252 protein-coding genes and 3 tRNA genes (2 of these 255 only partly in view) are annotated in these 230,686 nt (G+C 41.3%); 128 read left to right on the top strand and 127 right to left on the bottom strand.

The features are described from left to right. The 5 genes from J2746_RS01860 to J2746_RS01840 form a co-directional block, all read right to left on the bottom strand. Positions 1-934 carry the 5' portion of a type II/IV secretion system ATPase subunit gene (locus tag J2746_RS01860; protein WP_209615334.1) on the bottom strand. 728 nt of this gene lie to the left of the window's left edge, so the window shows 934 of its 1,662 coding nt (coding positions 1-934); it begins with the start codon at positions 932-934; its stop codon lies off the left edge, out of view. 19 nt (positions 935-953) lie between these two features. Beyond that, positions 954-1,649 carry an archaellum protein ArlH gene (gene arlH / locus J2746_RS01855; RefSeq protein WP_209615332.1) on the bottom strand — a complete coding sequence of 232 codons (696 nt, stop codon included), beginning with the start codon at positions 1,647-1,649 and terminating at the stop codon, positions 954-956. Between the two features lie 10 nt (positions 1,650-1,659). Then, entirely contained in the window at positions 1,660-2,160 is a 501-nt protein-coding gene (locus J2746_RS01850; protein WP_245249922.1) for a flagellar protein G, read from the bottom strand. Positions 2,161-2,256: 96 nt separating this feature from the next. Next, the gene (gene arlF, locus J2746_RS01845) at positions 2,257-2,688 is read right to left on the bottom strand and encodes an archaellum stator protein ArlF (RefSeq protein ID WP_209615328.1); all 432 of its coding nucleotides are present in this window, start codon (positions 2,686-2,688) and stop codon (positions 2,257-2,259) included. Further along, positions 2,678-4,033 carry a FlaD/FlaE family flagellar protein gene (locus tag J2746_RS01840; protein ID WP_209615326.1) on the bottom strand — a complete coding sequence of 452 codons (1,356 nt, stop codon included), beginning with the start codon at positions 4,031-4,033 and terminating at the stop codon, positions 2,678-2,680. Before J2746_RS01840 ends, arlF begins: the two co-directional genes overlap by 11 nt. Before the next feature lie 155 nt (positions 4,034-4,188). Here J2746_RS01840 and J2746_RS01835 point away from each other — a divergent pair, with 155 nt between their 5' ends. Beyond that, entirely contained in the window at positions 4,189-5,211 is a 1,023-nt protein-coding gene (locus J2746_RS01835) for a methyltransferase domain-containing protein (protein WP_245249921.1), read from the top strand. Here the strand turns inward: J2746_RS01835 and J2746_RS01830 are convergent. The 4 genes from J2746_RS01830 to alaS form a co-directional block, all read right to left on the bottom strand. Beyond that, the gene (locus J2746_RS01830) at positions 5,208-5,579 is read right to left on the bottom strand and encodes a response regulator transcription factor (protein ID WP_209615323.1); all 372 of its coding nucleotides are present in this window, start codon (positions 5,577-5,579) and stop codon (positions 5,208-5,210) included. The two genes, J2746_RS01835 and J2746_RS01830, sit on opposite strands and share 4 nt — an antisense overlap. Positions 5,580-5,647: 68 nt before the next feature. After that, the gene (locus J2746_RS01825) at positions 5,648-6,700 is read right to left on the bottom strand and encodes a response regulator (protein WP_209615320.1); all 1,053 of its coding nucleotides are present in this window, start codon (positions 6,698-6,700) and stop codon (positions 5,648-5,650) included. 95 nt (positions 6,701-6,795) lie between these two features. Beyond that, the gene (gene gvpD / locus J2746_RS01820; RefSeq protein WP_209615317.1) at positions 6,796-8,136 is read right to left on the bottom strand and encodes a gas vesicle protein GvpD P-loop domain-containing protein; all 1,341 of its coding nucleotides are present in this window, start codon (positions 8,134-8,136) and stop codon (positions 6,796-6,798) included. 36 nt (positions 8,137-8,172) lie between these two features. Next, entirely contained in the window at positions 8,173-10,947 is a 2,775-nt protein-coding gene (alaS, locus tag J2746_RS01815; RefSeq protein WP_209615314.1) for an alanine--tRNA ligase, read from the bottom strand. Between the two features lie 325 nt (positions 10,948-11,272). On the opposite strand from alaS, the gene J2746_RS01810 reads away from it, so the two are divergent. The 3 genes from J2746_RS01810 (at position 11,273) to surE (ending at position 12,975) form a co-directional block, all read left to right on the top strand. Next, a complete protein-coding gene (locus tag J2746_RS01810) occupies positions 11,273-11,548 on the top strand; it encodes a hypothetical protein (RefSeq protein ID WP_209615312.1) in 276 nt (91 codons plus the stop codon). Positions 11,549-11,641: 93 nt separating this feature from the next. Beyond that, positions 11,642-12,058, top strand: a complete 417-nt coding sequence (locus J2746_RS01805) for a hypothetical protein (protein ID WP_209615309.1) — start codon at positions 11,642-11,644, stop codon at positions 12,056-12,058. 128 nt (positions 12,059-12,186) lie between these two features. Next, positions 12,187-12,975, top strand: a complete 789-nt coding sequence (surE, locus tag J2746_RS01800) for a 5'/3'-nucleotidase SurE (RefSeq protein WP_245249920.1) — start codon at positions 12,187-12,189, stop codon at positions 12,973-12,975. A 67-nt stretch (positions 12,976-13,042) separates the two neighbouring features. Here the strand turns inward: surE and J2746_RS01795 are convergent, their stop codons facing one another. Together J2746_RS01795 and moaA are read right to left on the bottom strand one after the other, a co-directional pair. Beyond that, a complete protein-coding gene (locus J2746_RS01795) occupies positions 13,043-13,192 on the bottom strand; it encodes a hypothetical protein (protein ID WP_209615306.1) in 150 nt (49 codons plus the stop codon). Positions 13,193-13,205: 13 nt separating this feature from the next. Next, on the bottom strand, positions 13,206-14,120 hold the full coding sequence (moaA, locus tag J2746_RS01790) for a GTP 3',8-cyclase MoaA (RefSeq protein WP_209615303.1): 915 nt from the start codon (positions 14,118-14,120) through the stop codon (positions 13,206-13,208). An 89-nt stretch (positions 14,121-14,209) separates the two neighbouring features. Here moaA and J2746_RS01785 point away from each other — a divergent pair, with 89 nt between their 5' ends. Together J2746_RS01785 and J2746_RS01780 are read left to right on the top strand one after the other, a co-directional pair. Continuing rightward, positions 14,210-15,526: a cobyrinic acid a,c-diamide synthase CobB gene (locus tag J2746_RS01785; protein ID WP_209615300.1), complete on the top strand. Its 1,317-nt coding sequence runs from the start codon at positions 14,210-14,212 to the stop codon at positions 15,524-15,526. Between the two features lie 187 nt (positions 15,527-15,713). Next, positions 15,714-16,370: a PEF-CTERM sorting domain-containing protein gene (locus J2746_RS01780; protein ID WP_245249919.1), complete on the top strand. Its 657-nt coding sequence runs from the start codon at positions 15,714-15,716 to the stop codon at positions 16,368-16,370. Positions 16,371-16,426: 56 nt separating this feature from the next. Here the strand turns inward: J2746_RS01780 and priL are convergent, their stop codons facing one another. The 4 genes from priL to J2746_RS01760 form a co-directional block, all read right to left on the bottom strand. Further along, on the bottom strand, positions 16,427-17,500 hold the full coding sequence (priL, locus tag J2746_RS01775; protein WP_209615296.1) for a DNA primase regulatory subunit PriL: 1,074 nt from the start codon (positions 17,498-17,500) through the stop codon (positions 16,427-16,429). 3 nt (positions 17,501-17,503) lie between these two features. Beyond that, positions 17,504-18,241 (bottom strand): DNA polymerase sliding clamp, encoded by a 738-nt coding sequence (locus J2746_RS01770; RefSeq protein ID WP_209615294.1) that lies wholly within the window; start codon positions 18,239-18,241, stop codon positions 17,504-17,506. A 103-nt stretch (positions 18,242-18,344) separates the two neighbouring features. Beyond that, positions 18,345-18,659 (bottom strand): transcription factor S, encoded by a 315-nt coding sequence (locus tag J2746_RS01765; RefSeq protein ID WP_209615291.1) that lies wholly within the window; start codon positions 18,657-18,659, stop codon positions 18,345-18,347. Further along, the gene (locus J2746_RS01760) at positions 18,637-19,053 is read right to left on the bottom strand and encodes an NUDIX domain-containing protein (RefSeq protein ID WP_209615288.1); all 417 of its coding nucleotides are present in this window, start codon (positions 19,051-19,053) and stop codon (positions 18,637-18,639) included. Before J2746_RS01760 ends, J2746_RS01765 begins: the two co-directional genes overlap by 23 nt. A gap of 66 nt (positions 19,054-19,119) precedes the next feature. Here J2746_RS01760 and artA point away from each other — a divergent pair, with 66 nt between their 5' ends. Genes artA through J2746_RS01740 form a run of 4 tightly spaced genes read left to right on the top strand, consistent with a single transcriptional unit; the run spans position 19,120 to position 21,588 of the window. Then, the gene (gene artA, locus J2746_RS01755) at positions 19,120-19,935 is read left to right on the top strand and encodes an archaeosortase A (protein ID WP_209615285.1); all 816 of its coding nucleotides are present in this window, start codon (positions 19,120-19,122) and stop codon (positions 19,933-19,935) included. Beyond that, positions 19,936-20,544: a phosphatidylserine decarboxylase gene (locus J2746_RS01750; protein ID WP_209615282.1), complete on the top strand. Its 609-nt coding sequence runs from the start codon at positions 19,936-19,938 to the stop codon at positions 20,542-20,544. Positions 20,545-20,549: 5 nt separating this feature from the next. After that, complete coding sequence (locus tag J2746_RS01745) at positions 20,550-21,254, top strand: archaetidylserine synthase (protein WP_209615279.1); 705 nt, start codon at positions 20,550-20,552, stop codon at positions 21,252-21,254. Continuing rightward, the gene (locus J2746_RS01740; RefSeq protein WP_209615276.1) at positions 21,229-21,588 is read left to right on the top strand and encodes a dihydroneopterin aldolase family protein; all 360 of its coding nucleotides are present in this window, start codon (positions 21,229-21,231) and stop codon (positions 21,586-21,588) included. The genes J2746_RS01745 and J2746_RS01740 overlap by 26 nt, the downstream gene beginning before the upstream one ends. Positions 21,589-21,609: 21 nt before the next feature. Here the strand turns inward: J2746_RS01740 and hisC are convergent, their stop codons facing one another. The 9 genes from hisC to J2746_RS01695 all read right to left on the bottom strand — a co-directional run bounded on the left by hisC (position 21,610) and on the right by J2746_RS01695 (position 29,627). Further along, positions 21,610-22,701 carry a histidinol-phosphate transaminase gene (hisC, locus tag J2746_RS01735; protein WP_209615273.1) on the bottom strand — a complete coding sequence of 364 codons (1,092 nt, stop codon included), beginning with the start codon at positions 22,699-22,701 and terminating at the stop codon, positions 21,610-21,612. Further along, complete coding sequence (locus J2746_RS01730) at positions 22,688-23,863, bottom strand: acetylornithine transaminase (protein ID WP_209615271.1); 1,176 nt, start codon at positions 23,861-23,863, stop codon at positions 22,688-22,690. The genes hisC and J2746_RS01730 overlap by 14 nt, the downstream gene beginning before the upstream one ends. A gap of 128 nt (positions 23,864-23,991) precedes the next feature. After that, a complete protein-coding gene (locus tag J2746_RS01725) occupies positions 23,992-24,333 on the bottom strand; it encodes a hypothetical protein (RefSeq protein ID WP_209615268.1) in 342 nt (113 codons plus the stop codon). Between the two features lie 49 nt (positions 24,334-24,382). Then, positions 24,383-25,249 (bottom strand): acyltransferase, encoded by an 867-nt coding sequence (locus tag J2746_RS01720; protein WP_245249918.1) that lies wholly within the window; start codon positions 25,247-25,249, stop codon positions 24,383-24,385. A 108-nt stretch (positions 25,250-25,357) separates the two neighbouring features. Further along, positions 25,358-25,792 carry a PUA domain-containing protein gene (locus tag J2746_RS01715; protein WP_245249917.1) on the bottom strand — a complete coding sequence of 145 codons (435 nt, stop codon included), beginning with the start codon at positions 25,790-25,792 and terminating at the stop codon, positions 25,358-25,360. A 458-nt stretch (positions 25,793-26,250) separates the two neighbouring features. Then, positions 26,251-27,717: an RtcB family protein gene (locus J2746_RS01710; RefSeq protein ID WP_209615262.1), complete on the bottom strand. Its 1,467-nt coding sequence runs from the start codon at positions 27,715-27,717 to the stop codon at positions 26,251-26,253. Positions 27,718-27,841: 124 nt separating this feature from the next. Beyond that, on the bottom strand, positions 27,842-28,291 hold the full coding sequence (locus J2746_RS01705) for an archease (protein ID WP_245249916.1): 450 nt from the start codon (positions 28,289-28,291) through the stop codon (positions 27,842-27,844). 70 nt (positions 28,292-28,361) lie between these two features. Next, complete coding sequence (gene pgsA / locus J2746_RS01700) at positions 28,362-28,973, bottom strand: archaetidylinositol phosphate synthase (RefSeq protein ID WP_209615259.1); 612 nt, start codon at positions 28,971-28,973, stop codon at positions 28,362-28,364. Between the two features lie 93 nt (positions 28,974-29,066). Beyond that, complete coding sequence (locus J2746_RS01695; protein WP_209615256.1) at positions 29,067-29,627, bottom strand: aldolase; 561 nt, start codon at positions 29,625-29,627, stop codon at positions 29,067-29,069. A 98-nt stretch (positions 29,628-29,725) separates the two neighbouring features. Here J2746_RS01695 and J2746_RS01690 point away from each other — a divergent pair. Next, a tRNA-Thr gene (locus J2746_RS01690) sits at positions 29,726-29,799 on the top strand. Positions 29,800-29,851: 52 nt separating this feature from the next. Here the strand turns inward: J2746_RS01690 and J2746_RS01685 are convergent. The 4 genes from J2746_RS01685 to J2746_RS01670 form a co-directional block, all read right to left on the bottom strand. Then, positions 29,852-30,091: a hypothetical protein gene (locus tag J2746_RS01685; protein WP_209615253.1), complete on the bottom strand. Its 240-nt coding sequence runs from the start codon at positions 30,089-30,091 to the stop codon at positions 29,852-29,854. 101 nt (positions 30,092-30,192) lie between these two features. Continuing rightward, entirely contained in the window at positions 30,193-31,059 is an 867-nt protein-coding gene (locus tag J2746_RS01680; protein ID WP_209615250.1) for a Rossmann-fold NAD(P)-binding domain-containing protein, read from the bottom strand. Between the two features lie 92 nt (positions 31,060-31,151). Beyond that, positions 31,152-34,208, bottom strand: coding sequence for a carboxypeptidase-like regulatory domain-containing protein (locus J2746_RS01675; RefSeq protein WP_209615248.1), 3,057 nt, complete (start codon positions 34,206-34,208; stop codon positions 31,152-31,154). Between the two features lie 194 nt (positions 34,209-34,402). Next, on the bottom strand, positions 34,403-34,873 hold the full coding sequence (locus J2746_RS01670; RefSeq protein WP_209615245.1) for a hypothetical protein: 471 nt from the start codon (positions 34,871-34,873) through the stop codon (positions 34,403-34,405). A 239-nt stretch (positions 34,874-35,112) separates the two neighbouring features. Between J2746_RS01670 and J2746_RS01665 the strand changes: the two genes are divergently transcribed. Continuing rightward, a complete protein-coding gene (locus tag J2746_RS01665; protein WP_209615241.1) occupies positions 35,113-35,940 on the top strand; it encodes an ABC transporter ATP-binding protein in 828 nt (275 codons plus the stop codon). A gap of 156 nt (positions 35,941-36,096) precedes the next feature. Here J2746_RS01665 and J2746_RS01660 read toward each other — a convergent pair whose 3' ends face one another. Beyond that, positions 36,097-36,327: a type II toxin-antitoxin system HicA family toxin gene (locus J2746_RS01660; protein ID WP_209615238.1), complete on the bottom strand. Its 231-nt coding sequence runs from the start codon at positions 36,325-36,327 to the stop codon at positions 36,097-36,099. After that, the gene (locus tag J2746_RS01655) at positions 36,296-36,532 is read right to left on the bottom strand and encodes a type II toxin-antitoxin system HicB family antitoxin (protein ID WP_209615235.1); all 237 of its coding nucleotides are present in this window, start codon (positions 36,530-36,532) and stop codon (positions 36,296-36,298) included. The genes J2746_RS01660 and J2746_RS01655 overlap by 32 nt, the downstream gene beginning before the upstream one ends. Positions 36,533-36,837: 305 nt before the next feature. Between J2746_RS01655 and J2746_RS01650 the strand changes: the two genes are divergently transcribed. From J2746_RS01650 to J2746_RS01635, 4 genes are read left to right on the top strand one after another with little or no spacing between them, the layout of a single operon-like run. Then, on the top strand, positions 36,838-38,097 hold the full coding sequence (locus J2746_RS01650) for an anhydromevalonate phosphate decarboxylase (protein WP_209615232.1): 1,260 nt from the start codon (positions 36,838-36,840) through the stop codon (positions 38,095-38,097). Between the two features lie 23 nt (positions 38,098-38,120). Then, positions 38,121-39,305: a phosphomevalonate dehydratase large subunit gene (locus tag J2746_RS01645; RefSeq protein ID WP_209615229.1), complete on the top strand. Its 1,185-nt coding sequence runs from the start codon at positions 38,121-38,123 to the stop codon at positions 39,303-39,305. After that, entirely contained in the window at positions 39,295-39,696 is a 402-nt protein-coding gene (locus J2746_RS01640) for a phosphomevalonate dehydratase small subunit (RefSeq protein ID WP_209615227.1), read from the top strand. Before J2746_RS01645 ends, J2746_RS01640 begins: the two co-directional genes overlap by 11 nt. Before the next feature lie 12 nt (positions 39,697-39,708). After that, entirely contained in the window at positions 39,709-40,815 is a 1,107-nt protein-coding gene (locus tag J2746_RS01635) for a TIGR04013 family B12-binding domain/radical SAM domain-containing protein (RefSeq protein WP_209615225.1), read from the top strand. A 12-nt stretch (positions 40,816-40,827) separates the two neighbouring features. Here J2746_RS01635 and J2746_RS01630 read toward each other — a convergent pair whose 3' ends face one another. After that, the gene (locus tag J2746_RS01630; RefSeq protein ID WP_209615222.1) at positions 40,828-41,985 is read right to left on the bottom strand and encodes an MFS transporter; all 1,158 of its coding nucleotides are present in this window, start codon (positions 41,983-41,985) and stop codon (positions 40,828-40,830) included. Further along, entirely contained in the window at positions 41,982-42,746 is a 765-nt protein-coding gene (locus tag J2746_RS01625) for a YkgJ family cysteine cluster protein (protein ID WP_342451754.1), read from the bottom strand. The genes J2746_RS01630 and J2746_RS01625 overlap by 4 nt, the downstream gene beginning before the upstream one ends. 152 nt (positions 42,747-42,898) lie before the next feature. Between J2746_RS01625 and J2746_RS01620 the strand changes: the two genes are divergently transcribed. Further along, complete coding sequence (locus J2746_RS01620) at positions 42,899-43,072, top strand: DUF5350 domain-containing protein (RefSeq protein WP_209615219.1); 174 nt, start codon at positions 42,899-42,901, stop codon at positions 43,070-43,072. 219 nt (positions 43,073-43,291) lie between these two features. Next, positions 43,292-44,935, top strand: a complete 1,644-nt coding sequence (gene thsA, locus J2746_RS01615) for a thermosome subunit alpha (protein WP_425342639.1) — start codon at positions 43,292-43,294, stop codon at positions 44,933-44,935. Between the two features lie 118 nt (positions 44,936-45,053). Here thsA and J2746_RS01610 read toward each other — a convergent pair whose 3' ends face one another. The 4 genes from J2746_RS01610 to J2746_RS01595 all read right to left on the bottom strand — a co-directional run bounded on the left by J2746_RS01610 (position 45,054) and on the right by J2746_RS01595 (position 48,416). Beyond that, a complete protein-coding gene (locus J2746_RS01610; protein WP_209615217.1) occupies positions 45,054-46,166 on the bottom strand; it encodes an ORC1-type DNA replication protein in 1,113 nt (370 codons plus the stop codon). Between the two features lie 186 nt (positions 46,167-46,352). After that, positions 46,353-47,531 (bottom strand): cysteine desulfurase, encoded by a 1,179-nt coding sequence (locus J2746_RS01605; protein WP_209615214.1) that lies wholly within the window; start codon positions 47,529-47,531, stop codon positions 46,353-46,355. A 40-nt stretch (positions 47,532-47,571) separates the two neighbouring features. Next, the gene (locus J2746_RS01600; protein ID WP_209615211.1) at positions 47,572-47,712 is read right to left on the bottom strand and encodes a hypothetical protein; all 141 of its coding nucleotides are present in this window, start codon (positions 47,710-47,712) and stop codon (positions 47,572-47,574) included. Between the two features lie 182 nt (positions 47,713-47,894). After that, a complete protein-coding gene (locus J2746_RS01595) occupies positions 47,895-48,416 on the bottom strand; it encodes a cytochrome P460 family protein (RefSeq protein WP_209615208.1) in 522 nt (173 codons plus the stop codon). Between the two features lie 102 nt (positions 48,417-48,518). Here J2746_RS01595 and J2746_RS01590 point away from each other — a divergent pair, with 102 nt between their 5' ends. After that, entirely contained in the window at positions 48,519-49,796 is a 1,278-nt protein-coding gene (locus J2746_RS01590; protein ID WP_209615205.1) for a YcaO-related McrA-glycine thioamidation protein, read from the top strand. Further along, entirely contained in the window at positions 49,793-50,452 is a 660-nt protein-coding gene (locus J2746_RS01585; protein ID WP_209615203.1) for a TfuA-related McrA-glycine thioamidation protein, read from the top strand. Before J2746_RS01590 ends, J2746_RS01585 begins: the two co-directional genes overlap by 4 nt. A 25-nt stretch (positions 50,453-50,477) precedes the next feature. Here the strand turns inward: J2746_RS01585 and J2746_RS01580 are convergent, their stop codons facing one another. The 4 genes from J2746_RS01580 to J2746_RS01565 form a co-directional block, all read right to left on the bottom strand. Continuing rightward, positions 50,478-51,293 carry a metal ABC transporter permease gene (locus J2746_RS01580; protein WP_209615200.1) on the bottom strand — a complete coding sequence of 272 codons (816 nt, stop codon included), beginning with the start codon at positions 51,291-51,293 and terminating at the stop codon, positions 50,478-50,480. Positions 51,294-51,303: 10 nt separating this feature from the next. Beyond that, complete coding sequence (locus J2746_RS01575) at positions 51,304-52,053, bottom strand: metal ABC transporter ATP-binding protein (protein ID WP_209615197.1); 750 nt, start codon at positions 52,051-52,053, stop codon at positions 51,304-51,306. Continuing rightward, a complete protein-coding gene (locus J2746_RS01570) occupies positions 52,054-53,073 on the bottom strand; it encodes a metal ABC transporter solute-binding protein, Zn/Mn family (RefSeq protein ID WP_209615194.1) in 1,020 nt (339 codons plus the stop codon). It lies immediately after the preceding gene. A 126-nt stretch (positions 53,074-53,199) separates the two neighbouring features. Next, positions 53,200-53,622, bottom strand: coding sequence for a metal-dependent transcriptional regulator (locus J2746_RS01565; protein WP_209615191.1), 423 nt, complete (start codon positions 53,620-53,622; stop codon positions 53,200-53,202). Positions 53,623-53,799: 177 nt separating this feature from the next. On the opposite strand from J2746_RS01565, the gene J2746_RS01560 reads away from it, so the two are divergent. The 3 genes from J2746_RS01560 to J2746_RS01550 are packed head-to-tail and all read left to right on the top strand — an operon-like array spanning position 53,800 to position 60,240. Continuing rightward, positions 53,800-54,480 (top strand): MBL fold metallo-hydrolase, encoded by a 681-nt coding sequence (locus J2746_RS01560; protein ID WP_209615188.1) that lies wholly within the window; start codon positions 53,800-53,802, stop codon positions 54,478-54,480. Then, positions 54,458-58,795, top strand: a complete 4,338-nt coding sequence (locus J2746_RS01555) for an Ig-like domain-containing protein (RefSeq protein ID WP_209615185.1) — start codon at positions 54,458-54,460, stop codon at positions 58,793-58,795. Before J2746_RS01560 ends, J2746_RS01555 begins: the two co-directional genes overlap by 23 nt. Next, a complete protein-coding gene (locus J2746_RS01550) occupies positions 58,795-60,240 on the top strand; it encodes a PGF-pre-PGF domain-containing protein (RefSeq protein ID WP_209615182.1) in 1,446 nt (481 codons plus the stop codon). The genes J2746_RS01555 and J2746_RS01550 overlap by 1 nt, the downstream gene beginning before the upstream one ends. Before the next feature lie 93 nt (positions 60,241-60,333). Here the strand turns inward: J2746_RS01550 and J2746_RS01545 are convergent, their stop codons facing one another. The 4 genes from J2746_RS01545 to J2746_RS01530 all read right to left on the bottom strand — a co-directional run bounded on the left by J2746_RS01545 (position 60,334) and on the right by J2746_RS01530 (position 62,945). Next, positions 60,334-61,233 (bottom strand): ATP-binding protein, encoded by a 900-nt coding sequence (locus J2746_RS01545; RefSeq protein ID WP_209615179.1) that lies wholly within the window; start codon positions 61,231-61,233, stop codon positions 60,334-60,336. Beyond that, positions 61,233-62,111: an ATP-binding protein gene (locus tag J2746_RS01540; protein ID WP_209615176.1), complete on the bottom strand. Its 879-nt coding sequence runs from the start codon at positions 62,109-62,111 to the stop codon at positions 61,233-61,235. The genes J2746_RS01545 and J2746_RS01540 overlap by 1 nt, the downstream gene beginning before the upstream one ends. A gap of 22 nt (positions 62,112-62,133) precedes the next feature. Further along, positions 62,134-62,520, bottom strand: coding sequence for a NifB/NifX family molybdenum-iron cluster-binding protein (locus J2746_RS01535; protein WP_209615173.1), 387 nt, complete (start codon positions 62,518-62,520; stop codon positions 62,134-62,136). Positions 62,521-62,582: 62 nt separating this feature from the next. Further along, positions 62,583-62,945 (bottom strand): NifB/NifX family molybdenum-iron cluster-binding protein, encoded by a 363-nt coding sequence (locus J2746_RS01530; protein ID WP_209615170.1) that lies wholly within the window; start codon positions 62,943-62,945, stop codon positions 62,583-62,585. A 182-nt stretch (positions 62,946-63,127) separates the two neighbouring features. On the opposite strand from J2746_RS01530, the gene J2746_RS01525 reads away from it, so the two are divergent. From J2746_RS01525 to J2746_RS01505, 5 genes are all read left to right on the top strand, one after another. Beyond that, positions 63,128-63,928: an undecaprenyl-diphosphate phosphatase gene (locus J2746_RS01525; RefSeq protein ID WP_209615167.1), complete on the top strand. Its 801-nt coding sequence runs from the start codon at positions 63,128-63,130 to the stop codon at positions 63,926-63,928. A 93-nt stretch (positions 63,929-64,021) separates the two neighbouring features. After that, positions 64,022-64,327 (top strand): DUF134 domain-containing protein, encoded by a 306-nt coding sequence (locus J2746_RS01520; RefSeq protein ID WP_209615164.1) that lies wholly within the window; start codon positions 64,022-64,024, stop codon positions 64,325-64,327. Between the two features lie 58 nt (positions 64,328-64,385). After that, positions 64,386-65,219, top strand: coding sequence for an Mrp/NBP35 family ATP-binding protein (locus J2746_RS01515; RefSeq protein WP_209615161.1), 834 nt, complete (start codon positions 64,386-64,388; stop codon positions 65,217-65,219). Then, on the top strand, positions 65,216-65,431 hold the full coding sequence (gene nrdD, locus J2746_RS01510; RefSeq protein WP_209615158.1) for an anaerobic ribonucleoside-triphosphate reductase: 216 nt from the start codon (positions 65,216-65,218) through the stop codon (positions 65,429-65,431). The genes J2746_RS01515 and nrdD (J2746_RS01510) overlap by 4 nt, the downstream gene beginning before the upstream one ends. A gap of 35 nt (positions 65,432-65,466) precedes the next feature. Next, positions 65,467-66,177, top strand: coding sequence for a prenyltransferase/squalene oxidase repeat-containing protein (locus J2746_RS01505; RefSeq protein ID WP_209615156.1), 711 nt, complete (start codon positions 65,467-65,469; stop codon positions 66,175-66,177). Here the strand turns inward: J2746_RS01505 and J2746_RS01500 are convergent. Then, positions 66,170-68,167 (bottom strand): sensor histidine kinase, encoded by a 1,998-nt coding sequence (locus J2746_RS01500; RefSeq protein ID WP_209615153.1) that lies wholly within the window; start codon positions 68,165-68,167, stop codon positions 66,170-66,172. The genes J2746_RS01505 and J2746_RS01500 overlap by 8 nt on opposite strands. Positions 68,168-68,420: 253 nt before the next feature. Between J2746_RS01500 and J2746_RS01495 the strand changes: the two genes are divergently transcribed. After that, positions 68,421-68,852: a bactofilin family protein gene (locus J2746_RS01495; RefSeq protein WP_209615151.1), complete on the top strand. Its 432-nt coding sequence runs from the start codon at positions 68,421-68,423 to the stop codon at positions 68,850-68,852. Positions 68,853-68,860: 8 nt separating this feature from the next. Here the strand turns inward: J2746_RS01495 and J2746_RS01490 are convergent, their stop codons facing one another. The 3 genes from J2746_RS01490 to J2746_RS01480 all read right to left on the bottom strand — a co-directional run bounded on the left by J2746_RS01490 (position 68,861) and on the right by J2746_RS01480 (position 71,518). After that, the gene (locus J2746_RS01490; RefSeq protein ID WP_209615148.1) at positions 68,861-69,619 is read right to left on the bottom strand and encodes an ABC transporter ATP-binding protein; all 759 of its coding nucleotides are present in this window, start codon (positions 69,617-69,619) and stop codon (positions 68,861-68,863) included. Continuing rightward, complete coding sequence (locus tag J2746_RS01485) at positions 69,620-70,447, bottom strand: ABC transporter permease (RefSeq protein WP_209615145.1); 828 nt, start codon at positions 70,445-70,447, stop codon at positions 69,620-69,622. Between the two features lie 93 nt (positions 70,448-70,540). Continuing rightward, positions 70,541-71,518, bottom strand: a complete 978-nt coding sequence (locus tag J2746_RS01480) for an ABC transporter substrate-binding protein (protein WP_209615681.1) — start codon at positions 71,516-71,518, stop codon at positions 70,541-70,543. A gap of 197 nt (positions 71,519-71,715) precedes the next feature. Here J2746_RS01480 and J2746_RS01475 point away from each other — a divergent pair, with 197 nt between their 5' ends. Next, positions 71,716-72,237 carry a helix-turn-helix domain-containing protein gene (locus tag J2746_RS01475; protein WP_209615142.1) on the top strand — a complete coding sequence of 174 codons (522 nt, stop codon included), beginning with the start codon at positions 71,716-71,718 and terminating at the stop codon, positions 72,235-72,237. A 41-nt stretch (positions 72,238-72,278) separates the two neighbouring features. Here J2746_RS01475 and J2746_RS01470 read toward each other — a convergent pair whose 3' ends face one another. The 6 genes from J2746_RS01470 to J2746_RS01445 all read right to left on the bottom strand — a co-directional run bounded on the left by J2746_RS01470 (position 72,279) and on the right by J2746_RS01445 (position 81,601). After that, positions 72,279-75,956, bottom strand: a complete 3,678-nt coding sequence (locus tag J2746_RS01470; protein WP_245249915.1) for an S-layer protein domain-containing protein — start codon at positions 75,954-75,956, stop codon at positions 72,279-72,281. A 109-nt stretch (positions 75,957-76,065) separates the two neighbouring features. Then, positions 76,066-77,058 (bottom strand): thiamine-phosphate kinase, encoded by a 993-nt coding sequence (thiL, locus tag J2746_RS01465; RefSeq protein ID WP_209615136.1) that lies wholly within the window; start codon positions 77,056-77,058, stop codon positions 76,066-76,068. 138 nt (positions 77,059-77,196) lie between these two features. Continuing rightward, a complete protein-coding gene (locus J2746_RS01460; RefSeq protein ID WP_209615133.1) occupies positions 77,197-78,060 on the bottom strand; it encodes a DUF4349 domain-containing protein in 864 nt (287 codons plus the stop codon). Between the two features lie 65 nt (positions 78,061-78,125). Beyond that, positions 78,126-78,914 carry an anaerobic ribonucleoside-triphosphate reductase activating protein gene (locus J2746_RS01455; RefSeq protein WP_209615131.1) on the bottom strand — a complete coding sequence of 263 codons (789 nt, stop codon included), beginning with the start codon at positions 78,912-78,914 and terminating at the stop codon, positions 78,126-78,128. Positions 78,915-78,924: 10 nt separating this feature from the next. Beyond that, entirely contained in the window at positions 78,925-81,324 is a 2,400-nt protein-coding gene (gene nrdD, locus J2746_RS01450; RefSeq protein ID WP_209615677.1) for an anaerobic ribonucleoside-triphosphate reductase, read from the bottom strand. A 25-nt stretch (positions 81,325-81,349) separates the two neighbouring features. Next, positions 81,350-81,601: a glutaredoxin family protein gene (locus tag J2746_RS01445; protein ID WP_209615128.1), complete on the bottom strand. Its 252-nt coding sequence runs from the start codon at positions 81,599-81,601 to the stop codon at positions 81,350-81,352. Positions 81,602-82,049: 448 nt separating this feature from the next. Between J2746_RS01445 and radB the strand changes: the two genes are divergently transcribed. Then, positions 82,050-82,715, top strand: a complete 666-nt coding sequence (radB, locus tag J2746_RS01440) for a DNA repair and recombination protein RadB (RefSeq protein WP_209615675.1) — start codon at positions 82,050-82,052, stop codon at positions 82,713-82,715. Positions 82,716-82,756: 41 nt separating this feature from the next. Here radB and J2746_RS01435 read toward each other — a convergent pair whose 3' ends face one another. Continuing rightward, the gene (locus tag J2746_RS01435) at positions 82,757-83,509 is read right to left on the bottom strand and encodes a tRNA (adenine-N1)-methyltransferase (protein ID WP_209615124.1); all 753 of its coding nucleotides are present in this window, start codon (positions 83,507-83,509) and stop codon (positions 82,757-82,759) included. 14 nt (positions 83,510-83,523) lie between these two features. Next, positions 83,524-85,353 carry an HD domain-containing protein gene (locus J2746_RS01430; protein ID WP_209615121.1) on the bottom strand — a complete coding sequence of 610 codons (1,830 nt, stop codon included), beginning with the start codon at positions 85,351-85,353 and terminating at the stop codon, positions 83,524-83,526. A gap of 127 nt (positions 85,354-85,480) precedes the next feature. Between J2746_RS01430 and J2746_RS01425 the strand changes: the two genes are divergently transcribed. Together J2746_RS01425 and J2746_RS01420 are read left to right on the top strand one after the other, a co-directional pair. After that, entirely contained in the window at positions 85,481-86,500 is a 1,020-nt protein-coding gene (locus J2746_RS01425; protein WP_209615118.1) for an S-methyl-5-thioribose-1-phosphate isomerase, read from the top strand. Positions 86,501-86,625: 125 nt separating this feature from the next. After that, the gene (locus J2746_RS01420) at positions 86,626-86,808 is read left to right on the top strand and encodes a preprotein translocase subunit Sec61beta (protein WP_209615115.1); all 183 of its coding nucleotides are present in this window, start codon (positions 86,626-86,628) and stop codon (positions 86,806-86,808) included. Positions 86,809-86,893: 85 nt separating this feature from the next. On the opposite strand, the gene J2746_RS01415 is transcribed toward J2746_RS01420, so the two are convergent. Next, positions 86,894-87,178, bottom strand: a complete 285-nt coding sequence (locus tag J2746_RS01415; protein ID WP_209615672.1) for a signal recognition particle protein Srp19 — start codon at positions 87,176-87,178, stop codon at positions 86,894-86,896. Between the two features lie 234 nt (positions 87,179-87,412). Here J2746_RS01415 and J2746_RS01410 point away from each other — a divergent pair, with 234 nt between their 5' ends. Next, entirely contained in the window at positions 87,413-87,679 is a 267-nt protein-coding gene (locus tag J2746_RS01410; RefSeq protein WP_209615112.1) for a DUF2769 domain-containing protein, read from the top strand. 154 nt (positions 87,680-87,833) lie between these two features. Here the strand turns inward: J2746_RS01410 and J2746_RS01405 are convergent, their stop codons facing one another. Continuing rightward, positions 87,834-88,154: a DUF6951 family protein gene (locus tag J2746_RS01405; protein ID WP_209615109.1), complete on the bottom strand. Its 321-nt coding sequence runs from the start codon at positions 88,152-88,154 to the stop codon at positions 87,834-87,836. A gap of 189 nt (positions 88,155-88,343) precedes the next feature. On the opposite strand from J2746_RS01405, the gene J2746_RS01400 reads away from it, so the two are divergent. After that, entirely contained in the window at positions 88,344-88,616 is a 273-nt protein-coding gene (locus J2746_RS01400; RefSeq protein ID WP_209615106.1) for a hypothetical protein, read from the top strand. A 37-nt stretch (positions 88,617-88,653) separates the two neighbouring features. On the opposite strand, the gene J2746_RS01395 is transcribed toward J2746_RS01400, so the two are convergent. After that, entirely contained in the window at positions 88,654-89,124 is a 471-nt protein-coding gene (locus J2746_RS01395) for a DUF5806 family protein (RefSeq protein WP_209615103.1), read from the bottom strand. A gap of 116 nt (positions 89,125-89,240) precedes the next feature. Here J2746_RS01395 and J2746_RS01390 point away from each other — a divergent pair, with 116 nt between their 5' ends. Next, on the top strand, positions 89,241-89,651 hold the full coding sequence (locus J2746_RS01390) for a universal stress protein (RefSeq protein ID WP_209615100.1): 411 nt from the start codon (positions 89,241-89,243) through the stop codon (positions 89,649-89,651). Between the two features lie 51 nt (positions 89,652-89,702). Here J2746_RS01390 and J2746_RS01385 read toward each other — a convergent pair whose 3' ends face one another. Beyond that, complete coding sequence (locus J2746_RS01385) at positions 89,703-90,518, bottom strand: sugar phosphate isomerase/epimerase family protein (RefSeq protein ID WP_209615097.1); 816 nt, start codon at positions 90,516-90,518, stop codon at positions 89,703-89,705. A gap of 91 nt (positions 90,519-90,609) precedes the next feature. Between J2746_RS01385 and J2746_RS01380 the strand changes: the two genes are divergently transcribed. The 11 genes from J2746_RS01380 to J2746_RS01330 all read left to right on the top strand — a co-directional run bounded on the left by J2746_RS01380 (position 90,610) and on the right by J2746_RS01330 (position 98,009). Further along, positions 90,610-91,641 carry a peptidase U32 family protein gene (locus J2746_RS01380; protein WP_209615095.1) on the top strand — a complete coding sequence of 344 codons (1,032 nt, stop codon included), beginning with the start codon at positions 90,610-90,612 and terminating at the stop codon, positions 91,639-91,641. Beyond that, the gene (locus tag J2746_RS01375) at positions 91,641-92,027 is read left to right on the top strand and encodes a DUF5402 family protein (protein WP_209615093.1); all 387 of its coding nucleotides are present in this window, start codon (positions 91,641-91,643) and stop codon (positions 92,025-92,027) included. Before J2746_RS01380 ends, J2746_RS01375 begins: the two co-directional genes overlap by 1 nt. 256 nt (positions 92,028-92,283) lie before the next feature. Continuing rightward, entirely contained in the window at positions 92,284-93,198 is a 915-nt protein-coding gene (gene mtrE / locus J2746_RS01370) for a tetrahydromethanopterin S-methyltransferase subunit E (protein WP_209615091.1), read from the top strand. Next, positions 93,195-93,914, top strand: a complete 720-nt coding sequence (gene mtrD / locus J2746_RS01365) for a tetrahydromethanopterin S-methyltransferase subunit D (RefSeq protein ID WP_209615089.1) — start codon at positions 93,195-93,197, stop codon at positions 93,912-93,914. The genes mtrE and mtrD overlap by 4 nt, the downstream gene beginning before the upstream one ends. Position 93,915: 1 nt before the next feature. Then, positions 93,916-94,725 carry a tetrahydromethanopterin S-methyltransferase subunit MtrC gene (gene mtrC, locus J2746_RS01360; protein WP_209615087.1) on the top strand — a complete coding sequence of 270 codons (810 nt, stop codon included), beginning with the start codon at positions 93,916-93,918 and terminating at the stop codon, positions 94,723-94,725. After that, the gene (locus J2746_RS01355) at positions 94,722-95,036 is read left to right on the top strand and encodes a tetrahydromethanopterin S-methyltransferase subunit B (protein WP_209615085.1); all 315 of its coding nucleotides are present in this window, start codon (positions 94,722-94,724) and stop codon (positions 95,034-95,036) included. The genes mtrC and J2746_RS01355 overlap by 4 nt, the downstream gene beginning before the upstream one ends. A gap of 1 nt (position 95,037) precedes the next feature. After that, the gene (gene mtrA / locus J2746_RS01350) at positions 95,038-95,766 is read left to right on the top strand and encodes a tetrahydromethanopterin S-methyltransferase subunit A (RefSeq protein WP_209615083.1); all 729 of its coding nucleotides are present in this window, start codon (positions 95,038-95,040) and stop codon (positions 95,764-95,766) included. Between the two features lies 1 nt (position 95,767). After that, positions 95,768-95,995: a tetrahydromethanopterin S-methyltransferase subunit F gene (locus J2746_RS01345; protein WP_209615081.1), complete on the top strand. Its 228-nt coding sequence runs from the start codon at positions 95,768-95,770 to the stop codon at positions 95,993-95,995. A gap of 1 nt (position 95,996) precedes the next feature. After that, positions 95,997-96,233 (top strand): tetrahydromethanopterin S-methyltransferase subunit MtrG, encoded by a 237-nt coding sequence (gene mtrG / locus J2746_RS01340; protein ID WP_209615079.1) that lies wholly within the window; start codon positions 95,997-95,999, stop codon positions 96,231-96,233. An 18-nt stretch (positions 96,234-96,251) separates the two neighbouring features. Beyond that, complete coding sequence (gene mtrH, locus J2746_RS01335; protein ID WP_209615077.1) at positions 96,252-97,208, top strand: tetrahydromethanopterin S-methyltransferase subunit H; 957 nt, start codon at positions 96,252-96,254, stop codon at positions 97,206-97,208. 234 nt (positions 97,209-97,442) lie between these two features. Then, positions 97,443-98,009, top strand: a complete 567-nt coding sequence (locus tag J2746_RS01330) for a hypothetical protein (protein WP_209615075.1) — start codon at positions 97,443-97,445, stop codon at positions 98,007-98,009. An 8-nt stretch (positions 98,010-98,017) separates the two neighbouring features. On the opposite strand, the gene J2746_RS01325 is transcribed toward J2746_RS01330, so the two are convergent. The 4 genes from J2746_RS01325 to J2746_RS01310 form a co-directional block, all read right to left on the bottom strand. Next, the gene (locus J2746_RS01325; RefSeq protein ID WP_209615073.1) at positions 98,018-98,296 is read right to left on the bottom strand and encodes a DUF1894 domain-containing protein; all 279 of its coding nucleotides are present in this window, start codon (positions 98,294-98,296) and stop codon (positions 98,018-98,020) included. 16 nt (positions 98,297-98,312) lie between these two features. Next, positions 98,313-99,317: a phosphoribosylformylglycinamidine cyclo-ligase gene (gene purM / locus J2746_RS01320; RefSeq protein ID WP_209615071.1), complete on the bottom strand. Its 1,005-nt coding sequence runs from the start codon at positions 99,315-99,317 to the stop codon at positions 98,313-98,315. 16 nt (positions 99,318-99,333) lie between these two features. Beyond that, positions 99,334-100,731, bottom strand: a complete 1,398-nt coding sequence (locus J2746_RS01315; protein ID WP_209615069.1) for an aspartate kinase — start codon at positions 100,729-100,731, stop codon at positions 99,334-99,336. 112 nt (positions 100,732-100,843) lie between these two features. Next, a complete protein-coding gene (locus tag J2746_RS01310) occupies positions 100,844-102,127 on the bottom strand; it encodes a hypothetical protein (protein WP_209615067.1) in 1,284 nt (427 codons plus the stop codon). Positions 102,128-102,233: 106 nt separating this feature from the next. Between J2746_RS01310 and J2746_RS01305 the strand changes: the two genes are divergently transcribed. From J2746_RS01305 to J2746_RS01290, 4 genes are all read left to right on the top strand, one after another. Then, positions 102,234-103,439 (top strand): cofactor-independent phosphoglycerate mutase, encoded by a 1,206-nt coding sequence (locus J2746_RS01305; RefSeq protein WP_209615065.1) that lies wholly within the window; start codon positions 102,234-102,236, stop codon positions 103,437-103,439. 152 nt (positions 103,440-103,591) lie between these two features. Beyond that, entirely contained in the window at positions 103,592-104,053 is a 462-nt protein-coding gene (locus J2746_RS01300) for an Hsp20/alpha crystallin family protein (protein WP_342451752.1), read from the top strand. A 413-nt stretch (positions 104,054-104,466) separates the two neighbouring features. Continuing rightward, on the top strand, positions 104,467-105,258 hold the full coding sequence (locus tag J2746_RS01295) for a helix-turn-helix transcriptional regulator (protein ID WP_209615060.1): 792 nt from the start codon (positions 104,467-104,469) through the stop codon (positions 105,256-105,258). 273 nt (positions 105,259-105,531) lie between these two features. Then, positions 105,532-106,290, top strand: a complete 759-nt coding sequence (locus J2746_RS01290; RefSeq protein WP_245249914.1) for a coenzyme F420-0:L-glutamate ligase — start codon at positions 105,532-105,534, stop codon at positions 106,288-106,290. Here J2746_RS01290 and J2746_RS01285 read toward each other — a convergent pair. Continuing rightward, positions 106,276-106,737 carry a deoxycytidylate deaminase gene (locus tag J2746_RS01285; protein WP_209615058.1) on the bottom strand — a complete coding sequence of 154 codons (462 nt, stop codon included), beginning with the start codon at positions 106,735-106,737 and terminating at the stop codon, positions 106,276-106,278. The two genes, J2746_RS01290 and J2746_RS01285, sit on opposite strands and share 15 nt — an antisense overlap. Positions 106,738-106,851: 114 nt before the next feature. On the opposite strand from J2746_RS01285, the gene J2746_RS01280 reads away from it, so the two are divergent. From J2746_RS01280 to J2746_RS01255, 6 genes are all read left to right on the top strand, one after another. Next, positions 106,852-107,754: a protein translocase subunit SecF gene (locus tag J2746_RS01280; protein ID WP_209615056.1), complete on the top strand. Its 903-nt coding sequence runs from the start codon at positions 106,852-106,854 to the stop codon at positions 107,752-107,754. Then, complete coding sequence (locus J2746_RS01275) at positions 107,751-109,442, top strand: preprotein translocase subunit SecD (RefSeq protein WP_209615054.1); 1,692 nt, start codon at positions 107,751-107,753, stop codon at positions 109,440-109,442. The genes J2746_RS01280 and J2746_RS01275 overlap by 4 nt, the downstream gene beginning before the upstream one ends. Positions 109,443-109,460: 18 nt before the next feature. Next, positions 109,461-110,504, top strand: a complete 1,044-nt coding sequence (locus tag J2746_RS01270) for an AAA family ATPase (RefSeq protein ID WP_209615052.1) — start codon at positions 109,461-109,463, stop codon at positions 110,502-110,504. Positions 110,505-110,520: 16 nt separating this feature from the next. Then, a complete protein-coding gene (locus J2746_RS01265) occupies positions 110,521-112,194 on the top strand; it encodes a tRNA uridine(34) 5-carboxymethylaminomethyl modification radical SAM/GNAT enzyme Elp3 (RefSeq protein WP_209615050.1) in 1,674 nt (557 codons plus the stop codon). Positions 112,195-112,275: 81 nt separating this feature from the next. Then, entirely contained in the window at positions 112,276-112,635 is a 360-nt protein-coding gene (locus J2746_RS01260) for a helix-turn-helix domain-containing protein (protein WP_245249913.1), read from the top strand. 77 nt (positions 112,636-112,712) lie between these two features. Beyond that, on the top strand, positions 112,713-113,456 hold the full coding sequence (locus tag J2746_RS01255; protein ID WP_209615048.1) for a MinD/ParA family ATP-binding protein: 744 nt from the start codon (positions 112,713-112,715) through the stop codon (positions 113,454-113,456). A 15-nt stretch (positions 113,457-113,471) separates the two neighbouring features. Here J2746_RS01255 and J2746_RS01250 read toward each other — a convergent pair whose 3' ends face one another. Next, a complete protein-coding gene (locus J2746_RS01250) occupies positions 113,472-114,281 on the bottom strand; it encodes a hypothetical protein (RefSeq protein WP_209615046.1) in 810 nt (269 codons plus the stop codon). Between the two features lie 559 nt (positions 114,282-114,840). Here J2746_RS01250 and J2746_RS01245 point away from each other — a divergent pair. Next, the gene (locus J2746_RS01245; protein ID WP_209615044.1) at positions 114,841-115,239 is read left to right on the top strand and encodes a DUF1699 family protein; all 399 of its coding nucleotides are present in this window, start codon (positions 114,841-114,843) and stop codon (positions 115,237-115,239) included. A gap of 70 nt (positions 115,240-115,309) precedes the next feature. Here the strand turns inward: J2746_RS01245 and J2746_RS01240 are convergent, their stop codons facing one another. Both J2746_RS01240 and J2746_RS01235 read right to left on the bottom strand, forming a co-directional pair. Next, entirely contained in the window at positions 115,310-115,729 is a 420-nt protein-coding gene (locus tag J2746_RS01240) for a secondary thiamine-phosphate synthase enzyme YjbQ (protein ID WP_209615042.1), read from the bottom strand. Between the two features lie 10 nt (positions 115,730-115,739). Next, positions 115,740-115,922, bottom strand: a complete 183-nt coding sequence (locus J2746_RS01235) for a hypothetical protein (RefSeq protein ID WP_209615040.1) — start codon at positions 115,920-115,922, stop codon at positions 115,740-115,742. A 139-nt stretch (positions 115,923-116,061) separates the two neighbouring features. Between J2746_RS01235 and J2746_RS01230 the strand changes: the two genes are divergently transcribed. After that, on the top strand, positions 116,062-116,559 hold the full coding sequence (locus J2746_RS01230; RefSeq protein WP_209615038.1) for a hypothetical protein: 498 nt from the start codon (positions 116,062-116,064) through the stop codon (positions 116,557-116,559). Between the two features lie 10 nt (positions 116,560-116,569). Next, positions 116,570-117,949, top strand: a complete 1,380-nt coding sequence (recJ, locus tag J2746_RS01225) for a RecJ family nuclease (RefSeq protein WP_209615036.1) — start codon at positions 116,570-116,572, stop codon at positions 117,947-117,949. 34 nt (positions 117,950-117,983) lie between these two features. Here recJ and J2746_RS01220 read toward each other — a convergent pair whose 3' ends face one another. The 4 genes from J2746_RS01220 to J2746_RS01205 all read right to left on the bottom strand — a co-directional run bounded on the left by J2746_RS01220 (position 117,984) and on the right by J2746_RS01205 (position 122,207). After that, positions 117,984-118,739 carry a DUF128 domain-containing protein gene (locus J2746_RS01220; RefSeq protein WP_209615034.1) on the bottom strand — a complete coding sequence of 252 codons (756 nt, stop codon included), beginning with the start codon at positions 118,737-118,739 and terminating at the stop codon, positions 117,984-117,986. A 98-nt stretch (positions 118,740-118,837) separates the two neighbouring features. Further along, the gene (locus tag J2746_RS01215) at positions 118,838-119,560 is read right to left on the bottom strand and encodes a glucose-6-phosphate isomerase family protein (RefSeq protein WP_209615032.1); all 723 of its coding nucleotides are present in this window, start codon (positions 119,558-119,560) and stop codon (positions 118,838-118,840) included. Positions 119,561-119,653: 93 nt separating this feature from the next. Beyond that, complete coding sequence (uvrC, locus tag J2746_RS01210; protein ID WP_209615030.1) at positions 119,654-121,450, bottom strand: excinuclease ABC subunit UvrC; 1,797 nt, start codon at positions 121,448-121,450, stop codon at positions 119,654-119,656. Between the two features lie 7 nt (positions 121,451-121,457). Next, positions 121,458-122,207 carry a ribonuclease H-like domain-containing protein gene (locus J2746_RS01205; RefSeq protein WP_209615028.1) on the bottom strand — a complete coding sequence of 250 codons (750 nt, stop codon included), beginning with the start codon at positions 122,205-122,207 and terminating at the stop codon, positions 121,458-121,460. A 166-nt stretch (positions 122,208-122,373) separates the two neighbouring features. Here J2746_RS01205 and mdh point away from each other — a divergent pair, with 166 nt between their 5' ends. The 6 genes from mdh (at position 122,374) to J2746_RS01175 (ending at position 128,055) form a co-directional block, all read left to right on the top strand. Next, complete coding sequence (gene mdh, locus J2746_RS01200) at positions 122,374-123,297, top strand: malate dehydrogenase (RefSeq protein ID WP_209615026.1); 924 nt, start codon at positions 122,374-122,376, stop codon at positions 123,295-123,297. 130 nt (positions 123,298-123,427) lie between these two features. Beyond that, positions 123,428-123,700: a PRC-barrel domain-containing protein gene (locus J2746_RS01195; protein WP_209615024.1), complete on the top strand. Its 273-nt coding sequence runs from the start codon at positions 123,428-123,430 to the stop codon at positions 123,698-123,700. A 3-nt stretch (positions 123,701-123,703) separates the two neighbouring features. Continuing rightward, on the top strand, positions 123,704-124,444 hold the full coding sequence (locus J2746_RS01190; RefSeq protein WP_209615022.1) for a tRNA(His) guanylyltransferase Thg1 family protein: 741 nt from the start codon (positions 123,704-123,706) through the stop codon (positions 124,442-124,444). Positions 124,445-124,506: 62 nt separating this feature from the next. Then, on the top strand, positions 124,507-125,457 hold the full coding sequence (locus tag J2746_RS01185; protein ID WP_209615020.1) for a tyrosine--tRNA ligase: 951 nt from the start codon (positions 124,507-124,509) through the stop codon (positions 125,455-125,457). A gap of 79 nt (positions 125,458-125,536) precedes the next feature. Continuing rightward, the gene (locus J2746_RS01180) at positions 125,537-126,670 is read left to right on the top strand and encodes a hypothetical protein (protein WP_209615018.1); all 1,134 of its coding nucleotides are present in this window, start codon (positions 125,537-125,539) and stop codon (positions 126,668-126,670) included. Positions 126,671-126,771: 101 nt separating this feature from the next. After that, the gene (locus J2746_RS01175) at positions 126,772-128,055 is read left to right on the top strand and encodes a methanogenesis marker 16 metalloprotein (RefSeq protein ID WP_245249912.1); all 1,284 of its coding nucleotides are present in this window, start codon (positions 126,772-126,774) and stop codon (positions 128,053-128,055) included. Here the strand turns inward: J2746_RS01175 and comE are convergent. The 9 genes from comE to J2746_RS01130 all read right to left on the bottom strand — a co-directional run bounded on the left by comE (position 128,024) and on the right by J2746_RS01130 (position 137,385). After that, positions 128,024-128,587 (bottom strand): sulfopyruvate decarboxylase subunit beta, encoded by a 564-nt coding sequence (gene comE / locus J2746_RS01170; protein WP_209615016.1) that lies wholly within the window; start codon positions 128,585-128,587, stop codon positions 128,024-128,026. The genes J2746_RS01175 and comE overlap by 32 nt on opposite strands. Then, positions 128,584-129,108: a sulfopyruvate decarboxylase subunit alpha gene (comD, locus tag J2746_RS01165; protein WP_209615014.1), complete on the bottom strand. Its 525-nt coding sequence runs from the start codon at positions 129,106-129,108 to the stop codon at positions 128,584-128,586. The genes comE and comD overlap by 4 nt, the downstream gene beginning before the upstream one ends. Before the next feature lie 23 nt (positions 129,109-129,131). Then, positions 129,132-129,776 (bottom strand): (Fe-S)-binding protein, encoded by a 645-nt coding sequence (locus J2746_RS01160; protein WP_209615012.1) that lies wholly within the window; start codon positions 129,774-129,776, stop codon positions 129,132-129,134. Between the two features lie 3 nt (positions 129,777-129,779). Continuing rightward, complete coding sequence (locus tag J2746_RS01155) at positions 129,780-130,478, bottom strand: GTP-binding protein (protein WP_209615010.1); 699 nt, start codon at positions 130,476-130,478, stop codon at positions 129,780-129,782. Then, entirely contained in the window at positions 130,475-131,239 is a 765-nt protein-coding gene (locus J2746_RS01150; RefSeq protein WP_209615000.1) for an ATP-binding cassette domain-containing protein, read from the bottom strand. Before J2746_RS01150 ends, J2746_RS01155 begins: the two co-directional genes overlap by 4 nt. Before the next feature lie 14 nt (positions 131,240-131,253). After that, positions 131,254-132,504, bottom strand: a complete 1,251-nt coding sequence (locus tag J2746_RS01145; protein WP_209614998.1) for a cysteate synthase — start codon at positions 132,502-132,504, stop codon at positions 131,254-131,256. 153 nt (positions 132,505-132,657) lie between these two features. Continuing rightward, on the bottom strand, positions 132,658-133,380 hold the full coding sequence (locus J2746_RS01140) for a tetratricopeptide repeat protein (protein WP_209614996.1): 723 nt from the start codon (positions 133,378-133,380) through the stop codon (positions 132,658-132,660). A gap of 101 nt (positions 133,381-133,481) precedes the next feature. Further along, positions 133,482-134,138, bottom strand: coding sequence for an HAD family hydrolase (locus J2746_RS01135; RefSeq protein ID WP_209614994.1), 657 nt, complete (start codon positions 134,136-134,138; stop codon positions 133,482-133,484). Between the two features lie 55 nt (positions 134,139-134,193). Continuing rightward, positions 134,194-137,385 (bottom strand): tetratricopeptide repeat protein, encoded by a 3,192-nt coding sequence (locus tag J2746_RS01130; RefSeq protein WP_209614992.1) that lies wholly within the window; start codon positions 137,383-137,385, stop codon positions 134,194-134,196. Positions 137,386-137,529: 144 nt separating this feature from the next. On the opposite strand from J2746_RS01130, the gene J2746_RS01125 reads away from it, so the two are divergent. Then, entirely contained in the window at positions 137,530-138,141 is a 612-nt protein-coding gene (locus J2746_RS01125) for an IMPACT family protein (RefSeq protein WP_209614990.1), read from the top strand. A gap of 112 nt (positions 138,142-138,253) precedes the next feature. After that, positions 138,254-140,722 (top strand): tetratricopeptide repeat protein, encoded by a 2,469-nt coding sequence (locus J2746_RS01120; protein WP_209614988.1) that lies wholly within the window; start codon positions 138,254-138,256, stop codon positions 140,720-140,722. 57 nt (positions 140,723-140,779) lie between these two features. Here the strand turns inward: J2746_RS01120 and J2746_RS01115 are convergent, their stop codons facing one another. Further along, complete coding sequence (locus J2746_RS01115) at positions 140,780-140,959, bottom strand: hypothetical protein (protein WP_209614986.1); 180 nt, start codon at positions 140,957-140,959, stop codon at positions 140,780-140,782. Positions 140,960-141,116: 157 nt separating this feature from the next. On the opposite strand from J2746_RS01115, the gene J2746_RS01110 reads away from it, so the two are divergent. Next, positions 141,117-142,058, top strand: a complete 942-nt coding sequence (locus J2746_RS01110; protein WP_209614984.1) for a mechanosensitive ion channel family protein — start codon at positions 141,117-141,119, stop codon at positions 142,056-142,058. 36 nt (positions 142,059-142,094) lie between these two features. On the opposite strand, the gene J2746_RS01105 is transcribed toward J2746_RS01110, so the two are convergent. Next, the gene (locus tag J2746_RS01105) at positions 142,095-142,547 is read right to left on the bottom strand and encodes a DUF5788 family protein (protein WP_209614982.1); all 453 of its coding nucleotides are present in this window, start codon (positions 142,545-142,547) and stop codon (positions 142,095-142,097) included. 150 nt (positions 142,548-142,697) lie between these two features. Between J2746_RS01105 and J2746_RS01100 the strand changes: the two genes are divergently transcribed. From J2746_RS01100 to J2746_RS01090, 3 genes are all read left to right on the top strand, one after another. After that, a complete protein-coding gene (locus J2746_RS01100) occupies positions 142,698-143,600 on the top strand; it encodes a PrsW family intramembrane metalloprotease (protein ID WP_209614981.1) in 903 nt (300 codons plus the stop codon). Positions 143,601-143,643: 43 nt separating this feature from the next. After that, on the top strand, positions 143,644-144,252 hold the full coding sequence (locus J2746_RS01095) for a hypothetical protein (RefSeq protein ID WP_209614979.1): 609 nt from the start codon (positions 143,644-143,646) through the stop codon (positions 144,250-144,252). A 77-nt stretch (positions 144,253-144,329) separates the two neighbouring features. Then, positions 144,330-144,716, top strand: a complete 387-nt coding sequence (locus tag J2746_RS01090; RefSeq protein ID WP_209614976.1) for a hypothetical protein — start codon at positions 144,330-144,332, stop codon at positions 144,714-144,716. On the opposite strand, the gene J2746_RS01085 is transcribed toward J2746_RS01090, so the two are convergent. Beyond that, positions 144,717-145,229: a gamma carbonic anhydrase family protein gene (locus J2746_RS01085; protein ID WP_209614975.1), complete on the bottom strand. Its 513-nt coding sequence runs from the start codon at positions 145,227-145,229 to the stop codon at positions 144,717-144,719. Positions 145,230-145,274: 45 nt separating this feature from the next. Continuing rightward, a complete protein-coding gene (locus J2746_RS14825; RefSeq protein ID WP_280921200.1) occupies positions 145,275-145,406 on the bottom strand; it encodes a hypothetical protein in 132 nt (43 codons plus the stop codon). 150 nt (positions 145,407-145,556) lie between these two features. Between J2746_RS14825 and J2746_RS01080 the strand changes: the two genes are divergently transcribed. The 4 genes from J2746_RS01080 (at position 145,557) to J2746_RS01065 (ending at position 148,752) form a co-directional block, all read left to right on the top strand. After that, positions 145,557-146,033, top strand: a complete 477-nt coding sequence (locus J2746_RS01080; protein WP_209614973.1) for an ATP-dependent zinc protease family protein — start codon at positions 145,557-145,559, stop codon at positions 146,031-146,033. Further along, the gene (gene rimK / locus J2746_RS01075; RefSeq protein ID WP_209614971.1) at positions 146,033-146,938 is read left to right on the top strand and encodes a 30S ribosomal protein S6--L-glutamate ligase; all 906 of its coding nucleotides are present in this window, start codon (positions 146,033-146,035) and stop codon (positions 146,936-146,938) included. Before J2746_RS01080 ends, rimK begins: the two co-directional genes overlap by 1 nt. A gap of 3 nt (positions 146,939-146,941) precedes the next feature. Further along, positions 146,942-147,958 carry a succinylglutamate desuccinylase/aspartoacylase family protein gene (locus J2746_RS01070; RefSeq protein WP_209614969.1) on the top strand — a complete coding sequence of 339 codons (1,017 nt, stop codon included), beginning with the start codon at positions 146,942-146,944 and terminating at the stop codon, positions 147,956-147,958. Between the two features lie 83 nt (positions 147,959-148,041). Next, positions 148,042-148,752 (top strand): alpha/beta hydrolase, encoded by a 711-nt coding sequence (locus J2746_RS01065; RefSeq protein ID WP_209614967.1) that lies wholly within the window; start codon positions 148,042-148,044, stop codon positions 148,750-148,752. A gap of 61 nt (positions 148,753-148,813) precedes the next feature. Here J2746_RS01065 and pscS read toward each other — a convergent pair whose 3' ends face one another. From pscS to cofD, 11 genes are all read right to left on the bottom strand, one after another. Continuing rightward, positions 148,814-149,971, bottom strand: coding sequence for an O-phospho-L-seryl-tRNA:Cys-tRNA synthase (pscS, locus tag J2746_RS01060; protein ID WP_209614965.1), 1,158 nt, complete (start codon positions 149,969-149,971; stop codon positions 148,814-148,816). 184 nt (positions 149,972-150,155) lie between these two features. Then, complete coding sequence (locus tag J2746_RS01055) at positions 150,156-150,434, bottom strand: DNA-directed RNA polymerase subunit L (RefSeq protein ID WP_209614963.1); 279 nt, start codon at positions 150,432-150,434, stop codon at positions 150,156-150,158. A gap of 53 nt (positions 150,435-150,487) precedes the next feature. Next, positions 150,488-151,072: an exosome complex RNA-binding protein Csl4 gene (locus J2746_RS01050; protein WP_209614960.1), complete on the bottom strand. Its 585-nt coding sequence runs from the start codon at positions 151,070-151,072 to the stop codon at positions 150,488-150,490. Positions 151,073-151,387: 315 nt separating this feature from the next. Next, positions 151,388-151,975 (bottom strand): METTL5 family protein, encoded by a 588-nt coding sequence (locus tag J2746_RS01045; protein WP_209614958.1) that lies wholly within the window; start codon positions 151,973-151,975, stop codon positions 151,388-151,390. A gap of 2 nt (positions 151,976-151,977) precedes the next feature. Next, complete coding sequence (gene dph2, locus J2746_RS01040; RefSeq protein WP_209614955.1) at positions 151,978-152,973, bottom strand: diphthamide biosynthesis enzyme Dph2; 996 nt, start codon at positions 152,971-152,973, stop codon at positions 151,978-151,980. Next, positions 152,966-153,529 carry a hypoxanthine/guanine phosphoribosyltransferase gene (gene hpt, locus J2746_RS01035; RefSeq protein ID WP_209614954.1) on the bottom strand — a complete coding sequence of 188 codons (564 nt, stop codon included), beginning with the start codon at positions 153,527-153,529 and terminating at the stop codon, positions 152,966-152,968. The genes dph2 and hpt overlap by 8 nt, the downstream gene beginning before the upstream one ends. A 412-nt stretch (positions 153,530-153,941) precedes the next feature. Continuing rightward, complete coding sequence (locus J2746_RS14820) at positions 153,942-154,064, bottom strand: hypothetical protein (protein WP_280921199.1); 123 nt, start codon at positions 154,062-154,064, stop codon at positions 153,942-153,944. Positions 154,065-154,271: 207 nt separating this feature from the next. Beyond that, positions 154,272-155,927, bottom strand: a complete 1,656-nt coding sequence (locus J2746_RS01030; RefSeq protein WP_209614952.1) for a VWA domain-containing protein — start codon at positions 155,925-155,927, stop codon at positions 154,272-154,274. A gap of 13 nt (positions 155,928-155,940) precedes the next feature. Then, positions 155,941-157,068, bottom strand: a complete 1,128-nt coding sequence (locus J2746_RS01025) for a magnesium chelatase ATPase subunit I (protein ID WP_245249911.1) — start codon at positions 157,066-157,068, stop codon at positions 155,941-155,943. Positions 157,069-157,142: 74 nt separating this feature from the next. Then, a complete protein-coding gene (locus J2746_RS01020) occupies positions 157,143-157,550 on the bottom strand; it encodes a hypothetical protein (RefSeq protein ID WP_209614950.1) in 408 nt (135 codons plus the stop codon). A 156-nt stretch (positions 157,551-157,706) separates the two neighbouring features. Further along, positions 157,707-158,618 (bottom strand): 2-phospho-L-lactate transferase, encoded by a 912-nt coding sequence (gene cofD / locus J2746_RS01015; RefSeq protein ID WP_209614948.1) that lies wholly within the window; start codon positions 158,616-158,618, stop codon positions 157,707-157,709. A 109-nt stretch (positions 158,619-158,727) separates the two neighbouring features. On the opposite strand from cofD, the gene sppA reads away from it, so the two are divergent. The 9 genes from sppA (at position 158,728) to crcB (J2746_RS00970) (ending at position 164,446) form a co-directional block, all read left to right on the top strand. After that, positions 158,728-159,663 carry a signal peptide peptidase SppA gene (sppA, locus tag J2746_RS01010; protein WP_209614947.1) on the top strand — a complete coding sequence of 312 codons (936 nt, stop codon included), beginning with the start codon at positions 158,728-158,730 and terminating at the stop codon, positions 159,661-159,663. A 75-nt stretch (positions 159,664-159,738) separates the two neighbouring features. After that, positions 159,739-160,941, top strand: coding sequence for an HD domain-containing protein (locus J2746_RS01005; protein WP_209614937.1), 1,203 nt, complete (start codon positions 159,739-159,741; stop codon positions 160,939-160,941). Position 160,942: 1 nt separating this feature from the next. After that, positions 160,943-161,302 (top strand): prenylated flavin chaperone LpdD, encoded by a 360-nt coding sequence (gene lpdD, locus J2746_RS01000; RefSeq protein WP_209614936.1) that lies wholly within the window; start codon positions 160,943-160,945, stop codon positions 161,300-161,302. Beyond that, positions 161,302-161,853, top strand: coding sequence for a UbiX family flavin prenyltransferase (locus J2746_RS00995; RefSeq protein WP_209614934.1), 552 nt, complete (start codon positions 161,302-161,304; stop codon positions 161,851-161,853). Before lpdD ends, J2746_RS00995 begins: the two co-directional genes overlap by 1 nt. Positions 161,854-162,042: 189 nt before the next feature. Then, positions 162,043-162,120: transfer RNA gene (locus J2746_RS00990), tRNA-Pro, on the top strand. 104 nt (positions 162,121-162,224) lie between these two features. Then, positions 162,225-162,506: a ubiquitin-like small modifier protein 1 gene (locus J2746_RS00985; protein WP_209614932.1), complete on the top strand. Its 282-nt coding sequence runs from the start codon at positions 162,225-162,227 to the stop codon at positions 162,504-162,506. A 21-nt stretch (positions 162,507-162,527) separates the two neighbouring features. Beyond that, positions 162,528-163,712: a molybdopterin molybdotransferase MoeA gene (locus J2746_RS00980; RefSeq protein ID WP_209614929.1), complete on the top strand. Its 1,185-nt coding sequence runs from the start codon at positions 162,528-162,530 to the stop codon at positions 163,710-163,712. Positions 163,713-163,746: 34 nt separating this feature from the next. After that, positions 163,747-164,103: a fluoride efflux transporter CrcB gene (gene crcB, locus J2746_RS00975; RefSeq protein ID WP_209615658.1), complete on the top strand. Its 357-nt coding sequence runs from the start codon at positions 163,747-163,749 to the stop codon at positions 164,101-164,103. Beyond that, positions 164,093-164,446, top strand: a complete 354-nt coding sequence (crcB, locus tag J2746_RS00970; RefSeq protein ID WP_209615655.1) for a fluoride efflux transporter CrcB — start codon at positions 164,093-164,095, stop codon at positions 164,444-164,446. Before crcB (J2746_RS00975) ends, crcB (J2746_RS00970) begins: the two co-directional genes overlap by 11 nt. A 3-nt stretch (positions 164,447-164,449) precedes the next feature. On the opposite strand, the gene J2746_RS00965 is transcribed toward crcB (J2746_RS00970), so the two are convergent. Beyond that, entirely contained in the window at positions 164,450-165,454 is a 1,005-nt protein-coding gene (locus J2746_RS00965; protein WP_342451749.1) for a cytochrome c biogenesis protein, read from the bottom strand. A gap of 73 nt (positions 165,455-165,527) precedes the next feature. Further along, the gene (locus tag J2746_RS00960; RefSeq protein WP_209614925.1) at positions 165,528-165,956 is read right to left on the bottom strand and encodes a hypothetical protein; all 429 of its coding nucleotides are present in this window, start codon (positions 165,954-165,956) and stop codon (positions 165,528-165,530) included. A 154-nt stretch (positions 165,957-166,110) separates the two neighbouring features. On the opposite strand from J2746_RS00960, the gene J2746_RS00955 reads away from it, so the two are divergent. Beyond that, positions 166,111-166,434, top strand: a complete 324-nt coding sequence (locus J2746_RS00955; RefSeq protein ID WP_209614923.1) for a DUF190 domain-containing protein — start codon at positions 166,111-166,113, stop codon at positions 166,432-166,434. Positions 166,435-166,459: 25 nt separating this feature from the next. Here J2746_RS00955 and J2746_RS00950 read toward each other — a convergent pair whose 3' ends face one another. The 3 genes from J2746_RS00950 to J2746_RS00940 form a co-directional block, all read right to left on the bottom strand. Then, entirely contained in the window at positions 166,460-166,720 is a 261-nt protein-coding gene (locus J2746_RS00950; protein WP_209614921.1) for a YhbY family RNA-binding protein, read from the bottom strand. A 157-nt stretch (positions 166,721-166,877) separates the two neighbouring features. Continuing rightward, a complete protein-coding gene (locus J2746_RS00945) occupies positions 166,878-167,576 on the bottom strand; it encodes an RAD55 family ATPase (RefSeq protein WP_209614919.1) in 699 nt (232 codons plus the stop codon). Positions 167,577-167,745: 169 nt separating this feature from the next. Then, positions 167,746-168,285: a MogA/MoaB family molybdenum cofactor biosynthesis protein gene (locus tag J2746_RS00940; RefSeq protein ID WP_209614916.1), complete on the bottom strand. Its 540-nt coding sequence runs from the start codon at positions 168,283-168,285 to the stop codon at positions 167,746-167,748. Positions 168,286-168,332: 47 nt separating this feature from the next. Here J2746_RS00940 and J2746_RS00935 point away from each other — a divergent pair, with 47 nt between their 5' ends. From J2746_RS00935 to J2746_RS00915, 5 genes are all read left to right on the top strand, one after another. Then, positions 168,333-169,418: a DUF1786 domain-containing protein gene (locus tag J2746_RS00935; protein WP_209614914.1), complete on the top strand. Its 1,086-nt coding sequence runs from the start codon at positions 168,333-168,335 to the stop codon at positions 169,416-169,418. Between the two features lie 196 nt (positions 169,419-169,614). Next, a complete protein-coding gene (locus J2746_RS00930) occupies positions 169,615-170,133 on the top strand; it encodes a 50S ribosomal protein L16 (protein WP_209614912.1) in 519 nt (172 codons plus the stop codon). Between the two features lie 25 nt (positions 170,134-170,158). Next, entirely contained in the window at positions 170,159-170,767 is a 609-nt protein-coding gene (locus J2746_RS00925) for a translation initiation factor IF-2 subunit beta (RefSeq protein ID WP_209614910.1), read from the top strand. A 120-nt stretch (positions 170,768-170,887) separates the two neighbouring features. Continuing rightward, a complete protein-coding gene (locus J2746_RS00920; protein ID WP_209614908.1) occupies positions 170,888-171,667 on the top strand; it encodes an RAD55 family ATPase in 780 nt (259 codons plus the stop codon). A gap of 5 nt (positions 171,668-171,672) precedes the next feature. Further along, positions 171,673-172,875 (top strand): radical SAM/SPASM domain-containing protein, encoded by a 1,203-nt coding sequence (locus tag J2746_RS00915; RefSeq protein WP_245249909.1) that lies wholly within the window; start codon positions 171,673-171,675, stop codon positions 172,873-172,875. Between the two features lie 15 nt (positions 172,876-172,890). Here the strand turns inward: J2746_RS00915 and J2746_RS00910 are convergent, their stop codons facing one another. After that, complete coding sequence (locus J2746_RS00910; protein ID WP_209614906.1) at positions 172,891-173,199, bottom strand: hypothetical protein; 309 nt, start codon at positions 173,197-173,199, stop codon at positions 172,891-172,893. Between the two features lie 440 nt (positions 173,200-173,639). Here J2746_RS00910 and J2746_RS00905 point away from each other — a divergent pair, with 440 nt between their 5' ends. Continuing rightward, entirely contained in the window at positions 173,640-174,938 is a 1,299-nt protein-coding gene (locus tag J2746_RS00905) for a tryptophan--tRNA ligase (RefSeq protein WP_209614904.1), read from the top strand. An 84-nt stretch (positions 174,939-175,022) separates the two neighbouring features. Further along, positions 175,023-176,501, top strand: a complete 1,479-nt coding sequence (gene pheS, locus J2746_RS00900) for a phenylalanine--tRNA ligase subunit alpha (protein WP_209614902.1) — start codon at positions 175,023-175,025, stop codon at positions 176,499-176,501. A gap of 56 nt (positions 176,502-176,557) precedes the next feature. Here pheS and J2746_RS00895 read toward each other — a convergent pair whose 3' ends face one another. Beyond that, entirely contained in the window at positions 176,558-177,685 is a 1,128-nt protein-coding gene (locus J2746_RS00895; RefSeq protein ID WP_209614900.1) for a DUF362 domain-containing protein, read from the bottom strand. Positions 177,686-177,880: 195 nt separating this feature from the next. Between J2746_RS00895 and J2746_RS14605 the strand changes: the two genes are divergently transcribed. Continuing rightward, a complete protein-coding gene (locus tag J2746_RS14605) occupies positions 177,881-178,327 on the top strand; it encodes a PEF-CTERM sorting domain-containing protein (RefSeq protein ID WP_245249908.1) in 447 nt (148 codons plus the stop codon). Between the two features lie 30 nt (positions 178,328-178,357). Here J2746_RS14605 and J2746_RS00885 read toward each other — a convergent pair whose 3' ends face one another. The 3 genes from J2746_RS00885 to larE form a co-directional block, all read right to left on the bottom strand. Next, positions 178,358-179,101 carry a DUF166 domain-containing protein gene (locus tag J2746_RS00885; RefSeq protein ID WP_209614898.1) on the bottom strand — a complete coding sequence of 248 codons (744 nt, stop codon included), beginning with the start codon at positions 179,099-179,101 and terminating at the stop codon, positions 178,358-178,360. A 40-nt stretch (positions 179,102-179,141) separates the two neighbouring features. Beyond that, positions 179,142-179,678, bottom strand: a complete 537-nt coding sequence (locus tag J2746_RS00880) for a DUF531 domain-containing protein (protein WP_209614896.1) — start codon at positions 179,676-179,678, stop codon at positions 179,142-179,144. 126 nt (positions 179,679-179,804) lie between these two features. Then, a complete protein-coding gene (gene larE / locus J2746_RS00875; RefSeq protein ID WP_209614894.1) occupies positions 179,805-180,605 on the bottom strand; it encodes an ATP-dependent sacrificial sulfur transferase LarE in 801 nt (266 codons plus the stop codon). A 101-nt stretch (positions 180,606-180,706) separates the two neighbouring features. On the opposite strand from larE, the gene glmM reads away from it, so the two are divergent. Further along, positions 180,707-182,047: a phosphoglucosamine mutase gene (glmM, locus tag J2746_RS00870; RefSeq protein WP_209614892.1), complete on the top strand. Its 1,341-nt coding sequence runs from the start codon at positions 180,707-180,709 to the stop codon at positions 182,045-182,047. Positions 182,048-182,069: 22 nt separating this feature from the next. Here the strand turns inward: glmM and J2746_RS00865 are convergent, their stop codons facing one another. Then, a complete protein-coding gene (locus tag J2746_RS00865; protein ID WP_209614891.1) occupies positions 182,070-182,669 on the bottom strand; it encodes an endonuclease dU in 600 nt (199 codons plus the stop codon). Positions 182,670-182,717: 48 nt separating this feature from the next. Continuing rightward, positions 182,718-184,007: a proteasome-activating nucleotidase gene (locus J2746_RS00860; RefSeq protein ID WP_209614889.1), complete on the bottom strand. Its 1,290-nt coding sequence runs from the start codon at positions 184,005-184,007 to the stop codon at positions 182,718-182,720. Positions 184,008-184,090: 83 nt separating this feature from the next. Here J2746_RS00860 and J2746_RS00855 point away from each other — a divergent pair, with 83 nt between their 5' ends. From J2746_RS00855 to J2746_RS00845, 3 genes are all read left to right on the top strand, one after another. Further along, positions 184,091-184,582, top strand: coding sequence for a multiprotein bridging factor aMBF1 (locus J2746_RS00855; RefSeq protein WP_209614887.1), 492 nt, complete (start codon positions 184,091-184,093; stop codon positions 184,580-184,582). Positions 184,583-184,608: 26 nt separating this feature from the next. Further along, positions 184,609-185,424, top strand: a complete 816-nt coding sequence (proC, locus tag J2746_RS00850) for a pyrroline-5-carboxylate reductase (protein ID WP_209614885.1) — start codon at positions 184,609-184,611, stop codon at positions 185,422-185,424. A 189-nt stretch (positions 185,425-185,613) separates the two neighbouring features. Then, the gene (locus J2746_RS00845) at positions 185,614-185,982 is read left to right on the top strand and encodes a DUF356 domain-containing protein (RefSeq protein WP_209614883.1); all 369 of its coding nucleotides are present in this window, start codon (positions 185,614-185,616) and stop codon (positions 185,980-185,982) included. A 14-nt stretch (positions 185,983-185,996) separates the two neighbouring features. Here J2746_RS00845 and J2746_RS00840 read toward each other — a convergent pair whose 3' ends face one another. Together J2746_RS00840 and J2746_RS00835 are read right to left on the bottom strand one after the other, a co-directional pair. Next, positions 185,997-186,464 (bottom strand): toprim domain-containing protein, encoded by a 468-nt coding sequence (locus J2746_RS00840; RefSeq protein ID WP_245249907.1) that lies wholly within the window; start codon positions 186,462-186,464, stop codon positions 185,997-185,999. 388 nt (positions 186,465-186,852) lie between these two features. After that, the gene (locus J2746_RS00835; protein ID WP_425342637.1) at positions 186,853-187,209 is read right to left on the bottom strand and encodes a DUF167 domain-containing protein; all 357 of its coding nucleotides are present in this window, start codon (positions 187,207-187,209) and stop codon (positions 186,853-186,855) included. 29 nt (positions 187,210-187,238) lie between these two features. Between J2746_RS00835 and J2746_RS00830 the strand changes: the two genes are divergently transcribed. The 7 genes from J2746_RS00830 to J2746_RS00800 all read left to right on the top strand — a co-directional run bounded on the left by J2746_RS00830 (position 187,239) and on the right by J2746_RS00800 (position 191,992). Continuing rightward, positions 187,239-187,442: a hypothetical protein gene (locus J2746_RS00830; protein WP_209614880.1), complete on the top strand. Its 204-nt coding sequence runs from the start codon at positions 187,239-187,241 to the stop codon at positions 187,440-187,442. Positions 187,443-187,518: 76 nt separating this feature from the next. After that, positions 187,519-188,625 carry an amidohydrolase family protein gene (locus J2746_RS00825; protein ID WP_342451748.1) on the top strand — a complete coding sequence of 369 codons (1,107 nt, stop codon included), beginning with the start codon at positions 187,519-187,521 and terminating at the stop codon, positions 188,623-188,625. A 29-nt stretch (positions 188,626-188,654) separates the two neighbouring features. Beyond that, entirely contained in the window at positions 188,655-189,113 is a 459-nt protein-coding gene (locus tag J2746_RS00820; RefSeq protein ID WP_209614879.1) for a universal stress protein, read from the top strand. Positions 189,114-189,125: 12 nt separating this feature from the next. Next, complete coding sequence (locus J2746_RS00815) at positions 189,126-189,983, top strand: CBS domain-containing protein (protein WP_209614877.1); 858 nt, start codon at positions 189,126-189,128, stop codon at positions 189,981-189,983. A 54-nt stretch (positions 189,984-190,037) separates the two neighbouring features. Further along, on the top strand, positions 190,038-190,727 hold the full coding sequence (locus J2746_RS00810; protein ID WP_209614875.1) for a 2,5-diamino-6-(ribosylamino)-4(3H)-pyrimidinone 5'-phosphate reductase: 690 nt from the start codon (positions 190,038-190,040) through the stop codon (positions 190,725-190,727). A gap of 122 nt (positions 190,728-190,849) precedes the next feature. Then, complete coding sequence (locus J2746_RS00805) at positions 190,850-191,335, top strand: thioredoxin family protein (RefSeq protein WP_209614872.1); 486 nt, start codon at positions 190,850-190,852, stop codon at positions 191,333-191,335. After that, positions 191,336-191,992, top strand: coding sequence for a cytochrome c biogenesis CcdA family protein (locus J2746_RS00800; protein ID WP_209614870.1), 657 nt, complete (start codon positions 191,336-191,338; stop codon positions 191,990-191,992). Positions 191,993-192,022: 30 nt separating this feature from the next. Here the strand turns inward: J2746_RS00800 and J2746_RS00795 are convergent, their stop codons facing one another. From J2746_RS00795 to cbiT, 7 genes are all read right to left on the bottom strand, one after another. After that, a complete protein-coding gene (locus J2746_RS00795) occupies positions 192,023-192,742 on the bottom strand; it encodes a precorrin-8X methylmutase (protein WP_209614868.1) in 720 nt (239 codons plus the stop codon). Then, positions 192,732-193,523, bottom strand: coding sequence for a precorrin-3B C(17)-methyltransferase (gene cobJ, locus J2746_RS00790; RefSeq protein WP_209614866.1), 792 nt, complete (start codon positions 193,521-193,523; stop codon positions 192,732-192,734). The genes J2746_RS00795 and cobJ overlap by 11 nt, the downstream gene beginning before the upstream one ends. Continuing rightward, on the bottom strand, positions 193,492-193,845 hold the full coding sequence (locus J2746_RS00785) for a cobalamin biosynthesis protein (RefSeq protein WP_209614863.1): 354 nt from the start codon (positions 193,843-193,845) through the stop codon (positions 193,492-193,494). Before J2746_RS00785 ends, cobJ begins: the two co-directional genes overlap by 32 nt. Beyond that, positions 193,842-194,294, bottom strand: coding sequence for a cobalamin biosynthesis protein CbiG (locus tag J2746_RS00780; RefSeq protein ID WP_209614861.1), 453 nt, complete (start codon positions 194,292-194,294; stop codon positions 193,842-193,844). Before J2746_RS00780 ends, J2746_RS00785 begins: the two co-directional genes overlap by 4 nt. Positions 194,295-194,356: 62 nt before the next feature. Continuing rightward, positions 194,357-195,100 carry a precorrin-4 C(11)-methyltransferase gene (gene cobM, locus J2746_RS00775; RefSeq protein ID WP_209614859.1) on the bottom strand — a complete coding sequence of 248 codons (744 nt, stop codon included), beginning with the start codon at positions 195,098-195,100 and terminating at the stop codon, positions 194,357-194,359. 16 nt (positions 195,101-195,116) lie between these two features. After that, positions 195,117-195,728 carry a cobalt-factor II C(20)-methyltransferase gene (locus J2746_RS00770; RefSeq protein ID WP_209614857.1) on the bottom strand — a complete coding sequence of 204 codons (612 nt, stop codon included), beginning with the start codon at positions 195,726-195,728 and terminating at the stop codon, positions 195,117-195,119. Positions 195,729-195,779: 51 nt separating this feature from the next. After that, positions 195,780-196,334, bottom strand: a complete 555-nt coding sequence (gene cbiT / locus J2746_RS00765; RefSeq protein ID WP_209614855.1) for a precorrin-6Y C5,15-methyltransferase (decarboxylating) subunit CbiT — start codon at positions 196,332-196,334, stop codon at positions 195,780-195,782. A 114-nt stretch (positions 196,335-196,448) separates the two neighbouring features. On the opposite strand from cbiT, the gene J2746_RS00760 reads away from it, so the two are divergent. The 12 genes from J2746_RS00760 to J2746_RS00705 all read left to right on the top strand — a co-directional run bounded on the left by J2746_RS00760 (position 196,449) and on the right by J2746_RS00705 (position 208,482). Next, positions 196,449-197,930 (top strand): cobyric acid synthase, encoded by a 1,482-nt coding sequence (locus J2746_RS00760; RefSeq protein WP_209614853.1) that lies wholly within the window; start codon positions 196,449-196,451, stop codon positions 197,928-197,930. Positions 197,931-198,176: 246 nt separating this feature from the next. Continuing rightward, on the top strand, positions 198,177-198,413 hold the full coding sequence (locus J2746_RS00755) for a FeoA family protein (RefSeq protein ID WP_209614851.1): 237 nt from the start codon (positions 198,177-198,179) through the stop codon (positions 198,411-198,413). A 29-nt stretch (positions 198,414-198,442) separates the two neighbouring features. After that, positions 198,443-200,464 carry a ferrous iron transport protein B gene (gene feoB / locus J2746_RS00750; RefSeq protein WP_209614849.1) on the top strand — a complete coding sequence of 674 codons (2,022 nt, stop codon included), beginning with the start codon at positions 198,443-198,445 and terminating at the stop codon, positions 200,462-200,464. A 34-nt stretch (positions 200,465-200,498) separates the two neighbouring features. Continuing rightward, the gene (locus tag J2746_RS00745) at positions 200,499-200,960 is read left to right on the top strand and encodes a hypothetical protein (RefSeq protein ID WP_209614847.1); all 462 of its coding nucleotides are present in this window, start codon (positions 200,499-200,501) and stop codon (positions 200,958-200,960) included. After that, complete coding sequence (locus J2746_RS00740; RefSeq protein WP_209614845.1) at positions 200,960-201,265, top strand: FeoC-like transcriptional regulator; 306 nt, start codon at positions 200,960-200,962, stop codon at positions 201,263-201,265. Before J2746_RS00745 ends, J2746_RS00740 begins: the two co-directional genes overlap by 1 nt. A gap of 110 nt (positions 201,266-201,375) precedes the next feature. After that, positions 201,376-203,616: an amino acid permease gene (locus J2746_RS00735; protein WP_209614844.1), complete on the top strand. Its 2,241-nt coding sequence runs from the start codon at positions 201,376-201,378 to the stop codon at positions 203,614-203,616. Between the two features lie 166 nt (positions 203,617-203,782). Beyond that, positions 203,783-204,820 carry an anthranilate phosphoribosyltransferase gene (trpD, locus tag J2746_RS00730; protein ID WP_209614842.1) on the top strand — a complete coding sequence of 346 codons (1,038 nt, stop codon included), beginning with the start codon at positions 203,783-203,785 and terminating at the stop codon, positions 204,818-204,820. Then, positions 204,798-205,475 (top strand): phosphoribosylanthranilate isomerase, encoded by a 678-nt coding sequence (locus J2746_RS00725; protein WP_209614840.1) that lies wholly within the window; start codon positions 204,798-204,800, stop codon positions 205,473-205,475. The genes trpD and J2746_RS00725 overlap by 23 nt, the downstream gene beginning before the upstream one ends. Next, complete coding sequence (trpE, locus tag J2746_RS00720) at positions 205,468-207,039, top strand: anthranilate synthase component I (RefSeq protein ID WP_209614839.1); 1,572 nt, start codon at positions 205,468-205,470, stop codon at positions 207,037-207,039. The genes J2746_RS00725 and trpE overlap by 8 nt, the downstream gene beginning before the upstream one ends. Continuing rightward, positions 207,036-207,626, top strand: a complete 591-nt coding sequence (locus tag J2746_RS00715; RefSeq protein WP_209614837.1) for an anthranilate synthase component II — start codon at positions 207,036-207,038, stop codon at positions 207,624-207,626. The genes trpE and J2746_RS00715 overlap by 4 nt, the downstream gene beginning before the upstream one ends. Positions 207,627-207,734: 108 nt before the next feature. Further along, on the top strand, positions 207,735-207,875 hold the full coding sequence (locus tag J2746_RS00710) for a hypothetical protein (RefSeq protein ID WP_209614835.1): 141 nt from the start codon (positions 207,735-207,737) through the stop codon (positions 207,873-207,875). A gap of 49 nt (positions 207,876-207,924) precedes the next feature. Further along, a complete protein-coding gene (locus J2746_RS00705) occupies positions 207,925-208,482 on the top strand; it encodes an adenylate kinase family protein (RefSeq protein ID WP_209614833.1) in 558 nt (185 codons plus the stop codon). Between the two features lie 2 nt (positions 208,483-208,484). Here J2746_RS00705 and J2746_RS00700 read toward each other — a convergent pair whose 3' ends face one another. From J2746_RS00700 to J2746_RS00690, 3 genes are read right to left on the bottom strand one after another with little or no spacing between them, the layout of a single operon-like run. Then, positions 208,485-210,047 (bottom strand): hybrid sensor histidine kinase/response regulator, encoded by a 1,563-nt coding sequence (locus J2746_RS00700; RefSeq protein WP_209614831.1) that lies wholly within the window; start codon positions 210,045-210,047, stop codon positions 208,485-208,487. A 3-nt stretch (positions 210,048-210,050) separates the two neighbouring features. After that, positions 210,051-210,497: a response regulator gene (locus tag J2746_RS00695; RefSeq protein WP_342451747.1), complete on the bottom strand. Its 447-nt coding sequence runs from the start codon at positions 210,495-210,497 to the stop codon at positions 210,051-210,053. Continuing rightward, the gene (locus J2746_RS00690; RefSeq protein ID WP_209614828.1) at positions 210,487-215,580 is read right to left on the bottom strand and encodes a PAS domain S-box protein; all 5,094 of its coding nucleotides are present in this window, start codon (positions 215,578-215,580) and stop codon (positions 210,487-210,489) included. The genes J2746_RS00695 and J2746_RS00690 overlap by 11 nt, the downstream gene beginning before the upstream one ends. Positions 215,581-215,893: 313 nt before the next feature. On the opposite strand from J2746_RS00690, the gene J2746_RS00685 reads away from it, so the two are divergent. Both J2746_RS00685 and cysS read left to right on the top strand, forming a co-directional pair. Then, positions 215,894-215,966, top strand: a tRNA-Cys gene (locus J2746_RS00685). 13 nt (positions 215,967-215,979) lie between these two features. Continuing rightward, a complete protein-coding gene (gene cysS, locus J2746_RS00680) occupies positions 215,980-217,431 on the top strand; it encodes a cysteine--tRNA ligase (protein ID WP_342451745.1) in 1,452 nt (483 codons plus the stop codon). A gap of 104 nt (positions 217,432-217,535) precedes the next feature. On the opposite strand, the gene J2746_RS00675 is transcribed toward cysS, so the two are convergent. Beyond that, positions 217,536-218,186, bottom strand: coding sequence for a methyltransferase cognate corrinoid protein (locus J2746_RS00675; protein WP_209614824.1), 651 nt, complete (start codon positions 218,184-218,186; stop codon positions 217,536-217,538). Positions 218,187-218,244: 58 nt separating this feature from the next. Beyond that, positions 218,245-219,384, bottom strand: a complete 1,140-nt coding sequence (locus tag J2746_RS00670; RefSeq protein ID WP_245249906.1) for a uroporphyrinogen decarboxylase family protein — start codon at positions 219,382-219,384, stop codon at positions 218,245-218,247. Between the two features lie 621 nt (positions 219,385-220,005). On the opposite strand from J2746_RS00670, the gene J2746_RS00665 reads away from it, so the two are divergent. Genes J2746_RS00665 through J2746_RS14595 form a run of 3 tightly spaced genes read left to right on the top strand, consistent with a single transcriptional unit; the run spans position 220,006 to position 222,799 of the window. Continuing rightward, positions 220,006-222,027 (top strand): PAS domain S-box protein, encoded by a 2,022-nt coding sequence (locus J2746_RS00665; protein WP_209614822.1) that lies wholly within the window; start codon positions 220,006-220,008, stop codon positions 222,025-222,027. Next, entirely contained in the window at positions 222,027-222,428 is a 402-nt protein-coding gene (locus tag J2746_RS14600) for a PhzF family phenazine biosynthesis protein (RefSeq protein ID WP_245249905.1), read from the top strand. Before J2746_RS00665 ends, J2746_RS14600 begins: the two co-directional genes overlap by 1 nt. Next, on the top strand, positions 222,425-222,799 hold the full coding sequence (locus tag J2746_RS14595) for a PhzF family phenazine biosynthesis protein (protein WP_425342638.1): 375 nt from the start codon (positions 222,425-222,427) through the stop codon (positions 222,797-222,799). Before J2746_RS14600 ends, J2746_RS14595 begins: the two co-directional genes overlap by 4 nt. A gap of 79 nt (positions 222,800-222,878) precedes the next feature. On the opposite strand, the gene tsoY is transcribed toward J2746_RS14595, so the two are convergent. The 5 genes from tsoY to mer all read right to left on the bottom strand — a co-directional run bounded on the left by tsoY (position 222,879) and on the right by mer (position 227,463). Continuing rightward, positions 222,879-224,030: a selenoprotein TsoY gene (gene tsoY, locus J2746_RS00655; RefSeq protein ID WP_209614821.1), complete on the bottom strand. Its 1,152-nt coding sequence runs from the start codon at positions 224,028-224,030 to the stop codon at positions 222,879-222,881. 145 nt (positions 224,031-224,175) lie between these two features. Beyond that, positions 224,176-224,817: a diacylglycerol/polyprenol kinase family protein gene (locus J2746_RS00650; RefSeq protein ID WP_209614819.1), complete on the bottom strand. Its 642-nt coding sequence runs from the start codon at positions 224,815-224,817 to the stop codon at positions 224,176-224,178. Positions 224,818-224,886: 69 nt separating this feature from the next. Next, positions 224,887-225,414 (bottom strand): nicotinamide-nucleotide adenylyltransferase, encoded by a 528-nt coding sequence (locus tag J2746_RS00645; protein WP_209614817.1) that lies wholly within the window; start codon positions 225,412-225,414, stop codon positions 224,887-224,889. 12 nt (positions 225,415-225,426) lie between these two features. Beyond that, positions 225,427-226,455, bottom strand: coding sequence for a F420H2 dehydrogenase subunit FpoF (gene fpoF, locus J2746_RS00640; RefSeq protein ID WP_209614812.1), 1,029 nt, complete (start codon positions 226,453-226,455; stop codon positions 225,427-225,429). Between the two features lie 27 nt (positions 226,456-226,482). Next, on the bottom strand, positions 226,483-227,463 hold the full coding sequence (gene mer / locus J2746_RS00635) for a 5,10-methylenetetrahydromethanopterin reductase (protein WP_209614810.1): 981 nt from the start codon (positions 227,461-227,463) through the stop codon (positions 226,483-226,485). A gap of 374 nt (positions 227,464-227,837) precedes the next feature. Between mer and J2746_RS00630 the strand changes: the two genes are divergently transcribed. From J2746_RS00630 to J2746_RS00605, 6 genes are all read left to right on the top strand, one after another. Further along, positions 227,838-228,077, top strand: coding sequence for a DUF2180 family protein (locus tag J2746_RS00630; protein WP_091708670.1), 240 nt, complete (start codon positions 227,838-227,840; stop codon positions 228,075-228,077). 8 nt (positions 228,078-228,085) lie between these two features. Further along, positions 228,086-228,304 (top strand): DUF2180 family protein, encoded by a 219-nt coding sequence (locus J2746_RS00625; protein ID WP_209614808.1) that lies wholly within the window; start codon positions 228,086-228,088, stop codon positions 228,302-228,304. Positions 228,305-228,352: 48 nt separating this feature from the next. Continuing rightward, entirely contained in the window at positions 228,353-228,721 is a 369-nt protein-coding gene (locus tag J2746_RS00620; protein ID WP_245249904.1) for a carboxymuconolactone decarboxylase family protein, read from the top strand. Between the two features lie 113 nt (positions 228,722-228,834). Beyond that, positions 228,835-230,268, top strand: a complete 1,434-nt coding sequence (locus J2746_RS00615) for a cytochrome c family protein (RefSeq protein WP_245249903.1) — start codon at positions 228,835-228,837, stop codon at positions 230,266-230,268. Position 230,269: 1 nt separating this feature from the next. Then, the gene (locus J2746_RS00610) at positions 230,270-230,461 is read left to right on the top strand and encodes a 4Fe-4S dicluster domain-containing protein (RefSeq protein WP_209614806.1); all 192 of its coding nucleotides are present in this window, start codon (positions 230,270-230,272) and stop codon (positions 230,459-230,461) included. A gap of 19 nt (positions 230,462-230,480) precedes the next feature. Further along, positions 230,481-230,686, top strand: partial view of a flavodoxin family protein gene (locus tag J2746_RS00605; protein WP_209614804.1) — the start only. It continues 424 nt past the right edge of the window; 206 of the gene's 630 nt are visible here — the first part of the coding sequence; the start codon lies at positions 230,481-230,483; the stop codon falls past the right edge of the window.

The raw sequence follows: 230,686 nt of genomic DNA, 5'->3' as shown, positions 1-230,686 counted from the left end.
CACTTGCTGTTTCACCACTAAAGAAAATACTCATACCATTCTCAAGACACATCCACATATAGGCTGCCATTTCTGCATCCAGTGCACCCCAATTTATAAGCTGGATAATACTTACAGGAACCTCACTGAACTTACGCATGGTAAAACTGCTACCACGTTTACTGACATCGATACTGTAAATAATGTTAATACGAGAACCATCTGGCAGAGCACCGTCAGCTATCGGCCTGGCATCACTCACCGGACGACCGATACGCTCACTCATACTGCGAAGCCAGTTGTCAAGACCTTCTTCATCTCCAAATGTCAGGTCAGTTTTAATAGTGTCAAATATCTTGTGGACGATAAATACGTTGTCCACACCTATACTGCTGATATCTTCAAGATACGGGTCCCTGATGATCGGCTCGATTGGACCGGATCCAATGATATCCCTTTCCAGATGGTAGAGAATTTTGTTGTACTCTCTCTGGGTCATGGGAACTTTTTTCTGAACAGGCATGAGTTTCTGGAGAATATCAAATTTTCCTCCTTCTTCATCATCATCAAGGTTGCCACCTGAGCCTATATCAATAGATTCGTTGAATAATTTAGTGATCAGGTCTTTGAGTTCAGATTCAGATTCCGGAACCGGTTCATTGGCAGATTTTTCAAGAATTATCTCAAGAGTAGTTTTGTACTTCTTCTTTTCAGTATCATTAAGTTCAGGCTCAACACCGTAATAATTGACCTCACCCAGCTCTTCACCACCATACAGGTGAATAAACACAGGATCCCCTACGGGAAGAATAACGTTCACTTTATCCCTGTCAATGTCTTTTGAAAGACTTACCATGAAAGTGGGTTCATCTTCTCCCGTCTCGCGCATGAACTTTTTAACATACTCGCCCAGATGAGGATTTCTTTGAACTGCTTTTTGAAATTCCTGATCCATATTATCACGACTCTTACGATTATGATACAGAAGCGATCTCTACTACAAGGCCTACTTTCGGCTCTATTCTGAAACCTATCATCTGACCCACCGGACCTTTTGCACCTGTAAATTTGTTCACAACGATAGTTCTTTTAACTTCACTACCCAGAGGCTTTGACTTCAGAGTAATGTATACATCACAGGATGAACGGAACATGGAAGCCAGGTCCTCTGTGAGCTGGTTGGGTTCGATTGTGAGAATGATAACTTTTCCCATTCCATTAAGTTTCTTGAGGAATGAGATCAGGTCAAGTGTTTTTTCAGTATTTGCACTGTATTTGATAAGAGATGAAAGTGTATCAATAATTATAACATCTTTTTCGAAGAGTTCCTCAGCAGCCATTAACCTCTCAATAAAATCGAAACGTGATTTTGCTGCCTGAACAAGTGGTATCACAGGTATGTATAAAAGAAGGCCATTAAGAAGAAAAGGAGCTATCGGGTAATCCATTGAATACATCTGGTTGATAAAACCTTTTGTTGTCATTTGTGTGGAAACTAAAGTAACACTGACATCATTTTCGTTCAAACCAAATGAAAGTCGCTGGGAAATTGTGCTTTTCCCACCACCACTGCCACCTTCGATAACTACAAGTGAACCGGCAGGAAATCCTCCTCCTAATTTATCATTAAGGTCATCCCTTGGGATTGCAAATGCATTAATTTTTGCCATTCTTCGCCTCTTATTCCGTTTTAAAGCTCATTGCACCGGATTTGCCATTATCTGCTGCAACAAGTACTCTGTGATCACCTGCATCAAGGGGAGACGGTTTTGTGGTCACATTTAGTGTCAGAATATCTCCCGGTCTCCAGACAACATCACCATCAACCAGAGCAATATCCGCATCTGCAGGTTCTATAAGGAGACCATCTACAAGTATGGTCACGTATTCAGGTGCCAGTTCAGTCTTGCCGGTATTCTTGGCATAAAAAGTGTATTTGCCGGTGCTGTTATCAAAAGGAATTATTTCAGGATCATTAACGATTGTTATGTCAGTCCGCATCTGTTCGGATAACAATTTGCTGCCTGCACCGGATGAAGAGACCATTGATTGTACATTGCCAGAGACAAGAACAACTACACTGATAGCCAGTAGCATTGCAGTGATGAAGAAGATCATGTGTGTTACTGCAGTTTCTGCACCCGTATCTTTCAGTAAGGGGTCTCTGTTTGTTCTTAGCATGCTTTTCATGTTTTTCTGCCAGTCCGATGCAAATAGAATTAAGATAGTAATATATAATTAATAGTATATATAGTTGCCATTTATCAGGAAGTATATTCAGACGATATAAGAATTATAAGCAGAAACGCCATTGCGGGTCACTACCTTCACACGGTGAATACCTGTACCTGAAAGACCCTTGACGGTCAGGTTACGCGTTTCAGCCGGAGTCCAGGTTGCTGCAACATCACTATATGTGTAAGGTTCAAGATTTCCATCCACAAGCACGTTAAGTTCATCAAAATAGACATTTTCACTACCAGTGTTAGAAAGAATAACTGTAAGATTATAGGTATCGGAATAGTTCCCGGCGATGGCATCTGTCACTTCAATATTGGTCTTAAGCTTAGAATTCTGCATTTCATATCGTTCTTCAGAAGCATCACTGACAATTTCATTTGAGGTTGTTAGCATCGAGTAGGAAAAAGAACCCAGAACTACAGCGCTTAAAAAGAATATTGCAGCGACAACTGAAAGCTCAAATCCCATACAATTCCTCCAGACCGTGCTTAACCTTTGCCATTTCCCTGTCTATGGAACTCAGCATATTCCTGTCGATCTTACGTCCTGACAGTCTTTCAATAAAGAGCAGGGATTTGGTATGATCCTCTGGAAGGAGGCGCCATGTTGGCTTTTCAACATAATAATCGATTCCGCGGGCATATGCCATGATCTCTGACATGACATCCTCACTTATCCATCCAATATCCACATAATAATCAAGTGCATCCATCAGGTTGTTCCTTCCAACCCTTTCCATAAGGAACTCTATCCAGTTAAGAAGAACAACAACACTTGTAGGATCGGCTTTTATGCATTCCAGCCTTACAAGAGGCACTGCAGCTGCCTTAGGAGATAATTCAGTTTCTGATCCCTTTTCTGATTCAAGCTCTGGTCCTGCAACCTCATCAGATTCAGACTGATTATCACTAGAAAGTGATTTGTCCTTTGTTTTAGAAGAAGGATTAGCCTGGCCTTTTACAAAAGGTTCCGGACGGCTTTCGAGTTCTTCCAGCCTGCTGGTTATGGCAGAAGTTGTTTCTGCAATGTCAAGTAAATTCCGATCAAGGGAATCCGTCCGTTCAGCTAGCTCATCCGTTTTTGAAGTTAGCTGTTCGATACTCTCATGCATCATTACCATAGCATCTGCAAACGCATCCATCTTAGACTCAATATTGTGCATCCTGGATTCCGCTTCTTCTGAAATTCCCTGCGGCATAGTCATTTTCTGGGCAGTCGCATCAAAATCATTTTTCATGAGAACAAGCATATCGCCCATTTCAGTGAGCCTTTTCTCAGTCTTTTCAAATCTTTCGATGGTATCCCTGGAATTGACATCGTCTCCCACAAAAGGATTTACCTGATTAGAGACAATTTCGTAAAGAGACAGAAGTTCCAATACACTCTGATCTATCTTGTCAACTGTTTTTCTGATTTCCTCATTATCTCTCTGGACCATGTTGAGAGTCACATCTGCCTTTGAAACTTTGCTCTCAACCTCTTTGATCTTTTTGCGATTCTCCTCCAGCATTTCATTATCTATTGCAGCAGCCTGTGTCGATGCGCCGGGAGGACCACCAGCATCTACACCGGGAGGAGCCATACCAGGTGGAAAACCGGGAGCATCTGGTGCGCCAGATGTAGCAGGAGCACCAGGCGGACCAGCCGGAGAGGGTGGCATACCTGCAGCCAGATCGGGAACTGAACCCAGATCAGGCCCCCCTTGAAGGAAAGGAGGAGCATCTGAATCAAAAGGAGAGTCTCCTCCTTTGTTCTTTCCTTTTTTAGAAAGAACAGACGTTATTTTTTTTATCTTATCACTAAATCCGGCCATAATTCCACTGGTTTTATTTAATTTATGAGAGATATATCTATACGTTGGACAATATACCATCAATAATATATATAAATTATGAATAAAACATGGCTGGCATGAGATATAAATCAGATGCTTTTAAATCGTTTACATGACTTTTAAAGTTGATCGATTTGGCACGAAAAAAGAAATTCAAAACTGAAATGATAGCAGACAAGGATGGAATACGATTTGCTACACCAGAACCTGTTGCTGAATACAGGGCAAAAAGATTGAAATGCAAAGTAATAGCTGACATCAGTTGTGGCATTGGTGGACAAGCACTTCACTTTGCGAAGTATTGTGATTTTGTTTATGCTATTGAGATTGATACTAAAAAAATAGCATTTGCAAAGAAAAATGCAAAAATAATGGGAGTGGATAACATAGAATTCATTGCAGGCAATTCACTTTCACCTGAAATTATTGAAAAATTGCCTGAACTGGACGTTGTATTTTCAGATCCTGCAAGACCACCTTCGGAAAAAAAGAGAAGCATTGACAATCTGAGGCCTTCTATTCCCGAAGTTATGAAAGCTTACTCAGATATTTCTTCAAACTTTGCATTTGAAGCACCTCCCCAACTCTCCCCTGAAAGCATACCCTTTGACTGCGAAAGAGAGTACATGTCCCTTGAAGGAAAACTCAACCGGCTTAATCTTTATTTTGGTGAACTGAAAAAAGCAGACATCTCTGCTGTTGCACTTCCTGGAATTAATATTATTCGAAAAACAGGCGTCTATGATACAGCCAGTGGAAACGAAGAACCAGCTCGTTATGCATATGAACCGGAAGAATGCGTCACTAAAGCAGGGCTCCTTGGTCAACTCGCAGCAGAGTTGAAAAATGAAGCAGATGATATTTCTGTTTTTGAAATTGATAAAAAAAGAACTCTTCTGAGTTCTGATTCTATGATAAAGAACAGCCTTTTTAAGAACAGATACAAAAGACTTCTTATCTCAGAACCTGATTTTTCTCTGATTAATTCATATCTGAAGAAAAACTCATTTGGAAAAGTTATTGTCAGGGCAGCCATTGAACCTGAAAAATACTGGGATGTGCGTAATGAACTTGAAAGCTGTCTTGTTGGTGAGAGAAAGGCACATCTATTTGTGAAAAATGATAAAGCAATATTGTTTGAAGTGCTGGATGACTAAAGTTTCATTTCCAGCAGTTCTCTTGTTCTCTGGATGAGCTCTTTTCTGCTGAAAGGTTTTGTAATATAGTCGTCTGCCTTAAGGACATGTAGTCCCAGCATTTTGTCAAATTCCTGACTCTTTACAGTGAGCATGGCAACAGGGAGAGCTGGCTCTTTTTCTTTAATCTTATGGAATGTCTCCCATCCATTCATATCCGGCATCATAATGTCAAGTAGAATCGCGTCAGGATTTTCCTTTTCGATGGATTCAAGACATTCAAATCCGCTCTTTGCCCCGACAACGTCTATATCCTCTGATTCCAGGATAAGTTTTACGAGGTCAATGGTATCTGATTCATCATCTACGACCATGATTTTGGGACACATTTTTTATTCACATCTCCTAAAAAAGGAAAGTATATTATTATATTCCCAATATTCATTAAAATATATAATTATTCCTCTTCCCATCCAAGACGACGCATGACCATCTTTATCCTTGCTTTGACCTCTCTTTTGTCAAATGGCTTGGAAATATAATCATCGATACCAAGTTCCATTCCCTTGACCTTGTCCTCAATGGCGGTCTTGGCAGAGACCATGATCACAGGAATATCACTTGCAGCTTTGCTCTTTTTAAGATGTTCCACAACCTCATAACCATCCATGTCCGGCATCATTATGTCCAGGAGTATAAGATCAGGAAGCTCTTTGAGTGTAAGATCAATAGCATCCTCACCATTGTGCGCCACAATGAAATCATATGGCTCACTTATGAGAGAGAGCTTGAGAAGTTCCGGTATATCTGGTTCATCATCAACAATGAGAATCTTCAGGCGATCACGTTTGATCTTCTTCTGCATGGGCTCAAATTCAATGGACCCACCTTCAACAGAGTATCGGAAATCAAAATCTTTCATACCTATCTCAGCATGGATCTCACCCACGTTTGTTATATCAACAACCACATCAAAGAATGAGGTTATAAGAACTTCAGTCTCCGAAGGCAGGATATTCCTGGAAAGCATTGAGACAATGCTACCATTATTCTCAGCTACTTTCTTTTCAATGAACTGGATGAAATTTTCCACCACCTGCATTGTGTCACTTGCAAGTACATTCATATTGTCTATTAGCAGCACTGAGTTCTGATGGTCCTGGAATATGTTTGATATATGGGATGCCATCTTTGTATAGTCAGCAACCGAACTGCAGTAGAATGTATCATCATGATGCTCTTTACCTGGTGCATCAATGTCGATAAAAAATAATCTTCCTTTATAATCAATATCAAATTCAAAATCTTCAAATTTAGACAATATTTTATCCCTTGAAGAATTAAGGCACAACCAGACTATGGTCCTGTCCTTCTCCTCTTTCATTATATCAGATACAAAAAAATATACAAGTCTCTCAATTAAGCTATCCACCGGAGCAAGGAACAATGTATTTTTTTGGGATAGTTCAGTTCTTAGGGTTGAAAGGATTTCCTGAGTTTGAACATTCATTGCCAAGTACCTTTTAATTTTGTTTAGTAAATATTATTAGTTTTATTTTCTTATTAATGTTTGGGCAGAAAATGCACATACGGCATGTAAATTGCTCATTTCATAGGAATGAGACTAACCTGTGGATATCCTGAAACAAATTCCATCTGAACTGCAAAAATACCGGTTTTTGGCACCACGCCGTACATAACAAGGGTCTTGTCAACGTTTTCAAATTTCCAGTGAGTTGTGGCCATATGTGCCACAGATTCCGAAATTCTCTGGCCATACTTTGTCACAGCAAGAACAACATTTTCAGTTGTTTTCGTAATGGATGCCATTTGCCCTATGATAGAGCCGATATTCTCCCATCCATAATTGTATTCCATACTGTCAAGGCCTATATAATCAAGGACAGGTGAACCGTACTGGCGCAGAATTTCATTCTTGGACTTATGGAAAATGTCCATATCTTTATAGACATTGCCTGAGAACGGTTCAATATATGCAGGAATCCTTCCTTTAAGGTCCCTTATCTCAAATCCAACGAATTGTCCATGGAAATGATCATTTCCTGTAAATGGAGATATCATGCGTTTTTCAGTCTCAACGCTGGTACCTTCCGTGGGCATACTGAGAAGACCGCGGGCCAGATTGAGATGATTTATGAATGTAGGCAATAATAAACTGTAGAATGAGTCACCAACACCACTTGTGATCTCAAAAAGGTTGAAACTTCCTTTCTGATACCCTCCGGCAAGTATCTCATCAAAATCATGTATTCCCGTGGATATCTTGTTTTCTTCCGGATCACTAAGAGGATGGGGCACCTGCATCTGTTCCGGGTACGACACTGTGAAAGGTTCAAAGCTTCTGAAGCTGCCACCATCAAGAGTAAATGGATATCTGGACTGAGATAGTTCAACACCACGCATCTTGAGAAGATTGATTTTTCTTATGTCACGCCCCGATAATTCTGCTATTTCAAGAAATACAACACCGTCTACAAGATAGTCAAGAGACGTTACATCCTCCTGCTCGGTGATCATTACCAGATCTGCATTGACCTTACGGGCAAAATCAAAAAGTAAACGCTCCAGTTCGAACTTATTTTGTTTCCAGTCAGAAGATCTTGTCGTTGCAATGCTCAGGGAATCTATGGAATCAACAACAATAACAGGCTTTGTATCACTTGATTCCCAGATTACTTTTATGCGGGATGCAAGCATTCGAAGAAAATCCTCGTTGTTATTGAAATCCCCTTCTATCCAGGGGTATTTACCATACTCCGAAGATTTATCGATACGTGGTGAAATATAAACACAGTTGCCTTCAGAGCAGATATCATCTAACACTCCAAAGACAAAAGTGGTTTTTCCAGTGCCAGGCTTACCCTTTACGAGAAGGGATTTGCCATATTGGGATGAAAAGAATTCTTTGACCTCACCAGGTATCATATTGAGCCTTTACAATTTACATATATATATACATATCTAATTATTTAATTGTGCTTCAAGGAGCTTCTGTCCTGCATCCAGTGCTTCATCTATCTTACTGGCATCAACACCACCACCACGAGCCATGGCAGGTTTGCCACCACCGCCACCACCAACTATCTGGGACATCTCCCTGACGATAGTACCGGCATTTGCTCCGGCTTTCAATGCATCCTCTCCTGCCGCGCCAACGATCTTGACACCACCTGAATCACTTGCCAGAAGTACAACCAGATCATCACTGACAGTAAGTTCTCCGGCAATCTTCACAAGCTCATCAATGTCTGCATTAGGGACGCATTTTGCCACCAGACGCATGCCTGCAACATCTACGGCATCGTTGGCCATCTGAAGCACATGCACATGCGCAAGATCATCCTTAAGTCGCTGGTTTTCTTTCTTAAATTCTTTCCATTCATTGAAGAATCGATCAATTGTAGATGGAAGATGTTCAGGCCTGACACGGAGTGCATCGGATGCCTGGCTGAGATAGGATTCCATTTTCTGTGTTGCTCTGACAGCTGCAAGGCCGGCAGCATATTCAATACGCTCAACACCGTCCTGAACACGTTCTGTCTTTAGCATTTTAATAGGACCTACAAGTCCCGTACTGATACAGTGAGTACCACCACATGCTTCAATATCATCAGCAACCTTGAGCACACGGATGGTTTTTCCTGGAGGGACACCTCCCTGGTAGAGACCAAAACCATATTTCTTCTCAGCTTCTATCCTGTCCATCCACTCAGCAGTAACGCGCTGGTTCTCCATGACAGTACGGTTGGCTATCAGTTCTATCCGGTTCAATTCTTCCTGTGAGATACGCTTATAGTGAGAGATGTCAAGACGTGCCCGGTCCACGAATTTCTGGGCACCGGACTGCCATACATGATCACCAAGAACCTTACGCGCAGCATCATTAACAATGTGAGTTGCTGTGTGATGACATGCATGAGCCATACGACGCTCCTCATTTACATGACCATGAACCAGGTCACCTTTCTTAATGTGGAACTCATCCTCTGACTCTTCTATGATATGAACAACAACCCCATCAACACCCTGGACATCAATTACATTATGGACCACATCCTCTATCTCAAGAGTACCGTGGTCTGCAGGCTGTCCACCCCCTTCAGGATAGAAGAGAGTGCTGTCAAGGACAACATGATTGTCAAATACATCAAGGATAACTGCTTCAAAGTCCATCCTCGTAGGTTCATCATAGAATAACTTCCTGGTTTCCGGGACTTTAGCTACCCTTTCAGCATAAGGGAAGACCTTTACCTCTTTTTCCTCGGCCTTGCTGTGTCCTTCAGCGACTAAAGAATAGAAATTATCAGGCAGGTCTACAGCTACACCTACCTCTGAAGCTGCTTCTTTTGAGATCTCAGGAGGGATACCATGAGTATCATACATCTCAATGATACTTTCAAGGGGCATGTTCTCTCCGGACTTCTTGTAATGTTTTGCAGATTTCTGGATCATGCGTTTTCCACGTTCAAGTGTGTCGCCAAACTTGCGCTCCTCGTGGGTAAGAATATCTTCTATAACATCGAACTTTTCCTCGAACTCAGGATATTCAGGCAGGTTATGTATGTGCATTTTTACAATATCTGACAGTGATACGGATATTCCCATATCCCTCATCATCCTGAGTGTCCTGCGGAGAACAAGTCTTGCAAGATAGCCTGCCTTGACGTTAGAAGGTATTACACCATCTGCAAGCATGAATGTCAGACAACGTGTGTGATCAGTGATAGAATATACAGTCTCAACAGGTTCCATGATGGATGAGAGTTTTTCCACAGTAGTTCCTATACTGGAAGCAACCTGTTTTCTCAGTTCAAAGAGATTGGCCTTCTCGCTTACATCCATAAGACCGGCAAGACGCGCATTCTGAGCAAGGATGTTTGAATATTCAGAATTATCAAGCTCGTGTTCTACTCCTGCAAGGCCCATTAATTCATTGACAATGTCAGGGAAGACCGCATCATATATTGTAGGTGAACCTTTTGATGCCCATACGAATCTTTCAAGACCATAACCAGTATCCACTATGTAGTTGTCCATCTTGTGGTAGTTCTCGCCCTTGATCTGAATGTCACCATCTTTTGATTGCTTCATGTTCATGAATACAAGGGTCGCAACTTCCAGTCCACCGACAAGTGCTTCCACACATGGACCGGCATTTCCTCCGCCTGCCCAGGGTTCTTCCTTATATGTAACTGCAAATGGATCTACCCCCAGGGAGTTGAACAGTTCATCACAAAGTTCCACTGTGCGGTCCTTCCAGTATATTTCTTCGCCTTTTTTGTTAAAGGCGTGGTGAGCCATCATTTCAAACGTTGTCAGATGGCGGCCACTCCTGCCAACGGCATCAAGGTCTGAAAGACGGATGCATGGCTGGGAAATGGTCAAAGGATTTGCGGGTGGAGGTACCTGGCCGGATGTTACAAAAGGCTGGAAATCCGCAATTGATGCAATGGTCAGATAAATGTCATCTCTCCATCTTGCGATCACAGGATATCTTTCAAGCCTTGTATGTTCCCTCTCCTCAAAGAAGTTGAGATAATATTCTCTCATTTCTGCAAGGTCGAACTTTTTCTTAAAAACAGGATTACCGATAAAGGAGTATGGATCGCATGGAGCATCTCCGCATGTGACTCTTTCGAGGTCACGTGTCCAGAAATGTTTTCCACATTTAGAGCATTGTTTGCGAACGAATCCATTCTCTGAAAAAAAATCAAGCTGATATTCGTCTTCAAGCATAAATATTCCAACTGGATGATTGTTTTAGTCTAAATATATCTAATACTAAGTCTGATTTATTCTTCCAACTATCGCACCAATGATTAAAAACGTTTCTTATCGAAGAGCATTGAAAGATGGTACAAAGGTAAAAATAGACAGTATATAAGAGATAATATAAATATACATGAAGAACAATTCCCACAGATAGCTTTTTTCGACAAATCACGAACTCAAAAATCGTCGGTTTGTGAACATAACAGATGTATTTTTTGAACATATGATCAGAAAACCATACATTACGTTTAAGTGTATGACCATAAAAATGGAGTACTGGTGATGACCGATGGAATCAATGCGCTATATGTCATTAGTATTCAGAGGACTTGTTGAAGAATATAATAATACAGGTGTCAGACCATCAATATTCATGGATGGAAGTGGCAGCCTTCAAGTATACCTGTGCGATCCGATTATCGAGGAATTGGACGAAGAATACGGAATTAATATCGAACAGGAATATGATGTGAATGGCGGACAATTCTCAGATACAAACTTCAACAGAGTAATGCCAGTTGAAACAATTAAACACAATCTTGGGAATGAAGCAACAATACAGTAAACCATATTGGGATTATAAGTAGCAGGGCCTTACGTGACGAAATTTGCACGGGATGAGGGAAAAGGCACCTGCGTATAACCCAGGGTGAAAAACATGGATTACAAAAAACTTCTGAAGGTTTTAAAAAACTCAAAGCAGGTCTACAGAGAAGACTATATCAGAAAAATATTCAGAAGCGCACATTACGACATAGGGTTGTTTGAAGAACAGCTCAATGAATTCAACTCTACCCTGAAAGGAAGCGATTCTGAAGTCGCCAAATCATACATGGACCGGACCATCCTGGCTCAAGTAATAGATGACGCATCAATTTTGCTGGAAATCGTGAAAGATAGTCCCTGCCTGGATACTGAAGAGAACAAAGCCATTGAAGAGATGATCTTTACCCTCGATGAAATGAGTGACAAAATAGAAGTCCTGGAAGAGGTCAAGGCACTTGCCGACATGGCTGAACAGGAAGGATTTTCCAATTCATCGCATAGGAAAGACAGGATTTACGCAAACGTGTAAATCCATATAACCTCCATTAGATACATTCTTTTTTCAGAGATTTTGCCTGTAGAGCTTGTGCTACGTCAAGTTTCGATACTAAATAACTGGCATTAGTTTTAAGACACTGACATGCAATTGATACTAGCATGTCAAAAAAGATACTTGTTACCAATGATGACGGTGTTTATTCCACAGGCATACATGCTGCCTGGAAAAGTGTTGCAGACCTTGGAGATGTTACAGTGTCCGCACCTATGACCCAGCAAAGTGGTGTTGGAAGATCGATATCTATCTTTGAACCACTCAGAATTACACAGACAAACATCAATGGAATAGATGTCAATGGTGTGGCAGGCACACCAACTGATTCTGTGATCCTGGGCATATTTGCAATTATGAAGGAAACACCAGATCTTATTCTTTCAGGATTCAACATTGGAGAGAATATCAGCACTGACACTATAACCACATCAGGAACTATAGGTGCGGCACTCGAAGGTGCAAGTTACGGAATACCTGCAATTGCTGCGTCCATACAGGTGATGGAAGAAGGAGACAAATTTGACGATAACAGGAATTTCCAGCATGATTATAATATTGCCATTAAAGTTGTGAACAGGATTGCAAAAAAAGTACTGGAACATGGTCTTCCTGAAAACGTGGATCTTTTGAACGTAAATATTCCACACCATGCTGAAGATGAACCGGATATAGAAATAACAAGGCTTGCAAGAAAATTCTTCAAGACTGATGTTGAGGAAAGGCATGATCCAAGAGGAAGACCTTATTACTGGATTGCAGGAGATCTGCTGGTGGATGAAGAGGAAGGCACCGATGTCCATGCCATTATGAACAACGGGAACGTCTCTGTTACACCCATATCACTTGATGCAACGTCGCCAATTGATTTCTCAGAAATAGAGCACCTGCTGTAAGATGAATACATCAAATAAAATCGATATTCAGAAACAATAAAATGGTTCCTGACACTTATCTCAGGAACTACTGTTTTACTTTAATAAGCACTTCTTTGCAGTCATCCTCAACACCATGTAATGTTGTGACTGCTCCAATGACTGTGCTGCCAAGTATGGACTGCACGAAATGGTTGATCTCGATATCTTTTCCATCTACTGTAAGTACGACTTCCATTTTTGCTACTCCTTTAACTTTTACAGAACGGAACACGCCTGCTGACAGCCAGTCTGAAAAGGTCAGGTAACTCATCAATGCTGGCTTCTGAAACGTCAACCATATTATCGCTTACCAGAAGGCAAGGCTTTAATTTCCCATCAGCTGTAACCCTCAAACGATTACAGTTTGCGCAAAATTCCGTATTGTCAACCGGCCTGACAAATTCAACTTCTGCACCATTGATAATATATTTTTTCCTTTTATGAAGCTCACGTACCTTTACATCCGAAGAGACTGCCATTAATGAACGTTCAACTTCATTGGCATCTATCCGGTACTGCGGAAGCTCCCTGAAATCCATAAGTTCGATAAGCTGCAGGATAACATCGCCATCATATCTGCGTGTAAATCCCAGCATATCCTGTATCTCATCGTCATTAAGATCCTTAAGCAGAACCATATTAAGTTTAACAGGAGTAAGGCCAGCATCTACGGCTTCATGTATCCCATCCAGCACTTTGTCAAAAATCCCATCCCTGCAATTTGTGATCATGTGATACTTATCAGGATCAAGTGTATCAAGACTTATATTGACCCTGTCAAGACCTGCATCTTTAAGAGAAGATGCCCTGTCTTTAAGCAGGACAGCATTGGTGGTCATGGAAACATCTCGCATTTCAGGGAGACGTACAAGTGCTTCCTCAAGGTCCTTTCTCATAAGTGGCTCTCCGCCGGATATCTTCAAACGATCGATACCAAAGCCCGAGGCAACATTAACAATATTAACAATAGTATCCACTGACATTTCTTTACTGTGACCTATATGGCCTTCATTGTGACAATAGATACAATTAAGATTGCAGCGATCAGTCACAGACATTCTAAGGCTCCTGACTGTGCGCCCGTAAGAATCCGTAAGAATTTCTGTTGCTTCCGGGAAAGACATAGTACTTAGATATACGTTATTTATTTAATCGTTTTGAATCATCTCCCAAGGGAATAATACATATATCCGAACTATACACAATAATCTCCATGACAAACGCGGTTTTGCTTGCAGGTACCAACAGTGGAGTTGGAAAAACAACGGTTTCCATGGGAATTATGGCGGCCCTGAAAAGAAGAGAAATGGAAGTTCAGCCTTTTAAGGTAGGACCTGATTACATAGACCCTACATATCATACAGCTATCTGCGGCAAACCATCAAGGAATCTTGATACCTTCATGATGCAGATTGATGGTGTCAGGAACACTTTTTCAAAACATTCTGATAATGCTGATATCAACATCGTTGAAGGAGTTATGGGGCTTTTTGACGGAATGGGAGCTACTGAGATAGCAAGTTCCGCGCATGTAGCAAAATCGCTTGGAATTCCAGTAATATTAATAGTGAACGTACATGGAATGTCCAGAAGTGCGGCAGCGATTGTCAAAGGTTTTGCTCAGTTCGATCCTGATGTCAAGATTGCTGGTGTGATCCTGAACAAGGTAGGAAGTCCAAGACATGCACAGATGATCATAGATTCAATTCCCGATATTCCTGTTGTTGGAACACTGCCACGTAACAAGGACGTAACAGTTCCATCACGTCACCTTGGATTATATATGGCAAATGAGATGGATTTCGATACTGAAGGTCTGGCTGCATTCATTGAAGAGAACATAGACCTTGATGCCATAATGGATCTTGCAAAAACTGCACCGGATTTCGAAAAACCTGAGGAAGAAGATAATATCGAAGCTGATCTGAAAATAGGAATTGCATACGACAGTGCATTCTGTTTCTACTACCAGGATATGTTTGAGGCTTTCAGGAATGCAGGAGCAGAAATTGAATTGTTCAGCCCGATAAAAGGGGAAGTTCCTGATGTTGACGGATTCTATTTTGGTGGAGGTTATCCCGAACTGTACATTTCAGAGCTTGAGAAGTCAAAAACTACAAAAACCCTTAAAGATCTATCTGCCAATGGCATGCCAATATATGGAGAATGTGGTGGATTACAATATATGTCCACATCCTACGAGATAGATGGAACTGTTTATAAGATGGCAGATGTGCTGCCTGCTGAGACAGTACAGACAAAGAAGCTCCAGGCACTCGGGTACACAGAAGGAGTTGCAAACGGAGAGTTCATCAAAGGAACTATTCGTGGACATGAGTTCCATTATTCTGCAACCTATTGTGATAACGATGCAAAGCTTGCATATGATATGAAAAGAGGAAAAGGAATTGTTGATGGTAAAGACGGACTTACCGAGCACAATTCACTTGCAAGTTATACTCATACCCACCCTGCGACATTCCCTGTGAAGAGTTTTGTTGAGAAGTGCAGGGAATACAGACTTAGATAATTATCAATCGATTTGTTTCTTTTTATAAGTATGTAACTTTTAGTATAAGCTTTGCTTTTTATAAGTTTATACCAAATAATTTCAAAAGATTTAAATACAAAGTACAATGAAAAAGTACATTTGAAATATATACAATATGTATAAGTGTATATAAATAAAATATATGAAATAGATTATTGGTGGTACAATGAAAAAAATAAATTTAATATTGATACTATTGATGGTGTTGTTATCAACAACACTGGTTGCAAGTGCAGTGGCAGAAACAGAACCTTCAGTAGCAATAAATCCATATTGCTATTTTAATCAGTACCAAGATGGATGCTATCAGGTAACTGCTAATGGAAATTATGTAATAGATGGAGAATGTCTTCCTTCTTGCTTTGAAGGCCTTATCCCACCAACTATGAACATAGTCGCTGAAGCCACAGTTAAAAAAGATGGTAATACCATAGAAGTTAAATCATTCACAAGTAACCCCAGCATACCATATGCATTATCATATCCAATTAATGTCGACATTGAGGATCTTAAATTCCCTGATGGCATAGATGTATGGATAGCTAATGAGAAGATCGGATTTACTGCTTACCTTATAATAAATGAGCAAAAAATGCCAGTAACAGGTACTGTAATAGTCACAAATGCTGCAAATGGAGTATACACCTTTGCATTTAATGAACTATACATTAACCAAATTCCAATTACATGTATCAGTGGAAACATGCAGGTGACTGTTGAACCAATTAATTGTGAAGAAGAAATTCCAGAGTTCCCAACAATTGCAATCCCTGTCGCAGCAATTATCGGACTTGCATTCTTCATGCAGCGTAGAAAGGACTGATTCAAAAACAAGCAATGGGACAAATCGTGTCCCACATATTTTTTTAACAAAATAAACTATTTCTTTTTGTCTTCTGAGTTCTTGTCAGAAACATTATTTCCGGCAGCTTTTTGAGCATCCCTTTTTCTGAACCAGACCTTGCGGCTGTAATAATTAAGAGGGTGACTGATCTTTTTACACATCTCATCAGGAGCATAGCAGTTGCCATAGGTCTGCATAGTTGAACATGATGGCGGTTTATAGTGAGTACCTGACGAACCTGCAATATGCTCCACCTGATATCTTGCCTTTTCAACATCAAAATCAGGTGATGCAGTGAAAAGATTCATTATATCATCCACAGTCATCCCTATGGTCAGCAGGAAAGCGGTCATGGCAAACCTCATGGAATGGGCAAGGTTGACACCGGCCTGAGTATTTGCTATGGCTTGTGTTATACACGGAGGGAATAGATCGGTTTCAACGGTCTCAAATTCAGATTCACCGAAAGTGTTCTTTTTTTCCTCAAGATATTCCCGTATCTCTAACAGATATGGTTCACATGCTTGCACAAGTTCTTCATTCACAGGCATAGGCAGATTGTGTTCAACACGCTCTTTGATCAATTCCTGCAAAAGACGGGCAAATTCCTCTTTTGAGACATTCACGTCCCCATGTTGAAGTTTGCGATTAACGAGTTTCCATTCAATGGCTTTGAGTGAGCTTGCCATTCTGATATATGAAGTAAAGTGTAATTTAAAACTGGAATCACCTTTATCAGGGTAAACTGAAAAATCAGAAGCAAATTCTTCAAGAAAATCAAGACTCATTGTCTTTAGAATTTTATAGGAGGCAACAGCCTCTGCAAGACAATACCTTCGGATCAGGAAAGAATCATCAATACATGACACCAGTATTCTTGAAAAAGGATAAGAAAGCAGTTCCAGCAATATTTTTTGCTCATCGGATATCGAAAGAGCAGGCTTAAGTAACTCACCCGAGATCGCCTGCATGACGCGTTCCTTACCACGAATTCTTGCCGACTCCATGGCTCTGGAAGTTACAAGACGATCAAGAGATATTCCGAGGCTTTTTACTTGTGCTGATGCCCCGGAAGTGTAAGGGTATAATGCAAAATCCTTTTCATCCATAGATCATTCAGACTCGATCCTCGGAGCAAGAAGATAACCGATCTTTCCTGCACCATTTGCAATGGAGAAGCCAATCTTCACAGGGAAGTCCTTACCAAGCTCTACAGTAACTTCATTGGAACGTGAAGCAGGTTTAACGATATCAGACAAATAATCCAGTGAGAACAATGAACGTGCTTCCCCTGATTTCATGTCAATAAGACTGTCACGGGCCATATCAAGACGTACACGGTCGGTGTCACCTTCTGCTTCCATATAGAAGACATCTTCATCGACACCAAGCAACATGTGGTCACTTATCTTCTCAGCAGCCTTTACGGCTCTCTGAAGATCCTTTCCGTTGAGGACGACTTCAGCAGGCAACTCAAGCTGTGGTATCCTTGGCTCTGCTCTGATCGTTGAAGGGTCAAGTAGCGCAAGAGTGTAAGACAGACCACCAAGATGTAATGACATCTTCTGGGACATCTCATCGAGTTCCATGACAACTTTTTCATCCCTGCCTGCAACACCAAAGATATCATTTATCTTTGACAGGTCCATTCCAATCTCAGAATCATCAGCATTGAATTCATCAAAAGCACTGGAACTAAGATCAAAACTTACCATAGCTACATTTGCAGGGTCTACAGCCCTGACGGAGATACCTTCAGGAGATAACCTGAAACGTGCTTCATCAACAAGAACCGAAAGAGTCTCAATTGCAGTTTTTAAAATGTCTGCATCAATAGTTGCCTTGAACATCTGGATTCGCCACCAATAATTTGAATTTTTATGCCATTATATCTAATAAGTAATATAAGTTTTCTTTAAAATATCCAAAACCAGAAAAATGTATCAGATATTTTTAGTCATACTCACGCCAGGTGCAGCCACATTTTGTACATTTGAAGAAACGTGTCTCAGATTCATCTGCTGATCTTAGCTGACGCAACCACCAATATGCTATATTGTTGCCGCATTCCTCACATCTGACAGTGGTTGTAGGAAGACCCTGGTCCACATTGCCTTCTAGTACAGTAACATCCCTCTTTTCCCTGGACTCCTTTGACACAAGTGCTTCAGAACCTTGCTGTTTTCCCTTTATATAGCCACATTTTCTACACTTAAAGGAATCACCTGAAGGGAACATCATACTTTTACATTCGGGACAAAATTCCATCAATATCACTTCTCGCATTATCTATTATTAAGTTATGGTCAAAAGCCATTTGCGGTATATCCGAAAGATTGAACAAATGTACCGCCTTAGCATCTGAATCTGCTCTTGGTTCACCCTTCCCCCGAGTCAGGTAAACTACGCTCACCGTGTGCCCGCGGGGATCGCGCGAAGGGTCAGAATATACTCCAAGTAACTTAACTATTTCTATTGTAAGACCTGTTTCTTCAAGAACCTCACGCACGACAGCTTCTTCTGTGGTCTCACCAATATCTACAAAACCTCCAGGGAGTGCAAATTTTTCTTTGTAAGGAGGATTTTTTCGCTGGATCAGAACTATTTTTCCATTTAAGATGATTACGGCATCAACTGTAAGTTTAGGGGTATTGGGTGGCATAAGGAACAAAAAGTTAATAGGCTACATCAAATATATAGAAGCCATACCTATTAAAGGTGTGCTTAAATGATTGAAAATGTTCTATGGATTGCAGTGGCTTTTATGCTGCTTGGGTCAATAATCCCTAATACCGTCAAGGCGCGCAGAGTGATATCTGCGATAGGATGGGGATTCTTTTCCATACACTGGTTCTACCAGCCTCTCCATTATATAGAAATTGGAGATTACTTCAATGTAGCTCTGGTAATTGTTGTAGGAATAGTCTGCCTTATCATAGCCCATACTATGTTAAGAGAATACAGGGAGGATAATATACCTTCACCGGACATTACAAAAATGGCTACCAGCGCAACAGCCCTGGGGTCTTTGTTCTATTTCCCCTTTGCTCAAATGGAAGTTCTGAATGTATGGATCATATCACAGGTGACAGATACTGTTTTCTGGACACTTCAAAATATTAATATGCCAGCTGAAATGGTAACATGGAACAAAATAACACTTAACGGGTATACAGTAGAGATTATTCTTGCATGTACAGCTATTGAAAGCATAGCACTTTTCATAGGACTTATCGCATCAGTGAATGCTCCTTTTAAAAGACTTGTTGCGGCATTCATGGTTTCAGTACCTGTTATATACGTTTTAAATATAATAAGAGATGTTTTTGTAATTATAGCCTATGGATACCAGTGGTTTGGCCCCGAAAGCTTTGAAATAGCACATCATACTATTGCAAAGATAGGATCAGGAATAGCATTATTCGTAATAGCTTACATTGTTATGCGCATACTGCCTGAGCTGGTAGACTTGATTGAAGGGATCTGGTTTTTGGTTACCGGATTTGTTCAAAAGCTATTCTATAAAGTAGTAGGAAACCAATAAATGCTTGCTAAAGGTTCTTTTCCCTGGATACTAACGTCCATCACTATAAGTGTGATAAGCTCCCTTGCATATATACTATACAAAGTTCCACATTCAGGAACTATTGCCATAATTGCACTGTCTGTGACAATTTTCTTCTTATTCTTTTTCAGGGATCCCGAAAGGGAAATAAAGGAACATGACAACCATATGCTCTCGCCGGCAGATGGAAAAATCGTCGATATAAGAGGCAGGAAAATCTGTATTTTCATGAATTTCCAGAATGTACATGTGAACAGAGTTCCAATTAACGGAAAAATACACACCATTGAACACAAAAAAGGTGGATATATCCCTGCATTCTGTAAAGACTCACATCGCAATGAAAGGAGTCATACGTTTATAGAAACCGATCATGGTATCGTTGAGGTAATACAAATAGCCGGAACTGTCACACGCAGAATCGTTTCCTATGTTCAGGAAGGCGATTACATGAAACAGGGTCAGCGTTTTGGAATGATACGCTTTGGGTCAAGAGTTGATGTGACAATCCCTGACAACTTTGAAATTAACATTAAAAAAGGGGACAGGGTTTTTGCCGGTGAGACGGTGATTGCAAGAATTAAATAAAGGAAGTGAACCAGATACTCCATACTTTGAAACTACCTGACTTTGTCACCATACTGAATGCATTGTGCGGAGTCGTTGCAATTATTCTTGTAATTAATGGTTTTACATACCTTGCTCCATTACTCATACTGATTGCAGCAGTTGCTGACGGCATTGACGGACATATTGCAAGGAAATTCACATCAAGTGAAATTGGTGGAAATCTTGATTCACTTGCTGATGCTATCTCTTTTGGAGCTGCACCCGTCATAATTACATACTCATTGACAGGAAATAATGCACAATACATCCTTTTACCTGCAATGTTATTCTACTTCACCTGCGGTATCCTGAGACTTGCAAGATTCAACACCATATACAAGAAAAAAAATGCATTCAGCGGTTTGCCAATAACTGCTGGAGGGATAGCTGTTTCTGCATACCTTCTTATGGGAGAGCAGTTTTTTGATGTTTATGCCATAGCTGCACTTGCACTTGTTCTCGGAATACTAATGGTGAGCAACATAACTTACATTAAAGCAAATAATAAAAAAATACTCATCCCACTAACAATTATATTTGCCGCAACCATTATTTCATTTATTATAAACATAGAATATACTCATATCATGGCATCCATACTTTCAGGAATTATGGCAATTTACATAATTTCACCTATTATCAAAAAGAACAAAGAGGCACATTATGCAGGAAAACGAAGTGATAACTGACAGGGACAACGTACTTTTTGAAGCAGGTATCAAACTTGGTGCTCTTTATCACCAGTTCACCGGATCCCCAGTTAATCTTGATACAGTTGAAAGTCTGGAAAAAGGAATACAGGAAAGCATTTCAGTCCAACCTTGCGTTGAGAATATCAGTGTTTCCATCAACAGAGACATGATCAGGTCAAAACTTAACGGCAAATACGGCTACTGTGAACTTGAAGGCCGTATGCTGGATGTTCATATCACAGCAGTATTCGAAAGTGCAAAAGCAGATGTCAGCCTGGCATTTGACACAGAGCTTGACTATCCGCTTATGAAAATAGAAAAGATATATTAATTTCCCTAATTAGATTCAATTCTAATAGGCCTTTGCATTCTTAAAGGCTGATACTACTTTTTCATTTTGTCCTCTGGTTCCCACGGTCACACGAATCAGTGATTCACCGGCATTCTTGAATGACCTGCAATCCCTGACAATGATACCTTTTTTCAGAAGAGACTCAGAAACATCTCTTGCAATCAGAGGTGAAACATCCACAAGAATGAAATTAGCCTGGGAATCGTATACCTTGAAAGGAATGTTTTCCGTCAGATACTTACGACCTTCCACAGTCATTGAGATACTCTTCTCCAGATATTCAGAATCTGAAAGTGCAGCCATTCCTGCCATAATAGCAGGCAGACTTACATTGAAAGGAGTAGCGATCTTCATGTATTGAGCTTTGAGCCATGCAGGCATTAAACCATATCCAATTCTCAGACCTGCAAGTCCGAATGCCTTTGAAAATGTCCTGCCGATTATGAGGTTGTCATATTCAAGTACCAACTTTGAAAGACTTTTGTCTGCAAACTCAACGTATGCCTCATCCACAAACACAAGTCCCTTAGTAGACTCAATAAGAGAACGAACATCCTCTTCTGAAGTGAGCATTCCTGTAGGATTATTAGGGGAACAGAGGAATACAACCTTTGTTCTGTCAGTAATTGCTTCCTTTATGGAGTTTACATCGAATTCCAATCCTTCGCCAGGAGCCACATGAACAGCAGTTGCTCCGTTTGCCCTTGCTGAAATCTCATAATAAGAGAATGTTGGAGTTGGAATTACAACCTCGTCTCCCGGCTCGATGAGCACACGCATCATATTGTCAAGTAAACCGTCCATTCCAGGACCTGAAGCACATATGTTCTCTGCCGGAAGACCTGTATAAACAGAGATAGCTTCTACAAGCTCAGAAGCATCCGCAGATGGGTATATGTTCACTTTTGATGCGGAGGATACGAGAGCTTCAACTGCCTTTGGGGACGGTCCGAGAACATTTTCATTGGAACCGAGTTTTATGATATCCTTCGGGTCGATGTCGTATTTCTTTGCAATATCTTCTATGGACTTTCCCGGAACATATTCTGCAATTGAGGTTACAGCTTCCTTGATTAGCTCAGGCCTGCTCAAGTACGCCCACCACCCTGTCGATCTGCTCTTTTGTGATCACCAACGGAGGTGCAATACGCAGTACTGTTTCTGAAGTGCAGTTCAGAAGAACTCCATTCTTACGGCCATGTTCCACAAGGTCAGCACACTTGCGGTCAAACTGGACACCTATCATAAGGCCTTTTCCACGGACTTCTACAAAACCATCTGTTGACAATTTGCTCAATTCACTGCGGAAGTATTCCCCCATTTCCTTTGAGCGCTGAATGAGATTTTCATCACGTATAACTCCGATTGATGCAAGTGCTGCGGCACATGCAAGTGGACTTCCTCCGAATGTTGCAGCGTGTTCACCACGGTTGAATGAAACTCCTTCACGTGCAGCGATAGCACCCATTGGAAAACCTCCACCTATTGCCTTGGCCATTGTCATGATGTCAGGTTCAACACCAAATTGTTCCTTGCAGAACCAGGTACCTGTCCTTCCAAAACCGGTCTGAACCTCGTCAAAGATAAGGAGAACTTCATTCTCGTCACATATCCTGCGGACCTCTTTCAAATAATCCGGTGAAGGAACGTTTATGCCACCTTCTCCCTGTATCGGTTCAACTATAACAGCGGCCGTGTTTGAAGTGATAGAATCCGCTATTGCCTGTGCATCATTGAAAGGAACAAACTTTTCTTCCTGCACAAGAGGCTTGAAAGGGGCACGGTAAATATCTTTGTATGTCAGACTCAGTGAACCCATGGTACGACCGTGAAATGAGTGTTCAACTGCTATGAAATCTGTCTTTTTGGTTGTAGCCCTTGCAAGTTTCATTGCGGCTTCAACTGCTTCTGTTCCGGAGTTACAGAAGAACACACGATCCATTCCAGTCACGTTGACAAGTTGTTCGGCAAGCTCTGCCTGAGGCTCTGTGTAATAGAGATTTGAAACGTGAATTAGTTTCTCAGCCTGTTTTTTTATTGCTTCTGTTAATCGAGGGTGGCAGTGACCTATATTATTCACTGCAATACCAGCAACACAGTCCACATATTCCCGGCCTTCGATATCGTAGACCAGAGAACCTTGGCCGCTTTCAAGTACCAATGGCTGTCGGCCGTATGTCTGCATTACATATTTTGAGTCTTTATCGAATATGGATTTAGACCCTGATGATGACGAAGTATAATCCTGTTGCATATTAACACCTTTTCACTATAATTATTAGAACCGTTTTTAAATCTGACTATCGCTACATCGCTACGATAAAAACAAATAGAAAAAAGTAACCATGACCAGCCAGCCAGCAGCCAGCTGAACGCCACTTATCAAAGAATGCGTCTGTCAGGGACCTTTATCGCTACATAGAGATGATAAAGGAAAATCAGCATTGTTATCTGGAAGAGCAGCATCATAATGCTATTAAAATCATCGTTCTGCGTGCTTCCAGGCATGGAATTTATCGTTACCAGTGCTTCAAAAAGATAAAGCACAAAACCAACTGTCAATAATACAAAATACTTTTTCAGATTGTTAAATGATACATAAATTCGTGAGCGTATGACATCGGGATCGATCTTCACCAGGAGATAAGATGTCAGTAACGCCAGGACCACAATACAAAGACGTATTGAAAGATCCAGAAAATTGAACATTGAATTCAGACTCATAGCCATCCCCTCATAATTTTGTGTAAACATATACTAAAACTAAAGCCATTCAGACATCCAGTTCCATCAGTTCATTATCACTAAGAGAATCATCTTCCTCACGCTCAAAGATTATACCTCCGGGAGCACGCATTACACCGTCAACACGAGCACTTTCGTGAATCGTTATCGACTGTGAGTTGATCTCCCCGAGAATATGGGTTCCGGCAGCAACGTAAACTTTGCCTCTGGAAATTATATTCCCGTGAATCACATTATCATTTCCGAGCTTTACATCCTGGATTGTACGTATGCTTCCATATAATGTGGTCTCGTTTGCCATGTCAAGAGAAGTTGCACGTATATTCCCGACAAGCCTGCATTTGCTTCCGATAATTGCATTTGAAGGAACCCTTATGGAATCCATGGATATCCTGGAACCATTAGGAATGATCATGGAATTGAGCCCTATGGACTCCTCATCATCTTCAAAAAGCTCCTCTAATGCCTTTTCAACTTCCTCGTCCTTCCCAAGTCTCAGAAGCTCGCTGATATAAAGGAAAAGATAAACTATGACCGGAACCGGATTTCTTACAACTATCCAGCCCTTGGCTTCAAAACCACCGTTGATCTTTACATCGTTACCAATATCGAGGTCACCTTTAACCACCAGTTTACCATCAATGGTTACGAATTCTCCGATATAGGCATTCTGATCTGTTTTGACGTTACCGCCAATTTCTGACCAGATATCGACCCTGGCATCTCCAGTGGTAATCAGATCTCCTGCGAGGGTGACCCTTTCACCAAATATTGCTGAATTTGCAATGATACCGTACTTTATTTCAGAGTGATTGCCTGCAATAACATCCCCATCTATGACTATTGTACGTTCTTCCATCCTTGTGTTGTCTGGAATTACAAATGTCTTAAACATCTCCTCTTCTATGCTTTCACTCTCCGGTCTCGGATATACTGTATCAAAGGCACTACTATGACTTTATTTTCATCGTATTTAATAGAGATAGATTTATAAATAGTTATTCTAAGATTGTGCTATCCCCCGCCTTACATCAACTGCAGGACCCCTGTCCAAGTGAAGTGCTTCAGCAGGTGAAAGTAATAGCTGCCCTGTTGCAAGGATCTCATCCTTTCCATCAACTATTATAACCTCGTCTCCTGCCCTTAGTTCCGGGTCAACTGCAACTACGTGTTTTGCAAAAGCGGTTTTTCCTTTTGAGACAAATGGAACTGCATCATCACAGATCACAACTCTTGATGCAGGCTTTTCAAGTCCCTGATGAAGTGCAGCAGCTCCGTCTATGCTGAGAGTGAGCATTCCGTCCCTTGCACGAACTGTTGCCATGTGCTTTCCGTTGAACTGGACCTGTCTTACACGTTTTGTCCTGGAAAGCTGGAATGCAACACCGTCAGGAAAAAGGATCTCTCCACAACCCTTACCGAACTGAATGTCGGCCATTGTCCTTACTCTAATGAGATTTTTATCTGCATTGCTCATAGTTGCTAAATAAAGTATAAGTTTTAAAATGATAGCGGTTAAATTGATATGAGATTATCTCATATTTAAGGAAGTGGAACTTATTTGCTATATAAATAATGTCAAACAGATTTATATATAATAATGACCAATTATAAGTTGAGGAAACGGGAACTACTGCTTGTAACTGTATTCAAAGGTATAGTAACTGTAACCAAGCAAAACCATTCATCCCCTCAAACATGTCCCCGTTTCCTCGTTGCTCAATAATGAGCAAGACTTTTCTTATGTTGCTTAACTGATTAGTGTAAACTCTGCATATCAAATATTTTTAAAGTAATTAGTACATAAATATCATCAATATACCATCAATTTTAAAATTAAAACTTATTCTGAGAAAAAAGAGAAAAACTAAAAAGAGAAATTAAGTCAAAGGCAGATCAACCTTTGACAACTCCCATTGGAAGTACACGTGCAACTTTTGTGGCAATGCCGAGATTGTGTACGACATCTACAACATCACTGCTGGATTTGTATACTTCCGGTGCTTCCTCGGCTATGAGTGATGGCTGGGTTGCTCTTACGATAATTCCCTCAGACTTCAGTTCTTTCTGAATCTCTTCACCACGCAGCTCTTTCTTTGCCTTGCTTCGGCTCATAACCCTTCCTGCACCGTGACAGGCACTACCGAAGGTCAGTTCCATGGCAACAGGACAGCCTTTTAGCACATAAGATGCAGTGCCCATACTTCCAGGAATAATGACCGGCTGTCCTATGCCCTTGTAATCCTCCGGAATCTCAGGATGATCTGCAGGGAATGCTCTTGTAGCACCTTTCCTGTGAACATAGACTTCCTTTTCTTCGCCATCGATCATGTGTTTCTCAAGCTTGGCAACATTGTGAGCGACATCATACACAAGATCTAGTCCAAGGTCACCGTGCTGAGCCTTGAAGAACTCATCAAAGACCTCACGTGCCCAGTGCATTATCATCTGGCGGTTCACCCATGCATAGTTTGCCGCACATGTCATGGCCTTGAAATAATCCTGTGCTTCCTCTGAGCTTGCAGGAGCACATGCCAGTTGTTTATCAGGGAGAGGAATCTTGTACTTCTTGGAAGCCTGTGTGAGCTTCTGGAGATGGTCAGTACATATCTGGTGACCTGCACCTCGTGAACCGCAGTGGATCATGAAGGTTATCTGTCCTTCCTTAAGGCCGAAAGCTTTTGCAGCTTCTTCATCATAGACCTTATCCACATACTGCACTTCAAGGAAATGGTTCCCACTTCCAAGAGTTCCTATCTGCGGACGACCTCTTTTCCGGGCTTTAATACTTACTTTTGAAGGATCAGCACCGGACATCTTACCATTGCTCTCACAATGACTTAGGTCTCCCTTCATACCATATCCATTCTTAACAGCCCAGTTTACCCCATTGATAAATACGTCATCCAATTCCTCATCGTTAAGTCTCATACGACTTTTGGAACCAACACCTGAAGGTATTGCATCGAATAATGCATCCAGAAGCTCTGAAAGCCTGGGACGGACATCATCTTCCATGAGATTAGAACGGATGAGGCGTACTCCGCAGTTGATGTCAAAACCTACACCACCCGGGCTTATCACACCTTTAATCTTATCGAATGCTGCAACTCCTCCAATGGAGAATCCATAACCAAGGTGAGCATCTGGCATTGCCATGGAGTATTTCTGTATTCCCGGCAGGGATGCCACGTTTGCGACCTGATCGATGGTTTCAGGTTCCAGCATATCAAGGAGAGGTTTTGATACGAATATCCTTCCCGGAACATTCATTCCAGGTTTGTAATTACCGGGCACCTCCCATGTATTATCATTTACTTTAGTGAGAATATCTGAAATTGATTTTTCATTTTCATGTGACATGTTATTCCTCTTGTTTTTCTTCCTTCTGTCGTCTATAATGAAGAATATGTGTTCTAATCGTATGAATATATTGATTACAAAAAATTGATTGACCTGGTAACCAGGAACAGATTGGAACGAAATTTCACGTATCCACTGTAGCCTGGATCATCCAGCCATCATCTGACTTCTCGATCCTCATGTCATTATAAGTGGCGGCCTTTACCTCAGTATCAAAGACATGAACTGAAAGATCGATTGTTTCTCCATAGAGTGTTGCTTCAAGGGAGCATTCTTCATCATCTTCATTAGTGGTGATCTTACTGACCTCCACGCGGCCAAACACCATTTCATCTACCTCGAATACGAAGAGTATCTCGGAAAGCCATTCAAAGAGCAGGCTGTCAAGGTCAAAGGATTTAAGTTCAATATTTACTGACAGAATGTTGTTGACAGAAGAGGTTTCCACCATAACATTAAGCATGGCAAGGGCGGCATTCTCAAATGCCTGCTCAAGGCTTTTGCCGTAAGCCCGAAACCTTACATCAGCAGTGTGCTCCAGATACTCGTATTCAAGATCCATCTCAGATGACATGAGCTTTAATTGGTCTTGAGATAATTAAACTAGCCCCCTGAATTACCGGAAGTTTACTTGCAGGATTTAATCATTCCAGTTGTTTCCAGATGTGATTTATGCGCTGGAAAGCTGTGATGTGGCTTCCAACTCCAATAATAAGTATCATCCATCCAAGAGATGAGAATCCGAGAACTTCACCCTGATAGAAGTAATAGATCACTGAAGACAACATGATAAGAACAAGTCTGTCTGCTCGACCTATGATTCCACCATAGTAACGTCCGAGATTCAGTGCCTGTGCCTGTGTTCCGAGGTAGCTTGTGAGAAGGACACCAACGATGGTTATGACACCGATCTGCCAGTCCACATAGCCTCCGAAGAAGACACCGCATATGATAAACACGTCTGAGTACCGGTCAATTACATGGTCAAGGAAGTCTCCTCGCGCACTGGCTGAGTTAAGATAGCGGGCCATGAGGCCGTCCATTGCATCAAAGAATGAATTGAACGCCACCATCAAGCCTGCTATGAGTACAAGTAGAGGATCAGAGGCAGAGTAATAATAACGAAAACCGGCAGCTACTGCAAAAAACAGAGAAAGTAGCGATATTGTATTAGGAGATATGCCCATGTCTGCCATTTTTCGTGCCATTGGCTCAAGTATTTTTGATGCCACAGGTCTTAGAGCATTGAATGTCATGAATATTGTACCAAATGAGCATTTTTATGATTTAACGTTTTCCGGGAATTATAATATTTTAGAATAATTTCAGGCTACCTGACAGGCAAAGTTTCATGCTCTGGTGTTTACTGCAAGGTCGTACCAGTATTTTATCTTGCATGAGTGCTCCACCTGTGTGGTGAGTACATAAGCCTCATCCAGTACTTTTCCTATGGCAAAAGTGCCGTGACTGTAGATAATCGCGGTTTTGTTATTCGCAAGGGCTGATGCAAGGTTGCCCGCAAGCTCATCAGAGCCTATGCCGCCCTTTACAATCGGAACTTCCCCCAGGAAATATTGCCCTTCGCTGTCTGCAGGCTTTATGCTTTCACTTTCTTCAAGGAGAGAGAGTGTCACTGCAAATGGACAATGTGCATGAACGATTGCAAGAGCAGGAGTTTTGCTATAGATGGCACGGTGAACAATAGCTTCGGATGAGGCAATCATGTCAAGGGGAGATGTTCCATCGATGCGCACCTCTACTACGTTATCCTCTGTTATCTCGTCCAAGGCGCAACCGCTGCGTGTGATAAGCATTTTGCTGCCAATTCTTACACTGATGTTGCCAAAATGTGATTCTACCAGCCCGTTTGCCACAAGTTTTTTTCCAATCCTCGAAATTTCATGCCACATAGGTATATCTCCGGGTAGTCTGCTACCATAAAATTTATCTGCTATTATGATATGTAAGGGAATGCTTTCCATAAAAAGATGTGGAATGCAATCATGTTGCCTCGATGGCTCAGCCCGGCAGAGCGAGTGATTTGTAATCACTAGGTCGCGTGTTCAAATCACGCTCGAGGCTTCATATTCTCTGATTCTGAAGTATATTACCTAAATTGATTTTTTGTAATAGCTCACTTCAACTGATGTTTTTTCATTTGATACTTTGCCATCATGTTAGAACCCAGGGTATATATCAGAATCACAATCCCCAGCCAGATGAAATGGCTTCCCAGATCAGATCGTCCTACATATTTAAGCATCAAACCCGTACCGAAGATCAGTAAATTTACCATACCTAATTTCTTGTTCTTTTTAACTGTGTCCTCGTATATCTGCCTGTGAACAATATATTCCTTTTTTTCTTTTTTCATACTATCATATCCTGAGTAAAAGAACTATTTAACAAGCTGCACAAAACACTTTTGGAAAAGAATATGCCTGCAATACAAGTTCACAGGTTTTTCCAACTATCTCATACAACGTCAAGTAAATTCATGATACCATGACAATTACACGTAGTTGCAATGAAAAAAACACGATCCTCAACCGGGCAGAAATCCCTTTTTTCGTGTACATACTTCACATACTCCATCAAAGAAAGCATATATTCCTTGAAATCAACTCCCATTATCCCGCCAATTCCCGGTTTCATCTGGCAGCTTTCAAAAACCCAGCCTTTGTAAGATGGTAACAGTTTTCTGACATATGCAGTTATAGTCTCGGGCTTTTCCCTCTTGAAATTGTAGCAATAATCTTTGGGGCCCATGCAGTTATCAGGACATATCTCTCCCGGCTTTGCGTATGAGAACATGATCACACCGTCTTTCAGGGAACTGAAAACAACGATATTTTCAGGTAAAAGAGACAGGAGCTTGTTAAAATATGCCTTCATTTCTTCATCCTTATCATCTATATGGATATCTGAGATCAAGTGGTCTGAAGATGCCGAACTCAGCATATCAATTGCCATATTCACAACCGCATGTGTGGGTACAGCAGGAATTATGAACTCAGGGATTCCAGCCTCAAGTATCTCAGGAACATTGTGGACATCCATGCAATGGAAATAAACATTACCCGAGTTGGCTTTTGATTTTTGGAAATCCTCTATCAGACTAAAAAGTTCTTTGCGATTTATGTTTATTGAATTGTTGGCGGCATTGGCTGACTTATCAACGTCGATAATAACTACAAAAGGGAAAGACTTATCTTTGGCATATCTGGCAAAATCACTTCCTATTTTTCCGCCACCCAGTACCAGATAATAACCTTCTATTACTGATAGTGACTGAAAGCTGTTGATTTTTCGATCCAGAGTGGAAACAGGTTCTTTATTCACAATAATATGAAAAGTGAGCAATCTATATTAGATTTGTTTTAAGAAAAATTAAGATTTCCGGAGAAAAGGAAAAAGAAAAAGATGAACAAGAATCACTTCTTCTTTTCCTTTGTTTCATTGATCTTCTTCTTAATATCCTCCCGGGCCTTGTTGATCTGAGGTCTGGCCTTTTCGTATCCTTCCCTGGTCTGCTGTGCAGCAAATTCCGCACCTCTGGCAGTGCAATTAGCAGCTTTTTTACTGGCTTCTCTTATAGCAGGTATCCCTTTATCATTGAATTCCTGAGACCCTTTTTTGATTAGTTCCTGCGCCTTACCCTGTGCTTTTGTCAGATCCACTGACTTTACCAGATTTCCTGACTTTTTCATGACCAGAAAACCTGCACCGGCTACAAAGCCGACGAGGATCAAAGGTATCAACCATAGTAATGACAGACCCCTGTCATCATCGGCATCAAGTTCATCATCTGAGAACTTTACATCTACTTCCTGACCAAGATCACCTTCATATGCATATGTCGGTTCAACATCATTATACACAATATACTCCATATCACCGGTAACACCCGTACTTTCCAGTGAGAACTCATGTTCATCGAAGTACTCAGAAGGCTCTTCCAGTTCATTTATCAGCTCCTCATTACTGATAGTATAGATTTTTTCAGCAGTATATTCCACAGAGTAAGGTTCAATGCTGATCTGTGCCGGAACGTCTGATGGAAGAGGCTGAACATACAATAGGCCATCTCGCAGGTCGACTACGTATTCATAGTCATCACCATATCCTGGATCAGGATAATGTACTTTTACAAGATACTGACGTATTTCATCATCTTTTACTTTCAGGTAAGCACCATCTATCCTTACGGCAGTGCTCCTGTTACTTCTTTCATAGTTAGCAGCTTTTCCGATAACCATGTTTTTCTTATATTCGATCTCAGAAGTGGAATTCAGACATCCCAGATCAAAGAAGACTTCACCTGAATCATATCTTCTATTATTGTTAGCATCCCTGAAACCTTCAAAAGTGTCCCTCTTACCGTTACCTTCTGTGGTATCAGCAAAGAAACCATGTTCAATGAATATTTTATCAATCTCTGCAGATTTGCTGGGATTTGCTTCTCTGAAAGCAACATAATAATCATAGAAATCTGTTCTCTGAACCTTAAGCACGGACCACATATCATAAAGGGACAGGGAAAGAGAATCACCATTGTCGTTTTTCTTATCATACATATCCCACAGAACAGAGGCAACTGCAAATTCCTCATCATAACCTTTCCCATCCCAGGGATGATAATTGTTCTCAAGGCTACCGAAAGATGCATAGATATCCGATTTTGTCTTGCCGTCAGAAGGATTGCTGTCCCCGAACTTATCGGAGATCACAAGAGCAATGAACTCTGCAAACCCTTCATCAAAGGAATCTGCAGTGTTAGGGTTCAGGAACCCATCATGGTTAACTGTACCTGCCTCTTTACCGCCGCTTGTCCATCCTCCATAGTTAGCATACATCAGATGATGAGCGAACTCATGGTACTCACGGTTCTTCGGCCTGTTCGAGTTGGAGTATCCAGCATCATTACTTGAAATAAGGATTTGTGATTCTCCCGGAGAATAGAGGGTATTGTCATTATTATTGCCCACAAGTATCTCCACAGGTAACTTGTAATCTATGTTGGCCTCAAGGTCAACAAGACAAAAATCTACAGCCTCAGCTGTATGGGCATAAATGACACCAAGACTTTTCATATCAGCAAGATTGCCGGTACTGCTGGCTTTATCCCTTCCCTGAGAACCATCCAGTCTGATATGGGCTTCGATATTTCCCTGATCAACTATAGTCAGTTCCTGGTAATACCAGGCATTTTTGTAAGTGTTTCCATCCAGATCATAAAGTAGGAAATAGTTCGTATCATCTCTTTCGTAGGAAAGAATAACAAAGAATTCCACTTTAACATTCTTTTCTTTATCATCAAGTTCTATTGTAACAGGAATCTGAAAGTCGCCATGTTCATCTGCTATACCTTCAAATACCTCGCCTTTTACCCTTGCTTCAAGCTTTGCATATGATAGTGGGTTTCCATCAGCATCGCTGACCGAACCGCTTATGTACAGAGTCTCAGGCCCTTCTTCAAGGGGTAATTCTGTTTCAAAAACAGAAGGATATGAACCACTGGAAGTACCAACGGGTGTATAATACTGACTTCTGGCTATGTTATGGAATTCATCCAGAGATTCTTTGACAGCAGAATCCACATCTACATCTTTTACACGCTGGATCTCCTTTGCTATCCATGTTTTGTAGATAACAAAATCATTGACAACTACCTCAGATGTATAGCCTAAAGAGATCGAATACTCATCATAAGGTTCTCCGTTGTCGTCATAAAGTGTTTTTTTTGACTTGTCAACACTAAACATATAGTAACCCCTGGAAGGACCTGTATTTCCCGGGCTACCATAATATTCAGAAACTTCCATACCTTCTTTAGGATTATCAAGGTATTCTTTTGGTATGGATGTGCATGATATATAATCGTCATTAACATTTCCATAACATACTTCTCTGCCAAAAGATCCCATGTAGCGCTGCATAGGATCATAAATTGAATTCACATCAGACGCCCTCACATAACCGAAACTGGGAGTATAAGTTACTTTATCCCAGTATTCAGTCTTGAATTCTCCATCGGGAAGGTCCGGAAGATCCGCATAAAAGCTTACAGGTGAAGCATGAACTTCCTTTGAGACAGTTCCGACTGTACCCATATACATGCCCCAGTCCGGATATTTGCTTTTCATTTCTTCAACATCACCGTAAAACCGGAATGATACGGCTGCTTGCTCATCTCCTTCCCTGAAACCTGAAAACATCACAGCATCAAAAACTATCTCATCCTCACCTGAATATTCAAATTCGTTTGGTCTGGAAGTTTCACCAGTTCTTTTTAAATTGATATTTCCATGAGTACCCACACTGATCCTATGTGTAAGTTCCCGTAACATAGGATCATCAATGACCAGTTTTACCTGAAATATTTCACCTGACACCACATTATCTGGCATTTCTATCCTGGCATTCTGTCCGGCAGAAACAAGAGGGCAGAGCAGGATAAGTAACATAATCAGAACAACATATATTCTCAATTTACCACCAACACTTTATTTAAAAAGAATTCAATTATTTGTTGTTATGCATCAAAAATTTATAAACATATATATATATATTAAATGATAAAAATAAAAATTAACCCGAACATGAATTAATCACATGTTCTGGCCTTGTACCACATACCTGAAAGTATCCTGTACTTAACAAAGAACAAGATTCCATGTACTGATCAATTTACCCTGTTGCCGTATATAGCTTGCAAATGCCCCTTTGGATCAAAATCGGTTTTGTACTTCAGTTTCCCTGAATCCGCCTTGATGATAATCTCCCAGGTTGTTTGAGTTATACCATCGTCATCCGATCTGGTCTTTTTCTTGACCTTGACAGAACTTATAGTTGAGTTAGGAATTGCAAAATTTGCTTTATCCTCTGACAGCGCAGTCTGTGCACTCATGCCTGCATATCTTTCTGCATATTTGTTCGCACCGGATATCTGAGCACCCCACTGACCAAAGAAGCCTTTACCTTCAGCTTTGGCCTGTGCACGGGAATCTTTTATAACCTGATTCAGCATTTCACGTGTAACCTTTGCTATGACGGTAGTATCAGGCGTTGCGATCAAAGTGAACATGTCATAGGACATACCCAGCATCTTACTTTTCTTCAAATTCGGAACTATTCCGATGATTTCATCATCCATAGGAAACCTCCTTGCCATCTATTGAATTGAAACCACTTCTGTAACATAGAATTACAACCATAGATGATAATAATAAACGTATAAAGTAATAAATATATAAAGATTGTCTTTTGTTTTTTCTATGAAATCAAATAGCAAAAACGTTTCAGACGTACATTCATCCAATACTGCAAAAGAATTATTACCTCTGGACAAATAACCGGACGTCACCAAGCAGAAAGGAAACATGTGACCAGTAGATGACAGATACACAAAAAAACACAGAGATAAATAGCGAATATATACCTGAATCTCTTGTTGAGATGAAGAATATTGTTGTCAGGAAAAATGACAGACTTATCCTTGATTCTTTATGTTTCAACATTAAGAAAGGTGAAAATATCGCACTCATCGGACCCAATGGCTCCGGCAAGTCATCTATCATCAAAACTATTATCGGGGACTACCGCCCAATTGCAGACACGGAAGGAATGGTTTTCAGGATTATGGAAAAGGACAGATGGGTCATCTCTGACCTGAAAAAACTCATGGGAATTGTATCAGGCGATCTTCAACTGGATTACATGAGGGACATCTCAGTAGTTGAAGTAGTCCTTTCAGGTTTTTTCAGCAGCATTGGCATCTATCCTAACATGAAGATCGAACCTTACATGCTGCAAAGGACAGCAGATATCATTGATTTCCTTGAGATAAGACATCTTGCCGGTAAGAACATATCCCACCTTTCAACCGGTGAAGCAAGAAGAGTTCTCATCGGAAGGGCACTTGTCCACGACCCCATGATACTTGTTCTGGACGAACCGACGAACAGCCTTGACCTGAAAAGCAAGCATGTGTTCAGGGAAACTGTGAGCAAGATCGCAGCTGCCGGAAAGAGCATAATCCTTGTAACCCACGACCTTGAGGATATTGTTCCTGAAATCAACCGTGCGGTTCTTCTGAAGGATGGAAGGATATTTGCAGACGGAGATATTGAGGATATTCTTACTGCCGAGAAACTGACGGAGTTATTTGGAGTTCCTGTCGAGGTTGGGAAGGATAAGGGATATTATCATGCTTGGTGCTGAGAAGGCACATCTATCCTAAAAAACAGTTGTAGCTACCATATTGAAGAATAAGATTGGCATTCTTGCTTAGAAAAGAAGAATTTTTAATAATTAGGAGAAGCGCACAACAGCAAGAATGCAAAATAACATAAGTAAAAAATGAAATCGTCTGAAACCCTATCGGAACAGAGATATGAACTCTTCAGGTGTTAACTTAGACTGCCTGATAATAGATTTAAGAGTGCCCGTTGCTATTTCGTCATGATTTGGGATAATGACAACAGAAGTACTGCAATCCTCTTTTTTCTTCATTTTAATGTGACTTCCCTTTTGGGACACAAACTGAAAACCTGCTCTTTCCAAAGCCTTGATGATTTCACGTGCTGACAGGATGGGAAGCTTTGTCATAAGATACCTCAAAAGTGGTGGTCAGAAAGGTAGTTTCCTGTGGTATCGAAACATCTTCATCTTCTAAGTATAACTCCACAGCTTCCCTTAAATTTTCAAGGGCTTCTTCCACTGTTTTCCCCTGGCTTGCCACATCCAGTTCAGGGCACCAGGATACATACCAGTCATCCTCTTTGTGGATTGTTGCAGAAAATTTGTATTTCATACACTCAAATTAGAATATGAATTTATTTAAGGATTTTCAATGTGGAAATCGTAAATGAAGAAATGATTGCCTAATAAGGAGAGTCACTCGATAATTTCTTTTTCAGATGCTGTGGTAAAAAACCTGTTATTGATGGGATTAATGATATTTCCCATAATTCTCTTAATCTCCGTCTTGCCAGATTAAGGAAGAACTTCCACCCACACAATTCTCTTTTAGTATATGCATTCAAATATAATTGGCTCATATTCTAGCCCAAAAATGAGATTACACTAATATATTACAACTTTTACACGGATGATACCATGAGGGAATTTATCGACCAGCTCAGGAAGAACGGGAAACTTGTTGAAATCACAGAGCCTGTTTCAAAGGTGTTCGAAGCACCGCGTATTGCAAAGAAGACACCCGGACCGGTGCTGTTCCATGATATTGACGGCAACAAAGCCATTATGAACGTGCTTGGCTCAAGGGATGAACTTGCAACGATGTTTGGTGTGGACAAAGACAAGATCATCAAGAGACTCTCAGAAGTATCACCAGACGGTGAGGTAGTTATTGTAGAAAACTCACCAACAATGGAAGTCATCGAGGATGATGTGGACCTCACAAAACTCCCCATAATGACACACTTCGAAAAGGATGCAGGACCATATCTTACAGCCGGAGTTGTTGTAACAGAATACGATGGTGTCATGAATGCAGCTATCCACAGACTTCTTGCAGTGGATAAAACAAGACTTGCAGCACGTCTTGTAGCTCCAAGGCACAGCTACGTCATGCACAAGAAAGCATCCGATAAAGGAGAAAAATTACCTGTAGCAATCGTTCTTGGTGCAGACCCAACAGTTACATTCGCATCAACCACACGTGTACCGGCTGGCAAGGAATTCAACTACGCTGCTGCACTTCGTGGCAGACCCGTAGAACTCTTCGAATGCTCAAACGGAATCAAAGTTCCTCATGCAGAAATTGTACTTGAAGGTTACATCGACCCGGTTGAAAGAGTAGATGAAGGACCATTCGTGGACATCACAGGAACCTACGACCTTGTGAGACAGGAACCCGTCATACACATCACAAGAATACTGCACCGCAAAGACCCGATCTACCACGGAATCCTCCCGGCAGGTCCTGAACACTTGCTCATGATGGGAGTTCCATACGAACCAAGGATATTCAATGCTGTAAGTGAAGTCACAACCGTCAAGAATGTGGTGCTCACAGAAGGCGGATGCTGTTACCTGCATGCAGTGGTGCAGATAGAGAAACAGACAGAAGGTGACGGAAAGAACGCCATTATGGCAGCCTTTGCAGCTCATACAAGCCTGAAGCATGTGGTTGTAGTTGATGACGATATCGACATCTTTGACCTGCATGATGTTGAATTTGCCATTGCCACCAGAGTGAAGGGTGACATGGACGTTATGATAATACCAAATGTGAGAGGAAGTTCACTTGACCCACGTGGTGCATCTGACGGAACCACGACCAAGATGGGTATTGATGCAACCAAGGTTCTGAAAGAAGCTCAGAACTTCGAACGTGCAAAGATGCCTGAGTAAGAGTTGAACACAACGGTGAAAAAATGTATCTTACACCTGAAGAAGAAAAAACACTTAACGGTGAATACGGAGAAAGTCTCCAGAAAGCCATAGAAATTCTTGTAGCACTTGGAGACATCTACGGTGCTGACAAACTTATTCCCGTAAAGAGCGCTCAGATAGCCGGAGTATCTTATAAGACAATCGGAGATGCAGGCCTTGAGTGGATATCCGACCTTGAAGGAAAAGTCAAGATCCCTTCCGTACTCAACCCTGCCGGCATGGACATAGTCAGATGGGAGGAAATGGGAATAGAACCGGATTTCGCAAAGAAGCAGCAGGAAATAATCGAAGCTTACGCAAAACTGGGAATCAGAACAAAATGTACCTGCACACCTTACTATCTTGAAGGTTTCGATGTTAAGATGGATGACCATGTAGCATGGAGTGAATCCTCAGCAGTTTCATATGCCAACTCCGTCATCGGTGCAAGGACAAATCGTGAAGGTGGTCCTTCAGCACTCTCCGCTGCACTTGTGGGTAAGACTGCAAACTATGGATATCACCTTGATGAGATGAGAGAACCTGTAATAGCCGTAGATGTTGATTGCGAACTGTCAGGCTCTGACTTCGGTGCACTTGGCTACGTTGTCGGCAAAGAGATAGGAAGCAGAGTTCCAATATTCTACATGAAGAACGAGCCTTCAAAGAACGAGATGAAATCCCTCGGTGCAGCACTTGCAGCATCCGGTGCGGTAGCACTCTATCATATAGAAGGCGTGACACCTGAGGCGGTCAGGAACAAATTTACAAGACCTGATGAGGTCATTCCTGTGGAGAGAACACAGATTGATGAGGTCTATGAAACTAATAAGGACATACTATCCAGCGAGATCATAACCGTGGGATGTCCACACTGCTCGCCTGAAGAACTGGAAGAAATAGCAGAACTTGTCGAAGGGAAAAAATTGCAAAAAGAGATGTGGGTATGCACTGCAAGAGAAGTTGCAGAAAAGAATCCCGACCTCGTACTGAGAATTGAGAAAAGTGGTGCAAAAGTAGTATGTGACACATGTATGGTAGTTTCACCTGCCACGAACAAGTATGCTTCAATAACCGTGAACTCAGGAAAGGCACTTGCCTATGTTCCAAGTATGTGTAAGGTAGCAGCAAAGTATGCAAGCATTGAGGACTGTATCAAAGAGGCAGGTGTTCTCGATGAAAATTAATTGCAGGACAATTTCCAGAGGTGTTGCAGAAGGAGAAGTACTTCTGACAAACGATGCAATCTCATTCCTTGGAAATGTTGACCCTGAGACCGGAGAGATTGTTGAACCCCAGCACGAACTTTACGGGCAGTCAATTGCCGGAAAGGTCCTTGTATTCCCACATGGAAAAGGTTCTACTGTTGGTTCTTATGTTATCTATCAGCTTTTCAAGAATGGTGTTGCACCTGCTGCAATGATTAACCTTGAATCGGAGCCAATCGTAGCTGTTGGAGCTATAATATCTGAAATACCACTTGTTGACAGACTTGAGAAGGACCCATACAAAGTGCTGAAAAATGGGGACATGGTTTTTGTAAACAGCACTGAAGCCTTTGTCGAGATCAACAAGTAAAGAGATTAATTCATGGATGTCTGCTTTCGCTGGAATAAGAAGAACACCTACAGCCTTGCTGCACTGGCACCTCTTGTGCCTGGGGCTTTGAAGGTAAAGAAACCTCAAGATGGAGTAATGATATACAGCTTCGCCACCAGACAGAAGGATTCTATTTTTAGCGAAGTAAAAAAAGCAGACACTGAATCCATATACATAGCAGGCGGTCCTCACCCTTCAGGTGCACCGGAAGAAACTCTTGACCATTTTGATTACGTGGTTATAGGCGAGGGCGAGGAAACTTTACCTGAACTTATAGACACCATTAAAGCAGGAAAAGACGTATCCGGCGTTAAAGGAATAGCTTACAAGGATGATGCTGGGAAAACCATCATTACTGAAAAAAGAGAAACTATTGACCTTGACAAGTATCCATGTTTTGACCCAAATATTGTTATGGCACCGCTTGAGATCAGCAGAGGATGCCCTTTCAGGTGCAGATACTGCCAGACTCCACGTCTTTTTGGAAATAAAATGCGGCACAGAAGTATAGATTCCATTGTGAAATATGCAAAATACTATCGAGATCTGAGATTTACGTCTTCAAATTCAATGGCCTATGGAAGTGATGGAATTCATCCACGTTTTGACAGGGTGGAAAGACTCCTGTCAGCACTTAAAAATACAGGAGATAGAAATATTTTCTTCGGGACTTTTCCGTCAGAGGTAAGACCGGAATTTGTTACAGATGGGTCACTGGAACTAATCACAAAGTACTGTGCCAACACAAAAGTGAGCCTTGGGGCCCAGTCAGGAAGTGACAGAATCCTACGAGAGATATTAAGAGGGCACACAGTAGATGATGTTGTACAAAGTCTCGAACTCTGTTTTGATCATGGAATTACACCTGTGGTGGATTTCATGGTTGGGTTCCCTGATGAAACAGAAGAAGAACAGGACATGAGCCTCGAACTTATCCAGTGGATATGCAAAAAAGGCGGAAATGTGCATTCGCACTATCTCACACCATTGCCGGGAACTCCTTTTGCTGATGTGAGAACATCACCTGTTAGCAAGCGCTACAAAAAAGTGATGGGAAAACTTGCATTGACAGGTAAGGCTACCGGGACATGGGAATAAGTATCATTTCAGTCAATCCAGACTTCTGTAAATATCCTTGAAAAAATAAGCTGAAAGGGAAACCAGAAATGCGAATGTGCAGGATGTTGCAAACACCATATGCATATTACTGTTCAATAAAACAACTGCAAGTACCAGCGGAGCTGCGGTCTGTCCTGCATATTTCATAATATTGAAAACCGAGACAATACTTCCCATCATTCCCGGTGGTGCCACCTGGGTTGCCAGTGTGTTTAGCTGGGGTTGTACCATTCCAAAACCTGCACCGAAAATCAGTAACAAAGCCAGTACATGGTAAAGTGAGCCGGCAAAAATGAGACCACCAATGGAGAGTCCTGTGGTGGCAAATCCTGCCATGAGCATTTTTTGTTTTCCGAACTTTGCTGCCAGCACTCGGGCACGGGAAGAGACCGTTGCCATTGCTATTCCTTCAATTCCAAGTGCAAGTCCTGCCTGGCTGGCTGTGAAGCCGTAATTGTCCTTGAGTATGAACGGCACATATATTACAATAGTATAAAGCAGAAAGAAGATTGAAAAACTGAGGATTATTGTGTACAATACCCTGAATTCTGCAATTGCCTTTATTATTGAATTCCTGTTTTTGGACCTGTTCTCATGAGGATTTGTCTCAGGAAGCACAAATGCCACAATAATCGCAAGTGGAACACTTAGACCATAGAAAAGGAAGGGCACATTCCATGCAAAGGATGCGAGGATACCACCTATAAGTGGTGCAGATACCGCACCAAAGCCAGTTGTCATACTCATTATACCCATTGCGTTTACTCTGTCAAGACCAGTGTAAAGCTCACCTATCATTGTCATGGCTATTGGCAGCATTCCTGCGATACCTATTCCCTGTATAAAACGTAAAGCCAGAAGTGTTGTCATGTCTGTTGAGAAGTAACATGCCACACCTGCGATTCCATTTATTAGCAGGCATGGGACCAGTATTTTCTTGCGTCCCACCCGATCAGTTATAAAACTCACACCTATCATGGAAAGAGCTGTGGAGAAAGTGTACATTCCAAGTATCAGGCCAACAGCTTCACGGGAAGTGTTCAGGGGTTCAACCATGAAAGGCAGTACAGGTCCGAGCAGGGCTCCGGCTGACATTGCGAAAAATGCGACCAGACAGATTAACGGGAGATCGAGCTTTCCATCTTTCATTTTAGGACCCTGTGCTCTGTAAATTCACCATTGGAAAGGACAAATACAGTAATTTCCCCGCCTTTATTGAATTTGCGCATTTCCCTGTCATAAACACCCTTTACATGTTTGAGTTTGTTCTTACTGAAATGTTCCTGTGCCTTTCTGTAAAAAGCAATTAACTGCTTAAGATATGCAGTTTCATAGGACTTGATAAGTCCGGCGATCGCAGTAGCCTCATCATCATTGATATTCACGTGATAGTGGCCGTGCTGGTTCAGGCCGCTTATCTGTCTCCAGTCTACGTTGCCATCTTCATCGGGTTCACGATGTAGCATGTAAGGATAAAGTCTGCAAATGGTCGGCCGCTTATCATATATTGTGCACCTTTTGTTGTCCAGAAAGATGCAGGAACCATCTTCTTTTGCTTTAAGGGCGTAACCGGATACGTAAAAGTTCCCATGCTGATCGCACAGCTCATAGTATGGAGCAGGCTCCAGGTAATCAGGATTTAGTTCCTTCACTCTTTTAGTGTCATCTGTGAGCAGGAACACGTGGTCGTTGAACTCACGGGTGCAGCAGCGTGCACAGAGATCACATTCAAAACCAACTTCCTGTATGATGGACACAAGTTTGTCCATGGGATACTCCTGCACACCTTTAAGCTCTTCAATTACTGTCTCAAGCTGTTTCTCCATTGCTGATGTAACCGTGATCAACTCCTTTATTATCACGCCATAATCCCTGCTGTCTAAAAGTAATTTTGGTCTGATTTCCCGCAAGCTTTAATAATAAGCATTACGTCTAAAGGTAAACTCAATGACTAGATTTATATATCTAGGTTAAACTTGATGTGACTTAAGAAATCGGAAGTTACATTATTTACATAATAATTACAACAAATTTCAATAATATTATTCAAGAGGATTATATCATGGGTAAGACAGGAAGCATTGAATGGGCAAAAGTAAAAGGACGTAAAGGAAGGACAATCAAGGTACCAAAGTGCAGGGAAGGAAAAGCTCACCCAGGACCTGCACAGAGATACACATCATCCGGTGCTAAGAGAAGGTTCCTTAACAGGTCACCAAAATCAATTGTAAAGTGATTAAATTCACTTTACCTTCAATACTTTTTTTATACATTCACGACCTATTGACTTGTTTTTTAGTTTTTTGTTAACTTGTTTTTTCTTCCTTCGGGACATAAAAGGCCCGATACGTTTATATAGAACTACAAACATTAAAAAACGACTTGAAAGTAAATGTCATTCTAATTTCATAACATAGGAGGATAGACAATTATGGCAGGACAAATGGCTGGACAGATGGCTGGACAGCCTATTTTCATATTAAGAGAAGGAAGCCAGAGAACCAGAGGCAGAGAAGCACAGAGCAACAACATCATGGCTGCTAAGGCAGTCGCTGAAGCTGTCAGAACAACACTTGGTCCAAAAGGTATGGACAAGATGCTTGTAGACAGTCTCGGAGATGTTGTTATCACAAACGATGGTGCAACCATCCTTAAAGAGATGGACATCGAGCATCCGGCAGCAAAGATGATCGTTGAAGTTTCCAAGACCCAGGACGATGAAGTTGGAGATGGAACAACAACAGCTGCTGTAATTGCCGGTGAACTCCTCAAGAAAGCAGAAGAGCTTATCGAGCAGGACGTACACCCAACAATTATCGCATCCGGTTACAGAATGGCTTCAGAGAAGGCAGGCGAGATCATTAAGACACTCGCAAAGTCAGTCACCAGAGAGAACAGGGATGTACTCATCAACATTTCCGGAACAGCAATGACCGGAAAGGGTGCAGAAGCAACAAAGGAAGTCCTTGCAAATGTTACTGTTGACGCAATCATCAGCATTGCTGACGAAGACAACAATGTCGACATGGAAAACATCAAGGTAGAGAAAAAGGTCGGTGCACGTATTGAGGATACAGAGCTTATCAAGGGAATGATCATCGACAAAGAGCGTGTCCACACCAACATGCCAAAGAAGATCGAGAACGCAAAGATCGCTCTTATCAACACAGCAATCGAACTTAAAGATACAGAAGTCGATGCTGAGATCTCAATCACATCCCCTGAAATGCTTCAGTCATTCCTTGATCAGGAAGAAAAGATGATCAAGGAACTTGTCGACAAGGTAACAAAAAGTGGCGCAAATGTCGTATTCTGCCAGAAAGGTATCGATGACATGGCACAGCACTACCTTGCAAAGGCAGGTGTCTTCGCAATCAGGCGTGTAAAGAAGAGTGATATGCAGAAACTCGCAAGAGCAACTGGTGCAAAACTCATCACAAACGTTGACGAGATCACAGACGCTGACATGGGTAAAGCAGACCTTGTAGAAGAGAAGAAGATTGGCGGCGACCCAATGACCTTCGTAACAGGCTGTGACAATCCAAAGGCAGTTTCAATCCTTCTCCGTGGCGGAACAGAGCACGTCATAGACAACATCGAGAGAGCACTCAATGACTCACTCAGAGTAGTCGGCGTAGCAATCGAAGATGAGAAGCTCGTAGCTGGCGGTGGATCACCTGAAGTAGAGGTTGCACTCAGACTCCAGGAATACGCAGCAACACTCAGCGGCAGGGAGCAGCTCGCAGTCAAGGCATTCTCAGAGGCTCTTGAAGTAGTTCCAAGAACCCTTGCAGAGAACGCAGGTCTTGACCCAATAGACATGCTCATGGAGCTCCGTGCACACCACGAGAAGGGCGTGAAGACAGCAGGTCTCAACGTCTACGAAGGACAGGTAATCGACATGTGGGAAGCTGGCGTAGTAGAGCCACTCAGGGTAAAGACCCAGGCAATCAACGCAGCAGCAGAATCCGCAGTCATGATCCTCAGGATTGATGATATCATTGCATCCAAGCAGGGACCAGCAGGACCTTCAGCAGAGGACATGGTTCCAGGCATGCCACCTGGAGGAATGCCAGGTATGCCAGGCATGGATATGTAAATATCCTGAACAACAAACAATTAAATGACTCATTTGCGCAGGTTCATTTGAATTCTGCGCAAAACTGTTCTTTTTTAAAAAATATTAAATATCTATATATATATACATATATAAAAAATCACTCAAGACATTTGAGTATATCTTCGGAATCATAGGCAGGTGCTACATACCTGGTTCTTCCACGCATACCCTTTCCTGAGAAATCAGCATCAATCAGTCTTGATACATGCATTTTCTCAATAATCTCATAGAAGCGGGTATATCCAAGTCCCGTAACTTCATGGAATGTCTTGTAAAGCTCACCAGTCGGAAGACTGCTGTCCTTTGCTACCAGACCTAACAGTGTTTTCTCATGATCAGAAAGCGACTTGATATTGCGACACAAATGCAGGAGCCTTGAAGCTTCATATGCTTTATCAACATCTTCAATAGAAACTGTACGACTTGCCCTCCTCTCTGCATTAAGACCGGAACGCTTCAAAAGATCAATACCAATCCTTAAATCTCCTGTCCTGTCCACATGAGTAACAACCTTGTCCAGTGCTTCATCAGAAACAACATCCTTGAAAAAGGCATGTTTCACACGGTTGGAAATAATATCAGCAATCTCTGATATTTCATATCGTGGAAAAGCAATCTCTTCTGGCAAAAATACCGAGCCTACACGTGGGTCGAAACTGTAAGGAATACCCACATCACTGATAATAGCGATTACCGATATCCTTGCCCCAGGATACTGTTCATGAGCCCGCAAAAGTGAGTACATAACCTCATCCGCATGGCCTTCGGGGAAAAGGTAATTGATATCATCAAGGGCTACCACAAGCGTCTTGTTCGAGTCAAGAAGATACTTTATTACCTTCTCAAAAAGTCTCCTGAATGAGATGCCGGATGAGGGGGGTGTGATATGCACAAGTTCTTCATAAATTCTGGATACAACTGCAAACCTTGTTGAATCCATCTGGCAATTAACCTTTACAAAAGCAACACTATCGGTAAATTCCTTCACTTCATTGAAGACCTTCATTACAGCAGTTGTCTTCCCTGTTCCCGGCGGACCTTTTACAAGGCAGTTAACCGGGCGCATGCCCCTTAAGGCAGGTTTTAGACTGAATCGAAGAGCCTGCATCTGGGAATCCCTGTGTGCAAAATACTCCGGCAGGTAGTCAAATTCCAGTATCTCGCCGTTGCTGAAAATTGTCTCATCCCACAGAAGCATATCTTCGCTCAATTGAACTCCTCTCTTTGCAGATATTTAGTCCTCATTACTGATAACCATTGTTAGTTGCCTTTTTTCACAATATGATAATCCGTATGTTTTTTAGAATACTAATTTGCAAGACTAATATAATTATTTGCGCATAATAACTTTTTGCTTTTGTCCCAAAGATCGACCAGACACAACAATGGAATTGCATCATACAAGAGCTGTTATGTCTGAAACTGTTTTCACAAGAGATTCAAGCTCATCTTCCGTATTATATAATCCAAATGATGCCCTCACAGTACCATTAACACCAAGATTATCAATACCTGGCATTGCACAATGATAACCGCTCCTTACACAAATACCGCGTGTCTGGTCAAGTATCATTGCAACATCATGGGCATTCATACCAGTAACATTGAATGGAACAACTCCGGCACGCTTTTCAGGACCATATACATCTACACCCTCTATATCATTTAGACGTGAGGCTGCCTCCCTTGCAAGTTTAAATTCATGTTTCTGGATAGAAGCAACACCTAATTCCGCAACATATTCTACTGCACGCCCAAGACCTATCGCACCGGGAATATTAGGAGTGCCTGCCTCAAACTTTGCAGGGCTTGATTCCATTTTAAAAGTGTCCTTTGTAACAGAACCTACCATTCCGCCACCAAGGAACAATGGGTCGATCTCATCCGGTTCTTTAATATACAGAACACCTGTTCCCTGAGGACCAAGCAAACCCTTGTGCCCCGGGCAGACAAAGAAATCAGGATCAAGTGATTTCATATCTATTGACAGGTTTCCGGCTGACTGTGAGCCGTCTATCAGTATTTTAACACCGACTTTCTTTGCGATCTTACTAATCTTATCAATATCCTGTATCGAGCCGAATACATTTGAAACATGATTTACGGCTATAAGCCGGGTATTTTCCTTAATTGATCTTCTGATCTGTTCCGGATCTACAACACCTGTTTGGCCAACATCAATAACAGTTACCTCAACACCAATATCCTTCAGCCGCATCCATGGTAACAGGTTTGAATGGTGTTCTACAAGTGTTACTATTGCATGGTCCCCTTTTTTCCATGGGAAACCACGTGAAATAATATTGACACTTTCCGTTGCATTCTTTGTGAATATAGTTTTATCAGCATCAATATTAAGAAATGAAGCTACTGATTCCCTTGCGTCTTCATAGTGATTGGTTGTTTCTCTTGCAAGTCTGTGAGCACCACGCCCATGATTTGCTGCGTACTTGAAAAAGTAATCCTGCATCGCAGAAACAGCCTGGACTGGTGTCTGGGTAGTGGCTGCATTATCAAGATAAATAACTTCTTTCAAAACGGGAAAATCTTCCCTTACACTGAGAACATCATACATAGCAAGCCCTATGCAGAGAAAATAAAAATAGTTTTGCAGGCTACTTGGCCTGCACACCGCCTACCATGAAGCGATATAGCTCCATTTCTTCGGCGTTGAGTTTATCGGTTGATATCCCTCCAACTACATCATGGCAGTCTTTAGAAATATCCACATATCTTTTTTTCTTTGTGTCTCTCATAATTTTACCTCCTGTCTCTCTTCGTTAATTTATCCGCAAGCGTATTGAAGATTGTACGATGATATAAAGAGTATTATATCTTCTGAACAATATTAATTATACACCCACGAGTTAAACATATCTATTAGCCATAATACTATAAAAACATACCGGCATATATAGATAAAAAAAGTAAGAAAGAATCAAGCATTATAAAAGACATAGTCAGCAGCGTTTACATCATAATGACAATTGATACAACCATCAACCCTGCCTTCGGCGTTGACACTTCCATCGGGAGAATAAGCTGCCCAGAACCAGTCATTGTTCCCAGGATCGTAATCCTCTATTTTATACATCAGATAGATTCCCGTTAGTTCCTCATCTGCATTGAAACCTTCTTTTACAACCATCGTTTCATAGGGCAGCATCTCACCGCCGGATTCAGCCGAAGATATTGCATTGTCAGAAACATATACAGTTACGTATTCACCATGAACTCCTGTACCCTCTTCCAACGATTCATTACCTGGCCAGATACTCCATTCTTTGTAGCCATCAACATCAGTTATTTTCGAAAAAATAGCTGCAGCATCAGGTTCCGACACCTGAGCATCCAGTTCATCATCTGCCATTGCATCTTCTTCGCTACCATTATAGTCTGCACAACCAGAGATACCAATAGCCGATATCAGGACTAAAAGCATGATTGTTTTGATTTTCATATTATAACCCCTTATAAAAGACTCACCCTGTAATATATAATTATTACTTAGAAAGCTCACTTGTCGTAAAAGATATAATATATGCAGAGACTCTCGCTAATCATGCCAGAGATAAACATTGATAGATCACTAAGCTTTATAGAGGGTACGCAACGAGTCCTTGATGAAAATAACACACTTGAAAGAACAAAAGATAAGCTCAAAAGCATAGGTGTTACCAGGATAGCAAGTATCACTGATCTTGACAGACTTGGCATACCCGTATTCTCAACTATAAGACCAAGTGCTGCAGAGGGTGCTATCTCAGTATACTCCGGAAAAGGAAGCACTGAAACGCAGGCAAGAATTTCAGCCATGATGGAAGGTTTTGAACGTTGTCTTGCTGAAAGACAGGGACTGAATGAGAACGTAAAGGAAAACATCTCATCAATTCACACAATTGATAGTTATGACAATCTTTCCGGAAATGGAAACGCAATAAATCCACCTTCCCTGCTTATTGCGGAAAACTATGACCCACAGGCCCTTATCGAATGGATACATGCATGGGATCTTCTGAAAAATGAAGAAACATTTGTACCGGCAAACTCAGTATACCACCCTTACGACGAACCAGGAAGAACACTGAAACTCTTCAGGAGTAACACAAACGGACTTGCCGCCGGAAATACCATAGAGGAAGCGATTTTTCATGGTCTCCTGGAAGTGATTGAAAGAGATGCACTCAGTACTGCAGAATTTGGCAGAAATCCCGGAAAGGAAATCATCCTTACAGAAGAAGACGGGGAAAATTATGAAATCCTTCGCAAATTCACAGATAACGAAGTTGCTGTTAAACTCTGGGCACTCAACCATGACACAGAGATCACAACGGTTGTTGCGGTAACAGACGATGTAAGGCTCAAAGATGCTGCACTTCTTGTAATGGGAGCAGGCGCACATCTTAAACCTGAAATTGCAGTAAGAAGAGCTCTCACAGAAGCTGCACAGTCAAGGGTCGTACAGATACATGGTGCCAGAGAAGACACCGAACGTGAGAAATTTGTCAGGGAAATAGGATATGACAGGATCAAGCGTATGAATAAATACTGGTACGAAGATGGAGAACAAATATCCATGAAAGACCTGAAGGACCTGTCAAAGACCACACCTGCAGAAAGCATTGATGTGATTGCCGGGCAGCTCAAAAAAGTTACAGATTCAGCTGTTGTAGTGGATCTTTCTCGTGAAAACGTGGCTGTTCCGGTTGTAAGAGTGATAATCCCGGGTTTTGAAATGTACACGCTTGACAGGGAAAGAGTCGGTAAAAGGGCAAAGTCCGGTCCCAGAAAGAAAATGACTCCACAGGAAAGACCCTGGAGAAAAGGACGTAGAAGATGAATACAAAATCAGAGATCCTTGTATTTGCCGGCACAAGCATCAGTCATGAAGATTCAGCACAGATCCTTGATGCAACATACTGGCCACCAATATCCAGAGGAGATATTGAAAAAGCTGCCAGTAAAGGATACAAAATAATAGGCATCATAGATGGCATCTTTTTCAGCAGAGCAGCTGCAGCCCACAAAGAGATAATAAAAGTGATGAAGCAGGGAGTTACTGTTGTTGGCGGCTGTAGTATGGGAGCTCTGAGGGCATCAGAACTTGATATTCATGGAATGGAAGGTGTCGGAACAATATATGAATGGTACAGGGACGAAGTTATCGAGGATGATGATGAGGTTGCTGTTGCCACAAACCCCGATACTTTCGAACCTGTTTCCAGTCCCATGGTCAATATCAGGGAAACGTTGAAAGCTAGCCGGGATGCGGGCATAATAGACGACGATGAGTGCAGGCTTATAACCCAACTTGCCAAAAACACACATTACACGGAAAGAAGCTATTTTGGAATTTCAAGAACAGCAGAAAAGGAAGGAATAATATCAGGAAAGAAGGCTGAAAGCCTCCTTCAATTCTGCAAAGAGAATGAATGTGATATAAAAAGAGAGGATGCTATTCTTGTTCTTGAAAAAATAAAAAAGATGATTGAATGATTGTTGAATCATTATTTTGAAATGATCATGATGCTATTTTTGGTTTAAGGCCGTCATACAGGAAATGAAGTATATAAACTGTTGACATTGACAGAATTATTGTGGCACCTGAAGGTGCATCAAAGAAGTATGACAGGAACAGGCCAGCCAGACTGAAAAAAATACCAAATATAATTGCAAGATACATCATTTTTCCAAGATTGTTGGTGTAATGCCTGCTAAGAGATGCAGGCATGGTAAGAAGTGCAATGATAAGGATGATTCCGACTACCTTGATCAGAAGTACTATGGTAAGTGCGATAAGACAAAGTAAAAGCAAATAAAGCTTTTCTGCTGATAATCCGGATACTGTGGTGAATTCCTCATCAAAACAAAGTGCCATGAAATGCTTGTAATAGGCATAGACAACAAGTATAATTACAAGATCCAGTCCCAGCATCAGATATATATCAGACATCGGAACTGTCAGGATATTACCAAAAAGATAGGTCATAAGATCTGGAGCATAGCCGGGAGTCCAGTAAATAAGAATAATACCAAGGGCCATTCCCAGTGACCATAATATACCTATTGCAGTGTCTTCAGCTACTTTTGCACGTTTGCTGACAAGACCCATTATTATTGCAGAGAAAAGACTGAAAGGAATAAGTCCAAATAGCGGATTGATTCCAAGATAGTAACCAAGACCAATGCCACCAAATGATGCGTGAGTAATACCACCACTGATGAAAACTATTTTTTTAACTACAACATAGACACCTATTATACCACAAGCAATACTTGCAAGGATAGCAGCTAGAATTGCATTCCTCATGAAATCATACTGGAGTACTTCAAGCATAGTTTTAACCTCAGTGCTCTTTCAATACCCTGTGTGGCACACCATGTGCAATTAATTCAACCGGGCACTGATATGATACTTCCAGATCATGCGGACTAATTTCTTTGTCATCGTGATAATGGAACTTCCTGTTCAGACAGCCTATTTTATCAACATAGACCGAGACTGCACTGATATCATGAGTAACCATTACAATAGCAATCTCAGATTTTAGCTTATTGAGAAGCTCATAGAACTCCTTCTGCATTCTGGAATCTATACCAGTGGACGGTTCATCCAGTATTAACAGTTTCGGTTTCGTAACAAGGGAACGGGCAATGAAAACCCTCTGTTTCTGCCCTCCTGAAAGCTCACCTATCTGCCTGTCTTTAAAATCAAGCATACCTACAGTTTTAAGAGCTTCAAGGGCTGCATTGCGATCTTCATCATTATATCGCTGGAGAGGACCTTTGTGACTCAGACGGCCCATCAGGACAACATCCCATACAGTTACGGGAAAATCAAGATTAGAAGAATGATATTGGGGGACATAACCCACATCTTTTCTTGTTTTTGTGGGTCTGCCACCCAATAAAGTTACAGAACCTTTATCAGGTTTGATCAATCCAAGGATGACCTTTAGAAGAGTGCTTTTGCCTCCACCATTGGGACCTATAATAGCCAGGAAATCTTTATCCTTAACAGTCAGGTTCACTGACTCAAGAACCCTGACACCATCATAACTTACCCATACATCCTTAACATCAATCACATTTTCCATTTAAGCCAGTCCTTTTTCAAACGCTTCTGCTACCTTTGCAAGATTGTCTATATAATCCTTTGCCAAAGGATCTATTTCTACAACTTCTCCGTCAATCTCACTTGCTATAGCTTCTGCGCTGACAGTACTAAAACCTGACTGCACGAAAATAACTTTAATACCTTTCTCATTTGCCAGATCAATTACAGCCTGCATGTCCTTTACACTTGGTTCCTTACCTTCGATCTCGACAGCGACCTGATTCAAACCATAGTGGTTGGCGAAATAGCCCCATGCAGGATGATAGACCATGAAGCTGCTTCCCTCTTTGCCTTCAAGTGTAGTTTGGATCTGATCATCAAGTTCAGCTAGTTCTGCAAGATATGCATTCTTATTGGCAAGATAGGTTTCCTGATTTTCGGGATCAATCTCCACCAGTCCTTCATAGATATTCTCAACCATGACTTCCACGTTATCCGGTGAGGTCCAGATGTGTGGGTCAAGACTTGTGTGGTCATGCTCTTCATCTTCAGCTTCATGTTCATGCTCTTCATCTTCAGCTTCATGATCATGTCCTTCTGAAGAATTAATAAAGGCAGACTCATTCATGTGTTCATCTTCTGCGTCATGAGATTCATCTTCGTGATCATGAGCTTCCATTTCATGGAGAATGATACCTTCAGAACAATCGACAATGAGCATATTAGAATTTAAGTCTGTAAGTTTATTCATCATAGTATCTTCAACTGTGATCCCGGAACCAACCATTGCATACATTTTTGCTTTGCTAAGAGCTGTAAGTTGGCTTGGTGTTGGTTCATAAGAGTGAGGAGAGGCACCCGGAGGGACCATTACAACGACTTCAACATTGTCGCCTGCAATTTTTTCAACGAATTCCTGTTGTGGAACAATACTAACACCTACAATAATAGCATCAGTATCGGATACAGTTTCAGAGGAGCTTTGTTCATCTACGCAGCCGGCTGTCAGAACGACACCCATTAAAAGAAAAGTAATTAATAGCGTTCTTATTTTATTCATAGCAACACACCACTTAATGATATAGATTTACCGTTATTTTTGTATTATAACCAAATTATTTGCATATATTCCAAATTATTACCAGATAATTCGACTTACATCAACACAATACCATAATAAAAAAAATCAATGTAAATTACACGAAGAATGTTTAATCTTCCCACAAACACTTACAGTCGGGTGACCCATTGCACCACATATAGTATCAATAGCATCCTTTGAAACAAATGCTTCAAAGCGTGATACTTCAATACAGGCATCATCGGAAGAAAGGCCATAATGACTCAACATCAGACTCAGGATGTTATGACGGTTAACAAAGAATTCTGCAAATTCCCGACCAATTTCAGTAAGACGCACACCACGATACGGAATGTGATCCACATAACCTGATTCTGAAAGATCATTAATCGTCTTTGTAGAAGTTGAAGGATCAACATTTAATTCCGTGGATATATCCGTAGTCTTTACCAGGTCGCCTTTCTTAAGAAGGAACTTTAGATATTCCACTTTTTTGGGAGAGAGCTCCAAACCTGTAATTTCCTGCATGCTACTCCATAATATAGAAGGGATATATATGCTTTTTGAATTTTAGTCAAAAATAGACCATATTTTTGCATATATACCAAACAAATGATATATAGACAAAAGAACAAATAGAGAGATAAAACCGGATACAGCATAAAATACTAAAACTAAAATACCGAATAAATAGTGGGGTTAGAAATGCTAATACAACAGATATTCACTGAAAAAATAGCACATAGTTCATACATACTTGCGGGCGACAAAACCTGTGCCATAATTGATCCAAGAAGAGATATTGACATATATCTTGATATTACAAGAGACATGGGAATTAAGATCACACATATCCTTGAAACACACCTTCATGCAGATTTTATTTCCGGACACATGGACCTTGCAAAACGAACAGGTGCACCTATATACGCACCTGAAAAAGCGAATTGTGATTTTGAACATGTTCCTCTTTCAGAAGGAGATTCCATTGAGATCGAGGACATAAAACTCAACATTATAGAAACTCCGGGCCATACACCTGAACACATATCCTACATAGTTACAGACATAACAAGAGGAAAAGAACCGGTTGCAGTTTTCTGTGGCGACACAATGTTTGTAGGAGATGTGGGAAGACCGGACCTCTTCCCCGGAAGAGCCGAAGAGCTTGCTTCAAAATTATATGACACACTCCATGAAAAATTACTGAATCTGCCTGAATTCTGCGAAATATACCCGGCGCACGGAGCAGGATCTCTTTGCGGAAGGGCAATGGCATCAAAAAGAAGCAGCACAATGGGATATGAAAAGAAATACAACTATGCACTCCTGATGAAGGAGTATCACAGTACAGGATCTTTTCGTGCATGGAGAACCTGTCAATAAGAACGGATGGTTCAGTCCTACAGTAGCTCCTAATTCCACTGCAAGAATTATGATAACTGCATTCGATCCTTCAACAGGATCCGAGATACCTGCAGCTGACATACATGAGGCAGGACTTGTAGAAGTATGGAGTGACAGTGCTTCTGAAGTAGTTACGGAATACATGGAGGATCCGGTACTCGATACTGTGAACGTTCCTTTTGTTGGTGACAAGAAAGTTCTCAAATTCAATGTTACAGATTCCTACCTTGGATTCCACTACGTTAAATTCTGGGTCAATGCAACAGTAGACGGATCTCCAAAGATGGTCATGGGCGATGCCTGGTTCGATGAGAAACTCTATAATATCAAAGCAAAACCGGTGTTTGATGAAGATTCGAACATGTTTAAGGTATTCGGATCGGATGACACAATCGAACTTGCAGTACATGTGGAAGATATCAGTGGAAACAATGTATCAACTGCATCCATTGAAGTTGAAAGCGTGAAGTACGGAATGACAGGAGAAACCATCCCTGTGACAGATGCCACAAGTTCAGTTACTACAAATACCAACGGTAAAGCTACACTGGAAATTTCCCCTGAGAACAGCCTTAAGTCAGGATTCTACAACGTCAGAATAAAAATGACCACCCAAGATGGAGTGACAGACTACGGTAACGGATGGTTCGAGGTCAGTAACTTCATATTCTATCCGTATTCAACATCGTGGGAAGTCGGAATTGATCAACCCATAAACTTCACATTGAACGCCTTTGACAGCAGTTTTGATTCAAAGGAAGTTAATGTGACCCTAACAAAGATCATTTCAATGGGTGACTGGGACATGATGACACCTCCGACAATGTACAATGACACGGATATCGAGATCGGAACTATCAACGGAACAGGATATTACGAATATCCGGGACTTTCCAGAGGTGGTAACTTTGAATTCGTATTCGAGGCAACTGACGGCAATTCCACAGAAGTCGGAAGAGCATGGGTGCACACAACAGCCTTTGTCTCATGGGTGGATTCAAACTGGGAATATGATTTCCCGATAAACGGTTTCATCAATGTCACGGTAAAAGCATCCGATGACCAGATGTGGGGAAGCACGCCTCATAACATCACAAACGTAACTGTGGAGAAAGTGATGCAGGAAGGCATGTGGATGACAAGTTACAAGACAAAGAGCCAGATGGGCGGCATCACTACTACAGAAGCTGGAGGAAATCCAAATGAGATCAACTTATCTGTCAATACCAGCGGATGGTCACAGGGTGCCTACATGATGACACTGAAGGTCACCGATGATGAAGGCAGCGAAGTTTACACTGACTTCTGGTTCCAGCTTGAACTGGCAAGTGTCACTGTGACAAATCCAATGGAGATCAGTATCAATGCCGCACAGTTCTACACCAATGCGACTTCCATCAATGCCACATCTGACATACTCACAAAACAGAGCCAGCTGGCAAGTATTGGCAACATCAGTGCCGGAAAGATAAGCGGAAGAGTAATCGGCGGTGATGATATGTCACCTGTTACAAGTAGTTATGAGATCATGGGCGATGATTCATGGAACCATACTTTCGTACCATATTACACAATGGTTGCAATAGATACAATCCATGATACCGTATACATTGAATATGAAAACAGTGGACAACCACCAGTAGGTAACCTTTCCAACGACACAAGCACACAGGTGTTCAACGTATCCGCAGGTTCTTCTTTCACGGACTACACAGGAAGGACATGGACCATCACCAATATCAAAGCAGACGGAACCATCGAACTTGAAGGGCAGAATACCCTTAAGAACGGACTTCTGCTGAATGATAGCATTATGGCAATGAGCAAGTCAGGGAAATTCCTCATGAGCAATTTCCATGACGAAGAATGGAGGAACATAGACCTTGACGGAGACGGAGAATACTATGATGATAATTACATCATACTCATGGCAGATTCAACTACTGCCGGAAAGTACGATAAGGTACTTATCAGTAATTCATACAACTTCTCCGCAGGTTATATAGACGCAAGTGCCGGAGAACCGATACAGTTCGGAGGAGATCCGATATACCTGCTCAGTAACAAGTATCAGTCCTCTGCATATAACCTGGAGTTCAACACATATGAAGAAGGCTGGAACGGAATGCATATCGGAACATTCCAGAATGGTTCTGTGATAAAGGTACCATTCCTTGTAACAACACCTTCAGGTGAACCTCTTACAAACAAGGAAGTGAAAGTGGATTACCTTATAGACGAAAGTAAGCTGGTGTACAACCTCAATAACGTCAATACAACTACCACATCAAGCGGACTGGCACTCATTGAGATCAATACATCCGAACAGAGCATACCAACAGGCTCATGGATGATACATTATAATGTCACCATCGGAGATGAGTATGCAGTTGCAAATGAGGAGATGTTCTGGGAACTCACTCGCTTTGAGCTGCGTAACTTCGTTGTTTCAGGATCACTTGGAACACCGGGCCAGATAGACCTCATAAAATTGAGTGACGATGATTCCGGCGATGGTATGCCAGGAAATAATATGCTCCTTGCATATGGAGACGAAGTGGAATTCAAGAGAGGTATTGCAGCTTATAATTGGGGATCCCAGGATCTCTACAATATGAACTGGCCTTTCAATGAGTGGTATTACAACAGCACCACAGGTTCATTCAACTATTCCACTGACGAAGGATCCACCCTTGAACCAGGAGCAATCGGTACCAATGCGACAATCAACTCAAGCCGTTCAAACCTTGCACTGGACTACTCTGTGATCCAGGTTAACAACACAGGTGACACGATAATCCTGAACCTGAGTGACAGTAATCAATTCTACGGAAACCTGTGGAACTTTACTCTGACAGAGTGCTCGGAAGGAACATCAGCAACCATAGCCATGTCATATCAGGGATGGCCGTGGACAATACCAGGAAACGACGGAGGTTCCGGACCTGAAACTCAGACATTCTCTCCCGGTGAAACATACTGGATGGGAGGATATGATTTCAATGTCAGCTCGATCAATAATGACAGCGTGGAACTCACCCTCAGGTATCCGTTGATAATTACTTCAATGGAAGCTGCCGGAACTTTGATGGATGACAATACATCCAACGGTGAAATGACATCCTACTCCGGAGCTGCCACACAGGTGAACTTCAACAGCCAGGACTACTACATCTTCGGTTATGAAGATGAATCCGGTACCATGTATGACCTTATGCCTCAATCATATATTCCGACAAAGGATCGTGTGCTTGTGGTCAATGCAAGCGATTCCGGTGATGCGAATGTATATCGCATTGGCGAGAACATCAGTGAATTCAACAATTACTATGTAGCATCTGTAGCCAAATGGGGAGGCAGGTTCATACTGCTTAACGGAAGCGCCACACAGGTGTATCCAATACCGGAATGGACTGCTGACGAACCGGTTTTCTATGCAGGTAAATTCAGTGATCAAGATGTCGAACTGGACCTTGCAACTGCAGGTAACGACTTCGATGAGGATGAACTGCCAGAGGGAGTAGGTGAGATCACTTCTGATGACCGCTATCATATATTGCTCATAGACAATCTCTTTAATGGAGTCAATATACCCACCCAGGCAATATATGACGACGATGCAGATCTTACGACATTGCGTGACTGGGAGAACTATATGGACACGAGTTCAATCTATGACCTGTACACAAATGAGAGTGGATATGGTGACTCTATACCAGACTTCTTTGAAGAATCCATTGTGACCATGAACATGTCGGAAGGTGAGGCATGGGATATTGGTTCAGGAAATATGGAAAACTGGCCACTTGCATTCCCAACCCTCAATATTAACGAAGGTGATAACACTGCGACACTCAAATCCTTTGCACCGGTATATGACTTCGATTCCAACGAAAGCATCACAATATACCTCACAGCAAGGGAATTTGACGGTACACCGATAAACGGTACTGCCGAATTGCAGTCACTGAAAATGATGTTTGGAGGATACTTCGATGAAGGACCTGCTGACAACCTCCCGATCTCATGGGACATGAGTTCTGAAATGATCAATACAACTCTTGTCGACGGAGAAGGTGTACTTGAGATACTGCCGGATGACATGGACGGAATAAACTATGACTTTGGTGAGTTCACAGCTGTTGTTACAATCGAAAAAGAAACAGGAGGATCAGAAGCCCTGAAGATGAATTTCTTCAGAGTTGATGAGGAAATGATGGATATGTATGAAGATGAAGGCCCCGCAAGTGGTGGAGGCATGGGTGATGAAGGCGATATGGGAGGTGAATTCTAATGAAAAAGCTAGCTGTATTTTTAATGGCTATGCTAATAGCAGTCGGGACCATCCCGACTGCATCTGCTGAAGCTTCCCTTAGCATTGGAAGTATCAACTACGATACAAGCGTTGTGAAAGATGAGAGTATTACTGTAACATCAACTGTTACTGCTGCGAGTGTATCCGGTACCCTGACAGTGGATGTGACCCTCACTGACAACTCTGATCAATTCACCATACCAAGTCCAACCCAGCAGGTACAGTTCACAAGTGACGGTACCAAATCAGTAACATGGACCATTACGGCCGAATCAACTGGAACAAGTTCTTCGCCTTTTACAATATCAGCTTCAGGTGATGATGGCAGCAGTACAGCAAAAACCGCATCATCAGCCATTACCGTAAAGGACAGACCGGTATTGACAGTTGATTCCAGCACGGACGTATCGTCCGTCAGTGCAGGAGATGATGTTATACTAAGCTATGTAGTATCTAACAGTGCTTCTACAGGTGCTGCAGACGCTACAAATGTAAAAGTAGACCTGACATTGCCAGGTGGATGGAGTCTAAGCAGCGGAACTGATCCCGTGACCCTGGGAACCATAGCACCTGCAGCATCAAGTTCAGGTTCATGGACAATTACTGCTGACAGCCCTTCATCAACTAATAGCTTTACACTTACCGTCACTTCAACAGTGCCGGGAGGGAGTGTAACAACAAGCTCTTCAGTTACCGGACCTTCTTCCAGCACAGACACAACAAGCTCAAGTAGTAGTAGCAGTGGCGGAGGAGGTGGCGGTGGTGCCTCCGGTGAAGAGTACGAGAACATCGCCTTTAAAGATGTGAAAAAAGTCTATGTGCAAAAGGATGTAAAAACTGAATATGATTTCCCTGAAGCAGAAAATCCTATAAAGGGAGTTTCATTCATGCCACAGGTCAATGCAGGATATACTGATGTGACCATTGAAGTATTGCATGACAAATCCAGTTTTGCAAACACAGAGCCTGAAGGAAAGATCTACAGGCAGATGAACATATGGGTCGGAAAGACCGGATGGGCAAACTCTGACACAATATCTGAATCTGAGATCTCTTTTGCAGTTGAGAAATCATGGCTTAATGAGAATGGTATTGATACTGCTAATGTCAGATTGATGAGATATACATCTCAGTGGGATGAACTTGATACAGAAGTTACGGACGAGGATGAAGAGTATGTTTACTTCACCGCATCAACTCCGGGATTCTCACCGTTTGCCATAGTAGTTCAGGAAGAAGCAGTAAGTACAGAAGCAGAAACGGAGAATGTTGTTGAAAGCGATGCCACTGAGGAGTCAACAATGGAATCTGAAGAAGCAGAAGATGAGACTGCTGAGGAAAGCTCAGGTCTTCCAGGATTTGAAGCAATGACACTTGTTTCAATGCTTGGTATGGCATTCCTTCTCAGAAGAACTAAAGAATAAATAGAATGAATTTTGCCGGAGAGCATTTTTGCTCCCGGATACCTTTCTTTTTAGAATTAGATTTTTACCATTCGTTCATATTGTTCAGTGGTTTCACTGTACCAATTTGACAAGGTCTTTTTTCTCCTGGCGAAAGAGAACATTCATAATTTCATCCCAGACAGACCTGATATCTTCTGAGATTTTACCGTCAGAATACTCAACAACAGTCTTTCCTGCAACCATGGCTTCAATAACTACATCATCATAAGGGAGCATTCCCAGAACAGGAATGCCATTATCTTCACAATAATCATTGATAGATTCAGAGATCTGCTCGTTGATATCACACTTGTTGATACAGACTGCAACGGGTATTCGGAAATGTTTGGCTACCTGTACAACTCTTTCAAGATCATGAATGCCCGATTTTGTTGGTTCTGTTACCACAAGTACCATATCAGTACCCGTGATTGCAGCTATGACAGCACATCCGGTTCCCGGTGGGCCATCTATGAGTATCATATCTTTGCTATTTTGTTCTGCGAGCTCAGATGCACGGTGGCGAACGTCCGAGACAAGTTTGCCACTTGCTTCTTCACCAACTCCGAGCTTAGCATGAACAAGCGGACCAAATCTTGTATTTGAACAATAATATTCACCGGCCTTCTTTGCAAGCATGCTGACTGCATCCATGGGACAGATATACTCACAAACCCCGCATCCTTCACACTTGTAAGTATCAACTACAAGTTCAGGGCCTATTGCAGCGAACTTACAGGAAGAGATACAAGTTCCACAACCAGTACATAATTCTCTATCAATGCTGGCAACATCAAGACCATAGAAATCGTATGTTTCGGATATTTCAGGTTGCAATATCAAATGCATGTCAGCAGCATCAACATCACAGTCAGCGATAACAGCATTTTCTGCAAGAGCAACAAAAGACGAAGTAAAAGTAGTCTTTCCGGTGCCACCTTTTCCACTTATAACAGTCAACTTTTTTACCATTAACTGCTCACCTTTGTACAGGATTGTTGTAATGTGTTTTCTGATGAAATGGAACAGATCTCATGATACAATTTCCTGAATTTTTCTTTCCATTCCGGCATATGCTCAACAAAAGGAATGCCTTCTGAATAGAGAACTGCTATTTCCCTTTTATATGGAATTTTCATCAGTAACGGAATATTTTCTTTATGACAATATTCCTCTACACGATCATCTCCTGAACCATGCCTGTTAATTATGACTCCAAATGGAACTCCAAGTTGCCTTAAAACGTCTACTGCAAGGATGAGATCATTGAGCCCAAATGGAGTGGGTTCGGTTACAAGCACACAGTAATCCATATCCCCAACGGTTGCTATGACGGGACATGCTGTCCCCGGAGGAGAGTCGATGACTGCAACCGTAGTTCCATCTATGTGTGCCTGTAACTGCCTGATTACAGGAGTTGCCATTGGCTCACCTATTTCAAGTGTTCCCTGAAAGAAACTTATCCCGGAATTAGAATCTTCACCTTTTTCAATTTTCCCGATTGACCTGAGTTCTTCTGTGATCGCATTTTCAGGACAGACTATTTGACAGCCACCACAGCCGTGGCAGAGTTTAGGAAAAAGCATGATACGTTGAGGGAGATTTGCTATTGCATTGTAGCGGCAGAATTCTGCGCATTTTCCGCAAAGGCTACATTTTTCAGCATCGATCTTAGGAACAGAAATACTGACATCCTCCTGTTTTTCAAGATCAAGACCAAGGAAAAGATTACAATTGGGCTCTTCCACATCGCAATCAAAAAGCTGAACGTTGCCAATCGCAAGGGCAAAGTTCACAGCCACCGTGGTCTTCCCGGTACCACCTTTGCCACTTGCGATAGCTATTTTCATGTATCATGCACCCATATCAATTTTAGTGGCAGTGACCATCGGGGCCGTGGTCATGACCATGGCCTGCACATGAGTTATTCTGAGTTGCCTTTGAAAGACTGGAGTTTTCCCATGCAGCAACAGCATCCTGAATGCTACCTGTTGCACCGATGAATACATCGATGTCGTACTGCTCGAACATCTGGACTGCTTTTCTTCCAAGACCACCACAGAGCATTACATCAACATTTTCCTTTGCCATGATCTCAGGTGGAAGTCCTGTGCCACCATTGTGTTCGCTTGTATTTGATATTACAGAAGTTTCCTTTGTTTCGGTGTCATATAATGTGTAGAAAGGTACTTTTCCAAAATGCTGGCCTACAGTATCTTCCATTCCGTTCTGTCCCATTGAAGGTATACATAATTTCATAATTCACACCTCTTTTGTGATAATTTGATATACTGATATTGTAATTAGAATTTCAAGCCAGCTCATCTTCTTGATTTACCGGCAGAATTTGGTGCATCTATACTCTCCAGTGACCCTGAGTTAAAAGCATCAATTGCCTCTTTCACAGAACCGCCGGAGAATATATTCATCTCAATGCCTTCGGATTCCAGCAATGTGAATGCATTCGGACCTACACTACCTGTTACCAGTACATTTATTCCTTTACCGATAACCTGCTGGGCTGCCTGGACACCTGCACCTCCTGACGCTGAACCCTGATTATTCCCTATAGCTTCGAATTCCATAGTATCCGGATCCACTATCAGGAAGAATTTGCATCTGCCGAAATGAGGAACCGTCGGGGCATCCAGGTCAGAACCTTTTGATGTAACACATATTTTCATTGATGTACTCCTGAAGACAAATAAATGATTAATACACACATAAGAGATAAAGTATAAATAGATTTTGGGTTTTGTTTATATATTTACTCACAATAGAGTGATAACCGACATCACAATAATAGTAACAATAACCAGGATAGAACCACCTTTTATATATACAAATAAAGCTAAAATGGCACAGGATGTTAACAGTTTTTGAGGCAATCGTACTTGGTATAGTACAGGGATTAGCTGAGTGGTTACCTATCAGCAGCGAAGGTATGACTACACTAGTCATGCTTAATTTTTTTGATAAGCCCCTTAAAGATGCTCTTCCCATAGCCATATGGTTGCATACAGGAACATTACTTTCAGCAGTAGTATTTTTCAGAAAGGATATCAGAGAAATAATCACAGATATCCCTCAATACGTAAAAAACAGAGATATGCAGGAGAAAAAAGATAGCCTGATCACATTCTTACTCGTAGCAACTTTAATAACCGGAATAATTGGACTGCCATTAATTCTCTTTGCCACCGAAATGAATGATTTTTCCGGCAGACTTGCAACTGCAGTTATCGGAGGATTGCTCATATTTACAGGACTACTTCAAATGTCTGCCTCAAAGAATACGATCCACCGGGAAAAAGCCGGGATCAAGGATTCACTGATTGTTGGTACTACACAGGGATTTGCAGCCCTGCCGGGAGTCAGCAGATCAGGAATTACTGTATCCACTTTACTTTTGAGAAACATAGAACCTGAGCAGGCTTTGAAGCTCAGCTTCCTCATGAGCATTCCGGCAGTTATGGCAGCAGATGTTGGAATGGGAGCCATGGGGCTTTTGAAAATTAATGTGAATTCAATACTGGCACTTTTCTGCGCATTCCTTTCAGGTATACTTACAATTGATCTCTTCATAAAAGCAGCCAGAAAGATAGATTTCTCAAAATTCTGTATTGTTCTGGGAGTGATCAGCATTCTGGCATATTTTGTGGGATGATAGACTTTAGATTGAATATCGCACAAAAGAGAATAAATATATAAAGCTATTGGATTACATATAAATAAAACATCATTTATTGAGTTCATAACAATGACTTGCAGAGGAAGACCCAAAGCACCCAGAAGAATAGAGTGCTCCCCGGACGTATTATATTTTAAACCACGTGGAGTGCCACTAAAGGAACTTGAAACCGTGACCCTTGCCATTGAAGAACTTGAAGCCCTGCGTCTTGCTGATCTTGAAGGATTGCAGCAGGAAGAAGCAGCTATCAGCATGGGCATTTCAAGGAGGGCATTCTGGCAGGATCTTCAGAACGCAAGAAAAAAAGTGGCTCAGGCACTCATAGAGGGCAAAGCTATTGAAATTACCGGCAAAAATCCGCTGGACACGGAATAGTTGCCTTAACATTATTTATTGTCCGTAATCGCCACACCAACATTCTAAAGGAGATCATATGACACAAAATATCCAGACTACAGAAGACCTTTTAAAGAAGCCGGAGGAACCAAAGCTTATCAGGAACATGAGAGCCATTAAAAAGAAAATAATGGTCATGAGTGGTAAAGGTGGAGTAGGAAAAAGTACCGTTGCCGCAAACCTGGCTGCAAAGCTTGCTGAACGTGGACACAAGGTTGGGCTTCTTGATGCAGATATACACGGACCAAGCATCCCAAAGATGTTTGGTATCGAAGACATAAGACCTGGTGTTGATGAAAATGGCATCGTGCCTATCAGCGTCACCGAAAACCTTGTAGTCATGTCTGTGGCACTCCTTCTTGAAGACAAGGATGCACCTGTCATATGGAGAGGTCCTGCAAAGATGGCAGCCATCAAACAATTCCTTGAAGATGTCTCCTGGGGCGACCTTGAATACCTGATCGTTGACCTGCCACCCGGGACCGGTGATGAGCCACTTAGCATTGCACAGCTCATCGAAAAAATGGAAGGTGCAGTTGTTGTAACAACACCACAGGATGTTGCTCTTGTGAGTGTCAGGAAATCCATCAAATTCGCAGAGATCCTGAAAGTACCTGTGATCGGCATCGTAGAGAACATGGCAGGAATTATCTGTCCACACTGTGATGAAAAAATAGATATTTTCGGCAAAGGTGGAGTTGAAAAAGCATCCACAGATTTCAACATACCAATTCTTGGTGAACTTCCAATGGACCCAAAGATAGCAGAGATCGAGGACAGCGGAAAAGTCCACACCGATATCAACGAAGAAATGCTCTGGGGCAAGGAATTCGCTTCCATTGTAGATTCTGTTGAGAATTTCAAGAAATGAATTGTCAGGAAGATTTATTCTTCCTGAATAAATTTACATATAATAAAGGAAATATTTCCAGAGGAATACAGGAAATATGCCCGCATTGTCAGAGAAAGATCACTGACAATATATTCAGAGTCACGGGCTACTATGGCCATGTAAATAACTGGAGTCCCGGAAAGGTAAGAGAATACGGAGAACGTCACAGATACAGGGTGGAATACAGGTAGAAAGATAGATAAATCCACAGACCGTCTGAACAATCATGATTTTCAAAAGTGAAGCGTCTTTCAACTGGCTTTATTCACAAAAGATAACAAAAGTGAAAGACCTTGCACGTGTAGTTCAGGCAAGTTATCTCTGGAAAGAGGAAAACGGCTACATGGAGAAACTTCTGAATTTACGCAAGGGAGATTCATGGGATGATGACCTGAGAGATACTTCACGCGTAACTTCTGTTCTTGCACAAGCAGGTACTGTTTTAAATGAAACCGGAGAGTGGATACTGTCAAAGCAGAAAAATGGTTCATGGAATGAGGATGTCTATGACAGCACATATGCCCTTGCAGCACTTGCAGACATTGGATCCTTTAATCCCGGTGGATGCAAATGGCTTGTTGAGAATTACGGGGAAAAATGGGAACATCCCGGAACAACTGCTCTTATAATCAAAGCACTTATCAAACAGCAAAAAATTGAAAAAGTAGATATTTACAATGAGTTTGTTGAAGAGAAGGCCAGATGGATAATATCAAAAAAGCAAAAAAACGGTTCATGGAAAACACCGGCAACCACCAATATTGTTATTCAGTCACTGATGATTGCAGGATATAAAAGTGAGGTAAAAGAACCTGTAAGATGGTTACTGGAAAATCTGAATGATAACGGCTCCTGGGGAAAAGAGAATGGTGATATTAACACAACATCTCTGTCGCTTATCACACTTCACGAATATATGAGTTCAATGATCACTTAACCGGAAGGAGAATGTGAATGGTGGCGCCTTTACTTCCATCACTCTCAGCCCATATCTCACCATTGTGAGCCTCTATTATCTTTTTACATATATACAGACCAAGGCCATTTCCGCCGTATTTACGTGTTGAAGAGCCATCAACCTGATAGAACCTGTTGAAGATGTGAGGAAGATTTTCTTCGGAAATACCTATTCCCTCGTCGGATATCTTTATGTGGATTTTAGTATTTTCCTGTAGCACAGCAGATATTTTTATCTTTCCACCGTCATTCATGAATTTTATGGAATTATCGATCAAATTGACAAAAACCTCTTCAAGGTAATCCAGATCACCATCTATCAATGGAATATCACAGGGAATGGACTTTTCTACTGTGTGAGCTTTGCTTGAGATCTCAGGAGAACGATCATGAAGTGCAGAATCAATAACTTCACATATTCTTAAAGGTACAAATGTGTACTCCACATTGCCACCTTCAGTAATGCTTACATAGAGAAGAGAATCAATGAGCCTCTTCAGCCTTTCAGAGCTCAGCATCATCTTTTCAACTGCATCTTTCTGTTTCTGGTTCAATTCACCAAGCGAACCTTCATACATAAGTTCACTATAACCTTTGATAGGGATCAATGGTGTCTTTAATTCATGCCTGAGGTTAGAAATGAACTCGTCTTTCATGCGATCAAGAGATGTTAATTCCTCATTTGCTCTGGCAAGGTCCTCAGCATATTTATTAAGGGCTTCTTCTGCGGCTTTTCTTTCTGTGAAATCCTCGACCACACAGACTCCACCCATAAATTTGCCTTCATCGGACACCACCGGACTGAACTCTGCCTTTATAGGTATAACCTTATCTGAAAATGGAGAATAGAAGTCATCTTCATATCTTGCAGGAATTCCTGCAAGAACCTGCTTTATAGCTTTTTTGATCTCATTGTCCTCACTGAAAGAATCAATAATATTGAAACCTATTATCTTTGAGATCACCTGTTCCTCAGGGACTCCTAAAATCCGGACCAATATCTCATTGCATTGCGTTATTGTGCCATTCTCATCAAAGTGGAAAATACCAAGAGGTGATTTTTCGAACATCATACGGTATTTATTCTTTGCAATGCTTGTGAGCCTCTCTTTCATTTTCCTCTGAGAAATATCGTTGATGATAGCTCCATGGAAAATATCACCCTTATAGCGGGTAGTAGTGATTGCAAGTTCTATAGGGAATTCAGTATCATCCTTGCGCAGACCGGCAACTTCTATGATCTTGCCAACAACAGGAGACTTTCCAATAGATATTAGTTCCTCCCAGCCTTCATGTGCCTTACGATATCTTTTTGGCATTATACGGGTTATATTTTGACCAACAATCTCATCTTCCTTATAACCAAAAAGTCGGGTTGCGTTGCGGTTCCAGAAAGTAATTTTACCGGTATGATCAGAAAAAACAAGTGCATAAGGAATTGAATCAAGATGAATGAACAATTTTTCAATATCTTTTAGCATTTCATTTTGCACATCATTTTTTTCCTGGATATCTATAAAGGAAAGTAGAAGTGCTTTTTCAGGAGAATCAGCATCTTTTAGGAGACTTACATTAACAAGAAAAGTTGTTATTGTATCATCTGAACCTTTTATTAAAAACTCAGTAGAAAATGAAAGTGCCAGTTCATCTTTATTTTCCTGGAAAAATGAAGATAAAAAGGATGTAGCATATTCTTTTTCGTCTTCAGGAACATATTTTTCTGTGAATTTACCACTTTCTGTACTATGATCAAAACCCAGATAATCCTGTGCTTTTTTGTTGGCCATAATAATAGAGTCATTTTCATCGACAATAAGCACAAGCTGATCAAGCAGGTCATAAAATGTCTGAGAATGTGCGATATCTGAAAAAGAGATTTCACTCACTGGCAACGACAGGGATTCCCCTATGTCTGTTGAATGAGCACTATTGTCATTCTCAAAATCATGTGTGTTTTTGTTTATGACCATCTGTACACCTTTGGATACGTCAGGAAAGCTGTGAAAACTGCATCAACATATCTCAAATATAAGTAATTATATTGAATATATAATATATAATAGTTGGCACCTAATATTCTAAGTATATAAATTATAATAAAATAAAGAAACTTGTCATTCATATATTTGTATGTCAATCTGTGAACAAAATACGACAATAAGCTATTATTCAGAGTAGGATTTATAATCAGAAAAAACTATTGAAGTACAATGGTGACCTTAGATGAGTGAAAATCCAATAAAATACCATGAGGAATCAAACACTTATATTACCCGCAAAAACAGCTATTTTGAGAAGGACATCAATGTAGATGGAAACCTTATAGTCGGATCAGGTTCCAATTTCTGGAAAGGTATCAATGTAAAAGGAATACTGAAACTTGGAAAAGGTACTTTTGTAAAAGGAGATGTCAAAGCAGATGAAGCTATTGTGGGTGCAAGATCAGAGATAAACGGAAGTATAGAAGTAGCCGGGGACCTCAAAATATTCGATTCGGTAAAAATAAATGGATCTGCCATTGCAGGAGAACAGATGTTTGTACGCCCGGGGTCTGATATTGGATTTGCAAAAGCCAGTAAAACAATGGAACTGGTAGGAAAGGTCAGCATTAAAGAGATTGAGTCAGGAACAAAAGTAATTGTGCGCTCTGAATGAACAAATTCTCAATGACCCTGTTCCTTGAGAAGAGATTTTAGAATCCGATCTCGGAGCCTATTGGCTTCGGGGCTTGTCCTGTCCCTTGGTCGTGGAAGGTTCACATCTATTACTTCCTTTACTTTACCCGGACGTGCACTCATCAGCACTATTTTATCTGCAAGGAAAACAGCTTCGTCCACGCTGTGCGTAACAAAAAGAACGGTAATGCTCTTTTTTTGCCATATGTCCAGTAACTCCTGCTGGAGTATATTACGTGTCTGGGCATCAAGTGCACCAAAGGGTTCATCCATTAGAAGTACTGCAGGCTCATTGGCAAGTGCCCTTGCAATAGCAACTCTCTGCTTCATACCGCCTGAAAGTTCGTATGGATAGCTGTCCCGGAATTGCTGAAGGCCAACCAGTTCAAGGTATTTTTCACTTTCAACAATAGCATCTTTCTTTTTTTTCCCACTCATCTGTGGGCCAAATATAATGTTGTCAATAACTGTTTTCCAGGGGAAAAGTGAGTATTCCTGAAAAACCATGCCTCTGTCAGGGCCGGGAGAATCTATTCTTGTACCATCAAGATAAACTTCACCACTGTCCGGTTTATCAAGGCCGGATATTATCCTTAGCAAGGTGGTCTTTCCACATCCTGATGGACCTACAAAGCAAACAAAATCCTTGTCTTCAACCTCAAGACTAACATTATCAAGTGCCAGAGTTGAAGTATCTTCATCCTTTGTGAAATTCCGGGATACATTCCTTACTTTTACACTACCCATTCAGATCACCACACCTTTTCGCCATTTAAGGAGCTTGCCATCAATATAGTACCTCAGCAGCCGGTCAATGAAAAGTCCGAGGAAACCAAGAATAAGCATATACAAAAGCACAAATTCCATTCTGTGAAGATCATAGAAATGCCACATCTGATAACCGAGACCGTTCCTGCTTACTCCAAACATTTCAGCAGCAACAAGGCACATCCAGCCTACGCCCATTGCTATTCTTATGCCTGCAGCAATGGAAGGAAGAGCTGACGGGAAAGCCACATAGCGTATGAGTTCATGATTATTGTTACAACCTAATACTTTTGCTGCTTCTACATATACTCTGGATACACTCTTAAAACCTGTAAAAGTGTTGATCATGATCGGGAAAACTGCACCGATGAATATGAGAAAGCCTGCAGCGAAGGGATTCAGACCTATCCAGATAATTGCAAAGGGTATCCATGCAAGCGGAGGAATTGGACGTACCATTTCTACAATAGGATCAACAATACGATCTATCGTGCGGAACCAACCCATGATCATACCTATTGGAATCCCTATGACAAGAGCAGCTATCAGGCCTATGCTAAAGTGCATCATACTATAGAAGAAATCAACCAGTAACATCGGAAGCTGCATGTTAAGACCCATTATAACCAGGTTTGAATCTCTTGACATAATTTCAGCTAATGCACCGATCACATCCGTGAAACTTGGCAGATAGAACTTGTTACCTACAACATAAACTGCTATTATTTGCCAGAGAACGATCGCAGAGCATATGGATATGATTTCCACGCTTTTATCTTTCAGGACATGGATGTTGTTTTTTGTCATGGATCCTCCGGTTGATCGGAGACTATAAGACTCCGGACAAACATAGAAATGTGTACTTATTATTTAAGTTAGTATCAAAAAAGAAAAAAAAGATTATTGATCCAGAGCATCATAGAAGCTCAGATCAAATATATCTTCCTGTGTGAGAGGTGTGCTGATATATCCAAGTTCATACTGAACCTGTGCGTAATCAACTGTTGAGTTGACTATCAGATTCGGATCAGCTACCCATGAACCATCCCAGTCATTGAGTGACTGATTTACCAGTTCAACGTCCCAGTCCTGATCATCAGCAAATATCTGTGCTGCTTCACCAAGATTCTCAGAATTGTACTCTGTTGCATGCACATGAGTTTCAACTATCTGCTGGACAACGTCAGGATGATTCCTTATGAGATCACCACTTACAGCAACAACACAGCATGCATGATCCTGAAGCATTTCACCTGATGATACCACTGACCTGCCAGTACCTTCACTCTCGATCATTACTGGTGCCGGATGAGGAAGGAATACCGCATCTACCTGGCCTGCAGAGATAGCTGTCATTGCATCTCCAGGACCCATTCCTTTTATGTCTACTTCTGTTTCCGGGTCAATTCCGTTTTCCTGCAACCAGTCCCTGATGAGGGTGTCCTGGATAGTTCCTGCAGGGAATGTTGCTATTGTAAGTCCTCTGAGGTCTTCCGGACTCTCATAAGGAAGATCGGTTCTGAGTACAAGATCTGAACCCTGTATCTGTACAGCAGCTACGATCTTTGCATCAAGACCATTTGCAAGAGCAGCTATAACAGGAGCTGCACCAACATATGCTACGTCTATCTCACCTGCAAGCATGGACTGCATTTCAGGTGCACCTGTTGGGAAAAGATTGTCATCAATGGATTCTATGCCATAAGGCTCAAGGTCTTCAAGCCACCAGCCTTTTTCTCTGGCAGTCATGTATGCTATCTGATGTGTACTTGGCTGATAACCAAAAGTAAGTTCAGTAATAGCATCTGCCTGTTCTTCTTCCTGATCAGCAGTGTCCTCTGTGCATCCTGATACGAATACAGCAAGGACAAGTGCCATCACAAGAAATAAAGTAGAAGCTAATTTAATTGTCTTTGTCTGGTTCACATTACCACCTTAAATAATGTTAGATAATTTGTTTGCATGAGCCTATATATTATATATATTTCCACAATCCGTAAGATATATAACCTAAAAAGGCTAATTTTTTAAATTGATTTGCCTAGGTGGGCTTATAGTGTGTCGGGAGATAAAAGATGAGCACAGTAGACAAAATAATACAAGCTGTTTTTGAATCAGATGAAGATTTCAGGAATGCCCTTTCCAGTACCATAAAGGAAGAACTGAACATGAACATGGCAGAATTTGCCGAGGAGGCAGATGTTCCTGCCAGTACACTTTATAAAATCATGTCCGGTAAAAGAGAACCTAATGTCAAAACATTAAGACAAATAATCAAAACGATCAAAAGGCTGGAAGGATCAGAAAAGGGTGAATTCATAGCAGTGATTGCTGCAAGACCGGTGCTTGATAACATCAGCGAAACTAAAAGAAAGATATCTGGAAATTTATGCACTATCAGAGAGTATTCTGCAACTTCCATGGAAGAAGCCATCATTGCTGCTGTCCGTGCCGAGAGAGAAGGAGCAAAAGCTCTTGTATGCGCACCAATAGTCAGCCCCACAGTAGAGAAGATACTGAGCATACCCGTTGCAACCATTATGCCTAAAAACAGCCTGCTTGAAGCTATCGAACTTGTGGCTAAGAAAATAAGCTGAATTTGGATCTGAATAAAAATAAAAAAAGATAAAAAAAGAGTTTATCGGTATTGTCCGATCAACTCTTTAAGTGCTTCTATTGCTTCTGCAGCCTTGGCCTGTGCAATTTCCACAGTCCATCCACCTGCTGTGAACAGATATGCAACTCCTCCAATGGCTGCAAGACCAACTGCTCCAAGGACATACCACACTGTACCGGATCTTTCAAAGACCTCATAGGTGGTTGTAAGGTCTCCCAGTTCTACTTCATAGGTACCGGGCTCTTCTTCCTCATGTGTGAACTCAACGGTTGTGGAATTACCTACTGAAAGTGTTATTGTCTGTGAATCTACAACTACGCCATTTACCTTAAGCTCAACATTATAGGAACCTTCGGCAGTACCCGTGTTGATAACATCAGCACTTATGATTGCTTCCTGTCCCTGTTTAATCTCAAGAGGACTTATCTCCAGATTACTGAATTCAAATTCTGCGGCAAGTTCATTGACCTTCAGATCAAGTTCAGCATCATTCATACCATCCTTGGTAGCTTCAATAGAATGTGTTCCTGTCTCAGTTGTAGTATAGGTTACAGTTCCATCACTGTCAGTGGTACCTATTGATGCACCATCAAAAGTAACCGTTGCACCGGAAACAGGGTTTCCTCCAATTGCCTGCAGGACAAATATAGTAATGGAGCTTCCCTCATAAACCTCATCAGGAGATACTTCAATGCTCATCTTTCTGGTTTCATCATCAGGATCGATTACCTCAAGGTCTTGAGAATCTGATGTGTAACCATCCTTTGAAGCAGTTATCTCAAAAGTACCAACTTCATCTGCATCATAATCAATTGTACCTTCATCATCGGTGGTTCCAATGGTTGTACCTTCCACCTTGACTGTGGCATCTGATATTTGTGAACCACGTGAAGTAACAGTAATAGTTACCTCATCGCCTTCTGTTACTGTTGATTCACTAAGATCAATGCTGAGTGCCTGGGAAGCTGCTGTTGTAACTTCAACATATGGATAGTATCTTAGTGTACCTGAATCGGCAACTCTTATACCAACTTCTCCCATGAGACTGATATCCTTATCACTTGAAAGGGATATGGAATCCTCATTCTTCATGACAATGGAATCTTCACCGTAGCTGGTGATCTCCATCTCACCATAGGAATCTCCATCCTCGAGACTGATATAATCTTCAGATATCTGGAAAACACCCTCAATGAATACAGCGTTTGACTCAGTACCAGCAAATACCTCATTAAAGTGTACTATGATGATAGGTACGTCATCCGCATCACCAAGATCAGTCTCATAGACATAATCATCGTTGGCAGATACTATTCCTGTATCAACCTCATCTCCATCCTGATACAATTCAATAAGAACACTCTCTCCATTAGTGTCGACTTCAATTACATCCAGAGTGTAGCCTTCCTCAAGAATCAGTGAAGAACCTGAGTAAACAGATGATTCGTCATCATCGTCCAGTAGAACTTTTGAGAGCTGACCATTGGACATGAGACTTATTTCGTCAACACCATCGATATCTGTGTCATCTGTATAACCTGCAAAATACTTCTCAGCCATAAATCCTATTACTTCGAATTCTCCCCAGCTGGAATATTCGAAATCAACGGAATCAGGCGTGCTTGTATAAACAAGGTCGCCATCATCAATTGTCCTTCCGGATATGGCAGTTAATTCAAGTTTTTCAGTCTGTATACCCTCATCGATATCATAGTAGAAGCCTTCAAAATTCAATGGTGTCCATGTGAGAAGGTCATCTTCTTCTGCAACCGTACCACGAAGTTCATAAGTACCTGGGTCGGACATGTCAACATAAGGTGCAAATCTTAAGTCATCATTGTCAGCAACTTCTATCTTGATCTTACCCATAAGGGTGATCGAGTCACCTTTTGAGAGGGAGACCGTATCCTCATTTTCCATTTCTATAAGTTCATCACTTATGGAAGTAATTTCCATTTCACCATAGGTTTCACCGTCATCAAGTTCAATGTAATCATCTGATATCTGGAAGACACCTTCAACGAAAACAGCATTTGTTTCAGTACCACTGAAAACCTCATCGAAATGAACAATTATCAGTGCCACATCATCTGCATCTCCAAGATCAGTCTCATAGACATAATCATCACCACTGGAAATTACACCACTGTCAACTTCATCTCCGTCTTGTGTCAGGGTTACATATACGCTTTCACCATTCACATCAACTTCTATGACATTCAGTTCATAGCCATCCTCAAGGATCAGTGATGAACCGGAATAAACAGACTCTTTGTCATCTACATCAAGGAGAATTTTAGATAACTGACCTGCAGACATAAGACTTACTTCATCAACACCGTCAATTGTTGTGTTACCGGTATATCCCGCAAAGTATTTCTCTGCCATAAAACCAATAATCTGATAAGAACCCCAATCAGAGTTTTCGAAATCTGTCTCAACTGGTCTTGTCTGGTAAACAATATCACCATCACCAAGTGAACGATCGATATCATAAATGGTCATGTTCTCAGAGCTAAGTCCAGATTCAAGATCATAGAAGAATCCTGAGAAGGATTTTGCATCCCAGGTGTACTTGTCTTCTGATTGATCGGCATTCTCGTCCCATATTCGGTCACCGGTGTAATAGGTCTGTGGATAAACTGTGATCGTTGTGACATCAGATGTATCAGCCCCATCTCCATTTGTAGCTTCCAGAGTTACGTTGTAGGTCCCAACTGTATCAAAAGTATGTACAGGATGTTGCTCTGTTGAAGTGTCTCCATCATCAAAGTCCCATGACCATGAGGTAGGACTGTTAGTAGAGGTATCGTTGAAAGTTACAGTAAATGGAACCGCACCAGATGTTGCACTTGTATCAAAAGACGCAACTGGTGGATTGGATGAAGGAGTTGATACTGTAATATAATCTGTTTTTGTCTCTACGTCACTTTCAGTACCATTCACAGCCGTAAGTACAACAGTGTAAGTTCCATCGGAAGTATAAGTGAAAACAGGATTCTGGGTAGTTGAATCATTGGTTCCGTCGTTATCAAAATCCCAGTACCATTCAGTTGCATTGGTAGATGTATCGGTAAACTGGACAGCTAGAGGATTATCTCCGGACGTCACGTTAGCACTGAAATCAGCAACTGGTGTAGCGTAAGTGGAAGCAGTAGTAACAGTAATGTAATCTGTTTTTGTCTCCACATCACTTTCAGTTCCATTCACGGCTGTCAGCACGACAGTATAAGTCCCATCGGAACTGTAAGTGAAAACTGGATTCTGAGTAGTTGAATCATTGGTTCCGTCGTTATCAAAATCCCAGTACCATTCAGTTGCATTGGTAGATGCATCGGTAAACTGGACAGCTAGAGGATTATCTCCGGACGTCACGTTGGCACTGAAATCAGCAACTGGTGTAGCGTAAGTGGAAGCAGTAGTAACAGTAATGTAATCTGTTTTAGTTTCCACATCACTTTCAGTTCCATTCACGGCTGTCAGCACGACAGTATAAGTCCCATCGGAACTGTAAGTGAAAACTGGATTCTGAGTTGTTGAATCATTTGTTCCATCATTATTAAAATCCCAGTACCATTCAGTTGCATTGAAAGATGCATCGGTGAATTGAACAGAAAGAGGATTATCACCGGAAGTTACATTCGCACTGAAATCTGCTGTAACATTTGCAGCCGAAGCAATCGAACTGCACAAAAACATTAATGAAAATGCAATTAAAATTAATTTAAACTTATTTCGCATTCTAAACCTTCCTTAAATATTAGATTGAACTGTATAATTAAATATCGTAAACTAATCCTGCCTAATGTTAATTCCCCAATTGCAGATAACCTTTTCGATTTATCGTCAGGTTTTTTCCGCTATGGCACCTAAGTATAGTACCAACTTCCCGGTCAACTACATTCCCTATAACATTTAAATAACATGCGGTTTGTGCCACCTCAAGCATATCAGGAGAAACTGTGAAGAGAAGCTCAAAATCCCCACCAGTGTAAAGTGCAAAATCAGTAAGTTCTGAACTTTCAGATGTCACATGATCTTCAATTTCTTTTTGTATAGGAAGTGAATCCTCATCAATTCTGAATCCCACATTATTGAGGTCTGCAAGGTCATGAAGTGACATTGCCAGTCCGTCACTTGTATCCATCATACTTGTTACGGCACCTGTAAGGGCAAGTTTCTGAGCTTCGCTTACTCTTGGTACAGGCTCAAGAAGAGTATTAAGAAGACTATCAGGTATGTCTATATCATTTTCAAGAGCATGCAGTGCAGCTCCGGCAGAACCTGCAAAACCGGTCACACATACAATGTCGCCAGGTTTTGCACCTCTTCGGGTCAGAAGCTCTGATTTTTTTACCTTTCCAAGACAAGTACCTGTTATTGTCAGCTCATCATGGGTGTCTATGTCACCACCTATGACAGAAGTTCCACAGAATCTTGCACAATCATTCATTCCCCTTGAAACTTCATCAACAAATGAAAGATCGGTGTCTTTAGAAAAACCCATTGCTGAGAGAAAACCTATCGGCCTGGCACCCATTGAAGCAACATCACTGAAATTTACCGCAGCAGACATCCAGCCGATCTGCCATGGAGTCATGCATAAAGGAAAATCCGTCTTACGGTGAAGCATATCAGTTGTTATTACCATATATTCATCTTCAGAAATATCGATAACAGCACAATCATCAGGTCCGGCACCTAACGGAACATCGGGATTATGAACTGAGCCAAAAACACCGGACAATCGACTGATAAGCGGGCGTTCACCCAATTCAGATACAGAAGTAGGGTCATTCATAGTTATCTGCTATTTTAACGTTCTATAAATAATTACTTGGCAAAGAAGCATTGATACTAAATATCAATACTAAAAACCTGAAAAATTAATTTTGCTGGCATTTAAATACCAGCTTAATAAAGAAATTCAGATTTAAACTTACTGTTTTCTAATTCTCCTCCTGATTAACAAACCGGCACCTCCGAAGAATATTAAAACAATTACAAGTGGCAAAAGATAACCGACAAGTACGATCAGGGCATTGACCATTGATATGAAACCATTAACTGATTCTGATAGTGCATCCCGAATACCCCATGAATGAGCTATTGGCCTTGGTTCTGTTACACGTATGTTGATAGTTGAAAACTCGACACGATCATCAAGATAGTTCAATCTTCCAGTCAGACTTTCAATCTCACCGCGAACCCTTTCAAGTTCCTTTTCAACTGCCAGGACATCCTCAACAGTTTCAGTCATATTGAGAATTTCCTGAAGACGGGATTCCTGCCTTTCAAGATTATCCAGGCGCGCACTTACATCAATATACTCTTCCGTAACATCCTGTGCATTTACACTTTTACTTGTTACTTCACCCAGTTCACCTACATCCTCAAGGAAAGATGAATATTCAGATTCCGGCACTCTTACAGTGATGTATCCTTCTTTAGCTTCAATTGAGTCATAATAAGAATCGTGGATAGAAGAACTGGAAACATATCCACCAGAAGCAACTGCCATTTTAGATATCTCATCAATGCCCTCTGAGGCATCACTTACCTTTATGGTCATGTCCACAGTAGTTATTGTCTTACGGTCTACAGAAACACTTGAAGCTCCGCCGGAATCACCATACTCCGCTTCACCCATAGCATTTCTTGCATAGGATTCATCATACTCTTCAGTTACGACATAGTCAGCTGACTGCACAGTAGACTCTTTATAATTACTTGCACAACCCGATACAAAGGTAGCTGCCAGAAGTATAATTAATACTGCAATGCTACTGAATTTTAGTTTCATTTAATCACACCTTTTTAAGTCTGATTAAATGATTGACAGGAAAGTATTAAAAAATTGTTTAAACTTCAAACAGATTCGAAGTTAACCTTTTCGTTGCCTTTTTCTTTTGTCCTGACATATATGTTATTCAGGAACTTATGAGCAACATCTGCAAGTTCAAGGAGTTCATCCCTACTCAACGGCTTTATACCCCTGAGAGACTCCATCATTGCATTTTCTGCAAAACCCTGCTGGAGAACATAAACAGGTTCACGACTGCCGGTAAGTTCATTGAGTGATTTTGAAATTTCTGAGACTTCATCCGGACTTCCCATAAAATCACGGATAATGGTAGTCCTCAATTCCAGTTCAATATCCTTTTCCAGAACAAGATTGATAGATTCACACACCCTTTCAACCACATTTTGTGGATCAATATGAATGTCATTATAATCAATACATCCAATTGCTTTTGCATACTTTTGAGCATCATCCAGAGGAGCTTTTACATCGATGAAGAATTTGTCCACAAGCCCCTTTTCCATAAGTTCGGCCATTACGTGAGGATAATAACCGTTTGTATGAATACCTACAAGCAGACCTATTTTCTTTGCGAATCCTGCAAGATGCATTACTGCATCTTTCTGCATCAGGGGTTCACCACCTGAAAAAACCACACTGCTTACAAAGGGTCGGGACTTCTTCATCTCAGCTTCGAGCAACGAAGTATCAACAAGATTACTTTCAAAAAGAAGCTCGTGATTCTGACAATAAGGACACAGGTAAGGACATCCTCGTAAAAAGAAAACGATTGACACCTTTCCGTGCCAATCTACCGTTGATATGGGAACGGAACTCCCGTAATTTACTTTCATATTCTTAGGTTCAGATCATGTCCGAGGAACTGTAGCGCATCCTGTCTTCAAGCTCCTGCCTCTTACCATTGTTCCAGCCACCTACTGCCTGAACATATCCTGTTACCCTGGACATCTGCTCGACATTGGTGGAACCACAGTTCTCACATGTGCACTTAAGACCTGACATCATGTGGAAGTCATTAAGACAAACTGTCATATCTTTGGTGAATGCAAAGTAACCGATCTGAGTGTTCTTTGCAATATTCATTGCAAACTCTTTAAGTCCCTTTGCATCAGGTGAACCTTCACCCATCCAGATGTGGCAGATGTTTCCTCCATCAACAATAGGGAAGAACACATGTTCAAGGTTTATCCTGTCAATAAGTGAGACATTAGCCCCTGGTGGTACATGTGTACCATTGGTGTAGTAAACAGGAAGATCCGTGGTCTTTCTGAGATTTGCAAGAGCAGCTTCCTTGTCACCCTTTACAACTTCAAGGACACAGTCCCTGAATTCATCATGGAGCATGTCGGATACAGAGAATCTCTGACCTGTTGTCTCAGCCGGAGTACGTGCAAGAGCGATCTCAAGACCATGTTTCTGGCTGAGCTCGTGTGCATACATTTCCATCTCTGTCATTACCCTGATGGCAAACTTGAACGCATCTTTTGATTCATGCAACTGTGAACCGGTGTGATACTGGACCATCTCATTGATACCTATAACACCGATGGTGCATACAAGTGAATCAATATCCACTGCAACGCATCCTTTCTCACCTGTTATAGGGTCCTTTGGTCTCTGTGTTGCGAATGGCATCCTGTTGTTCTCAATTATGTTTTCCATCCAGTTTCGCTTTGTCTTAAAGAGCTGTATACACTGGTCCATCAGTTGTTTGAGGTCAGCAAACAGAGCAGAATCATCCCCGCCTGCCCTGTATGCCGCTCTTGGGCAGTTAAGAGAGACTACCTGCCAGGAACCCATTGAGAAATGTTGGCCATCCTTGAACAGGAGCTTATCCTCAAAACTGTCATCTGCATCAGCATTTGCGGAGAACTGGTATGCACAGCACTGATAGCAGGATATGCCCTCGCCTGCGCCCCTGTATTCTGGTAACTGATTATCGAAATATGGTGTTCCGAACTTAGCCGCAAGCTCGAAGGTCATGTCATAGAGTTCTTCGTATGTTGGCAGGTCAGGATGTGCCATATTGTAGAAATCATCCTCTTCCATGAAGTCAGGTTCAAGAGAGATCTCAGGTTTTGGGAAGTTGAAAGGCTTGCCCCAGTTATCACCTTCGATCATTACGTCCATGAGTGCCTTGAATGCAAGACGAACCTCACGCTCGAATTCACCGTATGTGCGCTTCTGAGTATCATTCTCACCATTGTGGACACGTCCCTTGTACACAACAGGCTTGTCCCTCCAGAGTTTTGGTACACCTGGGGAAAGCTGGACTGATGAGAATACCACCTGTCCACCACGTGCTACCATCATCTGGGTCATCTCATACACGAACATCTGCATGAGCTGCTTTATGTCACCGTAACTCTTACCCTCAAAGTATGGAGCAAGGAATGTAAGGAAGTTGTAGAATCCCTGACCACCTGCGAAATTTGTCTGGGCACTTCCCAGAGCTTTAACTGCGTGGAGGATCGCGACCTCTGCCTTCATTGCAGGACCGGCAACACTTGCCTTTGCACCTGAACCATCCGGCATGAGACCATAGTAGAAGAAATATCTGAGGTCCCAGTCCTGACAGAATGCACGGGTTCCAAGGTATTCAAGATCATGAATGTGAAGGTCACCATTGAGGTGAAGGTCTGCAAGCTTTGGTGGCAAGAGAAGAAGATACTGTTCCTTTGAGATCTTGTCTGCCTTCTTCTTGTGTGAGGTTTCTGCATTTTCCTGAAGATTTGCATTGTCATTTGCCTCGAAGCCGCTTCCAAGGTCAATCTCACATGCATCATATACAGGAGTACCTATTCTGGTAGAAATATTCCTCCATTCAACATGACCTCTCTGAAGGAGTTCCATGTTGACGATCTCCCTGATAAGCGGACCTGAAAGGAATTTGAGGTCAAGACTTCTTATACGGCGCTCTACGTCCTTTGCAATTTCAAGTGCGTCTTCCTTTTCAATACCTGGCTTGCCGTGGAATCTCTCGGCAAGTTTTGTTTCCTTTAACAACTGGTCCACAATAATACTGCGATCCCAGTCCACCATATGCCCTGCAGTGGTACGCACTTTTGGCATTATGGAAATATCATGACCATCAAGCGTCTTCTGTATAGCATGCTGTTTTGTGAGTGTTGTCATACTGGTATCTGTCCTCTCATCTTCCTCTGCGCGAACCTGCATGTCAGTTCCCAAATCTGCATTTTCAAGTTCGACCTTGTCCTTAATATTAGTAGCACATACGTCCATCATTCCCACCTCAGTTAGATTGCACTTATAGTATGCTGCCCAATGCTTCCAGGTTCACGTCAGGACCACTGAACAGTTCCTTATGAGTTAAAAACTCATCGCCGATCTGGAGTACCGGGGCAGTCATGGTGAAAACACCATTGAATTTTAATTCGGTCAAAGCTTCAGGAGTAGACATATCTGCTGTTGCAAATGCAACTCCCTTTGAATTAAGTAGCTTTTTTAATTGCTCGCATTTCGGGCAAGTCTGTGTTGTATATATAACCACTTCAACCATTTTCTCGCGTCCCTCGATTGTATATAAATAAACTATTATATTAGTCCCATTCTGGAGAGGAACAACAATGCCAGATTGAAAAACGCATCCAAAAGGCATTGTAGTCATTGGAACTCCTGTTTCCAGAAGGTAAATTATAGAAATGGCTTATAGCTTAATAATGGTTTTTCAAACTGCATTTGAATATACAGTAGAGTATAACACACCATGTTTGTTATCAAATATGAAACAATGAAAAAACATATATGATAAATAAAATGAAACGAACATGATCCTATATTTTCTCACCAAAGCAGTTAGAAAACAAAATAAAAACATTAAATGTAGAAAATACAAAAACAAAAAAAAATTAAAAAGAAAAAGACATAAAAGAAAACACATTACCAGTGCCAAAAGATGTATATTATAAACCCGATTATAGCAGATAATTCTACCAAGAGGTGTAAAGATAACTGAACAATTAAGTTCCGGCTGCAAGCCCATTGATGATCTTTTAGGCGGAGGATTTGAAGCAGGCGTAGTTACACAGATATTCGGAGAAGCAGGAAGTGGAAAGACAAACCTGTGCCTTCAGCTTGCAGTGGAATGTGTCAAAAAAGGAAAAAAAGTTATCTACATAGATACCGAAGCTATCTCACCAGCCAGATTCAGGCAGATCGCAGGAGAGAATGCCAAAGAGATAGCACAGCAGATAATTATCTTTGAGCCTCATAATTTTGAAGAACAATATGCAGCAGTAAAGGAAATCGAAAAACTCATATCAGATAAGATAGGGCTCATACTGATTGACTCTGCAACTGCATTTTACAGATTCGAACTTGACCAGGAAGAATCAGGCATCAGGACAAGAAGAGAGCTTGCAAACCAGATAGGATTTGTACATGCTATAGCACGCAAACACAGAATTGTGGCTGTCATGACAAACCAGGTCTACAACGACATGGCAGGCGGCGTAAGACCCATAGGAGGTAGTGGGATCGAGCACATCTCAAAGACCATAATCCAGCTTGAAAAAACAGGAGATGGAAAAAGACGTGCAAAACTCTGGAAACACCGTTCACTTCCGGAAGGTGGCACCTGTGAATTTACAATCACCAATGAAGGTGTAAGGTAGTTCCAAAACAACTGAAAAAATAATAGATTTTGACAAAATATTCAGGCTCTTGCTATTGTTATAAAGCCTGTATGACCTACTTTTGAAGTTGAAGGACGAGTTCCCCTTGAAGAAAATGAGATCTCGCGTTCAGAGAATTCCATCGTCATAACTTCATCGAACCCTTCAGCATCAAGTGCATCGCGTATCTCCTTTGTCTGCTCAAAGAACGGAGAATACGTTGCAATAAAGCCACCCGGATAAAGTATTTTCCTGACATTTGGAATGACATCTTTAGTGTTCTGAGTATCGAGGGTTACAACATCGAACATTTCATCGATATCCTTGATCTCATCAACAATATCACCACAGCGAAGTTCCACATTATCAAGACCTGCACTCTGCACATTCTTGGCTGCAACCTTCATGAATTCCTCATTCACTTCATATGTGACAACTCTTTTTGCAATAGAACCAAGGTACATTGTAAGAATTCCTGAACCTGTGCCTGCATCAAGAACAACATCATTTTTGTTAAGTCCGGTGTAAGCAATTATCATGCCAATATCCTTTGGCATCATTGGTGCTCCGGTTCTTTTCGCATGCCTGAAGAAATCAGGCATCTTAGGACGCTGGATAATGAATTCCTGGCCCATATGAGATACAACTGTATCACCTGGTCCCTTATCCACAAGAGATGACAGCTCAATTATTCCGAAATTCGTGTGCAACTGATCATCGGAAACTTTCGCGATGAACTCTTTGACCCTGCCCCTGCTGGAGGTCTTCAGCAAAACCAATTCGCCTGTTAACATTATTTTACACCTATTTACCGTTTTTTAGCTACATACCTGTTTGACGGAATAGTAACTATATCTCTTTTAATAGAATGCTTGACCATCGAAAGATGAGACATCATTTCTTCAAATTCCGGACGATATGCATCTGCAAGTGTCCCTGCATATTCAACCCCTTCCCATGTAAGCACATATTCATAACTCTGCCGGAACCTTCCGTCTTTTTCATAATAGCGAAGGTCCTCGTCAACTATGCCCATAGCAACCAGAACCTGAATATCCTCAAAGACTTTTTCAGAATAAGGGAAACCATACCTTTCATGGAATGAATAATCAAAAAGATTCTTGAGCCTTGAGAAAGTGCCGAGTTTCTGAATTGTGCGATAAAGCCATGTAATATGCCTTAGCCTGGGAATTGAAACGAATCCCGGTTTTTCATCCACAAAAATACTGTGGACTGCATAGAACAGCAGGATAATACCCTCTATTGGGAGATATTGATCCTCTCTTGTATAATGCAGAAGTCTTGGAGAAAGGTCATCAACAACCCTGCGAAGTTCAGAGAGCACAGTGGATGAATCTTTATTGACAACAACATCAGGATGTGAAAATGCTGTCAGTGATAGCTGACGTGATATTGCACGGACAAGTCCATTGGCAAGTGCAGACTCATCATAGAAAAAACCATCTTCATCATCCATTGCAATTCGCATGCTTTTAGGAACACCCGATGCAACTGTGAGATCCACAAGTACGTCTCCAAGTTCATTTGCAAGCCTAGTTTCAAACCTCTTTGTAGCCACACCATGCCGGGCAATTGTTGAGAGTGACATCCTGGTGGATGGCCTGAGTATCTTCTGGCTAAGCCTTGCAACAGGTTCATACAACCTGCCTTCACGAAGATTGTCAATTAAAGCAAGTGATTTTTCAGATGCATTCGACCTTATGAAATTGAGAAGGTCGTTGTCATTATATTCTGTGAAAAAGCGGACAATCTCATCTTTTGCTGCATTGATTCCGGATTTGTCTTTGAATTGTTCCAGGGCGTCTTCAAGTGCATAGAGCAACATCACCCTTGCAGCCTGGGTTTTTGGATTATGAATTATTGCAGTATAGTGGTGAGCACGAGATATGAGCATAGATTCAGCGGCCGTCAATGCCATATCGTTACCATAGCTCGAACCATCTGTGCTTCCAAGAACGATATTTTCATCCTTTATAATTAGACTGCTGATAATCTGATCTACATCTATAAGTCCGAATGAAACACCTGTATGATATGAGTCACGCAACAGGAAATCAATCCTGTCGGCATCCACATCACCTGCAATTACCTGTGCAAGATATGGTTTTGATATGGAACGTGAGTCACCGGTTGCTATTTTAGATATTTCATCAAAAAAGTCGAATGCATCCATTCCGAATTCAGATTCAACGTGTCCTGAGATATAATTATCCTGAGGCAGTATACGAGAAATAATGTCTTTTGAAAAAGCCTCATGTTTTATGAACTTCTTCCCTTCAATCACCGGTTGCAACTGAGGATTGCGTTTGAGTACATTCTCCACGGCATGTGAGAATGCAGAATGACCCACGTCATGCAGAAGTCCTGCAAGTCTTATTTTGCGAATATCCTCATCTTCAAATGACAGGGACTGACCTATGACCGATGCCATGTGCATTGTGCCTATGCTGTGCTCAAAACGTGTATGATTGGCACCGGGATAGACATGATCCACAAGTCCGAGCTGCTGAATATTTCTGAGTCTCTGGACATGTTTTGTATTCAACACCATCTGCTCGAACTCATCAAGTATGATAGTCTTGTGTACAGGGTCGTGAATAATCAGAGGTTTTTGCATTGGCTGATAATATGAAGAGAGAGTATATAAATGAAAGGCAAATGAGCCAGTTATTCTGATAAAATGAAGATTGAACATCGACCTTTACATTTTTATCCCGGTTATGACATTTAGAGAGGCAGATAGCATGAGAACCATAGACTGGAATGATGACTCTAATTCAATTGTAATGATAGACCAGACACTCCTTCCAATGGAGTACAAGGTCATTGAATGCAAAACGCTTGCTTCTCTATGTGAAGCAATAAAGTCCCTGCGTGTACGGGGAGCTCCTGCTCTTGGGGCAGCCGGTGCCTATGGTGTTGCACTTGCCGCAACCCTGAGTAGCGCAAGTGATATGGAAGCACTCATAAAAGACCTAAATGTTGCTGCAAAAACCATTATAGCAACAAGACCAACAGCAGTTAACCTAGCATGGGGTGTTGAAAGGACTATGAGTGCGATCTCAGATGCATACGACCTAAATGGAATCAAAGATGTGGTGCTGGCAGAAGCTAAGAATATTGCAGACGAGGATGTTGAGACTAATAAGAAACTTGGCAAGAACGGGGCAAAACTGCTGGAAGATGGTGACACTGTTATGACACACTGCAATGCCGGAAAGATGGCATGTGTTGACTGGGGAACCGCACTTGGAGTTATCCGCTCTGCTGTTGAAACAGGTAAAGATATCAAGGTCATCGCCTGTGAGACAAGACCACTTAACCAGGGAGGCAGGATCACGACATGGGAACTCATGCAGGACAATATTGACGTTACACTCATTTCTGACTCAATGTCCGGCCATGTGATGAACAAAGGCATGGTAGACAAAGTGATTGTGGGAGCTGACAGAATAACAGGAGATGCAGTTTTCAACAAGATAGGTACATACACACACTCAATCCTTGCAAGGGAACATGAGGTTCCATTCTTCGTTGCGGCACCTATCTCGACCTTTGACCCTAACAACTGGGAGGACACTGTCACTATCGAGCAGAGAGATGCGAATGAACTGCGTTTTTTCAAGGACGTTCAAATCGCACCTGCAGATGTCAAAGTTTACAACCCTGCTTTTGATGCTACGCCAATGGAGAACGTCACTGCAGTGATCACAGAGAAGGGAGTATTCTATCCACCATTCCTGCTGGATGAACTTCTGGCATGAATGCGCAGTCTTTTAAATCATGAAATACATGGAAGGAACAGGTAAATTAATGATGACCACCATAAACGGTTAATATAAAGTTTATATTATTCATTAAACAATCATTAACACTAAATGGAGATATTATGACAAAAAAGAAATCCAGTGGCGGCAACGGCTTGATGTCATCTGCCGGTCTTATGAGATACTACGAAGCCGACAAAAAAGCAATACATATAGACCCTAAGACAGTGGTCGCTATCGGCGTTGTTGTTGGTCTTGCTATTCTTATACTTGATGCAAACTTTGGAATGTGGCCAGTAGTTTAAATCTGTATGTTGCTGACGCAACAGCCACATTAACATTCCTTTTAATTTTAAATTAAAATCAAACAGAGAAAAATAGCTTATGCTATCATGAACGCATTTCTTTGATAGCCGCACATATCCTTCTGCAATGATGAGTTTTTGGCGCAGTGTTATCTATAAGCACTCTGCCCTTTGTATCCCACCAGCTTCGAGGATAGACTTTGTCTGCTTCAATTTCAGGATTCATTCCAAGCTTTGCTGCCGCATGGTTAATTTCATTTAGTGTAGGGGATTCCACAGAGGTCTTTCTGGAAACAATACGACCATCCTTTCTGGATTTAGTCTTATCAATGTATGCCGGCCAGATTACCAGTTTTCCCCTGTCTTTCATCATCATGGGTTTTACAATACAACTCATTCGATTTAAATTTGACCTGAAAATGATATTTCAGTTAAGTCGAAATTTAGGATGGTACTCTTAATAGAAATAAACTGACAAAGCAATAATGCTAAGTACAAAAAATACACATTTTTTAACGAGGGTGGAATGGAAATAAATTAAATGCTGAGAACAGGATTGAGTTACTATAGATATTGTAGCACAGTCAATAAAAAGGTGATAAATATGGGGAATGTGGAAAAAAGTAAAGATAATGTAAGAAAGTGCATATGTATAAAATGTCCAAGTTATTCATTTGCATGTAAAATCAAAGCAATACCTGAAAGTGCTGTGAATATGTTAAAAGGAGACATAGCTAACGCAGAACATATGGAAGGATTATTCTGCGCTTTTGGAAAGAGCAAATGTATTGAAGAGCAGAAAGGGTGCATATGCCCGGAATGTGATGTATACAAGGAAAATGGTCTTAATAATGTGTATTTCTGTCTTTAGATGTACATAAATAAATATAATATACAAGAATCCTGAAAAGAGACAATATAATAAGTCACCCTCACCACACATTTTCAAAATGATTTTTACCCTTTCAGCTGCAAGCTCTTTTCTTTAATATCAATTACACCATATGAAACAGGATTGGATATTTTTAAACTTCATTGAATTCAATATTGATTCCACCGGATTTTTTAACCAGGGATTTCGCAAGGAAACCTGCCTCCATCCTGCATAGATTGATAACTGCGCATGGAACAAGGCAGTTTGCAGAACATCCGGCCTCATGTGCTCTGTCAATTACATAGTTGTTCTTTATATCCAGAATTTCCATCATAGGGACTTCCATATGAGATATCTTTTTGATTTTCTCACAGGGAGTTTCGATATCAATAATGATTGATTTTCCATCTTTCACGCCACGTACCTTATGAACAAAGTCACAAACTGCAGAATTTACAGTAAATTCAGCCAAATAATCACCTTTTTTAATGATTGTATTTCCATAGTATAATAAAACATACAAAACCCTCCATAAAAGAATCGGGAGGAAAATATGATACTGCCTGGTAAAATAATAAGCGGATCACCCAAGAATCTAAAATGATAGATTGAATAGAAATGATGGATTAAATTTAAGTATACTAAATGCTGCTTTGTACCCATGATAGAAGTGCCAAGAGAAATAAAGGTTGAAACAGAGGTAGAAGATTTTATCCGCAAGTCAAAGAAGGACTACAGACTTTGCACCACCTGCGGGGGACCGGCTATTGTTACTGCTGACATGAGCATACCAAAAGACTCCGACATAAAACTTGAAATCGGAGAGAATACACTGCATGTATCCAAAGTACAGGCAAGGTACATTCGACAAATAAATATGAGAATGCTTCTTGGATATCTAAACTACTGTAACAGAAATGGGATCGAACCCTGAGATCACATATTAAGATTTAACTAAATTTTTAATTGTATTAGTAATAATCCTCATCCAGAGATTCATTGATATTTCTCAGCACCTCGGCAACAAGCATCTGAACCTCAGTTGCATGCTCCCCGGGGATTTCACTACCCTCGGTATCCATTAGTTTTTTGATATCCTTTACCATCTGGTGTATAATTTGAAGGATTTCTTCCTGAGTGATAAGACCGGCATAATATGCGTAAAAGAATGTTGTCCCACTACGCTGGACCTTTTTCTTGAATGATGCACGTGCATTCGAGACTTCCTGCCTGGAATATTCCTCATCCATAAATGGAACAAGTTCCGGGAGGTTCTCACCTATCCAGGTCATTTCTGAGTGGTTGGAGAGATTCTTGAAATCCGCACACATTCTGGATATCACCCATTCACGTGCTGTAAGATGAGTAGTTTCTTTTAAAAAACGAGTTACATCGGAGTAACTTTTGTTGTTCATTTTTTTGAATTTCTGATACTTATTCATCGCCATTCACCCATGTCAGAATTTATATGTAGCATACAAATTAAAAGTATTGCAGCCATTGTATTACACAATGAATCCAATATATTTAATAATAACCTGTACAATTCAGCTTTTGAATGAAAATACTCATCCCAACCGATGGCTCAATGTATTCTTCAAATGCTGCGAAAGTAGCTTCAAAGATAGCTCAGAACCATGATTATAGACTTATTGTCCTCCATGTAGTTCCAGACAAGGGGTTTTCCAGAAAGACCTGGCAGAAAGAAGGAGCTGAAAGCGTAATATCAACAATTGTAGATATCCTCACTGAAGAAGGATGTGATCAAGACAGGATAGATACCATAATAGAGGATGGCAGTGCTCCTGAAAAAATAGTGGAAATTGCAAAAAATGAAGGAGTGGACCGCATAGTAATCGGTACGCAGGGAAAAAGCGGGCTTAAAAAAATAGTAGGATCAGTTACCGAAAAAGTACTTCAGATATCTGAGGTACTGGTGCTTGTTGTACCACCCAATTATAATATATAAGCCCGAAATTTCAGAACATTTTTGATGATTTCTGAGCTATGCTTTTAAATATCAATCTTTGAGGGCTTTTTTTATTGTAGCCTTTCCTGTGTGCACGTCATCCATGGAGAAAACCTCCATGTTGATAATTCCCTTATAATTCTTCAGTTCCTTAAGAACAGTGTAATCTATAGTCCCTTTTCCGGGAGCCAGGTGCTGGTCACCGTCATACTCATCTGACCATACTCCACCATTGTCATGAACGTGGACATGTATCACATGTGGACCCAGGGTTTTTACGAACTTCCTGAGCTTGTCACTGTCACCACCACAGGTAAGATTTGCATGACCTATATCGAATGTTGCACCCAGATTATCGGAATTTACAGCTTCAACTGCATTCACAAGTTCTACAACATCACAACACAGATTGCCTCTTGAAGTACCTTCCTTGTTCTCAAGCCCGAGCATCACTCCAGAATCCTCTGCATCTTTTGCCAGAGTTCTCAGATTTGTAACCATCCTGTTAAAACATGATTCACGATCATCCTCGGTACCAAATCTTCCAGGATGTAATACTATTGCAGCAGATCCCAGTCTTGATGCCAGTTCAATGGATTCACGCATCAGACGGAATTCCTTTTCACCCATTGATGCCATGTCAACAATCACATCCTTCGGATAAGTCGGAACATCTGCAAAATAAGGAGCATGTATTGAAGTTTTAAGATCAGTTGTCGACAGTTCATCAAGTAATGACTCCAGAATATCTTTTTGCAATATGGAATCTTTATATATGCCAAGTTTAGGCATGTAGAGTTCAACTGATTCCAATTCAGAAGCGATATCTGAAAAACTTCCTGCAAATGATGAGGCACCCAGTATCATGGTTAAATGGTCATTGTAGTAATTCATAAGGTTTTTGCTTTCACAGAAGGAACCAAAATACTTATCTAAATTAAAGAGAACCAGCAAAGCAATGAAACTGTATGCGCCACATGTAGGACACCTCGAAGCACTTGAAGAGCTTCTTACCGGTTCTAAAGATATCTATGGCATCTATATGGCAGGCACACCTGACTATGTTGGTACCGGAAGGACAAATCTTAGTTCGCCAGGACTTGAAGAGATTGCTGAGCAGACAGCACGCGCCCATGAGAATAATGTGAAGATGGAAGTGGTTCTGAACAGTTCATGTATGGGTGGGCAGCACCTTACTCCTGAAGGTTACAACAGGATTAACTGGTATTTTACACAGCTTCATAACATAGGTGTTGATGCAGTAACTGTTGCCGAGCCTTATTTTATAGAGATGCTTTCTAAAGACTTTGATATGGAAGTCGTTGTCTCGGTCCTGTCCTTTGTAGATTCTCCGCAAAAAGCTGAGTTCTATGAACAACTTGGTGCAGATACTATAGTAATAGATCCTGTGATAAACAGGGATTTTGAAAAGCTTGAAGCGATCAGAGATTCTGTATCCTGTGAACTGAAACTTCTTGTTAATGAAGGATGCCTTTACCAGTGTCCTTTCAGATATGCGCACTTCAATTTCTTTTCCCATGCCAATGGTCCGGGACCAAAACTGAATGTTCTGGATGACTATTATTACTACAAGTGCCTTTCACTCAGGATCAGTGATTCCCAACAGTTGATTAAATCTCCATGGATAAGACCGGAAGATCTGAAAGAATACAAACACATTACAGATATATTCAAGATAGGAGGGAGGACACACTTCCCTAACTGGATACTGAATAATATACAGGCTTATTCAAATGAGTCATATGACGGAAACCTTATGGACTTGCTTGATTGTCCAAAAGATATTCGTGACCTTTTCTATATACCGAATAAAGAACTGGATGGTGCTATTGACCAGTGGAAGCAATGCAATAAAATCTGCAATAAATGCGGATACTGTGAAAGACTTGCAGAGAAGATAATCAAGGTATATACTACTGAAGGATGCGACAATATACTAAAACCCCTAAAAAGAGAAGGAGGACAATAATGACAATTACAGAAACACTGGCAAAGAACCGTGGTGAACTTGAGAATAAGTTAAGGAGCCTTCTTGCAAAGCCTGTTTTCCTTATCGAGATGGATGCTTTTGCTCTTCCATGCGGATGCAAAGGATTAACTATCAACACCAGAGGATTGCAATATGATGACCTGGAGATCTTTGAAGAGCACATTAATGAGTACTTGGAAAAGACATCTGAAGATCTTGAAGTAGAGCCTTCTTTCCTTTTTGCAAGACTTGTGCCCGGTACAGCAGAAGTGGCTTCGCTTAACAGCAGAGTGCTTTGCAATAGATGCTATATGGACTTTTCAAGAGGCAGTGGTAAGAGACCAAGACCTGACATATATATACTTAACTTCCTGCGCAGAGAATAAGATACTGTTTTTTCAATATTTTTTGAAATATATATTTATACCGTTTGTTGCTATCGGAATTTTTTAAATAGTCCAGGCAAAAAGACCCGTATTTTGCCTTGTTCCATTCGAAAGGTTTAAGAAGTATTTAATATAATGCAAACCACCTGACGTTAGTCTACGCCATATTAATTATGATAAGGATTTGAAGTAAAATATTGTAATTTTGGCACGATTTACGCTAATTTAATACAACGTAAAAAAGGAGGAAATGTGAATGGAACCGCTCACAGGTATGGGCGTACTGGCACTCATGGGAGCTGCTGCAACTATTGCAGGAGCCTCTGAAGACCTTGAGTCAGATGTAGGGTCACAGAGTAACCCGAATTCCCAAGTGCAGTTAGCGCCCCAGATGATGTATCCACACAGGATACACAGTAAAGCTGTTTCTGGTGAACCACCATCAAATGCATTAATGTGTGCTATTGGTGGAACAACTGCATCTGTGCTTATAACCACTGGTGCATCTGCTGCCCTCGCACTTGCAATTGGAGCAATTGTGGCTGCAGCAATACACGGTACTTATTCAGCTACTGCATATATGGGCAGATCAGCAAGTCAGAAACGTTTCAAACAACCAGTTTATCTTGATGTGATGAGAAGTCACATACCCGTCATCATGGGATATGCATTTATCACAACATTCTGTATCCTTGTGGTATCATATCTTATGGCAACCGTTTTGGCACACCCATTCCCACTGCCACTTCTGGCATTCATTTGGGGAATTACCGTTGGTGCAATTGGATCATCAACCGGTGATGTACACTACGGTGCAGAAAGACAATTCCAGAACGTCGAATACGGATCCGGCCTTAATGCTGCAAACTCAGGTAACATCGTGAGAAAAGCAGAATCAGGTCTTAGAAATGGTATCGACAATTCATGGTTCTGTGCAAAATTCGGTGGACCTGTAACAGGTCTCGCTTTTGGAATGACCGTTTTCCTTAGTGGCTGGATCACAACAGTTTTCGATGCTACAAAAGGAGATGCAATTGGCTGGGTTTCAGTCATTGCTGGTATAATTATAGTACTTATTTTGATATTGTGGAACAGAAACATGGAAGTTGCTGCCCGTGCTGCATATGGAACATACAAAGAAGATGAAGCAGAAGCAGAGGTGGCTGCATGATTGATGTTGCAGGAATTTTAATGCAGAATATACTCTACGTGATCCTTATCACATTAGGTGGAGTACTTATCTCATGGAGTGTTCACTTCGTACCAGTAGGTGGTGCTCCGGCAGCTATGGCACAGGCAACAGGTATCGGTACAGGTACCGTACAGCTTGCAGCTGGTGCAGGTCTTACAGGGCTTGTAACAGCCGGTGCAATGATGCAGATAACAAACAACGCAGCACTCGTAATTGCATCCGGTGCAGCCGGTGCAATGATCATGATAGCTGTGACAATGATAGTAGGAACATGGGTATACATATATGGTGTCGGATGTCCTCCAGCATCAGCAAAAGTAAAGTATGACCCAATTACAAAGGATAGACAGGATCTCTATGTCTCACAGGGTACTGAAGGACACGGACTTCCAACTGTATCATATGTAAGTGGTGTGATCGGTGGTGCTCTAGGAGGTATCGGCGGTTCAGTTGTATACTATTCACTCATGAGTGTTACAAATCAACTTGCTCTTGCAGACCTTGTAGGTATGGCCAGTGTTTTCGCAGTAGGTATTTTCTTTGTGAACGCAGTAATTCCATCCTATAACATTGGAGGAACCATTGAAGGTTTCCATGATCCAAAGTTCAAGAGGTTCCCAAAGGCAGTAGTAGCATCCCTTGTAGCTACCTTATTCTGTGCACTTATAAGCGTATTAGCAATAGGAGGTCTGTAAAATGTCAGCAGGCGGAAGTGGAGCAGCCGCAGAGGCAATTCCACAGAATAACATAATAGCTTTCGGTGTTGCAGGCGGACTTATCGGAATTTACGCAGCATATTTCCTTGTGGACATGGTCGGGCAGTATATGTCCTTCATCGGTGCACTTGGCGCAATATGCGGTATGATATGGGGCGCAGCAGCAGTTAGAAGAGTAGCAAGTTACGGCCTTGGTACCGGTGTACCTTCAATCGGTATGCTTGCACTCGGTATGGGTGTACTTGCAGCAACATTCGGCCTTGCAGTCGGTGGTGTTGCAGGACCTGTAATTGCACTAATCACAGCAGCAATTATCGGTCTTATGGTTGGTGTCCTTGCAAACAAGGTACTCAAGATGGGAATCCCTATCATGGAAGTATCCATGACAGAGATTGCAACAGCAGGTACAATAACAATCATCGGTCTTGCTATTTCTATGACAGGAACATTTGATTTCCCTGTTATACTCAGCCAGGTAATAACTACCGGATACATTGCAGTAATTTTCATTGCAGGTGGTCTGGCAATTCTTCACCCGTTCAACGCAAACCTTGGTCCTGATGAAGCCCAGGACAGGACACTTATTTGTGGACTGGAAAAGGGCGCAATAGCAATGATAATTGCCGGAATTGTTGCAACAGTTAACGAAGGTGCATCAGGTGCACTTACAATCCTCATAGGACTTGCACTCTGGTATATAGGATTCAGCGGATACTATGACCGTGTAAAGAGAGATGCATATGCTGTTGTTGGAAGTGGACTGCTGCCTTCTAAGGAGGAATTGGAATGAGCATGGTACACGTAGCCCCAGAGGCACACCTTGTACTGGACCCACTAACATCCCTTCTCGCAGAAGAGAGGGAAGACATAATCCAGTATTCAATGGACCCTATAATGGAACAGCTCGATGAACTCGATAAAATAGCAGACGACCTCATCAATTCTCTGTCACCAGACAAACCACTTCTGAACACCTTTGAAGGACGTGAGCATACATCATACAGTGCAGGTTTCTATGGTAACACATTCTACGGAGTGATAGTAGGTCTTGTTATTGCAGGACTTATGCTCCTGGTAATGAGCGCATTGGGAGGACTGTGAAATGGCAGATAAAAGAGAACCAGCATCAGGATGGCCAATCCTTAAAGGTGAGTACGATGTTGGCGATGTAACCAACTGTGTTGCTGTCGTAACATGTGGTTCACACCTTGAAGCAGGCCCTCAACTCGATGCAGGCGCATGTCTGACAGGTCCATGTAAGACAGAGAACCTTGGTCTTGAAAAAGTGGTTGCTCACATAATATCCAACCCAAACATCAGATTCCTTATAGTAACAGGTTCTGAAGTAAAGGGTCATATTACCGGTGAAGCAATTGTCATGATACACAAGAACGGTGTCAAAGACAACAGGATTGTAGGCGCAACAGGTGCTATTCCTTATGTGGAAAACCTTTCAGAAGAAGCAATCGCAAGATTCCAGGAACAGGTCGAATGTATTGATTTCATCGGTACTGAAGATATGGGTGCTATTACTGGAAAGATCAAGGAATATGCAGCAAAGGACCCGGGAGCTTTCGATGCTGATCCAATGGTACTTGAAGTCGGAGAAGGCGGCGATGGCGATGGTGAGGAAGCTGGTGGACTTAAGCCAATGGCAGCTGAACTCTCAACCGTCAGAAGCAGAATCCTGGCCATTAACAAGGAAATGATGGCTATCGGAAACTTTAACAAGTTCCACTCTGGCGTCCACGCAGGAAAGATTGAAGGCGCAATGATCGGTCTCGCAATTACACTGGCATTACTTGGAATGCTACTGTTCGGAGGTCAGTAATATGGCAGAAGAAGAATATGGAAAAGGCGTACCAATGGTCATTACCCCACAGATGGGTGCCATTGAAGCTGTGGTCGAGGATATCCGTTACAGAGCCCAGCTCATTGCAAGGAACCAGAAACTTGATTCTGGTGTATCCGCAACCGGCTTAGCTGGATTCATTGCAGGATTAGCATTTGCAATCGTAATGGTAGTTATCATCCCTATGTTCGTCTGGAAGGTGATTTAAAATGACCGAAGACAGAAGCGACAGGGTACCAAGTGTGGTCACAGACCCGGAAGACTTCCAGGCAGTACTCGATAAACTCAACCAGATAGATGAGAAGATCGAGTTTGTTAACAGTGAAGTTGCACAGCGTATTGGTAAGAAAGTTGGAAGAGACATAGGAATACTTTACGGAGCTGTTATCGGAATTATCATGTTCCTGCTTTATGTACTGTTCCTTGCACCTATGCTCGGTATTTAAAATAAAGAGGTTATTCATATGTTCAAATTTGACAAGAAGCAAGAAGTATTCGACGTCGGTGGGGTCAAATTCGGTGGCCAGCCAGGAGAATACCCCACAGTGCTTATAGGAACAATGTTCTATAACAGGCACAAGATCGTGACTGATGAAGACAATGGTGTCTTCGATGTAGAAGCTGCAAACAAACTCTGGCAGGCAATGGTTGATATGGGCGAAGTCACAGGTAACCCAATAGTAAACCAAATCGTCGGAGAAACACCTGAAGCGATCAAGAAGTATATCGACTGGTTCGTAGAGGTCGACGACAAGACACCATTCCTTATCGACTCATCCGCTGGTGACGTTCGTGCAGCAGCAGCAGAGTATGTAACAGAGATTGGTGTAGCTGACAGAGCTATCTACAACTCCATCAATGCCAGTGTCCATGCTGACGAGATCGAGGCAATCAGAGACAGTGACATTACTGCATCTATTGTACTTGCATTCAACGCAACAGACCCAAGCGTAAAAGGAAAGCTTGAGATTCTCGAAACCGGTGGTACTGGTCAGGAGAAGGGTATGCTCGAGATCGCAAAGGAATGTGGAATCACAAAGCCACTAATCGATGTCGCTGCAACTCCACTTGGCGCAGGTTCCGGTGCATCCATGAGAGCAGTAATTGCCGTCAAGGGCCACCTCGGACTTCCAGTTGGCGGTGGATATCACAACATGGCTTCAGCATGGGACTGGATGAAGGCATACAAAAAACAGTTCGAGACAAAAGAGCAGAGACAGGCAATCTACATGCCAACTGACATCGGAACTAACCTTGTATCACAGATACTCGGATCAAACTTCCAGCTCTTCGGTCCTATCGAGAACACAGACAAGGTATTCCCTGCAACAGCAATGGTCGACATTATGCTTGCAGAAACTGCTAAGGAACTCGGTCTTGAAGTTCAGGACGAGAACCACCCACTCAACAAGCTGGTCTAAACAACCAGCAATTTTTTTCTTTTTTATAATTTGCCTGAAAAAAGAGCCGCAGGCTTGTTAGGGAACCCCACTCTCCAACCTGCATCATTTGTATACAATAAGGAGTTATGTATATCATATATACTATTTAATAATATATTAATTATGACGAGTGCGGTTGGAATTCAGCAGTACTGATGACCTACACAAATTCGTGACAGAAAATAATTAAAGCAACAACTACTATCAGCTAGCATGACTGAGGTAATGCTTATCTGGGACAATCCACTTTTATTCGAAAAACTATTCACAGAACATGGAATCAAATGCCAGAGAATTGTATCTGATTCTATTGGCACTCCATTCATCCCTCCATGCAAATGTGTGGTAATTCCCACAGGTTTTGCAAATAAAACATATACAAACATCTTACCCGGCATTGAGCGAAATGCTAAAAGTTTTGAGAAATTTGTGAGAGGAGGAGGAAATCTAGTGGTATTCAGTCCTGTGGTCCCTGAATATGATTATAAGTGGCTGCCAATGGAACTTGAATATAAACAAAAACATCAGGTCACCAATATATGCAAGAATCAGGATCATGAAGCTCAGTGTCTTGTAGAAGACTACTGCTGTGAAGTCGAATTTGATGGATATTTCTCAAAATCCGATGGTGAAGTCGTGTTCAAAAATGATGAAGGAAATCCCCTTATGGTTGTAAAAGAACTTGGTGAAGGAAGGATAATTGCCACAACGATCCATGAGTTCCCCTCTGGAGAATTCCTTAAGTGGATTAATGAAACTGCAAAAAAGAGTAAGTTATAATAATATAATTAATTACCAAAATCCTTTCTGAGCTGCTCTGCAATATCTGAAGCATCAGGAACCCGTAGTACAAAAAGCCCAAAACAGGGCTTGATGAACTGGAAGAACACCTCATCCCCTTTTACGCCTACGGGCACATTGTCACCCATCAGGGCCACACCACGTAACCTATATCCACCGGGCACATGGTAAACTGTATCGGAATTCTCCTGAATCAGATCCTCACACTGTGCAGGAGTAGCTCCTTTAAGAAGGATTTCAAAAGGAATGTCGTTTATGCAGGCCATTTTAATACCTTAAATATTATTCAACAATTACAAGGTCCCCAACTTTAATACCTTTTTCTGTGATACATCCAACAATTTTACCACCTGTCATACTGGCAGCTTTTTCTGCCTGTTCAGCAGGCAGGATGATAACAAATCCCATCCCCATGTTGAAAGTCCTGTACATCTCAAGGTCATCAACATTGCCTTCTTCCTGAAGGAATTTGAAAATCTTACCTGGCTCAATAGGGTCATAGAAATCAAAGCCAAGATCTGTAACCCTCTTTAGTTTCAATAGACCACTTCCTGTGATATGTGCAAGCCCATGGACATCACATTCCTTTATCACATCAAGTACTTCCATATAGATCCTTGTAGGAATAAGAAGTTCATCCCCGATGGTTGTGGATTCATCGTATGGGAATTGGTCATGATATGAGTACGAAGATTGATCAACTATGTTTCTCACAAGAGTGTAACCATTACTGTGAACACCGGCACTTGGAATACCTACAATGACATCTCCTTCCCTGACATCCTCACCTGTAATGATATCTTCTTTTTTAACCATTCCAAGACAGGTTCCTGCAAGATCAAATCCTTTTATGATATCGGGAAGTGTTGCTGTTTCACCGCCAACAATTGTCATACGGGAAATTTCAGCACCTTTTCTCAATCCTTCACCTATCTGGGATGCAAAATCGGCATTGTGTTTCTCAAGGGCAAGATAGTCTACAAAAGAAATAGGTTCGGCACCTATGGCAAGCAGATCATTGACATTCATTGCAATGCAATCAATTCCAACAGTATTCCAGCGCTTCATCTCATTTGCGATGAGCACTTTGGAACCAACACCATCTGTAGCAAGGGCAAGAGCATATTCACCAAAATCAATTAGTCCTGCATAATGACCAATGCCTGTTAAAGGAGCACCCAGACCCTCACGCTTGTAGTCCATGCTCTTTGTGAGTGCCTTAATGGTCACTTCTTCCTTTTCAATGTCAACTCCTGACTCTGCATACGTAAGGTGTTTATCTTTCATTGCTATCCCTGCTTATTTATTGTTTGTCAAGTTCAAATTCACAGTGTAAGGTCTTAACTGCATCGAGCGCTTCATCAGAACTCACCACAAAGGAAATATTGTGCTGTGATGAACCCTGACTGATCATAATAATATTAATTCCGGCATTTCCGAGTGAATAGAATACCTTTCCTGCAACTCCCGGAATACCATCCATTCCAGCACCTACAACTGCAACCACGCATACATCACGGTCATATGCCACATCACCAACAACATTGGTTGTGAATTCCGATCTCACAGCTGCCACTGCCGCCTCAAGTTGATCCTCATTAACCACAAGAGACAGGTTTGCCTCAGATGAACCCTGACTGATCATGGTAATGTTAACACCTGCATTAGCAAGTGCGGAAAAAACCCTGGCAGCCGTACCAATGGTTCCGACCATTCCTGCACCACTTATGTTGATCAGGGCAACCTTATTAATCAGGGTTACTGCTTTGACAACATCTTCTATCTGTTTCTGTTCTGCAACAATAAGAGTGCCCGGGAATTCCGGCTCGAATGTATTTTTCACACGTACAGGTATCTTGTGTTTAATTGCCGGTTCAATAGTTCTTGGATGAAGCACCTTGGCTCCAAAATAGGATAATTCCATTGCCTCTATGTAGGATATCTGTGGAATAGGTCTTGATTCCGGAACTATTTTCGGGTCAGTGGTCATGATTCCGTGAACCTCTTTCCACAACCAGATCTCGTCTGCATCAACTGAAGCACCGATGATAGATGCTGAGAAATCAGAGCCACCCCGGCCAAGGGTTGTGATAATACCCTGTTTGTTATGAGCAATAAATCCCGTAACTACCGGAATATTTTCTTTAAGAAGAGGACCAAGTTTACTTTTTACCAGGGTATAACTGTCTTCAAGTAGCCTTGCATCCCCATAATTTGAATCTGTAACAATGCCGGCTTCTCCTCCCGTAAAAGACTGAGAAGGGATTCCAAGTGAACGAATCGAACCGCTTACAATGGGTGCAGCAAGACGCTCACCGTATGAAGAAATGTAATCAATTGAACGATTGGTCAGTTCACCCAGATAACAGATACCTATCAGGGCTTTTTCAAGTTCGTCGACCCTTGTGTCAATGGAATCAACACATTCAGATCTGATCTTTTCATCATCAATTGCAACGTTGATTGCATCATAATGTTTTTTGGATAAGTCAGTTATAAATTCCTTTACCTGGCTTACTTTACCATTCTTTGATACTTCATTTGCAGTAGTCAACAGGCCGTCTGTAACACCGCCAAGTGCTGAGGTTACTGCTACAAGTTCATTTCCATCCATATGATACTGCTTTAAAAGTTCAGCCACATGGCGGATCTTTTCACCGTTTTCCACGGAAGTCCCGCCGAACTTCATTACGATTCTCATGATACAACCACGCCTAGTTTGTCAGCTAATTGCGTCTATAAACAGTAAAGACTAATATAAAGATTATGTGTAAAACCAGATTCATAAAAAGTCCCAATAGAAGAATATAGATCTATCGGAACTTATTGAAGAATAGGAAAAATATCAGGAACACAGCTACGGTTATTACAAGAGAAACAGCATTTGATACCCCGGTAGATGAAGACCATGTAGCCAAACCTGATGCTGGCGATCCAGAAGATTCAGCAGTATCATCTGCCGACGCCTTAACTGTATCATCTGATTCTGATTCATCAGATGTCGAGTTGTAAGTTTTCTTTATTTCATCTGCTGCTGAACTTGCAATTTCAACAATTGATTCTGTGATATTATCCCTGATATTTACAGAGACAGAGAAGTCCTCCGAATAATATGAAGATTCAGCATCCCCATTTATAGTCACAAGAGTGACTTTATGAATACCAGCATCCAGTTCATCGCTTACAGCTTTATACACACCCGGACTTACATTAGATCTGGAATCCAGAAATTCACCATCCACCAGAATACGTACTTCTGAAAATGAATCATTCAGTGAATAGCTGACAATTGCAATTCTTCCGGCTTTGAGTCCTCCGTCCACAGGAGAGGATACATCAATATCCAGTCCGTCGGGAAGTTCATCTGAAGAAAAAACCTGACTTTGTTTTAATGATACATGATTCAGGAATACAGTAACTTCGTCTTCACTCTCAAAAAAGGCTTTTACGCTGGCAAGGAAAAGAGTCTGCGGATTGCCACCTGAATAAACTGTATAATAGAAGTATTCATCTTCCTTGATATCATCCTCCCTGAGAAGTTTTCCATCGAGCCTGAGTTCAAGAGTGACTTCATCATCATCCACATCCGTGGCGTCCAGCGTGTATAGACCTGCCAGTTCCAATCCAGAGTCCATTTTCAATGAGTAACTTTTGTCAAGCAACAGATAATCCTCAACATCTTCAACCGGATCCATATACTGCTCCACATAAACATTGGAGTATACTACACCATCTTCTTCATCCACATCACCCGCAGGAGTTATTCTCAGAATGAAATAGTCCACTTCCTTCTCTTCGTCATCATCCTCATCTTCAACTACAGAGCGAATATATTCAAGCGGTTCACCTTCTTTAGCAAAATTGTCATCCAATTCTATTTCTTCTCCGTTAAGATATAATGAAATCCAGAGGTCACCACTATTAGAGTTCATGTCCACTACTCTGAACGAATAACCTTGTTCAAGGTATATCTCATCCTGCACAGTTACCTGAGGTTCCGAATAATGGACCATTGTTTTTGTACTTGCGCCAGATGCAGGAGACAGGCAAAGCAAAAAAAGACAAACGAAGATAATTACAAAACGTATATATTTCATCGAAACCTCACTCATAAAACCAATAAAATAACAGGACTTCTGCCATTTCCATGGCATTATTACTGTCTTATGGTTTTTATTGATTTCTATTAATATAGGTGAAAATATGAAATATGTAGTACTAATCGGAGATGGCATGGCAGATGAGCCTCTTGAAGAAATTGGTGGCATGACAGTTCTTCAGAAAGCCAACACATCCAACATGGATTACATTGCCAAACGTGGCAGAGCAGGACTCGCACAGACAGTTCCGGAAGGCATGCACCCCGGAAGTGACGTGGCCAACATGTCTATTGTAGGATACGATCCGGAAAAGTACTATACAGGCAGATCACCACTTGAAGCCGCAAGCATGAAAGTGGAGCTTGAAGAAGATGATGTTGCCTTCCGCTGCAACCTGATAACAATCAAAGATGAGACGATAGCCGACCACAGTTCCGGACACATTACTAACGATGAAGCAAAGGAATTGATAGAAAGTATTGATTCCAAACTTGGTAATGATAAGGTTCGTTTTTATCCAGGAATCAGTTACCGTCACCTGATGGTTGGAAAGAAAGGATTTGGTGCAAATACTGAATGTGTACCCCCCCACGATGTAATTGATGAGAGCAGACATGAACATATGCCAAAAGGAGAAGACAGCGAGCTCATCTGCGAGCTTACTGAAAAATCCATTGAGATACTCAAAGACCATCCTGTCAACCTCAAAAGAATAAAGGAAGGCAAAAACCCCGGAAATTCCATATGGCTCTGGGGACAGGGATTTGCACCCGCATTCACACATTTTAGTGAACTTTATGGCCTCAAAGGAGCTATAATCTCAGCAGTTGATCTTGTAAAAGGAATTGGAATCTATGCAGGACTTGATGTAATCGAAGTACCTGGTGCCACAGGATATCTTGACACAAACTATCTTGGTAAAGCACAATATGCAATCGATGCACTCAAAGACCATGATTTTGTTTTTGTCCACGTTGAAGCTCCTGATGAAGCAGGACACATGGGTGACATGAATGCAAAGATCCAGGCTATTGAGGATTTTGATGAGAAAGTTGTAGGTACTGTACTGAAAGCAGCCAGGGAAATGGATGAAGATGTTACCATTATGGTACTTCCTGACCATCCAACACCTATTGCACTGAGAACTCATACTTCAAACCCTATTCCGGTAGCTATCTACTGTACTTCAGAAAAGGTATCTGACGACGCAGATGCATTTAACGAGGAATCAGTAAAGAAAGGTGCCCTTGGAACAGTTTACGCTGCTGATCTTGTGGGTAAATTAATAGATGGAAAGTGGACAGAGTAGCCCACAATAATATGCCCCTTGGTTCCTTTTTTTGCACACTTGCCAGACTCATCATTTATATATAGAACCACTTAGATACTATTGTTTAGTGGGAGTATCTTCTATCCGGATAGTCCCATCCATATATGAATGAAATAAAGAGAGTGGTAAAAGTGAAATTTGGACTAACTCCATGGTCACCATCTTCGGCCTCGAGATGGGATCCATTTGACGACATGAGGCAAATGCATGAGCGCCTGAACCGCTTATTCGGAGAGAGAGAACAGAGTGCTGAAATGATGGATATTGATACCCTTTCCCCTCTGGTGGACATCAAAGAGAATGACAACAATATTGTGGTTACAACAGACCTTCCCGGCGTCAGCAAAGAAGATGTTGACATAGACATAAAGAACAACAGGGTATGGATAAAAGCTAACACACACAAGGAGTCAGAAGAGGAAAAAGAAGGCTACCTTATGCGTGAAAGAACATACAGCAGATTTGCAAGAGCATTTAATCTTCCATCAATGGTAAATGAAGATGAAGCAAGTGCAAAGCTTGAGAATGGTGTGCTTACAATCACAATGCCAAAGGCAGAGATAGAAGAGAAGCACAGGATAATGATAGAATAAGGATTTTGATTCAGGTCCGAACATTCGGACTTTTATTTTTTAATTACCCCATTTTGTATTATTTTGTTAGATTGCGGCATCAGTTAAAGATATCATCATCCTTTGCTCAGTCGGGGTAACTATCATCATCACCGCAAAAAAGTACAACGCAAATATAGTATATTACTTTTCTCTGAATAAAAACAATAATTATATCATATTAAATCAGCAAATGATAATCAATACTACTTCATCATATACAACAAAATCAGTATGTTTATATATTTCCAATCAGAATTTAAAAAAGGTTTTAAATGGGCGGTTGGGCTCAAGATTAAGTGAAAATGATTGTGTCACAGTTTCATCTATAAATAAATACGCAGTTAAAAGAGTTTTATCCTGAACATAGTCATCACAAAAGAGAATGAGAATCAATGAGACAAGCACTGATTGAAACTATTAGCAGGTCTGAAAAACGAAAGGATGTTTTATTACTCCTGCAGGACGGACCACTGAGTATGTCCACGATTTTGCAAACACTGGATGTTAGCAGAAATGCACTTCTCCCTCAAATGAAAATTCTGGAAGAAGGTCATCTGGTTGAAAAAGATAAACATAATGATGGCTACATGCTTACAAAATTCGGAAAGCTAATAGTCAGTGATCTGACTCCATTACTTGGAACTCTTGAAGTCCTTGAAGATAAAATGGAATACTGGATAAATCATTACACTGATTGCATACCACCGCAATTATTTAGCAGGCTGCGTGAACTGAAAGAATGCAAACTAATCGAGCCTGAATTATCCGAATCCATGGAACTGAGTAAAGAAGCAATCGATTTTGCTTTCAAATCCAAAAAAGTATGTGCTTTAGCTTCACTATATCATTCTGACTATTTTGAAATATACAACCACTATGCTCAGAACAATATCGAATTTCATTTCATTATGACTCAAGATGTCCTTGATAAGTTCATTGCTGAAGACAAACAGATGTTTGATAAACTTTTGAAAACGCCTCATCTTAATTTCTACATATACCCTGAAGATCCCGGATTGTCTACCATTTCATTTGTAGAGGACTGTTTGCTTTTAAAGCTTTTAAGAGAAGATAAACTCTACGACCCAAGATACCTATTATCATACAACAAAGAGGCAATCGCCTGGGGTGAAAAACTTTTTCAGTATTATCTCAAGCAGTCAGAACTGCTGCAAAGGACCTGAAAACAATTCCCACTTGTTTTCTTAACCCTATCTTTTCCCCAATAAGAAACGGAATGTGAAGCAAGCACTAAAATAATTTCCAATTTGCTGGTTGGTTGGTTGGCTTTTGGAACAATATCGAAACAGAGTGCTTACTTCAATAATCCACTCCCAACATATATTATTGGAAGTTTCGGATATAAACTAAACTTGTATGAATTTAACATGGCATTGTTAATTAACATAAGAGCATTATTCACAATAACATAATCATATCTATTGGAGAATCTCAAATTGAAAATACAGGTATTTACTGTAGAAAACATTCCTCTAATAAAAGAAGGAGACGACATTGCATCGATCATCTGTGAAAATACCACCATAGAAGATAATGACATTGTTGTAATAGCTTCCACAATTGTTGCCAAGGCAGAAGGAAGGATGTTCAGGCTTGAAGATATCATTCCCGGAGAAAAGGCACTAACAATTGCAAATAAGCATAATCTGGATGCAAGGTTTGTTCAAGCAGTTCTTGACCGCAGCAAGGAAGTGCTGGTAGATTATCCTATTTTCCTGGTTGAAACACAGAATGGGCATGTGTGTATCAAGGCAGGTATTGATGATTCAAACGTTAACACAGGCTATCTGGCAGACCTGCCTTCTAATCCTGATGAGAGTGCAGGAAAAATTGGAACAAAAGTTGAAAAGATCACAGGAAAAAGGGTCAGTGTTATACTAACAGATACAAATGGCAGAGCTTTTAAGATCGGACAAACCGGAATTGCTATTGGGGTTTACAAAATACATCCGATAAAGAACTGGAAAGGACAGAAAGACCTTTTCGGTAACATATTGGAAATTACCGAGGAAGCTATTGCAGATGAGATTGCAGGAGCAGCAAATTTGCTCATGGGAGAAGGAGACGGTGGATACCCGGTGGTAATTGTCAGGGGACTCCAGTTCAGATCAGAAGAATCATCTGTTCAGGAAATGTACCGCAGTGAACGTGAAGATATAGTTAAAAAAGGACTCCGCTGTTTAAGCAAAGTCTGATATCTGAATGTTTACAACCTCTACACCTGAGTCCTTGAAGAAACAAAGTGCATCTGTGTCAGGATAAGGCTGGATATAAACAACCCTTTTGATATTTGAATTTATTATCATTTTTGCACAGAGTATGCATGGCTGATGAGTGCAGTAAATTGTTGCACCATCTGTGCTCACACCATGCAAGGCAGCCTGGATAATAGCATTCTGCTCTGCATGTACCGCACGGCATTTTTCATGACGGGTGCCTGAAGCAATATTATTCTGCTGCCTGATACATCCTATATCAAGACAATGCTCCATATTTCTCGGTGCACCATTGTAACCTGTGGACAGAATACGTTTATCCCTTGCTATCACAGCACCTACCCTGTTTCGCAAGCAAGTGGAGCGTTTGGCCACAACCGTAGCAATCTCAAGAAAATACTCATCTATACTTGGCCTTTCAGTCATCGTTTAAATGAAGCAGTAAGTGGTATATATAAGTTGTAGTGTAAAGTGGTAATCATCAATTTCAATTATTTATATAGGAAGATTTAGAAGTTATTATTTCTGGAGCATAGAAACATGGAAGTCGGTTTGACTGAACGTTTAGATTCTTTTGTTAGAAAACATAACGATCGGCAGCTTGTAACATTACCTCTTGCTGTATTTGTTATTTCATTAATTATACTTGCAATGACTTTTGCAAGCAGTGGATCACCTGTGAAGCTTGGGATGGATTTTGAAGGCGGAACTATGATCTCTATGGCAACTCAGGAAAGTGTTTCAGCCATTGAGCAAAAGTATGCAGATTACCCGATCACTGACGTCAGACAGGCCGGATCACGCATAATAATGCAATTCGGGCCAATGAATAACGAACTGCAGCAGGAACTCGTAAGCGATGCTATAGATACCTACGACAATGTGGAAATCAATCAGATAGGACCTGTATACGGTGCAAGCCTGCAGAAACAGGCAGTTCAAGCAGTTATTGTATCATTCATAGGAATGGCCATTGTTGTCTTTTTGATATTCAAGACTTTTGTACCTTCTGTGGCAGTTGTTCTTTCAGCATTATCAGACATTGCTATCGCAGCAGCATTCATGAACATTGCAGGAATAGAACTGTCCCTTGCTACGGTGGCAGCTCTTTTGATGCTCATAGGTTATTCGGTAGACAGTGATATTTTGCTTACCACACGGGTTTTGAAACGACGTGGAACACCCCAGGAGAACATCAGCAATGCAATGCATACGGGTATTACAATGACAACAACAACCCTTGCAGCACTTGTGGCAATGTATTTTGTATCAACATTCTCCTACGTTCTCAGCCCTTCATTTTCACAGATAAGCCTTCTTTCAAACATATCCATTGTCCTCATCTTCGGACTGGTGGCAGATATGATGAACACATGGTTACTCAACACATCGATCCTCAGATGGCATGCCACAAATGTTGGAACAAGGAGGAGAAAAGCATGAGGGATGATGAAAAAGAACAAAGCCTGTTCAAAGACGCAAGAGTGATCATATTCATTATTGCAATACTTGCTTCTGTAATATTCATACAACCCTGGTACAGTTCAGACGAGGGGTTCTCAACTAACCTCAACTATGGACTTGACCTTGAAGGCGGTTCCTGGCTTCAGTTAAAACTACAGGGTGCTGTAGTACAACTTGATGCTGACAGCGGTCTTCTGGTAAAAGAGATTGTCAATATCAACCTTGCAGAAGACGTTACTATTACATCTGTGAATGAAGGAGAAGATGATTTAACAATAACTTTCACATCAGGTTCTGTGCTCACAAATAACCAGATGGATCAGATTGGCGTTGGTCAGACAACCATCTCCCGAAGCAACAATTTGACACAGGTGGAACTTCATACCTCTAAAGAAACACTCATCAGCGCCTATATTGCAGATTCCCTAAAAACGGAAGTAATCCCCACACTCATTTCCGATGGTGTGGAATACGAAATCAGGACTGCAATCACACAGGAAGAACTTGAATCTCTGATGGAAAAGGTTGGAGGCTCCATTGTAACTGACATTAATGGAGATCCGATCTATAAGGAAGGAGTATCAACTGAAACAAGGGACCTCACAAAAGAGATTCTCAGTGACAAACTTAATTCACTTGGACTTAAGGACATCCCGGTAAAAACAGTTGGTGATGACTATATTCTTATCGATTTTGCAGGAATTGATCTCGCAACAGCCAAGAATATTGCAGAAAAGCCCGGTAAATTCGAGATCAGAATTATAACTCAGGGCAACCAATCAAAGCACGTCCTTTACGGTGACGAGATAGAATCCGTAAGCATTGTAGGATATCATGAAGATGAAGGTCAATGGTACGTGCCTTTTACACTGACAGAGGCCGGTGCCCAGGCACTTCAGGAAATTGCCATTGAAACTGGAGCAACACTGGATCCTATGTCACACAACCTTGTAATGTACCTTGATGAGAATGAGGTTTACAGTGCACCTTTAAGTTATTCGGCAGCATCCAAACTTGAACAGGCACCAATATACTCATGGCAGGCATCAACAGGTGCAGATGAAGACAGCAAGACAAGGGCTGAAGAGTTACAGATACACCTGCGTGCGGGTGCTTTACCTGTTAACGTAGAACTTATGGGTTCAGGACATGTGGACGCAGCCCTTGGACAGCAGTTCAAGATACAGGCAGTCATTGCAGGTATGATAGCACTTCTTGCTGTTGCATTTGTGGTTTTCAGAAAATATAACAAGCCTGCAATACTGATACCAATGGTCAGCACTTCAATCAGCGAAGCAATAATGATACTTGGATTTGCAGCAGCTATCGGATGGCAACTGGACCTTGCAAGTATCGCAGGTATCATAGCTGCCATAGGAACAGGTATTGACCACCTTGTGATCATTACTGACGAAGTGCTTTATGAAGGGAAACTTCCACCAAAGAAAGTTTATCTTTCAAGAATAACAAAAGCATTCGGAATAATATTTGCAGCAGCTACAACAACCGTTATTGCAATGTCACCACTTGTTGTCATGGGCTTTGGAACCCTAAAGGGATTTGCCATCACAACAATTGTCGGTGTTCTCATAGGAATACTGATCGCAAGACCGGTATATGGTAAGGTAATACACGAAGTTCTTGCAGCAGAAGCAGAAGCTCAGTAAAGAAGGAGAAGTGATTAATTGAAAGATCTGTGGACTGTAAAATACCGGCCTAAGACCTTTGATGATATCGTCGGTAACGAACAATCACTGGACATGATCAGGAAGCTGGCCATGTCCAACAATCTTCCTCATCTGATATTCCATGGACCGGAAAATTCAGGAAAATCAAGCACAGCCTTTGCACTTGCTTTTGAGCTATATGGAGAAGATTATGAGCGCAACATGGCATATTTCAATGCATCCGATTTCTTTGAGCAGGGTAAAAGCTACCTTGTACGTGACAAGAGATTCCTGCGCATCCTGGGAACCGATGATCCTAAAAAGATATCAAGTAGTGTAATTCATATTTTTAAAGAGGTCATAAATGAATACTCCAGCATGGCACCAGTAGACGCCAGCTACAAGATCATATTCATTGACAATGCCGAATCACTGAATTCAGATTCCCAGCATGCCCTCAGGAGAATTATGGAAAAATACACCACAACATGCCGTTTCATTCTTTCCACCACCCAGCCTTCAAAACTGATAACTCCGTTAAGATCCAGAGGTCTGCAACTTTTCTTTACACATGTCTCTGATGATAAAATGATTAAATTCATCTCAAATGTTGCAGAGAGTGAAAATTTGAATATCAGTACTGAAGGAATTGATGCTCTTGTATACCATGCAAAAGGAAATGTCGCCAGAGCCCTGAACACCTTACAGGTTGCATCCATCCAGCCCGGGAATGAGAACATCGGTACACAGCAGATATATGATGCAACTCTTGGCGAGCAATCTGAGAATATCAGTAAGCTCTTTGAATCTATGCTTTCAAAGAATATACTTGAAGCCAGAAAATATATTGACCAGCTTATTCTTGGAGAAGGACTCTCCGGGCAGGAGATTCTCTTACAATTACACCAGGCTACTGTAAATTCAAATGAACCGGATGATATTATTGCCGGTTGGGTTACCAAGATTGCGGATACAGACCTCTACCTTACAGAAAGTGCAAATGAAAGGATACAGCTTGAAGCCCTTGCTGCAGGATTCTGTCAGATAGACACAGATATATGATCTTATTTGATTGCATATGAGTGATAAAGAGCGAACTAACTTTGAAACAGCATGTCGTGAAATACTTGACATGGTACTTGACGGTAGCATCAATGACGATAAAGAACTTAATAATGCCAAGAAAAAGATAGCAAAAAAATTCACCCTTTCAACTTTGCCAAAGAACGCGGACATCATAATTTCAGGGAATGACAAAGAACAGGAAATTGTCAGGGCTGTTCTGCAGCGCAAACCAGTCCGCACAATATCAGGTGTCGCGGTCATCGCTGCTATGACATCACCTGCACCATGTCCCCACGGGATATGTGTTCCGTGTCCGGGAGGGCCTGATTCTGATTTCCATTCACCTCAGAGTTACATGGGTAGAGAACCATCTACCATGCGAGCCATACAGTTCGAATACGACCCCTATAAGATTGTAACAAACAGACTTACCCAGTTAAAGCAGATAGGACATGAAGTTAAAAAAGCCGAACTTATAGTCATGGGTGGAACTTTTTCCTCCAGGTCTATTGACTATCAGGAGTGGTATACAAAACGTTGTCTTGAAGCCATGAACGACTTTTACGGAAACTCATGGAGACTGAACGCAAAACCAATTGGTAAAACAATCCCATATTACACTATTGAGGATGTCCAGAAGGCGAATGAGACTGCAGAAGTAAGGAACACCGGAATCACTTTTGAAACGCGTCCTGATTGGGCGAAAACACATCATATTGACAAGATGCTTGAACTTGGTGCCACCAAAGTTGAGATTGGAGTACAGAGCACCTATGATTTCATACTTGAAAGAATGAAGCGTGGACACACGGTTGCTGAAAGCATAGAGGCTAACAGAATACTCAGGGATAGTGCTCTGAAAGTCGGATTTCACATGATGCCAGGACTTCCTGGCACTGATATGGAGATGGACATCAGGAACTTCAAACGCCTTTTTGATGAACCGGGATTCAGGCCTGATTACCTGAAGATATATCCCACACTTGTCACTGAAGGTACTGAACTTTATCAGATGTGGAAAGAAGGTAAGTATCAGGCTATCGAGGATGATGAAGCTACACTGCTACTTTCAGAGATTAAATCCTTCATTCCAAAATGGGTCAGGCTTCAACGTATCCAGAGAGATATCCCATCCCCCCAGATACTTGCAGGGGTCAGAAAAAGCAATATACGGCAGCTTGCACACGAACATCTGGAAGAGCATGGAGGAAAATGCCGTTGTATCAGGTGTCGTGAAGTCGGACATAATGTTTTGAGAGGAAATGAACCTGACACAGAAAACATTGAATTGACTGTGGAATCCTATGAATGTTGCGAAGGTGAGGAACACTTTATTGCCTTCGAAGATGCCAAAAAGGACATACTGATCGGTTTTCTAAGATTGAGATTCCCGGCCAGTCCACATCGCAAGGAGCTGTCCCATGCTGCTCTTGTCAGAGAACTACACATATACGGTTCAACTGTAGCTGTTGGAAAAGAAGCAGGTATGAATGACTGGCAACACAGAGGTTATGGAAGAGAGTTAATATCATACGCTGAAGAACTTTCATTAAACGAGGGTTACAAAAAACTTGCCATAATAAGTGGTATCGGAGTGCGTGAATATTATAGAAAAGCCGGTTATGAACTGGAAAAAACATACATGGTAAAAAGCTTACAGAAAGACTTGAGCAGAAAGTTTTATTAGTATGTATGACAGATGATTGTATATACAAACAGACATAAAATGGTCTGAATATTCTGATGATGAAATACAGGAGACATAATATTGGACTCTGAACTCCTAGAACAAATTGTCACTAACCTAAAAGATATAAATTCCAAACTTGACAAGCTCATAGTGCAGGTCGAGAACAGGGATGAGCAGGTAAGTGAAAAGGACAGGATTATGGCTGATTCACTGGATGTGATTACACTGTTATCCCTCCCGGACCATTTGAGGACGACTGCCACAACACTGTTTGAGATCGGACCTGCAACTGCAGATGAGATAGCAAAGATAACAAATAAGGAGAGAGCTGTTGAAAGTAACTACCTTAACCAGCTTGTCAGAATGAACCATGTCGTAAAGTACAGGGAAGGAAGGAAAGTTTATTTCCGTATAAACGACAGCTTAAAGAAAAAATAATATATGATGACATAAATGCTTCTTTCTGCCTAACGGAACTTTTGATATATCTAAACAAAAAGTATTACTGAAGAAACATGACACTAACATTAGCAATCCACTCTTCCAAAGGCGGTACAGGAAAAACCAGTATTGCAGTGAACCTGGCAGTCGCTTTTGCAGCTTCCGGGAAAAACACGTGTCTTATAGATCTTGATCTTAGGGGACCGTCACTCTGCTCCATGTTTAAACCCAGAAGTCACTTCTGGATTAACGATTTTCTTTCAGGAAAATGCAGCATAAAAGACACACTCACCGATATAAGAGATGAGGTTGGAACAAAAGCACATCTTTATCTTAGCTTTTCAAACCCTGAAATAGGGGAAATTAGAGATCTTGTAAGCAAAGACCGCGACTGGCAGGCAGGTGCTTTGAAAGCCCTTATGAACGGAAAGAAAGAGCTTGCTGAAAGAGGTCTTGATGTGATAATATTCGATACCAGCCCCGGAGTTGAATATGAATCGATCAATGCTGTGGCAGCATCCGATATGGTAATCATAGTACACAATGATACAAGTGCATGTACAAGTTGTACAGAACAATTGATCACCGGAGTATATTCACTTCTTGACAAAAAATGTGCTATAATAGACAACATGTACCATGGAAATTGCCTTGATCTAATTGATAAAGAGAGATATGGCGTACCGATACTTGCAACTATCCCATGCATGTGTGAGATAGCAACCAGAAGTAAGGAAGAAGTCCTGGTACATACAGATCCTGATCACATGTTCTCAAAGAGCATAGTCTCGATCAAAGATAAAATAGAAATTATGTAATAAGTCTTAAAGCATTTATTTTTCCTTTTCAAGGATATTCATAACATCTTTTTTGATGTATTCATCCATGTCACGAGATTTACGTTCATTTATATCCTGTTCAATATCGTCTGATGAAAGGAGAATATCCTTGAAAACGACCACCAGAACATATACAAGAAATGCAGGGAAGAATGCAAGTATAGTTCTTTCAACAGGATAGACAAGAATTACAGACTCATAAGCAGTTGCAGGAAGATCATACAAAAGATGATATGCAGTGCTGCCTGCCAGATGGTCTGTCAAAACCCCAAGTAATGATGCAAAGAACAAAGAGATGAAGATGAATATTTTAGAAGTGACACTTTTTTTAAGAATGTGACTTTCAAAAAAGACAAAAGCTCCCAGCACTAATACATGATACCATGGATACAGATAGGCTGTTCTACCCACATCAAAAAGATACCATATACAAATGAGAGAGAAGAAAATACCTTTGGCAGCCTTGTGCTCCCTGTTAACAATGAGACCTGAAACTATCGAAGTCATGGCATTGAAGACCAACGAGAGCATTGCAAAGGCACTCATTGAAAAGAAAGTCCCGGCACTAAGCTTATACAAAGAGAATCCCGAAAGAGTTACAAGAGAACCCCAAAAAGGACCAAATAGCATCCCGTTAAGTGCGCTAAAAGAATTTGTGGAACTTATCTGAACATTATCAATACCTACAACTTCCATGAAATCAGGCATGTATATCGAAAAATACGTCAAAACTATGCCAAATGCAATGTAAACTACTTTTACGTCATTTTTTACTCTTAGCTTTGGCAACAGTTTGGGATACACGTCTCTTAAATTGGAATCGTATTTATATAAACTTTTACATCTTGACAGAACTAAGTGACTAAAAAAACGTATTGATAAGCATTTCTTTTTTGAAGATTGAAAATTAAGACATGGATTAGTGTATATACATTTGTATACTTTAAGAGAACATTATGAATAATACTTTTTTGTAATGTTGATATACAGATACACACATGCTGATTTGTTGTTAATCTTTGCAAAGTTTCTTAACGGGCAACTCAATAATACCAATATTGAGTACAAAATATAAAATCATTATTTTTCAGTCATGATAAAATAATTAGATATTTGAATTTAAAAAAACACAACACTACTGAAAAATAAAATTAAATATGAACACGTTGATACCGGTATTGCGAAGTAAACACAATACAATAAAATTAAATAATTATACCATTAAACTACATTATATCATCAATATAATGTTATACTAGCAACCTTTAAATAAAAGTTTGTATATACAGCAATTTTTAGAGAGTAAATTTCTCAGAACGAAATTGTAAAATTTGGCAAAACGGAAAAAATAGGAAGGTTAAACATGAAAATAAGAGTTGTAAGTTCAAAAGAAGAGATCGATTCACTTGGTCCAAATGAAGAGATCATCCACCTGGCATTCAGACCATCAAACACAGACATCTTTTCCCTTATAATGAAATGTCCTAACGTAAAGGCACTGCACATCCCAAGTTCATACAAGAGAACAATATCAAATTCCGCAAAGATGTACCTTGAGATGCAGGGAATCGAGCTCCTCGAAGGAGATGTATGGGGTCACAGAAAGGACATCAATGAATACTCTGAAGTTTCACAGAGTGTATATGACCGTATTGCACAGTATAAGCAGGACGGACTTTCTGATGAAGAAGTAGAAGATAAGATGATCAGAGAAACAAGGCTCAGTGCCGATTTCGTTAAGTTCCTAGTTAAACAGGGATAAACACTCACCCGCTTCCGGCAAAAGCCGGAAATCACTCTTTTCTTTATACAGAACATTAATATTCTGTACTTCATTCTCCGCAAATCTGAACAAATATTTTTCTTGAGCGGGGACGATTATCCATATCCACAAGAATTATTTGTTGCCATGTGCCAAGTAGCAGTTTTCCATCCATCAGTGGAAACGATTCACTTTGCCCGATAAAAGAAGCCCGTATATGAGAGTGACCGTTACCATCATGCCATCTTTCATTATGATGATAAACACGTCCTTCAGGAGCCAGCCTTTCAAGAGTTTCTTTCATATCCTGAACAAGGCCGGGTTCATATTCTATTGTAGTTATAGCTGCAGTCGAACCTGGAACATATACAAGAACAATACCATTGTTTAGACCGGATGAAATTACTATCTCCGATACACCGGCCGTAATATCAATAACATCTGCATTTCCTGATGTATCAAGATCAAAGTTCCCGCTGTAAACTGCCATTATTTTAGTCTCACTGCATTTCATTCAGTTTCATGCCGATAAAAGACATGACAAGTATGAATATCACAAGTGCTCCGATAAAACCATATTCCTGAGTAATGGAATTTTCCATCTGGTGGGAGAGAGCGAACAGTATAATCAATAATATTACTGAGCCAACTGAAGAGATAATCTCAAGGTTTTTCTTATTCATCATTGCTAATTGAGTTCACATATACATGAATCTATCGAACAGGAAACATGCCAGTTTTATGGCAGGAATACTTTCACCCTACAGTGCAATATTAAATATAACATTAAAAATAATATAATTCCAAAAACGTGATTTTGCTATGACAGAATTTGAAAGGGAACTTGTCAAGTCATTCAATGCTTTCTTTGAAGAGAAAAACATGAAAGGTGTAGCGTATCGCCTGAAGCAGCACAGATTCACATCCCAGTTTCTTGATGTACTCGTAGATTCACTTGACCCTGACCATTACATGGGCATTGAATGTAAAAGCATATCCGTTCATAAAGGTGCAAAGGCACTTTATTTCACGCAGCACTTCACAACAGATAAGAAAGGTGTACACCAGATAGATAGAATATCTGATTTCCTGCTTAGATCAGGAAGATCAGGATTTCTTGCAGTGGAACTTAGAATGGGCGTGGGACGTACACGGGAAGCATATATGATTCCATGGACCGAGCTGTGTCGCAGATATCACGAAGAAGGAAATCCAAAGGTTACAGTGCAAGAGATACAGCAATTCCCAAAGATTGAAAGAGAGAGCAACAAATACCTGATAGACCCGAAAGGATGGAAAAAACTCAGGTTGATCGAATAAGAGGATTAAAATGTCTGAAACCATGGCAATTATGGCAGAAAGAGCCAGGAAATGTGCTGAAGAGATTAAGAAATATGATGAGGTGCAACTGGTATCGCACATTGATGCTGACGGTATCACTTCAGGAGCCGTCATTGCAAAGGCCCTTGAAAGAGCAGGCATAGGTTATGACATGATGTTCGTAAAGCAGCTTGATGAAATTATTGTAAAGGACCTTGCAGACATCAATCCGGAACTTACGATATTTACAGACCTTGGAAGCGGACAACTGGGACATATTGCAAATTATGGACTGAATGCAGTTGTTTCAGACCACCACAGACCACAGGGAGATACAGAATTCCACCTGAATCCACATCTTTTCGGTGCTAATGGTTCCTACGAAATAAGCGGATCAGGCACAACATTCATACTTGCAACACAACTGGGAGATAACCGAGACCTTGCAGACCTTGCCATAGTGGGATGCGTAGGTGATATGCAATACAGGAAATTTGGCAAACTTGTCAGCCTTAACAGAATGATACTTGATGCAAATCCCGGAGTAATAGCATCTATTAATGATATTTCACTTTTCGGAAAACAGACAAGACCTGTCTATAAGATGCTGCAGTTCTCATCAGACCCTTTCATACCCGGACTTACTGGCAATGAAGATGCATGCATTGATTTCCTTTCAAATATCGGACTTCAGTTTGCAAATGATGAAAAATGGAGAAGATGGATAGACCTTTCTGAAGAGGAGAAAAAGAAAGTAACATCATCACTCCTGCAGCATGCGATGCAAAGCGGAATGTCCCCATACAATGTTGGCAGACTGGTTTCTGAAGGATATATACTTCTGGCAGAACAGGAAGGCACTGAAATGAGAGATGCAAGTGAGTATTCAACACTCCTGAATGCAACCGGAAGATACATGCAGGCTGAAGTCGGAATGCAGGTCTGTATGGGTGACCGGGACAAAGCATATGTGGAAGCACAGGATCTGCTGCATAACCATCGAAAGAACCTTGTTGACGGACTGAATTTTGTCAGGGACAATGGAATCACACATCTTTCCCATATGCAGTATTTTGATGCAGGAAGTGCAATACCTGAAACTATCGTTGGAATCGTGGCAGGCATGAGCCATTCATCTGCAGGAAATAGGAAACTTCCGATTATCGCTTTAGCAGACAAGGACGATGGTTATAAGGTTTCAGCAAGGGGAACCCAGGAACTTGTTAACAGAGGACTTAATCTTGCAGAAGCATTGAGCATCGTTTGTCAGGAACTCGGGGGTGCCGGAGGCGGACACGATATCGCTGCCGGAGCAACAGTACCTTTCGGCAAAAAAGAAGAATTCATCCAGAGACTTAATTCGGCAATTGCTGCCCAACTAAGTCAATAATAGTAGCAAGTTCCCAAAAGAATTGTGAACCACATCAGACCAGGTCATTGATGTGGGACAATTCATTAATGTCAATAAGAGTGGACATTGCATTTGTTCTGATAGGAATACCGTGTTCCTGAACAATTGCCATTGGATTGGTACCACCGATAACCACAATACCAAGATGATCTCGTTCCACAGGTACATCGAGTATTCTGGTGTTTGGTTCACCAACTTCAAGAATTCCGTTTATTCCTGCATCCACCATATCAGCAAGAGTGCTATCAATAGTGTCCCTTGCAACCATTGGAGCTTCACGCAGGTTTGCAAGTATTTTACCTGAACCCGTCTTCAACATACTCATTACGGAGGTCAGTTCCTGTGACATAAGAACTTCAAGTGGGTCTATTGTAGTACTCTGGTATGTCAGCACATTTGTGAAACGTAACGGTTCACCATCACGAATCTCAACAAGACCACCGAAACGTGGCTTAACCATAACACCTGCTTTGAGAAGAAGACCGTCAATAGTAATACTACAAACAGTTGCAAAACCGACCTCATCTTTGTCAATCTTTCGGTCACCTATTGAATCTCCCTCATGGAGTATCTTAAGTAATGGACTTACAGCAAGTCCGCTGTTTATAGCCATACTGAAGATCTTGAGAACATCATCAAAATCTCTTTTGTCAATAAGGGAAAGGTTCACAATAACATCACCTTTCATAGTTTTTGGATCAAAGGTGGTTCTGAACATCAAATCCTCTATTTTTGATGATGTAAACTGAATACGCTGGTTCATTTGCAAAGATATACCTCTACCGTTTTGTAATTGCTTTATTTCTAAGAACTAGTAACTAACAGGCATTTATAGTTTCGCATATGGAACAGGAAGGTGGCAGGTGATCAAACCTTGCCGAATATCTCCGGATGATCCTGCGGATGTACAAGGAAATCAAGTTTTTCGATTTCTTTTACCATGATATACATGTCTGTTCCACAGAAAAGATTGGCCTCAGGATAATCCTGTGGTTTCACATACCTGATATCAGGAACAGATGGATAATCTGGATTCTTAACAAAACCATCTTTCAATAGATAATAAGCTCCACCGGACATCTTTTTGACAGGCCCATAAAGGGATGAGAAATCACGGCATACCCAGTTGGCCATTTTCAATGTTTCCTGTGAAGCATTGATTGTTATATGTCCGTAATCAGGTGGTACCAGAACAAGATCACCTGCTGTTGCTTCACAGACAATCACATCTACAACTTTTCCATTTTCGGCTTTCTGGAGAAGATATGTTGCTTCACCTTCAAGCACCTGATAAAGTTCGGCATATGAAATATGATGACCTTCCACAGCCGGATGATAGTGACCTGCTGTCTTTACATACTCATCACCAAGCATAGCAGGCGGAATTATAGTTATATCATAACGAAGCCTGTTCTCAACTATTCTTTTATGATCTGCCTCATCTGCAGAAAGATCACGATACATGTAATAAAGCTCAATATTGTCCTGTGAACGCAGCCACTGCTGGTCGTGTACTACTTCGTCCATATCATGCAGCATCCTGATATCAGGATTGTGACTTTTCCCGTAAAACTCCAGTTCATTTCCCATATGATCACACTTTATAATTTGCACAAAATTTTTATAATCAATATTGGAGCCCACAGTATTTATTTTTGCCGCAAATAGAATAATTAGATCTGATTATTTATTGAGATGATCCAGTATCTTCTGAGCGAGATTTCGGCTGATCCCATCAATAGATGCAAGGTCTTCCACTGATGCCATTCTTATTTTGTCGATGGAATCAAAATTCTCAAGCAAGGTCTTCTTTCTTGAAGAACCAACACCGGGAATAGAATCCAGTTTTGAGTGGGTAAGACTTGCAGACCGCCTCCTGCGATGTGAGCTTACAGCAAACCTGTGAGCTTCATCACGAATATGCATGAGCAGTTTCAGTGCAGGAGAACTGTGAGGAAGAATTATAACTTCATCCGGGCCTTTCTTTGTAGTAATTATATGCTCGAATCTTTTTGCCAGACCAATCATAGGAATATCAAGTCCCAGTGCATCCAGGGAAGATTTTGCAGCACCTACCTGCCCCGGACCCCCGTCTATAAGAATCAAATCCGGCAGCTGTTCTTTGCTCTTCAATAAACGTGAATATCGCCTGTACACTACTTCAGCCATCATAGCAAAATCATCAATTCCCTTTACGGTTTTGATGTTGTGCTGGCGGTACTTGCTGTTTGAAGGTCTTCCGTTCTCAAAATACACCATTGAGCCTACAGCATTGGTTCCTGAAATATTGGAAATATCAAAACCTTCAATATGCAGAGGAAGCGTTTCAAGAGAGAGAACGTCTTTCAGAGCCTCAAGTGCTTCAATAGCTGATTCAGAAGGAGTTGATTTCAAGCCTGCCATCCGTTTTGACATCTCAGCATTTCTTGCAGCCATTTCCACCAGTTTTTTCTTGTCCCCTCGCTGTGGAACATGTACACGCACATCCCTGCCAGACCGCTGACAGAGCCATTTTACGATCAGTTCACTGTCAGGAAGTTCGTACTGCACAAGAATCTCCGGAGGAATCGGTGAATCCTGATAATACTGCTTGACAAACTGAGCCACAGATTCCTCGATACTTTCCGAAGAATTGGCACCCAGAAGTGTAAAGTCAGCCTTACCAACCATACTTCCCTGGCGAATATAGAACACCTGAATGTAGATAGTTTTCTCATCTGAAACCGCTGCAATGACATCACGGTCATCTGTTCCCGATGTTGCAATCTGCTGTTCGGATATTGATCTAACAGATTCGATCTGGTCCCTGATAATTGCGGCAGATTCATAGTCCTGCTGCTCTGCAAAAACACGCATCTTTTCTTCGAGCTCTTTCAGAAGACCTGAAGTTTCACCTTTCAGCAGACTCACGGCTTCCATGACTCTTCTGTGATATTCCTCTTTATCTATACCTTCTTTACATGGAGCCATACATCGTTTTATATGATAATTAAGACATGGCCTCGTTTTTCCTGGCTCGATCTTCTTCTTGCATTGCCTGAGCATGAAGATTCGGGAAATAATATCAAGAGTAGTACGAAGACCTTTTACATTTGTATAAGGACCAAAGTAAAGTGCTCCGTCCATGCGCCTTCTGCGAGTGATAAATATGCGTGGAAAAGCAGAGTTTACAGTAACTTTGACATATGGATAGCGTTTGTCATCCTTCAGGCGAACATTGTAACGTGGCTTGTACTTTTTGATAAGGTTTGCTTCAAGTACAAGGGCATCCACCTCAGAATCAGTAATAATATACTCAATATCATCTATGTGTTTTACAAGGGTGATAGTTTTAGGAGAGAGATTCCTCTTTGACTGGAAATACTGACGCACCCTTTTATCCAGAGATTTGGCCTTGCCTACATATATCACGTCCCCGGAAGTATCTTTCATCAGATAGACACCGGGAAGTGCAGGAAGTGTTTTCAGATCGAACTTCATGCTGAGATTATTGAGAGAATTTATTTTCTATAAAACGAGGAAGTGTCAGGTCAATGATGGTTTTGAGATTGACAATGTCCTCACGATTGTATTTCAGGAGAAGGTCAAGAGCCTCTTCGTCACCGCGTTCATACTGGTGCCAAAGACGAACAGCGTCAAAACCACTGATACCTACGGTTTCATCAGCTCTTGAGATGCCCAGGTCACACTCAATCTTTTTGAGACCGCCTGTGAGCTTTATACGGCGCAGCGGATACATCAGGTCTGCATGAAGCTGGTTGAACTCGACCTCAGGGAACTCGCGCTTTATGAAAGGAAGATCGAACCTTGCACCGTTAAAGGTCACAAGATATTCATATTTCGGGAAAATGTCCACAATATCATCAAGGTCAATGCCTTTTACAAATGTCCTGGCTTCCTTTCCGTCATATATCCCTACAACTGTGATATATGAACTTCCGGGAGACAGGCCTGTAGTCTCTATATCCACATAAGCTACTTTGTCAGAGAATTCCCTGAAAGCCCTCCAGTGTTCGGATGAAGGAAGTGATTTTGCGAAAAACTCAAAATCACGGACTTCAAGATGTTCCACTGAATCCCGGATTCCTGTCATTATCATGTCTTTTTTAGAAGGTGGTATCAGGAGACAATCATGATTCCCCATGAACTCGTCCCAGGTTCTGATACCATTGGACCATATCTTTTTTTCCACGGTTGCACCGATCCGCGGCATATGAATGTAAGTACTTGTAAGCATGATGTATTCCCTTTTTTATTTATAACAGAAGGTATTGATAACTATATTTCCTGGCTGCAAGTGCTAAATAAAATAAGCTCCGATATATACATATTGGATTCAATTCCCACAATTTGACGAAGTACATTTATACTACATATTTTATCAAACCCAGCAGGAGATTAACATGAACAAAGTTGCAGTTATCGGTTCAGGCAATGTAGGTGCCACCACGGTCCAGAGACTTGCAGAACTTAATATAACCGACGTTGTAATGCTTGACATAGTTGAAGGACTGCCACAGGGGAAAGCACTTGACATACTCCAGGCAGCTCCACTTATGGGTTACGATGTTGATATTACCGGAACGAATGACTATGCAGACATTGCCGACTCTGATATTGTCGTGGTCACTGCAGGAATTGCACGCAAGCCCGGAATGGACAGGAGTGACCTGCTGGCAACAAATATCAAGATCACACAACAAGTTTGTGAGAATATTGAGAAGTATGCGCCTGATTCCATAATAATGACTGTAACAAATCCTCTTGATATCATCACTTATGCAGCACTTCGCTGCACCCAGTTTGACAGGAACAGGGTTTTTGGAATGAGTGGGTTGCTGGATTCGAGTCGTTTTGCATCTTTCATCGCAAAAGAAATGAACTGTTCAGTGAGAGATGTTAGTGCCATGGTACTTGGAGGACATGGAGACTCAATGGTCCCGCTTCCGGAATATTCAACTGTATCTGGAATACCTCTGAGCAAACTCATGGATGAAGAAACTATCAAAAGAATAGTTGACAGGACAATCAATGCCGGTGCTGAGATCGTGGGGCATCTCAAGAACGGAAGTGCTTTTTATGCACCCTCTGCTGCCATAACAATTATGGTGGAAGCAATACTGAACGATACAAAAAGAATAGTTCCTGCATCTACATTCCTTAACGGTGAATACGGGCAGCATGACATCTGTCTCGGGGTACCTGTAAAACTTGGAAGATGTGGAGTTGAGGAGATCATCGAACTGGAACTCACTGATGAGGAAGCAAAATCTCTTCAAAAGTCGGCTGAAGCAGTAAAAGAGGGAATTGCAACCATAAGGACATAATAAAGTATTCAAAACTCAAGTTCAAAGAAGTGGTGGATTTGCAGAGCTTAAAAGAGGACATAAGACACGGAATTTCCGACTTACATACAAATATTCATATATAAGTAAAATAAAAGAGGGTAGGGATATCATGCGTGCAGACATAACTTCACTTTTTGGATTGAACATTTATACCGAAACAGGTACATATGTAGGTAAAGTCGCTGACCTTGTGTTAGACGTCGATGAGAGAACAGTCAGAGGACTTGCGGTTTCTGACATTAACAGAGATATATTTGATGTCACTTCAAAAGGAGTTATTCTTCCTTACAGGTGGGTTGTAACTTCAGGCGATATCGTGCTTGTGAGAAATGTGGTAAACAAGTTCAGAAAAGCTAATAAAGTGGTTGAAGAAGAAGATTGAGCCATGAAAAGGCGAGAGATCTATTCTGATCTGCGTTGCATACCGCCTGTGATCGTGCGCATTGATGGCAGGAATTTTAAGAATGCGCTGTCACGCATGGGTTTTGAAAAACCTTATGATGAGAAGTTCACATCCGCGATTGTAGAGGCTATTGAGTCCTTTTTTAAGAAAAGCGGATTGAGCCCTGTTTTTGCTTACACTTTTTCTGACGAGATCAGCTTTTTTTTCAGGGATAATGCCTTTGACGGCAGGATAGAAAAGATCGATTCAGTCATCCCATCTTACATCAGCAGCGCTTTTTCACTGGAACTCGATCCTGAAGAACCCGTATCCTTTGATTCCAGAATAATTCCGGTTCATGAAGAAGATGTTCGTGAATATCTTATCTGGAGACAGGATGAAGCATGGCGTAATTGTATCAATTCCTATGCTTACTACACCCTTATTTCCGAAGGGATGGAAGAACATGAAGCTGCTAAGATGCTTAAGAATAAAGTAGCTTCTGACATGCATGAACTGCTTTTTGAAAGAGGAGTCAATATCTCCAAGGTTCCCGCATGGCAAAGGCGTGGAATTATTGTAATGAAAAAAGAGACTGAGATTGAAGGATTCAATCCTCACCTGAATGTTAAAACTACAAGCACTAGATCAAAAGTGTTTACTGACTACGAGATTCCAATATTTTCTTCAGGAGAGGGGGAAGCTTTTCTTGAAAAACTCCTTGCTCAAAAAGCAGACGGGTAAAATAAGAAAAAGCATTTAAAGAGGGATGTGATTATACATTCCACGATTTATAAGGTGAACCTATGGATAAACTTGAGCTTATAAAAAGAAATGTACAGGAAATAGTGACTGAGGACGAACTTAAACAGCTTCTGGAAACAAAGGAACATCCTACAGCCTATGTCGGATATGAGCCAAGCGGTAAGATCCATATGGGACACGTCCTCACTGTAAACAAGCTGCTTGACCTTCAGAAAGCTGGTTTTAAGATCACTGTACTTCTTGCTGACGTGCATGCATACCTCAACAAGAAAGGAACACTTGAAGAGGTACGTGAGATCGCAGATTACAACAAAAGATGCTTCATTGCACTGGGACTTGATGAAGAGAACACTAAGTTCGTTTATGGCTCCGATTACCAGCTAGGACAGGAGTATATCCTTAATGTACTGAAACTTACACGTAGCACAACCCTGAACAGGGCGACAAGGAGTATGGATGAAGTCGGAAGAAAGATGGAAGACCCATCGGTATCCCAGATGGTCTACCCAATCATGCAGGCAGTAGACATCGCGATGCTTGATGTTGATGTTGCAGTTGGTGGAATAGACCAGAGGAAGATCCACATGCTCGGAAGAGAAGGACTCCCTGGACTTGGATTTAAAGCTCCTCTGTGTATCCATACACCAATTCTTCTGGGGCTTGATGGTGAGAAGATGTCATCTTCCAATAACAACTTCATATCCGTTGACGACAGTGAAGCAGACCTGAAGAAGAAGATGAAGAAAGCATTCTGCCCTGCCGGACAGCTTGAAGATAATCCGGTAATGGAACTTTTCAAATACCATATCTGCCCAAGGTATGAAGAGATCGTTTTTGAAAGACCTGAGAAGTTCGGTGGTAATCTTGTATGCAACAGCTATGAGGATATTGAAAAGGTATTCGCATCCGGTGAGCTTCATCCAATGGATCTTAAGAACGGTGCTACAAAGTACATGAACATGATACTTGAAGTTGTAAGAAGCGTAATTTAAAATGAGGCATATCCCCTGAATGGTAATTTATATATTATGTCTGCAAGAATATAAGCATTAAAAACAAGATGGGGATTAGATGAAATACACATTTCAGGACTCTACCGAATTACCTTTACAAAGAGATTTTATTCAGGACCTTAACAATTTCATAGAAATGGCAAAGAAGGTCCTGCCACTTGAAAACTCTGCTATTGAGCTCAGCGAGGAGGAGACAGAAGAGATATCCTCTCTTGAAGCAAGAATCAGGAGCATCGAAGAATTCAGCAAAGATGTTCAGCAATATGTCGATGAGCGTGCAAAAGGCGCAGAGGACAAAGAGATTCTCGAATGCAGGAATTCTGTTATCGATGCATGTGTTGAGACCGCTAATAAAGGACTCAAGGAACTGAACCAGAAACTGGAACAGATAAAGAGACAATCCGAAAGCGGTATCTACAAGATCGAGATGGACCTGCTTAACAACCTGAATCCGCTTTTCGAATCCGGCATATACGGAGCAAGAAAGGCATATTCTGTGACAGCAAACAACGGATCGCTTAAAGGTACCCTTAAAGCTTCATTCTCAGGAATGGAATATAGCTGCGATCTTGTGTATGCTCATGAAACGCTTTCTGTCAGGGAAATGTACGGAGAATTATCTCTGCCGACCTGGACAAAAGCAGGACTTTTTTCCAAAGAGAACAAGGTCAAAATGATCGATGTCTCGGATTACACCATCACTTCAATGAATTTTGATGGTGACGCACACGTTGATATTAGCTTTGTGAACAAGAAAGGTGACCAGAAATTCAAGGTTGCTTCTGATAATGACACATACCAGATTTTCCATGGTGAGTTTGAGATCACAGGTGATGAAAAACTCATACAGTCACTGAATGTCAAAAATATTGCAGGTATTGTGGAAGATGCAAAAAAATACATGGAACTTTTCATCAAGCACCAGAAATTAACCCACATTTTACTTGATGGAGAGGATGCCGTACGTAATAATGAGGTTTTTGACTGCCTGAAACTCATTGCAGAACAATACGGAGACATCGTCAGAGAATCTCTGGAAAAAGGCTACGTTAAGAACGAGATCACCATCAAGATCGAAGCATCTGACGGAACCAGGACTGAGAAATACATAACCAAGGAAGAGGCATTCGACCAGCTCGCAGAACTTGGAAGCGAAGGTCTGGAACTTGCCAGCATACTTGGCGTGGATTAATGCAGCAATCGCTGCAATCTTTTTTTACTTTTAGCTCTATATTTACTTACGCTTGAATTTAGATTTAAGCAAATCATAATAACCATTAAAGAGGGATACTTTTGGAACGTTCAGTAGCTGCTATCAGGGAGAAATTACAAAAGAAAGAAGCTGTGGTTATGACAGCTCAGGAGATATCCGAACTTATGGACAAAGGTGAAGATATCTGCAATATGGATGTGGATGTTGTCACAACTGCTACAAGAGCCATAATGAGCGGAACCTATGCTGTCCTGTCATTCCCTGTAAACTCCCCGGTATGCTTTAAAAGAGCATCAAAAGTGCTTCTGAACGGTGTACCAGCTCATGTGGGGCCCTGCCCGAATGAAAGTCTTGGAATCGTCGATGCGATCGTTTTTGGAACTGCGCATTCCATCCTCAAACACAACTATGGTGCAGGTCATCTTTTCAGGGAACTTGTTGAAGGAAAAGAAGTTGATGTTTCTGTTGTAACAAATGAGGAAGAAACAATTGAAAGTCAGGTCAAACTGGAAGAAATGCCTTATGCAAAACTCTACGCTACAAGACATGCATTCAAGAACTATGCAGCCTTTGTGAATGGCTCCGATAGACCAGTGAACACCATCTTCCACGCAACCCAGTTCAGTCCTGATATGCACGGTGCAACACTTTCCGGATGCGGAGAGATAAATCCTGTGCAGAATGACCCTAAGATGGAAACTATTGGAATTGGCACACGTGTGCTAATGAACGGAGCCGAAGGCTTCGTTATAGGAGAAGGAACACGCAGCAGCCCTGCAAAGCCAAATCTCGCCGGAGTTGCTGATATGCACAAGATGGATGCAGCCCTCATGGGAGGATTCAAAACATCTGCCGGACCAGAGTGTATTGCATCATGGGCAGTTGCAATACCTGTAACAAGCCAGTCCGTACTTGATGCTGCCCTGCAGACAGACAGTGACATTCCAATGGTTGTAAACGATGTCGATAAAAGAGTGATGATCGGCAGCAGCACCTATGCAGATGCATGGAAAAATACCGACCGGACAATAAGTTTCAATCCTGATGCATGTCTTGATTGCGAAGTCTGCAAACCTATCAGAGATTGCCCTATGGAAGCAATTCAGCGCAAAGACGACAGAATGATGCTGAACAGATACCAGTGCTTCAATTGTGGATTCTGCTCAACTGTATGCCCTGGAGGAGTTTTCACTGCTGAACTTGGAACCCTTCACTTTAAACTGGAAGGACAACACAAGGATGTTCCTATTGTTCTGAGACAATCTGACAGAAAGAGAGCAGAAGAGCTGGCAGAGAAATTGAAAGAGAAGATACTGAGTGGAGAATTCAAGCTCAATGAGATGGTTGAGAGGATATATCCGTAAACCGCTCAATAATTCCCTCAGGTGTCATTTCAATAACCGGTGCATCCGTATTCCCCGGCTCTGCTTTTGCAACAATGATACCTTTATCCGTGCTTTTCAGCACATCCCTGAGTTCTTCAGGAGTAGAAACCTCAAAAACATCCTTATTACCAGCACCTCTTGCAACTGCTGCAAGGTCAGTAACTACAGACGTAGCGGTGGGCTGGTTTCCTGTTGAACCGTAAGCACCGTTATCAACTATTACCAGCAGGTAATTTTCAGGACTTTGTGTAGCTATGGTTGCAAGGGTTCCCATATTCATGAGAATGGAACCGTCACCGTCTATTGCAACAACTTTTTTATCAGGGCGTGCAAGTGCAAGACCAAGCCCTATGGAAGATGCAAGTCCCATGGAACCGAGCATGTAGAAATTTGTCGGAACATCACAGACATGATGAATCTCCTTACATGGAATTCCGATATTGCCTATAAGCAAGGCACCGCTTTCCTTTACTTTTGTCGCAATTTCATTGATCGCATCTATGCGTTTCATGCCTGTTTCCTCCAGAATGGAATTGGTAAAAGTACCGCAACTGGTTTTTTCTGCTCTGCTGCCGTGTTCCATGCTTTAACAATCAGGTCTGCCGAGTCAACATCTTTTCCCGGCATGAAATATGGAATCTCCATTGTATCAAGTAACTTTGAAGTGAGTTCGCCCATTGGAACCTGGGCTACAATAGGTTCGCCTTCCACGCCCCTGTGGCTTACTATCATCAAAAGCGGGATGTTGTAAAGCTGATTAAGCGATGCGAGAGCATTAATAGAATTTCCAAGACCGGAATTCTGCATTAGCATTGCAGTTTTTTTCCCGCCCATGTAGGCTCCTGCACAGATTCCCACGCCTTCTTCCTCACGGGTTACAGGAAGATGAAGTATTTCAGGAGCTTTATCGACCATTGGAATCAGTTCCTTGAGATTGGCACATGGAACACTCACTATGAAATCAATTCCTGCATCATTTATACCTTTGAATACAGCTTCAGATGGAGTTAGAATTTCCGGCGAACCTGTCATGAAATCACCTTCTTTACTATACTTTACCATACTTTAAGATCAATAGCTTCGATGCGTACGTTCTTACCTTCAACTCCGACAACCATGCCGGAGTGAACTTTCTGCATCATGCAGTATTCGGGAACGAAACGTACTGTCTGGCCGACTTTAGGGATCTTTCCCTTTGCCACTTTGCCATCAAAGGCAAGTATCATACAGAGGCCAACATCCTTGAACTTGAAATCATCATTTCCAAGCCTGTGAAGCGGCCCTACCATGTGAACTGTGAATATGCAACCTGGTGTTTTGTCAATGACCTTTGCAAAATGAGTTACAGGGCAACCCAGTGGCCTGTAGCGAAGAAAGTCACCAACCTCTATCTCAATGGAACCGTCAAACGGATGGATATCTTCTCTGCATGAACATTCGTCCTTTAGAGGTGCAAGTGTGAAATCGGCATCCAGACCATCAATTATGCCGACTATCTTTTCAGCCATTGGAATCTCTTTACCAAGGAGAAAGAGGATCTTATCCACATTGCCCTTGAAATTGTCACGGGCTAGAAATGGACATTTATTCAGGTCTTCAGCATTTTTAGTTTCTGAAAGTTCCGCTGCAAAGTCCCTGCACTGACGGAAGCCACAGCTTCCGCAGTTGTAGCCAGGAAGCAGGTTTTCAATTTCGCTCAAGGGTTATTCCCCCTTGTATTCCATGAAACCGTCAAGGTTTCTCAGGACTCCCATGTGATGCTTTCTTGCAACCCTGTTTTCACCTGTACAGAGTGAGCAGATTGCAAGTGGCGGATTGTAACGCAGGAGCATGTTGTCACCAGCATCAGGACCTGAACCTATCATCTCTGCAAGTTCAAAAGCACCCTTACCCGTCAGTCCGTTGGCTTCAACGATGTTGCATCCGGGATTGACCTCAAGTACTCGTTCCCTGAATACCTCACGCTCTGCCTGTGAAACAAGGTCACCCTTTGTCATGACAACTATATCGGCAGTTGTGAGCAGTGGTCCAACTTTAAGTGGTGTGTTGGGACCTGTTGTAACGTCAATTACACAGACTGCAAGACACTCATCAGGATACGGGGCACAGCGAAGGCAAAGTCCGGCTGTTTCACTCAGCAGGACATCGGCACCTTCTACCTCAGCCCATCTGAGCATTTCTTCGGTGTTGTAAATTGTAAAATGGTCAGGACACATGTCCTTGGCAAGACCCACATGCACAGGGATATCCAGCCTTTTGAAACGCTGGTCATCATCAGTCCAGAGACAGTCTACCTTGACAACTGCAGGACGTTTCTCATTCCTCATGAGAGCTTTGATGGTATGCAAAAGAACAGAAGTTTTCCCCGAGCCTGGTGTACCTGCAAGTACTACCAGCTTCATGCGACCTCACCTACAATATCTCCGCGTCTGATGGTTTCCCTCAGGGACATGAGCCAGTTATCAACTTCACTTATCTTGCAGCAGACATCCTGCTCTTCCTGGCTTGTGGAGATTATGTCAACCATGCCACCATTTCTGATGACGATCCTGCGTGAGGACATAAGAGCAAGTACAGGGTCGTGTGTGACAACGACAACGATCTTTCCTTCACCTGCAAGTAACTGCAAAGCTTCCTGCTTCTTGATGCCTGCATTTTCAACTTCATCAATAAGAACCACAGGAGAATCGCTTATTACTGCAATGTCAGCTGTCATAAGTGACCTGGACTGGCCGCCACTGAGAGCTGTGAGGTGGTGGTACGGAGCAATAGGTTCTCCTGTGAGTGTATTAGTAAGTTCTATAACTCTTGAGACAAGACTTGCATCCTTACCTCTGCTGCGTGCGTGCATCTGTAGGAATTCCTCAACTGTCATGTCTGCAAGGAAATGCATATTCTGGGAAAGCTGTGCAACAAGTTTCTTGCGTGGATCTACACGTATGTTTGCATCAGGTTTTTCCCCATTGACAAGAATTGTCCTGCCGGTTGGAGTGTCTCCCTGGGCAAGCTGTTCGATATCATCTATCAGAGTACTCTTCCCGGAGCCAGTGGGACCTACAATGCCCACTATCTCACCACTGGAAATCTCTACTGATCTTATTGGCTCGTCAGCTCCTTCCTTGTTGACTCCACCCATTATAGTAAGATTCATTATTTCACTCATATTAACACCAATCATCAAATTCCAAATACTTCTGTTACCTTTTTTACTACCTTGTCCTCGGCATCTTCATCTTTTGCCGATACTTCGAGTGAAACAGGTAATTGTTTCAATTCATAGTCTTGCACCAATCGTTTTTGTCCGCCACCGGTGATATTCAGGACTATCTCCTCAGCCGGTTTTACCGTTCCTGCTTTGACAGCCTGCACAAGTGTTGCAACTGCAACCGCGGCAGCCGGATTGATATCAATTCCCTCTGACTTCTCAAAGAGTTCCTGGGCAGCGGATGCTTCTTCGTTAGTTACAGCGTAAATGTCGCCACTGCTTGCTTCAATAACATCCTTCACACCACCTTTCAGAGCATATGGTGGCTTTCTGTTAAAGAGAACATCATCATACATTCCGTCAGGACATGCAGCATCTATCGAATCCTCATCTTTCCATAGTGAATACAGAGGCGCACATGGCCGACTCTGACCTAAATGAAGCTTTGGAAGTTTATCCCCAAACCTTCCATCATCAAGTAATCTCAGGGATGCCTCCCATGCTGAGATTCCACCGGTACCGCTTCCTACTGCCTGAAAATAATGGTCATAGAGCTTGCCGGATGTCAGTACAGCATCAAGCATTACAGTACCCATACCATCACGTCTTGCTACGTTCCTGGCACCGCCCTCATTTACAAATCCGTCCCTGGCAGCGATCTTTCCTGCAAGAGAGATCGCATCAAAATAATCGCCTTCAACTGTTACAAGGCAAATTGAATGATTGTCATCATGTAAGGTCCATAATCTGTGGACACTTTCCTTTGGGACCACAAGAAGAAGTGGCTGTCCTGTTATACTGCAAACATTTGCAAAAGCCCTTGCAGTGTTTCCTGCGGATGCCACCACCATTATCCTCTTTTCTTCCTGCTCCCTGATCCTCTGCATTGTAGGGAATGACTCAAGATCCTTGAAAGTGCAGGTCATAAGATCTGCACCTTTTTCCGGCCAGTAACCATTGAAGGCTATCCACAGGTCATCGAGGGCCAGTTCAGAAGCTAAAGCCTCACTTTTGTAAGTTACAGTTCTGCCGGAGCCTTCCTCGATAATGCCGTCAACCGGAAGCCAGTTGTAATATTTCCAGATACCTGGCATATCGGTTGGAATTAGCTGTTTTGCTGTGTAATATGCACGAAGAAGAGATTCGTCCCCGTTTTTACAATTCAATGTATAGGGGTCGTGAACTTCGCCACAGATAAGGCATTTCACACTATACTTATTCATATAACAAAGGTGGAAAGAGCTTTTATAAAAGTAACCCTAAAATGAGAATTATTTACCTACAAAGGATAGGAAATTGGAAAATAAAATACAAAACGGACATTAGTTTGCAATTTCCTTGCAAAAACTTGAGAGATAAAGCCTCAAGTTTTTAATTCATTCTTTATTTTCCAGAATCCCGTGGTAAATCTCTTTGCCTGCAAAGTTGCCCATCATATAGAAATTACTGACCTCGGACCCAAGACCATCCATTATATGATTGATGGAATCGAAGCTCTTGGATAATTTCTCTGCCTGCCCTTCAGTAATTGATTTTCCTTTCTCATGCTCAAAATAATCTTTAAGAAGACCATCAATAACTCCTTTAAAGTGCCAGTCCTGAGGTGATGAAGGAGTTATGGAAATTGAAGTTTTGTACAGTTTCAGTATATCACCATGTCTTCCAAGCCCTATCAAAGCAATCAGTTTACCTGAAAGTGATTCCAAAGACTCTGGACTGGTTTCCAGCAATCCCTCGTAAATTGAAAGAGCATCCTCAAACTTTGAAATCTTATTCAAGAGCATACCATGATGATTCTTTAGCTGTGTATCTTCAGGATATTTATCCATGGCCACACCAAGATAAGAGAGCGCTTCTTCATTATACTCTACCATCTCAAATATCATGGATGTCTGAAGCAGTCTTTCTTTTTCGTCCTCTATCTGCATAAGGAATGCTTCTGCAAAACCTATTCCGCGTTCAGCCATATCAAGTCCATGATAGGTGGCAACTATCTGTAGCAGATGTTCCATGCTTGGAGTCTCACGGAAACTTTCTTTCAGATTTTTCAGGTTATCCTCAAGTGCAGCCTTCATATCAGGTTCGCTTTTATCTTCCATGCTGAATAATATAGAACAATGTATTTTAAAAACTTACGAATAAGTTCAAATATAGCATTTCAGAAATATGGTACATCAGGAAGAACAATTATTCGGGATTGTTATTGAGAAGGATTAATAATATGACCATAGAGATAATCCATTAATGAAGCATGGTCCTTCAACACAATATCAGCCCCTGAAAGCCTGTCAGGAGACACATGTGTGGGTACGCCCACACAATAAAGACCTGCCTTTTTTGCAGATTCAACACCAAGGGGAGCATTTTCCACTACAAGACATTCTTCCTTTTCAATAGCTAACATTTCAACCGCTTTAAGATACGGCTCAGGATATGGTTTTCCGTAATGGACATCCTCACCGGAAACTATAACTTCAAATATGCCGGGAAAAAACTGATCCATAAAAGATTCAACGGTTATACGTTCGGAACCTGTAACAACCGCAAGACGGTAATTTTTTTTCATGGCTTTCAGGCAATCTACTATCCCATCAAATGGTTTAACATCAGCAATGCTTGTGAATATCTCTACTTTTTTCTGTAAAACCAGTTCATACTGGTCAGAATCAACATCTCTGCCTGCTTTCTGAAAAAGCCACTGTAAACCCAGTCTGTGATTGGCGCCCTCTACTTCGTATATGTCCTCCGATGTTACGTTGACTCCCATTTCACGGGAAACCTGAATCCATGCCTCGGCATGATAGGGCATGGAATCCACAAGCACGCCATCCATATCAAAAATAAGAGAACTGAGCATGGGATGTAATTGCCTTAATCAACGATAAAGATTGTGTGATAAAGATAGACATGGATCATGATTCTGTAGTTGTATTTACCGAACTGCTTTCTGAAGTGTCAGAATACCACCTGGATGGCAGTTCATAGTCCAGAGTATCACTGTAAGAGCCTGGCAGGAAGAATTTTGTACCCCTGTCATCAAGAGCTGCTGTAAAGCCCGGATCAATGGACTCAAGTTTTGCCTTGGTTTGGTCTGCAGTTACTGATTTACCAATACGATAAAGAGCAAACTGTTTGTTATATAGCGCTGATGCTGAGTCCGGATCAAGTGCAAGGATCTGATCATAACATTCAACCGCATCATCCACCTCACCCATTATGTTCAGGATGAAGCCTTTGTTATACCATGCAGTGATGCATGAAGGATCAAGTTCCAGAGCTTTCTCATAGTAATGAATAGAACCCTTATAACTGCTCCTCATATAAGCAATTGTACCAAGGTGATACCATGCAGAAGCACTTGCCGGATCAGCTGTCGCTGCTTCTTCAAAGGATGAAGTGGCAGCATCAAGATCACCCATCAGATAATAAGTAAAACCTTTCCTGTTCAATGCATTTACATTATCTGATTCAAGTTCAAGTATAGCATTATAGGTTGCAATTGCCTCATCATATCTTTCGAGTCTGTTGTAGATAGAAGCTTGTCCAAAGAGTGCTATGGAATCTGAAGGAGTGACTTCAAGTATCCGGTCATAGTAACCCAATGCAGCTTCATAGTCACCAAGACCCTCTGCTGCATTGCTTTGTATCTTAAGTACTGTCACATTAGTAGGGTCATACATCAGTACATGATTAAAAGAATCAATGGACTTTTCATAGAGTTCAAGCTTATATGCTGCAAAACCTGCCTTGTACCATACATCTGTGTTCTGGGAATCCTGTTTCAGTATAGCCTCATATGATTTCAATGACTCTGCATAAATTTCCAGATTATCGTAAGCCATTGCTTCGTAGTAGAGAGCAGCAAGGTTATCGGGATCATTTTGAAGTACCGTTGAGAAGGATTCTACAGCTAGCTGATTATCACCATTGTTATAATGTGAAAGACCCTTGCTATACCATGCATCCATATCTGACGGATCAAGCATTACTGCCTGCTCGTAACAGATAATTGCATTCACATAGTCCCCAAGCAGATCATAGGAATTTGCCAGGTTCAGCCAGGCTTTAGTTGAAGAGGGGTTCAGGAGCAAAGCTTTTATATAAGATTCTATTGCCTGGTCAGTCATAGACATTCTTTCAAGAGCAGAACCTCTGGAAACCCATACACTATCATATGTAACTACATTTCCCAATATCTCAGCATTACTGAAATCAGTAGAATAAGAATCTCCAAATGAATTTGATGAATACCAGACAAAGATATCAGAGCTGAAAACCTCATCATCTATGACACCAAAATGCGTGGAAACTGCAGGATAACAGAAAGAACTTGTATTCTGTCTTTCAAGAATATCCATGTTAACATCAAGCTGGAACTTTGCTACAGAATGAGTCGGATCTACCTTGAGAATCTGCTCATACGTAGTAATTGCCTGCTCATGTTCTCCAATCTCGGTCAGTGCATTACCCTTTCTGAGAAGTGCATCAATAGATCCCGGTTGGAGTTCAAGAACTTTTGAATAAACATCCACCGACTCATCATATTTCTCCAGATTATCAAGATCAAGGGCTCTGTTATAATAAGCTGCAGTAAAGTTAGGTTCCAGTTTTACGGCACTTGAATAAGCCTTTTGCGCAGAATTGTATTCCCCCAGCCTGTCATAATCAAGTGCAAGATCATAGTAGATTCTCGGGCATGAGTTATCTTCTTTCACTGATTTTTTATATGAATCTACAGCTTCCTCATACATTCCAAGATTCTCATATGATATTGCCATATTGTACCAGAGAATAGGATGACCGGATTCAATTTCTGCTACATTTTCAAATGCTTCGATTGCACTTTCATAATTAGCCATCTTGTAGAAAGCAAGACCTTTATTATACCACAGTAGTGCGGAATCAGAATCAAAATCAGGTGTTTCTGAATAACAGTCCGATACTTCTACAGGCACCCCGAAAAGATCTCCTCCCGAGCCATAGGAACCTGAGGCTTTATTATCAGTACCTACCTGTAGTGCCTTATCATAAGCTTCGATAGCTTCCTCATAACGGCCCAGTAAATCCAGCACGTCGCCTTTGCGGGTCCACACTTCCCCGTTATCAGGCTCATAAACAAGAACCTGGTTGTAAGCCTTAAGAGCAGACTTATAATCACCGAGTTCTTCGTAGGTTGCCCCCATCTTGTACCATGTGTCAACAGCATATGGATCAAGTGTCAGATAAGTATTGTATTCCTGCACTGCAAGGTCAGGATGTCCGGTTCTCTCAAGGTCAACAGCCTTATTGTAGATTGCGTTAATGTGTTCGGAATCATAATATATGGCCTCATCATAAGCAGAGAGTGCATTCTCATAATCTTCGAGACCATCATATGCCAGTCCTTTTCCGTACCAATAATCTGGGTTATCAGGTTCAATCTCAAGTGCCTTGTTATAATAATCAATAGAGTCATTGTACTTGTTAAGCTCATAAAGACTTGCTGCTGTCATTGAGAAGTCCAAGGACTGTGATTCTGCAAGATCAATCAGTTTGTCGTAATACTGCATAGATTCATTATGTCTTCCAAGTTCTTCAAGAGCAACTGCCTTTTGATACCAGAGACTTGGCAATCTGGGGTCATATGTGATTTCAGGGACTTCGCAGTTCTCAGAAATATCATTCAGTGAAAAAAGACCTATATCAAAGACAGTTTCATAATCAAGTGTGCTTTCATTTGTTATCAACACAAGTGATCTGTTATAGTATTCGATTGCTTTTTCATTTTGACCCTGAGAAGCAAGAGACATCCCTTTTTTGAAAAGAGCTGCAGGAGAATCAGGATGAACTGCAAGTATGCGATCAAATACCTTTGAAGCCTCACTATAATCACCCATAAGATAAAGAGTGGAACCTTTGTTATCAAGTACCTGAATAGAATCAGGTTCTGACTCAAGTGCATCATTATAATAAACAATGGCTTCATCATAAGATCCGTTTTCAGTCAGGGAGACTGCTATTGAGTTGAAATTGCTGGCCTCCTGCCCAATGCTCCCGGCTAAGGGACAAAGAAAAACAAAAGCCAACAGGAGTATTATACCAAGTATAGAGTTTTTGAATTCCATAAAATTACCTGATTGATCCAAAGTCGTAACTAAGAGTTATAATCTGATATAGTAATTGAAAGTATTTACATATATCCACTTGAAGCTGACTGATTGCATACGTTTATTATCATATCATATATATATATATATTAATGAGATAGAATGGAGACTGAAAAATTGACAGGTTTTAAAACACTAAAAAGGCCAGGCCAGGCGCAGATAGATGTTAAAAACTCGATATTCATTGCCTATGCTATCCCATTAGAAGACGAAGAGGAAGCTAAATCATTTATATCCTCAATAAAAAACAGGCATCATGATGCAAACCACAATGTATCAGCCTACCTGATAAACAGGGACAACATACTTGCAATGAAATATGATGATGACGGAGAACCTGCAGGCAGTTCAGGAAAGCCTGTTTTCAAAATCCTTGAAATGAAAGAACTTAGCAATGTTGCAGTGGTTGTCACCCGTTATTTCGGAGGAATTAAACTTGGATTCGGAGGTCTTGCCAGGGCCTACAGGGAAGCAGCCATTGAAGCTATTGAAAATGCAGGCATCATAGAAGTGTCTGACAAATCGGTTGTAAAAATAAAGTCAGATTATTCTGACATGGATACAGTTGTCCATCTTGCAGACCGTTATGGAGCTACACTGAAAACTGATTACTCAGAAGTCGTTTCATTTACCGTGGAAATTGATGCAGAAATAAAAGACACGTTTTTAGAAAAGCTTATTAACATAACCAGGAACAGGGTTATTATTATATAAGATACTTCCACCTAAAAAGCAGAATCAACAAAATCATTCTATATTATTTCCCTGGAAAAATAAATAGGATCATACGTTTGTCTATTAACATCATCAAATAAACGAGAACAACATGTCCAAAAGAGCAAGAGATATGGCATTCAGGCAGTTTAACAAAGGAGTCAGCCTGATAGAAAAAGGAAAGCTTGAAGACGCACTGGATATTCTGAAACAGGCGGAAGAGCAGTCAAGGAATGCAGAATCACCACAGATACAGGTTGCAGTGTTACAGACATATGCAGACCTGTTATTCTCACAGGGAAAGAAAGAGGAAGCCCTGGAAAGATATACAGAAGTTGCAGGTATTATTGAAAATGAACCTGATCACATGCTACCTGAACAGCGAGCTAATATGTTCAGCAATATGGCACTTGCACTTGAGAATGCAGGAAGAAAAGTAGAGGCAAGTGACCGATATGCAATTGCGGCACAAAATTACAGGGATCTTGTCCAAAAGAACCCTTCCAACCTTTCACATATCTCTAACATGGTTTCCACCCTGAATAATATGGGAGCACTGTTTGCTGAAACGGGAAAATATACTAAGGCTTTCGATGCTTTTGAAGAGGCTCTTGAACTCCAGGATGAAATTAATGCAGAAACACAGGAAGAAATCAATCTGCAGAAAAAAAATACTATTCTTGAGAACCTTCTGAACATTCCACTGGAAAAAGCATCTGAAATGGACAGGGAAAAATACGATAAATTGTTGCAGATTTACACGGATGAAGCAGAGAAGGAAGGAGAAGGTTCCCTGAAAATTGCTGCTGTCCTGCAGAGCAGTGCTCATGTGCTGGAAAATGAAGGCAAGAAAGATGACGCATTCTCAAAACTTGAAGAAGCACTTGAGATTACCACAGATTACATTGGTAAAGATGCAGAAGAGGATTACGGCAGAAAGATCAGCATTGATATTCTCAGGGACATGAACAGACTCCTGGAATCAGTAGAAGATACTGAAAAGCTGATGGAAAAGTACGGACTTGTACTGGATGTTTCCAGGAAGATTCTTGCTTCGATGCCTGAAAACGTATCATATCAGCTTAACGTTGCATTCTCACTTGATATAATCGGAAATCTTCTGAAAGAATCCGGCAATATCAGGGAGGCAATAAGAAATATAGAAGAATCAGTAGATATAGTAGTTAACATACTTCAAAATGAAGAAGATGATAATACTACAATTCAGGCTGGTATAAGTATTATTGAAGATATGCTGGCACTGGCAGAATTTGAAGAAGATAATGATTCAAAACTCAAAATATACAGGGAACTTAATAACAAAATAGAAAAACAAGGTCAGAATAATCTTGAACTTGGACTTATCAGTGCTGACATATACAAAAAAACAGGCATTATACTGGCTGATAATAAGAGCTATTCTGAAGCACTTGCGAATCTTGAAAAGGCCTTATCCATATATGAGACCGTAAAACATGCAACAGGAGATGATTCTAAGATGAATGATGTTCTGGAGAACACAGCACTGGCACAATTTAACCTTGGACGTTATGATGAGGCCTTGAAAAGTTACATAGAACTTGCTAAGACCGGAAGCACTGACAGGGGATATTCTGAAAAGATAGATGAGATACTCCTCCAGAAAGAGAAAAAGGCAGACCTTACCGGTGATGTTGAACTTATCAGGAAAGAGTATGATCACATTCTGGAGATAAGAGCGGAACTCCTTGGTCTTGTTCCTGATAAAGACGGAAGGAATGCAGAAAGGATTAAAGAAGTACAGGAGAAAAAAGCAGACATACTTGTTGCAGTCGGTGAACAAAAGGAAGCACTTGCTCTTTATGAACAACTGCAGGAATCAGATAATTCAGGAGAGTATGTACCCAAGATCATAAAACTGCTTGAGAAAATGAAAATATCTGCCACAAATGAACAGTCTGAAAGGAAACTAAAAACTCTGGAATTTTTGCTTTCAAAATATAATGTTCTGGCAGAAAACTATCCCGGAAGCATTCAGATATTGGTAAATAAGGCATCAGTTCTTGATAACATAGCCTATGTTCTTTCAGAAGAAGAGGAAAACGAAGAATCTGCTTATATGTGCAACTATGCCCTTGAAGCATATTCAGAAATAGCAAAACTGGATCATGAGAATTTACTTCCTGTTGAAAGAATAGCAGCACTTAATTCAAGACTGGCAGAGATAGCTGTCAGTGAAGGGAATGCCAGCGAGGCACAATCAAGGTTCCTTACATCCCTTGAAACTTACAAAAATCTAATGGATGCAGACCCTTCAAACATCGAATACGAACTTGACCATGCAGGCGTGCTTGATGGAATGGGATCCTTTTTCCTGAATAGTGGATTGTACGGTGAAGCAAAGAAAAGTTATGAAAATGCATTGCGTTCATATGCTGCGATCATGGATCAGAATCCTGAAAATGAAACATACAGATCCTATGTTGCGATAACCCTGGAGAACCTTGGCTATGTGCTTGAACTCATGGGAAGAAAGGATGATGCAAACTGGATGTATGAAAATGCCGGAAGGATAAAAGAAGGTAACCAAGGCAGCGAGTAAATGAAATGACAATAACCCCGCATTCTTTAGAATGCTATTTTACTTCCCTGCCTGTGCTCATACTCCGAATTGATCTACAGTAGGAATGTGGGTGCGTGCAACATTGAAGATATTGAGGGGATTATCTTCATCCCACATTCCTATGCAATCCAATTTTTCGTTTTTTGCGGGTTTGATGATGTCCATATCGTACCATTTGGGACATTTCTGCCACGCCCATCTTAAAGGCTGTGACAACATTACCTACAAATATAACAAACTATATAAATATATCTATACAATGATATATAATCATTATTATGATGATGAGAGGTTTTGCATGTCTCATATCAAGGGAAAGATAAAAAACAGGAGACAGATTAGATTCATATAAGATCGTAATTAAGATTATTCTGTGAGTGGGAGAAATTACATAGGTATTGTTATATTTGCCTGCATTATCCTGGTACTTTCGTATATCAATTATTTCACAGTCCTGGCACCCGATTATGGTGACATCCTGGTTAAACTTATACAGGCATCAGCCATAATGATGATCGCGTACCTGTTAAACTCCTTTTTGGAGAATATTATCGGGAAACGGGTTCAGGACACAAAGAACAGGTACACACTTCGTAAGGTTGTATCTGTTATAATCACTCTGCTGACTGCCGGAGCCATAATGGTAGTTTTCCTGAAAGAGACAACCACACTGATCGTAGCTTATGGCATATTAAGTGCAGGTATTGTTATCACATTGCAGGATGTGATCCGCAGTTTTGCCGGTGGTATTATCATACTTTTTTCCAGAACCTTCCAGGCAGGGGACAGAATACAGGTTGGTGATTGTTACGGGGATATTCTGGATATAAATTATTTCCATACAACTCTCATGGAGATAAGAGAATGGGTTGACGGGGACCAGTATACAGGAAGAATACTCACAATGCCTAACAGTTTTGTCCTTGACAGTACTGTGAAGAACTATACCCGCGATTTTTCGTTCATATGGGATGAGGTCACAATAATATTGAGTACAGGAAGCGACTGGAGGAAAGCAAGGGATATAGCACTGCGGACCACAAATGAACTGATAAAGAATTATGTAGAGCATTCAAAGAAAGAGCTTGCAAGCATGGAACGAAAATACATGCTTACAACTTATGATGTTGATACAAAGATCTTCGTGCTCATCGAAAGTGACAGGATAGAGATGCATCTGAGATATGTCGTGGACCCAAAACAAAGAAGATATGTGAATGATCTTCTAACGCAGGGCCTGCTTGATGCTTTTAATGAGGAAACAGACATTGTTATCGGAAGCATATCCAGTATTGAGATAATTAAAATGCCATAAAACCTGGGAAATACATGACTTTCTGATATTTTATTGTTATACTCTGCCTGTGTCACGAAGGAACTGAAGCCATCTACGTGCCTCAGCAACACGTTCTTTTGAAAATATCTCACGGAACTCTTTTTCTTTCTCCTTAGCAGTTCCATCCTCTATATCTTTTAAGTCCATGATAGCTCTGAGCAAACCACCTGTCTCATTGAAAAGAGCCTTAGCCTCTTCTTTTGTGAGCGTTGCTGTTTTGAGCTTATTTTCGTCTTCCTGCTCTTTTTCCCTGAGATAAGAGACGTATGTATCAATATGTTTGATATCCTCATCTGTGAGTTTGTCCTTGTTTATGAGACTCCATACAAGTTCATGAAGCTTGCACTTTTTTCCTTTAATGTCAATAGAATACGGTACCTCTTCACCTACCCAGAATAATCTGGCATGTAAAGCTGCAAGAAGTTGTTTTCTTTCCCATTCAGATAATGTATCGTCCTTTGATGACATACTGGTATCTCCAGAGACTCATTTGGATTAAAGCATCTGATTATAAATGAATTAAATAATCTGCTGACCTTAAAGATGTATCCAAGTATTTTTAAGTAAAAATAAGCTTTGTTATATTATAGAGTTGAGTTGAATTAAGGTAACGATAAAATGGATATTACAACTCCAGAAGAAACGCCTGAAGACGCCATTAATGATCAGCAGGCATATTATGAAGAAATTCAGAATCGTAGAAAACTTTCATGGCTTAAAGTTTTCACCGGCGGACTGGTTCTCTACATTTTTGGAGTTTTAGCACTTGCTTCAACCCGCAATACCAACATATTTCCAACCGTTGTAATGCTTGGAAATTTTTTGGTGCCAATCACATATGTTGCTTTCTTCTACCAGAGAAGACACCTGAGCAAACTGGATATGCCAACAACCGCATGGGCATTTTTCTACGGAGGGCTTCTGGGAGTGCTGGCAGCAGCAACCCTTGAACCGATATTCCTGTCACAACATGCACTGTTCTATTCATTTGAAGTAGGGCTGATAGAGGAGTTTGCAAAGATACTTGGAGTACTGGTGATAGCCAAACGCTGCTATCATGATTCGGAAATGGATGGATTGATCCTTGGAGCTGCTTCAGGAATGGGTTTTGCCGCATTAGAGAGTAGTGGTTATGCATTTACAGCTTTTCTTAACAGTGGAGGAAGCCTTTCACAAACAGTGCTTATTACACTTGTAAGAGGGGTTATCGCACCAATAGGACATGGTACATGGACAGCCATACTTGTCAGTACAATGTTCAGGGAAAGCGAACCCCGAAAATTCCATATAAACTTCAAGGTCATCGGAGCATATATAACAGTGGCTGCTCTTCATGGCCTATGGAACGGATTACCGGAAGTCCTTTCAGTATTCCCCATAGCATTGATTAACGTTTTCACTGGCCAGGTAGCCGTTGCAATCATTGGATTCTATCTCCTGTGGAAAAGATATGAAGAAGCTAAAAAGTTACAGATACAGAGGCTCTGGCAGGGAATCAAACAACCCAGGTGCTGGAACTGAGGTTTTGATACTGGAATTATGAAATAAAAAGGCTGGATGAAAAATGAGTTCCGAAAAAAATATTAAATGGGACATCGATGTTTCGATACTAACTAACCGGTTCATACTCAATGAACTATTGAAAGTGCTGGGAATTGCCACTTTGATCACAGCGGCTATTGTTGCACTGATCATGCTTCCATCAGTCCTGAGTGGAAATGTGCATTCCACAAGCAGCAATGTGAGAGATATGAAATACGCACTTATGTTGATCGGAATTTTGTTCTTTTTTACAGTACTGTTTATTTTTGCATACTACAGCAACAAATACATGCTTACCTATAATCTTGACAGCAAAGGCGTAAGCACCATCACCAGAGAGAACCAGAAAGCGAAGAACAGTAAGATCAACTTCCTGCTAATATTCGCCGGACTGCTTACAGGAAACCCAGGTGCTGTGGGTACCGGACTCCTGGCAGCTTCACATCAGAACCAGGATATTAAATGGAAAAAGGTAAAAAAAGCTACTTTTTACCCTAAATCTAAAACAATTGCCCTTAAAGCAGGATTTGCAGAGAAGGGTATTGTGTTCTGTACTCCGGCAAATTATGAATCAGTGACAGAGTACATCAAAGAGATGTGCAATGGTGATTGCAGAATAAAAGAAAAATGAATTTAACAATTCCGAAAGCTCATTTATTGATACTGACATCCGTTAACTATTAAGTAAAAAGGAGACAAAGCAGGGTTATGAATTATTCTTTAATTTTGATAATAATCCTTTTAATACTACTTGTAGGGCTTTTGATGTCTTACTTTGCATTCAAGCTCAAAAAGGAAGAATATAATCGTACCGGGAAATATCCAAGAGGTCACTACATGGGCCAGGGACTTGCAATCGGTATTGCAATAGGGATTCCCATTGCGTTAATTCTGGAAAACATATTCTATGGATATATGATCGGCCTGATACTTGGTACGTTTTTGGGCAGCCGTAATGAGAAAAAGCATGAGAACGAATTAAGACCTCTTACTCCAAAAGAAAGAGACCTTAGAAAAAAGATGGTACTTATATTCGGCGCCCTGTTCATATTCGGCATCCTTATGTTTGTAGCCATGGTCCGTTTTAATCTCTGATCATTTTTCCTTATTCTTATATTCATGCAGCAATTGAACGTAAACGGCTGCATTCTCTTGTATACCCAGAATCTCACTTTCTGTTAGTTCCCTGACAATCTTTGCAGGAACTCCCATGACCATGCTCCCGGCAGGGATCTTCTTCCCCGGCGGCACAAGTGCATTTGCACCAATGATGCAATTATCTCCAATATCCGCACCATCCAGAACTGTCGAATTCATCCCGATAAGAACATTGCTGCCAATTTTACACCCATGAATCACAGCACAGTGACCGATAGTTACATCGTCTGCGATGTCTACACGGGAAGTATCCGAAATGTGTATCACAACGTTATCCTGAACGTTTGATCTGTTACCAATACGAATGGGATTCTCATCACCACGAATTACAGCACCAAACCACACACTGGACTCTTCTCCCAGAACAACATCACCAATTACAGTTGCGTTATCAGCTACGAAAGCAGAATCCGCTATTTCAGGACTTGAAGATTTGAATTTAAGGATCATTTGAATCACGTTTTACAAAACAGATTAACAAAATGATTTTTGAGATCATTTTTGAGTATCAGAGTTTTGAGAATCTTCCTCTTTCTTGCTGCTTTTTTCCAGGCTTTCTCCGAAGTCAATTACCAGATGATTGCATCTGCCACTTTTCGCTCCGCATATCTTACAATATCTTACCATGGGATTCTCCTCCGTAGATAATTAGGTAATGTAAGTAAAATAAACCTGTGGTTGTTTGGGATTCGAGCAGGATTTCTCTATATATACATTCAAAGCCATATAGGATAACAAAAATATATTTCAAATAATGAAAATCTGTGAGAATATCTTATGGGTGAAAAAAAAAGACTTCTTACACTTGGATGGCGAGAATGGGTCAGTTTGCCTGAGCTCGGTCTTCCTGCAATTAAAGCAAAGGTTGACACAGGTGCCAGAACATCAGCATTGCATGCTTTTGACATTGAACAATATACAGAAGACGGTATTGATATGCTCCGGTTCCTTGTGCATCCGGTACAGAAAAACCAGGAATTCATCGTCGAGTGCACGGCTCCAATAAAGGAGCGGCGGCAGGTTACCGATTCCGGCGGGCACAGGGAGATGCGCTATGTCATCGAAACACTTATTGTAATTGACACATATTCCTACCCCATTGAACTAACACTTACTGACCGTGACACCATGCGTTTTAAAATGTTGCTGGGGCGTACTGCTCTGAACAACCGGGCCATAGTAGACCCTGCTGCATCTTTTAATTGTGGAAAAAAAGACGCAAAAATTGTGTACGAATTAAATAGAGGACTATAATGAAAATTGCTTTGCTGTCAAGAAACAAGACACTTTACTCATCAAGAAGGTTAATAGAAGCAGCTCAAGAAAGAGGACATGAAGTGCAGGTAATAGACGTATTGCGTGCTTACATGAACGTCACTTCCCACAAACCTTCCATTCATTACAAAGGAGAGGAACTCACAAACTTCGATGCTGTGATTCCCCGTATCGGAGCTTCAGTCACATCTTATGGTGCAGCCGTTCTGAGACAATTTGAAATGATGGGTGTTTTCCCCCTGAATGAATCAGTGGCTATAACCCGTGCAAGTGACAAACTTCGTTCATTACAACTATTATCCCGCAGGGGCATAGGTTTGCCTGTAACAGTATATGCAAACAAACCCGACGATGTCAAAGACATGATCGATATGGTAGGGGGAGCACCTCTGGTAGTCAAACTTCTTGAGGGAACTCAAGGAATTGGAGTGGTACTTGCAGAAAGCCAGAAAGCTGCTGAAAGTATTATAGAAGGGTTCATGGGAGTCAAAGCAAATATTCTGGTCCAGGAATACATAAAAGAATCGAAAGGAGCAGATATCCGCTGTTTTGTGGTTGGTGGAAAAGTTGTTGCTTCCATGAAAAGACAGGGACCTGAAGGAGAATTCAGATCCAACATGCACCGTGGCGGGACTGCATCAACGATCAGGATCACACCTGAAGAACGCTCTACTGCTGTGCGTGCTGCAAAAATAATGGGACTCAACGTTGCAGGGGTCGATCTTTTACGTTCTAACCACGGACCGGTAGTAATGGAAGTGAATTCCAGTCCCGGACTGCAGGGTATAGAAGAAACGACAGGAAAGGACATTGCTGGCATGATAATAGAATACATCGAAAAGAACAGCAAATTCGGTAAGACCGCAACAAAAGGAAAAGGTTAATTGATGCAGGAAGCAATTACTATAGCTGGAAATGTTATCCAGCCGGGAACCAGAAAGTCTGTAGACCTACCCATTCCTGATTTTTATACTCACGCATCGGCATCTATGCCTGTACACGTTATACATGGAAATAAACCCGGACCATGTCTGCTGGTATGTGCCGCCATTCACGGAGATGAAATAAACGGTGTTGAGATCATCCGTCGTTTATTGAAACATAAAACAGTTAATAACCTAAAAGGCACACTAATCGCCATACCAATTGTGAACGTATTCGGTTTTGTTTCACAATCACGATATTTACCGGACAGAAGAGATCTTAACAGGTCATTTCCCGGTTCAAAGAAGGGATCAATGGCATCCCGTCTGGCAAATATCCTTATGGAAGAGATAGTGGAGAAGTGCACACATATAATAGACCTGCATACCGGAGCAGTTGCCAGAAATAACCTTCCCCAGATACGTGCATATCTGAAAGATAATAAAGAAAAAGAAGAATTGGCACGCGCATTTGGTGTGCCCGTTGTGATTCATACAGAACTTCGGGATGGTTCTCTTCGTGAAGCTGCCGGGGATCTTAACATACCAGTGTTACTATACGAAGCCGGAGAAGCACTTCGTTTTGATGAAGTTGCCATCAGAGCAGGCGTTCGTGGTATTATGGGAGTTATGTCACATCTGGGCATGAGGCAAAAGAAAAGAAAGAAAACAGGTTATGACACAGTCATCTCCGCAGATACCCAATGGATCAGAGCACCTGAGAGTGGAATTATGCGTTCGATAATTCCTTTAGGAACTTCAGTGAAAAAAGGCGACCTGCTTGCTTATATCAATGATCCCCTTGGTGAAATTGAGACTGAAGTGAGAAGTTCTGTTTTTGGAATTGTTATTGGAAAAACAAATCTTCCACTTGCCCATGAAGGCGATGCAATATTCCACATCGCAAAGTATCAAGAGGCAGAAGAGATCTCAGGCTACATTGAAACTTACAATGAAGAACTGGGTTCTCTGAATATGTGATTTATTCCTAAATGGTTCCTGATTAATACCTTGATAAATTATATTTTCAATAGAGAGCTGTGAATTTGTAAAAAGAGAGAAAAATGATAAAACAAAATATATTAATCAATAACATTCCGGCTGTTTTATGGGGAGAAAGTAGCAAAAAACTGTTTGTTACAGTACATGGAAACATGTCACACAAAAATGACATCCCCATCTCCATTCTTGCCGAAGAGACAATTCCTTTAGGTTATCAGGTACTTAGTTTTGATCTCCCACAACACGGAGACAGAAAAGATGAAACTACACCTTGCAAGGTACAGAACTACATAAGTGACCTTCATAAGATAATGGACTATGCACAAACGAAAGCCACCGACATTTGCCTTTTTGCCTGCAGCGTGGGAGCATATTTCAGTTTACTTGCGTACAAAGAAATTCCTTTACAGAAGTGTCTTTTCCTTTCTCCGGTTGTTAACATGGAACAGATCATTGACAATATGATGAGATGGTTCAACGTCAGTGAGGAACAATTAAAAAATGAACAGGAAATCCCCACAACCATCGGACAAACATTATACTGGGACTATTATTGCTATGTAAAAGAAAATCCTATTGATCACTGGAATAAAGCTACTGCAATCCTTTATGGAAAAGAAGATGATCTATGCGAATTTGATATTGTGAGTTCTTTTGTAAAGGAATTCAATTGTGACCTGGAAGTAATGGAAAACGGTGAGCACTATTTTCATACATCAGAACAGCTCAGCTTTTACAGACAATGGGTGAAAGAACACATCTGTAAATCATGAATTTATAGTTGCGTAATCTTAACAAAAGTCACATAAAAGAAAAGAGTACCAGGAAGCAAGTTCATTTCTGGTACTTATCAATGATTTCCTGGAAGGAATCTGCAATATATGAAAGATCCTCCCTTCCAACCTGGAAAGTGCTGAGCTTGAAGTACTTGGTTAGTCCTGACTTGATTCCGTGGATATTTTTCTTTTTGAGTTCCTTGTACAGGAAATACCTTCCTTTCTTTGCAGTCTGTGAGATCTCATAGAATACCGGAGCCTCGAAGAACATCAGATCGTGATTATGTGGTCTGTCACCCATCTGGATCAGACCCATGTCCTCAAGTTTGGCTGAGAACCAGCGAGCATCAGCAACCTCATTATCCCAGTTCTGTGTCCTGCGCACAACCTCGGGGAATGATGCAATCATCGTCATCACAGTTGCACCTCTTGCAGTACATCCGAGAAGCTCCACTTCCTTTACCTTGTGTGTAGCAGATTTTCTGAAAACTATATCTGCGTATTCTTCCTTAACACCAAGCACACCGATAGGACCTGATGAAGCCATAGACTTGTGACCACTGCCGACTACAAAATCCACACCCATCTTTTTTGCATGGATTGGCATTCTACCCACAGAATATGCACCATTAAGCATCAGAGGAACATCGTAACTGTGACATATATCGGATATTCTCTTGACATCTGCAAGATTACCGTAACTGCCATCCGGATAGGTTATCTGAGCAAGTGCCGGAGCTTTGCCAGTTTCCTTAATTACTTCCTCAATTACATCAGCATATTTTTCAACATTTGTTTTATATTCGGGACTGCCGCTGTGTGGAACTGTTTTTACCTTCAGTCTTGCACGCTCTGCTGCAACAAAGGAAGAATAGTGAGCAAGCTCATCAAGAACAATATAGTCTCCTTCCTGTGCCATTGAATGCATAACTGCAAATTTTGACTCTCTCGCACCGTGTGTAATTCTCACAGCATCGGTATCCAGGAAAGCAGGCAATGCATTATGGACAAATTCCTCAACCGGAGGCTTTTTGATAAGATCAAGAACCCCGCCACAGAAATCACAGACAGAGTATCCGTCTCCCCATTCAAGTAATGCCTTACGTGCATCTTCTGTGAGCTTACCACCTGTCTGCAACGGATCAATATTTATCGCATCTTTCGGTCCACGTGCGATAAATCCAAATTTATTAAGAGTTGAGTCATCAATTTCCATAATATTACCTTTAAAATACCTTTAAAATCACGAATTTATAGTGATATTGAACTTTCCTATACTAGTTAAAAATGTTCATTGTAAAATAATTGATACAAATATAATCCTGCTAATCAAAGCACCGCTTAAGCTAATGATCTAAATAAAAAGAAAAATAAGAGCACCGAAGTGCAACTTCAAAAAATTAAATATCAATAGCTGTTTTAAAAACACCAAGGAACTCGTCACAATCATTTACGATATTGTTAGAAGCATCCTTTACAACCTCGATAGGATCTGCACCATCTGTTTTTACAAAAAGGATAGGATCGCTGATCGATACGTGCTTCATATCGTATGTTGCAATCTGAACTCTGTTGTCATCGAGTAGAGCGGACTTGAGCATATTGAGAAGAGTGTGGTTCTCACCAATGATCTCAAGGTGCATTTCGTCTTCTGTTTTGTCAATGATCTTCAATTCCATCTTTATCTCACCATGAATATTGTAATTGTAATCTTGAATTTACGATGATCAGGTTAAACTACTCCGGTTCCATAGTCTGCAGAGAGCTTTCTTGTCTCAGTACGGCCACATTCAGGACATTTCAGTTTCTTACTATCCTTTACCATAGGGGAGTGACATTTGGAACAATAAGCTTTCATGACACCAAGGGACTTTTCATCGGTACTCAGACGCATATTCTGAGTGTTGATCACCTTCGCCTTTACCACATCAGAAAGAGAGAACTCATATCCAAGATTCTTGACATAGGAATCCTTCACATTGGAAACATGAATTGCTGCAGCACCATTTGTCTGGAACTCGCGCTCCCCTTTACCCTTAATAGCACCGATCTCAACAAGAGCAACTGAATCACGCATGTTGACTACGTTTCCAATAATAATATCACCCTCCTTGATCTCAGGTGGTGTGGCGGTTCTGGGTACAACAGAAATTGTCCTTGCTTTTCTGTTAACTTTCACATATCCGGTGTTAAGTGAATGGATATCTGCAACATTGACATATGTCCCTTCGCCTGCTTTGAACTCTTCAGTGGTTCCTACAAAATCACCAGGCATTACAAAAACAGATTCCTCTGTACTTTCATCTTTATCATCCATTTCATCATCTTCTGTGGACCCGTCAGCGGGTTTGGACTTATTATTCTTTACTGACTTTTTCTTACGGCCCTGTTCTTTTTTGTTGTTAACAGATTTTTCTGCAGCCTCTGCAGTTTTCTCGTCTACTTCCTGTTTTGAAGAAAGAACCTCTTCTTCACTTCCCTGCTGGTCTTCAGAATCAGATGATTTGATCTTTCTGCGTGAAGTCTTACGTCTATTTCTTATCCTAATAAAAATCCCTTCTTATAATCCGAAATTATATAAAAGTGCACAAATCCATGATTCCTTCTAGTAAGAATCGCATTTCTTAAAATATTATCGTAATATCCGATAGATCTCTACCTTTACCATTTCTACTTCTTTTTTATGAAATTTAAATGTTCGTTTCATTGGAAATGCCGTTGAGTACCATTCTGTTATCCTGGCATCACCTATGAACTTACTAATAAAATCATGGCTCCCGCAATTATGAATGGAATATATAACATCACTGGTTTTCAACGCACTTAAAAGAAACGGTCGGTCATTGCCCTTGAACTGAGCACCAAAAGGAGGGTTCATGACAACGGTATCAGCATGCCCTTCTACCTCGAAAATATCGGCATGGATAAACTCAACATCCACACCAAGTTTTTCAGCGTTCCTGCGGGCAACTTCCAGAGCTTTGTTATCGATGTCAAAACCTACAACATCCTCTGCTCCAAGAAGCTTTGCACCAATGGCAAGCATACCAGTTCCGCATCCCAAGTCAAAGACAGTTCCTTCAAGGTCACCCTGCATATATGCAAAATGTAGCATCTCAGCAGCAAGCAATGCAGGAGTGGAATATTGCTCCAGGTTCACATTAGGTGAATCAAAGCTTTCCACCTGTTCCAACAAAATCTCAAGCTTGCGCTGTTTCAATCTTAATCACCTGTGATCTCATCAAAGTAAAGATCTTCCCATTCCCTTTCTCCAAGCACGATCTCAAATTCCAGTGGAGTCAGCATTGGAGCATGGAATCTTCCAACCTCATCAATAGCAAGCCGGGGACATGCAGTGTTGACGAATGCATCAACCTTGAACTGTAATAGCTGATCCGGAGTTACCAGGTCCATTGTGAGAATATGTGCATCTTTTCCATGGTCTTTTGCCATCTGTTTAAGCTCCATGGCAATTTCCATACGTTCCTGTCCGGGTTTTGATGATACAACAATACCAAAAACCTCTGCATCAAGAGATTTTGCGATGACAGCACTTCTCTGCCTTAGTACTTTAGAGTAATCTGCCTCCCTTAGCTCATTGACAAAAGGATCGGCTATAAGCACTCGCTTCTTCATGGCAAGTGAAACACCAAGAGGATGGAATTGTCCGCTTCCAATGAAAAGATATTCATCGCAATCCGCATTGCGGGCAGCGGAGAAGTTACATCCTAGCACCTGACCTGAATATGCAATTTTGCTGTCACCTGGACTGATAACACATTTCTTTCCATGTTGTTCCAGAACCTTTACAGCATCACCAAGTTTGTGTACATGCTGCACCGTTGTGATAAGACCAATGTTCCTGCTTTCAAGTTCAGAAGCTGCCAGTTCCACAACATCCTTAATATCAACAGCCGACCTGGTCTCTATGAAATATACTTTCTGTGAGAGCTTGTTATCATCCAGATGAGCATGCCCGAAATGGAATAGAATATCAACATCATTCAGCAGAGCAACGTCAAGGTCACACGCACCAAAACACGGATTTCCGGAAATGAATACATTAACTCCAGTCTCATTCTCAATACGTGAAGCTATTCCCGGAGAACGTCTCTTGAAACCTTCAGGGAATTGCAAACCCACTACTTTTGCACCGGTGTCCCTGATTACAGAAATTATATAATCCAGCTGGAAATCAAACGCTTCACCGTCACTCATGTATATCCTCGATTGAGATGCCTTTTTCTGTAACATCAATACGGACAAGTGTTTTCACATCAATACCCATTTCTTTAAGTCTGGAAACACCATCACCACGTTCAATAACTACAATAGTATCCGTTACGGTGGCACCAATTCCTTTTAGAGCTTCCATCAGTGCCACAAGTGTACCTCCTGTGCTGATGACATCATCTACAATAAGAACCCTGTCGCCTTTTGAAATATCATTTATGTAAAGTTCACCTTTTGAATAACCGGTTTCCTGAGACAGTTTTATCTCATCTTCAAGACCATACGATCTTTTCCTGATGATACAGAAAGGAACTCCGGTCTTCATGGAAATTGCAGTTGCAAGAGGGATTCCCATGGCCTCAATTGCAATTACCTTGTCAAAATCCCCATTGACCATTCCCAGAATGTGGTCAGTAACCTCTTCCAGAAGTTCCGGCTCAAGCCTTGGAACTCCGTCTGATATAGGATGAATGAAATAATGATATTCCCCTCTGTGAACGATTGGTGCATTCAGCAGGGATTCACGTAGTATCTTTAGCATAGTTATGGCTTAATATCTGACATTATATAAAGAGAATACCCAATTGTTTCAAAAAACAAAAGGAATGGTCAACATACGTGCAGAAAGCAAATGATTCAACATATTCTTGTATCGGTATCGGAGTGATACGAAACTATCCGATATCAAGGAAAAACAACAAATTCAATTATTGTAGATATTCTTCCTGTGTCTTACTTTGATAACAAGGATGTACAGGTTCTCATTGTCGAGATCTATAATAACCCTATAGTCCCCCTACTCGTAATCTATAACCAGGATCACCAACAAGTTTTGAAATATAATTTTCAGGACGTATTCGTATTATTTCAAGAGTAGATATTATCCTTTCCTGTATAGGCTTCTCAAGGCTTAAAAGCTGTTTTTTGGCCTTTTTAGAAAATAGGATATTAAGTCATATTCCCAGCTCTTTTCTGACATCTTCAAGAGTTGAGAAATGACCTGCCCTTATCTGCGCACGTGCTTTTTCTATCTCTAGTTTAGTTTCGATTGACAACTCTTTTGTGTCTTCAAGCAAATCCCAGATAACCTCTTCATAAGTTTCCTTGTGAACATTTTTCTGTTTGCAAGTTCATTTTGCAAATCTTCACTTATCTGTATTGTTGTTACCATAGTGAACTATAGTACTCTATATAGCATTAAATTCTCGCACCATTTGTTGTATTTGCAATCTTTAACTGAAAACGCAAAGCACTTTTCTGCCTTCATAATTTCAAATACCCCTTCAAGCAAAAGCTGTAACCTGATCCCTTTCCTGCTTTATCGCAGAATAAAGAGCCTCTTTGCTCAGTGACATCGGATGATAATAACTTCCGTTACTTTTCATTGCAACTTCCTTTGCAAGCATTGAACCTGTTGCACTGATGTCAACAACAAGCATATTCACATGGTGATCAGCTATCTGCTTACACACCTGCCTGATCTCCCTCCTGATATTCCCACCAAGATGTAGCGGAGAATTAGCAGTACCATCCGTAACAAGGATCATGATCGGAACGGCTGAAGGCTCTTTTTTCACTTCCCTGATAAGAGTATCCAGACCCCTGAGCATCCCGGAAGCCATTGGAGTTGTTCCTCCGAACGGAACCTTCTCAAGATATCTTTTTGCAGCCTCCACAGACGAAGTAAAAGGCAGTACAAGTTCACCGGAACGCCCGCTGTATGTTACCAGTGATACTCTATCCCTGCGTTGGTAAGCGTCTTTCAGCAAAGCAAGAACAACACTTGTAGTGATCTGAACCTTGTCACTCTCATCCATAGAACCAGAAGTGTCAAAAACAATATTGATAAGACTGGAAATACGTCTTCTTCTGACCTTTTCCCGTATGTCACCCTTTTTAATCTCGATCTTGCCATCCTTTGCATGATGAGCTGCAGCCCTTACAGTAGGAGCAATAGCAATATCCGTTATCTTTTCTCCAGGCATCCTGTATCTTACATAGCGACCTCGCTTGCTCTTTGTAAGAACTTCTGCACGTCTGCCGGATTTTAGTCTGCCTGCTGCAAGTCTTTTTTTCTGGGAATTACGGGCAAAATCATTGAGAATCTTACCAACGGTCTTGTCCTCTTTCAGGTCATCGAACAATTTACTGGATTCGGATTTAGGCAACCTGGACTCGTCCTCTAACTCTTCCTCAAGTTCATCATGACTGAGAATGGGGACGTATTCTTTAGGAGTAAGTTCCACGCATATTTCAGGTTCATAAACACAGAATTCTGCAGATTCTTTATTTTCAGCTTCAAGTAGAACTGCATCGGGATTAGAAACCGGATTTTCAAAAGACAAATCTTCCTCAGGATAATCATCCTCTGGAATTTCCATGTTTTCTGGATTATCCGGAATACCCGTCTCAACATTTGCTTCATAGGATTCAACTTCTGGAATATCCTCATCTTCAGCAGGCTCCAGAATATCAGCAAAGATCGACCTTTCAGGATCAATTTCCTGAGAAGTGGAATCTTCCGAATGACTAAAAGTCTCCTCTGGAATTATATCCTCTACAAGAGAACTGTCCGGTTCTGATGTATCAGGAGCCAATATTATCGTATCATCAATGGATATTTTCTCCTGAGCATACCTGAACACATCTGCAAGAGCTGAATCAGATGTTCCGATAAGAGGTTTGAAAAATGATTCAGGTTCCATTGAAATATAATCGGAATCTGCAACTATGCAAACATCTTCTATCTCACCGGGTCTTATTTGCTCCATATTCGAGTATAAATTCTCATACAGAACTTCAGTATCCTGCTTGGAGAATTCTGAAACAGAATCTCGGGGGATACGCAGTCCAAGCACAGGATAACCTAAGTATAACACTTTAATGCCATAATTGCGAGGAAGATTCCTTCGCAGGCGCTGAACAAGTTCATCGTTCATCCCCGCACCTCTTTCATACCTTACCGTCGACAACTGCTCTTAGCTGGTCAACACTGAACTCTTCTTCCTCAAATGGTTTCTTACGCATCCTGTGCGGAAGGACCATTTCAGCGGCTTCTATAATGTCATCGTTGGTGATACGTTCCCTGCCTTCATATGCAGCATTTGTCCTGGCAGCACGTTCTATCATAATATCAGCCCTGTGACCGTCAACATTGAAAGCGATGCATATTTCCGCAATGGTCCGCAGATTATCCCTTGTTGTAGTGACACGTGGAAGCATCTGCATTGCTTTTATGATCTTTGAACGCAGTTTCTCCTGCTCTGCCTCGAACTCACGGATGAACTGCTTAGGATCATCGTTGAACCTGTTACGTCTTTCCACGATCTCGATACGCTGCTCAACATCGTAGATACCTGTGACCTCAACCTGCAATGCTATCCTGTCAAGCAACTGCGGACGAAGTTCACCTTCTTCAGGATTCATACTTCCCACAATTATAAAATTGGCAGGGTGGCTTACACTTACACCCTCACGCTCAACGGTGTTCACACCCATTGCAGCGGCGTCCAGAAGTGCATCGACTACAAAGTCATCAAGCAGGTTGATCTCATCAACATACAGAATACCGCGGTTTGCCTGTGCAAGAATACCGGGGTCGAATGCCTGTACACCCTGGCGCACAGCTTTTTCGATATCAAGACTGCCCACAACCCTGTCTTCTGTAGCACCTACTGGAAGATCCACGACTCTCATAGAACGTTTGCCAATGTTCATTGTACCTTTACGCTTCTTTTCCTGACATTCCCAGCAGAACTTTTCAGGGTCTTTAGGGTCGCAATTGAATTTACAGCCCTCTACCATTTCGATCTCAGGCAATATTTCAGCCAGACCCCTCACTGCTGTTGATTTTGCAGTACCTTTCTGACCACGGATAAGAACACCACCAATAGAAGGGTTGATAGTGTTAAGTATTAGTGCACGGAGCATCTTCTCCTGTCCGACAATGGCAGCTATCGGATAAAGAACTCTTTCTGTTTTTGTAGCCTGCCTGGCAATCTCCTCGAGATATTCCGACGGCCCATCATTTTCCACTACTTTAGGAACCTCTGTTATTGTCCCGGTAATACTTGAATTCATATTATCGCCTTCCCAGCATGTAATTTTGACTTTTGATTGTTGCTTTCTTTATTAATTATAGAGTTCCTTAAGCCTTACAGATACCTCAGAATTATCGCAGATATAAGAGCCAAAAAGAGAAGAACAAGCCCTCCTATGAAGAATCCGAACACGACTTTCGTATGTACTTTCTTTTCCGGATTTTTTGCCAGTCCGTTTAGCTCATAAAGAGAGTATGTGGAACTTAGCAGGAAAAGTATAGCTGAAAAGAGCAACAAGGAACCTGCGACCAGAATGTATTCTGCGGTCCATGTCAGCGCCTTGGCGTTCAGAAGATCAATAAAAAAGTCTTTTCCGTGCCTCACATATGATGCGGTTATCCACAGCATCGTGTAAGCGATCTCTGCTGCACCCATGATCATTGAGCACAAAGCAGCAGTCATAAGCGTGACCATCATCCCTATGTCAGGGATCTTCAAATCAATTTTCCATTCATCACCCACAATTTCACCTTAAGAATATGTTTTGTTGGTATGCACTTAAATTGGAGATACGCAATATATGCAGTATAATAATAAAAATATACTTATTAAAGTAGTTAATAGCGGATATTAAATAAAAAAAAGAGTATACGAAACAAAAGACTTATTCTACATTCGTCAGAACAGTTTCAACACTGTTTCAGCAAGATTTATACTTATAGCCAGAGACTTCATTAAAGTATCAGTCCGTGAAACATTGCATCCAATTTCACTAAAACGTTCATCATCTATCGGGTCAAGCTCATCGATTATCAGATGATCGAGGAAATCGGAATAGTATGAAGCAACACCAAAAGATGAAACTTCAATTCCCCTTGCTGTCATGAGTTTACCTGCCGGTCCGCTCACTGGCCCAGTCCCGATAATAGGACTGACTGCAATAACCTTTTTCTCTTTTAGTATATCCCTCATTCCTGGAAGTTCTATTATTGGGCCAATACTTGTTATTGGATTACTTGGACCTATCAGAACATTATCTTCTCTTTCAAGTGCTTCCACAACAGCCGGAGAAATGCTTGCTTTTTCAATGCCTTCCTGGCATACGCTCATAACGTCAGGCTCGCCATGTTTTCCAACCCAGAAATCCTGGAAGTGCATCTTTCCTTCCGGCGTGTTTATCATGCTTGAAACCGGATCATCGGACATAGGGAAAACATTAGCTTTTACGCCGAATGATTTGGATAGACCGATTGTTGCTTCTGTAAGTGTGAGGCCGCTCCTGATCTGATCAGAACGCATTATATGGGTTGCACGGTCAAGATCTCCAAGCATCATAACCTCATCATATCCCAGTTCCTTCATGGCCTCATGGGTTCGGTATGTGTCATCCTTCACACCCCACCACTTTGAAGTGTCGAGTCTCCCTGAGAACATGTAGAGCAGAGTATCAATATCAGGAGTGATCAGGTTTCCTGAGACCCATATATCTTCTGCAGTATTCACCACAACAGTGATCTTTTCTTCCGGGTAAACTTCACGAAGACCATTCAGTAATTTTGGGGTACCGGTACCCCCTGAAAAAATAATCATCTTTATCCGTCCTCTTTGTCTGTTTTGTTTCGTTATACGGTTCAATCTATATAAGTAAAGACCTCGTAAATCAATACAATATATTTCAGAGGAATAAGGAGAAGGGAAATTGGAAAAATCAAGTAAAATATTGGTATATGGTATTCTTGCCATAGCCATTTTGATCCTTGTACTCACAGGGATAATTGTAGCCATTATGCATGTTCCGATAGAAGGATCAGGAGATATTGCAGTAATAGACCTTGACGGAACCATATATTCCGGAGGTTCAGAAGAGGACCTGTTCAGTGATTATCAACCCGGAGTTGAGGATTACATCGAATGGATAGAGGATGCCCAAGCAGATGATGGAACTAAGGCCATTATCATTAAGATAAATTCTCCCGGCGGGGAAGCCATTGCCAGTGAGAAACTTGCAAGGGCGATAAAGGAAGCATCTGAAAAGAAAGTTGTTGTGGCATACATTGAATCCATGGCAGCGTCCGCAGCATATCAGGCAGCATCATCCACTGATTACATAGTAGCTGAAAAACAGTCACTTGTCGGAAATATCGGAGTGAGGATGGAAATTATCCATTATTACGGCCTGATGGATGACCTTGGAATAAATGTTACAACAATCAAAAGCGGGGAATACAAGGATATTGGCTCCCCCACAAGACCCATGACAGAAGAAGAGAAGGAAATGCTGGGTTCAATTGTGAACGAAAGCTATGAGGATTTTGTTTCCTGGGTGGCTGAAAACAGGAACATGAGCCTTGAAGAAACCTACAAGGTTGCAGACGGCAGGATATACAGCGGATCCCAGGCAAAGAAAGCAGGACTTGTGGATATGGTTGGAACCCAGGAAGATGCCATAGATATTACTGCAGAGATGGCAGGAATATCCGGTGAGCCTGACATCTACGAGTATAAAAGACAATCTTCAGGTATATTGGGAATGAAGCTCAATGAGGCTTTGTATTCTTTCGGTTACGGTCTTGGAAAAGGATTGGCAGTAAGCTCTGTTGATGAAGCAGCCTCTTCCTATGGAATGTACTTCTGATAGGTTAGCCTGAAAACAGAGCATGAAGCATAAACGAGTGCAAAATCATTATAAGATGAGGTATATGTAGGTTGTATGAAAGTCATCCGCGACCCTATACATGGATATATTGAGCTTGACCCGCTCACATTATCTATCATTGATTCACCGCAGATGCAGCGACTTAGAAGACTGAGCCAGTTGGGACTGTCAAATCTCGTGTACCCCGGAGCTAACCATTCACGTTTTGAACACTCTCTGGGAGTTATGCATCTTGCCACTATGCTTACCGGAAAGATAGATTCTGTCACAGATGATGAAAAGGAAGAACTCAGAGTTGCTGCTCTTCTTCATGATGTTGGACACGGGCCATATTCCCATGTAACAGAAAACCTTACGAAACTTTATACTAGACAGCACCATGAAGATGTCCGTAAAATACTGAAAAATGGTGAGCTTGGAGAAATTCTCAGTGATAATGGATTAAATCCTGCAACCATCGAAGACCATATTCAGGGAAAAACAGACCTTGGAAAAATACTCAACAGCGAGATAGATGTGGACAGGATGGACTACCTTGTGAGAGACTCGCATTATACAGGTGTTGCTTTTGGTCTTGTTGACCATGTGAGACTCATCAATGAGATGAAATTCTACGAGAACAAACTCGTTGTTAATGCAGGTGGTGTAAAAGCAGCAGAATCACTTCTGGTATCCAGATTCCTGATGCATCCTTCTGTTTACTATCATCATGTATCAAGGATTGCAGAGACAATGTTCACAAGAGCTGTGGATGACCTTATTCAGAAAGATTCACTAAGTCCTTTTGAACTCAGGAAGATGGATGATTCCAGACTGCTGGAAATTATCCGTAATGATGATGGTTATGCTGGAGAGCTTTCACAGAGACTTGACAACAGGAAACTTTACAAAAGGGCCCTGTACGTTGGATTTGAGGAAGTGGGTGAAGGAGTACTAAGACATCGGAAGAACATCAAAAGAGTTGAAGCCGAGATTGCATCAGAAGTTGGCATCGATACTGGAAGTGTCCTGATAGATATTCCGAAAAATCCTGAGATTGCTGAAATGAAAGCACTTGTTAAAATTAATAACAAAATGCTGCGACTGGATGAGGCATCACATGTTGTTGCCACACTTGAACAGGCACACCGTGAGAACTGGAAGATGGGCGTCTATACCCCAAAAGAACATCGTGAAGATGTGGCTAAAGCAGCAAGGGATTTCTTTGACGTAAAGAAAAGCACAAAACAATTCCGCCTGACTGAAATAGAGGGATAATATGAAAGAGATACGAAAAATTGCAGCAGGAATAAATCTGGTTCTTGAATGGAAAAATGTTGGAGACGATTATGTTGCAAGCCTGACAGGTGGAGACGAACATGTGGGAGCTGTAGGAGTTGGATCCTATGACCAGGAGTCAAACAGAGCATCTTCTTCTGTGATCACAACACCCGGACACAGGGAAACCGAGATAGCACTGAATGGTGCAAAAGAATTTAGTAAAGCCTGCAAAGCAACTTCCGTATTCATAGTGGGTATTCATCTTGATAACATTACACTAGATGAGATAGAAGAGATAGTTTCTGCATCACAAAAGATGATCAGTGAACTCTCAGTTATTATTAGCGAGGGATTCTAATGGAAATAGTGATAGGTATCAGCGGAGCATCAGGTTCTGCTTACGGGGTGAGGTTACTGGAAATTCTTTCAAAGACTGATATTTTTACACATCTGGTCATGACAAAGGCTGCAAAACAGATACTGGAAATAGAGACCGATTACAAGTTATCCTATGTGGAAGGCCTTGCAGATGCTGTGTATGATGAGAGTGATTTTACAGCGCCTATAGCAAGTGGTTCTCATAAATTCTATGGGATGATCGTTGCCCCATGTAGCATGAAAACACTGGGAGAGATCTCAGGTGGAATGTCTGACAACCTGCTTGGAAGGGTTGCTGATGTATGCCTGAAGGAAAGAAGAAAGCTTGTTCTGATGCCACGGGAAACACCTCTTAATCAGATCCATCTCGAGAATATGCTAAAACTTGAAAGAGCCGGCGGAGTTGTTCTGCCTGCATGCCCTGGTTTTTATTCCAGACCACAGACAATTGATGATCTTGTGAATTCCATGGCCGGACGTGCACTTGATCTCATGGATATTGACAATGACGTTTACAAACGCTGGGGATGACGCAAGTCAGGTTGCGGCATTTACAACCGTGACCTAAAAGCTTACAGAACACGGATAAAACAGATTTCTGAGCAAATTCGGCGGTATTTTTGCCTTTGAAAATATTGTTGTATTATTCACTCAGGCCGATATCACGAAAACTTTTTATACAATACATGCTATTGCAGAGCTACCCTTCTGAATCTGATTGGGATAGTAGGGTAGCTTGGTCCATCCTCGAGCGTTTGGGACGCTTGGACTGCGGTTCAAATCCGCGCTATCCCACCAGAACTTTTTTACAAAATTACCACCATTGTTTTATGACCATTAGTTTATTCTTTTTGACCTCACAGGATTAGTTTTATAATATATCCGTCGGGAATAATGTCCCCATGGCAAGCGTTAAAGTAAAACTATTCGCAAACTTGAGAGAGATTGCACAAACTTCTTCTTTATCAACCACAGGAGACTCTGTCAAAGATGTGCTCCTTTCACTTACAGAACAATATCCTGCTCTTGAGGAACTCATATTCGAAGCAGGAGATCATGCAAAACTTTGTGGTTACATCAATGTATTCCTTAACGGAAACAACATCAAGCATATGGAAGGACTGGATACCATCCTGAACGACGACGATGAACTCGGAGTATTCCCACCAGTATCCGGCGGATGAACTGATAACAGAGGTACTTGAATGATATTCAGAGAACGCACAGATGTCGGAGAGGCAAAGGAAATGTTCCTTGCCGGGATAAATGGTATTGACAGGACAGAGTTACTTCCTGCAAAGTCTGCAATCGGAAGAGTGCTCTCCACAAGCATACTCGCACCACGCAATGTACCCCATTACAGGCGTTCCGCAATGGATGGATTTGCAGTAAGGTCTGCTGACCTCATAGGTGCATCACCTACAAATCCTGTTATGCTTCAGATATCCGATGAAATTATGGAAGGAAACTGTACACCAGTAAACACCGGAGATTATGTTCCAGATGATGCTGATTCAGTTCTGATGATGGAAGACACCATCTCTATTGGAGATATGATAGAGATCAGGGCACAGGTGCATCCCGGAAAGAATGTTGGTGATATCGGAGAAGATGTCAGGAAGAATGAGATAATATTCAACAAAAGCCACATTCTCAGGCCATGTGATATTGCTGTGCTGGCGTCCCTTGGAATCAGTGAAGTAAAAGTATATTCCAAACCTGTCGTTGCAATTATACCTACTGGCGATGATCTGCTTCCACTTCCCGGAGATGAAGAACCAGCACCAGGTAAAACACTGGACATCAACAGCCTGATGATAGGTGAATATGTCGAGAAATGGGGAGGTACTGCAAAATATTGTGATATCGTTCCTGAAGATGCAGATCTAATTGAAGATGCCATTAAGGCAAATCTTGATGCTGACATGATAGTAGTTTCTGGTGGAACCTCAGTTGGAGAAAGAGATTTTGTACCGTCTGTTGTGGAGAAACTGGGCAAAAAACTGGTCCATGGAGTCGGACTCAGCCCTGGAAAACCCACTGCTCTTGGAATTGTGCAAAACGTACCTGTTCTGTGTATGCCCGGATATCCGGCAGCCGGACTTGTTGCGCTTTTTGCGTTTGGCAAACCTGCACTTAGAAAATCCGGGAATATACCGGAGATACCTGACACAACAGTAAAGGCCACATTAAGCGGTAAGATATTGTCCAGAGAAGGTTATGTCAGCTATGCAAGAGTCATACTGGAAGGTGATATCGCTCATCCATTGATGACAGCAGGTGCCGGAATTCTTAGTTCCATTGCAAAATCAGACGGATTTGTTATAATCCCGGAAAATGTAGAAGGATGCGAAGAAGGAAGTGAAGTGGACGTAGTGTTAATTGAATAGTAACGAACTGAAAAACCAGAGCTTAGATCTTCTCATGGTTGGTATGGGAGGATTCTTAGGAGCAATATCAAGGTTCCTTATAGCAGGATACTTTACTCCTTCACCAGGCACGCTTGTGGTAAATGTACTTGGGAGCATACTGCTCGGCTTTCTCATGTACAGCTCCGAGTACCTTGGAATTGTATCACCAAGAACTCGTATGTTTATAGGAATTGGTTTTTGCGGATCACTTACCACCTTCTCAACATTCACAGTCCAGACATTCCAGATGCAAATGGCTGAAGCTACAGTCAACATTCTTGCAAACATAATCCTGACACTTGCCGGTATTTTCACTGGAAGAGGACTGGTTATATACATAATTAAAAGGAGGGAAGGAACTGGCATATGAGCTCATTCTCATAGGAATCGGCGGTTTTATCGGTGCAAACCTCAGGTATCTTTTTTCCGGTGTTGTCCCAAGAATAAATGGTATCCCTGCAGGAACACTTTCAGTGAATGTTATTGGCAGCTTCATACTTGCAGTTTTGACATTCTCTTCTGTGGAAGGGTCACTACGTTACATGATAAGTGCAGGAATGCTTGGGTCTTTTACCACATTCTCCACATTCGCATACGAGAGTTTCAGGCTTCTGGATGAGGGAGAGAACAAATATTTCCTGATGAATATCGGACTTAACCTTTTGTTATGCATTCTTGCAGTGTTTTTAGCACACATCCTCATTTCCAAATGACCGTCATATGATATTCAACTGCAGCAACACAGCCAGCAAGATCAATATAACTCCTGTTATCAGGCGAACTTCCACACGTCTTTTTTCTCTGAAATCATTAACAGCTTCTGGATCCAGACCAAAAGCAAGAAGTGCACCAAGTACCAGGATCGGCAGAACAACTGCAAAATTATAGAGACCCATGTACAGCACAGCATTCACAGTATTGCTGCCTGAAAGGAGCATTTCAAGGATCATCAGGTAAACAGCACCCACACAGGGAGCTTTTACAAGCGAGAATATTCCTCCACCAATGAAAGAGATGAGAAGAATGTTCTTACCTCTAGCATGATTCATTAAATCCACAAAAGAATGAGGAGTCTTGAATGATGATTTTGAATTCTTCTTGATGTAATACGCATCATAGATGTGCCAGATTCCAAAAACAGCTACAAGTACCACCAGAAATGATGTTATCATATCCCTTATCCCCGGGAATGAATTAATAGTATTAAATATGCCAAACCCTACAACCATGTAAGTTACAAATATCCCGGCACAGAAACCAATGACAAGTACCAGCATATCTTTGCGGGAACCCCCTGACGACACAATTGCTGATGCCAAAAATGCCATTACAGCTATCAGGCATGGGTTGAAACCTGCAAGAAGGCCTGCAATGAAGATCACAGTTGGAGTCTGATCATCCAATGTTCTTTCAGATAAGGTTTTAATTTTGTCTGATTCAGCATTAGAATTCCTAACAGGAGCTGCTTCTATTGCCTCTGAAAGCATTGAACTGAGTGTCTCAACGTCACCTTCATAGTCATTGTAACTGATGACAATACTGCCATTTACAACAACTGCGGGAACGGTTGTTACCCCATAATTTTTTGCCAGGCTGAAAGCTGATTTTATCTCGTATGAACTAAAGTTAGTATTTGGATAGCCGGAAACCACATCATCGATAACAGGTGCTGCCTGCTCACATTTAAGACACCCCTGCTCGTAGAAATATTCCACTGACACCGTAGCCTGGGATAAACCAGTAAGAAGTAGCAAGGAAAACAAAAATGCAAGTAGAAACCTACTCTTATTTCGTTCAGTGACAGGATGTCGATGAACAGGTCTTTTTATCATACTCACTTTCCAGAACGGATTTGGTTTCTATACCCAGAAGTTCACCTGTATTAGCAGACACATAACCTTCGATTACAAATAGATCTTTAATGCCGGAACACGCACAACTGCGCTCCATGATCCTGACCCTCCAGACACTATTCTCCTGAACAGTAGTACCGTTAGGGACTGAATCTACAAGTTCAGTACTTGTTACCCTCCATTCTTCTACATGAAAATAATCTTCGGAATAATTAATTGCCATTGAATCATTTGCAACAATTGACACAGCTTCGGAAGAATTTACTCCAGTATCCACACTATCCGGATCAAGGTACGTATAGGCACCCACGATCCCCAGAACAATCAGAACAGTTATCACTGCAATGAAAGTAAGATTGTTTTTTTCCATAAGTATTGGTATTGGCATTTAAGCTATAAAGTTTACTAAGATTGCCTTGCAACCTGTATTCTGGAAGAGAAAATAATTCGGATATTACATTAACCAGAAAGAAAATGTAAGATTATGTCATTTGCATTAACAAGCAAAGTATTCAGGGGAAAACATGAGAACATTACTTTTGAGAATCTATTTGAGTGAAAATGATAAGCATAAGGGTAAAACTGCACATCATGCGGTCATAGAGTTCCTGAAGGAGCAGGGAATTGCAGGTGCCACTGTTCACCATTGTATGGAAGGATATGGTGTTCATCACAAGATTCACACAGCAAGTGTCCTGCGGCTTGGGACAGACCTGCCGGCAATCGTTCAGGCAGTAGACAAAGAAGAAAAGATCAGAAAGATTATCCCCGAACTAAAAGAGATGTTACCAAATGCTCTAATGGTAGTCCAGGAAGTAGAAGTTGTATCAGGAGAAGGGTTTAAATAAGAGTGAAGAGACGGATCGTCTCTGATCACCTGTAGAGAACAACTGTGCTACCCTTTACATCAATAAGGGTTGTATTTGTTGCTTCTGCAAGCTTTGCAGCAGATGTTTTGATATCCTCTGCTTCTGAGCTGGTCCTGAGCATCTTTATCTTTACAAGACGATTGGCCTTGACCTGCTTTTTGAGTTCCTCTATTACAGAATCTGTTATTCCATTCTTGCCTACATTTATAATAGGCTTGATTTTTGTTCCTTCTTTCTTTAACTGATATAATTTATCTTTATCCATAATGATACACCGATAATTTTGATTGCTTATTGATTATATGTCATCAGTTGATTACTGAGTATTTGAAACTGACCATTGATCATCATACATTACCAAGGTTGCCTCAAAAAACTGAAAACAAGTACAAAAGATAAGTAGTCGCCAGGTATGGCATTCCTTATGTTTTCTTCAGGGTTATATTGGTTCCATCAATGTCGTACTCAAACCAGGGAGTAGGCTTTGAGGTCATCCCCACCACTCTCATTGCATACGCATCACCGACAGCCTTTATTTCTATCATGCCATCAAAAAGCTGTTTCAGAGTGGCTATTGTCTGTGCATCGTGCATTTCATCTTCAACTACATAAAGACCAAAGCCGTTTGCAGCTTTAACACGTCCGGTAAAAACATGCAGGAATCTGAAAACAGTCTGTATGTTGGAATACATAAGTATCGTTGACAATGAGTTGACACAAAGATGAACCTGTTTCTTTTTCTTTTTCATCAGCATTTCTTCAAAGAACTGACTGATCTTTACACCGATGCCCGTAAGATCAACAGGACTTGATGCCCTTTTGATTTTTTCAGTGTCGGCAGCACCCATCCCAAGCGTTTTGGTTACACAGTCAACAACACCGATATCAGCAGCAGATGTGTCCAGACCATTATCCTCGAACCATCCAAGAACGCGCTCTCCGGGCTCACGCGTGGATACAATGATTGCAGATCCGGAAGGGTCCTGGCTATTAAAAATGATGGCATCCAGCAGATCATCTTTTCGGCTCATAGGTGGACCTATCATCATAAGATTGGTTCCTTCCCGGATGTCGCCTAAGAGCTCATCCAGTTCCTTGATGCCTAAAGAGTAGCCGGACATGTTTCCCTCTTCATTGGGATTCTATATAGGATTTGCCCTTTAGCGAGTTACTGCTCCTCTAAAGAACAAACAAACATTACTTCCATTACAAATATAAATATCAACGTATATAAATGTGCCTTTTGACACATTCTAATTAAATAAAATATACAATATAAACCTTTTTTGGTTACTGGCGAGCATGTTTCACAAGATGCCCTGTTTCAGGCAGAATTATTTCACGCAGAGCCAGATCGACAGCATTTGGCGATCCGGGAACACAGAAGATGATTTTACCTTTCAGCAGACCTGCTGCAGCACGGGATAGAATAACAGAACTTCCGATCTGTTCTATACTCTTAGAACGGAAAAGTTCGCCAAATCCCGGAATTTCCTTGTCAAAAAGAGGAGTTACTGATTCAATGGTCACATCCTTTGAAGCAAGACCCGTTCCGCCACTTGTGATGATAACATCAGCATCTGATTCAAGAGCACGATGTATGGCACCTTTGATAAGGGAGGAATCATCAGGAATCAATTCATATTTTGAAACATTGTGGCCACTGGAAGTTACAAGTTTTTCCATTAGTTCACCTGAACCATCATTAGCATCTTCGGGAGAGGAAACTGTACCGAATTCCCCGAATCTTGAACTGGAAATGGTTACCAGGTAAAAAGAATATGCTTTTTTGGTTCCTTCTTTATGCTCCATTGTTGACGGACTGCTCATACGAAGTGTTTATACCTGAAAAAGTATAAGAAACACTCGATATAACCATGAGAATACTTGCTATAGACGTTGGAACCGGAACGCAGGACATACTACTCTATGATACTGAACGTGAAATAGAGAACAGCCTTGTGATGATAATGCCTTCACCAACAGTCATTGTTGCAGAAAAGATCAGAGAAGCAACGAATAAAGGATATGATATTTTCCTATCAGGAGATATAATGGGCGGCGGACCTTCGGTAAAAGCTATCAGAGCTCATCTGGAGAAAGGTTACAAAATCTATGCAACTGAAAAAGCGGCGCTGACTGTCAAGGATGACATCGAAAGAGTCAGGTCTATGGGCATAAACATAGTAGATAATGACGTGGAACTTGAAAATCTTCCGGAAAATACACAGGAAATTGTCCTTCAGGACGTGGATGTAGATGCGCTCACAAGTGCTCTTTACAGTTTTGGCGTCAGCATGCCCGAAAAAATTGCCGTTGCTGTTCAGGACCATGGAAATTCACCTCATGCAAGCAATCGCATCTATCGGTTCAGAATATTTGAGAAACTAATAGATGAAGGTGGCAACTTCGGGCAATTCGCTTACCATGGAGACTCTGTGCCGGAAGAGTTTACCCGCATGGCATCTGTTGCAAGAAATCTCAAAAACCAGAATAAGATATATGATACTATTATAATGGACACAGGTCCTGCGGCAATATTCGGTGCTTTGCTTGATCAGAATGCATCTCAGCCAGCCATTGTTGTGAATATAGGAAACGGACATACGCTTGCTGCTATTGTTAACGAGAATCGTGTTTTGGCATTGTTCGAGCACCACACTTCAGCACTGGATGGTGGCAAATTGCAAAAATATATTCATGATTTTGCCGATGGAAAACTTAGTTTTGAAGATATTTTCGACGATGGTGGACATGGTTGTTATATACGGAAAACACCAGGTTTTGATAAAATAAAGTCAATTATGATCACAGGCCCCAGACGTAACATCCTCATGGACATGGAACAGGAAAAAAGGAATAGCATTGTGTGGGAAAAACTTCATTTTGCTTCACCTTATGGTAATATGATGATATCAGGTTGTTTTGGACTTCTGGCCGCTCAGTTGGAGAGCAAGCCTTGAACCTGTGATAAGACTTATAAACTCCAAGGTAGTAGGAGGACAGCCATCGAGATTAATCCATATTGTTGAGAGGCAACATCAACAAATACAAATATATACATATTAATCAAGGTACAAATCCAGATGCAAAATAACGGTACTATCATAGTTATGTGCCGGACTTTATTACAATAATCAATTCAAGGAGATTATATTCATGGTAAGAAAACCAGCAAGTATGTACAGGAACGTCAGACAACGCTCATATACCAGAAGGAAATACATGGGTGGTGTGCCAGGTAGCCACATCATTCACTACGACATGGGCAATAAGAGCGCTGAGTTCCCGGTAAAGGTCACACTCGTAGTAAAAGAGAAATGCCAGTTACGTCACACAGCACTGGAAGCAGCACGTATTACTGCCAACAAGGCAATGGTAGCTGCTGCAGGCCGTGTGGGATACCACATGAAACTCAGAGTATATCCTCATGAGGTACTCAGAGAGAACAAACAGGCTACCGGAGCAGGAGCAGACCGTGTATCCAGTGGTATGCGTGCTGCATTCGGAAAGAATGTAGGAACCGCAGCAAGAGTATCAGTTGGGCAAAAGATATTCACAATCTCTGTAAACAAGGAGCATTTTGCAGCAGCAAAAGATGCTCTCAGGAAAGCAGGCCAGAAACTTCCAACTCCTGTCAGAATAGTAGTTGACCAGGGCATGGAACTTGTGCAGTAAACAAAATAACAAAGAGGGATTTAAGATGGAAGATTACGAAGCGCTTCTGGATCGTGCAATAGCAAACTTACCTGATATGGAGACTACGGATGACCGTTTCGTAATCCCTGAGCCAAAAATCCTGGTGGAAGGTAAGACCACTATCCTTGATAACTTCAATAATATAGTAAGTGTCATAAACAGAGAACCAGACCATGTGATGAAATATCTCACACGTGAGATGGGAACTGCAGGAAAGATAGATGGACTCAGAGCAGTGTTCCAGGGTAAATTCTCAAAGGAGCAGATAAAGACAAATATCGAAGCTTATGTTGAAGAATTCGTCATATGCTCCGAATGTGGAAGACCTGACACCCAGCTGACCAAAATGGACAGAGTACTTGTGCTTAAGTGTGCAGCTTGCGGAGCACACAGACCGGTCAAGAAAAGGCGCGCAAGTGCACCTGTTAAACAGGAATCCATTGAAGAAGGCGGGGAATACGATGTTCGTATTGATGCAGTTGGTTCTAAAGGCGATGGAATTGCAAAGGTTGACAAGTTTACTATCTTTGTACCAGGTGCCGCAAAGGGCGACACACTCAAAATAAGAATCAAGAGAATAAGTGGAACCCTCGCATTTGCCGAAAGGGTATGATATCTGGATACAGATATCAATTCTTTTCTTTTTTAGATGTTTTTTTTAAAAGCAATTATTATATAATATTCGTGCTGTAAATATATTTAATTACTCGAAAATAATAGATCGAGGAAAGATATGGCACGAGTACCTACAGGAATACCAGGATTTGACGAGCTTATAGAAGGCGGACTTATTGAAAACGATGTCATACTCCTGACAGGAGGACCTGGCGCAGGCAAGTCCACTTTTGGGTCGCAATACCTGTATGCAGGCATTACACAATACAATGAACCGGGAGTATACGTTACTTTTGAAGAAACACCTGCCCGAATTATGCGAAACATGTGGAGGCATGGATGGGACATGGAACGTCTCATCAAAGAGAACAGACTCCGCATTATCAGGGCAGATCCAATAGCATACGGACGCTACATTAAGAAAACACTGGAACCCGATAAACACGATCACGATAATGCAACTCTGGAAACCGTTCTTAAACAGATTTATGCAAGTGTGAAAGAGATCAATGCTAAAAGACTATTCATAGATTCACTGACATCCCTGAAGATATCCCCTGATCCTGTGGATGTAAGACATATTATCCTTGAATTCATCAAGAACATCGAGAACTTTGATTGCACTACACTCATAACAAGTGAAGCAAATATCAACCCTGATCACTTCAGTGTCGAAGAGTACCTTGCCGAAGGAGTTATCTGCCTTAAGGTATTCAGGATTGGTGGAGAAAGGATCAGATCCCTTGAGATATTAAAAATGCGAGGTGTAAAGCACGATGAAGTGCTTCGCCCATACGTGATTACAGATAATGGCATTTTTGTTTATTCATCCGATTCTGTTATAGGCAAGGAAGCTGATGTGTTCTCCCTACAACGATCTTCGATTTTAGGGGAATAGTGTAAATGAAAGCCGATCATAAAAATTCAGACAACAAAGACATTGCATTGGTTTCAATACCCGGACTTTCAATTAAAATGGACAAAAAAGCTGATTTTGTTCAGCTTAAAGCACATGGAACCTTGAAAAAAGCATGTGCACCTTTTTTAAAAAAGATCAACCAGCGTCTGAAAGAAGAAAAACCTGCTTTTGTTGATGATGACAAAGTAATAGCTTCAACATGGCTGCCACCAATTCCAAGCAAACCATTTAATCGCCTACTGGTGGCTGAGACCCAGATCGCACTTGGAAGATACATACCTGAAACAGTTTCCTTTGAGATAACACGTAACTGCAAATGTAATTGCGAGCACTGTGTGGTCAGTGGAGGAGAAGGTGACCTTGATATAGAAACCATCAAACAGGCGATAGATGATGTGCTTGACATGGGTGCAATGGTCATAGTATTCACAGAAGGCGACCCGATGCTCCGTGAAGAGATATATGAACTAATCGAATATGTTGACAAAGAACGCGCAATTGTCAATATGTACACTCCGGGAACCGAGATGACACCTGAGAATGCTCGCAGGCTCAAGGAAGCAGGATTACATAACCTATTGGTCAGTATCTATTCCACTGAAGCTGAGAAACATGATTCTGTAAGAAGGTTAGATGGTGCTTTTGATATAGCAACCAATGCCATAAGAACGGGACTTGATGCAGGATTACTTGTTACAATGGCAACCCACGTATCCCCAAAGAACATTGATGAACTGCCTGAAATGTACGAGTTTGCGAAAGAACTTGGCGTACATGAGTTTTCATTATGGGAATCTGTCCCGAAAAAGAAAGATGACCCTGTGATATCAAATGCTGACAGGAAGAAAGTGCTTGAGATGTACCACCGCATAAACTCTACAAAAGGCGGGCCACGTATCTTTTCTAACACTTATTTTGAAGGAGAGATGCTCGGATGCATGGCAGGCCAGAGATGGATGCACGTCTGTGTTGACGGTCTTGTAAAAGGATGTCCGTACATCCCATTCCATTACGGAAACATACAGGACAGTTCAATAAAGGATATTTGGGCAAAAATACGCAAGGACAAGACTTTCAGAGGGCAGCGCAGCACCTGCCTGATGCAGGAAAAGGAGTATCTTCAGCTTGTTGATAAGATACCTGAGGATGCATCAAAACCTTATGATATTGATAAGATTCAGAGCTGAACTTGGTTTTCTTTTTTATTCTTCTGCCGGATTGCTGTTTTTAAGGCTTTCCAGCAGTCTTTTATTCTGCCAGTAAAAACCAATCATGACCACTGTCATAATAAGGAAAATACTGTGGCGCATATTCTCAAAAGTATCTGGCCAGATATAAATGAACAAATATGCAATCGCAATACCGAATACCCACATTATTGTGGAGTTAATAAATGAAGCTTTTTTCGGACCATATTTCTTATTCCAGCGATGAAGTAGTTTCCACCCGAAGAAGTAATCAATAAGTTTCAGTGAATCATTGTCTTTTGAATCACCCACAAATCGCTTCATTTTTTCTTTCTGAATGCCTAAGATTTTCTTGTAATTTAAAAGAGAAAATATTCCAGTGAGCATGAAAAGAATACACCCATATTGACAGGGAAGAATTATTAACAAAATTAATGAAATGAGCAACATTGTACCCACTACAGCAGGCAGATAACTTTCACCATATTTACGTGCAGAATATAAATTATATATTGTTATTGAAGCGAAAAATAATGCTGCAAAATGAAAGAAAGTTATGTCCATTGACTTTTCCCCATGAAATTGACTTCAGTGAGTATATAGCAGGAGTGGTATAAAATATGTGCTGAAAAACAAACAAATTTTATATGTTTTTACCGAAATGCAATAAGAACCTTTACATAGCACAACGTATTTTTACTAACAATTTGAAGTGCCGGACACTAAATGAAAAATCCGAGAAACAGGAGATTAAGAGGCAACATATGAACATGAAGATCGACCCCTGGAGCGCATTGAACATTGATGATTATTCCAAATTATTCGATGAATTTGGTATCCAGCCATTTGATGATATGGTCCGGGAGATTGAGAATCCACACAAGTTCATGAGCCGTAAGATAATCTTTGGTCACAGGAACTATGATCGCATAACTGATGCAATGAACAACAACAAACCATTCTCAGTCATGAGCGGTTTCATGCCTTCCGGAAAGATCCACCTTGGACATAAGATGGTAATGGAAGAGATCATCTGGCACCAGCAGCAGGGCGCTGATGCATTTGTTGGAATTGCAGACCGTGAAAGCCATGCTGTCAGAGGCATGTCATGGGAAAAATGCAATGATATTGGTATCAATGAATACGTTATCAGCCTGATTGCACTTGGATTTGAACCGAACGGACATATTTATTTCCAGTCGAAATCTGAACAGGTCAAAGACCTTGCATTCGAATTAAGTTCAAAGGCAAATTACTCAGAACTCAGTGCTATCTACGGTTTCACAGGTGAAACAAATGTTGCACACATGCTGAGTGCTGTAACACAGAGTGCAGACATACTCCATCCTCAGCTTGAAGAGTATGGAGGACCAAAACCAACCGTCATTCCTGTAGGTTCCGATCAGGACCCTCACATCAGGCTTACAAGAGGACTTGGACACAAGATGAATATGTTCAAGATAGAAGGCAGGGAAGACAAGAACGGAAACAGATATTTCAGTATCCGAAGCAAGGCTGCACCTGAAGAAGCCCTTAAAGAACTAAGCCAGCGTATTGCCGGTAAAACCAAGCTCTTTGAAGGACATGTTGATGTTTTCAGTGCGGATAACTTTGAAAGTCTCATGAAGGTAGTTCAAGATGTGGAGATGGAATTTGGAGGGTACTCATTCGTTCCGCCTTCGTCAACATACCACAGGTTCATGTCAGGACTTCAGGGTGGAAAGATGTCAAGCAGTGTGCCTGATAGTTATATTTCTCTTACAGAAGAACCAAAAGGTGCTGCAAAGAAGGTTAAAAGGGCTAAGACCGGTGGCAGAATTACCCTAGAGGAACAGAAAAAACTTGGCGGTGAACCTGAGAAGTGTTCTGTTTATGAAATGTTCCTGTTCCACCTTGTAGATGATGATGAGGAACTTGCACAGATATACACAGAATGTCGAGAAGGAACCAGAATGTGTGGACACTGTAAAGTCCTTGCAGCCGAAAGAACAGAAAAGTTCCTGAAAGAACATCAGGAACTGCGTGAAGTTGCAAAGGACAGACTTGACGAATACGGACTATAATCTCATAAGCATGAGTAATCAAACTAATACAATTACAATTATTACAATTACAGGATTTACGAACTCAATTTAACAGGTGTGATAATGAGCTCCCAGTACAACCTTACATCCAATGAGAAAAATGTATTAATCGCATTGGAGAATCTAAAAGACGCAAGTCCGGATGAGCTTGCTGAGAAGTCTGAAATGAAAATGGAAACTTCAATGCAGGCTGCTTTTTTACTTGAAGAGAAAGGACTTGCCTATGTAGAGGAAGCAGTAACAGAGATATTTGAACTTACTGACGAAGGAAAGAAGTATGCCCAGGAAGGACTACCTGAAAGACAGATAATTGATTCTATTTCCGGTCCGACCTCAATGGATGAACTTAAAGACAAATTCAATCCTGCTGTTGCCGGCATTGCTACAGGATGGCTGCGCCGCAAGGGTTGGGCAGGAATTGAAAAGGGAATGATAGTGCCAACCGACAATGCTGAAAAGGGCGAGGATGAAAAAACTCTGGAAGCATTTGCAGGTGAAGCAAAGACATTTGAGGAACTTGGAGCAGACAAGAAAGTCATCAATAACCTTATGAAACGTAAGCTTGTTGTGAAAAGTGAAAACAAACAAAGGAAAATAAAGATCACATCAGAAGGTCAGGAACTTGTTTCAGCAGGCATTACTGTTGAGGAAGAAGTTGCACAACTTACATCAGAAATCCTGAAAAGCGGCGAGTGGAAAAATAAAAAGTTCAGACCATATAACGTTCATACAGTTCCAAAACCAATTTACGGAGCAAAGATTCATCCTTATCAGCGCCTCATTGATGAAATGAGACGTATTTTTCTTGATATGGGATTCACCGAGATTAAGGGAGAAGCAGTACAAAGCTCATTCTGGAACTTTGATTCATTGTTCCAGCCACAGGACCACCCTGCAAGAGAAATGCAGGACACATTCCACCTTTCCAGCAGATCAGAACTTCCTGCTGAATACAAGGACAGGGTATGTGCAACTCACGAGAACGGCGGGGAGACCAGTTCCACCGGTTGGGGAGGAAAGTGGAGTGAGGAGATTGCATGTAAGAATGTACTCAGAACCCACACCACAGCACTGACAATCAAATACCTTGCAGACAACCCCGAGGCCCCTGTAAAAGCATTCTCAATTGACAGGGCATACCGCAGAGAGACGATCGATCCGACCCACACACCAGAATTCGAGCAGCTTGAAGGTGTTGTAATGGACAGGGACATGTCTTTCTCTAACCTTCTTGGATGCCTCTCTGAGTTTTATCACAGAATGGGATTTGAGGACGTGAGATTCAGACCAGGATACTTCCCATACACAGAACCAAGTGTTGAGCCGGAAGTGTATGTTGACGGCCTTGGATGGGTCGAGCTTGGTGGAGCAGGTGTATTCAGGAAAGAAGTTACACATCCACTGGGAATAAAATATCCTGTTCTTGCATGGGGACTTGGTGTCAGCAGGCTTGCAATGCTGAAACTCGGACTTAAAGATCTTCGCCAGTTGTATCATTCTGACATAGACTGGTTGCGCAAGAGTGAAGTATGTCAACTTTAAGCTGAACATACAAATTCCTTTTTTCATTTTGTTTTGAAATACCTGGTTGTCTGAAGTTATCTTTTGATTGTTGTGATAATTTTTGCCACAAAAGACATGTCAATATCGACTGCATTTGCAGGGCAGAGTTCACGGCAGCAATAACACATTATACATTTATCCTTATTTATCTCCAAATGATCGCCTACTTCATCGATTGCTTTCACAGAGCAATTCATTGAACAGGCACCGCAAAGTACACATTTTGAAGTATTGATCTTTGGTTTCATTTCAAACTGCTTTCCAAAGAACCGTATAATAAAAGGTGGCAGATTAAAGAGAATGCCACCACTGGAAGGTTGGTATTTCTTTGTGACTGCTTTTGGGTCGATACCTATTACTTCAGGATCACTGTTCCCAAACCCATGTTCAAGAGCTGCAACTGTTGTTGGAACATTCATCGGCTCGACACCCATGATACCTGAAGCAATTACATCCAGCGAAACACAATCATAAGATGCCATGATAACACCAGATTTTATTGGCGTTCCATGAGAGGGACCGTTACCCTCCATTCCTAAGACTGCATCCATTACAGCAAGATGGGGTTTTGCTATCGAATAAAGATCAGCGACAGCCTCACCAAAGAGTTTCCTGTCACCTAGAAGGTGCATTTCCTTTCTGGTCTTGAGTGGCAATACACCGAACATATTCTTTACAGCACCTGTGTAATATGTAAGCTCATGAGTTTTCATCTTAGGAAGTGAAATAATCACATCGGCGTCCTTAATAGCTTTAGAGATATGAAGAGTTGAAAAATGCATTGCATCCGGAACTTCCATTTCAGTGTAACCTTCTGTCTGAAAATTTAGCAATCGTACACCCTGGGATTTTGCCACATCCTCAATACCTGATACTCTGAATGCATGAGCTGTTGCACCAGGCTTGGTAATACCGGCACCATCACCAATTACAGGAATACCTCCGGCATCCTTAACCAGTTCACACATTGCGGCAACTATGGATGGATGAGTTGTTACGGCATCCTCTGGTTCGCGTGCTGCAAGGACATTTGGCTTTAGAAGAACACGATCACCTTCAGAGATTATGGATTTCAGGCCACCTATCATAGAAAGTGCTTCCATGACACACTCTTTTGAACGAGAATAATCATCACATTTTACAATGGAAACTTTGTCAGCCATTATAGGCCCTATTAGGTTGTTAAATTGAAATAGATAATGGAGAAGCAAATTGCAGTACTAGACCAATTTTTAAAACTATTTCATCATAATTATTATCATCATGACATATTGCATAAATTAGAAATGTATATATCCAAAGAAGAAGAGACTATTACATATCAACTCAATATGAATTGTAATGAGTGGTGGTGCACAATGAAGAAAATATTAATAATAGCAATGATTTTGGCAATAGCTATTGTGCCGTTGACAACTGCGGCACCTGAATGGCAAGATTGTGAAGATGCTGGTTGTACAGGAGCTGAATATACTAAGTTTGAGCCATGGCCTGTAGCTGATGGTACCACTCAAGCTGGCGTCACTATTACAAACACAACTACTACATCTTTTGATTGGGAATCTGAAAGACCAGTATGTGGAATTTTCGTGAAAAGTGGAGCTGCTGGTGACAATATATATACATATGGTTGTCCAGGAGAATACAATGGGTATGGAGTGTTAGAAACCGGCCAGGACATTAGCCATGTTACATTCTGTTTCTGTGATGACCCAGGAGATGAAATTCCTGAATTCCCAACAATTGCTCTGCCAATTGCAGCAATTATTGGACTTGCATTCATAATGCAGCGCAGAAAGGAGTAAACTTACTCCTTTAAATTTTCTTTTTTAAAATTAATTATCCATAGCTTCTTCTACGCTTTTTCTGATAATATAACCGGCTTCATGTAGAATGGTATCGCCTATCTGTGCATCTTTTTCCATACTTGCAGTACATGGATAGGAATGATGAGCACTGGAGATTGTTTCCTTGTAATCCTTTACATCAGACCATTTCAGTTTCTTGGCAACGAACCACGTTGCACCACAGGGAGCATCCCGGACAACCTCAACGTGAGTGAAAATTCCATTAACATGATCAACTTCAATTCTAAGCTGTGGACGGCCAAATCCCATTTTGACGAACTCATCTATTGTCGGTTTGCCTGTAACATCCAGCGAACAGAAAGGTTTGGGACACTCAAACTCTATGTCCTCTGATTCCAGCTTTTTTCTTATCTGTTCAGTAAGACCTGCAGGAACAAGACGAGAATCATCAACAGGAATAATTACGGCCTTTGCACTGCTTGACTGAGCAATATCAGGTACAGCCATCATGAGGTCAGGATGCAGGTCAATGGCAATAACCAGATCTGCAACCGGGAGATTGGATGGAATATATTCATCCGTATCCTCTACAAAATCAGGAAGGTCACTTCGCAGCTCAAACAGACCTACAATCATAGGTGCAAAACTCATCCTTGGTTCACGGCAATGGTCACATAGATCACCACATGACACACAAAAACTGTCAGAGTTGACAAGATTACCTACAACTTTCCTACCAAATTCACCTGAATAAAAAATGCTCAGACGCATGTAGCATAGTATACAATTGATACTAAATAAAGTTCCCTACTTATTTTACTGAACTTTTTGTATTAACAATTCCCATGATATGAGAAGGAATACAACCAATAGCAGTACAAGTTTCAAGTGAAACGCCTTGGGAAGTGATATCCAAATGGTGCTTTGAAAGTGCAAAAAGAGATTTGGGAAGACCTTTTCGTCCAAGTCCTACAAGCACAAGGAATGATCTGTTACTTATAACCTCATCTGCAAAGGTTTCCGGATTGATAGCATATTTCTTTTCGGGTTTAGAGGTTGTTACAACCACCGAGCCGAATTGTGGCTGGAAGCCTTTCTTTGGAAGGTCGAATACAAATAGATGTTTTTTCTCATGCAGCAATTTCAGATACTTCCCTGACTCACCGATTGTTGTTTTATCCGCAACAAATTCCACAAGTTCATCTGCATCCATCTTAAAAGGAAAATCAAAAAGAGCAAGTGAAAAACCAAATGCATAACATATAGGTGCAGCTCTTGCTATTGCTCTGTAATGAGCATCAAGCACTTTAATCTTGTCATATGTATTAACTATACCTAATGTTAACATGGTATCGCCTTTTTACCTAATTTCCAGACACAAAATAGATTATTTACAATTAAACCTGTTGCACTGCAGATGCAATCAAGGTTTAATTCTTCATTCCAAATCATGCTACTACATTAATCATTAGATTCACAGCACCTCATCCATGCTTCCACTTCTGAAACCTTCCATATCAAGAGTAACATAAGAAAATCCAATTTTCTTCATGTGTGATACAATGTCATTCTTCATAGCCAGAAGTGCATCCATATCAGCAGAAGGAACCTCAATACGTGCAATTCCTTTGTGATCTCTTACCCTTAATTCCTGAAAACCCCGACTGATTAGAAAATCCTCTGCCAGCTCAACTCTTTTAATCGACCTTTCAGTAAGAGCATCACCGTAGGGAAAGCGTGAAGCAAGACATGGAGATGGTCTTTTATCTGCAACGGAAAGTCCAAGTAACGATGCGATTTGTCTTATCTCGTCCTTTCTGACACCAAATTCAACGAAAGGAGAATAGACTTTATCGCCTATCTCTTCAATTGCTCTTTTTCCCGGACGATATGAATCAGAATCTGAAGCATTACTACCTTCAAGTATGACATTAAATCCAAGCTCATCCTTAACTGAGGTTAGGAGCCGAAGAATTTCCTTCTTACAATGATAACACCGCTCAGGGCTGTTTTCAGAGATCAGAGGGAATTCCAGTTCATTCAAATAAACTATTTTGTGTTCAATTCCTATCTCTTCAGCCACTTTTTTTGCACATTTCAGCTCCCTTTCAGGAAACGAGTGGGTTTTTATGGTTACAGCAGTTGCTTTATTATCAAGTTCATTGAATGCAATTGATGCAAGAACAGAACTGTCAACTCCCCCTGAAAAAGCAATGACAGCACTTTTTTTTTCAGAGATTCCTTTTTTCAATAGTTCCAGCTTTTTATTTTCCATTTGCTAAGAATATAGAGAATATACTATTAAGCGTATTGTCACAAAACATAAAATAGGATTTTAACGTATACATGCAATACTTTTAACAACGGTGATAATTGATGGCATTTTTTGGAACTAACGGTGTAAGGGGAATAGCAAACGAATACATAACTCCGCAACTGGCAATTGATGTTGCAAGAAGTCTTGGAACCTATATGGGTTCTAAAGGCACGGTTGCCATTGGAAGAGATACAAGGGCTTCCGGCGAAATGCTTAAATCAGCGGCTATTGCCGGTGCACTTTCAGCAGGGCTCACTGTGATCGATGTAGGGATATGCCCGACACCTTCTGTACAATACTATGTGAAAGAGCATTCAGACGCAGGAATTGTTGTAACTGCATCCCATAATCCGAGAGAGTACAATGGAATCAAACTTATCGCTGGTGATGGCAGCGAGATGTCACGTGAAGCAGAACGAGAGATAGAGAAGTTATACTATTCCAAAGAATTCAACGCTGCATCATGGGAAAAAACAGGAGACCTTCGCCATGACAGCAATGCCAATGAGTTCTACATTAATGGAATTATCAATTCAGTTGATCACGAGCTAATCCGCGAAAAGAAATTCAAAGTTGTTGTGGATACCGGATGTGGTGCAGGTTCTGTCACACTACCCTTCCTGATAAGGAAACTTGGATGTGAAGTAATAACCATCAATGGACAGACCGATGGTACATTTCCCTGGAGAAATCCTGAACCAACCCCGGATGTTCTCACAGAACTTGCAGACATCGTTAAGAAGTCAGGTGCTAATATGGGAGTTGCCCAGGATGGAGACGCAGACCGTGCAGTGTTCTTTGATGAGAATGGAAATTTCATAGAAGAGGAGATTCAACTTGCAATGATGGCAAAATATGTGCTTGCAAGGAATAAAGGACCAATAGTCACGCCAGTAAGCTCCTCATCACGTATGCTTGATGTTGCAAAGGAAGCGGATGTTGAACTTACATGGACAGCTGTCGGTTCTATCAATGTGGCACGTAAGATGATGGAAATTGGTGCAGTATTCGGAGGTGAGGGGAATGGCGGGCTCATCTTCCCTGAACACCAGTATTGCCGTGACGGAGCAATGGCATGTGCAAAGTTCCTGGAGATAATTGCAAACGGACAGAAACTTTCCGAGCTTGCGGCAAGTGTGCCTGCATACTTTAACTCGAAGACAAAAATAAGAATTGATGACCTTCCGGGAACCATGGAACATGTCAAGAAGGAAGTTCTTGAAGGAGAGAATAAAGTCGACACTACAGACGGAGTTAAAATATGGTATGAAGACGGATGGGTGCTTATAAGACCTTCCGGTACCGAGCCAATTATCAGGATATTTGCTGAATCAAAGTCAAAGGAAAGAGCAGACACCCTTATGAATGAGGGTGTTGACCTGGTTAACAGAATAAAATAAAAAATGAGATTTGGGGCCTTATCTAGGCCTTTCCTCTCGATTCCCCAAGAACAATACCTGTTGCTATCAGATGAGCTACCCGGAGTGGCTCCGGGATATTACTTCTTGTCGAAGTTATTTGTATTATTTTTGCAGCAATTTCATGATCCATTCCGTAACACTGGAAAAAAACAGGATTATCATTATCTTTTGTAACCACACTGCTTATCTTTCCGGCCTTTTTAATTATTTCCATCCTGGTTTCAGATTCTGGCAGAAACGAAAGAGCTTTTTCTATATTATCAAAATCAGGCAAGTCACGCATCAGAACGATTACCGGAACATTGGTCCTAGTATAAAGTTTAACTATATCCACAGGATTGAAACCACCATAAGTGACACCATCAAGCATAATAGCTCGTATTTGCGGCAAATGTTTGCTGTTGTTTACCATTGAAACAATGCGATCGGTTGCATCAAGACCATCCCTGGTAACTTCTGAGCGAAGTACACCATCAATCCATCTTCCACCGCGAAAAAAGGCTCCTACTATTGTAATCTTATCACTGATAAGCGCAGAATCATCTATACCAAGTATGCGAATCTCATCTTTGATATGAAAATTATGTTGTGTACTATTCACAAAAAATAGTATGAAAAAAGATAGTGAAGTAACTTACCAGCGGGAATGTTAAATGAACATTCCATCCGGAAGAACTTCTCTTTCAGTTTCTTTCTTAGACATTACTTTCTGTACAGATTCAAGGAAATCATCCATAGTGATTTTTTCCCTGTCAAGTCTTACAGCAAGCATACCTGCTTCCATGGCAATGGCGTTGAGGTCTGCACCACTTGAATTCTCAGTAAGTTTTGCCAGTTTATCATAGTCAATGTCATCTGCAACAGACATAAAGCGTGTGTGAATTCTGAAGATATTCGCACGTGCTTCCTCATCCGGCATCGGCACATTGACTATCCTGTCAAATCTTCCAGGCCTCAGGATCGCAGGATCAAGAACATCCAGCCTGTTAGTGGCTGCGACAATTCTTACATCACCCCTGTTATCAAAACCATCCATTTCCGCAAGCAACTGCATAAGTGTCCTCTGAACCTCACGGTCTGCACCGTTGGTGTCATTAAGACGTCTTGAGGCAATTGCATCCAGTTCATCGATGAAGATGATACTTGGAGATTTGTTCCTTGCCATTTCGAAAAGTTCCCTGACAAGTTTTGAACCGTCACCGATGTATTTCTGTATGAGTTCAGAGCCTACCACTCTAATGTAAGTGGCATCTGTCCTGTGTGCAACGGCCTTTGCCAATAATGTCTTTCCGGTACCTGGCTCACCATACAGGAGAACACCTTTTGGCGGTGTGATACCTATACGCTCGAAAGATTCCGGTTTTGTCAGTGGTAATTCCACAGATTCTATAAGTTCCTGTATCTGAGAATCAAGTCCACCTATATCTTCGTAGTCCACATCCTGTGACTCTAATACCTCCATTGCTGAAACTGCAGGGTCTTCGCTGGCCGGAATAACTTCCACTATCGCAAGTGTCTGCTGGTTCAATGCCACTTTAGCACCTGGAATTAAAGCTTCTTCATTCAGGTACTGGGAAACATTGACCATGAACTGCGGTCCTGTGGAGCTTCTGACAAGAACCTTTTCCTCTGAAATGACATCCATTATTGTTGCCACTACAAGAGGAACAGTTTTCAGACGGTCTACTTCCGCCTGCAGTCTGCGTACCTCACGTTCGTATTTGAGCTTCTGGCTCTCAACAAAACGTTTTTCAGATTCGATCTGGTCGCATTGTTCCTTCAGGAGATTATTCCTGGACTCTAGCTGTCTCATTCGGTCTAACAGATATTTGGAAAAATCTTCCTCATTATCTGAACCGACATAGTCATAGTCGGCTTTGTTCACAGAGGTAAAATCATACCTGCCGTGCTCAAAGTCACTGTCGCTGGTCTCGCTCATGTGCCTCCGAATACTATTTAAGTGCAAAGGGTATATAGCCCTTTCGTAAAGAAGAGATTAGACACTTTATGAGTTGAAGATCTATGCAGTGTGAAATATGTGGCGCCGAGATCAGAGGCGGTCCTTTTAAAATAAATATAGACGGTAGTGAACTAACAGTATGTGGAAAATGTTCACAACATGGAAATGCAGCAGGTAAGCGTAATCCGGTGTCAAAGAAAATTGCACCTGTACAACGCGGGCCAGCTACCAGATCAGGAGGCAGCAGACCTCCCAAAAAAGTACCGGGAATGATCGTTGACGAACTTGTAGATGAATACGGACAGGTAATAAAAGAGGCAAGAGAAAGGAAAAAATGGTCACATGACCAACTGGCTTCTAAAATAAAGGAAAAGGCAACACTTGTTAAAAAGATAGAGCGTGAAGAGATCGTACCTGAAGATGATGTCCGGCAGAAAATTGAGAAGGTACTTGACATAAAGCTCACCGAAAGAACCGGCGAGAACGAGTGGACTGGTGAAAGACTTAATCGTGGAACAACTCTTGGGGACATAGTGACCATCAAGAAAAAATAAACAATGTGAATTACCAAAGTGATAAAATGAGCCTGGAAGGTAAAAAACTGGGATTTATAGGAACCGGAAAAATGGGTAGTGCCTTAATTAAAGGAATATGCAATGCCGGTTTATTCGCCCCTTCAAATGTATATGCAAGTGACCTCTATGAGCCATCCCTTGATGAGCTCAAAAAGAATGTAGGGGTCAATGTATCTACCGATAATGCGGTTACGGTCATCAATTCAGATATAATCGTACTTGCAGTTAAGCCACAAATCCTGAAAAAAGTAATTTCAGGCATAAAGGACGACGTTAGTTCTGACAAGCTTATAATTTCAATTGCAGCTGGTGTAAAACTGGAAGATATTGAGAAAGAGTTTAACGAAGGAACAAGAGTCATAAGAGTTATGCCAAATATTGCCGCAACTGTTGCTGAAGCTGCTTCTGCAATAACACAAGGAAAAGATGCAACAAAGGAAGATGCAGAAGATGCTCTTGAGATATTGAGTTCAGTCGGGAGTGCCATCCAGGTTCCCGAAAATCTTATGGATGCAGTAACCGGGCTTTCAGGAAGTGGGCCTGCATATATATTTCCGGTTATCGAAGCAATGGCAGACGGTGCTGTATATGAAGGACTGGACAGGAACAGCGCACTTATCCTTGCAGCCCAGACAGTTTTAGGTGCTGCCAAAATGGTCCTGGAGACCGGAGCACATCCCGGAGAACTGAAAGATATGGTGACTTCACCTGCAGGAACTACCATCAGAGGTGTCAGGACTCTGGAGGATTATGGCGTACGAATCGCCTTTATGAATGCTGTCATTGAGTCTGCCAACAGATCAAAACAACTTGGAAAATAATAAATACCCCTGAATAATAATATTCACTATGGCCCTATTCCTGTATTTACCGAAATAGAAAAGTTTATTACTGTAAAAAGTTTTAACTATATCTAGGCTAGGAAATCCAGGCATATTAGGTGCGGGAGCCTAAAAAACGTATACAATGAGAGAAATATATGAAAAAATTACACAAGGGGATTTTCTGGAATGGGGATTGGAGTTAAATCTTTTGCTGTGATTCGGGGTGACAATGCCGACAAAGTCAACGTGGCATTACATGATCTTGAGCATTACGGGAGAATGAGGTTCGTATCAAAACCAAAGCGTATAGAACCTGTTTATGCAGATAATTTACTTGTCAGCGTTGCAGGCGTACCACTTAAGGCCAGATGTAATTCTGCTGCACTGGTGGAACTTGACAACAATGCAGGTGCAGCAATCAGCAAATTAAGAAAAATACATCCTCCTGCCCATGTAGTAATAGTCAGTCCAAGACATGACGTTTATGAAGAACTCATGGACAAATCTGAACTATATCCGGAATTTGAACGTAGTTTTGAACCCCAGCACCACTAAAAAGTGGAACTGTCTTAAAGAGTATCCCTTACATCTGTACCTGTGGTGATGGCTCTTAGTTTTTTGACATAACCAGGAAGGCTTTCAATATCTTTTATCTCTTTCTGAACCAGAGAAATTATAAGATCACGAATTCTTGTATCGGGATTATTGCCAAGTGATTGCAGATTCTGAACAAGCTTGTCAGCAAGTATGTTCCCCCTGCGGTCCCAGTCAGTAAGAATAACTATTTGCTTTCCGGCCTTAGCCATATCCTCACAGAAATTAATAAGAGAATGATGAGTAGCCAGCCGGAATTTACCATTTATACCCAGAGATTTTAAGGCAATAACATCCCTTTTTCCTTCAACAACAATAATAGAATCCTGATTGACAAAGTCCTGTAATTCATCAAGTAATTTATCCACTTGTTCCATTCTTTTCTCATAAACTGCCATAGGAGCTTTTAAATTTCTTTTTGAACCGGGTTTTCTAGGTCTCATTTAGATAAAATCCGTTGCTTTTTAATTAGTAAATAAATCGAATTGAGAATTACATTTCATTTAATTAAAGCATGGCCTTTGAAAACATTAAATAAAACAAAGTTAAAAATAGATTACTATTACAAGTAAGACCTGTCGCAATCGAAAGCAAACGTTTCGGGATTGGAGGGGTTCGTTACGACAGGCGTAATGAAATTACTTGTAATAGCGAACGACTTCTTCAAACTGTTCGTAGTAGTTTGCTCTTTCTACCAGGTTTTCGAAATATTCATCCATGTAGTTCACCTCAGATACTAGATTGTCATCTGTATATATTAAGAGAAGGCAAGCGAGGTGAAAGTATTCAAACCAAACGTCCAGCACCCAATAATCAAAACCATAAGACACATCAGGAATCATCAAACAGTTTATGCCTGAGAACTTCAGTAACATGAGAATGGTCAGCATCCTGCAAAAGAAGTGATTTTTTTGAATTATGCATCCCGTTAACAAAAGAAACATCAGAATTACGAAGTCCGAATAGCTCTGCTAATGCAGCAATAAGTTGCTCATTTGCTTTTCCTTTCTGAGCATTCTGAGATAAACGAACCTCAATTCGTTTTCTCCAGGGATTATAGCCACTCGGTACAGAGAGAAATTTTGATCCCGGCGTTACCTCAATGTCAATAATGACCCCGGAATCAACCTTTTTTAAAGCATCCTCAAAAGACATTGTTGCCAGATTCTCCATATAAAGATCGATCAAATAAAAAGACCCGAATGAGAAGAAGGATAATGCTGTCGTCTGGCGCACTAACTCCGGAAGATCATCCTATTGGATTTTCCGCTGTCCTTCCCGGTTTCCCTCGTGACAGGCTTTATCGCACTATCCAGTGTTCCGTATTGAGGTTGTCTATACAATCACAGATAGGCTCTGCCATGCTCTCATGCAAGGACCTAACAATACGCATGATTATCTACTACAGGTCAGGCATATAAAGATGACGTTTTGAAAACACTGACTTAATGAGTGCATACCTGATATGTGCTTATAAAGGATTAAAACAATTAATTCATGTCCATGTCCTGGGAACAAACGATATCCGGTAAAATAATATACGGACCTGATGCAGAGGTCATTGAGGGTTATATTGTCATAGATGACGGTATCATCAAGGAAGTGCATGAAAAAAAAACCGATTCACAACTAATCATCGCACCCTGTTTTGTAAATGCACACACCCATATAGGAGACTCTGTATGCAAGGATCCTGAACTTGGTGAAACCATCGGACACTATGTCAAAAGAGATCTGGGTCAGCTTGTTAAACCACCTGACGGACTTAAACACCGCATATTGAACAGCACACCGCGTGATGAAATGATCGGAGCTATGAAAAGTTCGATATGTGACATGAATTATACAGGAACATGTGCCTTTGCAGATTTCAGAGAAGGTGGCATCAACGGAATCAATCTTCTAAAAGAAGCCCTTAATTCATCAGAGATAGAAGAAAGAATATTTGCCAGACCCGTGCAAACAGAGGATGAAGACAAGCTTAGTGCTGAATTGCACGACTTGCTTGCAAATGCTGATGGCCTTGGAATGAGTGGTACTAATGACATGGACATGAGCATACTGGAAACTGCAAGGGAACAAGCTTCAAAACATGGCGCAACATTTGCAATACATTCAGGAGAGAATGACCGGAGTGATATAGATAAGGCACTGTCACTGGATCCCGACATACTTATTCATATGACCCATGCAGAAAAACAGGATCTCAAAAAAGTTTCAGAAAATGATATACCTATAGTTGTTTGCCCCAGATCAAACTTTATAACAGAAGTAGGGATGGCACCTGTGACAAAAATGCTTGATGAAGGCATAAAAGTGGCAGTGGGAACCGACAACGTAATGCTTAATTCAGCAAACATGTTCTCGGAGATGGAAATGTTATCCAAAATTTTTGGTATAGATGACAGACAAGTATTTATGATGTGTACACTTATGGGTGCAACAATATTAGGACTTGAGAAAACAGGTTCTATTCTGGAAGGAAATAAATCAAAAATAATGATCATTAACGGGAACTCTAACAATCTCACAGGGATAAGGGAAACAATAAGTGGAATTGTAAGAAGAGCGCGACCCGATGATATATTATCAGTAATGATATAAACAGGGAATATTCACAAAGGAGAGGGACAATGACAAGTACTCTGTATAAAAATATATTTATTGCAACCGATGGATCCGAACAAAACAGGAAAGCAGTTCTCCACAGTGTTGAACTTGCTAAAATGAGTGGTGCGAAATTGTATGCAGGATATGTTGTTGACACTGCAGCTTTTGCATCGATCCCTATGGATGCAGGCTGGGAAATGATGTATGAGCTTCTCGAAAAAGAAGCAAACGGTGCAACTGAGACAGTTGAAGACCTTGCAAAGAAGGAAGGTGTTAATGTTGAAACCGTGGTCCTTGAAGGAAATCCAAGTCATGAGATAATCGAATTTTCTGATAATAACAACATTGACCTCATAGTTATGGGAACTCTCGGAAAGACCGGATTTGACAGATTCCTGCTTGGAAGTGTCGCAGAAAAGGTCACAAGGAACTCAAAGGTGCCTGTACTTGTAGTACGTGGCGATTCCGGGGAAGAAGAATAAGGAGTTTCCAATATGCCAAAAAACATCAAGATCTCTGACATAATGAGGACAGAAGTTGCCTTTGCAACTCTTCCAGGATCGAGAGATGAAGTCCATACTCTTCTCAAAGAAAAAAGAGTGTCCGGATTACCTGTACTAAAAGATGGTAAACTTGTAGGAATCGTAAGTAGAGCGAACCTTCTGAAAAACCCTGAAGAAGAACAGCTTGCACTTTTGATGACACGTGATCCGCTGGTAATCAGCCCTGAAGAAAGTATAGTCTATGCTGCAAAGGTCCTTCTGGATAACAACATTAGAAGATTGCCTGTTGTAAAGGATGAAAAGCTTGTAGGAATCATATCTGTTGCAGATATCGTTGCATCCATTGCAGAGCTTGACATAACTGACCATGTTGGTCAATATATGAATAAAACTGTTGTGCCAATATGGACTGACACTCCTCTAAATGTTGCCGCAAGAGTTATGGAGCTTGCAAAATCAAAAGCAGCACCAGTAATAGACAGTAATCTTGAAGTTGTAGGAATAATCACTGACCGCGATATCATCAGTGCCAGCGTAATTGAAGATTCCGTTGAGATGTCAGATATGTCCAATGGTTCAGACGACGATGAATGGACATGGGAATCCATGAGAGATACCATGAGCATCTATTACAGTGTTTCAAGGGTCAAAGTCCCTGATATCCCTGTGAAGGATGTCATGGTCAGTGATCTTGTAAAAGCTGCATACATATCAGGAGTCAGCGAATGTGCTTTGAAGATGAAGAGGAATAAGATAGACCAGATTCCAATCGTCAATGCAAACCAGAAATTCCTGGGGCTTCTGCGCGACCGCAATATTATGAAAGCGATTGTAAACTACGATAATTAATATAAATCAATCATGGGTTACATACCCATACAATCTTTTTTTATAGTGATTCCAATGGAACGCCCATTTGTATTTATAAATTCAGCAATGTCTGCCGATGGAAAGATATCCACAAAGGAAAGAAAGCAGGTAAGAATTTCAGGACAGGTGGATTTTAACCGCATGGATGAACTGCGCGCAGGATCTGATGCAGTAATGGTAGGTATTGGAACAGTACTGGCTGATGACCCAAGCCTGACCGTTAAATCTCCCAAACTCAAAAAAGAAAGGATCAGTTCAGGCAAGGAAGAAAATCCAGCAAGAATAATTATTGACAGTCAAGCCAGAACACCACTTACTGCAGATATCTTTAAAAAGGGAACCGGAAAACGCTTTATAATTGTTTCTGAGTCTGCTCCGGCGGATAAAGTGAATCTTTTGAAGGAACAGGCGACAATTCTTGTTGCTGGCAAGGAAAAAGTAGACCTCAAAAAAACCATGTCAGAACTTAAAGACCAGGGAATTGAACGTCTGATGGTTGAAGGTGGTGCGACACTTAATTGGGGAATGATATGCAGCGGGCTTGTTGATGAGATATATACTTTTGTGGGAAACCTGATAATTGGTGGAAAAAGCGCGCCTACTTTTACAGATGGTGAAGGTTTCACTGAAAAAGAGATACAGAAACTAGAGCTCATTGATACTGAAAAAATCGAAGAAGGTGTTCTTCTTAAATGGAAGGTTCTTGTAGATCCTGAGCAATAATATTTTCTTTTTGATAATGGGTTTTGTTCTTTTGTGACAAAAGCATACACAAAGTATAAATCATTATACTTTAAATATAAGCCAGACAAAAGCTAAAAAACCTAAATCAAAAATGTGATAAGATGAATAAACTAATTCTGCCAGTAATAATTGTAATTTCAGTTCTCTTTATAGTTGCAGGAATGATAGGTGACAATAAAGAAGCAATGGAGAATAGTGCAGTAATAGAAATCACAGGTGCACAGGAACTTGATGACTTAGTAGCACAGGGACCTGTTCTGGTAGAGATAGGAGCAGAATGGTGTCCGGCATGTACCGCACAAAAACCCATAATGGCAGATATTTCACTTGAATATGAAGGAAAAGCATCGGTTGTGTACCTTAATACAGATAAAGCCGGAACACTTGCTGCCAGTTTTAACGTATATTCAATCCCTGACTCGTTCATTATTGTTGAAAACAGCGAAAATGGATATATATACATGGGAGATGACGGACAGACTACCACAGACAGGATTTCTGCAAGACACATCGGCCTGACATCAAAAGGTACATTTACAGATGCTCTGGACAATGCAATAGAATACAGGAGATCAGCAGTTGATTAAATGGTCGATGCAGGCACGTTAACTCCACTGGCATCCTTTTTTGCAGGTATTGTGAGCGTTCTCTCACCCTGTGTATTACCCTTGCTTCCTATTGTACTTGCATATTCAACAGGTAACAGTAGGCTTCGCCCTCTGGCAATAATTGCAGGACTTACTTTCTCGTTCACTATAATGGGTATTGCAGCATCAGCATTCGGAGAATACTTTTTACCCCATCTTGATGGACTAAGAATTGTTGCAGAGCTAATAATCATTTTTATGGGTACATCGATGCTAATGGAAAAAGATATATTTGCATCCCTGTCACAATACACCGGAAAAGTCCATGCAGAAGGAAATGGACTCATTGGAGGAATTGTCATCGGAGTGTCTCTTGGAATAGTATGGATACCATGTGTGGGACCAATACTGGCATCAATACTCACCCTTGTAGCACTTGAGGGAAACGTATTTTATGGCGCAGGGCTTCTGATAATATATTCAATGGGTTTTGCAATCCCAATGCTGATAATTGCCTATTCTGCTAAAATATCCGGCGACAGGCTCAGTAAGATATCAGAATATGATATTGAACTAAAAAAAGGAGCAGGGGTTGTGCTTATTATAGTTGGACTGTGGATGGTTTACACTAACCATATAGCTGCTTATGTGGTATAAACGATTGAAAAATCAGAAAAGTGAATGTGTTCAGTCAATAACACATTCATCATCATTTGCTATTGCAACGAGCTCATTTACACAGGCAACTGCCATTGGCGTTCCGCCACGTGTTCCTACACATGTGATGGAAGGTACCGGTGTGTTCCTGACAACTTCCTTTGATTCTGCAGCATTGACAAAGCCTACTGGCGTACCTACCACAATAGCTGGTTTGATGCCATGCTCGATCATCCTGCACACTGCAAATGCTGCAGATGGTGCATTGCCAATGGCTACAATTGAACCTTCAAGAATATCCTTGCATTGAAGGAAACCTGCTGCTGTCCTTGTGATACCGTACTTTTTGGCAAATTCTGCATCTTCATCCTTGTCAAGCACACAGATTACCTCACAATTGTGACCTCTCTTGGTAACACCTGATTTGACCATGTTGATGTCAACAAGAATAGGAGCACCTTTTTTGATAGCCTCAACACCTGCCTTGATTGGATCGTTCACAAAGCGCATGAGATCTGCCACTGCCGGGTCACCTGTAGAAGTGACACAGCGCTGTTTGACCTTATCCTCTAATGTTTCATCACCTACGAGTTTTCGGGCAATGTTACGACTTGTCATGTAAATTGCCTTGGCCTCATCGGTCTGTGATCCAAGGTCATTGCAGATAGAAACAAGCTCTGGGTCTATCTCAGTTGTCATCTCCACAAGTTCTTCAATACTTGTGTCATTATTATTGGATTTAGTAGTCATATTTCCGATGATACCCCCTTGGAGTTATTATTCGCTTACCGTGAGGCGAATCCCATATACGGGAGTCGTTTGTTGTTATAAGGATAGTTGTGCTCATATCAACCCAGTCATTATGTTCCATTACTTCACCAAGAGTTGTTACAACATAATCCTGATCTTTATCTCTCAGAGCATTTTTTACGAGAGCTACAGGAACTGAGTCATCCTTGTACTTTCTGATGATCTCAATTGCCTTTGAGAAATTTGATTTGCGCTGGCGGCTCTTTGGATTGTAAAGTGACATGACAAAATCTGCTGATGCTGCAGCATCAAGTCTCTTTTCGATGACTTCCCATGGTGTCAGAAGGTCGCTGAGACTTACAGTGCACATGTCATTGACAATAGGCGCTCCAACAACACTTGCTGCTGCTGTAATTGCAGTTACACCAGGGAGAACTTCCACCTCTACATCAAGACCTGCATGCTCTGCAACTTCAAGGACAAGCCCTGCCATTCCATAAACGTTTGCATCTCCACCGCTTATCATGGAAACGACATTGTTCTGTGCAAGCTCCACTGCCTTGCGTGAGCGGTCAACTTCCTTACCCATGGCACTGCGGACAATCTCCTGTTTGTCCAGCAGGCTTGCCATCTGGTCAAGATAGGTACCGTTTCCGACAATGTAATCTGATGTGAGTATTACATCCCTTGCCTTAACTGTGAGCTGTTCAACTGAGCCCGGACCTATACCGATAATGTAAAGCTTTCCTTTACTCTGCGATTGCGATTGTGACCCTTCCATATACTTTCTTCCTTAGTATCAATTGTTTTTTTTCCGACAACGCCATTGCGGCAGGTTCTGCCACACCTGTAAGCCCGAAGCGTTTTGCCTGCGAAGCCGACGGCGTATCATAGTTATTCAATTCGTCGTGATCTATGAATGTAATAGTTAGCCCGAGTGTTTTTGCTGCCTCATGCAGTCCAGTCTCGTTCTCTTTCAGTTTTGCTGATGCCAGCCCTTCGACCTCATCAATGCCCCTTCCTAGCTCCTCAAGTGCATTGCTTATTGCATCAATGGCCTCCTGACAGTCGATACCCCTTCGGGCCCCGATACCTATGATCATTCCTTCTCAGCCTTTACGTCATCTCTTTTTAAGACCGAAACATCATCCCCGACTATGACGATCTTCGGACCTTTTATTTCGAGGACTTCAACATCCTCATCAAGCAGAGCGCAATTCACCTGAACAGTGGACGGCTTGTTAACAATATCACAGCCCAGGGACTTGGCAATTCCTTCCACAGAATTCCTGTTGTGAACCTCAGTAGCAGTAGTTACAACAGGTACTGGTCCGATCTCGGCGATCTTCCTGACCACCTCATTGCCACCGTGATGACCACCAAGCAGAGGAATTGCGAAATTCATGTTAGAATCAACCACAATGACTGCGGGATCCTTCCACTTATCCTCTATAAGAGGTGCTATCTCACGGACAACAATTCCAGTGGCGAAAACTGCCACGATAGCATCGTATTCTTCAAATGCTTTTCTGAAGATGGTTTTGTTAAACATCAGGATATCTGCATCCAGATGTTCTGCCAGTCGCTCTGCAACCTCAAGATTTCTCTCAAAGGTTATGATAGAGGTTCTTGTGCCACTCCGTATAAGTAAGACCTCCCGAAGTTACCATATTCCACAGGCTCTACAACGCCACCAATGAGAATCATTGCAGAGCGCTTGATACCTGCTTCCTTGACCTTTCCGGCAATGTCTGCAACAGTACCTTTTATGATCTTCTGGTCAGGCCATGATGCATGGAAGACAACTGCAACAGGAGTGTCATCAGGATATTCCACCTTCTCCATGATCTGCTCGATCTTCTGGGTTCCCAGGAAGACTGCCATTGTTGCTCCATGTCTTGAGAGTTCAGTGATCTGGTCTTTCTCAAGTGTCTTACCTGCAGGACGTGTGATAATGAGAGTCTCTGATACCTCGTTGAGTGTAAGCTGTGTCTGAAGTGCTGCAGCTGTTGCAAATACTGATGACACACCTGGCACGATCTCAACCGTAACATCAAATTTCTTGAGTTCCTCGATCTGTTCAACGATGGAACCATAGAGTGATGGGTCACCGCTGTGTAATCTTACAACCTTCTTACCTGCTTCGAGATTATCAACTATGAGTTTGTTAGTTTCGTCAAGGGTAAGTCCGTAACTGTCAATCTTTTCCCCTTTACAATAATTTACAACTTCAGGATTTACAAGGGAACCTGCATAGATTACAAGGTCAGCCCCTTCGAGAAGCTCTTTGCCCATTACAGTAATGTATTTTGCATTTCCCGGGCCGGACCCTACAAAATAGACTTTCTTATCTGTCATTGAATTCACCTTGTTATTATTCCTTTTGTGCATAAACTATGCTGAAATAGTTGCCCTTTTCAGGAATCTGATCCCTTTCTGTGATGATTACTTCCCTGTCACTGAACAGGCGTTCGCAGAAAGTGAACTTGTTAAAACCGTCCTTTTCATAAGATTCAATTATCTCAAGTGGCCTGCTGGCCTTGAGCCTTATCCTGTATTTACTGTCAGAACCGTCACTTACCTCAAAGGAGGAGTCAACCTCTGCACCGGTCTGTGCAGCAAAAGATGTGATTGAGCTGATACCGGGAATTGTTGCGGTCTCAACATCAGGATAGAATTTGTTCATCACACGTTTTAAGTGAGTGAAAGTTGAGAAGAAATTCGGGTCACCAATAAGACCAAAGACAATCAGATTGTCCTTTGACTCCTCAGCAAGCATATCAGCATTCTTTTTCCATACTTCATTGAGTACATCATAATCGGTCAGCATTGGGAAATCAAGAATCTCTGATTCTGCATAAGGTGCCACAAGATCAGCTGCCATGCGACCGGGGACATATACCTTGTATGCATTTTTCAGGCTTTCAACAGCTTTCAATGTCAGAAGCTCCGGATCACCCGGACCAAGTCCTACTCCTACAAGCATTTTTTATCACCATTAAATAAAGATAATTACATTTTAACGCATAAGTTAACTTCAGTTTTTACCGGACTTGCCGACAACAATGTATATCGGATTTTCCGGTTTGAACATAGTTTCGCCGGTAATCGGCGCGCCACGAGATACTATCACATGTAGTACCTCATCGAATAAGTCAAGTTCTTTCATCTTGTTTATTACGTTTACGACAGTCTCGATCCTGACCGCATTCAACACAATACTCTTTGCTTTTTTCTCGGCAAGCACTTCAAGCACACGGGAAATATTCTTTGTGCCACCAATAAATGCACAATCTATAGAACCAACTTCCTGTTTTTCCAGAATCTCAGATGATTCGCCGGAAAACACTTGTGCGTTGGTCATCTTAAATGCTTCGAAATTTTTCTTCGTTACACGAATGGCTTCTTCCCTTGCATCAATAGCGCATATACTGATGTCACGTACCATTTTTGAAGCTTCTATTGAAACGGCCCCTGTTCCGCAACCAATATCGAAAAATCTGCATCCATCCCCTAAATCAAGTTTAGATAATGAAACTGCGATAATCTCAGGTTTTGTAGGGCCTCCACTTACATGCAAAAGTTCAGTCATGTTCCACCTAACTAAGATAAACTGGAGTTAAGTAGATATAAGTTGCCCTTCATAAAACTGTTGCATTATTGCGAAATAGTATGAAAATTCAAAAATATTATTAGGGCGGTTGCAATGGAAAACAAAAAAAATGCTAAAAAATTACTGGTATTGGGTACTGCATCAGATGTGGGCAAGAGCATAATGGTCACAGGACTCTGCAGGATACTCTCCAGAAAATACAAGGTTGCACCATTTAAGGCCCAGAACATGAGCCTGAATTCATGGATAACAAAAGATGGAAAAGAGATCGGAATTGCCCAGGCGATTCAGGCCAAAGCCGCCGGAGTCGATCCCACAGCAGATATGAATCCAGTACTTCTCAAACCAAAAGGAGACAGGACATCACAGGTAATCGTACTTGGAGAACCATATGCAGACAAATCCGCCGGAAACTATTATGATTCCATCGAGGAAATGCACGACGTACTAAGAGGTGCACTTGGAAGACTGGAATCAGAATACGACCTCATAGTCATGGAAGGTGCCGGCGGTGCCGCAGAGATAAATCTGTATGACCGGGATATAGTCAACATAGGGACAGCACGCATCACACAGGCACCCATAATCCTGGTGGGAGACATCGAATCAGGCGGAGTTTTTGCAAGCCTTTATGGTACAAAGGCACTGTTGCCGGAAGATGTTAGCAAGAAACTCAAAGGATTTGTCATCAACAAGTTCAGAGGTGATCCTGCAATTCTCGAACCCGGTCTGAAGCAACTCGAAGACCTCACTGATGTACCGGTACTTGGTGTACTCCCATATTACAAGCTCAAAATACCTTCTGAAGACTCAATGGCAATCAGGAAGAAAAAAGGCAGGGAAGAGAATGAAGAGATCAACGATGTTGATATTGCAGTAATTCGCCTCCCAAGGATATCAAATTTCACTGATTTCGAACCACTTGAGAGAATAGCAAATGTCAGGTATGTAGACCTTGATGATAATCTGGGCAACCCGGACTGTGTTATAATTCCCGGCACAAAGAATACTGTAAGTGATTACCTGGACCTGCAGTCAAGCGGTATGGATGCTCAGATAAAGAAACTCAAAGGTAAGGCAATTATCTTTGGAATTTGTGGTGGCTACCAGATGCTTGGAAAAGTCATCCATGACTCCGGTGTTGAGAATGGAGTTGAGGCAGATTACGAAGGTCTCGGACTTCTGGAAACCGAAACAGCATTTGGCGAATACAAAAAGAGAACAGTCCAGGTCAAAAAGGAAATTGTTGCTGACGGACCGATATTCAAGCACATAAAAGGCGATGAGATATGGGGTTACGAGATCCATATGGGTGCAACAAAGACACCCAGGACAGTATTCGGAGATGATGGCAGCATCGATGAGAGCGGAACTGTGGTGGGCACATACCTGCACGGGCTTTTTGAAAATGAGAACATCCGCCATGCCCTAATGATCTACCTTACTGAAAAGAAAGGCGTGGATTATCACCCTGAAACCGTGACAACAGAGGACGAAGCCTATGAGGAACTCGCCCGTGTAGTTGAGAGCTGCCTTGACATGGACAAAATATATGAACTGATCGAAGTCCAGTAATGGACTTCAGCTTTTTCTGTTTCTATTTTTAATTCTATTTTTACTTTTTTAATATATAATTATGACAGCTTCTGTAGCTCTGCTACACGAAAAATGGTTGACAAATTGTATTGTTATTTCTAAGTAAATTCATATAAGCAATACATAATATATTGTGCAATAAAAATAAGTTAACCAAAAAGAGTATATACTAAATTAATCATTTTAGGCCTACCTACTAAAAGTAAACAAACGAAAGGTCATAACATGAATGAAAAAACACTGGATTTCATAGAACCTGAAACCTCAGTAAAAGTTCTGAAAGTAACAGGCCGGAAGTCTTCTAGGAAAAGAATTCTGGATATGGGGCTTACCCCCGGTACAAGAGTAGACGTAATCAAAAGAGCACCGTTAGGCGACCCGGTTGAATTCAAACTGAAAGGATACAACCTCTCGCTTCGGAAGAAGGAAGCTGAAACTGTTCTTGTAGAGATTGTCAAGTAACCCCGATAAATCAGGAAAACGGTGGTAGAATGACAGAAAAAATAACAATTGCACTTGCAGGGAACCCAAATGTTGGAAAGACTTCCATATTTAACTCAATAACCGGCTCCAAACAGCACGTGGGAAACTGGCCAGGCGTTACGGTGGAACGCAAGATAGGTAAAAAAGTGCACAATGATGTGATGATGGAGATAGTTGACCTCCCTGGAACATATAGCCTTACAGCGTACTCTCTTGATGAGATTATTGCCCGTGATTTCATCATTGAAGAAAAGCCGGATGTTGTGGTGCAGGTCATTGACGCAACTAACCTTGAAAGAAACATGTACCTCACAACCCAGTTGATGGAACTTGGTGTGCGGCTTGTAATTGCGCTTAACATGACAGACCTCGCTCTGGCCAAGGGAGACAACATTAATGAAAAGAAGATGCAGGAATTCCTTGAAGTCCCGGTAATATCCACAATAGGAAGCAAGGGAACCGGAATAGAAGGACTGCTTGATGCAGTCACAGAAGAATTACACAAGACAAGGGTCACAGAGAATGTATTCAACTATGACAACCAGATCGAAGAGAGAGCGGAGAAACTGGGAGTTGTTCTTGATAGTGACCCCTATTTTGCACATTATCCTTCACGATGGTTCAGTTTAAAGTTGCTTGAGGGCGACGAGAATATAATCAAAAAAGCAAAGGAGAGTGGTAGTTACCCGGAAATACAAAAAATACTGAACGAAACCGATGCCGAAATTCTTGAGGCAAAGGTTGCTGACCAGAGATACAAGACCATACAGACAATGCTTAGACAGGTCTGTAATATCAACACATGCCGTCTAACCGGATCGGATATGGTGGACAGAGTTGTGACAAATAAAGTCCTGGGAATTCCCATATTCCTGTCTTTGATGTGGGCGGCTTTTGAGATAACTTTCACTTTTGCAACCCCATTCATGAATATGATCGATATATTCTTCGGATGGATGGCAGAAACAGCAACAACCGTAATCCCTGTACCGTGGATGGCATCCCTTGTAGGAGAAGGAATGATCGCAGGTGTAGGTTCAGTGATCATATTCCTCCCGAATATCCTCCTTCTCTTCTTCATGATATCCCTTATGGAAGATAGCGGTTACATGGCAAGGGCCGCGTTCATAATGGACAAGATCATGAGCAAGGTAGGACTTCATGGAAAATCTTTCATACCCCTTGTAATGGGATTCGGATGTAATGTGCCTGCCATCATGGCAACCCGTACAATCGAAGACACCAGGGACAGGCTCATAACCATCCTGATAACTCCTTTCATGTCCTGCGGAGCAAGACTTCCGGTTTATGTTCTCCTGGCCGGGGCTTTCTTTGGCAGAGACGCAGGAGTTGTTATCTTCAGTCTGTATGCTCTTGGTATCCTGGTAGCAGTTGTAAGTGCAAAACTCATGCGCAGTACCATCCTCAAGGGTGAAGATACACCTTTCATCATGGAACTCCCGTCATATAAGATTCCAACCCTCAGAGGAAGTCTGATCCACATGTGGGAGCGAGGAAAGATATACCTCAAGAAAGCAGGTACGATCATACTCATCGGTGTGGTCGGTGTATGGTTGCTGGCATCAATTCCTGCTCCCGGAAGCAGTGGAACATTCGCATCCGAAGAGATTTACGGTACAACCGAATCCATGATCGGAATGATTGGACAGGCACTTGAACCTCTTGTAACACCACTCGGATTTGACTGGAAGATCGCAGTGGCACTGGTCTTTGGTGTTGTGGCAAAGGAAATCGTGGTTGGTTCCATGGGTGTACTTTACGGAGTAGGAGATAACGAAGAGAATCTCTCAAATATACTCGCAGCCGGAGCAATGACACCTCTTGCAGCGCTTGGGCTCATGGTGTTTACCCTCCTTTACGTGCCATGTTTCGCCTGCATCGGTGTGATTAAAAGAGAAACAGGGTCCTGGAAATGGACATTGTTCCAGCTGGCTTACGGAACCACACTGGCATGGGTATTTGCATTTGTGATATATCAGGTCGGCACACGCATGGGGCTGCTGGCCTGATACTATGACCTGAAACATTAGGGAGATAATAGATATGAAAAGAAGTTACGGTAGTAAAGAAATGGCATTTGCAGCACTCGCGGGAGTGCTGTATGCTTTCTTCGGACTCCTGCACATTGTAGAGGGTCTTGGAATCGATACGGGAATGGCAGGATTATTGTTCATTCCGGGAGACATACTTGGAGGATTCTGTCTTGTAGTAATTGGTGCAGTATTCCTCAACGGACTCAGGGAGATGCTTCAGGGAATTAACGCTGGAGTCTCCTTTGTTTACGTAGGAATCCTGATGTCACTTATATTTGCAGCAGTTTACCTGCTTATCATGGGTGGAAACCTGCTTGACTCACTTATCGTTCCTGATGATTACGAAGGATGGAACGTAATGGAAACTTTCAGACCTGGAATATACCTTGGATTGATTTCACTATTTGGAATATTCCACTGGAAAGACAAGTTCTCACTTAACGAAGTACTGGTATTCCGGGAGGGAGCTTAATGGTAGTTGGTTACAGATATTTCCTGAAAAGAATGGCAACGATGATGGATTCAAGAGAGAATCTCACCATCCGAACCATTGCTGACAGGCTCAACCTGCGGCAGGATGAGTTCAGAGATCTACTACATATAATGGAGAAAAAGGGCGATATTGAATGCTGCATAGAGAATGCGACAGGATGTACCGGTGGCTGCAAGGGCTGTTCAAAGGTCTGTGCGGGCCCTGAACTTTCCTCCAGAAGCATGAATATGAAATCATACCGACTGACTGAAAAAGGAAGGTCTACCTGTGAAGGTTTGACCTGACCTGCAGGTAATGAACATCTTTCATATTTCTATAGCTTGTGAATGTTCTAAGATATTTGTACACCGATCCATGAAAAAGTATTTTTACAATCAGAATTTAGATTTTTAAAGTGGATGATGAAAGGGTTCGTGTCAGCCTTAGCAGGGACCTGACACTTTTTGATATTACAATGATAGGAATCGCCGGCATGATCGGAGCCGGCATCTTCGCACTTACAGGATTTGCTACCGGACTGGCAGGTCCGGCAGTGCTCCTTGCATTCCTTTTTAACGGAGTTATCGCTACATTCACCGGTCTTGCATATGCCGAGCTTGGCGCGGCTCTTCCGGAAGCAGGCGGGGGCATCATTTGGATCAAAGAAGCATTAGGGAACTACTTTGCCTTCTTTGCAGGATGGATAAACTGGATAGCCCATGCAATTGCCTGCGCATTATATGCAGTAACATTCGGAGCATTTTTTTCAGAATTCCTTGTAATGTTCATGGGTTTTGAGGCAGTTCCACAGGCCACTGTAATAAAAATATCAGCTGTTGGTATCGTTACGCTGATGACATACCTCAATTACCTTGGTGCAAAAGAAAGTGGCAGATTCGGCGGATTCATTACTCTTTTTAAAATATTCATCCTTGTCGTATTTGCTGGATTCGGAATATATAAGACCCTCATACAACCTGACTGGATAACCTCATTTACTCTTGACCCTTCATTCATGCCAAATGGCGTAACTGGCATACTTGTTGCCATGGGATTCACATTCATCGCCTTTGAAGGATATGAGATAATAGTTCAAAGTGGTGAAGAGGTTAAGAATCCTGAAAGGAACATACCACTTGCAGTTATTATATCCCTCTGGGCGGCAGTGCTCATCTATATTCTCGTTGCATTTGCACTACTTGGCTCTATCAAATCAGACATACCAAGCTGGATGTATCTGGGACAGCTGGGGGAATTCAGCATGATAAGAGTTGCTGACCAGATCATGCCATTAGGTGCTATCGTAATAATAATAGGAGGTCTGGTTTCGACACTAAGTGCTATGAACGCAACGGTATATTCATCATCAAGAGTGGCTTTTGCTCTTGGAAGAATGGGACATCTGCCAGAATCCCTTTCAATGATCAACGAAAAGAAAAGAACACCTCAATTTGCAATTTTCTTAAGTTACATATTGATCGCGTTGATGGCACTTGCCCCCATAGAAGCCGTAGCTGCTGTTGCGGATCTAATGTTCATTATTCTTTTTGTAATGGTAAATTCCGTTCTGATAATCCTGAGATTCAGGAGGCCTGACATAAAAAGGACCTTCAAAATGCCTTTAGTACCTTATCTTCCAATCATTGCGATCATATCCCAGATTGCCATAGGGTATTTCCTTGTAACAGAGATCGAGCATGCAGCTTTCATTATATCAGTTGCAATTGTATGGCTTGTTTCAGGTTCTTTTGTCTATTACTCGTACTCACAAAAAGAACTGAAAAAAAGGAGTTTACCCAGCAGAAGAAAGGTCTACGAGGAGAGGCCACTGGAACTTGAAGGCTATAAAATACTCGTTCCTGTAAAAAACAGGACAAATGCACCTAAACTTGCAAGACTGGCACATTCTATTGCAAAAGCAAAGAATGCACATATCATCTTTCTGGAAGTAATAACTCTCCCGGAATCAACACCTCTTTCTGCAGCACATGATTCTCTGCAAAAACAGAAGAACTTTATCAAGGATCTCGTGGAAAGCGTGGATGTTCCGGCAGGTGGAATCTTAAAAGTAGGCAGAAAAGCATCCGAGAATATACTTGACACCATTGAAGAAGAAAAGCCGGATCTGGTTCTCATGGGATGGAGAGGCAGGACTTTCAGAAGCGATTTCATCCTCGGAAGCACTATAGATATGATATTGCTAAAAGCCAGATGCGATGTTGCAATCACACGTTTCAGTAAGGAAAAGATCGAGCATGTCAAAAATATCCTGCTCCCCACCGCCGGCGGGCCGCATTCCTCACTTGCTGCTGAACTTGCCCATGATATTGCAGGACAGGAAGATTCAATGATAACAATGCTTCATGTAGGTGAAACCTCCAGGATCAAAGATCAGGCAATGCATTATTTCGAAGATATACAGGATATCTTGCAGGACGTCAGAACCAGACAAAAATTCCTCGTTTCCAGAAATGTTATAAAAACAATTGCTTCAGAAGCAGATGAAAACGATATTGTATTCATTGGTACCACCAACAGACCTTTCCTCAAGAATTTCCTGCTCGGCGTTTTCCCTGAGAGGATCGTCAAAAAGACCGGGAAAACCGTAATCGTGACCAGAAAATGGGTCAAAATGATGGATGTCCTGAAACGATGATGAAAATAATCTGTCTTTTCATAATTACTGTTAACTCAGGTCTGCTCCCTGAATAAGCATATTCTTACTATTTTATTTTGGAGAAATCCACAATCTATATATAATATTAGACATCTTTACTCACTATTGTACAATTATATACATTATTGCGTTAGAGGGTGCTAACATGAAGGATTACATCAAGAAAGTAAGTGAAAAACTGGACCTTACAATTACAGAAGCTGAGGACGCTATCACAAAGATATTCACAGAGGCCACAGACGCACAGATAGGTGGTCTCCTCATTGCTCTAAAAATGAAAGGAGAGACCCCGGATGAGATCGCGGGTTTTGCAACCGGCATGAAGAAAGCTGCAAACACAATTGCTCCGAAAGTTGAGGGGGCACTTGTGGATGTTGTGGGAACCGGAGGAGACAAACACAACACAATCAATATCTCAACCGCCTCTGCAATCGTTACCGCAGCAACCGGTGTGGCTGTTGCAAAGCACGGTAACCGTTCCATTACTTCACTTTCCGGTAGTGCCGATGTCCTGAGAGAACTCGGGATAAAAGTAGACAAAGCACCTGAAGAAGTAACCGAATCCATAGAAAAGAACGGAATCGGATTCATGTTCGCACCGATCTTCCATCCTGCAATGAAAAGGGTCGGACCCATAAGACAGGAAATGGGAGTAAGGACAGTTTTCAACATTCTAGGACCACTCACAAACCCTGCAAATGCAAAAGTGCAGCTTGTCGGTGTATTTGACAGGAGTCTCTGCGAGCCTTTTGCCCAGGTAATGAAAAAGCTTGGAGTTGACAGGGCAATGGTAGTCCACGGTGATGGCATGGACGAAATATCCAATTTCTCAGAGACATACGTTGCTGAACTCAAAGACGGAAATATAACTACCTACACACTCACTCCGGAAGAACTTGGAATCAACAGGACAACTCCAGAAGATATTGCAGGCGGCACACCTAAGGAGAATGCAATAGATATTATAAGAATATTAAATGGTGAGAAGGGGCCGAAGAGAGATATCATCGTAATGAACTCAGCCGCAGCTCTTTATGTTGCCGGAAAGGCAGCCTCAGTCAAAGAAGCAGTTCCTATGGTAGAGGAAGTTCTTGACAGCGGCAAAGCACTGGCAAAACTGATAGAATTCAGTGATGATGACAATATTCAGGGAGTCATAGATGAAACATCTACCCAGAGTTAAGATATGCGGGATGAGAACTGCTGAGGACATTGAACTGGCAGTAACCTGTGGAGCCGATGCTGTGGGTTTCATCACAGAGGTTCCTGTAAACACACCCCGGAAACTGGACGCAAAGAATGCCGCAGAACTTGTCAGAAAAGTGCCTTTCTTTGTAGACTCGGTGCTTGTGATAATGCCATCAAGCGGCAAGGAAGCACTGGAATTTATCGAAAAGGTCAACCCGGATGTAGTTCAACTTCATAATAATCTCAGCGCAGATGAAATAGCTATCATACGTAACAACACACACCAGAAGATAATCAGGACATTTGTCGTGCCGGTGGAATGCAGGGAATTGCCATCAGAAATGATGGCAGATATAGATTCCCTTTACGAGAGTGACCTGATAGACGGAATACTTCTTGATTCCGGCAAGGCAGGCGCAAGTGGTGGCACAGGACTTGTGCACGACTGGTCTGTAAGCAGAAAAGTAGTAGAGAACACGGAAGCTCCGGTGATACTGGCCGGTGGACTGAAAGCTGATAATGTCAGGAGCGCGGTTAAAAAGGTAATGCCCTTTGCCGTGGATACAGCTTCAGGTGTGGAAACAGATGGAAAGAAAGACCCTGCAAAGGTATGCAGGTTTATAGAAGAAGCAAGGTGTATCAATGGTTGATTTTGATCTTAACAAAGAGGAATTCAAAAACCTCGTTGAAAATTCACAGAAGCCTGCCATAGTGCAGCTCATGACAAAGGTGGATAGTATTTGCAGCCCGCTACAGCTCTATGCAACCCTGCAGAACGCGGGACATTCCTATCTACTTGAATCCGTAGAGAAGGAAAAAAGGCATGCAAGGTATTCATTTGTAGGCTACGAACCTGAGATGGTCGTATCTATAAAAGACAGATACATCACCATCGAGTGCCAGATGAACTCCGAACTTACAAAACACATCTACAACAAGCTCAAGGCAATGGGTGATGTGGAATCACTTATCGGTGGCAAGTTCAGGGTAAAGGTGAACGAAGGTGACGATTGCTTAGCAGCTTTCAGGAAAATATATCCCACAAGCACCGGAACCCAGATGCTCAATCAGACGCGCTTTGACAGGCAGACTTTCCTGGGAGGAGCTATAGGTTACAACAGCTACGACCTTGTTTACGATTCATGGTTAGACAGGGACAAGAAACCTGATGCAGATGTTCCTGACATGCATTTTGCCATCATGTCAAAGACCTTTGTCTTTGATCACATAACAAACGAAACGTACATCGTGATCACACCATTCGTTACAGAATCAAGCGACCTTGAAGAAGTTTACGAACATGCTGAATCTGAAGCTCAACTTATGGAAAGGTCACTTCAGATGGCTGCAGTTATAAGTATCAGTGAAGACATTCCTGCAGCAGATTCAGATGAGCCTGTTGCCAATGTGGATCAGGCCACCTATGAAGAAGCAGTCAGGATTGCAAAACAGCATATCATTGACGGTGATATTTTCCAGGTTGTTCCTGCACGAAGGTACACTGTTAAAATGAAGCAGACACCACTTCAGTTGTACATCAGGCTCAGGAACATCAATCCGAGTCCTTACATGTACATCTTCAATTTCAAGGACATAGGTATTGTAGGTGCGAGTCCTGAAACACTCATGACCGTCTTTGACAGGAAAGTCATTACCAACCCTATCGCAGGAACCTGTCCACGTGGCAAGAATGATGAAGAGGACAGGAAACTGGCACAGGAGATGCTCAATGACAAGAAAGAACGTGCGGAACATGTGATGCTTGTTGATCTTGGTCGTAACGATGTCAGAATGGTCTCGCAGGGCGGAACAGTTAAAGTTGATGACCTCATGAGCGTGGTGAAATACTCACACCTGCAGCACATAGAAAGTACTGTCAGCGGTGAACTCAGGGATGAGTGTGACCAGTTCGATGCCACACGTGCAATATTCCCTGCAGGCACACTTTCGGGAGCTCCGAAGATAAGGGCAATGGAAATAATAGATGACCTTGAGCCCGAATCCAGAGGCATATATGGCGGCGGCGTAGGCTATTATTCATGGAACGGTGATGCTGACTTTGCCATTGTCATAAGGACAGTGCTTATCAAGAATAACACAGCTTACGTACAGGCAGGAGCCGGTATTGTGGCGGACTCGGATCCCACTTACGAGTACAACGAAACGGAAAGGAAAATGGCTGCAATGATAAAGGCAATAGGAGGAAAACAATGAAAGTATTGTTCATAAATAACAAAGACTCTTTTGTCTGGAATCTTGTGGACTATGTTTCCATATACGAGCCTGATACCATGGTCGTTCCTAACACTATTTCCCTTGAAGAAGTAAAGGACATTAATCCTGATGCTATCGTGATATCACCCGGACCGGGCACACCTCACAAAAAGGAGGACATTGGATCATGTCTTGATGTTATCAGGGAATTAGGGCCGGAAAAACCTGTTCTTGGAGTATGTCTTGGCCACCAGGCAATAAACACCGCATTCGGTGGAACCATCGGTCATACAAAAGGAGGGCCAATACATGGGAAGACATCTGACATCAGCCATGAGGAATCTCCGCTCTTTAAAGGACTTGAAGATAAATTCAAGGCCGGAAGATACCATTCGCTTGCTATTGAGAAACTGGCAGATGACCTTAAAGTCACTGCAAAGACAGAAGATGATATAATCATGGCAATTGAACACAGGGAATATCCTGTATACGGCGTCCAGTTCCATCCAGAGTCCATACTTACCGAGGAAGGACTATGGATCATCAAGAATTTCCTGAAAATAGCCGAGAAGAGGCACAAGAACTAGCTGATTGATGTTTGCAGAGTAATTTATTCTGCAATCGTTTTTGTTTCAGATTGTAGAGGATTCTCTGTGATTTCATAAAATATAAAACACAAAGGAGGAAGTATTCATTTGGGAAAATACGGCATTAATCCAAAAAATAAACCATGGGAATCCTCCTGGAGAAAACGCTGGACAGGTTCACGAAAGTCCGTTGATTCTTCAAGAAACCGTGAATTCTGGATAGAACCTTCCAGACTTCAGGGAAACTGATGTTCTATCGAATCAAAATAATTAAGCACTAGGATGTTTATTCTTAACTATGCTTATCGGTATCACAGGAACACCGGGAACCGGAAAAACATCAGTGACCAGATTGCTTGAAGAGGATCGATTTTATCAGGTAATCCATCTCAACGAACTGATCAAAAAAGATAAACTCTACTCAGAAGTGGATACTGAAAGAGACTGTGTTGTTGCTGACATGGATCAGGTTTATGACAGAGTTCTGGAGCTCCATGACAGGTCATATCCTGTGACCATTGTTGATAGTCACCTTTCACACCACATAACTGATATTGCAATTGTACTGAGGACAGACCCTGCAATACTAAAAGAAAGGCTTCAAAAAAGGAATTATTCCGAAGAGAAGGTAAGGGAAAATCTCGAAGCAGAAGCCCTGGACATAATTCTTGCAGAAGCTGTTGAGTGGTGTGAGAAGGTCTTTGAACTTAACACCAGCAACAGAACTGAAGACAAAACACTAAAGGATATCAGAAAAATAATCAGGGGACTTCGATACGGCAATACTGAGGAGCTGGAAGAAGAGTTCAGACCGGGTTCTATTGACTGGAGCAATTATTTTTTTAACGAATTTTAGTCCTATACTTGATCTTTAAATGGATCATGGATCATATTTGCAACCGGACAGACAGGTAATTTAAGCGTGAATGTGCTGCCTTTACCATATTCACTTTCTACTGTAATCTCACCATTGTGCATTTTAGCATATTCTTTTACAAGCACTAATCCCAGACCTGCTCCTCCGTATTTCCTGCTTGTGGAGCCATCTACCTGTACAAACGGTTCGAATATCTTCTCCTGATCCTCTTTAAGAATGCCTACACCGCTGTCAGTAACTGAAATATAAATATAAAAATCATCTTTACTGGCATCTATTGTTACGGCCCCTCCTTCTTCTGTAAATTTCAGTGAGTTTTCCAGCAGATTAAAAATAATTTCTGTTAACTTATTCGGATCTGCCTTAATCTCTCCTATTTCAGGATCAATCGTTGTATTCACAGAAATATTCTTTTTAGCTGCCACGGAAAATGTTCTGTTAACTACCACAGATAATATATATTTGGGACTGAAGGTTTCATAAACAAGTTCCATCCGTCCTGATTCGATCCGCGACAGGTCGAGCATCTTATTGATAAGTTCCAGCAACCTGTTGCCACTTTTGTTTATTATATCAACCTGCTCCTCCTGAAGCTCTGTGAGCTTCCCGGAAATACCTTCCAGCAAAACATCAGAAAAACCAATTACCGAACTTAACGGTGTTTTAAGCTCATGGGTAATGTTTGCCAGCAATTCGGTTTTGTATTTATTTGCTTCTTCAGCCGCTATCCTGGCACGTATCATTTGCTCTTCGGCAAGTTTTCTTGTAGTGATATCGATGCATGTGCCGATAACACGATGTGGACGGCCTTCATTGTCAATTTCAAATGGTTTTCCACGGCAGGTCAACCATATACATTTACCGGAACTGGAGCGCATTCTGAAATCCATTTCAAAGCTTTCAAGGTTCATAATCTGATCCATCAGCCTCTCGATAACAATTTCCTTATCTTCAGGGTGAAGCAGCGATTTCCAAGAATCAAATGTACGAGGAAGCTCATCCGGCCCATACCCGAACATATAGTACCACTCAGCACTGAAATATGCTTCATTGGTATCCATATTCCAATCCCACAGACCCTGTTCCGATACTTCCATTGCAAGCTGAAGCCGTTTCTCACTTATTTTTAATGACTGTTCTGCCTTTTCTTTTGCAATCATAACAGTTTTACTGGACAAGGCTTCCCGGACAGCATAAGGGAGTCTTTTAATTCGGTCCTTCAGGACATAATCAGTTGCACCCTCTTTCATGCATTTTACTGCTGTTTCCTCATTTATCGAGCCGGTAAAAACTATGAAAGGTATACTTTTATCATATTCCAGAAGTAATCTGAGAGCCCTTATTCCATCGAATACAGGAAGACTGTAGTCTGAGATAACAATATCAGGTCTGAATACTTCGAGTTCCTTCAGGTACTCATCAGCAGTTTCAACTCTCCTTGAGACAAAATCAAGTCCGTCTTTAGCCAGCACCCTCTCTGCAAGCTCTGCGTCCGGAGGGACATCCTCTACAAACAATATGCGTATCTCAGGCTCGCTTTCCATACATCAATCCTTCTTAAATGCACATTCATTCATCAATAACCAGTAGAAACCAATATTACGAATTGCTTCCACAAAATTATCGAAATCCACAGGTTTTACAATGTAACTATTAACACCCAGACTATAACTTTTGACAACATCAGATTCTTCTTTCGATGAGGTGAGCATTACTACAGGAATCATTTTTTTATCCGGATCACTTTTTATTACTTTCAGAACCTCAAGACCATCCATTTTTGGAAGTTTAAGGTCAAGTAAAATGAGACGTGGATTCGAGGTTGCGTTTCGAGCCTCAAACTCAGCTCTGCCATACAGGTAATCAAGAGCCTGTTCCCCGTCCCCAAGAACAACAACATTGTTTGAGATTTTATTCTTTTTCAATGCTCTTAGAGTTAATTCAACATCATTTTGATTGTCCTCTACCAGTACAATTTCCACTTCATTCTCCACACATATCTCCTCCATCTTTTACAGGTAATGAAAAGTAAAATGTAGCTCCTTTATCTGATTCACCTTCTGCCCAGACATCCCCACCATGTCTTTTAGCTATACGCTGAACAATTGCAAGTCCCACACCTGTTCCCGGGAATTCTTTCTCACTGTGCAAACGCTGGAATATACCAAAGAGCTTATGCACATATTTGGAATCAAATCCCACACCATTGTCTTTTATATAGTAGACATTCATACCATCTTCGGTGTAAGAACCAACTTCTACGATTGCTTTTTCCTGTGTAGAACTGTATTTAATGGCATTGGACAAAAGATTGGTCCATAATTGTTTTATAAGAGCCGAATCTGCATAACTATCCGGAATATCAGAAACATTGAACACGAAATTATCTTTTTCTTCATTTGCCATCAATTCATTGAGCACAGAACTGACCAGCGATCTCATATTCACCTGTACACAATTCATTTCATTTCTTCCGACCCTTGAAAGCCCCAGGAGATCAGTAATCAATTTATCCATTTTTTGTGTATTGGTTCTTATAACATTGAGAAGACGCATTCCCTCATCATCCAGATTTGATTCATAATCCTCTGTTATGATCCTCGAAAAACCATCAATTGCACGCAAAGGTGCACGCAGGTCATGTGAAACAGAATAGGTGAAAGCTTCAAGTTCCTTGTTGGCAGCTTCAAGCTGTGAAGTACGTTCAACCACACGCTGTTCAAGTTCGTCTGCATGCTGGCTAATCTGCTCCCTGAGCTTAGACTGGTGCAGAGCTATTGAAAGCTGTTTAGCTACCTCTTCTACAAGTTGCTCATGTTCCTTTGTAAAGAAATCATATTCTGTGGATGAAAGATTCAGAATAGCTATTAATTCATCCTCAATAATAAGTGGTACAACCAGGCATGATCTAATGTTTTCTTCAAGAACTACATTTGAAATTTGAGTGCCGCTTTTAATTTGTTTGTTAATATCAGGTATAAGTAATGTTTCTCCAGAAAGCAATTTATCAAATAATAAGAAAGAATCAATGGAGTTGTGTGTCCCTGTGGATAATTTAGTTGGCTTATCTGAGTCCGCCGCCAGAATTACAGCTTGTTTTGTGCTCGCATCAAACAATCTCAAACGGGCAGAATCACATGGAACAAGTTTCCGCAGTTGTTTTACAACTTTTTCTGCAATCTTTTCACTGGATACAGAAGAAATAATATCCGTATCTATATGGTGAAGCATATTCAAACGTTCATTGTATTGAAGAATCTCTGCTTCAGCCTGCTTTCTGGAATCAATATCCTCTATCATAGCGATAAAATACAGAGGTTTACCATCAGAAGATTTTACAATTGCAACAGTAACTTTAACCCATATTATATTCTTGTCCTTGCGAACATAACGCTTTTCAATAGAATAGTCATTTCTTTCTCCTGAAACCAGCTCTTCAACCATGGATAATTCTTTACCTATGTCTTCCTGATAGGTAACATCGGCAAAATTCATCCTGATAAGTTCCTCATGACCATAACCTGTTATGTCACAAAAACGCTGATTCATTTGGATTAAAAAACCATCCATGTTGGCCAGACACATTCCAACTGCAGCCTGCTCGAATGTTGCACGGAAGCGTTCTTCACTCTCACGCAGTGAGGCAAGCAGTTCATCGCGTTCGTTCAGGGTTCTTGCAAGCTTGACATTACTATAACTTAAAGTGGATATTAGATTGGTAAGAAGAGAATAATAGGTCATCAATGAATCCACTTTTTCCCTGCTCCAGCGTGGAACCCTGTCCAGAGTTTCTAAGTATTCCTTTTCATCAAAACCATATTTCTTTGCCTGTAACCTGAATGTGTCATAGGGTATCTCTTCATCATCAAGGAAAAATTGCCCAACGTAGAGGTTACCTATATGGATACCACCCAGAACTATGGGAGTCACCATATCCCACATATTGTTCTTGCACTTGTAGAACTTGTATGTCCCTGGTTCTACACCCCTAGTAAGTTCAAGATCACTTTCAATACAATGTTTGCAGGTCTCGGGATGAACACGATGGAACTTTGTGCAAATATCCTGCCAACCAATGTTTACCAGAACATTACCCTTGAGGTCAAGTATTGCCATCCCTCCTATATTTGTGAGCCGGTAAAATTCATCCATTATCGATTGCAGGGTTTCGATGTCAATGATATCGACAAGATCCAGTTCCCCTAAATCACCCTCAGGTTCTAAAATAGCATCAAGCTTCTTTTTTACTCGAAGCTCACTCTCAAGCAATCTGTCAGCAGCCAGTTTTCTATCAGTGATATCCTGCATGGAACCGGTTAGTTTTACAACTTTGCCATCTTCCAGAACCGGACGTCCAAGAGTACGTACCCATTTATTGACACCATCTGCAGATATCAGCTCCAGTTCCAGATCATAGGGCTGTGCTTTTTCAATAGCATCCCGGATAGCAGTCTGGATTTTCTCTTTTGATTCCGATACAAAGAAACTTAAACCAACATCCTTACTTGTAGGATCATCAGGGTCTAACCCGTGAATTCTGGCAACTTCAGGTGTCCAGGTACCTTCTCCTGTACTTACATCAAATTCCCAGCCACCTATCTTTGCAATATCACCAACTTCATCAAGCAGAACTCCCTGTTTTTGGAGTTCAAACTCCACCTTTTTGATATGTGTAATATCCTGCAAAAATCCAACAACTTTGACAACCTTGTCATCAATGAAAATAGGCTGTGCACCGGTTCGTACCCACTTATGAACACCTTTTGCAGAAATGAATTCAAGTTCAAGGTCATAAGGTTCTCCTTTTTCAACAGCATTGTTAAATGCCTCAGATAAGATTTCACGGGATTCAGGAGTATAAGATTTCAAACTAAGGTCTACATTGGCTTCTATGTCAGGGTCAAGATCATGTATTATTGCAACCTCACTGGTCCATGTTGATGTACCGGAGTTAACATCAAAGTCCCAACCGCCTATTTTTGCAACGTTTCCCATTTCTTTTAGCAATTGCTCCTGTTCAAGAAGAGCAAGCTCGACATTCTTTCGCTCTGTAATATCCTGGAAAGAACCGATAAGTTTCGTTACTTTTCCATCAGTAAAAACAGGCCGACCACTTGCACGAACCCATTTATGCTTTCCTTTTGAAGTTATCAGTTCGAGTTCAAGAGCATAAGGTTCACCATTATCAACGGCATCTTTAACAGCCTTGCTGATGATTTCTTTGGAACCTGGAGCATAGTAATCAATAGCTTCTTTTACATCTACTGAATCCCTGGGTTCCATATCATGGATATTGAATACTTCCGGAGTCCAGGTGATATTACCGGAGGAAACATCAAGACTCCATCCTCCGATATTTGCTATCTCACTTACTTCATCAAGCAGGGATTTGCTTCTCTTCAATTCATCCTCTGTATGTTTAATATCAGTAACATCCCTGAATACTGTCAATATGTATCTTTCATCATTAGTTGGAATAATGTCCCCTGAAATGATAACCGGGTGTATATCACCTGTTTTTGTAATTATTTCAGACTCAAAGTTTCTGACAAAACCATGGAAATTTAACTTCTCCATATACTCTTCACAAATATCAGAATCTATCCACAAATTTATATCACATATAGAGCTTCCAAGCAGCTCATTTTGCAAAAAACCCTGATTTTTAAGGAAACTTTCATTAACACTAATAATCTCTCCTTCAAAAGTAGAAAGCATAATACCATCAGGTACAGTGTTGAATACTGTGGCAAACATTTCCTCCGATTTTAGAAGATCACTCTGAGTCTTTTTACGCTCAGTGATATCACGTGCTATAATGAGAATGCTAGGCTTGCCATTCTTTCCTTCCATTGGAACAGAGCTAACTTCAACAGGAATCTCATTTCCATTTTTGTCAATGAATACTGTTTCATAAAGGTACTTCTCCCGGTCATCCCCAATACGCTGATACCTGCGGTTTATCATCTTTTCTATTTCATCAGGAGCAACAAATTGAGTTACATTCTTAGAGAGGAGTTCGTCTTCACTATAGCCACTGAACTCCACAGCTATTCTATTTGCATATAGAATTCTTCCTTCCAGGTCATGAACAATTATAAAATCCCTTGCGGTATCTGTGAGATGAAGATAACGGTTTTCAGATTCTTTGAGTAAAGCAGTGCGTTCAGATACTTGTGTTTTAAGAGAAACACCATAGTTCAGCAGAAGATAGACAAGTAATGTTAAAAGAAGAACAATGATGATACCACCTTTTTCAAATATCCCCTGAGTATCGGCAACAGAATTCTCCCATCCGCCTTTCGGAACAGCAGCAAGTTCCCAGCTGCCTGATGGAAGAGCAACAGAATATATAAGCGGCTCCAATAAAAATGTTCCATTCGATCCAAAAAGCAACTGTCCGGAATCATCACGTAAAGCCATACCTTCTATGTGTTCAGTACCTGAAACCAAACCGGACTCACTCAGCAAAGACGGTACATCGATGACAATTGAAACGATGCCCCACAGAGAATCATTGATGTAAACAGCCTGACGAGCTACAATTCCCTGACCACCGCGCTGCATTTCATAAGGTCCGGTAACTACCATTTGCCGGGTATGGATTGCACCCTGTACATCATCACGAACCAATGGCCGCTCATCATTGATCAGATCAGCCATTGTCCTTTCAACTGCAACTTCATTACCTGTTACCGGATAAACATAGGTTTCTGAAAAATTAGTATATATCTCAATAGATCGAATAGCTGGTGACCCGGAATACAAGCCGAAAGCAAATAAAGGAAAATGCTTATTCATTGCCTCTTCTGTGGGATTTGCCCTGGCAAATGCATCAAGACCTTCCAGAAGGGAAAAATACTGATATATCTGGTTTTCCAGAGAGTTGCCACTAGACAACAATTGTGTATCTATCTCGGCTTGCTTGCTAAATATCAGATTTTCCTCATATATTGTACTGGCCTGCCAGAGAATCAGTATCAATAGAACTAATGTGAATGCTGCACCCAGCAACGCAATGTGAGCCTGACCCATACGTGGCAGATCACTCAAAGTCTTCTCAGATCCAGAAGACATCTCCCTTTGACACTCCTTCATTCTGCTTTAGACATACTCTGTCAGAGACAATTGAACTAGAATTCTACCTTAAAGCTGCCATGAAAACAGTTGCCTACTGACCCTGAAAGCAGGAATAAGGTGAGAAAACACATAATAATACACTATACCAATGGAGTAACTATTGAACATTATTGCATATAAATATTTTTACTGTTGGGCCACCATATATTGAAGATCATGTAAATAATTTCCAAACTGAATTAACAAGAAAGCATAAATAGATTAATAGAGTATGCTGTATAGGATTTTTAAAATCTTATTATAACAACTTGCCGAGATGACAGAGTGGCTAATGTGACCGCCTGCAGAGCGGTTTTTCGGGAGTTCGAATCTCTCTCTCGGCATTTTATTTATCAGGTGTTTACTGTGGTGCTTAGAGTTTACAATACATTGACAAGAGAAACAGAGGATTTTGTACCCTTAAAAGGAAATGAAGTTAATATGTACGTCTGCGGACCCACAGTTTATGACCACTGCCACCTGGGACACGCCAGAAGTTATGTTTCTTTTGATGTTATCAGACGTTATCTTATATACAGAGGATACCATGTCAATTATGTTTCAAATATAACTGATGTCGATGACAAGGTAATAGACAGGGCGAAAGAGAGTGATGAAGATACTTTTGAACTTTCAAGAAAGTTCACAGCTTCTTTTGAAGAGGACATGCAGGCGCTTGGAGTTATTGACCCTGATGTCCGTCCCAAAGTGACAGAACACATTAAAGACATCATTGATACAGTAACCAGACTTATTGACAATGGTGCTGCCTACTCGACCCCGAAAGGAAATGTGTACTATGACCTCAATAGTTCTCCTGAAAAAATAGGGATACTGAGCCACCAGACAGTTGAAGGTTTAATGGAAGGTTCCGGATGCAGGGTTGATGTTGAAGATGATAAAAGATACCAGCTTGATTTTGTACTCTGGAAAGGTTCTCCTGAAGACGAACCGGGGTGGGATAGTCCCTGGGGAAGAGGAAGACCGGGATGGCACATCGAATGCTCAGTAATGTCCATGAAATACTGCTCTGAGCAACTGGATATTCATGGCGGAGGACTTGACCTCATATTCCCTCACCATGAAGCAGAGATACACCAATCCGAAAGCTGCACAGGAATGCACCCTTTCAGTAAGTACTGGATTCACAATGGTTTTCTTACAATTGATAAGGAGAAGATGTCAAAGTCTCTTGGAAACTTTTTTACCATCAAAGAGGTTCTTGCTAAATTCTCCCCCGGGACTATCAGGTTCTTTATTGTTTATACTCACTACAGAAGCACCATAGATTTCAGTGAGGATGCACTTGTAGAAGCAGGAAGAGCAAGAAAGAGATTATTGAATACGATCTCAAACGTAAAACACGCTATCTATGAAGCACCGGATAATGACGATGAATGCGGCATATCAGACCTGATCGATGAAAACAGATCTGCATTTGTAGATTCCATGGATGATGATTTCAATACAAGGGAAGCAATTGGTAATCTTTTCGTATTCAGCCGTAAGGTCAATTCTATAATAGCAAATGAAAAACCCGGAAAATCCTCCCTTGAAAATGTGCTGGATTTCTATTCGGAAATAAATCAAGTGCTTGGAATCTTTGAAGACGACAGCAATTCCGGTTCAGAAGAACAGGACAGCAGAATTTCAGATGAGGATATCAATGAACTGATCAAAATCAGGGAAAAAGCACGTGCTGAAAAAGACTGGGTAAAGGCTGACTCCATACGTGATGAACTTCAGGAGAAAGGTATCATTATCGAAGATGGAAAAGACGGTGTGAGATGGAGAAGAGAATCATCCTAACCTCTGGAGTAATTAGTCATTTCCAAATTTTCAATCAAAATATTCGATAATGAAATTCAATAAATGTGCAAACAGACAATAAAATATGAAATGAAAGTGGATTTTTATTTCATAAGTTCTACTGCAACACGGGCGGCATCTGCTGCATTCTTTGCCGTTGCATCCGCCCTAATATCCTTAACCCACTTTTCAGAAACCGGTGCGCCACCAAACATTATCTTAACGGAATCTCGAAGCCCCTGTTCTTCAATAGCAGTCACAGTGTCTTTCTGACCCTGCATTGAAGTTGTCATCAGTGCAGAACCTGCAAGAAGTATTTTGTCACCGTTATGCTTGTTAATCTCCTCGATAATAGTTTTGTTAGATACATCCACTCCAAGGTCAACTATATTGAAACCATTAACACCCAGCATAATAGAAACCAAACGATGGCCTATTTCGTGGATATCACCTTCCTGTACAAATGTGATAGCAGTTCCGATATTTTCACCTGTACCTTCTTTTTCAAGGATCGGAGTGAGAATTTCCATTGCGGCATCCATAGCTTTTGCGGACATCATAATATGAGGGAGATAAAGTTCCCCTAATTCATATTTGTCACCAACGATTTTCATGCCCACTGAAAGACCCTCATTTATCGCATCAAAAGCACTGATACCCGCATCAAGAGCTTCCAAGGTTGTGGTTTTACAGCCTTCTATATCCTGATTGACCAGCCTGTCACTTAGCTTGTTCAAGATTTCCCTGTCAGACATATTTATCCTCCCATGTACTTTCAAATATGAAAATTAAACTTTGAAAAATAATGAATGTTTATTCATACCTCCCATATGTTTCCGCAGCATCCATCATAGCCATTAATTTAATAGGAGGGGCATGTGGAGGGAATTCACACCCTGCAGCCAGCATATATCCCGAAGGAGAATGCATTCCTTCAAGTATGTTCTCTTTGCAGATCTCCACCAGATCCTCATATGATTCTGTGAGGAAGAGGGAAGGATTGATGTTACCACAAACCACATCGTGGTCACCGAATGCTTCTATCTGAGCTTTTACAGGTGTTTCAGGACCAAACAACCAGACATATTTTCCAGACCAGTCCATCTCAGTTCTTAGTTTCACATAGTGAGGGATATTTTTGTTCTGGTCTGAACATGGGTGCATGAGTACGGAATTAACGCCTGCTTCTTTCAGATGGGTATGTATCCTTTTCATATATGGATATGCGAACTCTTCAAACATTTCAGCAGATATCAGTGTGTTAGATTCAGAAGGACCTCCGTCAAATGGAAGCATCTTCTGTGCACCATATTTGTCAACAAAATAATCTATGGCATTGATGAACATATCACATACTTTACCAAGCAGTAAATGAGCCGCATCCGGTTCCATAAGAAGCCAGCTAATAAACTCAGAAGTATTGGCAACAACTGATGCCGCAGTGAAAGTACTTCCTACCTGTACGGAAACAGGCATACCCATCTCAGCACATCTGGAAGCTAATTTATCAGCTTGCTTATATGCACCAGGCAATTCCTTTTCAAAATCAGGCACTTGAAGCTTATCAATATCTTCAATAGTATTCACAGGATGTTTCTTGACAAACGGAGCACCCTGACCTTTTCCATATGGATATTCGATCTCACCACCAAATTCCAAAGCTCCCATAGATGCATATCCGTACATTGGTGTTTCTTCATAACCGTGCAAACGCATTGAAGCAAACTGAGCCTCAAAGCATTTATCACCATCCGCATACCAATCACCCAGAGATACACCAGTAACCTGTGAAGAGTATCCTAATGCAAAGGGAATTACTGGTACACGATCAGGTCTTTTTCCAGACATAACAGCCATCATTCGTTCAGGCGATGTCATTCTTTGTGTCATTAATTCTTTACCTCCTTTTACACCTACAATACCAATATATTGCGCGTTTTTCGTTGTTTTCATGTTATTTCCCGGACAAAACTTTTGAGCGTAGTTTTTGTCCTAATTAAAAAGTCTAAAAAAATCAAAATATAAGCATTGCGCAATGCGAGTGTACCAAAAATAATATATAACTCATTTTGGAGAAGAAGTAAAAAACACAACATCGTAGAATAATAATAGAATATAATATGTGTTATTATAGAGTTGCGAAATCGTAATGCTTAAACTTTATAGAGAACTTGTTACCTTACCAGGACGAGGAAAAATTATTAATAGCAGATGAAAGATTGCTATCAAAAAACAAGTAAATTTAAAAAAAGGATGACATTAAAATTATTCATTGCATATTAGTTGCACTTTGTGCAAAAGTTAATACAATATATAATACTATTGGTCTGAAAAAACACATATTTTTGTTAAAATGCTATTTATCAGCTAAAATCAATTATATCATCTATGTAACGTGGGGCAACATTCGGTCTCTTTTCATACATGTGAAAAGACAATCTAAATTAGTGATATTCTTATAAAGTACAAATCGAATAATATAATTAAATAAAAAATATCATGATTCAAAGTATCAGCATTGACAGTTCATATTGGTAAAGACCATACTTAATCAAATAACAAATGGGCTACAAAATGCATTCCACAAAACCCGATAATAGCACTATAGAACATATAGATGAAGAAAACGCTTTGTTTTTCTCAAAATATTCAATTGATCATAGTATTGATTCTATTTCATGGATCACTTCAGATGCTAGTTTTATATATGTCAATGAAGCAACATGCGATGAATTAGGTTATTCACGGGAAGAACTGCTTTCAATGAAGGTCTTTGATATCGACCCTTATTTTTCAGAGAATATGTGGAAAGGGCAATGGGACCTTATGAAAAAAGCGCAGATAGGAACCGTGGAAACGATCCATATTTCAAAAGAAGGGAATGTAATCCCCGTAGAGATCACATATAGTTATCTGCAGTACAAAGATTTTGAATATGTATTCTCTTTTAGTCGTGATATAACCAGACGTAAAGTGGTAGAAAAAAATCTCCGCCTTATGCAGCATTCAATTGATCACAGCATGGAACCTGCTTTCTGGATAGCTCCTGATGCCAGTTTCATGTTCGTTAATGAAGCTGTCTGTAATAATTATGGTTATTCACGGGAAGAACTGCTTTCAATGAAAGTCTTCGACATAAGTCAGGATTTTCCAGAGAACAAATGGAATGATCTGTGGAATAAAGTTAAACAACAAGGATCATTGCAAATGGAATCTAAACACTACACAAAAGATGGAAGAATCTTTCCTGTAGAGATCTCATTAAGCTATTTGGAATTTGAAGATGTTCAATACATTTTTTCTTTTGTTCGCGATATTACCGAGCGTAAGAACTCCGAAGAAGCACTCAAGAAATATACAGATGAACTGAAGCACTCAAATGAAATGCAGCAAGCTCTTGGAAATATTGTTAATAGCAGTCCGATGATTGTTTTCCTATGGAAGGTCGAACATAATTGGCCGGTAGAGTTTGTGTCAGAGAACATAAGGCAATTCGGATATTCTGCAGAAGATTTCACATCTGGTAAACTTCTTTACGGTGAAATTATCCATCCGGATGACCTGGTAACAGTTCAAGCCAGATCCACAGAGTTCATAGAATCTGATCAGACATGCTTTGATCAGGAATACAGAATCCTGACAAAATCAGGTGAAGTTCGTCTGGTGAACGAAAGAACTTTTATTCAACGTGATGAGGGCAAGATAGAGTTCATTGAAGGAATTATTGTTGATATCACCAGCAGTATCCAATCAAATGGATTCATGAGACTTCAATGTGAACTTGGAAACGTCCTCGCATTCAATGAAAATATACAGGAAACCTATGAACAGTTACTGGAACTGACCCTCCAGATGGATCCTTTTGATTGTGGTTGTCTGTATATTGTTGATACATCCACAGGAAGCCTGAATATAGTAGCACACAAGGGATTATCTTCCGAATATATCGAGAATACATCGTATTATAATTCAAACTCTTTACTTACAAAATTGGTCATGATGGGGAAAATAGTCTACAAAGATCACTCAGAAATATGTGCAATGACCGCTACAGAATCACCAGATGAAATGTTGAATTTTACAGCACTTATCCCATTGAAATATGGGGATGATGTTATTGCCATGATAAAGCTGATGTCCCACAGTCAAAACGAGATCTCTAACGATTCCAGGAATTCTCTTGAAAACGTTGCCTCACAGATAGGTGGATTTATTAATCGCATGATATCTGAGATCGAGCTTCAGAATAATGTTAATGACCTTCAGGGTATTTTTGAAGCTTTAGATGATATTCTGATAATAGTAGATCTAGAGGGTTGTATTTTGAATTATAACTCTGCAGTATCAAGAAGGTTGGGGTATTCTGCAGAAGAACTTATTGGAGTAAACATTATCTCAATGATACCGCATAAACGGTATCTTGAAGCGGCCCGTGTCTTTTTTAATATAATCGATGAAGAGATATCATACTTCAATTTTCCACTAATAGCTAAAGACCAATCACTTGTTCCAGTGGTTTTGAGATTCAGCGGGGGAAAGTGGAAAGGACAGAATGTAATGATAGGCATATCTCATGACCTGATAAATGAAATATAATGCCAATCACCGATAAACCATTCATAGGTAACCCAGCAGGAGTTTGTATTCTTAATAAGCCTGCAGATGAAAAATGGATGCAGAACGTTGCAAAAGAGATGGCAGTCTCAGAAACCGCATTCCTGTATCCCGAAAATGATGGATACAAGCTGCGGTGGTTTGCACCTGATGCAGAAGTAGATATGTGCGGTCATGCAACAATTGCCAGTTCACACATATTATGGGAAAAAGGATTTGAAGAAAAAGAAGAAACTGTAAAGTTCTTCACAAAAAGCGGACTGTTGACTGCAACTCTTAAAGGAGACTGGATTGAACTTGACTTCCCGGAACTACCTGTAAAAGAAACAGAAGCATCTAATGGACTCCTTGAAGCACTGGATGTGAAAAAACAGCTTATATAGGTAGAAACGCCTTTGACTACCTGATAGAACTTGTGTCTGAAGAAGAGATCAGAAATTTGAAACCTGACTTTTCCCGGCTTGCAAAGATCACAACCAGAGGAGTTTGTGTGACTTCTATTTCCTCGTCGGATGAATATGATTTCGTATCCAGGCTTTTTGCACCTGCCATAGGGATCCCTGAAGATCCTGTAACTGGTTCTACTCACTGCTGTCTTGGACCCTACTGGATGAAGAAACTGAACAAAAACAGTTTTACTGCATATCAGGCTTCAGAAAGGGGAGGATTCCTGAAAGTCAGAGTAATAAAAGAAAGAGTGCTGATCTCAGGTAAGGCTGTCACCGTAATTGAAGGCAGTATACTGGACTCTTGATAATAAAATAAAAATAAACTGGCATCTGCCAGTTTTCAATTCTTAAATACCGGAAATACGACATATTTTTCTCAGGACATTATACAGCACAACTTAACTTAGCATGGCTTGAGCGACTGCATTTGATATGCTTGCTTAACAACTCAAAATAGACCAGAATTGTTAAAAGCATAAAAATTACCAGACCGACATAAAGCACGATGTTGGTAAACACAATCTTGTGTGCAAATGAGCCAAGAACTGCAAATGCTACCAGAGGACATATCAGGCCCCATTGGGTTACATAGAATTCTTTGAAATGGTTGTTCCTGAAATAGTCTACCAAAAGAGAAAAACCAAACAGCATATACCATATTTCAAATGCAAAAGACAGTCCTACTACAAGATAGAAATAAGCACCCAGCTCAAATCCATAAGTACTTTCAAGGAAATGACCAAGCCTGAAACCGCTTATTGCATAAAGAGTTATATTTGGTATGACTATCAGGAAGCTTGGTAAAAAGTGTTTTTCCGGAAGACCTGTTGACTGGAAGTGGCTCTTGAAAAGTATTACCATTTTAACCAGCAGGAGAAAAATTCCCATGGATCCGGAGATCAGAGACATAAAAGCTGCTATATTTGCAATATCAGGATTGCTGGACATTGCAGATATTCCTGTTCCCACAACAGTGAGCATTCCCAGAAGGAAAGGATGCAAAAGCCATCCAAAGTTTATTTTGTTGATATCAAATCCGTTCTTGAAAGATATTTCAAGCAGCCTGATCTCAGTGAACATAACCAGTAAAAAGAACAGGGACCAGAATATCATTGCAGGGTAAAAGAGGGATGAGAAATTAGCTGATAGGAAAGGCGAAAAGTATCTTATAGGACCAATGAGGACATTCATTGTCATTAAATAGGATATAAGTGGTGCGAGAATCCCTGTATTCCTTAAGGGGTCCTTTATTAGAGTGGGATAACTATCTGTCCTCATCCACTTTAGCAATTTAATTGTAAATATTATGGTTAGAGCAAAGTGTATGAACGTAAACAATACCATTACAAATTCAAGCAGGTAGTAATATGATACCTGATACGAAGATGTAAAGTCCATTCCCCATAACTGTGATCTTGTTATCAGACCCGAACCATGTTCTATTGTATATTGCATCAGTACAAAAGGCATTACTGCGATACCCCCAGCCCCGAGTGAAGCCAGGAATGCCAGAGGTGTGAATTTCTTAGCATCCATGTTGACCATCCCAAACATTGAGAATAATATAAGTGTATGAATTAAATTTTGATTGGAGAGATATATACTAAGATTCAGTATATAGGGATTTTTGAGTGCGGATGATAATTTTAAAAAAAAAGAAGTACTCTGAATTCGAGCTCAATTATCCGAATACAATCATAATAAATCCTGAAGCTATTGGAAGGACCAGATTGTCATTTTTCAGCAGATTGATAAAAGAATTTATGGATGAATCTGTTATGAAATCCCTTCCAATAACACTCTCAATCAATAATGCACCGACACTAGCCGATAGTGCCTGAACATGAGAGACAAAAATAACTGCACCTGCAAAAGCTACAATAATTCCTGCCAGGGTGCCTTCATATGTTTTTCTCTTTGAGTAGGGCAACTTGTGTTTACCGAGTTTCTCTCCTGCCACAGTGGCAATGCCGTCTCCAAGTGCAGTTATTGCAATTGCAGCACATACAACATTAACAGGAAATAAAAGATATGTTATTAAGATGCCAGTATTGACCAGCAAAGTCGGTTTTAAAGGGATATAGTTTTCCTTTTTACGTCCCCATCGATGTATCATATCAAAAACCGGTTGATACCTGTATGCCTTCAGGAGTACAAGTGAAACAACAATCGAGAAGAAAATGAACTCCAGGAAAAATAATACATATAGAGACAATTCTGTGAAAAAATACACAAGAGGTATATAAGCAAGACCTGATACCACATGTACAAGTTTTCTTTCGGAGTCACCACCCGGATTATCTTCTACTTTATTCTTTGTCATTTTCCTTCCTTTTCGAATTGGAGAAAATGATATTTAAAAATAATTATGAGTATAAAATTATAAGAAAAACTAATCCTTGTAATCCTTATCGGATTTAGATACGCTTTTGAGCCTGTTCACACCATCTATCTCATCTATTACATCAACAACAGCTTCGGGAACAAGAGATTGCCAATCACCATCGTTGAGCATCCTTTCACGTATCTCGGTACCTGAATAGCCTTCCCTCTGATACATAGGAGGTTGTTCCACCGGGGTGCCGGATTCTTTAAAAAGACGTACAACAAGTGGATTGTTAGAATAGACCACATCAAAAGGTGGTGCCATAGAAATAATATGCGAGACCCACACAGCATTTCGTTGAAGGTCTTCCAGAGGAATCGCGTAATGTTTGATGTCAGCATCCTCAAGAGCATGCCTGATCATCATTACGCGCTCACCTGCGGTAAAAGGATTCTTAGGCTCATGACTTTTCTGCGCACTGCCTATACCAATTACCACTTCATCTACATCCTGTGCAATATCTTTTATTAAAGAGTAATGTCCAAGATGAAAAGGTTGAAAGCGTCCGATATAGAACGCTCTTCTCATGTGCATGTGTGATAACCATCAGTGAATGCCACATTCATCGAATGTGAACTTCTCACACACTTCTAAATAGTGTCCTGAGTTGTTATCGTGTTTCATCTTGGCAAGTTTCTTAACAAGATCCATTCCTGGTTTCGGATCTTCCATGATCTCGACCTTGTCCTTGATAAGCTCGAACATCTCCTTGCCTACATCTGTACGTATAAGCACACAGTTCCAGCCATCGGGAGTACCGACTGAACCAAGTGATATGTCAGCGGATACTGAAGTGTAATCACAACAGTGGTGACATGGGTTTCTTGCATGGTGAGCAACTTCCGGAATCTTCACGCTGTGGGCTTCGCCGTCCTTTGTGTAGTTCCAGAATTTACCCTTGCCGAAGTCCATCTTTACGACATCTTCAAGGTTAAGTCCCATTACTTCAGGAACGATAGTGTCTGTCATGGTGTCATGATAGAAACTCTCCATGCACAACAGACCAAGGATCACAACGATCTTGTCGTTGTTATTCTCAAAAAGGAGACGTGCGCCGTGTGCCTGGCAGGGTACGCCAATTACGCCTATCTTATCGTATTTCTCAAAAGGATCCCTTAGTGCTGAAAGCACGGAATCGTAGGTATACTTTGTACCTGTTGTCCTGTCGACATCTTCCGGCTTGGTCATAAGAATAAGTTCAGTACCCCATTTGTCATCCTTGGCGATACCAACAATGCAATCTACCGTACCGGTCTCGAGCAAAGCCTTTGCCAGAATAGAGGTGACACCACCATCCTGACCTTGTATAGTGCTCTTTGCTCCAAAGAACTCCTTTACGTTTGCGAATTCGTCTTCCACATATCCGTCAATAACCGGGCAAAGCCTTCCGCATGTGAGACATCCTTCACATACATCAGGTGCTGCACCTTTGACGTAGTATTCTAAATTATCAGGGTCACGGACTTCTGCATGCTTGTTCATAACAATAGCACCAGCAGGGCATGCTGAAACACATGCCCCACAAGCAGTACAGACGTCGTGCTCAATGACCTCTAATATTTTTGGATGGGCCATTAACTGCCTCCGACGTTCTTTTCTTGTTTATCCAATGATTTCTTTACCGATGAGCTTGATAGCTTTCTCTTTGTTTGGTCCGATCGGGGAACCAGCAACGATCTGTGTTACACCGATGTCAAGCAATTCATTGATCCTTGCCTTACAGTCATCTGGTGTTCCGCAGATAGAGAATGCGTCCATCATGTCATCTGTGACCATGCCGCCCATGAGTGCACCGAAGTCACCCTTTGCGATTGCGCCACCGATATCAGCTTTTGCTGCCGGGTCAATTCCATGGCGTTCAAGTACCATGTCAGGTGAACCTGCAACGATAAATGCAACTACGATCTGTGCTGCACTCTTTGCCTTTGCAGCGTCCTTGTCAATTGAGAAACATGCATATGCTGCTACGTCAACTTCCTTAGGGTCACGGCCTGCCTTCTTTGCGCCTGCTGCGATCTGCTTAACAGCTACTTCGAAGTCCTTTGGGTGTGATGCGTTGATCAGTACACCGTCTGAAACCTCTCCTGCAAGCTCGAGCATCTTTGGACCCTGTGCACCCATGTAAATAGGTACATCGCCGGTCTTGAATGCCATCTTTGCACCGCCGAACTTGACCATGTCGCCATCCTGGGTTACTTTCTCTCCTGCGAGGAAGCCACGGATTGCCTGAATGCTTTCCTTTGTTGTTGTGAGTGGCTTGTCCCATGAAATACCCATTGCATCAAAGGTTGCCTTGTCTCCCGGACCAAGGCCGAGAATTGCACGGCCGCCTGAGATCTCGTTAACAGAGCCGATGCTTGATGCGGTTACAGCTGCATTTCTTGTGTATGGGTTTGTTACACCTGTTCCGAGCTTGATACTGTTTGTGTTCATTGCAAGCACGGTTAATGTAGAATAGACATCACGGTTGTTGTAGTGGTCTGTGATCCATACGTTGTCAAAGCCCTGCTGTTCAGCAAGTTTTGCATAGTGAGCTATTTTTAAAACCGGGTCGCTTGGTACAAATTCAATTCCAAATGTCATTTGAATCCTCCTGTAAAGTGTGTTCCTATTCAGGTATCTATACATATTTAAAACTTTGTTGGTTTGATTTTAGCAAATGGTATAGACAAATACCCAAAAGAGTAGAAGCAATAACTAAAGAACTGCTAAAATAACTTCCAATAAGTATAACATATATTGCTTATTGCAAGACAACAACACTTAGTAAAAAAAGGAGCTGTATTTACCGTTACAGATATATCCAGTTAACGTTAGAAGAAATATTATTCATATCTGCGGGGGATATCGGTACAATAGAACTGCATATACCAATACAATGCAAATCCAATTTGCATTTGCAGAGATGACGAACAGAAAGATTTGCGAACAAACGACTTATTGACAGAGTGATCGTCATGAAATGCTTTGAATGTGCAAAAAATGGAAAAGACAGTGACACTGTTGCTGTCTGTATAATCTGCGGGAGAGGAGTATGCAAGGACCACCTTGTAAGAGAAGAAACACCTGTATGGGAGGGTGAATACAGCATTAAGTTGAAATGCGGAATGGGAATTTCCTGTGACTACAAGGACGTACAGCACTGGAAAAAAGTGCTCTGTATGCCATGTCATGAAGCCCTGAAGGAGAATTACTAGGTGATATCATGATGAAATGTTATGACTGCATGGAAGATGGAAACGATACAGAAGCAACATGCATCTGCATAGCCTGCGGAAAAGGTCTCTGTAGCGATCACTGCAAAGAACTTGAGCTCCCTGTGTCTGTCGGACAGCCACCTCACGTACAAAGGCTTCCAAAGGGACTACCAAGAATTCTTTGCAAATACTGTTTTGACCAGACAATTGAAGACGGATTCGATTAATCGGGATGGGAACATCCCTGATTTTATTAAACAAAAGGAGAAGAGAAGATGTGCGGAGAAAGAGGTAAAGAATGCGGACACAAAGAGATTATCGATGATATGTCCGATAAGCTGGGATTCACACCACAGATATTAGAAACACTTGGAGAAATTGAGCCTGAGTTTTTACACAAATACAATATGTGTAACCACAGGTTGCTTAAAGATGGTGCGCTTCCGGCAAAAACAAAGATACTCATGGCACTTGCCGTAGTTGCATCCAAACAGTGTGAACGCTGTGTAATATCACAGATGAAGAGCGCACTGAAGAACGGTGCAACAAAGGAAGAGATCATGGAAGTAATGGATGTTATTTTCATCACATCCGGAGCTCCTGCAGTTGCTGCATGCAGAGATGCACTAAAACAACTGAAGTAAACGAATAAATAGGGACTTTGTCCCTTTTACTGATTTGCTGAAAGAAACTGCCTAATAAATGTCAGTCAGTTCTTTTAGCACATAAAATAAGATTATAGTTGAGAGGAGAGGACATGAGGGGGAATTTGGTAAAAGGTAGTTTGTTTTTTGCGATTATAATGATATTATTTATCAGTGCGAACTTTGCAAATGCAACACCTGCAACCCAGGCAGGAGAATTCAGTTCAGAAGATTTTGATTATGAAAGTAAATGCAGACAATGTCATGCGATCATTTACGCTGACTGGGAAGGAACAATGCACTTTAACGCATATCTTGACCCTTTCTATCTTGAAGAAGTAAAGATCGCAAGTGATGACACAGATGGTGCGCTGGATGAATTCTGCTCACGCTGTCACACACCCATTGGAGTTGTCAGTGGAGAGATCCCACCAATTGATGGTTCAGAAATGTCTGATATTTCAAAACTTGGAGTACAGTGTGATTTCTGCCACGTAGTATCCGGAAGCAATGGTACGGGAAACGCACCATTCACAGTAACTCCGGGAGAGACAAAATGGGGACCATTCAATGATTCAAGAGATGCCTATCATAAATCTGAATACCTCGAGCTTTACACTCAGTCAGAATACTGTGGAATGTGCCATCAGGTGATTAATCCTGTTAACGGACTTGTTATTGACGATACATATTCCACCTGGAAAGAAAGTCAGTATGCTGAAGAAGATGTAGTGTGCCAGGACTGTCACATGACAGAAGGAATAACCGAATTCAAAGCAAACCCCGGACGTGCAAGTTCAAGTGCTCCGAAAAGAGAACACATATCTTCACATGATATTGTGGGTGCAAATACACTGATCCCCCCAATGTTTGGTGCAGACAATGTTGCTGAAATGGCAGTTGAGAGACTACAAAAAGCTGCCACTATGGAAGTATCAGCACCTGAAGTTGCATCCGCAGGAGATGAAGTCCTTATTGATGTATCAATAACAAATACCGGAGCCGGGCATAATATTCCCACAGGAGTTTCCGAAATAAGGGAAATGTGGCTGGAAGTTACAGTCACCGATGCAAACGGAAACAGCATATACAACGCCGGAAACGTTGATATTGATGGAAACATCGTTGATGCGAAGCAGATATACAACAATATTCTGGGAGATAGTGACGGCAAGGAAACAAAGAGTTTCTGGCTTGCAGAAAGCATTCTCGAGGATAACAGGATAGGGCCGAAAGAAACTGTAACAGAGCAACACTCATTTGTTCTTCCTGAAAATGCTGTTTATCCTGTAACAGTCGAAACTGCCCTGAAATACAGGTCAGCTCCACAGGAACTTATCGATAAACTGCTGGGAGAAGAAACGGAAGTTCCAATCGTTGACATGAATGAAATGTCCGCGATCATTTACGACCCATCCACACCTGCAGATGAAAGAACCCAGCCTGAGCCGGAATCTGAAAGTACCCCGGGATTTGGGATATTTGCTACTCTAATGGTTCTTGGAATTACGATGTATATTTTCAAAAGAAGTAAAGGAGAAAATTAAAATGCCACCAGAAGTAGATTTAGATAAATGCGAAGGAATTGGCGCTTGTGCAGAATCATGCCCAACAGACGTCATTGACATAGAGGAAGACGAGAACGGAAATCTGAAATCCGTTATTGCACGACCTGACGACTGTGTGGAATGCGGCAACTGCGTTGATGCCTGCCCACAGGAAGCTATAACACTGGACTGAACAAAGAAGGAGTGCCACTATGTCCGACGACAGAAGCATTCGCCTGCTGGGCATCTCTGGAAGTCCCAGGAAGAAATCCACAGATTATATCGTAAACGAAGCTCTCAGATACGCACAGGAAAAATACGATGCTGAGATCGAATATTTCTCAGCCAGTGGCAAAGAGATGAAATTCTGCATCCATTGTGATTACTGTGTCCGCAAGAAAGAGGGCTGTATTCACAA

Source organism: Methanolobus bombayensis, assembly GCF_017873415.1.
Classification (GTDB): Archaea; Halobacteriota; Methanosarcinia; order Methanosarcinales; family Methanosarcinaceae; genus Methanolobus; species Methanolobus bombayensis.
The sequence above is the reverse complement of the archived record's forward strand: the minus strand, read 5'-3'. Positions and strand labels throughout refer to the sequence as shown.

What these genes read in the sequence shown, in the direction of transcription:
- arlH (WP_209615332.1), bottom strand. Translation starts at nt 1,649, where the DNA reads ATGGCAAAAATTAATGCATTTGCAATCCCAAGGGATGACCTTAATGAT.
- J2746_RS01850 (WP_245249922.1), bottom strand. Translation starts at nt 2,160, where the DNA reads ATGCTAAGAACAAACAGAGACCCCTTACTGAAAGATACGGGTGCAGAA.
- arlF (WP_209615328.1), bottom strand. Translation starts at nt 2,688, where the DNA reads ATGGGATTTGAGCTTTCAGTTGTCGCTGCAATATTCTTTTTAAGCGCT.
- J2746_RS01840 (WP_209615326.1), bottom strand. Translation starts at nt 4,033, where the DNA reads ATGGCCGGATTTAGTGATAAGATAAAAAAAATAACGTCTGTTCTTTCT.
- J2746_RS01830 (WP_209615323.1), bottom strand. Translation starts at nt 5,579, where the DNA reads ATGTGTCCCAAAATCATGGTCGTAGATGATGAATCAGATACCATTGAC.
- J2746_RS01825 (WP_209615320.1), bottom strand. Translation starts at nt 6,700, where the DNA reads ATGAATGTTCAAACTCAGGAAATCCTTTCAACCCTAAGAACTGAACTA.
- gvpD (WP_209615317.1), bottom strand. Translation starts at nt 8,136, where the DNA reads ATGATACCTGGTGAGGTCAAAGAATTCTTTTCATCCCAATATGGCAAA.
- alaS (WP_209615314.1), bottom strand. Translation starts at nt 10,947, where the DNA reads ATGCTTGAAGACGAATATCAGCTTGATTTTTTTTCAGAGAATGGATTC.
- J2746_RS01810 (WP_209615312.1), top strand. Translation starts at nt 11,273, where the DNA reads ATGGAATCAATGCGCTATATGTCATTAGTATTCAGAGGACTTGTTGAA.
- J2746_RS01805 (WP_209615309.1), top strand. Translation starts at nt 11,642, where the DNA reads ATGGATTACAAAAAACTTCTGAAGGTTTTAAAAAACTCAAAGCAGGTC.
- surE (WP_245249920.1), top strand. Translation starts at nt 12,187, where the DNA reads ATGTCAAAAAAGATACTTGTTACCAATGATGACGGTGTTTATTCCACA.
- J2746_RS01795 (WP_209615306.1), bottom strand. Translation starts at nt 13,192, where the DNA reads ATGGAAGTCGTACTTACAGTAGATGGAAAAGATATCGAGATCAACCAT.
- moaA (WP_209615303.1), bottom strand. Translation starts at nt 14,120, where the DNA reads ATGTCTTTCCCGGAAGCAACAGAAATTCTTACGGATTCTTACGGGCGC.
- J2746_RS01785 (WP_209615300.1), top strand. Translation starts at nt 14,210, where the DNA reads ATGACAAACGCGGTTTTGCTTGCAGGTACCAACAGTGGAGTTGGAAAA.
- J2746_RS01780 (WP_245249919.1), top strand. Translation starts at nt 15,714, where the DNA reads ATGAAAAAAATAAATTTAATATTGATACTATTGATGGTGTTGTTATCA.
- priL (WP_209615296.1), bottom strand. Translation starts at nt 17,500, where the DNA reads ATGGATGAAAAGGATTTTGCATTATACCCTTACACTTCCGGGGCATCA.
- J2746_RS01770 (WP_209615294.1), bottom strand. Translation starts at nt 18,241, where the DNA reads ATGTTCAAGGCAACTATTGATGCAGACATTTTAAAAACTGCAATTGAG.
- J2746_RS01765 (WP_209615291.1), bottom strand. Translation starts at nt 18,659, where the DNA reads ATGGAATTTTGTCCCGAATGTAAAAGTATGATGTTCCCTTCAGGTGAT.
- J2746_RS01760 (WP_209615288.1), bottom strand. Translation starts at nt 19,053, where the DNA reads ATGCCACCCAATACCCCTAAACTTACAGTTGATGCCGTAATCATCTTA.
- artA (WP_209615285.1), top strand. Translation starts at nt 19,120, where the DNA reads ATGATTGAAAATGTTCTATGGATTGCAGTGGCTTTTATGCTGCTTGGG.
- J2746_RS01750 (WP_209615282.1), top strand. Translation starts at nt 19,936, where the DNA reads ATGCTTGCTAAAGGTTCTTTTCCCTGGATACTAACGTCCATCACTATA.
- J2746_RS01740 (WP_209615276.1), top strand. Translation starts at nt 21,229, where the DNA reads ATGCAGGAAAACGAAGTGATAACTGACAGGGACAACGTACTTTTTGAA.
- J2746_RS01730 (WP_209615271.1), bottom strand. Translation starts at nt 23,863, where the DNA reads ATGCAACAGGATTATACTTCGTCATCATCAGGGTCTAAATCCATATTC.
- J2746_RS01725 (WP_209615268.1), bottom strand. Translation starts at nt 24,333, where the DNA reads ATGAGTCTGAATTCAATGTTCAATTTTCTGGATCTTTCAATACGTCTT.
- J2746_RS01720 (WP_245249918.1), bottom strand. Translation starts at nt 25,249, where the DNA reads ATGTTTAAGACATTTGTAATTCCAGACAACACAAGGATGGAAGAACGT.
- J2746_RS01715 (WP_245249917.1), bottom strand. Translation starts at nt 25,792, where the DNA reads ATGGCCGACATTCAGTTCGGTAAGGGTTGTGGAGAGATCCTTTTTCCT.
- J2746_RS01710 (WP_209615262.1), bottom strand. Translation starts at nt 27,717, where the DNA reads ATGTCACATGAAAATGAAAAATCAATTTCAGATATTCTCACTAAAGTA.
- J2746_RS01705 (WP_245249916.1), bottom strand. Translation starts at nt 28,291, where the DNA reads ATGTCATCTGAGATGGATCTTGAATACGAGTATCTGGAGCACACTGCT.
- pgsA (WP_209615259.1), bottom strand. Translation starts at nt 28,973, where the DNA reads ATGACATTCAATGCTCTAAGACCTGTGGCATCAAAAATACTTGAGCCA.
- J2746_RS01695 (WP_209615256.1), bottom strand. Translation starts at nt 29,627, where the DNA reads ATGTGGCATGAAATTTCGAGGATTGGAAAAAAACTTGTGGCAAACGGG.
- J2746_RS01685 (WP_209615253.1), bottom strand. Translation starts at nt 30,091, where the DNA reads ATGAAAAAAGAAAAAAAGGAATATATTGTTCACAGGCAGATATACGAG.
- J2746_RS01670 (WP_209615245.1), bottom strand. Translation starts at nt 34,873, where the DNA reads ATGGATGATGAAATCATCGGAATAGTTCCGAATTTGAAGAAAAGTAAG.
- J2746_RS01665 (WP_209615241.1), top strand. Translation starts at nt 35,113, where the DNA reads ATGACAGATACACAAAAAAACACAGAGATAAATAGCGAATATATACCT.
- J2746_RS01660 (WP_209615238.1), bottom strand. Translation starts at nt 36,327, where the DNA reads ATGACAAAGCTTCCCATCCTGTCAGCACGTGAAATCATCAAGGCTTTG.
- J2746_RS01655 (WP_209615235.1), bottom strand. Translation starts at nt 36,532, where the DNA reads ATGAAATACAAATTTTCTGCAACAATCCACAAAGAGGATGACTGGTAT.
- J2746_RS01650 (WP_209615232.1), top strand. Translation starts at nt 36,838, where the DNA reads ATGAGGGAATTTATCGACCAGCTCAGGAAGAACGGGAAACTTGTTGAA.
- J2746_RS01645 (WP_209615229.1), top strand. Translation starts at nt 38,121, where the DNA reads ATGTATCTTACACCTGAAGAAGAAAAAACACTTAACGGTGAATACGGA.
- J2746_RS01640 (WP_209615227.1), top strand. Translation starts at nt 39,295, where the DNA reads ATGAAAATTAATTGCAGGACAATTTCCAGAGGTGTTGCAGAAGGAGAA.
- J2746_RS01635 (WP_209615225.1), top strand. Translation starts at nt 39,709, where the DNA reads ATGGATGTCTGCTTTCGCTGGAATAAGAAGAACACCTACAGCCTTGCT.
- J2746_RS01630 (WP_209615222.1), bottom strand. Translation starts at nt 41,985, where the DNA reads ATGAAAGATGGAAAGCTCGATCTCCCGTTAATCTGTCTGGTCGCATTT.
- J2746_RS01620 (WP_209615219.1), top strand. Translation starts at nt 42,899, where the DNA reads ATGGGTAAGACAGGAAGCATTGAATGGGCAAAAGTAAAAGGACGTAAA.
- thsA (WP_425342639.1), top strand. Translation starts at nt 43,292, where the DNA reads ATGGCTGGACAGCCTATTTTCATATTAAGAGAAGGAAGCCAGAGAACC.
- J2746_RS01605 (WP_209615214.1), bottom strand. Translation starts at nt 47,531, where the DNA reads ATGTATGATGTTCTCAGTGTAAGGGAAGATTTTCCCGTTTTGAAAGAA.
- J2746_RS01600 (WP_209615211.1), bottom strand. Translation starts at nt 47,712, where the DNA reads ATGAGAGACACAAAGAAAAAAAGATATGTGGATATTTCTAAAGACTGC.
- J2746_RS01595 (WP_209615208.1), bottom strand. Translation starts at nt 48,416, where the DNA reads ATGAAAATCAAAACAATCATGCTTTTAGTCCTGATATCGGCTATTGGT.
- J2746_RS01590 (WP_209615205.1), top strand. Translation starts at nt 48,519, where the DNA reads ATGCCAGAGATAAACATTGATAGATCACTAAGCTTTATAGAGGGTACG.
- J2746_RS01585 (WP_209615203.1), top strand. Translation starts at nt 49,793, where the DNA reads ATGAATACAAAATCAGAGATCCTTGTATTTGCCGGCACAAGCATCAGT.
- J2746_RS01580 (WP_209615200.1), bottom strand. Translation starts at nt 51,293, where the DNA reads ATGCTTGAAGTACTCCAGTATGATTTCATGAGGAATGCAATTCTAGCT.
- J2746_RS01575 (WP_209615197.1), bottom strand. Translation starts at nt 52,053, where the DNA reads ATGGAAAATGTGATTGATGTTAAGGATGTATGGGTAAGTTATGATGGT.
- J2746_RS01570 (WP_209615194.1), bottom strand. Translation starts at nt 53,073, where the DNA reads ATGAATAAAATAAGAACGCTATTAATTACTTTTCTTTTAATGGGTGTC.
- J2746_RS01565 (WP_209615191.1), bottom strand. Translation starts at nt 53,622, where the DNA reads ATGCAGGAAATTACAGGTTTGGAGCTCTCTCCCAAAAAAGTGGAATAT.
- J2746_RS01560 (WP_209615188.1), top strand. Translation starts at nt 53,800, where the DNA reads ATGCTAATACAACAGATATTCACTGAAAAAATAGCACATAGTTCATAC.
- J2746_RS01550 (WP_209615182.1), top strand. Translation starts at nt 58,795, where the DNA reads ATGAAAAAGCTAGCTGTATTTTTAATGGCTATGCTAATAGCAGTCGGG.
- J2746_RS01545 (WP_209615179.1), bottom strand. Translation starts at nt 61,233, where the DNA reads ATGGTAAAAAAGTTGACTGTTATAAGTGGAAAAGGTGGCACCGGAAAG.
- J2746_RS01540 (WP_209615176.1), bottom strand. Translation starts at nt 62,111, where the DNA reads ATGAAAATAGCTATCGCAAGTGGCAAAGGTGGTACCGGGAAGACCACG.
- J2746_RS01535 (WP_209615173.1), bottom strand. Translation starts at nt 62,520, where the DNA reads ATGAAATTATGTATACCTTCAATGGGACAGAACGGAATGGAAGATACT.
- J2746_RS01530 (WP_209615170.1), bottom strand. Translation starts at nt 62,945, where the DNA reads ATGAAAATATGTGTTACATCAAAAGGTTCTGACCTGGATGCCCCGACG.
- J2746_RS01525 (WP_209615167.1), top strand. Translation starts at nt 63,128, where the DNA reads ATGTTAACAGTTTTTGAGGCAATCGTACTTGGTATAGTACAGGGATTA.
- J2746_RS01520 (WP_209615164.1), top strand. Translation starts at nt 64,022, where the DNA reads ATGACTTGCAGAGGAAGACCCAAAGCACCCAGAAGAATAGAGTGCTCC.
- J2746_RS01515 (WP_209615161.1), top strand. Translation starts at nt 64,386, where the DNA reads ATGACACAAAATATCCAGACTACAGAAGACCTTTTAAAGAAGCCGGAG.
- nrdD (WP_209615158.1), top strand. Translation starts at nt 65,216, where the DNA reads ATGAATTGTCAGGAAGATTTATTCTTCCTGAATAAATTTACATATAAT.
- J2746_RS01505 (WP_209615156.1), top strand. Translation starts at nt 65,467, where the DNA reads ATGATTTTCAAAAGTGAAGCGTCTTTCAACTGGCTTTATTCACAAAAG.
- J2746_RS01500 (WP_209615153.1), bottom strand. Translation starts at nt 68,167, where the DNA reads ATGGTCATAAACAAAAACACACATGATTTTGAGAATGACAATAGTGCT.
- J2746_RS01495 (WP_209615151.1), top strand. Translation starts at nt 68,421, where the DNA reads ATGAGTGAAAATCCAATAAAATACCATGAGGAATCAAACACTTATATT.
- J2746_RS01490 (WP_209615148.1), bottom strand. Translation starts at nt 69,619, where the DNA reads ATGGGTAGTGTAAAAGTAAGGAATGTATCCCGGAATTTCACAAAGGAT.
- J2746_RS01485 (WP_209615145.1), bottom strand. Translation starts at nt 70,447, where the DNA reads ATGACAAAAAACAACATCCATGTCCTGAAAGATAAAAGCGTGGAAATC.
- J2746_RS01480 (WP_209615681.1), bottom strand. Translation starts at nt 71,518, where the DNA reads ATGGCACTTGTCCTTGCTGTATTCGTATCAGGATGCACAGAGGACACT.
- J2746_RS01475 (WP_209615142.1), top strand. Translation starts at nt 71,716, where the DNA reads ATGAGCACAGTAGACAAAATAATACAAGCTGTTTTTGAATCAGATGAA.
- J2746_RS01470 (WP_245249915.1), bottom strand. Translation starts at nt 75,956, where the DNA reads ATGTTTTTGTGCAGTTCGATTGCTTCGGCTGCAAATGTTACAGCAGAT.
- thiL (WP_209615136.1), bottom strand. Translation starts at nt 77,058, where the DNA reads ATGAATGACCCTACTTCTGTATCTGAATTGGGTGAACGCCCGCTTATC.
- J2746_RS01460 (WP_209615133.1), bottom strand. Translation starts at nt 78,060, where the DNA reads ATGAAACTAAAATTCAGTAGCATTGCAGTATTAATTATACTTCTGGCA.
- J2746_RS01455 (WP_209615131.1), bottom strand. Translation starts at nt 78,914, where the DNA reads ATGAAAGTAAATTACGGGAGTTCCGTTCCCATATCAACGGTAGATTGG.
- nrdD (WP_209615677.1), bottom strand. Translation starts at nt 81,324, where the DNA reads ATGGACGTATGTGCTACTAATATTAAGGACAAGGTCGAACTTGAAAAT.
- J2746_RS01445 (WP_209615128.1), bottom strand. Translation starts at nt 81,601, where the DNA reads ATGGTTGAAGTGGTTATATATACAACACAGACTTGCCCGAAATGCGAG.
- J2746_RS01435 (WP_209615124.1), bottom strand. Translation starts at nt 83,509, where the DNA reads ATGTTAACAGGCGAATTGGTTTTGCTGAAGACCTCCAGCAGGGGCAGG.
- J2746_RS01430 (WP_209615121.1), bottom strand. Translation starts at nt 85,353, where the DNA reads ATGCAAAAACCTCTGATTATTCACGACCCTGTACACAAGACTATCATA.
- J2746_RS01425 (WP_209615118.1), top strand. Translation starts at nt 85,481, where the DNA reads ATGAGAACCATAGACTGGAATGATGACTCTAATTCAATTGTAATGATA.
- J2746_RS01420 (WP_209615115.1), top strand. Translation starts at nt 86,626, where the DNA reads ATGACAAAAAAGAAATCCAGTGGCGGCAACGGCTTGATGTCATCTGCC.
- J2746_RS01415 (WP_209615672.1), bottom strand. Translation starts at nt 87,178, where the DNA reads ATGAAAGACAGGGGAAAACTGGTAATCTGGCCGGCATACATTGATAAG.
- J2746_RS01410 (WP_209615112.1), top strand. Translation starts at nt 87,413, where the DNA reads ATGGGGAATGTGGAAAAAAGTAAAGATAATGTAAGAAAGTGCATATGT.
- J2746_RS01400 (WP_209615106.1), top strand. Translation starts at nt 88,344, where the DNA reads ATGATAGAAGTGCCAAGAGAAATAAAGGTTGAAACAGAGGTAGAAGAT.
- J2746_RS01395 (WP_209615103.1), bottom strand. Translation starts at nt 89,124, where the DNA reads ATGAATAAGTATCAGAAATTCAAAAAAATGAACAACAAAAGTTACTCC.
- J2746_RS01390 (WP_209615100.1), top strand. Translation starts at nt 89,241, where the DNA reads ATGAAAATACTCATCCCAACCGATGGCTCAATGTATTCTTCAAATGCT.
- J2746_RS01385 (WP_209615097.1), bottom strand. Translation starts at nt 90,518, where the DNA reads ATGATACTGGGTGCCTCATCATTTGCAGGAAGTTTTTCAGATATCGCT.
- J2746_RS01380 (WP_209615095.1), top strand. Translation starts at nt 90,610, where the DNA reads ATGAAACTGTATGCGCCACATGTAGGACACCTCGAAGCACTTGAAGAG.
- J2746_RS01375 (WP_209615093.1), top strand. Translation starts at nt 91,641, where the DNA reads ATGACAATTACAGAAACACTGGCAAAGAACCGTGGTGAACTTGAGAAT.
- mtrE (WP_209615091.1), top strand. Translation starts at nt 92,284, where the DNA reads ATGGAACCGCTCACAGGTATGGGCGTACTGGCACTCATGGGAGCTGCT.
- mtrD (WP_209615089.1), top strand. Translation starts at nt 93,195, where the DNA reads ATGATTGATGTTGCAGGAATTTTAATGCAGAATATACTCTACGTGATC.
- mtrC (WP_209615087.1), top strand. Translation starts at nt 93,916, where the DNA reads ATGTCAGCAGGCGGAAGTGGAGCAGCCGCAGAGGCAATTCCACAGAAT.
- J2746_RS01355 (WP_209615085.1), top strand. Translation starts at nt 94,722, where the DNA reads ATGAGCATGGTACACGTAGCCCCAGAGGCACACCTTGTACTGGACCCA.
- mtrA (WP_209615083.1), top strand. Translation starts at nt 95,038, where the DNA reads ATGGCAGATAAAAGAGAACCAGCATCAGGATGGCCAATCCTTAAAGGT.
- J2746_RS01345 (WP_209615081.1), top strand. Translation starts at nt 95,768, where the DNA reads ATGGCAGAAGAAGAATATGGAAAAGGCGTACCAATGGTCATTACCCCA.
- mtrG (WP_209615079.1), top strand. Translation starts at nt 95,997, where the DNA reads ATGACCGAAGACAGAAGCGACAGGGTACCAAGTGTGGTCACAGACCCG.
- mtrH (WP_209615077.1), top strand. Translation starts at nt 96,252, where the DNA reads ATGTTCAAATTTGACAAGAAGCAAGAAGTATTCGACGTCGGTGGGGTC.
- J2746_RS01330 (WP_209615075.1), top strand. Translation starts at nt 97,443, where the DNA reads ATGACTGAGGTAATGCTTATCTGGGACAATCCACTTTTATTCGAAAAA.
- J2746_RS01325 (WP_209615073.1), bottom strand. Translation starts at nt 98,296, where the DNA reads ATGGCCTGCATAAACGACATTCCTTTTGAAATCCTTCTTAAAGGAGCT.
- purM (WP_209615071.1), bottom strand. Translation starts at nt 99,317, where the DNA reads ATGAAAGATAAACACCTTACGTATGCAGAGTCAGGAGTTGACATTGAA.
- J2746_RS01315 (WP_209615069.1), bottom strand. Translation starts at nt 100,731, where the DNA reads ATGAGAATCGTAATGAAGTTCGGCGGGACTTCCGTGGAAAACGGTGAA.
- J2746_RS01310 (WP_209615067.1), bottom strand. Translation starts at nt 102,127, where the DNA reads ATGAAATATATACGTTTTGTAATTATCTTCGTTTGTCTTTTTTTGCTT.
- J2746_RS01305 (WP_209615065.1), top strand. Translation starts at nt 102,234, where the DNA reads ATGAAATATGTAGTACTAATCGGAGATGGCATGGCAGATGAGCCTCTT.
- J2746_RS01295 (WP_209615060.1), top strand. Translation starts at nt 104,467, where the DNA reads ATGAGACAAGCACTGATTGAAACTATTAGCAGGTCTGAAAAACGAAAG.
- J2746_RS01285 (WP_209615058.1), bottom strand. Translation starts at nt 106,737, where the DNA reads ATGACTGAAAGGCCAAGTATAGATGAGTATTTTCTTGAGATTGCTACG.
- J2746_RS01280 (WP_209615056.1), top strand. Translation starts at nt 106,852, where the DNA reads ATGGAAGTCGGTTTGACTGAACGTTTAGATTCTTTTGTTAGAAAACAT.
- J2746_RS01275 (WP_209615054.1), top strand. Translation starts at nt 107,751, where the DNA reads ATGAGGGATGATGAAAAAGAACAAAGCCTGTTCAAAGACGCAAGAGTG.
- J2746_RS01265 (WP_209615050.1), top strand. Translation starts at nt 110,521, where the DNA reads ATGAGTGATAAAGAGCGAACTAACTTTGAAACAGCATGTCGTGAAATA.
- J2746_RS01255 (WP_209615048.1), top strand. Translation starts at nt 112,713, where the DNA reads ATGACACTAACATTAGCAATCCACTCTTCCAAAGGCGGTACAGGAAAA.
- J2746_RS01245 (WP_209615044.1), top strand. Translation starts at nt 114,841, where the DNA reads ATGAAAATAAGAGTTGTAAGTTCAAAAGAAGAGATCGATTCACTTGGT.
- J2746_RS01240 (WP_209615042.1), bottom strand. Translation starts at nt 115,729, where the DNA reads ATGGCAGTTTACAGCGGGAACTTTGATCTTGATACATCAGGAAATGCA.
- J2746_RS01235 (WP_209615040.1), bottom strand. Translation starts at nt 115,922, where the DNA reads ATGAATAAGAAAAACCTTGAGATTATCTCTTCAGTTGGCTCAGTAATA.
- J2746_RS01230 (WP_209615038.1), top strand. Translation starts at nt 116,062, where the DNA reads ATGACAGAATTTGAAAGGGAACTTGTCAAGTCATTCAATGCTTTCTTT.
- recJ (WP_209615036.1), top strand. Translation starts at nt 116,570, where the DNA reads ATGTCTGAAACCATGGCAATTATGGCAGAAAGAGCCAGGAAATGTGCT.
- J2746_RS01215 (WP_209615032.1), bottom strand. Translation starts at nt 119,560, where the DNA reads ATGGGAAATGAACTGGAGTTTTACGGGAAAAGTCACAATCCTGATATC.
- uvrC (WP_209615030.1), bottom strand. Translation starts at nt 121,450, where the DNA reads ATGAAGTTCGATCTGAAAACACTTCCTGCACTTCCCGGTGTCTATCTG.
- J2746_RS01205 (WP_209615028.1), bottom strand. Translation starts at nt 122,207, where the DNA reads ATGCTTACAAGTACTTACATTCATATGCCGCGGATCGGTGCAACCGTG.
- mdh (WP_209615026.1), top strand. Translation starts at nt 122,374, where the DNA reads ATGAACAAAGTTGCAGTTATCGGTTCAGGCAATGTAGGTGCCACCACG.
- J2746_RS01195 (WP_209615024.1), top strand. Translation starts at nt 123,428, where the DNA reads ATGCGTGCAGACATAACTTCACTTTTTGGATTGAACATTTATACCGAA.
- J2746_RS01190 (WP_209615022.1), top strand. Translation starts at nt 123,704, where the DNA reads ATGAAAAGGCGAGAGATCTATTCTGATCTGCGTTGCATACCGCCTGTG.
- J2746_RS01185 (WP_209615020.1), top strand. Translation starts at nt 124,507, where the DNA reads ATGGATAAACTTGAGCTTATAAAAAGAAATGTACAGGAAATAGTGACT.
- J2746_RS01180 (WP_209615018.1), top strand. Translation starts at nt 125,537, where the DNA reads ATGAAATACACATTTCAGGACTCTACCGAATTACCTTTACAAAGAGAT.
- comE (WP_209615016.1), bottom strand. Translation starts at nt 128,587, where the DNA reads ATGAAACGCATAGATGCGATCAATGAAATTGCGACAAAAGTAAAGGAA.
- comD (WP_209615014.1), bottom strand. Translation starts at nt 129,108, where the DNA reads ATGACAGGTTCGCCGGAAATTCTAACTCCATCTGAAGCTGTATTCAAA.
- J2746_RS01155 (WP_209615010.1), bottom strand. Translation starts at nt 130,478, where the DNA reads ATGAAGCTGGTAGTACTTGCAGGTACACCAGGCTCGGGGAAAACTTCT.
- J2746_RS01150 (WP_209615000.1), bottom strand. Translation starts at nt 131,239, where the DNA reads ATGAGTGAAATAATGAATCTTACTATAATGGGTGGAGTCAACAAGGAA.
- J2746_RS01145 (WP_209614998.1), bottom strand. Translation starts at nt 132,504, where the DNA reads ATGAATAAGTATAGTGTGAAATGCCTTATCTGTGGCGAAGTTCACGAC.
- J2746_RS01140 (WP_209614996.1), bottom strand. Translation starts at nt 133,380, where the DNA reads ATGGAAGATAAAAGCGAACCTGATATGAAGGCTGCACTTGAGGATAAC.
- J2746_RS01135 (WP_209614994.1), bottom strand. Translation starts at nt 134,138, where the DNA reads ATGCTCAGTTCTCTTATTTTTGATATGGATGGCGTGCTTGTGGATTCC.
- J2746_RS01130 (WP_209614992.1), bottom strand. Translation starts at nt 137,385, where the DNA reads ATGGAATTCAAAAACTCTATACTTGGTATAATACTCCTGTTGGCTTTT.
- J2746_RS01125 (WP_209614990.1), top strand. Translation starts at nt 137,530, where the DNA reads ATGGAGACTGAAAAATTGACAGGTTTTAAAACACTAAAAAGGCCAGGC.
- J2746_RS01120 (WP_209614988.1), top strand. Translation starts at nt 138,254, where the DNA reads ATGTCCAAAAGAGCAAGAGATATGGCATTCAGGCAGTTTAACAAAGGA.
- J2746_RS01105 (WP_209614982.1), bottom strand. Translation starts at nt 142,547, where the DNA reads ATGTCATCAAAGGACGATACATTATCTGAATGGGAAAGAAAACAACTT.
- J2746_RS01100 (WP_209614981.1), top strand. Translation starts at nt 142,698, where the DNA reads ATGGATATTACAACTCCAGAAGAAACGCCTGAAGACGCCATTAATGAT.
- J2746_RS01095 (WP_209614979.1), top strand. Translation starts at nt 143,644, where the DNA reads ATGAGTTCCGAAAAAAATATTAAATGGGACATCGATGTTTCGATACTA.
- J2746_RS01090 (WP_209614976.1), top strand. Translation starts at nt 144,330, where the DNA reads ATGAATTATTCTTTAATTTTGATAATAATCCTTTTAATACTACTTGTA.
- J2746_RS01085 (WP_209614975.1), bottom strand. Translation starts at nt 145,229, where the DNA reads ATGATCCTTAAATTCAAATCTTCAAGTCCTGAAATAGCGGATTCTGCT.
- J2746_RS14825 (WP_280921200.1), bottom strand. Translation starts at nt 145,406, where the DNA reads ATGGTAAGATATTGTAAGATATGCGGAGCGAAAAGTGGCAGATGCAAT.
- J2746_RS01080 (WP_209614973.1), top strand. Translation starts at nt 145,557, where the DNA reads ATGGGTGAAAAAAAAAGACTTCTTACACTTGGATGGCGAGAATGGGTC.
- rimK (WP_209614971.1), top strand. Translation starts at nt 146,033, where the DNA reads ATGAAAATTGCTTTGCTGTCAAGAAACAAGACACTTTACTCATCAAGA.
- J2746_RS01070 (WP_209614969.1), top strand. Translation starts at nt 146,942, where the DNA reads ATGCAGGAAGCAATTACTATAGCTGGAAATGTTATCCAGCCGGGAACC.
- J2746_RS01065 (WP_209614967.1), top strand. Translation starts at nt 148,042, where the DNA reads ATGATAAAACAAAATATATTAATCAATAACATTCCGGCTGTTTTATGG.
- pscS (WP_209614965.1), bottom strand. Translation starts at nt 149,971, where the DNA reads ATGGAAATTGATGACTCAACTCTTAATAAATTTGGATTTATCGCACGT.
- J2746_RS01055 (WP_209614963.1), bottom strand. Translation starts at nt 150,434, where the DNA reads ATGGAATTGAAGATCATTGACAAAACAGAAGACGAAATGCACCTTGAG.
- J2746_RS01050 (WP_209614960.1), bottom strand. Translation starts at nt 151,072, where the DNA reads ATGGATGATAAAGATGAAAGTACAGAGGAATCTGTTTTTGTAATGCCT.
- dph2 (WP_209614955.1), bottom strand. Translation starts at nt 152,973, where the DNA reads ATGAGTGACGGTGAAGCGTTTGATTTCCAGCTGGATTATATAATTTCT.
- hpt (WP_209614954.1), bottom strand. Translation starts at nt 153,529, where the DNA reads ATGCTAAAGATACTACGTGAATCCCTGCTGAATGCACCAATCGTTCAC.
- J2746_RS01030 (WP_209614952.1), bottom strand. Translation starts at nt 155,927, where the DNA reads ATGAACGATGAACTTGTTCAGCGCCTGCGAAGGAATCTTCCTCGCAAT.
- J2746_RS01025 (WP_245249911.1), bottom strand. Translation starts at nt 157,068, where the DNA reads ATGAATTCAAGTATTACCGGGACAATAACAGAGGTTCCTAAAGTAGTG.
- cofD (WP_209614948.1), bottom strand. Translation starts at nt 158,618, where the DNA reads ATGATTATTTTTTCAGGGGGTACCGGTACCCCAAAATTACTGAATGGT.
- J2746_RS01005 (WP_209614937.1), top strand. Translation starts at nt 159,739, where the DNA reads ATGAAAGTCATCCGCGACCCTATACATGGATATATTGAGCTTGACCCG.
- lpdD (WP_209614936.1), top strand. Translation starts at nt 160,943, where the DNA reads ATGAAAGAGATACGAAAAATTGCAGCAGGAATAAATCTGGTTCTTGAA.
- J2746_RS00995 (WP_209614934.1), top strand. Translation starts at nt 161,302, where the DNA reads ATGGAAATAGTGATAGGTATCAGCGGAGCATCAGGTTCTGCTTACGGG.
- J2746_RS00985 (WP_209614932.1), top strand. Translation starts at nt 162,225, where the DNA reads ATGGCAAGCGTTAAAGTAAAACTATTCGCAAACTTGAGAGAGATTGCA.
- J2746_RS00980 (WP_209614929.1), top strand. Translation starts at nt 162,528, where the DNA reads ATGATATTCAGAGAACGCACAGATGTCGGAGAGGCAAAGGAAATGTTC.
- crcB (WP_209615658.1), top strand. Translation starts at nt 163,747, where the DNA reads ATGGTTGGTATGGGAGGATTCTTAGGAGCAATATCAAGGTTCCTTATA.
- J2746_RS00960 (WP_209614925.1), bottom strand. Translation starts at nt 165,956, where the DNA reads ATGGAAAAAAACAATCTTACTTTCATTGCAGTGATAACTGTTCTGATT.
- J2746_RS00955 (WP_209614923.1), top strand. Translation starts at nt 166,111, where the DNA reads ATGAGAACATTACTTTTGAGAATCTATTTGAGTGAAAATGATAAGCAT.
- J2746_RS00950 (WP_209614921.1), bottom strand. Translation starts at nt 166,720, where the DNA reads ATGGATAAAGATAAATTATATCAGTTAAAGAAAGAAGGAACAAAAATC.
- J2746_RS00945 (WP_209614919.1), bottom strand. Translation starts at nt 167,576, where the DNA reads ATGTCCGGCTACTCTTTAGGCATCAAGGAACTGGATGAGCTCTTAGGC.
- J2746_RS00940 (WP_209614916.1), bottom strand. Translation starts at nt 168,285, where the DNA reads ATGAGCAGTCCGTCAACAATGGAGCATAAAGAAGGAACCAAAAAAGCA.
- J2746_RS00935 (WP_209614914.1), top strand. Translation starts at nt 168,333, where the DNA reads ATGAGAATACTTGCTATAGACGTTGGAACCGGAACGCAGGACATACTA.
- J2746_RS00930 (WP_209614912.1), top strand. Translation starts at nt 169,615, where the DNA reads ATGGTAAGAAAACCAGCAAGTATGTACAGGAACGTCAGACAACGCTCA.
- J2746_RS00925 (WP_209614910.1), top strand. Translation starts at nt 170,159, where the DNA reads ATGGAAGATTACGAAGCGCTTCTGGATCGTGCAATAGCAAACTTACCT.
- J2746_RS00920 (WP_209614908.1), top strand. Translation starts at nt 170,888, where the DNA reads ATGGCACGAGTACCTACAGGAATACCAGGATTTGACGAGCTTATAGAA.
- J2746_RS00915 (WP_245249909.1), top strand. Translation starts at nt 171,673, where the DNA reads ATGAAAGCCGATCATAAAAATTCAGACAACAAAGACATTGCATTGGTT.
- J2746_RS00910 (WP_209614906.1), bottom strand. Translation starts at nt 173,199, where the DNA reads ATGAAGCGATTTGTGGGTGATTCAAAAGACAATGATTCACTGAAACTT.
- J2746_RS00905 (WP_209614904.1), top strand. Translation starts at nt 173,640, where the DNA reads ATGAACATGAAGATCGACCCCTGGAGCGCATTGAACATTGATGATTAT.
- pheS (WP_209614902.1), top strand. Translation starts at nt 175,023, where the DNA reads ATGAGCTCCCAGTACAACCTTACATCCAATGAGAAAAATGTATTAATC.
- J2746_RS00895 (WP_209614900.1), bottom strand. Translation starts at nt 177,685, where the DNA reads ATGGCTGACAAAGTTTCCATTGTAAAATGTGATGATTATTCTCGTTCA.
- J2746_RS14605 (WP_245249908.1), top strand. Translation starts at nt 177,881, where the DNA reads ATGAAGAAAATATTAATAATAGCAATGATTTTGGCAATAGCTATTGTG.
- J2746_RS00885 (WP_209614898.1), bottom strand. Translation starts at nt 179,101, where the DNA reads ATGCGTCTGAGCATTTTTTATTCAGGTGAATTTGGTAGGAAAGTTGTA.
- J2746_RS00880 (WP_209614896.1), bottom strand. Translation starts at nt 179,678, where the DNA reads ATGTTAACATTAGGTATAGTTAATACATATGACAAGATTAAAGTGCTT.
- larE (WP_209614894.1), bottom strand. Translation starts at nt 180,605, where the DNA reads ATGGAAAATAAAAAGCTGGAACTATTGAAAAAAGGAATCTCTGAAAAA.
- glmM (WP_209614892.1), top strand. Translation starts at nt 180,707, where the DNA reads ATGGCATTTTTTGGAACTAACGGTGTAAGGGGAATAGCAAACGAATAC.
- J2746_RS00860 (WP_209614889.1), bottom strand. Translation starts at nt 184,007, where the DNA reads ATGAGCGAGACCAGCGACAGTGACTTTGAGCACGGCAGGTATGATTTT.
- J2746_RS00855 (WP_209614887.1), top strand. Translation starts at nt 184,091, where the DNA reads ATGCAGTGTGAAATATGTGGCGCCGAGATCAGAGGCGGTCCTTTTAAA.
- proC (WP_209614885.1), top strand. Translation starts at nt 184,609, where the DNA reads ATGAGCCTGGAAGGTAAAAAACTGGGATTTATAGGAACCGGAAAAATG.
- J2746_RS00845 (WP_209614883.1), top strand. Translation starts at nt 185,614, where the DNA reads ATGGGGATTGGAGTTAAATCTTTTGCTGTGATTCGGGGTGACAATGCC.
- J2746_RS00840 (WP_245249907.1), bottom strand. Translation starts at nt 186,464, where the DNA reads ATGAGACCTAGAAAACCCGGTTCAAAAAGAAATTTAAAAGCTCCTATG.
- J2746_RS00830 (WP_209614880.1), top strand. Translation starts at nt 187,239, where the DNA reads ATGCTGTCGTCTGGCGCACTAACTCCGGAAGATCATCCTATTGGATTT.
- J2746_RS00825 (WP_342451748.1), top strand. Translation starts at nt 187,519, where the DNA reads ATGTCCATGTCCTGGGAACAAACGATATCCGGTAAAATAATATACGGA.
- J2746_RS00820 (WP_209614879.1), top strand. Translation starts at nt 188,655, where the DNA reads ATGACAAGTACTCTGTATAAAAATATATTTATTGCAACCGATGGATCC.
- J2746_RS00815 (WP_209614877.1), top strand. Translation starts at nt 189,126, where the DNA reads ATGCCAAAAAACATCAAGATCTCTGACATAATGAGGACAGAAGTTGCC.
- J2746_RS00810 (WP_209614875.1), top strand. Translation starts at nt 190,038, where the DNA reads ATGGAACGCCCATTTGTATTTATAAATTCAGCAATGTCTGCCGATGGA.
- J2746_RS00805 (WP_209614872.1), top strand. Translation starts at nt 190,850, where the DNA reads ATGAATAAACTAATTCTGCCAGTAATAATTGTAATTTCAGTTCTCTTT.
- J2746_RS00800 (WP_209614870.1), top strand. Translation starts at nt 191,336, where the DNA reads ATGGTCGATGCAGGCACGTTAACTCCACTGGCATCCTTTTTTGCAGGT.
- J2746_RS00795 (WP_209614868.1), bottom strand. Translation starts at nt 192,742, where the DNA reads ATGACTACTAAATCCAATAATAATGACACAAGTATTGAAGAACTTGTG.
- cobJ (WP_209614866.1), bottom strand. Translation starts at nt 193,523, where the DNA reads ATGGAAGGGTCACAATCGCAATCGCAGAGTAAAGGAAAGCTTTACATT.
- J2746_RS00785 (WP_209614863.1), bottom strand. Translation starts at nt 193,845, where the DNA reads ATGATCATAGGTATCGGGGCCCGAAGGGGTATCGACTGTCAGGAGGCC.
- J2746_RS00780 (WP_209614861.1), bottom strand. Translation starts at nt 194,294, where the DNA reads ATGTTTAACAAAACCATCTTCAGAAAAGCATTTGAAGAATACGATGCT.
- cobM (WP_209614859.1), bottom strand. Translation starts at nt 195,100, where the DNA reads ATGACAGATAAGAAAGTCTATTTTGTAGGGTCCGGCCCGGGAAATGCA.
- J2746_RS00770 (WP_209614857.1), bottom strand. Translation starts at nt 195,728, where the DNA reads ATGCTTGTAGGAGTAGGACTTGGTCCGGGTGATCCGGAGCTTCTGACA.
- cbiT (WP_209614855.1), bottom strand. Translation starts at nt 196,334, where the DNA reads ATGACTGAACTTTTGCATGTAAGTGGAGGCCCTACAAAACCTGAGATT.
- J2746_RS00760 (WP_209614853.1), top strand. Translation starts at nt 196,449, where the DNA reads ATGGAAAACAAAAAAAATGCTAAAAAATTACTGGTATTGGGTACTGCA.
- J2746_RS00755 (WP_209614851.1), top strand. Translation starts at nt 198,177, where the DNA reads ATGAATGAAAAAACACTGGATTTCATAGAACCTGAAACCTCAGTAAAA.
- feoB (WP_209614849.1), top strand. Translation starts at nt 198,443, where the DNA reads ATGACAGAAAAAATAACAATTGCACTTGCAGGGAACCCAAATGTTGGA.
- J2746_RS00745 (WP_209614847.1), top strand. Translation starts at nt 200,499, where the DNA reads ATGAAAAGAAGTTACGGTAGTAAAGAAATGGCATTTGCAGCACTCGCG.
- J2746_RS00740 (WP_209614845.1), top strand. Translation starts at nt 200,960, where the DNA reads ATGGTAGTTGGTTACAGATATTTCCTGAAAAGAATGGCAACGATGATG.
- trpD (WP_209614842.1), top strand. Translation starts at nt 203,783, where the DNA reads ATGAAGGATTACATCAAGAAAGTAAGTGAAAAACTGGACCTTACAATT.
- J2746_RS00725 (WP_209614840.1), top strand. Translation starts at nt 204,798, where the DNA reads ATGAAACATCTACCCAGAGTTAAGATATGCGGGATGAGAACTGCTGAG.
- trpE (WP_209614839.1), top strand. Translation starts at nt 205,468, where the DNA reads ATGGTTGATTTTGATCTTAACAAAGAGGAATTCAAAAACCTCGTTGAA.
- J2746_RS00715 (WP_209614837.1), top strand. Translation starts at nt 207,036, where the DNA reads ATGAAAGTATTGTTCATAAATAACAAAGACTCTTTTGTCTGGAATCTT.
- J2746_RS00705 (WP_209614833.1), top strand. Translation starts at nt 207,925, where the DNA reads ATGCTTATCGGTATCACAGGAACACCGGGAACCGGAAAAACATCAGTG.
- J2746_RS00700 (WP_209614831.1), bottom strand. Translation starts at nt 210,047, where the DNA reads ATGGAAAGCGAGCCTGAGATACGCATATTGTTTGTAGAGGATGTCCCT.
- J2746_RS00690 (WP_209614828.1), bottom strand. Translation starts at nt 215,580, where the DNA reads ATGTCTTCTGGATCTGAGAAGACTTTGAGTGATCTGCCACGTATGGGT.
- J2746_RS00675 (WP_209614824.1), bottom strand. Translation starts at nt 218,186, where the DNA reads ATGTCTGACAGGGAAATCTTGAACAAGCTAAGTGACAGGCTGGTCAAT.
- J2746_RS00670 (WP_245249906.1), bottom strand. Translation starts at nt 219,384, where the DNA reads ATGAAAACAACGAAAAACGCGCAATATATTGGTATTGTAGGTGTAAAA.
- J2746_RS00665 (WP_209614822.1), top strand. Translation starts at nt 220,006, where the DNA reads ATGCATTCCACAAAACCCGATAATAGCACTATAGAACATATAGATGAA.
- J2746_RS14600 (WP_245249905.1), top strand. Translation starts at nt 222,027, where the DNA reads ATGCCAATCACCGATAAACCATTCATAGGTAACCCAGCAGGAGTTTGT.
- tsoY (WP_209614821.1), bottom strand. Translation starts at nt 224,030, where the DNA reads ATGGATGCTAAGAAATTCACACCTCTGGCATTCCTGGCTTCACTCGGG.
- J2746_RS00650 (WP_209614819.1), bottom strand. Translation starts at nt 224,817, where the DNA reads ATGACAAAGAATAAAGTAGAAGATAATCCGGGTGGTGACTCCGAAAGA.
- J2746_RS00645 (WP_209614817.1), bottom strand. Translation starts at nt 225,414, where the DNA reads ATGCACATGAGAAGAGCGTTCTATATCGGACGCTTTCAACCTTTTCAT.
- fpoF (WP_209614812.1), bottom strand. Translation starts at nt 226,455, where the DNA reads ATGGCCCATCCAAAAATATTAGAGGTCATTGAGCACGACGTCTGTACT.
- mer (WP_209614810.1), bottom strand. Translation starts at nt 227,463, where the DNA reads ATGACATTTGGAATTGAATTTGTACCAAGCGACCCGGTTTTAAAAATA.
- J2746_RS00630 (WP_091708670.1), top strand. Translation starts at nt 227,838, where the DNA reads ATGAAATGCTTTGAATGTGCAAAAAATGGAAAAGACAGTGACACTGTT.
- J2746_RS00625 (WP_209614808.1), top strand. Translation starts at nt 228,086, where the DNA reads ATGATGAAATGTTATGACTGCATGGAAGATGGAAACGATACAGAAGCA.
- J2746_RS00620 (WP_245249904.1), top strand. Translation starts at nt 228,353, where the DNA reads ATGTGCGGAGAAAGAGGTAAAGAATGCGGACACAAAGAGATTATCGAT.
- J2746_RS00615 (WP_245249903.1), top strand. Translation starts at nt 228,835, where the DNA reads ATGAGGGGGAATTTGGTAAAAGGTAGTTTGTTTTTTGCGATTATAATG.
- J2746_RS00610 (WP_209614806.1), top strand. Translation starts at nt 230,270, where the DNA reads ATGCCACCAGAAGTAGATTTAGATAAATGCGAAGGAATTGGCGCTTGT.